Annotated in this window: 211 protein-coding genes, 2 tRNA genes, 2 pseudogenes and 1 riboswitch (2 of these 216 only partly in view); of the genes and pseudogenes, 75 read left to right on the forward strand and 140 right to left on the reverse strand. The window is 63.8% G+C overall.

Annotated features, from left to right (window positions below; all coding sequences use genetic code 11):
* Nucleotides 1–912, forward strand: the end of a protein-coding gene (gene pepN / locus AC3A4H_RS01595) for an aminopeptidase N (protein ID WP_487765871.1). Its footprint begins 1734 nt before the window's first position; the window shows 912 of its 2646 coding nt (coding positions 1735–2646); its start codon lies off the left edge, out of view; it ends in the stop codon at nt 910–912.
* Nucleotides 913–1052: 140 nt separating this feature from the next.
* The gene (locus AC3A4H_RS01600; RefSeq protein ID WP_487765129.1) at nt 1053–3377 is read left to right on the forward strand and encodes a PAS domain-containing sensor histidine kinase; all 2325 of its coding nucleotides are present in this window, start codon (nt 1053–1055) and stop codon (nt 3375–3377) included.
* 20 nt (nt 3378–3397) lie between these two features.
* Here AC3A4H_RS01600 and AC3A4H_RS01605 read toward each other — a convergent pair whose 3' ends face one another.
* From AC3A4H_RS01605 to AC3A4H_RS01765, 33 genes are all read right to left on the reverse strand, one after another.
* Nucleotides 3398–6370 (reverse strand): bifunctional [glutamine synthetase] adenylyltransferase/[glutamine synthetase]-adenylyl-L-tyrosine phosphorylase, encoded by a 2973-nt coding sequence (locus tag AC3A4H_RS01605; protein ID WP_487765130.1) that lies wholly within the window; start codon nt 6368–6370, stop codon nt 3398–3400.
* Nucleotides 6367–7824, reverse strand: coding sequence for a sensor histidine kinase (locus tag AC3A4H_RS01610; protein WP_487765131.1), 1458 nt, complete (start codon nt 7822–7824; stop codon nt 6367–6369). The genes AC3A4H_RS01605 and AC3A4H_RS01610 overlap by 4 nt, the downstream gene beginning before the upstream one ends.
* Nucleotides 7825–7827: 3 nt before the next feature.
* Nucleotides 7828–8502, reverse strand: coding sequence for a response regulator transcription factor (locus AC3A4H_RS01615; protein ID WP_348778311.1), 675 nt, complete (start codon nt 8500–8502; stop codon nt 7828–7830).
* Nucleotides 8503–8667: 165 nt separating this feature from the next.
* On the reverse strand, nt 8668–10197 hold the full coding sequence (locus tag AC3A4H_RS01620; protein ID WP_487765132.1) for a Do family serine endopeptidase: 1530 nt from the start codon (nt 10195–10197) through the stop codon (nt 8668–8670).
* Nucleotides 10198–10329: 132 nt separating this feature from the next.
* Nucleotides 10330–10800, reverse strand: a complete 471-nt coding sequence (locus AC3A4H_RS01625) for a cytochrome c-type biogenesis protein (RefSeq protein WP_487765133.1) — start codon at nt 10798–10800, stop codon at nt 10330–10332.
* On the reverse strand, nt 10797–12782 hold the full coding sequence (locus AC3A4H_RS01630) for a heme lyase CcmF/NrfE family subunit (protein ID WP_487765134.1): 1986 nt from the start codon (nt 12780–12782) through the stop codon (nt 10797–10799). The genes AC3A4H_RS01625 and AC3A4H_RS01630 overlap by 4 nt, the downstream gene beginning before the upstream one ends.
* 19 nt (nt 12783–12801) lie before the next feature.
* Nucleotides 12802–13236 carry a cytochrome c maturation protein CcmE gene (ccmE, locus tag AC3A4H_RS01635; RefSeq protein WP_487765135.1) on the reverse strand — a complete coding sequence of 145 codons (435 nt, stop codon included), beginning with the start codon at nt 13234–13236 and terminating at the stop codon, nt 12802–12804.
* Nucleotides 13237–13240: 4 nt separating this feature from the next.
* Entirely contained in the window at nt 13241–14380 is a 1140-nt protein-coding gene (gene ccmI / locus AC3A4H_RS01640) for a c-type cytochrome biogenesis protein CcmI (protein ID WP_487765136.1), read from the reverse strand.
* A gap of 95 nt (nt 14381–14475) precedes the next feature.
* Entirely contained in the window at nt 14476–14937 is a 462-nt protein-coding gene (locus tag AC3A4H_RS01645) for an RT0821/Lpp0805 family surface protein (protein WP_348778306.1), read from the reverse strand.
* Nucleotides 14938–15049: 112 nt separating this feature from the next.
* A complete protein-coding gene (locus AC3A4H_RS01650) occupies nt 15050–16426 on the reverse strand; it encodes an ATP-binding protein (protein WP_487765137.1) in 1377 nt (458 codons plus the stop codon).
* Between the two features lie 46 nt (nt 16427–16472).
* The gene (locus AC3A4H_RS01655) at nt 16473–17138 is read right to left on the reverse strand and encodes a response regulator transcription factor (protein WP_348778304.1); all 666 of its coding nucleotides are present in this window, start codon (nt 17136–17138) and stop codon (nt 16473–16475) included.
* An 80-nt stretch (nt 17139–17218) separates the two neighbouring features.
* Nucleotides 17219–17515 (reverse strand): hypothetical protein, encoded by a 297-nt coding sequence (locus AC3A4H_RS01660; RefSeq protein ID WP_487765138.1) that lies wholly within the window; start codon nt 17513–17515, stop codon nt 17219–17221.
* A 136-nt stretch (nt 17516–17651) separates the two neighbouring features.
* Entirely contained in the window at nt 17652–21554 is a 3903-nt protein-coding gene (locus AC3A4H_RS01665; protein WP_487765139.1) for a baseplate multidomain protein megatron, read from the reverse strand.
* Nucleotides 21555–21569: 15 nt separating this feature from the next.
* The gene (locus AC3A4H_RS01670; protein WP_487765140.1) at nt 21570–22034 is read right to left on the reverse strand and encodes an NlpC/P60 family protein; all 465 of its coding nucleotides are present in this window, start codon (nt 22032–22034) and stop codon (nt 21570–21572) included.
* A complete protein-coding gene (locus AC3A4H_RS01675; protein WP_487765141.1) occupies nt 22031–22921 on the reverse strand; it encodes a DUF2163 domain-containing protein in 891 nt (296 codons plus the stop codon). The genes AC3A4H_RS01670 and AC3A4H_RS01675 overlap by 4 nt, the downstream gene beginning before the upstream one ends.
* Complete coding sequence (locus AC3A4H_RS01680) at nt 22918–23562, reverse strand: phage distal tail protein, Rcc01695 family (protein ID WP_348778299.1); 645 nt, start codon at nt 23560–23562, stop codon at nt 22918–22920. Before AC3A4H_RS01680 ends, AC3A4H_RS01675 begins: the two co-directional genes overlap by 4 nt.
* An 8-nt stretch (nt 23563–23570) precedes the next feature.
* Nucleotides 23571–24146, reverse strand: coding sequence for a phage tail tape measure protein (locus tag AC3A4H_RS01685; protein WP_487765142.1), 576 nt, complete (start codon nt 24144–24146; stop codon nt 23571–23573).
* A gap of 12 nt (nt 24147–24158) precedes the next feature.
* Entirely contained in the window at nt 24159–24371 is a 213-nt protein-coding gene (locus AC3A4H_RS01690; RefSeq protein WP_487765143.1) for a rcc01693 family protein, read from the reverse strand.
* Nucleotides 24368–24706, reverse strand: a complete 339-nt coding sequence (locus AC3A4H_RS01695) for a gene transfer agent family protein (RefSeq protein WP_487765144.1) — start codon at nt 24704–24706, stop codon at nt 24368–24370. Before AC3A4H_RS01695 ends, AC3A4H_RS01690 begins: the two co-directional genes overlap by 4 nt.
* Nucleotides 24703–25119, reverse strand: a complete 417-nt coding sequence (locus tag AC3A4H_RS01700; RefSeq protein ID WP_487765145.1) for a phage major tail protein, TP901-1 family — start codon at nt 25117–25119, stop codon at nt 24703–24705. Before AC3A4H_RS01700 ends, AC3A4H_RS01695 begins: the two co-directional genes overlap by 4 nt.
* Nucleotides 25120–25171: 52 nt before the next feature.
* The gene (locus AC3A4H_RS01705; protein ID WP_487765146.1) at nt 25172–25582 is read right to left on the reverse strand and encodes a DUF3168 domain-containing protein; all 411 of its coding nucleotides are present in this window, start codon (nt 25580–25582) and stop codon (nt 25172–25174) included.
* Entirely contained in the window at nt 25563–25748 is a 186-nt protein-coding gene (locus AC3A4H_RS01710; protein ID WP_487765147.1) for a hypothetical protein, read from the reverse strand. Before AC3A4H_RS01710 ends, AC3A4H_RS01705 begins: the two co-directional genes overlap by 20 nt.
* Nucleotides 25745–26083 (reverse strand): phage head closure protein, encoded by a 339-nt coding sequence (locus tag AC3A4H_RS01715; RefSeq protein WP_487765148.1) that lies wholly within the window; start codon nt 26081–26083, stop codon nt 25745–25747. The genes AC3A4H_RS01710 and AC3A4H_RS01715 overlap by 4 nt, the downstream gene beginning before the upstream one ends.
* On the reverse strand, nt 26080–26649 hold the full coding sequence (locus AC3A4H_RS01720) for a head-tail connector protein (RefSeq protein ID WP_487765149.1): 570 nt from the start codon (nt 26647–26649) through the stop codon (nt 26080–26082). Before AC3A4H_RS01720 ends, AC3A4H_RS01715 begins: the two co-directional genes overlap by 4 nt.
* Before the next feature lie 130 nt (nt 26650–26779).
* Complete coding sequence (locus tag AC3A4H_RS01725; protein ID WP_487765150.1) at nt 26780–28033, reverse strand: phage major capsid protein; 1254 nt, start codon at nt 28031–28033, stop codon at nt 26780–26782.
* Complete coding sequence (locus tag AC3A4H_RS01730; protein ID WP_487765872.1) at nt 28030–28719, reverse strand: HK97 family phage prohead protease; 690 nt, start codon at nt 28717–28719, stop codon at nt 28030–28032. The genes AC3A4H_RS01725 and AC3A4H_RS01730 overlap by 4 nt, the downstream gene beginning before the upstream one ends.
* Nucleotides 28709–29056: a DUF6107 family protein gene (locus AC3A4H_RS01735; RefSeq protein ID WP_487765151.1), complete on the reverse strand. Its 348-nt coding sequence runs from the start codon at nt 29054–29056 to the stop codon at nt 28709–28711. The genes AC3A4H_RS01730 and AC3A4H_RS01735 overlap by 11 nt, the downstream gene beginning before the upstream one ends.
* Nucleotides 29057–29287: 231 nt before the next feature.
* Complete coding sequence (locus AC3A4H_RS01740) at nt 29288–29479, reverse strand: hypothetical protein (protein ID WP_487765152.1); 192 nt, start codon at nt 29477–29479, stop codon at nt 29288–29290.
* A gap of 220 nt (nt 29480–29699) precedes the next feature.
* Complete coding sequence (locus AC3A4H_RS01745; RefSeq protein ID WP_487765153.1) at nt 29700–30059, reverse strand: hypothetical protein; 360 nt, start codon at nt 30057–30059, stop codon at nt 29700–29702.
* Between the two features lie 102 nt (nt 30060–30161).
* Complete coding sequence (locus AC3A4H_RS01750) at nt 30162–30524, reverse strand: hypothetical protein (protein ID WP_487765154.1); 363 nt, start codon at nt 30522–30524, stop codon at nt 30162–30164.
* A gap of 85 nt (nt 30525–30609) precedes the next feature.
* On the reverse strand, nt 30610–31818 hold the full coding sequence (locus AC3A4H_RS01755) for a phage portal protein (protein ID WP_487765155.1): 1209 nt from the start codon (nt 31816–31818) through the stop codon (nt 30610–30612).
* Between the two features lie 13 nt (nt 31819–31831).
* Complete coding sequence (locus AC3A4H_RS01760; protein ID WP_487765156.1) at nt 31832–33175, reverse strand: DNA-packaging protein; 1344 nt, start codon at nt 33173–33175, stop codon at nt 31832–31834.
* Nucleotides 33075–33539, reverse strand: coding sequence for a hypothetical protein (locus AC3A4H_RS01765; protein WP_487765157.1), 465 nt, complete (start codon nt 33537–33539; stop codon nt 33075–33077). The genes AC3A4H_RS01760 and AC3A4H_RS01765 overlap by 101 nt, the downstream gene beginning before the upstream one ends.
* A gap of 295 nt (nt 33540–33834) precedes the next feature.
* Between AC3A4H_RS01765 and AC3A4H_RS01770 the strand changes: the two genes are divergently transcribed.
* From AC3A4H_RS01770 to AC3A4H_RS01785, 4 genes are all read left to right on the forward strand, one after another.
* On the forward strand, nt 33835–35988 hold the full coding sequence (locus tag AC3A4H_RS01770; protein ID WP_487765158.1) for a transglycosylase domain-containing protein: 2154 nt from the start codon (nt 33835–33837) through the stop codon (nt 35986–35988).
* 112 nt (nt 35989–36100) lie between these two features.
* Nucleotides 36101–36685 (forward strand): DUF1214 domain-containing protein, encoded by a 585-nt coding sequence (locus tag AC3A4H_RS01775; RefSeq protein ID WP_348778287.1) that lies wholly within the window; start codon nt 36101–36103, stop codon nt 36683–36685.
* On the forward strand, nt 36678–37220 hold the full coding sequence (locus AC3A4H_RS01780) for a DUF1254 domain-containing protein (protein WP_487765159.1): 543 nt from the start codon (nt 36678–36680) through the stop codon (nt 37218–37220). The genes AC3A4H_RS01775 and AC3A4H_RS01780 overlap by 8 nt, the downstream gene beginning before the upstream one ends.
* Before the next feature lie 574 nt (nt 37221–37794).
* Nucleotides 37795–38703, forward strand: coding sequence for a hypothetical protein (locus AC3A4H_RS01785; RefSeq protein WP_487765873.1), 909 nt, complete (start codon nt 37795–37797; stop codon nt 38701–38703).
* On the opposite strand, the gene AC3A4H_RS01790 is transcribed toward AC3A4H_RS01785, so the two are convergent.
* The 3 genes from AC3A4H_RS01790 to AC3A4H_RS01800 form a co-directional block, all read right to left on the reverse strand.
* Nucleotides 38690–39037, reverse strand: a complete 348-nt coding sequence (locus AC3A4H_RS01790) for a DUF1491 family protein (protein WP_487765160.1) — start codon at nt 39035–39037, stop codon at nt 38690–38692. The genes AC3A4H_RS01785 and AC3A4H_RS01790 overlap by 14 nt on opposite strands.
* A gap of 107 nt (nt 39038–39144) precedes the next feature.
* Nucleotides 39145–39927, reverse strand: a complete 783-nt coding sequence (locus AC3A4H_RS01795) for a peptidoglycan-binding domain-containing protein (protein ID WP_487765161.1) — start codon at nt 39925–39927, stop codon at nt 39145–39147.
* Nucleotides 39902–41707: a sensor histidine kinase gene (locus AC3A4H_RS01800; RefSeq protein ID WP_487765162.1), complete on the reverse strand. Its 1806-nt coding sequence runs from the start codon at nt 41705–41707 to the stop codon at nt 39902–39904. The genes AC3A4H_RS01795 and AC3A4H_RS01800 overlap by 26 nt, the downstream gene beginning before the upstream one ends.
* Before the next feature lie 460 nt (nt 41708–42167).
* Here AC3A4H_RS01800 and AC3A4H_RS01805 point away from each other — a divergent pair, with 460 nt between their 5' ends.
* Together AC3A4H_RS01805 and AC3A4H_RS01810 are read left to right on the forward strand one after the other, a co-directional pair.
* Nucleotides 42168–42482, forward strand: coding sequence for a DUF5330 domain-containing protein (locus tag AC3A4H_RS01805; protein ID WP_487765163.1), 315 nt, complete (start codon nt 42168–42170; stop codon nt 42480–42482).
* A gap of 98 nt (nt 42483–42580) precedes the next feature.
* Nucleotides 42581–43009: a SufE family protein gene (locus AC3A4H_RS01810; protein ID WP_487765164.1), complete on the forward strand. Its 429-nt coding sequence runs from the start codon at nt 42581–42583 to the stop codon at nt 43007–43009.
* 15 nt (nt 43010–43024) lie between these two features.
* On the opposite strand, the gene AC3A4H_RS01815 is transcribed toward AC3A4H_RS01810, so the two are convergent.
* Together AC3A4H_RS01815 and AC3A4H_RS01820 are read right to left on the reverse strand one after the other, a co-directional pair.
* Entirely contained in the window at nt 43025–43825 is an 801-nt protein-coding gene (locus AC3A4H_RS01815; RefSeq protein WP_487765165.1) for a DUF6456 domain-containing protein, read from the reverse strand.
* 5 nt (nt 43826–43830) lie between these two features.
* Nucleotides 43831–44118, reverse strand: coding sequence for a helix-turn-helix domain-containing protein (locus AC3A4H_RS01820; RefSeq protein WP_348778279.1), 288 nt, complete (start codon nt 44116–44118; stop codon nt 43831–43833).
* 336 nt (nt 44119–44454) lie between these two features.
* Here AC3A4H_RS01820 and AC3A4H_RS01825 point away from each other — a divergent pair.
* Nucleotides 44455–44715 (forward strand): annotated as a pseudogene (locus tag AC3A4H_RS01825) (cytoplasmic protein); the annotation flags it as partial.
* A 218-nt stretch (nt 44716–44933) separates the two neighbouring features.
* Here the strand turns inward: AC3A4H_RS01825 and AC3A4H_RS01830 are convergent.
* The 8 genes from AC3A4H_RS01830 to AC3A4H_RS01865 all read right to left on the reverse strand — a co-directional run bounded on the left by AC3A4H_RS01830 (nt 44934) and on the right by AC3A4H_RS01865 (nt 51510).
* Nucleotides 44934–45359: a Ros/MucR family transcriptional regulator gene (locus AC3A4H_RS01830; RefSeq protein WP_348778275.1), complete on the reverse strand. Its 426-nt coding sequence runs from the start codon at nt 45357–45359 to the stop codon at nt 44934–44936.
* A gap of 290 nt (nt 45360–45649) precedes the next feature.
* Nucleotides 45650–46012 carry a monovalent cation/H(+) antiporter subunit G gene (gene mnhG / locus AC3A4H_RS01835; RefSeq protein WP_487765166.1) on the reverse strand — a complete coding sequence of 121 codons (363 nt, stop codon included), beginning with the start codon at nt 46010–46012 and terminating at the stop codon, nt 45650–45652.
* Entirely contained in the window at nt 46009–46344 is a 336-nt protein-coding gene (locus AC3A4H_RS01840) for a cation:proton antiporter (RefSeq protein ID WP_487765167.1), read from the reverse strand. The genes mnhG and AC3A4H_RS01840 overlap by 4 nt, the downstream gene beginning before the upstream one ends.
* Nucleotides 46341–46814 carry a Na+/H+ antiporter subunit E gene (locus AC3A4H_RS01845; protein WP_487765168.1) on the reverse strand — a complete coding sequence of 158 codons (474 nt, stop codon included), beginning with the start codon at nt 46812–46814 and terminating at the stop codon, nt 46341–46343. The genes AC3A4H_RS01840 and AC3A4H_RS01845 overlap by 4 nt, the downstream gene beginning before the upstream one ends.
* The gene (locus AC3A4H_RS01850; RefSeq protein ID WP_487765169.1) at nt 46814–48382 is read right to left on the reverse strand and encodes a Na+/H+ antiporter subunit D; all 1569 of its coding nucleotides are present in this window, start codon (nt 48380–48382) and stop codon (nt 46814–46816) included. Before AC3A4H_RS01850 ends, AC3A4H_RS01845 begins: the two co-directional genes overlap by 1 nt.
* Nucleotides 48383–48384: 2 nt before the next feature.
* On the reverse strand, nt 48385–48762 hold the full coding sequence (locus tag AC3A4H_RS01855; RefSeq protein ID WP_348778270.1) for a Na+/H+ antiporter subunit C: 378 nt from the start codon (nt 48760–48762) through the stop codon (nt 48385–48387).
* Nucleotides 48762–49181, reverse strand: a complete 420-nt coding sequence (locus AC3A4H_RS01860; protein ID WP_487765170.1) for a Na(+)/H(+) antiporter subunit B — start codon at nt 49179–49181, stop codon at nt 48762–48764. Before AC3A4H_RS01860 ends, AC3A4H_RS01855 begins: the two co-directional genes overlap by 1 nt.
* Before the next feature lies 1 nt (nt 49182).
* Nucleotides 49183–51510, reverse strand: a complete 2328-nt coding sequence (locus AC3A4H_RS01865; RefSeq protein ID WP_487765874.1) for a putative monovalent cation/H+ antiporter subunit A — start codon at nt 51508–51510, stop codon at nt 49183–49185.
* 341 nt (nt 51511–51851) lie between these two features.
* On the opposite strand from AC3A4H_RS01865, the gene AC3A4H_RS01870 reads away from it, so the two are divergent.
* Nucleotides 51852–53939, forward strand: a complete 2088-nt coding sequence (locus AC3A4H_RS01870) for a S9 family peptidase (RefSeq protein ID WP_487765171.1) — start codon at nt 51852–51854, stop codon at nt 53937–53939.
* 48 nt (nt 53940–53987) lie between these two features.
* Here the strand turns inward: AC3A4H_RS01870 and AC3A4H_RS01875 are convergent, their stop codons facing one another.
* The 4 genes from AC3A4H_RS01875 to AC3A4H_RS01890 all read right to left on the reverse strand — a co-directional run bounded on the left by AC3A4H_RS01875 (nt 53988) and on the right by AC3A4H_RS01890 (nt 57205).
* A complete protein-coding gene (locus tag AC3A4H_RS01875) occupies nt 53988–54938 on the reverse strand; it encodes a cytochrome c (RefSeq protein WP_487765172.1) in 951 nt (316 codons plus the stop codon).
* Nucleotides 54939–54947: 9 nt separating this feature from the next.
* Nucleotides 54948–55388 (reverse strand): c-type cytochrome, encoded by a 441-nt coding sequence (locus AC3A4H_RS01880; protein WP_348778267.1) that lies wholly within the window; start codon nt 55386–55388, stop codon nt 54948–54950.
* Between the two features lie 158 nt (nt 55389–55546).
* Nucleotides 55547–56143, reverse strand: a complete 597-nt coding sequence (locus tag AC3A4H_RS01885; protein ID WP_348778266.1) for a superoxide dismutase — start codon at nt 56141–56143, stop codon at nt 55547–55549.
* Nucleotides 56144–56326: 183 nt separating this feature from the next.
* Nucleotides 56327–57205 (reverse strand): branched-chain amino acid aminotransferase, encoded by an 879-nt coding sequence (locus AC3A4H_RS01890; RefSeq protein WP_487765173.1) that lies wholly within the window; start codon nt 57203–57205, stop codon nt 56327–56329.
* Nucleotides 57206–57348: 143 nt separating this feature from the next.
* Between AC3A4H_RS01890 and AC3A4H_RS01895 the strand changes: the two genes are divergently transcribed.
* Nucleotides 57349–58017, forward strand: coding sequence for a haloacid dehalogenase type II (locus AC3A4H_RS01895; protein WP_487765174.1), 669 nt, complete (start codon nt 57349–57351; stop codon nt 58015–58017).
* Nucleotides 58018–58212: 195 nt separating this feature from the next.
* Nucleotides 58213–58947 carry a L,D-transpeptidase gene (locus tag AC3A4H_RS01900; RefSeq protein ID WP_348778263.1) on the forward strand — a complete coding sequence of 245 codons (735 nt, stop codon included), beginning with the start codon at nt 58213–58215 and terminating at the stop codon, nt 58945–58947.
* Between the two features lie 76 nt (nt 58948–59023).
* Here AC3A4H_RS01900 and AC3A4H_RS01905 read toward each other — a convergent pair whose 3' ends face one another.
* Complete coding sequence (locus tag AC3A4H_RS01905; RefSeq protein ID WP_487765175.1) at nt 59024–60541, reverse strand: helicase HerA-like C-terminal domain-containing protein; 1518 nt, start codon at nt 60539–60541, stop codon at nt 59024–59026.
* A 269-nt stretch (nt 60542–60810) separates the two neighbouring features.
* On the opposite strand from AC3A4H_RS01905, the gene AC3A4H_RS01910 reads away from it, so the two are divergent.
* The 4 genes from AC3A4H_RS01910 (at nt 60811) to AC3A4H_RS01925 (ending at nt 65056) form a co-directional block, all read left to right on the forward strand.
* Nucleotides 60811–62253 carry a methylmalonyl-CoA mutase family protein gene (locus tag AC3A4H_RS01910; RefSeq protein ID WP_487765176.1) on the forward strand — a complete coding sequence of 481 codons (1443 nt, stop codon included), beginning with the start codon at nt 60811–60813 and terminating at the stop codon, nt 62251–62253.
* Nucleotides 62250–64376 carry a methylmalonyl-CoA mutase gene (gene scpA, locus AC3A4H_RS01915; RefSeq protein ID WP_487765177.1) on the forward strand — a complete coding sequence of 709 codons (2127 nt, stop codon included), beginning with the start codon at nt 62250–62252 and terminating at the stop codon, nt 64374–64376. Before AC3A4H_RS01910 ends, scpA begins: the two co-directional genes overlap by 4 nt.
* Nucleotides 64377–64442: 66 nt before the next feature.
* Complete coding sequence (locus AC3A4H_RS01920) at nt 64443–64673, forward strand: AbrB/MazE/SpoVT family DNA-binding domain-containing protein (protein ID WP_280819688.1); 231 nt, start codon at nt 64443–64445, stop codon at nt 64671–64673.
* The gene (locus AC3A4H_RS01925; protein WP_487765178.1) at nt 64670–65056 is read left to right on the forward strand and encodes a type II toxin-antitoxin system death-on-curing family toxin; all 387 of its coding nucleotides are present in this window, start codon (nt 64670–64672) and stop codon (nt 65054–65056) included. Before AC3A4H_RS01920 ends, AC3A4H_RS01925 begins: the two co-directional genes overlap by 4 nt.
* 9 nt (nt 65057–65065) lie before the next feature.
* Here AC3A4H_RS01925 and greA read toward each other — a convergent pair whose 3' ends face one another.
* The 4 genes from greA to AC3A4H_RS01945 all read right to left on the reverse strand — a co-directional run bounded on the left by greA (nt 65066) and on the right by AC3A4H_RS01945 (nt 68661).
* Nucleotides 65066–65539 (reverse strand): transcription elongation factor GreA, encoded by a 474-nt coding sequence (greA, locus tag AC3A4H_RS01930; protein ID WP_487765179.1) that lies wholly within the window; start codon nt 65537–65539, stop codon nt 65066–65068.
* Between the two features lie 72 nt (nt 65540–65611).
* Nucleotides 65612–66616: an asparaginase gene (locus AC3A4H_RS01935; RefSeq protein ID WP_487765180.1), complete on the reverse strand. Its 1005-nt coding sequence runs from the start codon at nt 66614–66616 to the stop codon at nt 65612–65614.
* Nucleotides 66617–66754: 138 nt separating this feature from the next.
* Nucleotides 66755–67498: an SDR family NAD(P)-dependent oxidoreductase gene (locus AC3A4H_RS01940; RefSeq protein WP_487765181.1), complete on the reverse strand. Its 744-nt coding sequence runs from the start codon at nt 67496–67498 to the stop codon at nt 66755–66757.
* Nucleotides 67495–68661 carry an acetyl-CoA acetyltransferase gene (locus tag AC3A4H_RS01945; protein ID WP_487765182.1) on the reverse strand — a complete coding sequence of 389 codons (1167 nt, stop codon included), beginning with the start codon at nt 68659–68661 and terminating at the stop codon, nt 67495–67497. Before AC3A4H_RS01945 ends, AC3A4H_RS01940 begins: the two co-directional genes overlap by 4 nt.
* A gap of 209 nt (nt 68662–68870) precedes the next feature.
* Between AC3A4H_RS01945 and betI the strand changes: the two genes are divergently transcribed.
* From betI to betB, 5 genes are read left to right on the forward strand one after another with little or no spacing between them, the layout of a single operon-like run.
* A complete protein-coding gene (gene betI / locus AC3A4H_RS01950) occupies nt 68871–69464 on the forward strand; it encodes a transcriptional regulator BetI (RefSeq protein ID WP_487765183.1) in 594 nt (197 codons plus the stop codon).
* Nucleotides 69461–70987 carry a choline-sulfatase gene (gene betC / locus AC3A4H_RS01955; RefSeq protein ID WP_487765184.1) on the forward strand — a complete coding sequence of 509 codons (1527 nt, stop codon included), beginning with the start codon at nt 69461–69463 and terminating at the stop codon, nt 70985–70987. Before betI ends, betC begins: the two co-directional genes overlap by 4 nt.
* A complete protein-coding gene (locus AC3A4H_RS01960) occupies nt 70987–71988 on the forward strand; it encodes a threonine/serine dehydratase family protein (RefSeq protein ID WP_487765875.1) in 1002 nt (333 codons plus the stop codon). Before betC ends, AC3A4H_RS01960 begins: the two co-directional genes overlap by 1 nt.
* Nucleotides 71981–73633 (forward strand): choline dehydrogenase, encoded by a 1653-nt coding sequence (gene betA, locus AC3A4H_RS01965; protein ID WP_487765185.1) that lies wholly within the window; start codon nt 71981–71983, stop codon nt 73631–73633. Before AC3A4H_RS01960 ends, betA begins: the two co-directional genes overlap by 8 nt.
* Before the next feature lie 42 nt (nt 73634–73675).
* Nucleotides 73676–75139 carry a betaine-aldehyde dehydrogenase gene (gene betB, locus AC3A4H_RS01970; RefSeq protein WP_487765186.1) on the forward strand — a complete coding sequence of 488 codons (1464 nt, stop codon included), beginning with the start codon at nt 73676–73678 and terminating at the stop codon, nt 75137–75139.
* A 27-nt stretch (nt 75140–75166) separates the two neighbouring features.
* Here betB and AC3A4H_RS01975 read toward each other — a convergent pair whose 3' ends face one another.
* The gene (locus AC3A4H_RS01975; RefSeq protein ID WP_487765187.1) at nt 75167–76687 is read right to left on the reverse strand and encodes a phosphomannomutase/phosphoglucomutase; all 1521 of its coding nucleotides are present in this window, start codon (nt 76685–76687) and stop codon (nt 75167–75169) included.
* Nucleotides 76688–76892: 205 nt separating this feature from the next.
* Between AC3A4H_RS01975 and AC3A4H_RS01980 the strand changes: the two genes are divergently transcribed.
* Nucleotides 76893–76969, forward strand: a tRNA-Pro gene (locus AC3A4H_RS01980).
* A gap of 62 nt (nt 76970–77031) precedes the next feature.
* Nucleotides 77032–77328: a hypothetical protein gene (locus AC3A4H_RS01985; RefSeq protein ID WP_348778249.1), complete on the forward strand. Its 297-nt coding sequence runs from the start codon at nt 77032–77034 to the stop codon at nt 77326–77328.
* Nucleotides 77329–77364: 36 nt separating this feature from the next.
* On the opposite strand, the gene AC3A4H_RS01990 is transcribed toward AC3A4H_RS01985, so the two are convergent.
* The 4 genes from AC3A4H_RS01990 to AC3A4H_RS02005 form a co-directional block, all read right to left on the reverse strand.
* Nucleotides 77365–78999, reverse strand: coding sequence for an ABC transporter ATP-binding protein (locus AC3A4H_RS01990; protein WP_487765188.1), 1635 nt, complete (start codon nt 78997–78999; stop codon nt 77365–77367).
* Between the two features lie 4 nt (nt 79000–79003).
* Nucleotides 79004–80122: an ABC transporter permease gene (locus AC3A4H_RS01995; RefSeq protein WP_487765189.1), complete on the reverse strand. Its 1119-nt coding sequence runs from the start codon at nt 80120–80122 to the stop codon at nt 79004–79006.
* The gene (locus tag AC3A4H_RS02000; protein WP_348778246.1) at nt 80115–81038 is read right to left on the reverse strand and encodes an ABC transporter permease subunit; all 924 of its coding nucleotides are present in this window, start codon (nt 81036–81038) and stop codon (nt 80115–80117) included. The genes AC3A4H_RS01995 and AC3A4H_RS02000 overlap by 8 nt, the downstream gene beginning before the upstream one ends.
* Before the next feature lie 75 nt (nt 81039–81113).
* Nucleotides 81114–82706 (reverse strand): peptide ABC transporter substrate-binding protein, encoded by a 1593-nt coding sequence (locus tag AC3A4H_RS02005; RefSeq protein ID WP_487765876.1) that lies wholly within the window; start codon nt 82704–82706, stop codon nt 81114–81116.
* A gap of 311 nt (nt 82707–83017) precedes the next feature.
* Between AC3A4H_RS02005 and AC3A4H_RS02010 the strand changes: the two genes are divergently transcribed.
* Nucleotides 83018–83410, forward strand: a complete 393-nt coding sequence (locus AC3A4H_RS02010; protein WP_487765190.1) for a TadE/TadG family type IV pilus assembly protein — start codon at nt 83018–83020, stop codon at nt 83408–83410.
* Between the two features lie 68 nt (nt 83411–83478).
* On the opposite strand, the gene AC3A4H_RS02015 is transcribed toward AC3A4H_RS02010, so the two are convergent.
* Entirely contained in the window at nt 83479–85107 is a 1629-nt protein-coding gene (locus tag AC3A4H_RS02015) for an alpha-D-glucose phosphate-specific phosphoglucomutase (RefSeq protein ID WP_487765191.1), read from the reverse strand.
* Between the two features lie 272 nt (nt 85108–85379).
* On the opposite strand from AC3A4H_RS02015, the gene AC3A4H_RS02020 reads away from it, so the two are divergent.
* Entirely contained in the window at nt 85380–86303 is a 924-nt protein-coding gene (locus AC3A4H_RS02020; protein ID WP_487765192.1) for a carbohydrate kinase family protein, read from the forward strand.
* A 244-nt stretch (nt 86304–86547) separates the two neighbouring features.
* A complete protein-coding gene (locus AC3A4H_RS02025) occupies nt 86548–87687 on the forward strand; it encodes a DegT/DnrJ/EryC1/StrS family aminotransferase (RefSeq protein WP_487765193.1) in 1140 nt (379 codons plus the stop codon).
* 447 nt (nt 87688–88134) lie between these two features.
* Here the strand turns inward: AC3A4H_RS02025 and cysQ are convergent, their stop codons facing one another.
* Genes cysQ through cysD form a run of 3 tightly spaced genes read right to left on the reverse strand, consistent with a single transcriptional unit; the run spans nt 88135 to nt 91785 of the window.
* Nucleotides 88135–89010, reverse strand: a complete 876-nt coding sequence (cysQ, locus tag AC3A4H_RS02030; protein WP_487765194.1) for a 3'(2'),5'-bisphosphate nucleotidase CysQ — start codon at nt 89008–89010, stop codon at nt 88135–88137.
* Entirely contained in the window at nt 88940–90877 is a 1938-nt protein-coding gene (gene cysN / locus AC3A4H_RS02035) for a sulfate adenylyltransferase subunit CysN (RefSeq protein WP_487765195.1), read from the reverse strand. The genes cysQ and cysN overlap by 71 nt, the downstream gene beginning before the upstream one ends.
* A gap of 2 nt (nt 90878–90879) precedes the next feature.
* Nucleotides 90880–91785 carry a sulfate adenylyltransferase subunit CysD gene (cysD, locus tag AC3A4H_RS02040; protein ID WP_487765196.1) on the reverse strand — a complete coding sequence of 302 codons (906 nt, stop codon included), beginning with the start codon at nt 91783–91785 and terminating at the stop codon, nt 90880–90882.
* Between the two features lie 311 nt (nt 91786–92096).
* On the opposite strand from cysD, the gene AC3A4H_RS02045 reads away from it, so the two are divergent.
* On the forward strand, nt 92097–93356 hold the full coding sequence (locus AC3A4H_RS02045) for an O-antigen ligase family protein (protein WP_487765197.1): 1260 nt from the start codon (nt 92097–92099) through the stop codon (nt 93354–93356).
* Between the two features lie 68 nt (nt 93357–93424).
* Nucleotides 93425–94597, forward strand: coding sequence for a glycosyltransferase family 4 protein (locus tag AC3A4H_RS02050; RefSeq protein WP_487765198.1), 1173 nt, complete (start codon nt 93425–93427; stop codon nt 94595–94597).
* Between the two features lie 67 nt (nt 94598–94664).
* Here AC3A4H_RS02050 and AC3A4H_RS02055 read toward each other — a convergent pair whose 3' ends face one another.
* From AC3A4H_RS02055 to AC3A4H_RS02080, 6 genes are all read right to left on the reverse strand, one after another.
* Complete coding sequence (locus AC3A4H_RS02055; protein WP_487765199.1) at nt 94665–95894, reverse strand: glycosyltransferase; 1230 nt, start codon at nt 95892–95894, stop codon at nt 94665–94667.
* A 250-nt stretch (nt 95895–96144) separates the two neighbouring features.
* Nucleotides 96145–97413 carry a serine hydroxymethyltransferase gene (glyA, locus tag AC3A4H_RS02060; RefSeq protein WP_487765200.1) on the reverse strand — a complete coding sequence of 423 codons (1269 nt, stop codon included), beginning with the start codon at nt 97411–97413 and terminating at the stop codon, nt 96145–96147.
* A gap of 25 nt (nt 97414–97438) precedes the next feature.
* On the reverse strand, nt 97439–97999 hold the full coding sequence (locus AC3A4H_RS02065; protein ID WP_487765201.1) for a sarcosine oxidase subunit gamma: 561 nt from the start codon (nt 97997–97999) through the stop codon (nt 97439–97441).
* A gap of 10 nt (nt 98000–98009) precedes the next feature.
* On the reverse strand, nt 98010–101009 hold the full coding sequence (locus AC3A4H_RS02070; RefSeq protein WP_487765202.1) for a sarcosine oxidase subunit alpha: 3000 nt from the start codon (nt 101007–101009) through the stop codon (nt 98010–98012).
* Complete coding sequence (locus tag AC3A4H_RS02075; protein ID WP_487765203.1) at nt 101006–101308, reverse strand: sarcosine oxidase subunit delta; 303 nt, start codon at nt 101306–101308, stop codon at nt 101006–101008. Before AC3A4H_RS02075 ends, AC3A4H_RS02070 begins: the two co-directional genes overlap by 4 nt.
* A 13-nt stretch (nt 101309–101321) precedes the next feature.
* Nucleotides 101322–102575, reverse strand: coding sequence for a sarcosine oxidase subunit beta family protein (locus tag AC3A4H_RS02080; RefSeq protein WP_348778232.1), 1254 nt, complete (start codon nt 102573–102575; stop codon nt 101322–101324).
* A 115-nt stretch (nt 102576–102690) separates the two neighbouring features.
* Between AC3A4H_RS02080 and AC3A4H_RS02085 the strand changes: the two genes are divergently transcribed.
* Nucleotides 102691–103761 carry a GlxA family transcriptional regulator gene (locus tag AC3A4H_RS02085; RefSeq protein ID WP_487765204.1) on the forward strand — a complete coding sequence of 357 codons (1071 nt, stop codon included), beginning with the start codon at nt 102691–102693 and terminating at the stop codon, nt 103759–103761.
* Nucleotides 103762–103786: 25 nt separating this feature from the next.
* On the opposite strand, the gene AC3A4H_RS02090 is transcribed toward AC3A4H_RS02085, so the two are convergent.
* The 7 genes from AC3A4H_RS02090 to AC3A4H_RS02120 all read right to left on the reverse strand — a co-directional run bounded on the left by AC3A4H_RS02090 (nt 103787) and on the right by AC3A4H_RS02120 (nt 110873).
* A complete protein-coding gene (locus AC3A4H_RS02090) occupies nt 103787–104674 on the reverse strand; it encodes an AraC family transcriptional regulator (protein ID WP_348778230.1) in 888 nt (295 codons plus the stop codon).
* Between the two features lie 104 nt (nt 104675–104778).
* Entirely contained in the window at nt 104779–106290 is a 1512-nt protein-coding gene (locus tag AC3A4H_RS02095; RefSeq protein ID WP_487765205.1) for an amidase, read from the reverse strand.
* 9 nt (nt 106291–106299) lie between these two features.
* Nucleotides 106300–107025: an ABC transporter ATP-binding protein gene (locus tag AC3A4H_RS02100; protein WP_487765206.1), complete on the reverse strand. Its 726-nt coding sequence runs from the start codon at nt 107023–107025 to the stop codon at nt 106300–106302.
* Entirely contained in the window at nt 107018–107740 is a 723-nt protein-coding gene (locus AC3A4H_RS02105; protein ID WP_487765207.1) for an ATP-binding cassette domain-containing protein, read from the reverse strand. Before AC3A4H_RS02105 ends, AC3A4H_RS02100 begins: the two co-directional genes overlap by 8 nt.
* On the reverse strand, nt 107737–108741 hold the full coding sequence (locus AC3A4H_RS02110) for a branched-chain amino acid ABC transporter permease (RefSeq protein WP_487765208.1): 1005 nt from the start codon (nt 108739–108741) through the stop codon (nt 107737–107739). Before AC3A4H_RS02110 ends, AC3A4H_RS02105 begins: the two co-directional genes overlap by 4 nt.
* A complete protein-coding gene (locus AC3A4H_RS02115; protein WP_487765209.1) occupies nt 108738–109604 on the reverse strand; it encodes an ABC transporter permease subunit in 867 nt (288 codons plus the stop codon). The genes AC3A4H_RS02110 and AC3A4H_RS02115 overlap by 4 nt, the downstream gene beginning before the upstream one ends.
* Nucleotides 109605–109637: 33 nt before the next feature.
* Nucleotides 109638–110873: an ABC transporter substrate-binding protein gene (locus AC3A4H_RS02120; protein ID WP_487765210.1), complete on the reverse strand. Its 1236-nt coding sequence runs from the start codon at nt 110871–110873 to the stop codon at nt 109638–109640.
* Nucleotides 110874–111075: 202 nt separating this feature from the next.
* On the opposite strand from AC3A4H_RS02120, the gene AC3A4H_RS02125 reads away from it, so the two are divergent.
* Nucleotides 111076–112347, forward strand: coding sequence for a glycosyltransferase (locus AC3A4H_RS02125; protein WP_487765211.1), 1272 nt, complete (start codon nt 111076–111078; stop codon nt 112345–112347).
* An 18-nt stretch (nt 112348–112365) separates the two neighbouring features.
* Here the strand turns inward: AC3A4H_RS02125 and AC3A4H_RS02130 are convergent, their stop codons facing one another.
* Nucleotides 112366–113898 (reverse strand): Gfo/Idh/MocA family oxidoreductase, encoded by a 1533-nt coding sequence (locus AC3A4H_RS02130; protein WP_487765212.1) that lies wholly within the window; start codon nt 113896–113898, stop codon nt 112366–112368.
* 154 nt (nt 113899–114052) lie between these two features.
* On the opposite strand from AC3A4H_RS02130, the gene wecB reads away from it, so the two are divergent.
* From wecB to AC3A4H_RS02165, 7 genes are all read left to right on the forward strand, one after another.
* Entirely contained in the window at nt 114053–115105 is a 1053-nt protein-coding gene (gene wecB / locus AC3A4H_RS02135; protein WP_487765213.1) for a non-hydrolyzing UDP-N-acetylglucosamine 2-epimerase, read from the forward strand.
* 170 nt (nt 115106–115275) lie between these two features.
* On the forward strand, nt 115276–116055 hold the full coding sequence (locus AC3A4H_RS02140; RefSeq protein WP_487765214.1) for an ABC transporter permease: 780 nt from the start codon (nt 115276–115278) through the stop codon (nt 116053–116055).
* Nucleotides 116055–117548: an ABC transporter ATP-binding protein gene (locus tag AC3A4H_RS02145; RefSeq protein WP_487765215.1), complete on the forward strand. Its 1494-nt coding sequence runs from the start codon at nt 116055–116057 to the stop codon at nt 117546–117548. The genes AC3A4H_RS02140 and AC3A4H_RS02145 overlap by 1 nt, the downstream gene beginning before the upstream one ends.
* Nucleotides 117549–117683: 135 nt before the next feature.
* Nucleotides 117684–119618 carry an asparagine synthase (glutamine-hydrolyzing) gene (gene asnB / locus AC3A4H_RS02150; protein WP_487765216.1) on the forward strand — a complete coding sequence of 645 codons (1935 nt, stop codon included), beginning with the start codon at nt 117684–117686 and terminating at the stop codon, nt 119616–119618.
* A gap of 17 nt (nt 119619–119635) precedes the next feature.
* Nucleotides 119636–120589 carry an NAD-dependent epimerase/dehydratase family protein gene (locus AC3A4H_RS02155; RefSeq protein WP_487765217.1) on the forward strand — a complete coding sequence of 318 codons (954 nt, stop codon included), beginning with the start codon at nt 119636–119638 and terminating at the stop codon, nt 120587–120589.
* A 76-nt stretch (nt 120590–120665) separates the two neighbouring features.
* The gene (locus tag AC3A4H_RS02160) at nt 120666–121574 is read left to right on the forward strand and encodes a class I SAM-dependent methyltransferase (RefSeq protein WP_487765218.1); all 909 of its coding nucleotides are present in this window, start codon (nt 120666–120668) and stop codon (nt 121572–121574) included.
* Between the two features lie 97 nt (nt 121575–121671).
* Entirely contained in the window at nt 121672–122712 is a 1041-nt protein-coding gene (locus AC3A4H_RS02165) for a transglutaminase-like domain-containing protein (protein WP_487765219.1), read from the forward strand.
* Here AC3A4H_RS02165 and AC3A4H_RS02170 read toward each other — a convergent pair.
* Nucleotides 122707–124374, reverse strand: coding sequence for a discoidin domain-containing protein (locus tag AC3A4H_RS02170; RefSeq protein ID WP_487765220.1), 1668 nt, complete (start codon nt 124372–124374; stop codon nt 122707–122709). The genes AC3A4H_RS02165 and AC3A4H_RS02170 overlap by 6 nt on opposite strands.
* 33 nt (nt 124375–124407) lie before the next feature.
* Between AC3A4H_RS02170 and AC3A4H_RS02175 the strand changes: the two genes are divergently transcribed.
* Nucleotides 124408–124737 carry a hypothetical protein gene (locus AC3A4H_RS02175; protein WP_487765221.1) on the forward strand — a complete coding sequence of 110 codons (330 nt, stop codon included), beginning with the start codon at nt 124408–124410 and terminating at the stop codon, nt 124735–124737.
* Here AC3A4H_RS02175 and AC3A4H_RS02180 read toward each other — a convergent pair.
* Nucleotides 124726–125862 carry a DUF2793 domain-containing protein gene (locus tag AC3A4H_RS02180; protein WP_487765222.1) on the reverse strand — a complete coding sequence of 379 codons (1137 nt, stop codon included), beginning with the start codon at nt 125860–125862 and terminating at the stop codon, nt 124726–124728. The two genes, AC3A4H_RS02175 and AC3A4H_RS02180, sit on opposite strands and share 12 nt — an antisense overlap.
* A 176-nt stretch (nt 125863–126038) precedes the next feature.
* On the opposite strand from AC3A4H_RS02180, the gene AC3A4H_RS02185 reads away from it, so the two are divergent.
* The 3 genes from AC3A4H_RS02185 (at nt 126039) to AC3A4H_RS02195 (ending at nt 131338) form a co-directional block, all read left to right on the forward strand.
* Nucleotides 126039–128171 carry a hypothetical protein gene (locus tag AC3A4H_RS02185; RefSeq protein ID WP_487765223.1) on the forward strand — a complete coding sequence of 711 codons (2133 nt, stop codon included), beginning with the start codon at nt 126039–126041 and terminating at the stop codon, nt 128169–128171.
* Between the two features lie 72 nt (nt 128172–128243).
* A complete protein-coding gene (gene asnB / locus AC3A4H_RS02190) occupies nt 128244–130115 on the forward strand; it encodes an asparagine synthase (glutamine-hydrolyzing) (protein WP_487765224.1) in 1872 nt (623 codons plus the stop codon).
* Entirely contained in the window at nt 130112–131338 is a 1227-nt protein-coding gene (locus tag AC3A4H_RS02195) for a glycosyltransferase family 4 protein (protein ID WP_487765225.1), read from the forward strand. The genes asnB (AC3A4H_RS02190) and AC3A4H_RS02195 overlap by 4 nt, the downstream gene beginning before the upstream one ends.
* A gap of 28 nt (nt 131339–131366) precedes the next feature.
* Here the strand turns inward: AC3A4H_RS02195 and AC3A4H_RS02200 are convergent.
* Nucleotides 131367–132712, reverse strand: a pseudogene (locus AC3A4H_RS02200) (nucleotide sugar dehydrogenase).
* A 314-nt stretch (nt 132713–133026) separates the two neighbouring features.
* On the opposite strand from AC3A4H_RS02200, the gene AC3A4H_RS02205 reads away from it, so the two are divergent.
* Nucleotides 133027–133932: an MBL fold metallo-hydrolase gene (locus AC3A4H_RS02205; protein ID WP_487765226.1), complete on the forward strand. Its 906-nt coding sequence runs from the start codon at nt 133027–133029 to the stop codon at nt 133930–133932.
* Between the two features lie 6 nt (nt 133933–133938).
* On the opposite strand, the gene AC3A4H_RS02210 is transcribed toward AC3A4H_RS02205, so the two are convergent.
* Both AC3A4H_RS02210 and AC3A4H_RS02215 read right to left on the reverse strand, forming a co-directional pair.
* A complete protein-coding gene (locus AC3A4H_RS02210) occupies nt 133939–134736 on the reverse strand; it encodes a DUF1499 domain-containing protein (protein ID WP_487765227.1) in 798 nt (265 codons plus the stop codon).
* A 73-nt stretch (nt 134737–134809) separates the two neighbouring features.
* Nucleotides 134810–136438, reverse strand: coding sequence for a long-chain-fatty-acid--CoA ligase (locus tag AC3A4H_RS02215; protein WP_487765228.1), 1629 nt, complete (start codon nt 136436–136438; stop codon nt 134810–134812).
* 229 nt (nt 136439–136667) lie between these two features.
* Here AC3A4H_RS02215 and AC3A4H_RS02220 point away from each other — a divergent pair, with 229 nt between their 5' ends.
* Both AC3A4H_RS02220 and AC3A4H_RS02225 read left to right on the forward strand, forming a co-directional pair.
* Nucleotides 136668–137033 (forward strand): hypothetical protein, encoded by a 366-nt coding sequence (locus AC3A4H_RS02220; RefSeq protein ID WP_487765229.1) that lies wholly within the window; start codon nt 136668–136670, stop codon nt 137031–137033.
* A 91-nt stretch (nt 137034–137124) separates the two neighbouring features.
* On the forward strand, nt 137125–137538 hold the full coding sequence (locus AC3A4H_RS02225; RefSeq protein WP_487765230.1) for a DUF427 domain-containing protein: 414 nt from the start codon (nt 137125–137127) through the stop codon (nt 137536–137538).
* 24 nt (nt 137539–137562) lie between these two features.
* Here AC3A4H_RS02225 and AC3A4H_RS02230 read toward each other — a convergent pair whose 3' ends face one another.
* Together AC3A4H_RS02230 and ppdK are read right to left on the reverse strand one after the other, a co-directional pair.
* Nucleotides 137563–138306 carry a polysaccharide deacetylase family protein gene (locus AC3A4H_RS02230; protein ID WP_487765877.1) on the reverse strand — a complete coding sequence of 248 codons (744 nt, stop codon included), beginning with the start codon at nt 138304–138306 and terminating at the stop codon, nt 137563–137565.
* 85 nt (nt 138307–138391) lie between these two features.
* The gene (ppdK, locus tag AC3A4H_RS02235) at nt 138392–141067 is read right to left on the reverse strand and encodes a pyruvate, phosphate dikinase (protein WP_487765231.1); all 2676 of its coding nucleotides are present in this window, start codon (nt 141065–141067) and stop codon (nt 138392–138394) included.
* 201 nt (nt 141068–141268) lie between these two features.
* Here ppdK and AC3A4H_RS02240 point away from each other — a divergent pair, with 201 nt between their 5' ends.
* Both AC3A4H_RS02240 and AC3A4H_RS02245 read left to right on the forward strand, forming a co-directional pair.
* Nucleotides 141269–141613 carry a VOC family protein gene (locus AC3A4H_RS02240; protein WP_487765232.1) on the forward strand — a complete coding sequence of 115 codons (345 nt, stop codon included), beginning with the start codon at nt 141269–141271 and terminating at the stop codon, nt 141611–141613.
* Nucleotides 141614–141737: 124 nt separating this feature from the next.
* Nucleotides 141738–141812: transfer RNA gene (locus tag AC3A4H_RS02245), tRNA-Gln, on the forward strand.
* A 148-nt stretch (nt 141813–141960) separates the two neighbouring features.
* Here AC3A4H_RS02245 and AC3A4H_RS02250 read toward each other — a convergent pair.
* Complete coding sequence (locus tag AC3A4H_RS02250) at nt 141961–142938, reverse strand: quinone oxidoreductase family protein (RefSeq protein ID WP_487765233.1); 978 nt, start codon at nt 142936–142938, stop codon at nt 141961–141963.
* A 96-nt stretch (nt 142939–143034) separates the two neighbouring features.
* Here AC3A4H_RS02250 and AC3A4H_RS02255 point away from each other — a divergent pair, with 96 nt between their 5' ends.
* The gene (locus tag AC3A4H_RS02255; protein WP_487765234.1) at nt 143035–143907 is read left to right on the forward strand and encodes a LysR family transcriptional regulator; all 873 of its coding nucleotides are present in this window, start codon (nt 143035–143037) and stop codon (nt 143905–143907) included.
* A 14-nt stretch (nt 143908–143921) separates the two neighbouring features.
* Here the strand turns inward: AC3A4H_RS02255 and queF are convergent, their stop codons facing one another.
* From queF to AC3A4H_RS02275, 4 genes are all read right to left on the reverse strand, one after another.
* Nucleotides 143922–144389, reverse strand: coding sequence for a preQ(1) synthase (gene queF, locus AC3A4H_RS02260; RefSeq protein WP_487765235.1), 468 nt, complete (start codon nt 144387–144389; stop codon nt 143922–143924).
* Between the two features lie 188 nt (nt 144390–144577).
* Nucleotides 144578–148036 (reverse strand): chromosome segregation protein SMC, encoded by a 3459-nt coding sequence (gene smc, locus AC3A4H_RS02265; RefSeq protein ID WP_487765236.1) that lies wholly within the window; start codon nt 148034–148036, stop codon nt 144578–144580.
* 60 nt (nt 148037–148096) lie between these two features.
* Complete coding sequence (locus tag AC3A4H_RS02270) at nt 148097–148810, reverse strand: DsbA family protein (protein ID WP_487765237.1); 714 nt, start codon at nt 148808–148810, stop codon at nt 148097–148099.
* Nucleotides 148811–148946: 136 nt separating this feature from the next.
* Entirely contained in the window at nt 148947–149453 is a 507-nt protein-coding gene (locus tag AC3A4H_RS02275; protein WP_487765238.1) for a DUF721 domain-containing protein, read from the reverse strand.
* 55 nt (nt 149454–149508) lie between these two features.
* Between AC3A4H_RS02275 and mutY the strand changes: the two genes are divergently transcribed.
* The gene (gene mutY / locus AC3A4H_RS02280) at nt 149509–150642 is read left to right on the forward strand and encodes an A/G-specific adenine glycosylase (protein WP_487765239.1); all 1134 of its coding nucleotides are present in this window, start codon (nt 149509–149511) and stop codon (nt 150640–150642) included.
* Nucleotides 150639–151250 (forward strand): HAD family hydrolase, encoded by a 612-nt coding sequence (locus tag AC3A4H_RS02285; protein ID WP_487765240.1) that lies wholly within the window; start codon nt 150639–150641, stop codon nt 151248–151250. Before mutY ends, AC3A4H_RS02285 begins: the two co-directional genes overlap by 4 nt.
* Nucleotides 151251–151298: 48 nt before the next feature.
* On the opposite strand, the gene AC3A4H_RS02290 is transcribed toward AC3A4H_RS02285, so the two are convergent.
* Entirely contained in the window at nt 151299–152432 is a 1134-nt protein-coding gene (locus AC3A4H_RS02290; protein ID WP_487765241.1) for a DNA methyltransferase, read from the reverse strand.
* Between the two features lie 198 nt (nt 152433–152630).
* Here AC3A4H_RS02290 and AC3A4H_RS02295 point away from each other — a divergent pair, with 198 nt between their 5' ends.
* The gene (locus AC3A4H_RS02295) at nt 152631–153320 is read left to right on the forward strand and encodes an HAD-IA family hydrolase (RefSeq protein ID WP_487765242.1); all 690 of its coding nucleotides are present in this window, start codon (nt 152631–152633) and stop codon (nt 153318–153320) included.
* Nucleotides 153321–153328: 8 nt separating this feature from the next.
* On the opposite strand, the gene AC3A4H_RS02300 is transcribed toward AC3A4H_RS02295, so the two are convergent.
* On the reverse strand, nt 153329–153886 hold the full coding sequence (locus AC3A4H_RS02300; protein ID WP_487765243.1) for a hypothetical protein: 558 nt from the start codon (nt 153884–153886) through the stop codon (nt 153329–153331).
* Between the two features lie 128 nt (nt 153887–154014).
* On the opposite strand from AC3A4H_RS02300, the gene thrC reads away from it, so the two are divergent.
* Genes thrC through AC3A4H_RS02320 form a run of 4 tightly spaced genes read left to right on the forward strand, consistent with a single transcriptional unit; the run spans nt 154015 to nt 160216 of the window.
* Nucleotides 154015–155409: a threonine synthase gene (thrC, locus tag AC3A4H_RS02305; protein WP_487765878.1), complete on the forward strand. Its 1395-nt coding sequence runs from the start codon at nt 154015–154017 to the stop codon at nt 155407–155409.
* An 11-nt stretch (nt 155410–155420) separates the two neighbouring features.
* Complete coding sequence (locus AC3A4H_RS02310) at nt 155421–156713, forward strand: M16 family metallopeptidase (protein ID WP_487765244.1); 1293 nt, start codon at nt 155421–155423, stop codon at nt 156711–156713.
* 15 nt (nt 156714–156728) lie between these two features.
* Nucleotides 156729–157325, forward strand: a complete 597-nt coding sequence (locus AC3A4H_RS02315) for a GNAT family N-acetyltransferase (RefSeq protein ID WP_348778204.1) — start codon at nt 156729–156731, stop codon at nt 157323–157325.
* Nucleotides 157326–157327: 2 nt separating this feature from the next.
* Nucleotides 157328–160216 (forward strand): EAL domain-containing protein, encoded by a 2889-nt coding sequence (locus AC3A4H_RS02320; protein ID WP_487765245.1) that lies wholly within the window; start codon nt 157328–157330, stop codon nt 160214–160216.
* Between the two features lie 66 nt (nt 160217–160282).
* Here AC3A4H_RS02320 and AC3A4H_RS02325 read toward each other — a convergent pair whose 3' ends face one another.
* Nucleotides 160283–160885: a YqgE/AlgH family protein gene (locus tag AC3A4H_RS02325; protein ID WP_487765246.1), complete on the reverse strand. Its 603-nt coding sequence runs from the start codon at nt 160883–160885 to the stop codon at nt 160283–160285.
* 149 nt (nt 160886–161034) lie between these two features.
* On the opposite strand from AC3A4H_RS02325, the gene AC3A4H_RS02330 reads away from it, so the two are divergent.
* Nucleotides 161035–161841 (forward strand): protein-disulfide reductase DsbD domain-containing protein, encoded by an 807-nt coding sequence (locus AC3A4H_RS02330; RefSeq protein WP_487765247.1) that lies wholly within the window; start codon nt 161035–161037, stop codon nt 161839–161841.
* Nucleotides 161842–161946: 105 nt separating this feature from the next.
* Complete coding sequence (locus AC3A4H_RS02335; protein ID WP_487765248.1) at nt 161947–162429, forward strand: redoxin family protein; 483 nt, start codon at nt 161947–161949, stop codon at nt 162427–162429.
* 69 nt (nt 162430–162498) lie between these two features.
* Here the strand turns inward: AC3A4H_RS02335 and rnhA are convergent, their stop codons facing one another.
* The 11 genes from rnhA to coxB form a co-directional block, all read right to left on the reverse strand.
* The gene (gene rnhA, locus AC3A4H_RS02340) at nt 162499–162936 is read right to left on the reverse strand and encodes a ribonuclease HI (protein WP_348778199.1); all 438 of its coding nucleotides are present in this window, start codon (nt 162934–162936) and stop codon (nt 162499–162501) included.
* Nucleotides 162933–163895, reverse strand: a complete 963-nt coding sequence (locus AC3A4H_RS02345; RefSeq protein WP_487765249.1) for a homoserine kinase — start codon at nt 163893–163895, stop codon at nt 162933–162935. The genes rnhA and AC3A4H_RS02345 overlap by 4 nt, the downstream gene beginning before the upstream one ends.
* Nucleotides 163895–164908 carry a 4-hydroxy-3-methylbut-2-enyl diphosphate reductase gene (gene ispH / locus AC3A4H_RS02350; RefSeq protein ID WP_487765250.1) on the reverse strand — a complete coding sequence of 338 codons (1014 nt, stop codon included), beginning with the start codon at nt 164906–164908 and terminating at the stop codon, nt 163895–163897. The genes AC3A4H_RS02345 and ispH overlap by 1 nt, the downstream gene beginning before the upstream one ends.
* Before the next feature lie 69 nt (nt 164909–164977).
* A complete protein-coding gene (locus AC3A4H_RS02355; protein ID WP_487765251.1) occupies nt 164978–165739 on the reverse strand; it encodes an SURF1 family protein in 762 nt (253 codons plus the stop codon).
* Nucleotides 165736–166134: a DUF983 domain-containing protein gene (locus tag AC3A4H_RS02360; RefSeq protein WP_487765252.1), complete on the reverse strand. Its 399-nt coding sequence runs from the start codon at nt 166132–166134 to the stop codon at nt 165736–165738. Before AC3A4H_RS02360 ends, AC3A4H_RS02355 begins: the two co-directional genes overlap by 4 nt.
* A 100-nt stretch (nt 166135–166234) precedes the next feature.
* Nucleotides 166235–167119, reverse strand: coding sequence for a cytochrome c oxidase subunit 3 (locus AC3A4H_RS02365; protein WP_348778194.1), 885 nt, complete (start codon nt 167117–167119; stop codon nt 166235–166237).
* 1 nt (nt 167120) lies between these two features.
* On the reverse strand, nt 167121–167756 hold the full coding sequence (locus tag AC3A4H_RS02370; protein WP_487765253.1) for a cytochrome c oxidase assembly protein: 636 nt from the start codon (nt 167754–167756) through the stop codon (nt 167121–167123).
* Between the two features lie 8 nt (nt 167757–167764).
* Complete coding sequence (locus AC3A4H_RS02375; protein WP_348778192.1) at nt 167765–167923, reverse strand: hypothetical protein; 159 nt, start codon at nt 167921–167923, stop codon at nt 167765–167767.
* A gap of 2 nt (nt 167924–167925) precedes the next feature.
* On the reverse strand, nt 167926–168870 hold the full coding sequence (locus AC3A4H_RS02380; protein ID WP_487765254.1) for a heme o synthase: 945 nt from the start codon (nt 168868–168870) through the stop codon (nt 167926–167928).
* A gap of 69 nt (nt 168871–168939) precedes the next feature.
* Nucleotides 168940–170589 (reverse strand): cytochrome c oxidase subunit I, encoded by a 1650-nt coding sequence (gene ctaD / locus AC3A4H_RS02385; RefSeq protein WP_348778190.1) that lies wholly within the window; start codon nt 170587–170589, stop codon nt 168940–168942.
* A gap of 37 nt (nt 170590–170626) precedes the next feature.
* Nucleotides 170627–171493: a cytochrome c oxidase subunit II gene (gene coxB / locus AC3A4H_RS02390; RefSeq protein WP_487765255.1), complete on the reverse strand. Its 867-nt coding sequence runs from the start codon at nt 171491–171493 to the stop codon at nt 170627–170629.
* A 353-nt stretch (nt 171494–171846) separates the two neighbouring features.
* On the opposite strand from coxB, the gene AC3A4H_RS02395 reads away from it, so the two are divergent.
* The 3 genes from AC3A4H_RS02395 to AC3A4H_RS02405 all read left to right on the forward strand — a co-directional run bounded on the left by AC3A4H_RS02395 (nt 171847) and on the right by AC3A4H_RS02405 (nt 174699).
* Nucleotides 171847–172404, forward strand: a complete 558-nt coding sequence (locus tag AC3A4H_RS02395; protein WP_487765256.1) for an invasion associated locus B family protein — start codon at nt 171847–171849, stop codon at nt 172402–172404.
* 139 nt (nt 172405–172543) lie between these two features.
* Nucleotides 172544–173956 carry a metalloprotease TldD gene (gene tldD / locus AC3A4H_RS02400; protein ID WP_487765257.1) on the forward strand — a complete coding sequence of 471 codons (1413 nt, stop codon included), beginning with the start codon at nt 172544–172546 and terminating at the stop codon, nt 173954–173956.
* 2 nt (nt 173957–173958) lie between these two features.
* Nucleotides 173959–174699, forward strand: coding sequence for an NAD-dependent deacylase (locus AC3A4H_RS02405; protein WP_487765258.1), 741 nt, complete (start codon nt 173959–173961; stop codon nt 174697–174699).
* 16 nt (nt 174700–174715) lie between these two features.
* Here AC3A4H_RS02405 and AC3A4H_RS02410 read toward each other — a convergent pair whose 3' ends face one another.
* The 7 genes from AC3A4H_RS02410 to AC3A4H_RS02440 all read right to left on the reverse strand — a co-directional run bounded on the left by AC3A4H_RS02410 (nt 174716) and on the right by AC3A4H_RS02440 (nt 181396).
* A complete protein-coding gene (locus AC3A4H_RS02410) occupies nt 174716–175957 on the reverse strand; it encodes a class I SAM-dependent RNA methyltransferase (protein ID WP_487765259.1) in 1242 nt (413 codons plus the stop codon).
* On the reverse strand, nt 175954–176715 hold the full coding sequence (locus AC3A4H_RS02415) for a TlyA family RNA methyltransferase (protein ID WP_487765260.1): 762 nt from the start codon (nt 176713–176715) through the stop codon (nt 175954–175956). Before AC3A4H_RS02415 ends, AC3A4H_RS02410 begins: the two co-directional genes overlap by 4 nt.
* Before the next feature lie 55 nt (nt 176716–176770).
* On the reverse strand, nt 176771–177070 hold the full coding sequence (locus AC3A4H_RS02420) for a hypothetical protein (protein WP_487765261.1): 300 nt from the start codon (nt 177068–177070) through the stop codon (nt 176771–176773).
* Between the two features lie 99 nt (nt 177071–177169).
* On the reverse strand, nt 177170–179083 hold the full coding sequence (gene dxs, locus AC3A4H_RS02425; RefSeq protein WP_487765262.1) for a 1-deoxy-D-xylulose-5-phosphate synthase: 1914 nt from the start codon (nt 179081–179083) through the stop codon (nt 177170–177172).
* A 103-nt stretch (nt 179084–179186) separates the two neighbouring features.
* Nucleotides 179187–180107, reverse strand: coding sequence for a pirin family protein (locus AC3A4H_RS02430; RefSeq protein WP_487765263.1), 921 nt, complete (start codon nt 180105–180107; stop codon nt 179187–179189).
* Between the two features lie 107 nt (nt 180108–180214).
* Nucleotides 180215–180466 carry an exodeoxyribonuclease VII small subunit gene (locus AC3A4H_RS02435; RefSeq protein ID WP_348778587.1) on the reverse strand — a complete coding sequence of 84 codons (252 nt, stop codon included), beginning with the start codon at nt 180464–180466 and terminating at the stop codon, nt 180215–180217.
* Nucleotides 180467–180469: 3 nt separating this feature from the next.
* On the reverse strand, nt 180470–181396 hold the full coding sequence (locus AC3A4H_RS02440; protein WP_487765264.1) for a histone deacetylase family protein: 927 nt from the start codon (nt 181394–181396) through the stop codon (nt 180470–180472).
* 240 nt (nt 181397–181636) lie between these two features.
* Nucleotides 181637–181780, forward strand: a riboswitch (cobalamin riboswitch).
* Between the two features lie 68 nt (nt 181781–181848).
* Here AC3A4H_RS02440 and bluB point away from each other — a divergent pair.
* Nucleotides 181849–182583 (forward strand): 5,6-dimethylbenzimidazole synthase, encoded by a 735-nt coding sequence (gene bluB / locus AC3A4H_RS02445; RefSeq protein ID WP_487765265.1) that lies wholly within the window; start codon nt 181849–181851, stop codon nt 182581–182583.
* Here the strand turns inward: bluB and AC3A4H_RS02450 are convergent.
* The 3 genes from AC3A4H_RS02450 to aroC all read right to left on the reverse strand — a co-directional run bounded on the left by AC3A4H_RS02450 (nt 182580) and on the right by aroC (nt 185890).
* On the reverse strand, nt 182580–183563 hold the full coding sequence (locus AC3A4H_RS02450; RefSeq protein WP_487765266.1) for a hypothetical protein: 984 nt from the start codon (nt 183561–183563) through the stop codon (nt 182580–182582). The two genes, bluB and AC3A4H_RS02450, sit on opposite strands and share 4 nt — an antisense overlap.
* A gap of 87 nt (nt 183564–183650) precedes the next feature.
* Nucleotides 183651–184751 carry a 3,4-dihydroxy-2-butanone-4-phosphate synthase gene (ribB, locus tag AC3A4H_RS02455; RefSeq protein ID WP_487765267.1) on the reverse strand — a complete coding sequence of 367 codons (1101 nt, stop codon included), beginning with the start codon at nt 184749–184751 and terminating at the stop codon, nt 183651–183653.
* A gap of 38 nt (nt 184752–184789) precedes the next feature.
* Nucleotides 184790–185890 (reverse strand): chorismate synthase, encoded by a 1101-nt coding sequence (aroC, locus tag AC3A4H_RS02460; RefSeq protein WP_487765268.1) that lies wholly within the window; start codon nt 185888–185890, stop codon nt 184790–184792.
* Nucleotides 185891–186170: 280 nt separating this feature from the next.
* On the opposite strand from aroC, the gene AC3A4H_RS02465 reads away from it, so the two are divergent.
* Nucleotides 186171–186419 carry a DUF1344 domain-containing protein gene (locus AC3A4H_RS02465; protein WP_487765269.1) on the forward strand — a complete coding sequence of 83 codons (249 nt, stop codon included), beginning with the start codon at nt 186171–186173 and terminating at the stop codon, nt 186417–186419.
* Between the two features lie 62 nt (nt 186420–186481).
* Here AC3A4H_RS02465 and AC3A4H_RS02470 read toward each other — a convergent pair whose 3' ends face one another.
* The 5 genes from AC3A4H_RS02470 to AC3A4H_RS02490 form a co-directional block, all read right to left on the reverse strand.
* Nucleotides 186482–187069: a histidine phosphatase family protein gene (locus AC3A4H_RS02470; protein WP_487765270.1), complete on the reverse strand. Its 588-nt coding sequence runs from the start codon at nt 187067–187069 to the stop codon at nt 186482–186484.
* A 33-nt stretch (nt 187070–187102) separates the two neighbouring features.
* Nucleotides 187103–187927 carry an enoyl-ACP reductase FabI gene (gene fabI / locus AC3A4H_RS02475; RefSeq protein WP_348778173.1) on the reverse strand — a complete coding sequence of 275 codons (825 nt, stop codon included), beginning with the start codon at nt 187925–187927 and terminating at the stop codon, nt 187103–187105.
* Between the two features lie 126 nt (nt 187928–188053).
* Complete coding sequence (locus AC3A4H_RS02480; RefSeq protein WP_348778172.1) at nt 188054–188980, reverse strand: DnaJ C-terminal domain-containing protein; 927 nt, start codon at nt 188978–188980, stop codon at nt 188054–188056.
* Between the two features lie 115 nt (nt 188981–189095).
* Nucleotides 189096–189527, reverse strand: a complete 432-nt coding sequence (locus AC3A4H_RS02485) for an RT0821/Lpp0805 family surface protein (protein WP_487765271.1) — start codon at nt 189525–189527, stop codon at nt 189096–189098.
* A 260-nt stretch (nt 189528–189787) separates the two neighbouring features.
* Entirely contained in the window at nt 189788–190333 is a 546-nt protein-coding gene (locus AC3A4H_RS02490; RefSeq protein WP_487765272.1) for a hypothetical protein, read from the reverse strand.
* A 504-nt stretch (nt 190334–190837) separates the two neighbouring features.
* Between AC3A4H_RS02490 and pdxH the strand changes: the two genes are divergently transcribed.
* Both pdxH and AC3A4H_RS02500 read left to right on the forward strand, forming a co-directional pair.
* Nucleotides 190838–191443, forward strand: a complete 606-nt coding sequence (pdxH, locus tag AC3A4H_RS02495; protein WP_487765273.1) for a pyridoxamine 5'-phosphate oxidase — start codon at nt 190838–190840, stop codon at nt 191441–191443.
* A gap of 100 nt (nt 191444–191543) precedes the next feature.
* Nucleotides 191544–192011 (forward strand): BA14K family protein, encoded by a 468-nt coding sequence (locus AC3A4H_RS02500; RefSeq protein WP_487765274.1) that lies wholly within the window; start codon nt 191544–191546, stop codon nt 192009–192011.
* A gap of 49 nt (nt 192012–192060) precedes the next feature.
* Here AC3A4H_RS02500 and AC3A4H_RS02505 read toward each other — a convergent pair whose 3' ends face one another.
* Both AC3A4H_RS02505 and AC3A4H_RS02510 read right to left on the reverse strand, forming a co-directional pair.
* A complete protein-coding gene (locus AC3A4H_RS02505) occupies nt 192061–192822 on the reverse strand; it encodes a crotonase/enoyl-CoA hydratase family protein (RefSeq protein WP_487765275.1) in 762 nt (253 codons plus the stop codon).
* A 22-nt stretch (nt 192823–192844) separates the two neighbouring features.
* The gene (locus tag AC3A4H_RS02510) at nt 192845–194620 is read right to left on the reverse strand and encodes an acyl-CoA dehydrogenase family protein (RefSeq protein ID WP_487765276.1); all 1776 of its coding nucleotides are present in this window, start codon (nt 194618–194620) and stop codon (nt 192845–192847) included.
* A 285-nt stretch (nt 194621–194905) separates the two neighbouring features.
* On the opposite strand from AC3A4H_RS02510, the gene AC3A4H_RS02515 reads away from it, so the two are divergent.
* Nucleotides 194906–196111 carry a glycoside hydrolase family 25 protein gene (locus tag AC3A4H_RS02515; protein WP_487765277.1) on the forward strand — a complete coding sequence of 402 codons (1206 nt, stop codon included), beginning with the start codon at nt 194906–194908 and terminating at the stop codon, nt 196109–196111.
* A gap of 15 nt (nt 196112–196126) precedes the next feature.
* Here the strand turns inward: AC3A4H_RS02515 and arsC are convergent, their stop codons facing one another.
* Nucleotides 196127–196531, reverse strand: a complete 405-nt coding sequence (gene arsC / locus AC3A4H_RS02520; protein WP_487765278.1) for an arsenate reductase (glutaredoxin) — start codon at nt 196529–196531, stop codon at nt 196127–196129.
* The gene (purD, locus tag AC3A4H_RS02525) at nt 196528–197802 is read right to left on the reverse strand and encodes a phosphoribosylamine--glycine ligase (RefSeq protein ID WP_487765279.1); all 1275 of its coding nucleotides are present in this window, start codon (nt 197800–197802) and stop codon (nt 196528–196530) included. Before purD ends, arsC begins: the two co-directional genes overlap by 4 nt.
* Nucleotides 197803–197940: 138 nt before the next feature.
* Here purD and ubiA point away from each other — a divergent pair, with 138 nt between their 5' ends.
* Nucleotides 197941–198924 (forward strand): 4-hydroxybenzoate octaprenyltransferase, encoded by a 984-nt coding sequence (gene ubiA / locus AC3A4H_RS02530; RefSeq protein WP_487765280.1) that lies wholly within the window; start codon nt 197941–197943, stop codon nt 198922–198924.
* Between the two features lie 297 nt (nt 198925–199221).
* Here ubiA and AC3A4H_RS02535 read toward each other — a convergent pair whose 3' ends face one another.
* The 7 genes from AC3A4H_RS02535 to AC3A4H_RS02565 form a co-directional block, all read right to left on the reverse strand.
* A complete protein-coding gene (locus AC3A4H_RS02535) occupies nt 199222–199788 on the reverse strand; it encodes a DUF6101 family protein (RefSeq protein ID WP_348778162.1) in 567 nt (188 codons plus the stop codon).
* Nucleotides 199789–200004: 216 nt separating this feature from the next.
* Nucleotides 200005–201435 (reverse strand): FAD-binding oxidoreductase, encoded by a 1431-nt coding sequence (locus AC3A4H_RS02540; protein WP_487765281.1) that lies wholly within the window; start codon nt 201433–201435, stop codon nt 200005–200007.
* A 5-nt stretch (nt 201436–201440) separates the two neighbouring features.
* Complete coding sequence (locus tag AC3A4H_RS02545) at nt 201441–202388, reverse strand: L-threonylcarbamoyladenylate synthase (protein WP_487765879.1); 948 nt, start codon at nt 202386–202388, stop codon at nt 201441–201443.
* A gap of 326 nt (nt 202389–202714) precedes the next feature.
* Complete coding sequence (gene glyS / locus AC3A4H_RS02550) at nt 202715–204937, reverse strand: glycine--tRNA ligase subunit beta (protein WP_487765282.1); 2223 nt, start codon at nt 204935–204937, stop codon at nt 202715–202717.
* The gene (locus tag AC3A4H_RS02555; RefSeq protein WP_487765880.1) at nt 204938–205873 is read right to left on the reverse strand and encodes a glycine--tRNA ligase subunit alpha; all 936 of its coding nucleotides are present in this window, start codon (nt 205871–205873) and stop codon (nt 204938–204940) included.
* Between the two features lie 104 nt (nt 205874–205977).
* A complete protein-coding gene (locus tag AC3A4H_RS02560) occupies nt 205978–207990 on the reverse strand; it encodes a tetratricopeptide repeat protein (protein WP_487765283.1) in 2013 nt (670 codons plus the stop codon).
* 136 nt (nt 207991–208126) lie between these two features.
* Nucleotides 208127–209143 carry a polyprenyl synthetase family protein gene (locus tag AC3A4H_RS02565; RefSeq protein ID WP_487765881.1) on the reverse strand — a complete coding sequence of 339 codons (1017 nt, stop codon included), beginning with the start codon at nt 209141–209143 and terminating at the stop codon, nt 208127–208129.
* A gap of 191 nt (nt 209144–209334) precedes the next feature.
* Between AC3A4H_RS02565 and AC3A4H_RS02570 the strand changes: the two genes are divergently transcribed.
* From AC3A4H_RS02570 to moaB, 6 genes are all read left to right on the forward strand, one after another.
* Nucleotides 209335–209565: a putative signal transducing protein gene (locus tag AC3A4H_RS02570; RefSeq protein ID WP_487765284.1), complete on the forward strand. Its 231-nt coding sequence runs from the start codon at nt 209335–209337 to the stop codon at nt 209563–209565.
* Complete coding sequence (locus tag AC3A4H_RS02575; RefSeq protein WP_487765285.1) at nt 209562–210347, forward strand: tRNA1(Val) (adenine(37)-N6)-methyltransferase; 786 nt, start codon at nt 209562–209564, stop codon at nt 210345–210347. The genes AC3A4H_RS02570 and AC3A4H_RS02575 overlap by 4 nt, the downstream gene beginning before the upstream one ends.
* A gap of 71 nt (nt 210348–210418) precedes the next feature.
* The gene (locus AC3A4H_RS02580) at nt 210419–211288 is read left to right on the forward strand and encodes a S49 family peptidase (protein ID WP_487765286.1); all 870 of its coding nucleotides are present in this window, start codon (nt 210419–210421) and stop codon (nt 211286–211288) included.
* Nucleotides 211289–211367: 79 nt separating this feature from the next.
* Nucleotides 211368–211553, forward strand: coding sequence for a hypothetical protein (locus AC3A4H_RS02585; RefSeq protein ID WP_487765287.1), 186 nt, complete (start codon nt 211368–211370; stop codon nt 211551–211553).
* A 10-nt stretch (nt 211554–211563) separates the two neighbouring features.
* Nucleotides 211564–212421 (forward strand): 4-(cytidine 5'-diphospho)-2-C-methyl-D-erythritol kinase, encoded by an 858-nt coding sequence (locus tag AC3A4H_RS02590; protein WP_487765288.1) that lies wholly within the window; start codon nt 211564–211566, stop codon nt 212419–212421.
* 4 nt (nt 212422–212425) lie between these two features.
* Nucleotides 212426–212974 (forward strand): molybdenum cofactor biosynthesis protein B, encoded by a 549-nt coding sequence (moaB, locus tag AC3A4H_RS02595; protein ID WP_487765289.1) that lies wholly within the window; start codon nt 212426–212428, stop codon nt 212972–212974.
* A 9-nt stretch (nt 212975–212983) separates the two neighbouring features.
* Here the strand turns inward: moaB and AC3A4H_RS02600 are convergent, their stop codons facing one another.
* Nucleotides 212984–213490: a glycosyltransferase gene (locus AC3A4H_RS02600; RefSeq protein WP_487765290.1), complete on the reverse strand. Its 507-nt coding sequence runs from the start codon at nt 213488–213490 to the stop codon at nt 212984–212986.
* Nucleotides 213491–213715: 225 nt separating this feature from the next.
* Here AC3A4H_RS02600 and AC3A4H_RS02605 point away from each other — a divergent pair, with 225 nt between their 5' ends.
* Nucleotides 213716–214870 (forward strand): PA0069 family radical SAM protein, encoded by a 1155-nt coding sequence (locus AC3A4H_RS02605; RefSeq protein ID WP_348778150.1) that lies wholly within the window; start codon nt 213716–213718, stop codon nt 214868–214870.
* Between the two features lie 144 nt (nt 214871–215014).
* The gene (rnhB, locus tag AC3A4H_RS02610; RefSeq protein ID WP_487765291.1) at nt 215015–215713 is read left to right on the forward strand and encodes a ribonuclease HII; all 699 of its coding nucleotides are present in this window, start codon (nt 215015–215017) and stop codon (nt 215711–215713) included.
* Nucleotides 215714–215827: 114 nt separating this feature from the next.
* Here rnhB and AC3A4H_RS02615 read toward each other — a convergent pair whose 3' ends face one another.
* The 8 genes from AC3A4H_RS02615 to AC3A4H_RS02650 all read right to left on the reverse strand — a co-directional run bounded on the left by AC3A4H_RS02615 (nt 215828) and on the right by AC3A4H_RS02650 (nt 222192).
* The gene (locus AC3A4H_RS02615; protein ID WP_348778148.1) at nt 215828–216307 is read right to left on the reverse strand and encodes a F0F1 ATP synthase subunit B; all 480 of its coding nucleotides are present in this window, start codon (nt 216305–216307) and stop codon (nt 215828–215830) included.
* Between the two features lie 6 nt (nt 216308–216313).
* On the reverse strand, nt 216314–216880 hold the full coding sequence (locus tag AC3A4H_RS02620; RefSeq protein ID WP_487765292.1) for a F0F1 ATP synthase subunit B: 567 nt from the start codon (nt 216878–216880) through the stop codon (nt 216314–216316).
* Nucleotides 216881–216947: 67 nt separating this feature from the next.
* Nucleotides 216948–217172, reverse strand: coding sequence for a F0F1 ATP synthase subunit C (locus tag AC3A4H_RS02625; protein WP_348778146.1), 225 nt, complete (start codon nt 217170–217172; stop codon nt 216948–216950).
* Between the two features lie 70 nt (nt 217173–217242).
* Nucleotides 217243–217992: a F0F1 ATP synthase subunit A gene (locus AC3A4H_RS02630; RefSeq protein WP_487765293.1), complete on the reverse strand. Its 750-nt coding sequence runs from the start codon at nt 217990–217992 to the stop codon at nt 217243–217245.
* Between the two features lie 42 nt (nt 217993–218034).
* Complete coding sequence (locus AC3A4H_RS02635) at nt 218035–218442, reverse strand: AtpZ/AtpI family protein (protein ID WP_487765294.1); 408 nt, start codon at nt 218440–218442, stop codon at nt 218035–218037.
* A 251-nt stretch (nt 218443–218693) separates the two neighbouring features.
* On the reverse strand, nt 218694–219881 hold the full coding sequence (locus tag AC3A4H_RS02640; RefSeq protein ID WP_487765295.1) for a cell wall hydrolase: 1188 nt from the start codon (nt 219879–219881) through the stop codon (nt 218694–218696).
* Between the two features lie 205 nt (nt 219882–220086).
* Nucleotides 220087–221517, reverse strand: coding sequence for a ribosome biogenesis GTPase Der (gene der / locus AC3A4H_RS02645; protein WP_348778142.1), 1431 nt, complete (start codon nt 221515–221517; stop codon nt 220087–220089).
* 9 nt (nt 221518–221526) lie between these two features.
* Complete coding sequence (locus tag AC3A4H_RS02650) at nt 221527–222192, reverse strand: tetratricopeptide repeat protein (RefSeq protein ID WP_487765296.1); 666 nt, start codon at nt 222190–222192, stop codon at nt 221527–221529.
* Between the two features lie 205 nt (nt 222193–222397).
* Between AC3A4H_RS02650 and AC3A4H_RS02655 the strand changes: the two genes are divergently transcribed.
* Nucleotides 222398–223399, forward strand: a complete 1002-nt coding sequence (locus AC3A4H_RS02655; protein ID WP_487765297.1) for a polysaccharide deacetylase family protein — start codon at nt 222398–222400, stop codon at nt 223397–223399.
* 21 nt (nt 223400–223420) lie between these two features.
* On the opposite strand, the gene sbmA is transcribed toward AC3A4H_RS02655, so the two are convergent.
* The gene (sbmA, locus tag AC3A4H_RS02660) at nt 223421–224683 is read right to left on the reverse strand and encodes a peptide antibiotic transporter SbmA (RefSeq protein ID WP_348778139.1); all 1263 of its coding nucleotides are present in this window, start codon (nt 224681–224683) and stop codon (nt 223421–223423) included.
* A 215-nt stretch (nt 224684–224898) separates the two neighbouring features.
* On the opposite strand from sbmA, the gene AC3A4H_RS02665 reads away from it, so the two are divergent.
* Nucleotides 224899–225283, forward strand: the 5' portion of a protein-coding gene (locus AC3A4H_RS02665) for an MAPEG family protein (protein WP_348778138.1). 23 nt of this gene lie beyond the right edge of the window; the window shows 385 of its 408 coding nt (coding positions 1–385); the start codon lies at nt 224899–224901; its stop codon lies off the right edge, out of view.

Raw genomic sequence — 225283 nt, forward strand, 5'->3', positions numbered from 1 at the left:
ACCCTGCTCACCGAAACGCTGGTCGCTGCTTTCCGCAGCCTGCTCGGCGGCAAGAAGCCAGAATTCGCGCCGGACCTTCTGCAGCTTGCCGGCGCCATCGCTGCCGACGAAACGCTGGAGCCGGCCTACCGCGCACTGGCGCTGTCGCTGCCAGGCGAAGCCGACATCGCACGCGAGATCGGATCGAATATCGACCCGGACGCCGTGCACGCAGGCCGCGAGGCGCTGATGGCTGCAATCGCGGAGGAAAACCGCCAGCTCTTCAAGGAGTTGTACGAAAGCCTTCACCACGCCGGCCCCTTCAGTCCTGATGCCGCGAGCGCCGGCAGGCGCGCATTGCGCAACGTGCTGCTCGACTATCTCTCCGCGCTGCCGGGCGGCGGCGCGCTGGCGGCCAGCCATTACTCGGCCGCGACCAACATGACGGACCGCATCGCGGCGCTCGCCGGGTTGGTGCATCGTCACAGGAACTCGCCGGAAGCGGTTGAGGCGCTGGCGGCATTTGAAGCCCGGTATCGCAGCGACGCACTGGTCATGGACAAGTGGTTCCAGATCCAGGCCTCCACCCCGGGGCCGGAGGCAGTCGAAGTCGTACGCGCCCTGATGGAGCACCCTTCTTTCTCGATCTCCAACCCGAACCGCGTTCGTTCGCTGGTTGGCACCTTCGCAAGCGCCAACCAGACCGGGTTTCACCGCGCCGACGGCGCCGGCTACCGGCTGTTTGTCGAGACGGTGCTGGAGGTCGAGAAGCGCAATCCGCAGGTTGCCGCACGCCTGGCCACTGCGTTGCGCTCGTGGCGCTCGCTCGAGCCGGTCAGGCAGGCAAAGGCCCGCGAGGCCCTGCTGGAGATCCGCGCAGCCGAAAGCCTCTCCCCGGACCTTCGTGACATCGTGGAGCGGACACTCGCCTGACGCAGGGGCATTAGCAAGTTTTTAAAGGTTTTTTCCACCCGCCTATGGACAACGCGAATCACCTTTGATTCCTTATGGATGATTCGGATGTGCGGTGTTGCCGGATCGTTTTTTAAGAAAAAGGTTTCGGGGGCCTGGATATGGCGAAGGCGGACGCGTTGGGCGCGCCCGGTGAGAGTGCTTTTGTCGAGCGCAGAAGCAGCACTCTAGCAGGAAATGCACGGATCATCGCCGCGCCGGCCTACCGCCGGCTGCTGGCGGCCGAGCCTATCCTGCGCCGCTCCATTCCGGCCCTGATCGTCCTGTTCCTGCTGGTCATCGCCGCAGCGCGCATCCTGTCGCTCTCGGCATGGAACGACGAGGTGGAACGCAATGCCAAGGCGGTCCTCGGCCTGGCCGCCGCCGAGCTTGCGAATTCGGTCACCATCGCTGCAACCACTGGCACCGCCCTTGCGGAGACCAGCCACGAGTTGCTGGAGCGCACCCTGCAGCAGGGCGCCATGGGCAGCCGGCATGTGCTCGCAATCACCGACGGCACCTTCAAGGTGCTTGCCGTGTCGCCGGAATCGACCCGGTGGTCGGGCAAGCCGCTCGATGGGATTTTGGCCGGTGCGCAACCGCTCTTCCTGTTCGGTGAGCGCGCCGGCGTGATGGAAGTCCGTGTCGATGGCCAGGACTGGTATGCCGCGCTCAGCATCACCAAGGATCGCAAGGCCGCAGCCGCCGCGCTGATTTCTCGGGATGCCGTCTTTGCCGAGTGGCGCAAGACCGTGTCGCTCAACGTCACCCTTTTTGTGGTGACCGCCGGCGTGCTCATCATCGTGCTCTACGCCTATTTCAGCCAGGCGGCGCGCGCAAAGGCGGCGGACCGCCTCTACCTCGAAGCGCATCAGCGCATCGACATGGCGCTGGTTCGCGGCCGTTGCGGCTTGTGGGACTGGGACATGGTGCGCGGCAAGATGTACTGGTCGCGCTCCATGTACGAGATGCTGGGCTACGAGCCCTGCGACGCCATGCTCTCCTTCGGCGAGGTGGACGACATAATCCACGAGGAGGACGGCGACCTGTTCCAGCTCGCCAACCGCATCGTCTCGCGCGAGATCGACCATATCGACCAGGTTTTTCGCATGCGCCACGCCGACGGCCACTGGGTGTGGATGCGCGCACGCGCGCAGGTGATCGATCCCGATGCCTCGGAAATCCAGATGATCGGCATCGCCGTCGACGTGACCGAACAGCGGCACCTGCTGCTGCGCTCCGAGGCCGCCGACATGCGCCTGCGCACGGCGATCGAGAACATCACCGAATCCTTCGTGCTGTGGGATGCCCAGCAGCGCCTGGTGATGTGCAACACGAAGTACCAGCAGGACAACGGCCTCTCGGATCGCGACGTGGTGCCCGGCACGCCGCGCCAGGCGATCGAGCAGCGAATGACCGCCTTCGCCGCCGAGCGACGCCTGCCGAGCGCAAACGCGCATCGGGGCGGCGCGACCTACGAGCGCCAGCTCGCGGATGGTCGCTGGCTGCAGGTCAACGAACTGAAGACGCGCGACGGCGGCACGGTTTCGGTGGGCTCCGACATCACCCAGATCAAGCAGCACCAGGAAAAGCTGGTGGACAGCGAGCGGCGCCTGATGGCCACGATCCACGACCTCAGCCTGGCGCGCCGCGCCGAGCAGGAACGCTCGCGCGAACTGGTGGAGCTGAACAAGAAATACATGAAGGAAACCGAGCGCGCCGAGGCCGCCAACCGCGCCAAGTCGGAGTTCCTGGCGAACATGTCGCACGAGCTGCGCACGCCGCTCAACGCCATCATCGGCTTCTCGGAAGTCATGGAGACCGGCCTGTTCGGTCCCCTTGGCTGCACGCGCTACGAGGAATATGCCGGCGACATTCTCAGCAGCGGCAAATATCTGCTCGGCGTGATCAACGACATCCTCGACATGTCGAAGATCGAGGCCGGCCAGTTCTCGATGGAAAGGGAGGAGATCGATCTCGGTCCGCTGATCAGCGAGACGGTGCGGGTCATCTCGCTGCAGGCCGCCCAGAAATCGATCGAGCTGGAGACCAATATCGCAGACTCGATCAGGTTCTACGCCGACCGCCGCGCGGTGAAGCAGATCGTCATCAACCTGCTGTCCAATGCGGTGAAATTCACCGGCCAGGGCGGACGCATCTCGCTGCGCGCGCGCAATGCCGCCGGGGCGCTGATGATCTCCATCGAAGATACCGGCTGCGGCATTCCGAAGGCAGCCTTGAGCAAGCTCGGGCGCCCCTTCGAGCAGGTACAGAACCAGTTCTCCAAGAACCACACCGGCTCGGGGCTGGGACTGGCAATCTCCCGATCGCTGGCCGAACTGCACGGCGGCGCGCTCAAGATCCGCTCCACCGAAGGCGTGGGAACCATCGTCTCGGTGCGTATCCCCGTGCGCAAGGCGCCCGAAGCAATCAAGCAGGCGGCATAGGCGGGGCCAGGATCAACGGCCTATTGTGAGCTTCGCTTGCCGCGCAGCAACCGGTCGAAAATTCCCCTCACCTTTCGCTCGGTGTCCTTGAGGTACGCTTCCAGCACCCCGAAATCGGGAAGATCCGTCGTGTCCATCAGGAGGTTGGCAAGGCCGGGGGGCATGTCGTCGCGCTCGAAAGGCCCGGTCAGGCAGAGCCGCGTCATCTGGGTCAGCCCCAGGTAGAGCCCGTAGGCATCGACCAGTTCTTGCCTGACTTGCGCATCGGCGAATTCGGACGTGAGGTGCGAAAGGATCTCTGCCGTGCCGGTAACACGCCGATCGGCTTCGACCCGGTGCGTAAGGACCGCCACCTGGGAAATGAATTCCAGATCGATCAATCCGCCGGGAATGAGCTTGAGATCCCACATATCCCGGGCGGGCTTCTCGGCCTCGATCATCTTGCGCATGCTTGCCGCTTCCTTCGCCACCTTGGCGAGGTTACGGTCCATGGCGATGACTGTCGCGACCTCGGCCTCGACGGCCTGGCACAGCACCGGATCGCCGGCGACCGCCCGCGCACGCGTGAGCGCCATATGCTCCCAGGTCCAGGCGTCCTCGCGCTGGTACTTGCGGAAGGCATCGATGTGGGTGGCAACCGGCCCCTTGTTGCCCGAAGGCCGCAGCCGCAGGTCAAGCTCATAAAGAACGCCCTCGGCCGTGGGCGCCGATACGGCTGCGATCAGTCTTTGCGTGAGCCGGGCGTAATAGTGAGACGGCGCGAGCGGCTTTTCCCCGTCGCTCTCGTCGACTTCGGCATCATGGTCGTAGAGCAGGATGAGATCGATATCCGAACCGGCTGTGAGCTCGCGGCTGCCGAGCTTGCCCATGCCGAGTATGGCTGCCCTGCCGCCCTTCACGCGGCCGTGGCGCACCGCGAACTCTTCAATAACGGCGTCCAGCGCGGAGCCGATGGTGAGATCTGCAAGGTCGGAAAACGCTTTCCCGGCCCTGGCGGCGTCTATCGAGCCGGTCAGAAGGCGCACGCCTATCAGGAACTTCTGCTCGGCAGCGAAGATGCGCAGCCGGTCGAGTATGTCCTCATAGGTCTTGGCGGCCTCCAGGAAGACCTTCAGCCGCGTAGCCAGATATTCCCTGTCCGGCAGTTCCGAAAGTAGTCCCGGATCGAGCAGCCCGTCGAAGACGTGCGGCCGGCGCGTGATGATGGCCGCAAGCCTCGGCGCCGCGCCCATGATGGTCGCCAGAAGCCGCAGCAGCGCGGGGTTCGACTGCAGCAAGGAGAAGAGTTGGATGCCGGCGGGCAACCCGGCCAGAAGCTCGTCGAAGCGCATCAGCGCCTCGTCGGCCCGGTGCGTCTTGCCGAAAGCCTCGAGCAGGGCGGGCGTCAGCTCGGTCAGCCTCTCCCGCGCTTCGGCCGACTGGGTGGCGCGATAGCGCCCGAAATGCCAGCTGCGGATAACGCGGCAAATGTCGCTGGGCCGCTGGAAGCCGAGCGTGTGCAGCGTCTGCAACGTGTCGGGGTCGTCCACGTCGCCGGTGAAGACCAGGTTGCCCACGCCCGAAGAAAGCTCCGGCGCGGTTTCGAACAGCGCCGCGTAGTGGCGCTCCACCTGCTGCAAGGAGGCACGAAATTCGGCAGAAAATGCCTCGCGATCGGCAAAGCCGAGCATATGCGCGATGCGCTCCAGCCCCTCGTCGTCCTCGGGAAGCGTATGGAGCTGCTCGTCGGCAACCATCTGGATGGCGTGTTCAACCCGGCGCAGGAACCAGTATTGCTGCGTCAGCGCGTCCCTCGCATCGGCCGTTATCCAGCCGCGTGCCGCAAGCTGCGCCAGCATGGGTATGGTTTCGCTGCCTCGCAGTTCCGGAAAGCGGCCGCCGGCAATGAGCTGCTGCGTCTGCACGAAAAACTCGATTTCGCGGATGCCACCGCGACCGAGCTTGACGTTGTGCCCCTTGACCGCGATCTGGCCGTGGCCCTTGTGTGCATGGATCTGGCGCTTGATGGAATGGACGTCGGCAATTGCCGCAAAGTCCATGTATTTGCGCCAGACATAGGGCTGGAGTTCCTTCAGGAAGGCCGCACCCGCCTTCAGGTCGCCGGCCACCGGCCGCGCCTTGATCATCGCGGCTCGCTCCCAGTTCTGCCCTCGCCCCTCATAGTAGATCAGCGCCGCCTGAACGGGGATCGCCAAAGGCGTGGAGCCCGGATCGGGCCTGAGGCGCAGGTCCGTGCGGAAGACATAGCCGTGCTCCGTGCGGTCCTGAAGGATGCGCACCAGCCGCCGCGTCAGCCGCGCGAACAAATCCGCCGCTTCATAGGGCTCAGGAACTGCCGGCGCTTCGGGATCGAAGAACACCACAAGATCTATGTCGGAGGAGAAATTCAGCTCGTGCGCGCCCAGCTTGCCCATGCCGAGCAAGATCCAGCCGGAGCCTTCGGAAGGGTTTTCGGGCCGATGCAGCTTGAGCTTGCCTTGCCCATGTGCCTCGCGCAGCAGGAAATCCACCGCTGCGCATGTGCATGCATCGGCAAGGTCGCTCAGCCGCCGCACGGTCGTGGCCGTGTCGGCATCCGCAGCAAGCTCCGCCAGCGCTATCAGAAAATGCGCTTCGCGCTTCAGCCTGCGAAGCTCCGTCATCAGGCTCTTTTCCGACACGTCTTCCGCGTAGGCGGTCGAGCGAATTGCAGCCTGGATGGATATCAGCCGTTCATCGACCGTGTGGTCGAACAGCGCGTCGAGCATTTCGGGCCGCTGCCGGGCGCAATCGCGCATGAATATGGAGAGGTCGAAGACCGCTTGCAGGAACAAGGCCAGCCGGCTTTCGCCATCCAACAGGGTGGCCAGCCGCTCGAGCCCGTCGTTACGGGCTGCATCGGCGATCTCCGCCATTTCTCGGCAGGCCCTGTCCCGGTCAAGTGGCATCAGTTCGGGAACGGGCTCTGCGAACCAGTTCTGGTTGCTTGCCGCCGCCGCCGTGCCAGCCGTCATTTTCCGGGCTCCCTTTGTGGGAATATCATGGTGACAGATAGGCCGGGATCGGCCGGGGCAAGTTCGAGCCGGCCATGATGAAACTTCATCACCGCCTTGGTCAGGCTGAGTCCCAGCCCGGAACCAGGTTGCGAACGGCTCTTTTCCAGCCGCACGAACCGTTCGGTCGCCCTTTCACGGTCGGCCTGATCGGGGATGCCCGGACCATTGTCAACGACCCTCAGGCGCACCTCCTTGTCAGCCTTCTCGAGGCTCACGCGCACCTCTGGCTTATCGGTGGAACCGAGCGAATATTTGATCGCGTTGTCGACAATGTTCGACAATGCCTGCCCGATGAGCTCGCGGTTGCCATGGACAACAAAGCCCTCGCCGACCGATGCCTCCAGGCTGGCCCCGTCTTCCTCCGCCAGCGGCTCGTAGAGCTCGACCACATCGCGCACGATTGCGGCGAGATCGACCTTGCCGACGGCTTCCGCGGAATAGCCGGCCTCCAGCCGTGAAATCATCAGGATGGCGTTGAAGGTTCTGATCAGCTGGTCGGATTCGGCGATCGTGCTTTCCAGTGCGGCGCGATGCTCGGCCGGGCTGGACTGGCTGGCCAGGGCGGCCTCGGCACGATTCCTCAGGCGGGTCAGGGGCGTCTTCAGATCATGGGCGATGTTGTCCGAGACTTGTTTCAGACCCTCATTCAGTTCCGCGATGCGCTCGAGCATGGAATTGAGATTTTCCGAGAGCCGGTCGAACTCATCTCCCGTTCCGGTGACAGGCAGCCGGCCCGACAGATCGCCTCCCATGATGCGCCGGCTGGCCTCCGAAACGCTGTCGATATGCTTGAGAGCCCGGCGGCCGACGAAATACCAGATGAGCAGCGCGCCCAGACCCATCATTCCCAGCGCCACCATCAGGGCGCGGCGAACGACGACGCGAAACCTCTCCGGCTCGCTCAGGTCCCGGCCGACCAGGATTATCATCTGATTGGGCAGCCGAAGAACCACGGCGATCGCCTTGTGCCGCAGCTCTACATGCTCCTGCACGGATTCGGACCCGGAAGAATCCGCGCTTCGTCGCTCGGAACTGCTTTCGCCATAGCGCTGATAGGCGAAGGGGCGCTCGGTCCAGCCATCCACGGACAGGACGCCCGGCTCGAGGCTCTCGACATTTCCGGAAAGAATGCGCCCGTTGGAATCGGCGATCAGGTAGAGATTGGCCCCAGGCTGACGCGCCCTGCGTTCGATGGTGCGGACCAGAAACGGCAAGCCGCCCCTCTGGTAGGACTGGCCGAGCCCCTGCACCTCTTCGTTGATCGTATCCATCGTCTGCGCGGTAAGCATGCGCGACGAGAGCGACGTCATGTAGAAGACCAGCACCACGGCGCACAGCGTGAAGAGAATGAGGTAGAGCGCCGACAGCCGCGCCGCCGTTGTCCGCATGATCGCAGGAAGGCGCAAGGCCATCGGCTAGCCGGCCTTGAGCATATAGCCGGCGCCGCGCACCGTATGCAGGATCGGACTGTCAAAGCCTTTCTCGATCTTGCTGCGCAACCGCGAGACATGCACGTCGATGACATTGGTCTGCGGATCGAAATGGTAATCCCAGACATTTTCCAGGAGCATCGTGCGCGTCACCACCTGCCCAGCGTGACGCATCAGATATTCCAACAGGCGGAACTCGCGCGGCTGAAGCGTGATATCCCGCGAAGCGCGGCGAACGGAGTGCGAGAGGCGATCGAGCTCCAGGTCGCCGACCCGATAGACGGTTTCGGCATCGCGAGCGCCGACGCGGCGGTTCAGCACCTCGATCCGCGCCAGCAGTTCGGAGAAGGCATAAGGCTTGGTCAGATAGTCGTCGCCCCCGGCGCGCAGGCCGGTCACCCGGTCGTCCACTTCTCCCAGTGCCGAGAGGATCAGAACCGGCGTGGTGTTCCCGCGTGAACGAAGCCCGGCAATGACTGAAAGTCCATCGCGGCGCGGCAACATTCTGTCCACGATCATCACGTCATATTCGCCGGAATCCGCGAGCGCAAATCCGGTTTCGCCGTCGCCCGCCACATGCACGGTGTGTCCCGCCTCGGACAGCGCCTTCTGCAAGTAGTCTGCGGCTTCGCGATCATCTTCGATAACGAGAATCTTCATCGCTGTACTATACGCGATTTCAGTCGGCTCAAGGATACTTACCTGCATCGCCGTGTTCCCAAAGAACGCGGCAGCAGGCCGCTCTCGCAACCTGCTGCCGCCTGGCTTTCTGCGAAGCCGCGAAACCTGGGCAGCGATCGGCGCACTGCCGACCGCGACCGTTGCCTAGCCTTGGCTAAGCGGCAAGGTGACGAAGCGGCTCGAGTTTTCGCGCGTCACCTGCACCAGCACGGCCTTTCGGCCTGCCTTGGCCGCTTCGGCCATGGCGCTGGTCATGTCGCTCACGCGGTTGATCTCGATCGAGTTGACGGAGGTAATCACATCACCGGCCTGGATGCCCCGGTCTGCTGCATCGCTGTCGGGATCGACGTCGGTAACCACGAGCCCCTTGCCGTCGTCCGCGCCGGCAACGGTCAGGCCGAGGCTTGCCAGGGCGCTCTCCTGCTCAGCCGGCGACGAAGGCCGCGACGATGACGCCTGCTTTTCCGAGGTCGGCAGCTTGCCCAGGTCGATCTTCACCGTCTCCGACTTGCCGTTGCGCCAGAGAGTGACGTCCACGGATTTGCCGGGCGGGTTGGCACCGATGATCCGCGCAAGTTCGCGCGAAGAGGAAACCTGCTTGCCGTCCACCTCTGTGATGACATCTCCAGCGACGATTCCAGCCTTCTTGGCGGGACCGTCGTCCTGAGCGCTGGCAACCAGAGCGCCCTTGGCATCCTTGAGGCCCAGCGACTCGGCAATGTCGGGCGTCACAGGCTGCACCTGCACGCCGATCCAGCCACGTTGCACGGTGCCGTCGCTCATCAGGTCCTGCACCACCTGCTTGGCGGTCGAAGCGGGGATCGCAAAGGCGATGCCGACGCTGCCTCCAGATGGCGAGAAGATGGCCGTATTGACGCCGACGACCTGCCCACTGAGGTTGAAGGTCGGACCACCGGAATTGCCCCGGTTCACTGCAGCGTCGATCTGGATGAAGTCGTCATAGGGACCCGCGCCGATGTCGCGGCCGCGCGCCGAGACGATGCCGGCGGTGACGGTGCCGCCGAGGCCGAACGGATTGCCGACCGCGACAACCCAGTCGCCAACGCGTACCTTGCCGTCGTCGGCGAATTCGACATAGGTGAACTTGTTGTTTCCGTCGACCTTCAGCACGGCAAGGTCGGTGCGCGGATCGGCGCCGATCAACTTGGCATCCAGTTCCTTGCCGTCATTGGTCACGACCGTGAAGGATGTGCCGCCATCGACGACATGATTGTTGGTGACGAGGTATCCGTCTTCGGAAATAAAGAAGCCCGACCCTTGCGCGACGGGGCGCGGCTGGCGGTCACGATAGCGGTATCCGCGCGGACCGTCCTGGTCGCCGAAGCCGCGGAACTGCCGGAAGAACCGCTTCATCGGATGATCGTCGGGGAGATTTTCAAAGCCGCGCGGTCCCGAGAAGAACCCTTCCTCGTTGCTGGCCGTCTGGTTGGCCTTGGCCTTGACGCGGACACTGACGACGGCGGGCGAAACGCGCTCGACCACGTCGGCAAATCCCGGCACCTGCGGCGCCTCGACACGCACCGCATCGGCAAGAACCGGAATGGTTCCCGACGTAACCGCGCCGAGGCCGATAGCGCCCGCAACGGCGATGGAGGCGACAGCGGCGAGAAGCCGGCCGCGGCTCTTCGAAACGGAGTTGGGAGAACTGGTCATGGGCTATCCTCTCGAACAGGGATGCTTGCGAAGCGCACCCTCTGCCAAAAGAGATATTCGCGCCGACCTTACGGCGTTCTTTCCGGCGAATGAAAGTTTCGTAATGTTCGAGGCGACGGCCGCACTCGCCGTCTATTTGTCCCGACGCAAAATCGCCTCGAGCGCCTGCTTTTCCTGCTCGCTGAGCGCCGAAACATCGTTGGTGCGTCTGGTCCGAGCGGCATAGTACATCGCCGCTCCACCGCACAGCAGCAGCACCAGCGGCGTGCCCCACAAGAGCGCATTGCGCAGGCTGAATCTGGGTTTCAGCAGAACGAATTCGCCGTAGCGCGAGACGACGTAGTCGAGCACCTGTTCGTCGGTGTCGCCGGCCTTCAGGCGCTCGCGCACGAGAATGCGCAAATCCCGCGCCAGGTCGGCGTCCGACTGGTCGATCGACTGGTTCTGGCAAACCATGCAGCGCAATTCTTCCGAAAGCGCGCGCGCCCGGCCCTCGAGGGCCGGGTTTTGCAGCACCTCGTCCGGCTGAACGGCAAGGGCCGCACCGCCTGTCATCAATGCGCAGGCGATCGCTGCCATGGTTATGCGAAGGGACCGCTTCATGGCGCGACCGGCTTCAGTTTCTGAGATGCTCTTGCACGCGTCGGCGCGCCCACGCGCAACCGCCGGTCGGTGAGCGATACAGTTCCGCCGATCATCATCACCAAGCCGCCGAGCCAGATCAACGTCACCATCGGCTTCCACCACATGCGCACAACCACGCTTCCGTCGGCGGATTCATCACCCAGCGCGACATAGAGTTGGCTGAAGCCCATGGTTCTGATGCCGGCTTCCGTGGTCGGCATGCGGCGCGCAGGATAGAAGCGCTTGGAGGAAACCACTTCGGCGCGGTCCTTGCCATCGGCTCCCAGCAGCACGAACCTGCCGCGGTCTTCGGTGAAATTCGGCCCTTGTGCAGGGTGAATGCCTTCAAAGCGAACGGTGCGGCCAGCGATCTCCACGGTCTGGCCAGGGTGCATCGTCAATATCTGCTCGGTTTCGAACGAAACGACGCTGACGATGCCAAGCATGGTCACGCCCAGCCCGAGATGCGCCAGCGCCGTGCCGAACACCGAACGCGGCAAGCCGATGAAACGGCGGAAGGCGACATTCATCGAGACGTTACCCAGCCCGGACTTCAACGCCAGATCCGTCAAGGCGCCGAGAACGAGCCAGACTGCAATGCCGATGCCAAGCGCGGCGAACACAGTGGCGCCATCGATGAAAAGCATGGCCACCAGCACCGCAAGCAGCGAGCCGCCGAATGCCGTCATCAGGCGCTGGGCCGCCCCGAACATGTCGCCCCGCTTCCAGGCCAGCAGCGGTCCGAAGGGCACGAGCAGCAACACGGGGATCATGAGCGACCCGAAGGTGAGATTGAAGAACGGCGCGCCGACGGAGATCTTGTCGCCTGTCACGGCCTCCAGAAGCAGGGGGTAGAGCGTCCCGATGAGGACCGTCGCGGTCGCGGTCGTCAGGAACAGATTGTTGAGCACCAACGAGCCTTCGCGGGAGATCGGCTGGAACATGCCGCCCGCCGTCAGGGTTCCCGCACGCAGCGCAAACAGCGCCAGCGATCCGCCGATGAACACGGTGAGAATGCACAGAATGAAGACGCCGCGGCTTGGGTCGGTCGCGAAAGCGTGCACCGACGTCAGAACGCCGGAGCGCACCAGGAATGTGCCGAGAAGCGACAGCGAGAATGTGAGGATCGCCAGAAGCAGCGTCCAGATTTTCAGCGCCGAACGCTTTTCCATCACGATCGCCGAGTGCAGCAGCGCCGTTCCCGCCAGCCATGGCATGAACGAGGCATTCTCCACTGGATCCCAGAACCAGAAGCCGCCCCATCCGAGTTCATAATAGGCCCAATACGAGCCCATGGCGATGCCGCCGGTCAGGAACACCCAGGCGGCAAGCGTCCAGGGCCGCACCCAGCGCGCCCAGGCGGCATCTATCCGGCCCTCGATAAGGGCGGCGACGGCAAAGGAGAAGCAGACCGAAAACCCGACATAGCCGAGATAGAGAAGCGGCGGATGAACGGCGAGGCCGATGTCCTGCAGGATCGGATTCAGATCGCGCCCTTCGATCGGAGCCGGTATGAGGCGCGCGAAGGGGTTCGAAGTGGTCAGGATGAACAGGAGGAAAGCCGCGCCGATCCAGCCCTGCACAGCCAGGACATTGGCCCGCAAGGTCGCGGGCAGGTTGGCGCCGAAGGCCGCCACCAGCGCTCCGAAAAAGGTCAGGATCAAGACCCACAGCAGCATGGAGCCTTCGTGGTTCCCCCAGGTGCCGGTAAGCTTGTAGATAAGCGGCTGGAGCGAATGGGAATTCTCCCAGACATTGGCCACCGAGAAATCCGACTGCAAATAGGCGACCGCGAGCGCCGCAAACGACAGTGCCGTCAGGGCAAATCCGCTGACGGTAACCGGTCCGCCCACTGCCATCAGCCGATCATTGCCGGTGCGCGCGCCAACCATCGGCACCACCGATTGGACCAGCGCCAGCGCGAACGCCAGAACCAGCGCGAAATGTCCGATTTCAACCATGGCGGCGCGGGTCCTTCACTCAGTTCTCCTGCCACACACCCTTGGCCTTCAGGCCATCGGCGACTTCCTTGGGCATATAGTTCTCGTCATGCTTGGCCAGCACGCTGTCGGCCACGAAGACGCCATCGGAACCGAAGCTGCCTTCGGTGATCACGCCCTGCTCTTCCCGGAAAAGGTCCGGCAAGATTCCGGAATAAGTGACCTTGACCGACTTTTCGTGGTCGGTCACGCCGAAGCTGACCTTTGTCCCCTGCCCGCGCACGATCGTGCTCTTTTCGACCAGGCCTCCGAGGCGGATGCGCTGGCCGGGCTCCAGCGTCGCCGCTTGCAGGTCGGCAGGCATGTAGAAATACGAAGCCTTTTGCCCAAGCGCGTAGAATGTCAGTGCGGTCGCCGCCACCAGGAAGGCCGCACCGCCTGCAATGATCGACAATCTCTTCTGCTTGCGCGTCATGCGTTCACTCCGTCGCCGACAGGCCAAGCGTGGCCGCGAATTCGGCGAATTTCCGACCGTCTTCGGTGCTGGCTCCCAGCGCTGCAAGTCCTCGGGCAAGCGCGTCCTGGGCCTGGTCCTTATTGCCCAGCACCATGTAGGAACGCAGAAGCCGCTGCCAGCCTTCCGGATCGTGCGGGTTCTGCCGCAGCTTTTCGTCAAGGCCGGCCACCATCGTTTCGATCATCGCCTTGCGATCCTGCTGCGACATGGCCGCGGCCGCATCCATGTCCTGCTGCGTCGGACCGGCGTCCGGCTTGGCGGGCCCCTCGGCCATCCTGCGCGTGGTTTCCGCCAAGGCCTGTTCGGTAGGAGAACGCCATGGCGAATCCGCCGGCAGGCTGGCAAGCATGGCTTCCCACGCCTTGACTGCCTCGGTCATTTTCCCGTCCTGAACCAGCGCCATGGCAAGATAGAAGCGCGCCTTTGGCTGGTCCTTCTCCAGCTTCAACGCACGCTCGAACGCCTGCTGCGCCTCTGCTGAAACCAGCCCGTCGCCCGCATTGGTGAGCGCCTCGCCGAGGCCGGATTCGCGAGCGGCGGTGGAACCTTGCAGTCGTATGGCGTTGCGGTAGGCGGCCACCGCATCGTCAAAACGACCCAAGCGGGCATATACCGGCGCTAGCACATCCCAGCCGCGACCGTCCTGCGGATTGGCGGCAAGATGCCCTTCCGCACGTGCAATCAACTCGTCCACGGAACTTTCCGCGGGATTTTGCGCGAGGCGTTCGCGAAGCGGCTGTGCCGGCATGTCCGGGGACCCGAGAACGCCGTAAAGACCCCAACTCACCAGCGGCACCGCGAGAACGGCGGCGGCGCCCACGATCCTGCCGGCATAAGTGAAACGCGACGATAGCCGCTCGGCGGCATCGTCACCGCCCAGCCGAATGATCCGTCTTGCGATTTCCGCCCGCGCCTGTTCGGCGTCCGCGGGCTGGATCAAACCGCGCGCGACGTCGCGATCAAGTTCGCCGAGTTGATCGCGATACACCTCGAGGTCATGAGAACTGCCCGCCGCGACGCCTCGCGCGCGCCCGGCCAGTGGCAGCAATACCGACAAGCTGGCCCCAAGCGTAAGCAGGGCGGCGATCAACCAGAAAACCATGCCCTCTTAATATCCTTCGACGCATGCAGTGCCAACCTGCAGCGCCTGCGGCGGATTGACGGTGGGCGGCTATTCCAAAGGGTTAAAAGCCAGGCTCAGGTCAGCGGCGTCCAGCTTCCGTCCGCATTGCGGCAAGCCGTTCCACGTGCAGTGCGCGACTGACCGGAAATATAGACCGTTTGCGAATATTGGCGACAGTCCTGGGAGCCGACTCGATATGGCTGCGCGGCAACCACCTGACCCGACCGTCCGGACCGACTGCCCTGCCAGCTTACCGGCTGGCCGCTCTGCGTATATTCCAGCGCCCGGTATTCTGCCTCCAGCGCGTTGCGGCGCTCACGTTCGTCCAAGCCCGTGCCTATCGACCCGCCGATGAGGCCGCCTGCCATCGCGCTGATGATCGTCGCAGCAACCCTGCCCTTGCCGGCGCCTGCCTCGCCTGATGCAAAACCGCCGGCTGCCGCGCCGGCGGCTGAGCCCCTGGTGCCGTTCAGGCCGACTGTGCTGCAGCCCGAAATTGCAAGCAATCCGCCCGCGAGTGCGATGCCAATTCTCACGCCTGCCACCAATTCGAAATTCCCCTAACCGATCAAAGGCTTGCAAGGTCTGCGATAGGACCGATATTTGGCCGAAATTTGGCCAACCGGGAACTTCCGCCACAATACTTCTCTATTGTACTCGGCGTAGCTGGACAATCGCTTTCAGGCCCCCGAGCGACGAGCGCTCCAACATCAGTCGGCCACCATATTCGTTGACCAGTTCGGCCACGATTGCCAGGCCAAGCCCTGTTCCGGGTTTCGTCTCGTCAAGCCGCTTGCCGCGTCTCAGGGCTTCGCGGGCCTTTTCCTCGGGAATGCCCGGCCCATTATCCTCGATAATCAGCGAGAATTCGGCGGAAGCCGTGGCTTGCTGGCCTATCTGCGCCACAGAAACGCGGACGTGCCCGTCAGCCCACTTCATTGCGTTTTCGAGCAGGTTGCCGACGATCTCCTCGAGATCCTCACGTTCGCCGCCGAAAACGATTTCGACTGGCGGCGCTACGAAGGAAAGGTTGATACCTGGGTTCAGCTTCGCCATCACCCTCACCATCCGCTGGAGCACGGGGGTGACAGGCGTCCTGAACACGACGCTGTCCCGCTGCGCGGCCACTCTGGCACGGCGCAAATAGTGCTCCACCTGGCTCTGCATCGCAGCAGCCTGGTCGGCGATCAATTTGCCCTTCTCGCCGCCGATTGCGCGTCCTTCGTTCAGGAGCACCGCAAGCGGCGTCTTCAACGAATGAGCCAGGTTCCCGACCTGGGTTCGCGAGCGTTCGATGATGCGGCGGTTGTTGTCGATCAATGCGTTGGTTTCGTTGGCCAGCGGTTCGATTTCGACCGGAAATTTGCCGTCAAGCCGCTGCGCGCGGCCCTCGCGCACCATGGCCAAGGCCTCCCGTACGCGCCCGAGCGGCCGCAGGCCGAGCAGAATCGCAATCGCGTTGATCGCGATCATGCCCACGCCGAACATCGACAGATAGGTGAACAGGCGCTTGTCGAACGCCCCGATTTCCTTTTCCAGTTCGCTGCGGTTGCCCATCACGCGAAAGCGGGCAATCCTGTTCTTGGCATCGAGAACGAATTCGTTCTCCAGCACCTCTATCTCCTCGCCGGAGATGCCCTGCATTCTGTAGTTGCGTTGAAACGATGCATTGAACGGCACTTCCGAGACCTGGGGAGACGGTATGGTCTCGGTCATCGACAGCGAGCGCAGTGTCCCGCTCAGTCCCGGCGAAACTGGCTCCACCGCCCAGTACCAACCGGATTCGGGTTCCGAGAACCGCAGATCGCCGAGATCGGGTCCGCCGGTAAGGACCCCCGGTTCCGACACGCCCACAGAGCCGATCAGATTGAACAGATGCGCCGAAAGCAGGCTCTCGAAGCCCCTCTCGCTCGCCTGACGGTAGAGTGTCGCAATCACCGTATAGATGACAATAAGCGCCACCACCGCCCAGACCGTGGAAAAGCCGATGACGCGGAAGGCCACCGATCTTGGGCCGAAATTCATCTCGCAATCCTGCCGTCTGGGCGGCCGGCGAGCATCTGCCGCATCTTCACTGAGCAGGCTCGCGAATGCGGTATCCCATGCCTCGGACCGTCTCGATCATGTCCACGCCCATCTTCTTGCGAAGCCGGCCGACAAAAACCTCGATCGTGTTGGAATCCCTGTCGAAATCCTGGTCATAGAGATGCTCGACCAATTCGGAACGCGACACCACATCGCCCATGTGATGCATCAGATAGGCAAGCAGGCGAAACTCATGTGAGGTGAGCTTCAGCGGCACGCCGTCCACATCGGCCTTGGAGGCCCTGGTGTCCAGCCGCAGCGGACCGCACGAAAGTTCCGACGAAGCATGGCCGGCAGCACGGCGAATGAGAGCGCGAACACGCGCCAACACCTCTTCGATATGGTACGGCTTGGTCACGTAGTCGTCGGCCCCGGCATCAATTCCGGCGACCTTGTCGCTCCACCGGTCGCGTGCAGTCAGGATCAGAACCGGCATCTTCCGGCCGTCGCGCCGCCAGCGCTCGACCACGCTTATCCCGTCCATCTGCGGCAAACCGATGTCGAGCACCACAGCGTCGTAGGGCTCGGTGTCGCCAAGGAAATGCCCTTCTTCGCCGTCGAAAGCCCGATCCACCACATAACCGGCATCGCTCAAAGCCTCGGAAAGCTGCCGGTTCAGTTCCTTGTCATCTTCAACGACCAGTATCCGCATTCAATTATTTTTCCGTCACCCCAAAAACAGGCAAAGCATCAGATCAATTTTTGTCTCATGCGAATCGCCGCATGCCTGTGTCAATTCTGTGGCACCACGAATTCAGACCGGCGGGGGCGTTGCCCATCCTTTCCGGGCACGAGCACGACAATCACGCAGACCGACTGCCCTCCTTGCGTGGCGGCGCTCGCCTTGGCAAGCGTACCGCCATTCTGGGCAGCGACCTGCTGGCCGATGGCATAGCAATCGGCTGCAGCGATAAGGAAGCTTCCATCGCCCTGTCCCGCAGCCGGCGCCGCAACAGATTGCGACGCGACGAGGCCTGACAGGCAAAACGCCAGGGCGGCAGACCGGGATCGGGAGCGGGTCATAATCATGGTCGTCGTTTTAGGAGATGGCTGCTGAACGCGAAATGAACATAGATCAGCAGCTAATCCGCGAGCCTGCAAGCCCCATCGGCTCCCTCGGGGAAAGCGAAGGGGAGCAGGGACATTTGCGCAACCATATCGCGTTCTAGATCAGTGACATCCGGTGGATCAGAGGAAGCCCCCAGCCAGCCGCGACACTCAACTGCCTGACCTTGATACTGACCTCGGCCGCACCGCCTCCCAGGTCAGCCTGCATCATTGCAGCCGGATAGACGCATCGGGGCTCAGATACCGAGAGAGTGCGGACCGTCCCGCCATCTGCATCCGCAATATCGATTCGATATTCCTCACGCTCCTCACCCAGGGGAATTTCGCTGGCATCCCAGTCATCCGCATGGCTTCTCCCCCGTCGAATCCATGAAATTGCAAGGTCACCGTTTCTCTTCCGCTGCGCCCTTAAATGCACCGGCGCCAGTGGCAGGCGTGCACGCATCCCTCCCGCTGCCTGGACGGTGGCAAATCTGGCGTCCGAAAATTCAGCACCGGCCGGCCCCACGCGCCAGTTCAGCAAAAGGCCGATCTCCGAAGCCCGCAGCCCCGCGGGCCGTACCGCCTCGTCGAGGAGAACAAAGCTCGAGCCCGCTGGGGCACCTGCCTCCATCGCGTCGCCGGTTCCAAGCTGGCCGCGCAGCAGCGTTTGCAAGCGCCAGATGTCCGGCCCGATTTCCTCCGCCTCATGGAATTGGATCACCTCCCAGGCGCCGTTCGCCGATTTGATAGCGGCGGCATTCGCCCCGTTGAGAAGCTGCAGGGGGCTCACGCTCGAGAGTTCGGCGTCGAACATTTCCACGATGATGGGATGGCGCCGGTCGAGCCGGCCCTCGCGCCCCTGCGGCAGCGCTTCCACCACGCGCCCCATGCTTGCAGGCTGGGCTATCGCGCCGCGTTGGGCAAAGCCCGTGTCCTCCGGCGAAGCAAAAAGCAACTGGCTTTTCCAGGTCTTCTGCCAAACGGCAGCCCTGAATTGATCTTGCGGCTCGCCCTCGCCCGGCCCTGAGGGAAGGTCCAGAAACTCCACATGCGGCTGACCGACGATGATGGGAGCAGCGGGCTTCGGCTCGATTTGCGCAGGGTGCCAGCCGCTCGGTGACGAACGCACGATCTGCTTGGCAGCCACCTTGCGAACAAGCCCGTCCTCGATTTCCATGACCATGAATTCGGAGTTCGCGCCAGTTCCGGCCAGGCGCAGCACCTTGCCCGGCGCGACATCCGCGTTGGGCGAGGTAACAGCGAAGCTGACGCTTTCGCGCTCGGCCCATATTCGCCGCATCCAGTCGTCCAGAAGCGCTTTTGCCTCCGCGCTTTCCAGCACGCCCGGAAAGGAAATGACCTGCTGCCGACTTCCAGGGGCGCCCTGGCGAACGGAGCGGACAGTTCCTGCCTGATATTCCATCAACGGATCGCGGAAAGCGAGAATACCTTCCGCCGGCAGCTGGTGGTCCGGCATCCGAACCGTCTCGACCACCGCGTTCCGGCCGTCATAGATGAACTCGCTGATTTCGAGTGGCCCGCCGTTGCGCCTTGCACGGCTTCGAAAGACCAGTCGGTCAGCCTCCTCATGCACTGCGATGTCAAACAACTCGATGAGCGGCTCCAGCGCCGCCCGCGCCGAAGTCGGGTCCGCGATCACATAACCCTGCACGGTACCGTCGACTTCGAGTGTATCGGCTGACGGCAGGCCGTGGTCCGCGAGGATACCGTCGATCAGCGCCGCCACCGAAGGGTTGCCCAGCCTGCCGTTCAGCCAGTGGCCACGGCTCCAATTGTCGCCGTCGGACCAGACATCCTTGCGCAAGGGAAAGGCCGGATAGGGCCTTGCATCCCAGGCCCAAAGGTAGATTCGCTCCGGGTCCACCATCCTGCCGCCGTAAAGCGGCGAGAGCGGATTGTTGCCTTCCTTGAAACCCGCGTCCTCCGGATTCCAATGACGCGCATGCGCGTCCAGGAATCGCTGCTGTGCAAGGTCGCAGCGACCGCCATTCGAAAAATACGGGATCGCATTTTCTATCGACTTCGGGTCCGGAAAGACGTTGGGCTGGTTCGGCCCCTTGTCCACCGCGGGGCAGCCAAGTTCGGTGAACCAGATCGGCTTTGAGCAAGGCACCCATGCCGTCGGGTTATAAACCTCCTGTCCGCCGACACGGTTGTAGTGCGTGTTGCTCCACCAGCCGACCAGGTCCTTGTAGCGATAGATCCAGGGCTTGCCATGGCTGCCATCGGTTATCGGCGCGCGTTCGCGGTGCAGGCGCGCATCGGGCGAAGGATAGTACCAGTCAAAGCCCTCGCCGCTCGCGATGGCATGGGCGAGGCCCGTCGCATCATAGGGTCCATGGAAACCGTCCGGGTTCGCGCCGGAATAGTCCTCGTCGCGCCAGTCCGACAGCGGCATGTAGTTGTCCATGCCAACGGCGTCGATCGCTGGATGGGCCCACAGTTCATCGAGATGGAAATAGACGTCCCCGCTGCCGTCGGCAGGCTGATGGCCGAAATACTCGCTCCAGTCCGCGGCGTAGGTGACCGCAGTGCCGGCCCCGGATATCAGCCGCACATCGGCCGCCAGTGCACACAGGGCCTCCACGAACGGAAAGGCATCGTTCTGGTCGCGCAGCGTGGTCAGCCCCCGCAGCTCGGTTCCGATGACGAACGCGTCCACGCCGCCAGCGGCTGCTGCGAGATGCGCGAAATGCATGAGGAAGCGCCGGTAGCCCCAGTCGCCCGCCGCGCCCGTGAACCGCACGCCGTCAGAAGTTGCTACAAATTGGGTGCGCAGCGCGCTGCCGCAAAAGGCCGCCACTTGCGCCCGCGCGGCCGCCGTTCGATCGGCGCTGTCGGCATGCATCGGTGCCGGGTGGCAGGTGATCCGCCCCCGCCAGGGATAGGCCGCCTGCGCCGCCTCGCCATAGGGGTCTGGCAGCGTGTCTGCGGCAATATCCATCATGACGAAGGGGTAGAGCGTCACCTTCAGCCCGCGCGCCTTGATCTCGCGGATTGCCGCGATGATGCTCCGGTCCGATGGCGTGCCGCCATAGGCCGGCCCGTCGCCAGACCATGACACGACCTCCGCCGCGCCTCGGCCGATGCCTGACGAACTCCAGGCATCCGAGAAGCCCGAAGCCGTTCGGCTGGTCACCATCGGGCGTATCCGGGACTCTCCCGCCCGCAGGTCGTTGCCGAACCAGGTGGCCACCAGAGCGACATGCTCGAGGTTGGGACAAAGCATCTGCAACTCGTCGAGCGATGCCGATAGATTGCTGCCGGCGTGGAGAACATGGCGGTTTGCGGCGCTGCTGTCGCCGGGCCGCTTCTGCTGGGTAACGAGGCGCGGCGACAGGCCATACTCCGTCGCTCCGGGGATGAGACACACCGCCCGCACCTGCCGGGTTGTTTCGCCTACCGGCCTCAGCACCTCGAACTGGAACTGCGGAATGCGATTACCAAAGTCGCCAAGCGCGAAGCGCTCGAACACCACATAGGCCAAGCCGCGATAGGCCGGCGCGTTGCCGGTCCCCTGCTTCGCCTCGATCAGCGGGTCGACTGACTGGTCCTCGCTTCCACGATATATCCTCACCTCGAAGTCGTTGCGGTCGATCTCCCTGCCATCAGCCCAGATGCGGCGAACCCCGGCGATCTCCCCTTCGCACAAGGCGAAAGCGACATTGGCAAAGTAGGAATATTCGGTCACACGCGGCCCGCCACCCTTGGAGCCCTGCCGCCTGGTGGTGCTCGCCTCCTCGAAGCGGGTGGCCCAGATCAGCGTGCCGCCTATGCGCGCACTGCCATAGACGCGCGGGATCGAGGCGCCCTCCTCGGCCGTGAAGGGCCTCGCGCCAGTCAGGCGTGGTCCTTCGACATGTCGGGTGCTGTCGATCAGGGCGCGGTCTATGGCATAGCCCGCCATCGCACCGACCGCCGAGCCGATCGCGCTTCCCACGGGGCCGAGCACGCCGCCAAGCGCGGCACCGGCAGCCTGCAGCAAAATGGTAGCCATCGGAGCCTCCGGATTTCAGCGGGATTGCGGTTTTTCGGGAAAGGCGAAGACGCCAGCAATGCGGCTTCGCCATTGCGGCACCAGCGCCGAAGCGACCACCGCATGCCCCTGATAGGCATGGATGAATCGCTCCGGCGCGATCATTATCGCAGCGTGCTTGGCAGGCAGATGCGGCCGCCAGCGAAACAGAACCAGATCGCCGGCGGACGGTTGCTTGGACGGCTTTTCGGTGCAGTGCCGCCGCGCAGCTTCAAGCATCAGGTCCTGCCCGCCCGCCTCGGCCCAGTCGGGCGCATAATGCCCCGGCTGCTCGGGCTCGCGTCCATAGACCGCACGCCAGACTCCCAGCACGAGGCCAAGGCAGTCGCAGCCGACGCCCTTGCGCCTGCCCTGATGCCGGTAGGGTGTGCCGAGCCACGACATGGCTTCCGCCACGATCAGCGACGCCACGGAGGTAGTTTCTGGCTGCTGCTCGCTCATGGCACGATCGGTTTCCCGTCGAACTGGCCACCCTCGACGATATAGCCGTAGGCGGCGTCATTGCCCGGCAGATGCGGGAAGCCCTGAAAATTCAAGGCATTCGAGAACTTTGCCTTGCAAGTCGCAAAGCTCTTGTCACAGCCCGCCGTGATCGAATACGTGTTGCCAGCACGTATTTCCGGCCCCACCGCCGGCCTCAGAGTCAGAGCTACGCCTCGCATATCCCTGCGATGAGCGACGATGCGCTCACTGCGTCCGGCGCGCGCACCGCTCGTCCAGACCATGACCCCGTGGGAAAACCAGCCCGGCGCGAACGCCTCGAGGCCGGTAACGATGATGGTGCCATCCTCCTCGTGGGAAGACACCTCGCCTGTTGCCGAATAACCCTCGCGGTCCAGCGCGAAACGGCACCGCCGGTCGCCCAGCTCCGCGTCGCAGGCACGGCCGACATAGCGTCCGTTGGGTTGTTCCAGCGCCCGGGTCAAGCTTTCCAACTCCGCAACGAACCGCTGGTCGCTGCGCGTGATCTTGCCGATGGTTGCCGTGCGCAGCAGCACGAACTGCTCCGGCCGGCGCCAATTGACCAGGAATGTCTCGAGCTTGGCGTTGTCATACAGGCCGGCGGCGATGTCCTCGTCACTTATGTTCGCCGACGACAGCGCTCCCTCAACATCCGCCGTGTCGACCGCCAGCCCCAGCGTCTCGCGCGCCTCGCTGGCGCTGAAGCCGGTCTCGGGCTCGAAGGTCAGACCGTCCACTGTCAACGCACGGTCGTGGTCGGTGTAGCCGCTGGCCGCACCGTCAGTCCTGGTCAGGCGCCAGCAATGGCAGACGGTGGTGACGTCGCGCGAGAGGTGCTCGGCTAAAGCCTGCGGATAAGCGCTCAAAGCAGCACCTCCACCAGCGGGATCGACGGGATCTGCCCCGCCTTGAATGCAGTCAGGCTCATCGACATGCGTTCGCTGTCGAAGCGCACCGGCACATCGAATTCATAGCCGGCGGTAACCTCCGCATTCTGGGCAGGAACGGCATCTGGCGCGAACACGATCTCGCCACTGGCATCGAGCGAGAAATCGGCCGAGGCCACCTCGACCCCGTCGACGGCGACCTTCAGCGTCGAGGCCACCGGCTTCGAGATCAGCCGCTCATAGGCGTCCTCGCCGGTCCCATAGCGTTTCACCAGTTTGAACCGGCTTGTGGTCCCGTCGCCCCGCCCCAGGACTTGGTCTTGCGGCGAAGGCGTCTCCTCGGGCCGGCACGACTTCATGTCAAAAGGGTCGCGAAAGCGGAACGCGTGGAGCGAGCCGCGCCGCGCCTCGAAGAAGACCAGCACGTCATGCAGGTCTTCCAGGGTCCTCACACCGGTGCCGGCGTCGTAATGGCGGCGCGATTGCGAAAACCGCGCATTGCGTTTCTCCCGGCCCGACGTCAGGGAAACTATCTCGTTGCGCCGCTCCGGCCCGCCGGTAGCACCAAAGGAAACCGCGAGCGGAAACCGCACCTCGTGAAAACTGGCAAGTTCGGACATGCGCCCCCTCAAAAGGTTCTGGTGCCGCGCGAAACCGCCCGCGCCAGCATGCCGGTGATCTGCGCTTCGGATTTGCGGAACGAAGCCGCGTCCGGCGTCGAGACGTTGAACACGACATTGACCGGCGCGCCGCCGCCGGATGCGGCGACACCCAGCCGCCCGTCGGAAGACCGCTGCAAGGGCAGGATCGCTTCCGGCCCCGCCTCACCCATCAGGCCGAGGCTGCGTCCCATCGGAAAGTAGCTCGGCGCGGACACCACCCCACCGTTGGCAAACGGTACGACGTGTCCGGGGACCCCGCCCTTGGCGAAAGGCAATATGCCGGCAAGCCCGCCGAGCAGGCCCGAAAACAGAGAACCGGTCAGCGACTGCAGCGGCTTCAAACCCTCCTGCAGCGCCATGCCGGCCAGGTTGAGCCCGATGCGCCGAAGCACGTCGTCGAGTTCCCTGCCACTCACCGCCGCGCCCTTCAGCGCGCCCGTCAGCTGCGCGCCGAAGCGGTCGGACAGCTTTTCCAGGTTGTCCAACGCCGCTTGAAATGGCGCAATATCCGCATTGATCGAGACCGTCACGTCCTCAACCATGCTCCCTCCTCTCTATTGCTTGTCCGGAAACGCCTGCATCAAGGCAAGCAGGTCGTCGCGGCGCGGCGCACCGTCGGCCGCCCTGGCCAGCGTGCTTGCCGCCCGTTCGAATTCGCGCGGCGTCATCGCCCAGAACGCCTGGGGTGAAAGCCGCAGCAGGCCGAAGCCCATGGCCATCACCTGGTTCCACGGGAATTCGCGCGGCGTGCCTGCCGCGGCTTTCAAGGGTTTGGCGTGTTCCCCTGCGCAGAGGCGCCGAAGGTAGCGGTGAGCAGGTCGGAAACGATCGCGGCGAAGCCTGTAGCCCCGTCGGTCGCCTGCATGCAGCGCACGTCCTCATCGGAAATATCCTGGCCAGCGCCGCGCAGCCCTGCCCCGATGATTCGGATCATGTCGAGCGCCGAGAGGCGCCCCCGCGAGAAGCGCTCCACCAGCGCCCCGAGGTCGTCGGCGGCATAGGCTCCCTCCAGTTCCGCCAGCGCGCCGAGCGTCAGGCAGAGCCGATGGGTCTTCCCGTCAAGTTCGGCGGCGATCTCGCCACGTCGTCTGTTTGCCGTCACGGCGTCACCGTGAAGCTGACCGGGCCTGCGGATTCGAGCGCCATGTCGAATGTCACCTCGCCATCGTGGGTGCCGGTATATTCGAGCGAGGTGATCTGGAACGGCCCCTGCACCAGCCCGAAACTTGGGATCGATAGCTGCCAGTCGGCAATCTCGCCGGCAAAGAACCGCGAGCGGATCGCCGCGTCCGACTGGGCATCCTTGAAAATCCCCGATCCGCTGATCGAGGCGCGCTGGACGCCGCTGCCGGCAAGCAATTCTCGCCAGCGCCCGGCGGAGTCGGAATTGGTAACGTCGACGGTTTCGCTGTTGAAGGCAATGCGCTTGGAACGCAACCCGGCGACCGTGATGAAGCTTCCCGCTCCCGTGGAGTCGAGCTTGAGTAGAAGGTCCTTGCCCTTCTGTGCGACCATGTCTGGCCTCCTGGAATGTGTTGGATGAAGAGCCGGGCCGCAGCCCGGACGATCACGCCGCTTCTTCGATCACCGCCCGGTAGCGGAGCAGGCCGTGATGGACCGAAAGGTCGTCGTCATACCTGGCCTCGGCAAACTCCAGCCGCATATTCACCAGATGGTGCGCGTCGAGCGCGAGAGAGCTGTTGTCGAGGCACGCCTTGGCCGCCTCCATGATGTCCAGGGTTTCCTTTTTGCCCTTGGCCTTGGACCAGATGTGAAGGGTAAAAAGGTGCTCGCTGCCCTTCTCGGTTCCCGTGCTCCAGTCGTAAACGCTGGTGCGACCGAAAGTGAGATATGGAAAGGGCAGGTTCGCCGGTGCGTCGTCGTAGATCTTGGCGCCTCCAAGCAAGCCGGTCAGAACGGGGTCGGCCCCAAGCGCTGCGAAAATCGCTTGCTGCAATTCAGCTGCTGGCGCCGTCATCGCTTCCCCCCATCCGTCGGGTTGCCATGCCACGCTGGTCCTGCGCAACGCGCCGGACCCGCACTTCCGCACGGTAACCTCGTTCTGCTTCTTCCGCCAGATCATGCGCCTGCCAGCGCAGCGCCCGTACAAGATCGTCGATCGTCAACTTCATGGCCAGTTTCATGGGCGAACCTCCTTCGCCCGGCAGACAAGATACCGGCCGCTTTCATCAGGATCGTGCACGGTGAGAATGTCGAAACTCCGGCCAGGCTTCGTCAGCCGCATTCCCGTCACCACGCCCTCGCGCCACCTGATGGTAACGCGATGGGTCACGGTTTCCAGCATCTGTCCCGCGCCGAATACCGCCTGCGCAGATACCGGCTCGATCATTGCGAAGACGCACCCGATCTCGGACCAGACCTGCTCGTGCCCGCCCAGCCCATCGGGCATTGGCGTGCACGACTCTAGCGCAAGTTCCGTGTTCAGTCGCCCAGGGTCGATGAACTGCGCCCGCATCACAGCCTCCGCTCACGGTAGCTTGCAAGCATTCGCTCATAACCGGCCGGATAGGAGACCGGTTGGTCTCCCGGCCCGAAGGCGGTGCGAAACTCGTACCAATGTGCAGCCAGCAGCGTCACCGCCCGCTTCAGCAGGTCCGGAACGTCCGTCCCTGCCTCGCCGAAGCCGGCGGAGAAGTCGATTTCGATGCCGTTGGCGATGCGCAGGGGCTCCGGACGCCGCTCGAAATGCAGCCGGGCCGGCCTAGACAGCGTGTCGGCCAGATAGGTGGCCGGATCGAGCACCGCGGCCTCGCCTTCGCTGCCATAGACCGTCACCGATAGGATTTCGCGAACCGGATGCCGCGCCAGCAGCACGAAACCATTCTGCGGCCAGCGGTCGAGCACCAGCCGCCAAGCCTGGTTGATCATGGCCATGCCCGTCGCGCGCTCGACGTCCTCGCGCGCCGCCCGGATCAGGCCGGAAAGCAGTTCGTCTTCGCTGTCGTGCGAGAGGCGCAGATGGCGCTTCATCTCGACCAGCGTCACCGGCTCGACTGCAGGGTCGACCGTTCGCAAGAGCGTCATGCGGTTACCTTCGTTTCAGTGGGATTGAAAGCGGCGGCTCCGAGGAGGACGCCGGAGCCGCCGTCAACGACGCGGCGAACCGGAAGGGGCGCCCGGCTGTCTTTGCGTCGTCGAAGCGAAAGCCGCCCGGTCAGGCGGTCGCGAACTTCAGCAGCTTGATCGCGTCAAAATCCTGGACGCCGCCGCCCACCCGCTTGGTGGTGTAGAACAGCACGTAAGGCTTCGCCGAATACGGGTCGCGCAGCACCTTCACCCCGGTGCGGTCGACCACGAGATAGCCGCGGCCGAAGTCGCCGAAGGCGATCGGCGTGGCGTCGGCTGCCGCGTCCGGCATGTCCTCGGCCTCCACCAGCGGGAAGCCCATCAGCATGGCGCGCTGGCCGGGGGCCGCGGGCGGCTGCCAGAGATAGTTGCCGTCGCCGTCCTTGAGCTTGCGCAGCGTGGCCTGCGTCTTGCGGTTCATCACCCAGTTGGCGTTCTGGCGATAGCCCGCCTTGAGAGCGTAGACCGTGTCGATCAGCACGTCCGACGGAGCATCGTCGGGCAGGCCGCCCGCCTTGCCGGTCAGCGTAAGGCCGATCTTGCCCCAGGCCCAGTTCGACTCGGCAACCGTGGGGTAGCTGAGAAAACCCTTGGGCTTGTTGGTGCCGTCGCCGGAAACGAAGGCCGCGCCCTCCTGCTCGGCAAACGCCGCCTCCACTTCGCTGGAGATCCACTGGTCGAGATCGACAACAGCATCCTCCAGAAGCGAGGCCGTCGCTGCCGGCATGGCATAGAGCTCCATGGTCGGGAACTGCAACTCGGCCAGCGTCGAGGCGGCGGTCTGCGGCCGCGCGGTGGTTTCGCCGACCCAGCCCACCGCCGGCCCGCTGATTGCGAAGGGCTTCTTCAGCACTGCCGCCGACACCTGCCGCACCGAGGCAATCGAGCGGATCGGCGACAGAGCCGTCAGGCGCCGGCCGATCTCGGCTTCGGTTTCGTCGGGCACCAGATAGCCACCGTCCTGGCCGGAACCGTAGGACATCGCTTTCGTGTCGAGCGAGCGCAGGAGCCGGTCGTCGCCGCTGCGCACATAGGCCTCGAAGGCGGCCTTGTGCTCGTTCTGCACATGGCGCGCGCCGCTGCGGCCGAGCGCCGGCCTGACGGCCTTCAGCGAGAGATCGTCGAGCGCGCGCTTGTGCTCGTCCAGTGCGCGCGAGATGCGGTCGACCTTCTCGCTGGTCACCACATCGGCGCCGCGCCTTTCGAGCTGCGCCAGGCGTTCGTCGTTGCTGTCCTTGAAGGCCTCGAAGGTCGACATGAAGTCGCTGAAGGCCTCGGACAAGTCGAGATGGCCGCCGGAGGCCGACTTGGTCTCCAGCACCATGGGATTGGCTTCAATCATGGAAGGGCTTTCCTTGTTTCGTTGATCATGCGAGTGGCCTGCCGGATCGTTTCCAGCAGTGCCGCTTCCGGTCCCGTTGCGGCATCCCGCCCGCCCACGAGACTTGCGAAGCCCTTGGAGACGACCCTGCGGGCCTCGCTTCGTGTCAGCCCAGCATCCCGCGTGAGCCAGCATTCGAATTCGCGGATTGTCGGCAGCCGGCGCGCCTTCACGGTGTCGATGCGCGCTTCCGGCAGCATCGGGAAGGTCACCACCGAAATCTCCCAGAGATCGGCCTCGAGGATCCGCCTCACTCCGCTCGCCGGATCGCGCTTGGCGCGCACCGCGTGGAAACCGATGGAAAGTCCGTCGAGCGCGCCGCCGCGCATCAGGTTCAGCACGTCGCGTGCGCGGCCGACTTCCTTGGCGAGCCTGCCCCGCACGAACAGGCCGCGGGCGTCCTCGCGGATTTCCGTCCAGGCGCCGATCGGCTCGTTCGGATCGTGCTGGAACAGCATGCGAATGCCCGATGCGCCGCGCGCCTTCAGCGAGCGGGCAAAGGCACCGCGCTCGACCACGTCCTTGCCGAGATCGACCTTGCCGAACAGGCTGGCATAGCCCGAAAAGGTGCCGTCCGTTTCCACGTCGTCCAGCACGAGATCCACGAATTTGCGCTCGCAGCGCCTCGCCATGGCGTCAGCCTTCATCGGCATTCTCCGTCTCCGAATTCTTTTGAAGCAATCGCCCGAAGCTGTTGGCCTCAAAGGCGCGCATGGCAAACCCGAGCGCCCACCAGGCGCAGAGGCTGGCGGCGGCTGAACCCATCAGCACCAGCTCGCCCGGGCCGATCAGGCTCTCGATGCCGAGTTCAGATGCAATCTTGAGGCCGGCCGTTCCGCCAAAGACGAGGCCGCAGACCACGCCCACGGCAAAGCGCGCCGCCGCCTCTCGGCGACCGTGAGGAAGGATGTAGGCCAGCGAAATGGCGGAACCGGCGACCGCGCCGGCAACCTTCGCCATCCACAGCCAGTGGGTGTCGTTCATGAGGTTCGTCCAGTTTAGTGGGTGGAACAGGTGGCGGCGGCCGGGAACCCGCGCCTATTGCGCGCGTCCGCCACGCCGGCAGATGTCGGGCAGCGGGGTAGCCGGCGCTTTCACATCAGGTCTGCGCTGCGATAGCCCGCGCGACCTTCGTGGATGCATCTCAATTCAGATCAATCAGATCGAAGCGCGCCCGGCAGCTTTCCGGCCGCCTGGGCATCACCGCAGCCTTCTCTACGACGGTGCCTCGTCACCGCAGAACCAGCGCCACAGATGAAGCGTCAGCATCTCGATGATGAAAACGACGAAGGCCACCGGGATGGCCCAGGAAAGAAACAACAGCACGATGCTCTGAAGCACCAAGGAATGGCTGTCGGGATCGTAGAATTCACCTTGTGGATTATGCTGGGCCGCAATGTATGCCATCAAAGCTCCCACGATCGAGCCAAGCAGTACTCCGTTCAGAAGAGGCAGCAGCGACAGTCTTCCGAACCGCCGTCTATTCATTCGTGTCCATCCAAGGTTTGGAATTGTAGACTGACTGCACACGGGCACCATAGTCGGTGACCTTTGTAGCGCCAAGATCATCGTAAAGGGACGGAAACTCTGCTCGCCCGAGATGCCGAGCGACATAGGTGGCGTGCCGTCATCCCCAACCAATAATAACCTGATCAGGCCATTTGGGGTGGTTACGCCAAATCGTAATGGCGGTCGTCCTCCCGAATACCTCGGCCTCCAGGATACGGTTTCCCGGCACATCGACGATTGCAATCTTGCCGCTGGGCGTTTCGATTGCCCCTTCGAAGCTCGATTCATATCCCGGCGCAACCTCGGCGACGGGTCCGAGTGTCAGTTCCGTCTGGCCAAAGTCCTCATGCATACACACCACCGCAATGCACGCCGACGTCCACTGAATTTTCTCGTCGGTGAAAGGATCAGGCGGCATTGCGCCCTTTATGTCCTCTATGAAAACGACACCATTGGGCACAGAATATCTGGTTTTCATTTCTGCCCCCTATAAATTAGTGCACGAACATATCCGACTTGCCTCAGACCGGAGCCAAAGGCAGCGCTGGGCCGAAAGTTCCTTGGTGGCCGCGCCACGCAGCTAACCCCAGCCAACCAAGACTTGATCCGGCCATTTCGGGTGGTTCGCCCAAACCCGTACTCGCGTTCGAGCGCCTGGAACTGCCTGCTCAAGCAGGGCTAATCCATCGACGGTCGAGATCATCAAACTTCCGGTAGGCGTCTCGATCGTTCCGTCGAATGCGATTTCGCCTTCGACCACAAGCTCATCAGCCTTTCCCAGAAAGAACTCCGTCTCTCCATCATCTGATGGGTAGCATCCCACAGAGACACAGCTTTCATTGTAACTCGGCAGAGCCCCATACAAATGCTCAGGAGGCTTACTTCTCAGATTATCAAATATAAATACGATGGAATTTATTGGAGACGATTTGACAATTTCCATATCCGTTCCCCCGTCGATAGCCTTATATTGCCGCCACCTTCTGCTGCATGACAATCGTCGGGGGAGAGTCGGCCACGCTTATCCGTCAGTGGTCCGGCCGGAAGCCGGCCTTCTCACCGAACCCGCGCGGCTGATAGCCCACCGCCTCGCGCTTTTCGTCGTCGGTCAGGAAGCTCGCCGCTTCGAGCCGCGCCCACAGCGCATCCCGCTCGCCCGACAGGCCCTCGACGCAGTCGGCGTCGTACCAGAGCCTGAGATCGGCGCCGAAGGCAGGCGCCAGCCAGGCCGACAGTTCCTTGGCAGTGCGCGCCACCAGCGGCAGGATGGTCAGCCGGTAGAAGGCGCGGTTGGCCTCCTGGTAGTTCGCATAGGTGTTGTCGCCGGGAATGCCGAGCAGCATCGGCGGCACACCAAAGGCCAGCGCGATGTCGCGGCTGGCCGAATGCTTGGCCTCGATGAAATCCATGTCCTTGGGCGTCAGCCCCATCGCCTTCCAGTCGAGGCCGCCCTCCAGCAACAGCGGGCGGCCGGCGCGTGTCGCGCCCGAATAACCTTCCTCGAGTTCTGCCTTCAGGCGTTCGAACTGCTCGTCGGTCAGGTTGCCGCCTTCCTTGGGCGCATAGACCAGCGCGCCGGAAGGTCGCGCCGAATTGTCCAGCAGCGCCTTGTTCCAGCGGCCGGCGGCGTTGTGGGTGTCGAGCGCCATCAGCGCCGCCTCGAGCGGCGGAAAGCCGTAATGGTCGTCGAGCGGGTGAAACAGCGTCAGATGCAGCGCTCCGCCGCCGGGAGACGCGCCTATCGGCGTCTTGCGCTTCGCCGCACCCTCCCGGTATTCGAGCGCCGACGGCCAGCCGCTGGCGTCCGTCAGCACCGCCACCCGGTCCGGCCGTAGCAGGTGCAATTCGCGTGCATCCTCCCCAGCCTCGATCATCTCGACATAGGCGTTGCCGGCGAGCAGCAGGTGCCCGTACAGCGCCTCCAGAAACGTCGCGCCGGCCTGCCGCTGGTTCGGCCGCTCGAGCAGTCGCAGCAGGGGATGGTCATCGAGCTCCGCCGCGCCCTCGTAAAGAAGCCAGGGGATCGCGGATGCCGTCTCGGCAATCAGCCGCACCCCGCGGTGCACCACGGGGTTGCGCATGAACCCCTCTCTGGCAAGCGCAGCGTAGTCGCGATGCGTCCAGCGTGCCTCGCCTTGAGCGTGTAGCGCGACGAAGCCTGCCGGCCCGACGCCCTTGCGCTCAGGCCGCGCACCGTCGCTCCCCGCCATGCGAGGCCAAGGCCATTTCCAAGCCATGTGTCTATCCTGATTAGAGAAAATCGCGGATGCGCGGACGCCCCGAGCCGTCCGGCAGCAATTCGTTCACCGCCCAGACCAGCGCGTCGAGGCGGTCGGGCGAACGGTTGTTCGACAGGCCGTTTGGCCCGAAGTCGCACATTTCGTCTTCCAGTTCGGGAAACCGGCCCGCATGGCGCACCCTGCCCTGCTGGTAGAGCATCGCGACAGGCTCAGCCCGCAGCCATTTTCCGCGCCGCGCACGCACAGCCTTCACCGGGATCACCGGATCGACCGTGCGGATCACGGCCGTCACCATGTCACCGCCCTGGTTGACTTCGGCCACCAGGCAGTCCGCCTGCAGATGGTGGAACAGAGCGACCGCCGCGCCAGCCCAGTCCTGCGGGCGCGCTGCCTTCACCGTCCCATCTGCCAGAACGATGACCGTTCCGGCCGCGTCCAGCCCCGCCGCGACGATGCCGCAGGCGTCGGAGGTTTTGTGCGAACTCGCCGGCGGATCGACCGCGACCACGACGCGGCGAAGCTCCGGCAGTTGGTCCAACCGGGCACGCTCCACCGCCTCGCGCGACCACAGCGCATCCTCGCGATCTTCGATCAGTTCGCCTTCCAGTTCCTGGCGCCCGAGCCGCGTCCCGCCATAGAGCCTCTCGACGCTATGCAAAAAACCCTCCGCGAGATTGCCGGCATTGTCGGCCGTGCGCATCCGCGTCACCAGCACCGTGGGGTCGGCAAGCAGCCGCTTCAGCAGCCTGGTCGGCCGGGGGGTGGTGGTGATGAGCTGTTTTGGCTGCTCGCCCAGCCGCAAGCCGAACTGCAGCATGTCGAAACAGGCCTCGGCATTTTTCCATTTGCCAAGCTCGTCGCACCAGGCCGCCTCGAATTGCGGCCCGCGCAGGCTTTCGGGATCTTCAGATGAAAATATCTGCGCAACCGCGCCGTTGCTCCACACCAGCCGCCGCCGGCTTGCCTCAAAGCGCGGCTTGTCATGCCGCGAGATCGTGACGATGCCGGAAGGCCCGTCGATCATCACCTCGCGGACATCGCCCAGGGTCTCGCCGATCAGCGCGATATGCCGGTGCCCATTCCTGGCGAAAGGCGAAAACCCGCGAACCAGGCTGTTCACCCACTCCGCCCCGAGGCGGGTCTTTCCCGCCCCGCGCCCGCCCACCACCAGCCACGTCGCCGGCCATGAGTTCAGGGGATACTGTTCTATGCGGGCGTTGCGGAACCATTCTCCGGCAATGTTGCCCAGCCCTTCATCCCTTAGGTTTTCGGCAGACCAGTTGCCTTGCGTATCCCTCAGCCAGTTCGATAATTCGCTCGTCGATGCGCTTGAGAAGTCCGGCCATGTCTGCATCGCGTTTTACGTGGTTCTCCTTCGTCCCCTCGTCGCTGCGCACGATTTCCCAGATCTTCTCGAGCGTGCGCGTCAGGGTCGAAATCGCGTCAATGCGGACCTTGTCCAGCCCAGCCGCGCCCTGACCAATGCCAATCCCTACCTCTTCGAGCTCCTGGATCAGCCCGTCCACCAGCTTCGCCAGCCTCCCGTTCTGCGTCGCGCGATCGGTCAGGCTCCCATCCCGCCAGCCCTCGCGGGCGGCGCGTGTCGCGATCGTCGCCTGCAGCCAGCCGGTGGCAGAGCCAAGCTGTTCGAAACTGGGCGTCGCACCTTCATAGAGGGCGCGCGTCGCCACCCAGCGGTCCCTGGCCGGTGTCGTCATGCTGAACTCTCTGATTGAATGAAAATGCCCGCGCGGGCGTCGAGCCTGCCCCCCTTCTCGGGAACCGCTACCCACACTTTTCGGACGATAGCGAAACACTACCAAAGCACCGTCACGGTGTCAAGAATAAATTCCTAACGCACTTCAATTTTCTTCGCGCCCGTCGTGAAGCTTGGATTTCCCGCGTGGCATCCGGTAAGAATGGAACGTCGAAGCCGTCGTCGGCATTTACCGACTATAAATTGCGACATGGTTCTTCATTAATACCGAGTGCAACAGCCGGGCGGCGGAAAAAATGGACGACCCCTCCGCAAAGCGAAAGCCGAAAGCCCCGCGAGCCGGTATTTTCCTGGCCATTGATGCATGGATCGATTCCTCGCTCTACGAGGCTGGCTTCCGGGCGCGCGAGTTCTGGGAATCGATGACCATTTTTTCCCGGCGCTTCCGCGTCAGCGGCTGGCGCCGTGCCGTCATCGAGGTCTTGAGCGAAGGCTTCACCATGGGCGCGGCCGGCTCTGTCATCCTGCTGGCGCTCGCGCTACCCGCCTTCGAGGAAACCGCCGGCAACTGGCGCCAGCGGGACGACTTCGCCGTCACCTTCCTCGATCGTTACGGCAATGAGATCGGGCAGCGCGGCATCATCCAGCGCGATTCCATCCCGGTCGATGAGATGCCCGACTTTCTGATCAAGTCTGTGCTCGCGACCGAAGACCGCCGTTTCTTCGACCATTACGGCATCGACTTCATGGGCCTTTTCCGCGCCATGTCGGAGAATGTGCGCGCCAATTCCGTTGTCCAGGGCGGTTCCAGCATAACCCAGCAGCTTGCCAAGAACCTGTTCCTCAACAACGAGCGCACCTTCGAGCGCAAGATCAAGGAAGCCTTCCTGGCAATCTGGCTGGAACAGAACCTGTCGAAAAAGGAAATCCTGCAGCTTTACCTCGACCGCGCCTATATGGGCGGCGGCACCTTCGGCATCGCCGCCGCCGCCGATTTCTATTTCGGCAAGTCGGTGAAGGATCTCACCCTCCCCGAATCCGCCATGCTCGCGGGCCTGTTCAAGGCGCCCGCGAAATACGCGCCCCACGTCAACCTGCCGGCCGCGCGTGCCCGCGCCAACATCGTCCTGTCCAATCTGGTGCAGAGCGGCTTCATGACGCCGGGCCAGGTCCTCTCGGCCCGTCTTCATCCGGCAAGCGTCGTCGACCGGGGCGATCGCAAGAGCCCCGACTATTTCCTCGACTGGGCGTTCGAAGAGGTCAAGCGCATCGCCGAAAAGTCAGGCGTTCATTCCGTCGTGGCGCGGACCACGGTCGACATGAACATCCAGAAGGCCGCGGAAGAGGCCGTCGAGTTCAATCTGCGCCAATATGGCAAGGAATATCGCGTCACCGAAGGCGCAGTGGTCGTCATCGAAAATAATGGCGCGGTCCGCGCCATTGTCGGCGGCCGCGACTACGGCGCCAGCCAGTTCAACCGCGCCACCAAGGCCCTTCGCCAGGCCGGCTCGTCCTTCAAGCCCTACGTCTATGCCACGGCGATGGAACATGGCTTCACGCCAAACTCGGTCATTTCCGACGGCCCGATCAGCTGGGGCAACTGGTCGCCGAAAAACTATGGGCGCAGCTTTTCCGGCCGCGTCACACTCGCAACGGCGTTGATCAGGTCCATCAACACCGTTCCGGTTCGCCTGGCCAAGGAGCACCTTACCACCGCGCCGATCAAAGCCTTGGCCGAGGCCATGGGCGTGGAATCGCCGCTCAGCTCGCACAAGACGATGGTGTTGGGCACGTCCGGCATGACCGTGATGGACCAGGCCACCGGCTACAGCGTCTTCGCCACCGGCGGCTTCGCCGGCATGCGCCATGGCGTAACGCAACTCCTCACCCATTCCGGACAGGTCATCTACGACTACGATCGCGACGGGCCCAAACCGAAGCGCGTGCTTTCCGAGAAGGCGCTGTCGGCCATGAACTCCATCCTCGTGCAGATTCCCGAAGTCGGCACAGCACGCAGGGCGGCACTTCCGTCCATCCGCTCCGCGGGCAAGACGGGAACCACGCAATCCTATCGGGACGCCTGGTATGTCGGATTTACAGGCAACTACACGGCGGCGGTGTGGCTCGGCAATGACGACTATTCGCCCACCCGAAACATGACAGGCGGTTCGCTGCCCGCCATGGTTTGGCAGCGTCTCATGACCTACGCGCACCAGAACATCGACATAAAGCCCATCCCGGGTATCGACCATCCATATGTCGACCCGAAGGTCGCGGAAAAGGCTGCCGAAATGGAGCAGAAAAACGCCGACGCGGTTGACGCCGACCTGGGTCGCCCCCCCATCCTTTCCAGCGTCACCACCCGGACGCTGCGCGAAATGGGCAAGGCATTCCAAGACGCGCCCGCTCTCGAGGCTCCGACCGGACCGGAAGAGCTTTCCAAACTATGATGTTCACCGCCGGCAGCCGTCCGCTGGAGGCCTTCCCGAGGCGACTGTCCGCCCTGCCTTGACCGTCCCATGCACCTTATGCCCAAGTGGCGTTTTTACGTTTCGGCGTGCTATGTTCAAAACCACCCTTCTTACGGCGCTAGCCCTCGCCATCGCCATCTGCGGCGGTGCATCGAGCGTCTGGTACGCGCTCAATCTGCAGGACGGTGTCGGCGCCGTGTCTGTCGGTTCCTGGAACGCGTTCCCGGACATCGGAACGCCGGCAGCCGACCCCTACACTAAAGCCCGCGTGGCCCGAGACGGCGTGCTGGTACTTGGTAGAGCCGAAGGGGTCACATTCATCGCCGAACATGACGCCGACGGCGAGCCTCTGCGCAGGGAGTGCAACTACTCCGTCGAGGGCACCGTGCCGCCATCGAGATTCTGGACCCTCTACGCTGCCGACGAAACGATGACCGTCATCGAGGGCCGGGAGAATCGTGCCCCGGCGCTCCACTCTCTTGAAATGCTGCGCCAGCCGGACAATTCGGTCGCGATTGCCATTGCGCGGCACCCTGCCCCGGGCAATTGGCTGGCCGTCGCCGGCAGCGGCAAGATGTTCTTCGTGCTGACGCTCTACGACACGACGAGCGCCAGCAGCACCGGCATCGCCGACGTCGAACTGCCGCGCATTCAAAAGGCCGACTGCAATGCTTAGGCTTCTTTACGCCGTGATCCTCGGGCTCATCGGTGCCGGCATCGTTCATGTCGCCGTGCTGCTGCTCATTCCGGATATCTCCGACCGTGACGTCTGGTCGAAGTTGCAGTCGTCGTCCGATCTCTACAAGACCACTCGTCTGAATTCAGCACCGGGGTCGGCGCCCATCGTCAAGTCCATCGACCCGCTGTTCAGCGCTGCCGCCTGCCGCTTCGATCTCAACGATGGTGTGCTGCGGGTCACAGGCCAGGGCCACACGCCCTTCTGGTCGGTGTCGGTCTATAACCGGGCGGGCGAAAACATCTACAGCTTCAACGACCACACGCTTGCACGCGGCGGGGTGGATTTCTCGGTCGCAACCCCCACACAGATGATCGAGGTGCGCAAGGAGTTTCCAGACGGGACTGGAAATTCGATCTACGTCGAGACTGCCTCTGATGAGGGGATCGTGGTGGTGCGAAGCTTCGTTCCGGACCCAAGCTGGAAAAAGTCGGTATCGGATTTTCTCGACGGCATCTCCTGCATGCCGGAATAACTCTCAGGTCTAGCTGTCAGTGGCGGGGCACCGGTTTGTCCGGTTTCGCGCGTTCATCTCCCCCGCTGGCCTCGTCCAGGTCGGTGTGTCGCTCGTAACGAACGCCTGGGAAAATGATTATTGTCGCCAGCAGTTCTGACGGCTTTCCGGCAGGTCTGTTTGCCGCCCTCCGCGGCACAAAAGACACGATGCTGCCCATGACACGCGCTTCCCTCTCGGATAACCAGAGTAACAACGCAACGCCTCCGTTTCCGATGAGGCCATTCCGAGGTTAACGATTGGTTACCGCGGGCGTTCCACAGTCCAGAGAATTAAAAAATTTCCGCTGCGAGATCATTCGGCAGCTGCAGGCAGATCAACTGCTGCCGGAACCCGTTGCATCTCGCGGTCCACTGCCCCCGGGAGAGCGGCCCTATAAAGAGATCGTAGGTTAGCAAGCTGTGAACCGAGAACCGACAGTTAACGCAACGCTAACGGATCGCAGCTAATTTTATCCTTGTCTCGGAGCACCGCCCCAAGCTGTCCAAACAGCCCGGGCATCCGGGGCATGGCGTTTCGTGTCGGCGTGGTTTTTGTGTCATCTTCAGACTTCAGGCAGCTAGCCTTGAAAGGCGAAGCGGGAAAGAGCGAGCGGCTGTTTCGGGCGGCCATCTCCGCTTTTTGTTCGCTCCCCCGCCCCACCCGCCGGGAGATCGTCCAGCTTGAGGATCTTGCCCTGCCCCTCTTCGACAAGGTGTCGGTCGAGGGCAAGCGCTTTGCTGCCGCTGCCCTTTCGGAATGCGAGAATGCGCCGCGCGCGCTTCTGCAGCGCCTCTGCAACGAAACGGTCGACATTGCAGCTCCGCTGCTCATCCGTTCCCGGCTGCTGAAGGACATTGATCTGATCGCGTTGATCGGTCGCCACGGGCTGCCTCACGCGCGCGCCATTGCCCGTCGCCCAAATCTCAACCCCGTCATTCGCGATCTTGTCGCAGCGCTCGAAAACGCCAGGCAGGTGCAGGCCCCGGCTGTCGAGGCTGCGGCAGTGCAAAAGCAGCCTTCGGCTTCCGGCAGCCTCACGGCCGACGACGCCCGCCAGAGCCTGCGGGCCATGATGCTGCCTTCCACGGGTGGCGCCACGCCAGAGGTTCGTAAAGAGGACGTGCGCTCGCCATACGAGCGGCTGCGCGATACCGCGCTGATCGGCAACTCGGCTCCATTCCACATCGCACTGGGCGATGCGACTGCAATCGGTTTTTCAGCAGCCAGGTCAATCGTAAATGCGGCCGATCATTCCAGGTTGCTCGCTGCCCTCCACTCACTCGGCCTCAGTGAGGAACGCGCCTATCTCGTTGTCAGCGCCTTGTTTCCCGGCAGTTTTGCAGACCGCGACAGCATACGGCGCTTTCTCGCGCGCTATCGCAAGCTGAGGAAATCAGAAGCCTCAACCAGGTCGCCAGAGCCGGCAAACGCTCGCGAAAGCGTGCAGCTCAAGGCTTCGTGACCGATATCAGCTCTTCGACGGGCATTGCCCCGGCTTCGATTTCCACCACCCATATATCGGGATCGAAGCGCTTCTCCTTCTCCAGCCGTGCATCCAGCGCTTCGGCATGCTCGCCCGCGTGGATTGAAGTGAAATGCCGCTCGTCCGGTCGCCGCGTGTCATAGCTCGTTTGCGGCGCGGGCGCGTAGAGCTCGACCTGGCCAAGGCGATCGCGCGCAAGCACGAAAACCGCACCGGCCTCGGTCGCGCCGCGTTTCACGATCGCCGCAAAGCCGCCTGCCGCAAAAACCCTGCGCAGCAGGGCGGAAACCCACATATCGGTTGTAAGGCGCATTGATGGCGGTGCTCTGTTGAGGACGGCCGGTTCATACCAGCAGCGGCCGTCAGCCGCCAGTGCATCGCCGTGTTCCACTGGCCGCAGGGCGAGCCGGTAGCGGCAACTCAGCTTGTCAGACCGACTTCCTTCATCTTCAGGTAGACGGCCTCTTCCGGCTCGCCGGTTTCCGGCAATCCGAACAGCGACTGGAACTCCCGGATCGCAGCCTTCGTGCGCGCGCCGGCTATTCCATCCACATCGATGTCTTCGTTGCCGAACGCCCTCAAGCCGCGCTGGATATTCTCTGTGAGGCGGGTCAGCGCGGAAGGATCGGCGGCCGGTGCTTCCTGGACGGGCTTGGCCTGCGGTGTAGGCTGCGTCTCCCGCGCGGCAGCGGCGGGAGGAATGGCAATTTCGCTTGGCAGCGTTCCCAGTTGGCCGAGCAGCTCTTCATCGACCTGACCGGTAACGGCCAGCCCCATCTTGCGCTGATAGCTCTCAACAGCCCGGGTCGTCGCCGGTCCGCTCAGACCGTCCACTGCCCCCTCGTAGAAGTTCAGGCTTTTGAGGATACGCTGTACCTGCTCGATGACCGGATCGCCCGCCGGCCGCGCCGGCATCTCATATGCGCGCTCTATGTGTATGGTCGTTTCAGGCTGTTCGCTCGAACTGGCGTCCGTGCTTGCCGGCCCGCTCAGTTCTCGCGTGGCAAAGAAGGCGCCCTTATGCGCGTGCGGCTGATACCAGAGCGCATTGGCCGACACATAGAACAGTGAAACGAGAAAGGCTGTCGAGCCGCCAACCAGCACCGGGTTGCGCGTGATCATGCCTCCGACGAGCGCCAAGCCGCCCTGCATGGGGCTGGCCTCGGGCGCCGTCCGTTTAACCCGCTTTGCGGAGCGAGCCATACTCATCCTCCGACTGACTGCCGCCGGTCCGCAGCTTCACCAGCGCGCCCTTCTCGGTCTCCGCCGTCTGTGAAGAAGGGCCGGCCACAGGCAGGCTTATGTTCACGGTAGTGCCTTCGCCCACCGCGCTCTCGATCGACATAGTGCCTTCGTGAAGGGTAACGAGCCCCTTCACCAGCGAAAGCCCGAGGCCGGTCCCTTCGAATTGCCGCGTATAGTCGTTCTGGACCTGCGTAAAAGGCCTTCCGAGGCGGCAGAGGTCATTCTCGGCGATGCCTATGCCGTCATCGCGCACCCAGAAGTGCAGGCGCGAACCGAGCCTCCGCGCGCCCATCGTCACGTTGCCGCCGCTTGGCGTGAACTTGATCGCGTTGGAAACCAGATTGATCAGGATCTGCTGGACGGCGCGCCGGTCGGCGTGAATTTCGCCCGCTTCCGGCGCCACCTGCGCCGTCAGCGAGATCGTCTTGGATTCAGCCTGCAGGGTCATCATAGATTGGCACATCTCCACCGCATCCGCGAAACGGAAGGTTTCCGGATTGGTGGCGTAGGTGCCGGCCTCGATGCGCGAAACGTCGAGAATGGAATTCACGACCGCCAGCAGGTGATGCCCGGAATCGCGAACCAGGCTGACATATTCCTTCTGCCGCTGGTTCTGGAATCCGCCGAAGGTTTCGTGCAGCAGCATATCCGAAAAGCCGATGATGGCATTCAGCGGCGTGCGCAGTTCGTGGCTGACCGCCGCCAGGAAGCGGCCCTTGGCGATTTCAAGCGCTTCCGCGGCTTCATTGGCCGTGTCGAGTTCCGCACGAAGGCGTGCCATCTCTTCATTTACACGGACGAGCGCCGTGAACGCCCTCCTGCCATCGCTGCCGCCGATCAACTCGACGGAAAACGGCTGGTAATTGTCGTTCGATCCGTTCGCATCGACCCGCGGCAGCCGGATTCGCACGTCAACTGTCCGATGCGCTGCGCCGCCGCGCAGGTCGGCCAGCGCGCACAAATATGCCACGCGGTCGGAAACATGGATGCGTTCGAACAGCCCCGTCCCCAGCAGCAATTCCGGCTGAACGCGGAAGATGTCCCGACCCTGTTTGGAAACGTCGACGATATCGCCGTTGGGCGACATGCGAATGACGACCGCCTGGACGATCTCTTCCAGCCGCGGCTGTTCCGCGTCAGTCGCCTCGCTCGCCGCGGGCTGGAAAACGCCCGGCAGCCTTATTGCCACGGTGACGAAATAGGCAAGCGGCACCAGCCAGTGCCAGCCGGCCACGGCCGTCGTCTCGACCAGGAGGTTAGATCCGACCAGCGCCTGCAAGGGCACCACGGCCAGGGCCGCGCCCACGGCCCACAGCAGCGAGCGCGGGTTGCGGCTCTGCCACCATGCTTCCAATGGCAGCGCCAGAATCAGCGCAGACATCGGCGAAGCCAGGCCACCGGCCGCCGCGATGCAGCCGGACAGCACCACGGTGCCGAGCGCAAGAGCCGCGCCGGCGGCAAAGCTGCTGCTACCTGTCGCCGCGACCAGCAACAGGATGAACCAGGCCGCTCCGAAAGTCGCGCAGACGAGCGCCAGCGTGGTCGCCGTACCAGACAAGGCCGGCAGGAAAAGCCCTATGGAGGCGGCCGCCAGGAAGGGCGCCGTGAGCATGATGCCGATCAAGCGCCGCTGGGCCGCGCGGGCGGCCTCATCGCGCACCGACGGGTGCACCAGACGGTCGCAGCCCCCGTCAACGGCGCCGAACACCTCGCTGGCTCTGGTGGTAAAAAAACTCACGCAACGTACTCGCAACTACTCCGCTTCGCGGATGACTTTTGATCGTCTGTGAACCTCGCACCCAGCCTTTAAAGAATGGATAAGGCAGCCCCGATCAGCGCGTTGCCGGGGCCGAATATCGGAAGCCGTGGGCCCAAAAGGCACCCCGGTTTCTTTCATGGTAAATGGAAGGTTAGCCGGCGCCGGCCAATGGAGGTTGTGCAGCCGCCGCTTCCGGAGGCGGCCGGTCACCCGCGATCGAAAGCGAAATCAATAGCTTCGATGGTTAGCAGAACCTTACGGACTTGGCTCAAATAACGGCAGCCATGATTCCGGTCCCGTTTCGTTAAAATTTGAATCGAATTCGTCGATAATGCCACCGTCTTGCGCAAGCGCTCCTTTGCGTAGCGAATGCAATTGTGCTCAACAGACGATGCCGCGCCGTTCGACATGCGCGGCCCGCATGCAACGAGGCAAGGACATGGGCTTTCTCCTCCGAACCGCTTTCTGGCTGTCGCTGGTGCTTCTGCTGCTGCCGATAGGTTTCAGCGACAAGAATGGCGATGAGCCCGGTGTCGGCGCTTTCCAGGCTTTCCTGGCTGCGCGCGAAGCCCTCGGCGACCTTGGCGGCATTTGCGAACGCAAGCCGGAAGTATGCGAAACTGGAAAGTCCGCCCTCCACACGGTCGGCATCAGGGCGCGCGAGGCTGCCCGCATCGCTTTCGAAATGCTCGACAGCCAGTTCGGCGAGCCCGACAAGGCCACCAAGACAGGAAGCATTCCCGAAGAAAACTGATTCCCGGCGGAACGCCGCACGACGATCTGCCCTCTCTCAGGACCTTCGGTGTCTTCTTTTTCCGTGACGCGGCGCGTCCACGCCACTATATCGAGCCTATGACGACGACGATCCAAACTATCCGCGACGACTTTGCCTTCCTCGATGATTGGGAGGATCGCTACCGCTATGTCATCGAACTCGGTGAAACACTGCCACCTTTTCCGGACCACGCGCGCGACGACGCGCACAGGGTGCAGGGCTGTGTAAGCCAGGTCTGGCTCCTTACCGGGCGCGGCGAAGGTTCCGACCCCATCGTGCGGTTTCAGGGCGATTCGGATGCCCACATCGTGCGTGGCCTGGTGGCCATCCTGCTCGCCCTCTATTCCGGCCAGCGCGCCAGCGAGATCCTTGCCGTCGATGCGGAGGCAGTTCTTCGCTCGCTCGGCCTCGATGAGCATCTGACACCCCAGCGTGCCAACGGCCTGCGCTCGATGGTCAAACGCATCAAGCGCGAGGCCGAAGACACGCTGCGGCAGGACGCCTGAGCGCCGCACAGGCAATCATCCGATGTTCGGGCGGTAGTCTTCACTTCCCCAGTGGACTATCGAGCCTGCCGTTCTGCGTCTGTGCGCCTGCGGTTCGTAATGACGGCTCAGCACCCCGAGCGCGGTCTTGAGCACGATCTTGGCTGACCGCACAGGCCAGCCCCGCTCGGCCTCCACCAGTTCCAGCCCCTTCAGAAAGCAACATATGTCGATGAGGACCCCCGACAGTTCGGGGCCCACGGCATTGACGGCGCGCTCCACGCGCTGGCGGGCCGCCAGCGCGGCCTCGGTCAGTTCCGCCACCCCGTTTGCATCGGTTCTTCGCCGCAAGGCCACGCTTGCCTCCCAGTTAGCGCCGAGCCGGGGCATGATCTGCCCGCGCGTAAAGTCTGCGCGCAGACGCTCGCCCGCCGTGAATTCCGCCTGGGAGAGAAAAGGCCTGCCGCATTTCGTCTTTCGTCGCATGAGCTGACCAAGCGGCGATTCCGAAAGGTTCACCAGCGCGTAGTCCGGCATTCCATCCGCACCGGCGACCCTCACCACATCGAGGTCGATGGCCTCGCCTCCACGCCGCATGCCCACCTTCGGTGTTGCGCCATGCACTTCCGGCGCCAGCACGACCGTGCGGCCGTGGCGGGCGACGATGCCTGCGCGCTGCATCCTGTCCAGAGCTTCCTCGGACACGCAGATCGTACCGCGTGTCTTCTCCTCAAGCAGGACCGTGCCCTTGACGGCCGCGTCCCCCACCACGGCCTTGCCGCCCAACAGAAAACGGACGATCCGCCGCTCGGCGTGTTCATTGTGCGACTTCTGCATGGTTCTTAGCGCTCCAGCCTGTCCCGAAACGCTGCGATAATCACGCGCTCCATCATTGCCACGACCCTGTCGAACTCCTCCACGTCGCGCATATCCTCGATCAGATGGCAGGCGTACACGACCGTCGTGCGGTCTCTGCCGAAACTCCGCCCCACATCGCTCATGTTCAGGCCCAGGATCACATGGGCGACGTACATGGAAATCTGCCTGACTCGAGAAACTCCCAGCGACGTGCGCCCCGGGCGCCGAAGTTCCTTGCCCGAAACGTTGAACAGCGCGGCAGCAATGTCCATCAGGCATTCACATGCTTCCAAGGCCTCCTCTTCTCCCCACTGAAACCCACGCCCTACCGTTCGATGCGCCTTCGCCCCCACTCTTGCTTTGGTCTGGGCCTTTTCTGTCGTGGCAGCAGTGAACACAAACCTATCCCTCCGTTAATAGGAATTGTTTCTTATATACACCAGCCGCCCGCCATGTGAACAAAGAGGAAACAAATACTTCGTCGGAAAAACTTAAGGCGCTGAAAACATGGCCTTTATTCCACTTCCGGTGTCCGCCAGCCGAGATATTCATCCCCGGTCTCCGAACCTCGCGGATAGTTGCTGCATGACGCAACAGGAGTTTCCCCGATGGACGATATCCGCTCTGAGTTCTCGAGGTTCCAGGCCCGAAAATCATCGGAAACCGCATTTGCCGGACAGCTTGCCGCGTTGCAGCTTGTCTGCGGCATAGATCTCTCGTCAGCGCTCGCCGCGGGCCCCGAAGAGAAGGCCAGGCTGCAACATCGTCTCAGGCGCGCGATTGAAAGGGAGCGGCTGCGTGGAATGCGGCGCCACTGGAGCTACGACCTGAACCGTCACATCGCTCTCAAGCAGGCGCTCGACCGCCTATCCGAGGCGGAATCGGTTTCTCCCTCCGCCCCTGAACCCGGCCGGTCACCTTCTGCATTCGGAAAGGCAAGGGCGTCGCCCAGAAGTTGCGGCGGCAAAGCCGGTATGGTCCACGCCAGCCACAATCTCGAAGACCTCGGACGAGTATAGACAGGTAATCGAAATAAAAACGGCGCCCGGAGGCGCCGTATTCTTTGCAAGAAATATTTTGGTCTTCTTTACGCGCCTTTGCGCTTGCGCCCCAGACCCATCTTCTTTGCGAGCTGCGAACGGGCCGCAGCATAGCTCGGCGCTACCATCGGATAGTTCGGATCCAGGCCCCACTTTTCGCGGTACTGATCCGGCGTCATCCCGTAGTGCGTCATCAGGTGGCGCTTCAGCGACTTGAACTTCTTTCCGTCTTCCAGGCAGATAATGTAGTCGTCCTGGACAGAACGCTTCGGATTCACTGCCGGCTTTTGCTTGTCGGCAGGCGGTTGCTCAACCGCCCCCCCAACGCGGCCCAGAGCGGCGTGCACATCGGCGATCAGGTTGGGCAGTTCACCGACCGGCACGGGGTTGTTGCTGACATAGGCGGCCACAACATCAGCCGTCAATTCAATCAGCATCTCGTAGTTTCTGCTCGGCGTTTCGACAGTATCCATACTCTTCAGGCCCCAAGGTAAGTTTGAAAGGTGCCCCTTTGTTAATTGGCGGGGCTTGGCGCGATTTAACGAAGGCGAACTCCACCACGATTCGCGTCGCAACACCTTAATGAACTTCACAAGCAATCAAGTCAATTAAATATTTCGTCATCAACGGAAATGATTAGCGTTCAGGGCCAATATTTAGATGGCTAGACTTGGCCAAATCCAAGTTCCTGCCCGCCTTTTCAGAATTTGTGGCAATGATCAGGCCGTAAAATGGCGGCAATACATCTTCCAATGCCGGCATTTCAACTTTGAGTAGTCTTCACGACAGATTGAACGCCGCGCTCTATGTCGTCTCTCAGCGATTTGCTCCACAGGCGGCACCCCGCAGCGTGGGCCGCTTTGGCCAGGAGATGCGAGGAGATCGGCACCGTCATCAGGAAGAACACGACCCCGGCCAGCGCACGCATGGAGATGGCAAGGTCTTGCGATTGGACCGCCAGCGCGATGAGCATCACGCAGGACCCAAGGGTTCCCGCCTTCGAGGCCGCATGCATGCGCGTATAGAGGTCCGGCAGCCGCAGCAGCCCAATCGAGGCAACGAGCGCAAACAGCGCACCGATGACGATCAGGATACCTGAGACATATTCGAGCAGCGCAGTCATCATCGCTTCGAACCTCGTCTCGCCCGGGCTTTCTTGGAAGTGGTCTTCGTCTTTTCCTGCGGGCGGCTGGCCACGAAGCGTGCGAATGCAACCGTGGCCAGGAAGCCAACCAGGCCGAGCGCAATGGCAATATCCACGTGGAAGGAATAGCCGGTCTTGATGCCGAGCACGGCAATGAAGCCAATGGCAATCGCCACGAGCATGTCCAGTGCCAGTATACGGTCGGGAAGAGACGGTCCGCGCAGGACGCGCAGCACCGTCAGCAGCAGCGACAGGCACAGTAGTCCCAGCGCCAGCATCACGCAGAAGGCCAGAAAGCTGTCGGCAGCAATCACCGGAACGCCTCCATGATCTTGCGCTCGAAACCGTCGGCGATATCACGCCGCGCCGCGTCCGGGTCCGAACAGTCGATTGCATGCACGTAGAGCGTGCGCCGGTCGGCCGATACGTCGACGGAAAGCGTTCCGGGCGTCAGGGTAATCAGGTTTGCCAGCAAGGTTATTTCGAAGTCACGGTCTACGGTGAGCGGATAGGCGAATATGCCGGGCTTGAGATCCATGCGCGGCGATACCACCAGCTTCGCCACCCGCCACGCCGAAAGGATCAATTCCTTCACGAACAGCACGACGAGCGACGCCACCTTCCCCACTCGCAGGAAGCTGCGCAACGAGCCGATATGCTCGCGCACCAGGTAGAGGGTGATGCACCCCAGAACCACACCGAACAGAATATTCGGCAGCGAAAGCGAACCTGTTATCGCCGCCCAGGCAAACGCCAGCAGTATTATGCTGAGATAGATTGTCATCAGCCGCCTCCAGCCGGAAACACCGCGCCGATATAGCCGGAACTATTCAGCAGCCCTGCCGCAGCTAGGTTCGCCACCCGGATCACCGGCTCGGGAAACAGCCCTAGCAGGACGATCGGCAGGCTCAAGGCTATTAGTGCGCCATGTCCAAGAAGCAATCCAGCAGGTTCGGCCCGCGCCGCTGCGCTGCGCCCGCCGGCCGGCTCACGCCAATATGCCAGCAGGAACATGCGGCCGGCGGCGATCATCGTTAGGAAGCCGGAAAGCAGGATGGCGCCGGTCAGCCACCAGGCATCGGCGTCCAGCGCCGCCTTCACCAGCATCACCTTGGGCCACAGGCCAGATGCCGGCGGCAGCCCGGCCACCGCCGCGGCCAGAACCAGCGCGATGCCCGACAGGAGCGGCGAGGTGCGGTAGAGGCCCGAAAGCTCGTGCAGCGAGAAGCTGCCCCCCAGTTCCCTCATCATGCCAGCGAGAAGGTAGAGCGCGGTCATGATGAGCATCGAATGCAGGGCGTAGAAGATCGCCCCCGCCACGCCCGTCTCTGACCCCAGCGAAAGGCCGGCCAGCATCACCCCCACGCCGGAAATCACCAGAAAGCCGAAAACCCGCCTGGTGTCCGACTGGGCGAGCGCCCCGAGCGCGCCGAGGAGCATGGTGGCGATGGCCACAAGGCCGATCAGTTCCGACATTGCGGCGCGTTCGACCGGAAACAGCATCACCAGGGTCCGCAGCAGCGAATAGATGCCGATCTTGGTCAGCAGGCCGCCAAACAGGGCCCCCACGACGATGCGCGGCGTGTGATACGAGGCCGGCAGCCAGAAGTTGACCGGGAACGCCGCCGCCTTCATGCCGAAGGCCAGCAGATAGAGCGCCGCAAGCGTCATCAGCGGTGCGGTCTCCCGCAGGCCGCTCGCCTTGCGGGCAATGTCGGCCATGTTGAGCGTGCCGAAGATGCCGTAGAGATAGGCGGTCGCGATCAGGAACAGCGTGGTCGCCACAAGATTAAGGATGGCATATTTGGTTGCGCCGTCGAGTTGCGCCTTTTCCGATCCGAGGATCAGCAGGCCGAAGGACGAGATCACGAACACTTCGAACCAGACGTAGAGGTTGAAGATGTCTCCCGTCAGGAATGCGCCGCTCACGCCCGTCATCATCAGCATCAGGAACGGGTAGAAGCCATAGCGTCGCCCTGACGCGCCGATGTCGCGCAAGGCGAAAATCGCGCAGATGAAGGCAACGCCACCGGAACCAAGGGCAAAGAGCGCGCCCAAAGCATCCACCGTGAAGGATATGCCGAAGGGAGGCAGCCAGCTTCCCATGGTCATTGCCAGCGGCCCGTTCTCCAGAATCCGCGCCAGCAATGCCGCCTCGGCGCCCACCAGCGCGCCAAGCCCGACCAGCGCGACGATGCCGTGCCAGCGCGTCTCATGGCGGAACATCAACAGCACCGCGCCGAAGATCAGCGGGATGATGATGGGTGCTACCACCAGCCAGTCCGCCGCCGTCACCGGCGTGGTCATCATCCCGGCAGCTATTTCGACTGCCCTTTCGGTCTCGCCAGTCATCGTCAGTATCCCAGCGGCGGAAGCGGCTCGCCTTCCGGTTCGGCCACGCGCATGCCGTCAGTGTCGTCGGTTCCGATCTCCTGGTAGGCGCGGTAGGCCAGAACCATCAGAAAGGCGAAGAACGAGAACGAAATCACGATTGCGGTCAGGATCAGCGCCTGCGGCAGCGGATTGGCCACCTGTCCCACCGTCGTTTCGAGCCCTTCCGGGATGATCGGCGGCCCGCCGCGCTGGATCCGTCCCGCGGTGAAGATCAGCAGGTTCACGGCATTGCCGAAGATCGCGACGCCCAGAAGAATGCGGATCACGTGCTTGGACAGCATCAGATAGATGCCGACCGCAAAGAACAGCCCGACGAGGATTGAAAGCGCCGCCTCCATCAGCCGTCCTCCCTTTCCTCGAGGGCGAGCGCCGTGGACGTGATCGAGCCGACCACGACAAGATAGACGCCGATGTCGAAGAACATCACCGTCGACAGATCGACGCTGACGCCGAGAAAGCTGACGCTCGTCCAGAGCCCCGTCAGGAAAGGCACGCGGAACACATAGGACAGAAGGCCGGCAAGTCCCGCGAGCAGCAGCCCGAAGCCGGAGACGGCCATCGGATGGAAGTACATCGCTCGGCGCACCGCCGGCACGCCATGCGCAATGCCGAGGATCGCGAAGGCCGATGCGGCGATAAGCCCGCCAATGAAGCCGCCGCCGGGCTCGTTATGGCCGCGCAGCAGCACGAAGACCGAGAACAGCAGCATCAGGCTGGTCAGGTAGGGGGCGGCAGTGCGAAAGATCAGCGTCTGCATTTCAGGCGTTCTCCCTCTTTCGCACGTGGCGCCTTTCGTTCTTCGCCCGGATGCGTATCAGCGCCAGGATCGACAGGCCGGCGATCATAACCACCGAGATCTCCCCCAGCGTATCCAGCCCGCGGAAGTCGACGATGATGACGTTTACGACGTTGCGGCCGTGGGCGACCACCAGCGAGTGGTTCTTGAAGAATTCCGTCAGCGTTCCGTCGAACGGCAGTTGCGTTACCTTGAGCAGGAACAGCCCCAGGGCGCCGCCGCACGCCGCCGCAACCGCTGTGTCCAGCAGCTTTCGCCCAAGGGGCCGATGCTCGGACACAGCCAGCCGCAGTCGCGTCATCACGAGCGCGAGGATCACCACCGACAGCGTCTCCACCATGAACTGGGTGAAAGAGAGGTCCGGCGCGCCCATCAGCATGAACAGCAGTGCAATCGCGAAGCCTTGAACGCCCAGCGACACGATCGCGGTCAGCCGGTCCTTGGCGTAAACCACCGCACCAAGTCCGATGACGGCAATGATCATGATCGTGACTTCGTAGAACCATGGCCAGGGCAGTTCCGGCATCGCCGGCAGTTCGTCGAACATCACCATCGGCACAAGAAGCGTCAGCGCGACGGCCATGAAGGTGACAACCATGTAGAAGTCCATCCGGCCATTTTGCACGGTGCCCGTCACGGCCGAGGAGAAGCGGACAAGCCCGCGCATGGCCTGGTCGAAGCCGCGATCAGGCCCCCAGCCGATCGCCTTCAGCAGTAAGACCATCGCGGCGCGCAGCCTGGCCTGTTGCAGATAGGCGGCGACACCCAGCGCGACCGTAAGAGCCGAAAGCAGCAGGGGCATGCCAATATGCGGCACCGTCGAGATGTCCACCTGAAGCGGCTGCCCGGCGACGGCGCTTGCCATCGGCGAGGAAAACAGACGGTGAGCCAAGCCTGAAAGCAACCCGGCGGCAAGGCCGCAAACGGCCAGCACGAGCGGACCGAGCCACAGCAGCACCGGCCCTTCATGCGCCTGCTTGGGTGCATTTCCCGTCGGCCCGACAAACGGCCTTAGCCCCACCGCGAAAGCCACGGCAAACATCAGCGCGTTGCCGACAATGGCCGCCAGCGCCGCCAGACTCGTCCAGCCGCCAACAGTCAGCGCCGCATAGATCTCCTCCTTGGCGAGGAATCCGAAGAACAGCGGCAATCCGCCCATGGAAAGCGCTGCCAGCAGCCCGGCCGCAAACGTGATCGGCATGGCGCGGCGCAGCCCGCTCAATGAGCTTATGTCGCGAGTACCCGTCTCATGGTCGATCAGGCCGGCAACCATGAACAACGCACCCTTGAACAGGGAATGCGCGATCAGATAGAGCGCCGCCGCCTCGATCGCCTTGTCGGAGCCGAAGCCCGTCAGCATCACCAGCATGCCGAGCGACGCAACGGTGGTATAGGCCAGCATCAGCTTCAGGTCGGTCTGGCGGATTGCCAGCAAGCTTCCGACCAGCAGCGTCGTGCCGCCGAACAACACCAGGGTGGTCTCCCAGACCAGCGTATCGCCCATGACCGGGTTGAGGCGCATCAGAAGGTAGACGCCCGCCTTCACCATGGTTGCGGAATGGAGATAGGCCGACACGGGCGTCGGCGCCTCCATCGCGTTGGGCAGCCAGAAATGGAACGGGAACTGCGCCGACTTCGTGAAGGCGCCTCCCAGAACAAGCACCAGCGCGGCCAGATATAGCGGGCTGCCGCGCAGCGCGGCCGCGGACCCCAGCAGGGACGACAGTTCGGTCTGGCCGGTAGCGCCCCAGATAACGACCAACCCGGCCAGCAGCGAGAGGCCGCCCAGTCCCGTCACCACCAGCGCCTGCAGTGCGGCACGCCGCGATGCCTCGCGGCGATGGTCGAAACCGATCAGCAGGAACGAGGTCAGCGAGGTCAGTTCCCAGAACACGAACAGCATCAGGAAGGAATCGGAGACGACCAACCCCTGCATCGCGCCCATGAACATCAGGATAAACGAGAAGAACCGCCCTTGATGCTCATGCCCCTTCAGGTAACCGCCGGCATAGAGCACCACCAGCGCGCCGATCCCGGCGATCAGCAGCGCGAAGGTCAGCGACAGTCCGTCCAGGTACCAGGAAAAGCGAACGCCGAGGCTGGGGATCCACTCATAACCACCGCGCACCGCCTCGCCGCCGGCGACGACATTCACCATGCCGGCGAAGTGGAAGACGATCCACAGTGGCGCCAAGGCCAGCACCCAGGCCGCATTGTGCTTCAGGACTCGGGCGAGTGAAGGCGCCAGCAATGCGGCCACAAACGGCAGTATCAACGCGAAAAAAGTCAGAAGCTATTCCCCCGTTGCCTTTTTCCGCAGCCGCGAGCGGGCCTTCGTGCGGCGAGTTGCAAAACTTGTTGCGGTTGAAATAAACGGGGGGCTTACGCTGGGCAAGTCCTTCTGGCGCTATCCTCAACTTTCACAGTGTCGCACCTGGCTTGCCGGCAACGCCTACATCCGACTACGCGTGAGAAGCGCATCGGATCTTGTCTGGCGCCACCACTCTCGTCCGCTAAATATACCTGACAAGGGAGCGGCACTTGAACACGCCAGCGCGAGCGTGTTCACTCTTCTTTCGGAATTCAACGATGCGAGACACGATGACTCTTTCAGGTAGCTTCCCTCAGATAATGGCCCCGACAACGGCAGAGCGGCCGGTCCAGGACACAAACCACGGCATCTCTCGCGTCGACGAATTCTCCTGGCTGCGGGCGCAAAACTGGCAGGAGGTTTTCCGTGATCCCACGAAGCTCGACCCAGCCATCCGCGACCACCTGAACGCTGAAAACGTCTACCAGACAGCGCTGATGGCCGACACCGAGGAACTGCAGAAGCGGCTGTTTTCCGAGATGAAGGGCCGCATCAAGGAGGACGATGCCTCCGTGCCGATGAAGGACGGGCCCTTTGCCTATGGCTCCTCCTTCAAGAAGGGCGGCCAGCAGCCGCGCTTTTTCCGCATCCCGCGGGATGGCGGCGAGGAAAAGATCATTCTGGACGGCGATGCCGAGGCCGAGGGCAAGGCCTATTTCCACATCGGCGGCATCGAGCATTCCTCGGACCACGACCGCCTTCTTTGGTCCTTCGACGACATGGGCTCTGAATTCTTCAAGCTCCATGTCCGCGATCTGTCGACCGGTGCCGACCTGGCGGACCAGGTCGCCGACACCGGCGGCTCGGGCGTCTGGAACGCCGGCAACGACGGCTTCTTCTACACGCGGCTCGACGAAAACCATCGCCCGTCCAAGATCTTCTACCATGCGATCGGCACCGACCCCTCTGAAGATCGCCTGGTTCATGAGGAAACCGACCCCGGCTTCTTCATGGATGTTGGCGGCTCGCGGCGGAAGGACTGGATATTCATCAGCATCAACGACCACGAGACGTCGGAACAGTGGCTCATCCGCATGGACGACCCGACCGCCGAGCCGAAGCTCGTGGCCGCGCGCGAGACCGGGATGCAGTATGAACTGGAGGAAGGAGGCGATGTCTTCTTCATCCTGACCAACGCCGACGGCGCCAAGGACTTCAAGATCATGACCGCGCCAGTCTCCGACCCTGGCCGTGAAAACTGGAAGGAACTGGTGCCGCACGAGCCCGGCCGCCTCATCCTGTCCGTACTGGGCTTCAAGGACTTCATGGTGCGGCTGGAGCGCAAGGAAGGCCTGCCGCGCATCGTCATCCACGATCGAAACACCGGCGAGGAACACCTCATCTCCTTCGAGGAAGAAGCGTTTTCGCTCGGGCTTGGCGGTTCCTACGAATACGACACCGACGTCATCCGCTTCTCCTATTCGTCGATGACAACGCCGAGCCAGCTCTTCGACTACAATATGCGCACGCGCGAGCGCGTCCTACTGAAGACGCAGGAAGTGCCCTCGGGCCACGATCCGGAGAACTACGTCACGCGCCGCCTGATGGCCGCCTCGCATGACGGTGAACTGGTGCCGATCTCGCTGATCTACCATCGCGACACGCCGCTCGACGGCTCCGCACCTTGCCTGCTCTACGGCTACGGCTCCTATGGCATCACCATTCCCGCCTCCTTCAACACCAACTGCCTGTCATTGGTCGACCGCGGCTTCGTCTATGCCGTCGCGCATGTTCGCGGCGGCAAGGACAAGGGCTATGCCTGGTACGAGGACGGCAAGCGCGCCAAGAAGACCAACACCTTCCTCGACTTCATCGCCGCGGCGCGTCACTTGGTTGCGCAAGGCTACACCTCGCACGACCGCATCGTCGCCGAGGGCGGTTCGGCCGGCGGGATGCTCATGGGCGCGATCGCCAACATGGCGCCCGAGGTGTTCGGCGGCGGCATCATCGCCGAAGTGCCCTTCGTCGACGTACTCACGACCATGCTGGACGACACCCTGCCCCTCACCCCGCCGGAGTGGCCCGAATGGGGCAACCCGATCGCCTCGGAGGCCGATTACAAGACCATCGCGGCCTATTCGCCCTACGACAATGTCGAGGCGAAAGACTATCCGCCGATCCTGGCGGTCGCCGGTCTCACCGATCCGCGCGTCACCTACTGGGAGCCGGCAAAATGGGTCGCCCGGTTGCGCAAGATGAAGACGGACCAGAACCCGGTCCTGTTCAAGATCAACATGGATGCAGGCCATGCCGGGGCGTCCGGCCGTTTCTCGCGGCTGGAAGAGATTGCCTACACCTACGCCTTCGCGCTGAAAGTCACGGGCAAGGCATCGGCAGAACCGGCCTGATTGGCGGGAAGAAGCGGCGCGTTTCCGGCCCGGCGCGCGCCGCTCTCGCTATTCAGCCGCCGTCTTTCGCGGCGGATAGCCGTTCGGGTGCGGCGGCACCGCCTTCAGATAGGCCGCGATTGCTGCGCGGTCTTCCGGCGTTAGTTTCGCCATGTTCCTCTGGACCTCGACCATCGAGCCGCCGACCGAATCGTAGTCGGGCGTGAAGCCTGTCTCCAGATAGTTGACGATGTCGTCCTCGGACCAATCGCCGATCCCGCCCTCGCCCGAAGTGATGTTTGGCACGATGCCATCACCCTCGGCGGCCGTGGCGCCAGCCAGCCACTGGCTCGTCCTAGCAGCGCCAGTCATTTCGCGCGGCGTGTGGCATTCGCCGCAATGTCCCGGCCCCTCCACCAGATAGCGGCCGAGCACTGCCGGCTCGGAAGCCGTTCCGTCCAGCGCCACCACGGGCTCGGTCGTCAGATAAAGCCGCTTCCACAGGCCGATCCCGCGCCGGATGTTGAACGGGAATGCGAGCGAATGGTCCGGCGCCTTGCCCGAAACCGCCGGCAGCGTTTTCATGAATGCATAGAGGTCGGCCACATCTTCCGGCTTCATGCGCGCGTAGGAAGTGTAGGGGAAGGCCGGGTAAAGATGCTCTCCCGAGGGCGAGACACCGCGCATCACCGCATTGGCGAAGTCTTCTTCGGACCAGGCGCCGATGCCGTCCCTCTCGTCCTGGGAAATGTTCGGCCCCACAAACGTGCCGAACGGGGTCTTGAACTCCATGCCTCCGGCGAGTTCCAGCTTCGCGTCGCCCTCTGCCTTGGGCCGGGCATGGCAGGAGGCACAGCCTCCCGCCCAGAAGATGCGCTCGCCCCTAGTGGCATCGCCTGTCCGCAACGCGGCGATCTCGCTCGTGTCGAGTCGAACCGGCGCCGTCAGGAACCAGAATGCGCCGCCGCCGATCGCGCAGAGCGCAATCGCTCCGGCGGCCAGTCTTGCAATGCCCCTCATCGGCCGCTGCTAGCCCTTCTTGATGCGGAAGGTCTCGTGGCAGGAGCCGCAATTCTGCGCAACCTTGCCGAACTCTGCCTTGAAGGCGTCAAGGTCTGCCGGCGCGGCCGCCACGGCAGCTTCTGTGTCGGCCTTGAACTTGTCCACCGCCTTCTGGAAGCCCGCCATGTCTTCCCAGATCTTAGGCGAGGCCGTCGTATCGCCGCCCGTTTCGCTGCCCTGCGGGAAAAGTGCCGCGACATCGAACTTCTGCGCGTCCTCGTTCAGCGTCTTCAGCGCGGCCAGCACGAGCTCGGCGTCGAAGGGCTGCTCGCCCTTGGCGATTGCGGCGATGCTCTTCAGCGCCTTGCCGTTCGCCTTCATGATCTCCTGCCGTTGGGCAATCGGATCGGCCATGGCCGCCGTGCCGGCAAATGCGAGCATGGAAACGGCGAGCACGAGTTTTCTCATAGATGACCTCCAGGTGATTTGGCTGTTCGGGAATCTCAGCGGCAAACTGGACGAAAACGTGCTGACATGCTCTTCACGCTTTCGTTATCAGGCTGTTACAACCCTTTGCCGGAAAAGAAAAACCCCGGCCGAGCCGGGGTTTTCCGAAGCGAAACGGCTCAGGCCTTTTCGTAAAGTTCGAGCACGTAGTCCCAGTTGATCAGGCTGTCTACGAACGCCTCGAGGTACTTCGGGCGCAGGTTGCGGTAATCGATGTAGTAGGAGTGCTCCCATACGTCGACGCCGAGGATCGGGGTCGCGCCGTGCACCAGCGGGTTCTCGCCGTTCGGGGTCTTGGAGATTTCGAGCTTGCCGTCCTTGACGGAAACCCAGGCCCAGCCCGAACCGAACTGCGTCACGCCGGCGTTGATGAAGTCGGCCTTGAACTTGTCATAGCCGCCCAGGTCGCTGTCGAATGCCTTCTGCAGCGCCGCCGGCAGCTTGTTGCCGCCGCCGCCCTTCTTCATCCACTTCCAGAAATGGACGTGGTTGTAGTGCTGGGCTGCGTTGTTGAAGAGGCCTGCGTTCTTGCCGAAAGACTGCTTGACCACTTCCTCCAGCGACAGGTTTTCCATGCCGGCTTCAGCGGCAAGCTTGTTGCCGTTGTCGACATAGGCCTTGTGGTGCTTGTCGTGGTGATACTCAAGCGTCTCCTTGGACATGAAGGGCTGCAGGGCCTCGTAGTCGTAGGGCAAAGCGGGCAGTTCAAAAGCCATTGGTCATACTCCCTCGTTGGCAATTATGAGCGATGTCTATCGGCGTCCGGTTACGCACAGACATATGGTGAAGACGAATCCGAACAACCCCGTGTTCGATAATACGGCTCCTTCTAGATCATCATTGTGAAAAGTGGCAGCTTGTTTCCTGCAAAAAGCCGCGCCTGTCGAAAACAGCCGTTCTCAACCGACGGGTGTCGAGTGCGCCCAGTCCCAATAAAGCTCACGCGCCTTCTTGGCCACCGGTCCCGGCTGCATGGTCCGGTCCTCGATCTTCGTCACCGGCACGACCTTGGAGTGATTACCGGTGGAGAATATCTCGTCGGCCTGCATGAAATCGCGCACGGTCAAGGTCTTCTCGGTTGTCTGGAAGCCGTAGTCGGCAAGCAGCGACATGGTGCGCGAACGGGTGATGCCGGCAAGGAAGGTCCCGTTTGCCGCCGGCGTGAAGATATGGCCGTCCTTGACCATGAAGATGTTGGAGGATCCCGTCTCGGCCACGTTGCCGAGCATGTCCAGGACCAGCGCGTTGTCGAAGCCGCGCATCTTGGCATCGAGGATGGCGCGACCGTTGTTGGGATAGAGGCAGCCGGCCTTGGCGTTCGTGGGCATGGTTTCGATGGTCGGCCGGCGGAACGGCGAAACCGTCAGCGAAAAGCCGGTGGGCGGCAGCATGGGTGATTCGTAAAGGCAGAGGCAGAAGCGCGTCGAAGCCGGATCGGCCGGCACGCCCATATAGCCGCCATGCTCGGCCCAATACATCGGACGGACATAAACCGCCGTGTTGCCGTCGAACTTCTTCAGGCCGTCCCAGGTCAGGCCGATGATCTCATCGGCGGTCATCGTGGGCTTCAGCCCCAGTGAAATCGCCGACGCGTTGACACGCCGGGAATGCAGGTCGATATCGGGTGCGACGCCCTCGAACCAGCGCGCGCCGTCAAACACGCTGGTTCCCAGCCACATGGCATGGCTGCGCGGGCCAAGGATGGCGACGTTACCTTCGTACCAGTCGCCGTCCACATAGGTCCAGGTCCTGGTCTGAGCTGGCGTTGAAAGTGACATGAGCTGACGTCTCCCTTCAGGTTCCGACATGGAAGACGCTTTGGCCGCCTCCGTCAACCGCGACACCACGGAAACGTTTGATGCCAGCGGCCGGGCGCAATAGGGTGAGTGTCGATTGCCTGCATGGCTGAAGGGGAGGACCGATGCGCCATCCAGCCTATGTCTTCGACGCCTACGGCACGCTGTTCGACGTGCATGCGGCAGTACGCCGCCATGCCGGCGCCATCGGCCCCGACGGCCAGCTGCTGTCCGAGATCTGGCGGGCAAAACAGCTCGAATATTCCTGGGTGCGGACCTTGATGGGGTCCTATCTCGATTTCTGGCAATTGACCGAGCAGGCGCTGGACTTCGCTTTCCGCAAGGTCCCCTCCGCCGACCCCGCCTTGCGGCAGGAATTGCTCGATGCCTATTGGCAGCTCGATTGCTATCCGGAAGTTCCGGCGGTGCTCAAGGCGCTCAAGGCCGAAGGCGCGCGCATTGCCATATTGTCGAACGGCTCCCCAGCCATGCTCGAAGCGGCGGTCAGGTCGGCTGCCCTCGACCAGGTGCTCGACGACGTTTTCTCGGTTGATGAAGTGCGCCGGTTCAAGACCGACCCGGCCGTCTACGACATGGTCAGCACCGGCTGGCGGCTCTATCCGGATGCCGTTTCCTTCCAGTCGTCCAACCGCTGGGATGTGGCCGGCGCCACGCGCTTCGGCTTCCGCACCGTCTGGATCAACCGGACGGGCCAACCCGACGAATACCAGGACCTGAAACCCGGCCTCATTCTGCCTTCGCTGGAAGGCCTGCTGTCCGACAATCGCCCGTGACGCACCTGTGACCCAAAAGCCACAGCAACCCCGCCGTCACATCGTCGCCTTTCTTTCTTCACCCTGAAGCCAGATTCAAAGTCACCTATCCACCCATCCAATGAGGGGAGAAAACCGCGCTGCTGGTGCAGCGTTCACCCATTCTTGCGATGTCGTTGGATATCCCTTTCGACATCTGGAATTTGAAGGGCATCCATGACTGATTCGCTTACCTCCACCCGCCTGAGCCGTCGCGGCTTTCTTGGCGCCGCGGCCGTCAGCGCCGCCTCTTTCGCAGTGTCGGCCTGCAGCACCGTCTCACGCTCAAGCTATACCGAAGGCCCCCCTCCGATTGCTCCACAGGTAAGCGTCGACCCCGTATTTGGCGATTACACCACCATCTACGGCCCGGTGACTGACGAGGGCTACGAGATTCCCGCGATCCCGCTGAAGAAGATGGACAAGCGCTTCCTGCGCCAGATCGTTCAGGATCCGACTGGCGAACGGCCGGGCACAATCGTCATCGACACGTCCAATCACTATCTCTATCTCGTCCGCGAAGGCGGCGAAGCGGTGCGCTATGGCGTCGGCCTCGGCCGCGCCGGCTTCGAATGGTCGGGCCGTGCCGTCGTCCAGTGGAAGCGCAAGTGGCCGACCTGGACGCCGCCGGACGAAATGATCGGCCGCCAGCCGGAGCTGGCCAAATACAGCGCCCGCAACGGCGGTATGCAGCCGGGCCTGAACAATCCGCTCGGCGCCCGCGCGCTTTACATCTTCAAGGACGGCGTGGACACGCTCTACCGCCTGCACGGCTCGCCGGAATGGTTCTCCATCGGCAAGTCGGTCTCGTCGGGCTGCGTGCGCCTGATGAACCAGGACATCATCGACCTTTACGATCGCGTCCCCAACAAGACGCCAATCCTGGTAACGGGCAGCGTCGGCGTGGCCTGAGCCACGCCTTCTCTGTTTCTCATCGGTCTGCCGGGTCGCGATTCGATCGCGGTCCGGCAATGAACTCCGAGCGCCACTATTTCCTGAGCACGCCGAGAATGCCGCGCACCAGTTCGCGGCCAAGGGTCGAGCCAACAGAGCGCACCACCGACTTTATCGCCGCTTCCGTCACCGTCTGACGGTTGGATGGACGCGGCTGGCTTTGGCGTCCGCCTGTCGGCGCAGGGCCGTTTCCAAAGTCGGGCAGCGTCCAGCCACCGTTCTTCTGTGTCTCGCCCTGCGCGCCCCCCGGGCCAGCCCGCTTCTGCAGCATCTCGAACGCCGATTCGCGATCGACCATCTGGTCGTACTGGCCCGCCACGGGACTTGCGTTCATCACGCGCTGCCGCTCCTCTGGCGTCAGCGGCCCGATGCGCGAGGAGGGCGGCCGGATGAGCGTCCGCTGCACCATGGACGGGATTCCCTTTTCCTCCAGCGTGGAAACCAGCGCCTCGCCGGTGCCCAGGCTGGTGATTGCCTGAAAAGTGTTGAAATCGGGATTTGGCCGGAACGTATCGGCGGCCGTCTTCACCGCGTTGGTCTCGCGCGGCGTGTAGGCACGCAGTGCGTGCTGGATGCGATTGCCTAGTTGCGCCAGTACCGTCTCGGGCACGTCGAGTGGGTTCTGCGTCACAAAATACACGCCCACACCCTTCGAGCGGATCAGCCGGACCACTTGTTCAACACGTTCGAGCAGCGCCTTCGGCGCCTCATTGAACAAGAGATGCGCCTCGTCGAAGAAAAACACGAGCCGCGGCTTCTCCGGATCGCCGACCTCGGGCAACTCCTCGAACAGTTCCGACAACAGCCACAGCAGCAAGGTCGAATAGAGTCGCGGATTGGTCATCAGCCTGTCGGCGGCCAGCACGTTCACGGCACCGCGGCCATCGCGCGTGGTGCGCATGAGGTCGGCGATCCGCAGCGCCGGCTCGCCGAAGAAATTGGCGCCGCCCTGCTGCTCCAGCACCAGCAGCGAGCGCTGTATCGCGCCGACGGACGCCTTGTTGACATTCCCGTAGCGCGCCGAAAGCTCCACCGAGCGGGTCGCCATATGGGCCAGCATCGACTGCAGGTCCTTCAGATCGAGCAGTAGCAAGCCTTCCTCGTCGGCAATGCGGAATGCGATGTTCAGCACGCCTTCCTGCGCATCTGTGAGGTTCATCAGGCGCGACAGCAACAGCGGCCCCATCTCGCTGATCGTCGCCCGAATGGGATGGCCCTGTTCGCCGAACAGGTCCCAGAAGATCGTCGGCGTTTCACGGAACTCATAGGGTTCCAGTTTCACTGCCTCGGCGCGCTTGAGCAGAAAATCCTTCGCTTCCCCGGGCGCTGCTATGCCCGAGAGGTCGCCCTTGATGTCGGCACAGAACACCGGCACGCCTGCATTCGAAAAGCCCTCGGCCAGAACCTGCAGCGTTACCGTCTTGCCGGTTCCCGTCGCGCCCGTGATCAGGCCGTGACGGTTTCCGTATTTCAGCAGCAGTTTCTCCGCCCGCTGGTAGCTGTCGTCCGGCTTGCGGCTGGCGCCGATGAAAATGCTGTCTTCCTGGGCCATTTTTTCCTCTCGTCTGCAGCAATGCGCCGATCGGCTCGCCGGGGCAGCAGGGCCTGAGGGCTGCTCAAAGGTATAATTGCAGGGGTGCAGCGCCACAACGACAATCGAAACGCTGGCCGTCGCGCCTCCGCAACTCCGCGCCAACATGCGAGAAGACCGATCGTCGGTTGCGCTCTGTTGTTCGGCTGCATAACCTGTGCTGCATTGCAGCGCCGACACTATGGCCGTAGATTCAGCCAGCCTGGAAAGCCGGGTTGAGAGGGACGAGCATGGACACGCGAACCGTCTTCAGCGATGTCGAGTTTGCCGTGGGCGACCGCGACCAGTGGATTGCCCTTGCGCAAAAGGCACTGGCGGGCGCCTCCTTCGAGGAAACGCTGGTGTCGCACACCGACGATGGCATTCGCATCGAACCGCTCTACCCGCGGGCGACCGCGCCCGAATTCCTCGCCCGGCAAAACCTCGATTCGCCATGGATCATGGCCCAGCGCATCGACGACACCGACCCGCTGCGCGCCAAGATGCAGATCAACGAGGAAATTGACCAAGGCGCAACCGGCCTTGCCCTGGTCTTCGAAGGCGCACCCAATGCCTTCGGCTACGGGCTGCCGGCCAGCGCCGAGGTTCTGGAATCGGTTCTTGAGGACGTCGCGCTCAACCGCACCTATCTGCGCATCGACGTGCACCCGTCCAGCCGCGCCATGGCCGACTGGCTGGTGGCGATTCTCACCAAACGCCGCGTCGACCCCTCCAAGCTCAACCTTTCCTTCGGCATCGACCCGGCCGCGATCTTCGCCGGCACCGGGCGGCTGCGCATGTCCATCGAGGCCCTGCAGGCATCGATGCCGCAGTCGCTGGCGCATTTCTTCGCGCTCGGCGTCCCCGGCATGCTTCTGGAGGCTGACGGCCGCGTGCTCCACAATGCAGGCGCCACGGAGGCACAGGAACTCGGCGTGATGATGGCTTCCGCCGTCGCCCATCTGCGGCTGTTCGAGGAAGCCCGGCAGGCGCTCGTCTACGCCGCCCCGCATATCGGCTTCTCGCTCAGCGTCGACCAGGATCAGTTCCTGTCCATGGCCAAGATCCGGGCGTTGCGGAAGCTCTGGGCGCGCGTCCAGCAAAGCTGCTCCATCGCCCCCTCGCCCGCCACGATTCACGCCGAGACATCCTATCGGATGATGACGCTGAAGGACCCCGAGACGAACATCCTGCGCACCACGCTTGCGGGCTTCGCCGCCGCCACCGGCGGTGCGGATTCGATCTCCATCCTGCCGCACACCATTGCCCATGGCCTGCCCGATGCCTTCGCGCGGCGGATCGCCCGCAACACCCAGCTCATCATGGCCAGGGAAAGCCACCTTGGCTTCGTCGCCGATCCGGGTTCGGGCTCGGGTGCCGTCGAGGCGCTGACGGCCGAGCTCTGCGAAGCGGCCTGGCGCGAGTTCCAGAAGATCGAGGCGGAAGGCGGCGTGCTGCAGAGCCTTGCCGAGGGCCACATCCAGCGGCGCGTGCACGAGGCGCGCGACCGTCGCGCGGCCGAATACAAGGCCGGCAAGCGGACGCTGATCGGCACCACCATCTACCCCTTGGCTGCCGAGCCGGAGGTAGTGACCATCCCTGCCGACCGCCACCCGGCGCCGACGGACGGCACCGTTTTCTGCGAGCCTCTGCCGCCATCCCGGCTCGACGAGCTGATCGGAGCTGACGCATGATTCCCGACTTCTCCCGGCTCGACTGGTCCGATCCGTGCTCCGAACAGGCGAGCGCCAAGGCCGAGATCTGGCACACGCCGGAAGGCATCGCCGTAAAACACCGCTACGGCCCGCACGATCTGGCCGACCTGCCTTATCTCGACACCTATCCGGGCATCGCGCCCTATATTCGCGGCCCCTACCCGACCATGTATGTCCAGCAGCCGTGGACGATCCGGCAATATGCCGGCTTCTCGACGGCCGAGGAGTCCAACGCCTTCTACCGGCGCAATCTCGCCGCTGGCCAGAAGGGCCTTTCGGTCGCCTTCGACCTCCCCACCCATCGCGGCTATGACAGCGATCATCCGCGCGTGGCGGGCGATGTCGGCATGGCCGGCGTGGCGATCGATTCCATCCTCGACATGCGCCAGCTTTTCGACGGCATCCCCCTCGACAAGATGACCGTGTCGATGACCATGAACGGCGCGGTGCTGCCTATCATGGCGCTCTACATCGTGGCGGCGGAAGAACAGGGCGTTGCGCAGAAGGACCTCGCCGGAACCATTCAGAACGACATTCTGAAAGAGTTCATGGTGCGCAACACCTACATCTACCCGCCCAAGCCTTCGATGCGGATCATCTCCGACATCTTCTCCTACACTTCGCGCCACATGCCGAAGTTCAACTCGATCTCGATCTCCGGCTATCACATGCAGGAGGCTGGAGCGACGGCGGACCTGGAGCTCGCCTACACCATCGCCGATGGCATCGAATATGCGCGCGCCGGCGTCGCGGCCGGCCTCGACATCGACAAGTTCGCGCCGCGCCTCTCCTTCTTCTGGGCCATCGGCATGAACTTCTTCATGGAAGTCGCCAAGCTGCGCGCCGCCCGGCTGCTCTGGGCGAGCCTGATGCAGAAGAATTTTGCGCCGAAGGACCCGCGCTCGCTGTCGCTGCGCACCCACAGCCAGACCTCGGGCTGGTCGCTGACCGCGCAGGATCCCTACAACAACATCATGCGCACCATGATCGAGGCCATGGCGGCGACGCAGGGCCATACCCAGTCGCTACACACCAATTCCTTCGACGAGGCGCTGGCGCTGCCCACCGATCATTCGGCGCGCATTGCCCGCAACACGCAGTTGGTGCTGCAGAAGGAGTCGGGCACCACCCGCATCATCGATCCGTGGGGCGGCTCCGCCTATGTCGAGCGGCTGACGTACGACCTTGCAGCGCGCGCCCTCTCCCATATCGAGGAAGTGGAGAACCTGGGTGGCATGGCGGCCGCGACCGAAAGGGGCATACCCAAGCTGCGCATCGAAGAGGCTGCGGCTCGCACACAGGCGCGGATCGACTCCGGCGAGCAGGCGGTAGTCGGCGTCAACGTCTTCCGGCCGGAGCAGGACATCGAAGTCGACGTGCTGAAGGTCGACAATGCCGAGGTCCGCGCGCGCCAGCTTGCCAAGCTCCAGCAACTCAAGGGCACGCGCGACGTGGCCGCCGTCGAAAGCGCCCTCGATGCGTTGACCAAGGCTGCGCAGAGCAATGAAAACCTGCTTGAATTTGCGATCCGCGCCGCGCGCGCCAAGGCGACCGTGGGCGAAATCTCTTATGCGCTCGAAAAGGCCTTCGGCCGCCATGTCGCGACCGTCCAGACGATTTCCGGCGTCTACCGCGCCGAGATGAGCGAAAACGCCACCGCCGACCGCGTCCAGCAACTGGTTGAAGCATTCAAGAAGGAACACGGCTCCAAGCCGCGCATCCTCGTCGCCAAGATGGGTCAGGACGGCCACGATCGGGGCCAGAAGGTGATCGCCAGCGCCTTCGCCGATCTCGGCTTCGACGTAACCGTCGGCGCCATGTTCCAGACGCCGGAGGAGATCGCCAAGCTCGCGGCCGAAAATGATGTCCACATTGTCGGCGCCTCTTCCCTGGCCGCCGGCCACCTGACGCTCGTTCCTGAACTGCGCGACGCGCTGAAGCGGCTGGGCCACGAGGACATCGTGATCGTGGCCGGCGGCGTGATCCCGCCGCAGGATTACGATGCCGTTCTCAAGGCAGGCGCATCTGAAATCTTCCCGCCCGGCACAGTCATTCCCGAGGCGGCGGAACGGCTTCTGGAAAGGCTGCTCCAGCCGAGCTAGGCCGATTGATTGTAGGACCGCTCTGCATGTGTTATATCTTCCGTTATAACAATGACGGAGGCGACGATGAACGTCGTGGTGCGCAAGATCGGAAACTCCGAAGGTGTCATCCTGCCCAAGGAGGTGCTCGACCGGCACAATCTTCGTGCCGGCGACACGCTCGTGCTGATCGAAGAGGGAAATGACCTCAAGCTTCGTCCTGCTTCGGACGCCCCCGAGGAGTTCGAGCGCAAGATGAAGATCGCACGGGAGCGAATGAAGAAATACGAGGTTGCCTACCGGGCACTCGCCAAATGACCGAATTCCACTCGCGGGAATTCGTCGAGGCAATGCACGCGGAGCAACTTCGTCTTCACGGCGGCGCTGCGGGAATCCGCGATGATGGGATGCTGGAATCGGCGCTCGCGAGGCCCTTGCAAAAGGAGGCCTATGGCGAGCCCGATCTTTGCGATCTAGCGGCCGCCTATCTGTTCGGGATCGTCAAGAACCATCCGTTTGTGGATGGCAACAAGCGGACCGGCTTTGCCGCGGCCGACCTTTTTCTATATTTCAATGGCCTCAGCATCGAGGCCGAGCAGGAAGACGTCATCCAATTTGTGCTTATGGTGGCCGCCAGCGAAATTGACGAAGCCGGTGCGGCCGCGTTCTTCCGCGACCATACCGAGCCGATATCAGGCTGATGTTTGCGCTCAGCCGGCCTTCAGCTCGGTGATTTCCCACTCCTTGCCATTGACCGTGGCGGTGTCGCCTATTCCCTTGCCGAAGAGCGCCATCGCCATCGGCGACACGTGCGAAATCATGCCGTGCGTGGGGTCTGCCTCGTCTTCCCCGACGATCTTCCAGCTCTTCTTCTTGCCGTCCTCGTTCTCGATCGTCACCGTCATGCCGAAGCGCACCACATCGCTGTCGGGTTCGGGCACCGACAGCTCCGCCGTCTCGCGCCGCGACGCCCAATAGCGCAGGTCGCGCGAAACGAGCGCGATGCGCTCCCGGTTACCCTCACGCTCGGCCGCTGCCAGATTTTCGCGCAGCGCCACCAGGTTGGCTTCAATCAGGGCGAGACCCTTTTCGGTTACAAGATTGCGATGCTCGCTGACCGGCCGCTCGCCTATGTCGGCAATCGCATTTTCGCTATCTTCTTCGCGCGTAAAGGCTCTACTCATACAGGAAGCTTAAGCGTTGGCCGAATTTACCACAAGCCTCCTCCCCATGCTCCTTTGGTTGGCCACGATGGGTTAGGCCAACACCCCTGTTGGGCGCAGACCGCCCACGTTGATGCCGTTCCAGTTCGTCAGCACCGGCTGGGCAAACTCGCGCAGCTTTCGTGCCAATGTCTCGTCATGCGCGACCAGCTTCGCCATCACGGCTGCCACCATCACTTCAGCCGCGCGTCCCGCGCCGTCGTCACATTTCAAGGCGATGCCAAGCCCAAGTTCCGGCACTGCGGCACAGAACACGCCCTCAGCCCCGATCTTCACGAAAAGCCGGCCCGGCGCGCTGCGCATGAGCCGTGTGTCGAACCTGTCAGTGCCGGCCACATAAAACGGTTCTGCCATGCATGCCCCAAACAGTCGCTTGGCGGCTTTCGCGCGGCTTTCCGCAAGGCCTATTCCTGTCGCCATGCGGGCAAAGCCATGCGCAAGGTTTCGCAATGGAACGGCATAGGTGGGGATGGAACAGCCATCCGTGCCGCGGTTGTCGCCGTTGTGGGCCGCACCCGTCACGTTCTCCAGCGCCTCGCGCAGCATTTCCTGATAGGCGTGGCCCGCCTTCACATAGCCGCGATGCTCGATGCCTGCATGGCAGCATGCGCACAGGAAACCGGCGTGCTTGCCCGAGCAATTGTTGTGCAGGCCGTTCGGCGTGCCGCCGCTGCGGGCGAGTTCCGTGGTGGCCCTCTGATAGGATGGCCAATGCGCACCGCACTCCAGCGCGTGTTCGTCCAGCCCTGCCTTCGCCAGCATGGCGCGGGCAAGCTCGACATGCTCGACCTCGCCATTGTGAGAGGCACAGGCCAGTGCCAGTTCCTTGTTGCCGAAGCCATAGGCGTCCGCCGCACCGGTCTCCACCAGCGGCAGCGCCTGGATCGCCTTCACCGCCGAGCGCGGAAAGATCGCGCGCTGCGTGTCGCCGATTTCCAGCACCGGCTTGCCGTCGGCATCGAAGACCGCCACCGCGCCCCGATGCGCGCTTTCAACGATGTCCCCGCGCAGGACCTCGACCAGAACCGGATTCGACATGAACTGATGACCTCGTTGCAAGCAGGAATGCAGACGAGTTGATAGCCGCCCGCCAGGCCGATGCAAGGGAAATCCAGTGCCGGAAGGTCGCCCGGGTTGTCGGCCACGCATCGAGGGCGTTGTGCCTGGAACCCGGAGCTAGGGCTCGGCCGTGACACCTGCGGCCAGAAAACCGCCATCGACGGCAAGGGTGTGGCCATTGACGAAGCTTGCTTCCGGTGAAAGCAGAAAAGCGACCGCCGCCGCGATCTCCTCCGGCTCACCGTACCGGGCTTGCGGCACACGACCGAGCCAAAGCCGGCGCGCCGATACCGAATATCCATCTGTCTCCGAGGTCGCCTCCGTCGGCCCCGGAGCGACGCAATTGACCCGCACGCCGCGGCTGCCGAGTTCCAGCGCCAGCACCTCCGACATCAGCTTGACGCCCGCCTTGGACGCGCCATAGGCGAGATAGCCGCGATTGGCGCGCAACCCCGAGACCGAGCCGATGTTGACGATGGACAGCCCTTCTCCCATGCGCTCCAACGCCGCCTTGGCGGCGATGAAGGTGCCGACAAGATTGACGTCCAGCAACTCGCGCAGCAATTCGGCGCTGGTTTCCTCGGCCGCAGCCTCGCGCGAAATCCCCGCTGCGTTGACCAGGCCGCCGATCAGCCCGAGCCGATCCACCACCTCGTCCAAAGCGGCGTCGACCTCGTCCTCGTCGGTCACATCGGCCTGCAGGAATATGGCGTTGTCGTCAGCGAACTCGTCCTCGGCCCCCGCAAGCGCCAGTTCGTCCACATCGATGATCGCCACCGTCCAGCCGTCGTCCAGAAGCCGGCGTGCAATCGCCATGCCGATACCCGATGCGCCTCCGGTAACGACGGCCGAGTGCTTCATCTGATGCGATCCAGGATCGAGACGTAGTTGGCGACGGCAGCACCACCCATGTTGAAGATGCCACCCAGCTTGGCGCCCGGCACCTGGATGCCCCCAGCCTCACCCGTCAGTTGCATGGAGGTCAGCACGTGCATGGAAACGCCGGTCGCGCCGATGGGATGTCCCTTGGCCTTCAGCCCGCCAGAAGGGTTGACCGGCAGCTTGCCATCCTTGGCGGTGTAGCCCTCCAGCGCGAGCCTTGCGCCTTCGCCCGGCTTGGCCAGACCCATCGCCTCGTATTCGATAAGTTCGGCGATGGTGAAGCAGTCATGCGTCTCGACGAAGGACAGGTCGTCCAGCGTCACACCCGCCTTCTTCAGCGCGCGCGTCCAGGCCTGCTCGCAGCCCTCGAAGGCGAGGATGTCGCGCTTCGACATCGGCAGAAAATCCTGCACGTGCTCGTTGGCACGGAACGCCACGGCGCGGCGCATCGCCAGCGCATCCGTGCTATCCATCAGTACCAGAGCCGCCGCGCCGTCCGAAACCAGAGAGCAGTCGGTGCGCTTGAGCGGGCCGGCGACAAAGGGGTTCTTCTCGCTCTCGGTGCGACAGAATTCGAAGCCGAGATCCTTGCGCATCTGCGCATAGGGGTTTTCGACCCCGTTCTTGTGGTTCTTGGCGGCGATCATCGCCAGCGCGTCCGATTGGTCGCCATAGCGCTGGAAATAGGCCTGCGCGATCTTGCCGAAGACGCCGGCAAAGCCGGCCGGCGTGTCGCCCTCTTCAGGGAGATAGGAAGCCTTCAAAAGATTGGTGCCGATTTCCGCCGCCGGCGTCGTCGTCATCTGCTCGGCACCCACCACCAGCACCACGCGCGCCGCCTTGGCATCGATGGCGCGGATGCCAGCCCGCACGGCCGCCGAGCCGGTCGCACAAGCATTCTCCACGCGCGTCGCCGGCTTGAAGCGCAGCCGGTCGTCGGTCTGCAACACAAGGCTTGCGGTAAAATCCTGGGCGGAGAAGCCGGCGTTGAAATGGCCAAGCACGATCTCATCCACGTCGTCGGGTCCAAGGCCGGCGTGTTCCAGCGCCTCCGCCGCGACTTTCGTGATCAGGCTTTCCAGCGTTTCGCCTTCCAGCTTGCCGAAGCGCGAATGCGCCCATCCAACGATGCAAGCAGTCATGAGACTCTCCAAATTGGCTTGTCACTTCTAGCACAGTATGCGCGCAGACGTAACTGTTCAACTATGAACATATAGGGCAAGCATCTGCCAGGGCGAGGTGCCGTATCCGGCACCTGCTTGGAGCTTGTCGCAAGCACCAAACCCGATGGCGGGTTTTTTATTGATTGATCCGTCAATAAAAAATAATGTTGGCGGCTGGAGGAATTGAAGTGCCCAAGGTCGGAATGGAACCTTTGCGCCGCAAGGCGCTGATCGACGCGACGATCTCGGCGATCGGCGACCGCGGCTCTCTCGACGTCACCATGTCGGAGATTGCCGGGCGCGCCGGCGTCTCGTCAGCGCTCGCGCACCATTATTTCGGCGCCAAGGACGAGCTTCTGCAGGCGACGATGCGGCATCTCTTGTCCGAACTCGGTGCGGATTCGCGCGTCTCGCTTCGCGAAGCCACGAACCCGCGTGAACGCGTGCTCGCCGTCATCGCGGCCAACTTCTCCGATAAGCAGTTCCAGGCAGGCACCATCGCGGCCTGGCTCGCCTTCTATGTCGAGGCGCAGAAGTCGCCCGCCATGCGGCGTCTACTGCGGGTCTATGCGCGCCGGCTGCATTCGAACCTGATGAGCGGGCTCTGCGCGCTGATGCCCCGCAGCGAGGCCGATCGGGTCGCTGAAGGCATCGCCGCCCTGATCGACGGCTTCTACATCCGCCGCGCCCTCAAGGACGGCACGCCCAACGCCGCGAGCGCAATCGCGGTGATCGAAGACTATCTCGAGACCAAGCTTCACCAGCAGAAGGCGGACAAATGAGCCGGCGCCCGAACATCTTGATCATCATGGTCGACCAGTTGAACGGGACGCTGTTCCCCGACGGCCCGGCTGATTTCCTGCATGCGCCCAACCTCAAGGCGCTCGCCGCCCGCTCGGCCCGCTTTCGCAACAACTACACCGCCTCGCCGCTCTGCGCGCCGGGCCGCGCCTCCTTCATGAGTGGGCAACTGCCCTCGCGCACCGAGGTCTATGACAACGCCGCCGAGTTCGTCTCCTCGATCCCGACCTTCGCGCATCACCTGCGCGCCGCCGGCTATCACACTGCCCTTTCAGGCAAGATGCATTTCGTAGGCCCGGACCAGCTGCACGGCTTCGAAGAACGCCTGACCACCGACATCTATCCGGCCGACTTCGGCTGGACGCCGGACTACCGCAAGCCTGGTGAGCGCATCGACTGGTGGTATCACAACCTCGGCTCCGTCACCGGCGCCGGCGTGGCCGAAATCAGCAACCAGATGGAATATGACGACGAGGTCGCCTTCCTTGCCGGGCAGAAGATTTACGAGCACGCCCGCGCTTCGGAAGACCCGCAGCGTCGCCCCTGGTGCCTGACCGTTTCCTTCACCCATCCGCACGACCCCTACGTCGCCCGCCGCAAATACTGGGACCTCTACGAGGACTGCCCTGCGCTGGAGCCTGAAGTCGGCTTCATCCCGAAGGAGAGCCAGGACCCGCATTCGCAGCGGCTCTACCTCGCCAGCGACTACGACAGCTTCGACATCACGCCCGAGCAGGTGCGCCGTTCGCGCCGCGGCTATTTCGCCAACATCTCCTATCTGGACGACAAGGTGGGCGAGCTGATCTCGGTGCTCGAGCGCACCCGCATGCTGGACGACACCATCATCCTGTTCTGCTCCGACCACGGCGACATGCTTGGCGAACGCGGCCTGTGGTTCAAGATGAACTTCTTCGAGGGCTCGGCGCGCGTGCCGCTGATGGTCGCCGGCAAGGGCATCTCGCCCGGCCTGATCCAGGCGCCGACCTCCAACCTCGACATCTGCCCCACCCTCTGCGACCTCGCCGGCATCGACATCGCCGACATCATGCCCTGGACGGACGGACAGTCGCTGAAGCCTCTGATGCAGGGCCAGCCGCGTAGCGAACCGGTGCTCATGGAATACGCCGCCGAGGGTTCTTATGCGCCGCTCGTGGCGATCCGCGAGGGCAGATACAAGTTCGTCCACTGCGAGATCGATCCGCCGCAACTCTTTGATCTGGAATCGGATCCGCTCGAGCGCGTCAACCTCGCCGCCGACCCGGCCAATGCCGCGCTGGTCGACGAGTTCATGCAGAAGGTCCGAGCGCGCTGGGACCTGGCCGCCTTCGACGCCGCCGTGCGACAGAGCCAGGCCCGACGCTGGGTTGTCTACCCAGCGCTGCGCAACGGCTCCTACTACCCGTGGGATTTCCAGCCGCTTCGGCAGGCTTCCGAGCGCTACATGCGCAACCACATGGACCTGAATGTTCTGGAGGAACAGAAACGCTTTCCGCGAGGTGAATGATGACTACGCCGATCGTTCCCACCCTCGACCATCTGAAGCGCGCCTATGCGGTCACCTCGCAGGTAACCCAGCTGACGCCGCTTCTGGAATCCCGCCCGCTGGCGGCCATGACAGGTGCTGCCCGCGTCTTCATAAAACCCGAGTCGCTGCAATGGGCCGGCTCTTTCAAGGTGCGCGGCGCCTATTGGCGCCTGAAGCAGCTTTCGCCCAGTGAAATGGCGCGTGGCGTGGTCGCCTATTCATCCGGCAATTTCGCGCAAGGGCTTGCCGCCGCCGGCCAGGCGCTCGGCGTGCCCGTTACCATCGTGATGCCGATCGATGCGCCCGCCGCCAAGCGTGACGCCACCGCCGGCTACGGCGCGCGCGTTGTGGTGACCGATCATGGGGCGCGCGCGCGCGAAGAGGTGGCCTCCGAGCGCGCCCGCGAAATCGCCAAGGAAGAAGGCCTCGCCCTGCTGCATCCGTTCGATGATCCCGAGATCGTCGCGGGCCAGGCCGGCACCGGACTTGAAGCAATCGACCAGCTGGCCGCCAAGGGCGCCAGGGCCGATATCGTGCTCTGCGCGGTAGGCGGCGGCGGGCTGATCGGCGGCGTGGCGCTCGCCTTCCACTACCTTTCGCCCGAGACGCAGGTCATCGCCGTCGAGCCCGAAGGTTTTGACGGCATGGGCGCTTCGCTCGCCAAGGGCGCAATCGAAACTGTGCCGCTCGGCCCGCCCTCCATCTGCGACGGGCTGATGGCGCGCAAGCCCGGCGAAGCGCCCTTCGCGGCCGTCAATGCCGCCGGCGTGCGCGGGCTGGCCGTCAGCGACGCTTCCGTGCGCCGCGCCATGAAGGCCGCCTTCGAGCGGCTGAAGCTCGTGCTCGAACCTTCGGGCGCATCCACTCTCGCCGCCCTCCTCGAGGGCGGCCTCGACCTCGCCGGCAAGACCGTTCTGGTCATCGCTACCGGCGGAAACGTTTCACTGAATGATTACATGAGGCACATTGCCGATGCTTGAAGCAGATTTCGTCATCGTTGGTTCAGGCTCGGCCGGCGCGGCCATGGCCTACCGCCTGTCGGAAGACGGCAAGCACTCGGTCATCGTCATCGAATACGGCGGGACCGACGTCGGCCCGCTGATCCAGATGCCGTCGGCGCTTTCCATCCCGCTCAACATGCCGCTCTACGACTGGGGCTTTTCTACCGAGCCCGAGCCGCATCTGGGCGGGCGCGTTCTGGCCACTCCGCGCGGCAAGGTCCTGGGCGGCTCCTCCTCCATCAACGGCATGGTCTATGTGCGCGGCCATGCGCGCGATTTCGACCACTGGTCCGAACAGGGCGCCACCGGCTGGTCCTATGCCGACGTTCTTCCCTACTTCAAGCGCATGGAAGACAGCCAGGGCGGCGAGAATGGCTGGCGCGGCAGAGGCGGCCCGCTGCACGTTCAGCGCGGCAAACGCAAGAACCCGCTCTATGCCGCCTTCATCGAGGCCGGCAAGCAGGCCGGCTTCGAACTGACCGACGATTATAACGGCTCAAAGCAGGAAGGTTTTGGGCCGATGGAGCAGACCATTCGCGGCGGGCGCCGCTGGTCAACCGCCAACGCCTATCTTCGGCCTGCCCTGAAGCGGCCAAACGTCCGCGTTGTCAAAGGCTTCGCCCGAAAGGTCGTCATCGAGAATCAACGCGCCGTCGGCGTCGAGATCGAAGCTCGCAAGAAGATTCAGGTCGTCAAGGCGCGGCGCGAGGTGATCCTGGCCGCATCCTCGATCAACTCGCCAAAAATCCTGATGCTGTCGGGCATCGGCCCAGCGCAGCACCTGAAGGACCACGGCATCGCCGTCGTCGCCGACCGCCCGGGCGTCGGCGCCAACCTTCAGGATCACCTCGAACTCTACATCCAGCAGGAATCGACCCAGCCGATCACGCTGAATTCCGTCCTCAACCCCTTCTCCAAGGCGCTGATCGGCGCGCAATGGATGCTCTTCAAGAGCGGCCTCGGCGCCACCAACCATTTCGAGGCGGCCGCCTTCCTGCGTTCGGCCGCCGGCATCGACTATCCCGACATCCAGTACCATTTCATCCCGGCCGCCGTGCGCTATGACGGCAAGTCGGCGTCGAAATCCCACGGCTTCCAGGCCCATGTCGGCCCGATGCGCTCCAAGTCGCGCGGAGCGGTCACGCTGCGCTCGCCCGACCCGGCGGACCGGCCGCGGATCCTGTTCAACTACATGTCTCATCCCGACGACTGGGCCGACTTCCGCCGCTGCATCCGCCTCACCCGCGAGATCTTCGGCCAGCAGGCCTTCTCTCCCTATCGCGGCAAGGAGATTTCGCCCGGCGGCCATCTGCAGACCGACGCCGAGCTCGATGAATTCATCCGCGATCACGTCGAGAGCGCGCTGCACCCCTGCGGCACCTGCCGCATGGGACGAACCGACGACCCGATGGCTGTCGTGGACCCGCACTGCCGGGTCATCGGCGTGGAGGGACTGCGCGTGGCGGATTCCTCGATCTTCCCGCGCATCACCAACGGCAATCTCAACGCGCCGTCCATCATGACCGGCGAGAAGGCGGCCGACCACATCCTCGGTCGGCAGCCGCTTGCCCCCTCCAACCAGGAACCCTGGATCAATCCGCGCTGGCAGGTCTCCGACCGCTAGGCTAGTGCAGGCAACACCTTGAAAGAAATTCCGGAGTCGACAATGCGCGCTCAACCCAAAGCCTCGCACTACATCAACGGCCGCTTCGTGGAAGACGACAGCGGCGCGCCTCTCCCGGTCATCTATCCGGCAACCGGCGAAACCATCGCCACGCTGCATTCGGCAACGTCCAGCATCGTCGAGCAGGCGATCGAGGCGGCACGCGAGGCGCAGCCGGCCTGGGCGCGGCTGAAGCCGGTCGAGCGCGGCCGCATCCTGCGCCGCGCCGCCGACATTTTGCGCGCCCGTAATGACGAGATCGCCCGCATCGAGACGCTGGACACCGGCAAGGCGATCCAGGAAACGCTGGTGGCCGACCCGGCCTCGGCCGCCGATGCGCTCGAATTCTTCGGCGGCGCGGTAGGCAGCTACAATGGCGACTATGTCGACCTCGGCGGCTCCTTCGCCTATACGCGGCGCGAGGCGCTCGGCATCTGCGTGGGCATTGGCGCCTGGAACTATCCGATCCAGGGCGCCGGCTGGAAGTCCGCGCCTGCGCTCGCCATGGGCAACGCCATGGTGTTCAAGCCGTCCGAAAACACCCCGCTCTCGGCGCTGGCGCTGGCCGAGGTCTATAGCGAGGCCGGCCTGCCCGACGGCCTGTTCAACGTCGTCCAGGGCTATGGCGATGTGGGCGCTGCCCTTGCCTCGCACGAGGCCGTGGCCAAGGTCTCGCTCACCGGCTCGGTGCCCACCGGCAAGAAGGTTCTGTCGCTTGCCGGCTCGCTGATGAAGCACGCCACCATGGAGCTCGGCGGCAAGTCGCCGCTGATCATCTTCGACGACGCCGATGTCGAGAACGCCGTCGGCGGCGCCATGCTGGGCAATTTCTACTCCACCGGCCAGGTCTGCTCCAACGGAACCCGCGTCTTCGTGCAGAAGGGCATCTACGAGAGCTTCCTCGACCGCCTCACCCAGCGCACCAAGGCGATTCGCATCGGCGATCCGCTGGATCCCGAAACCCAGATGGGCCCGCTCATCAACAAGGCCCAGCACGAAAAGGTCACTGGCTACATCGGGATCGGCAGGGACGAAGGCGCGACCCTGCATCATGGGGGCGGCGTGCCTTCGCTGCAGGGTTTTGAAGGCGGCTTCTTTGTCGAGCCCACGATCTTCACCGGCGTGAAGGACGACATGCGCATCGCCCGCGAAGAGATCTTCGGCCCGGTGATGAGCGTGCTGATCTTCGAGGAGGAAGACGAGGTCGTGGCCCGCGCCAACGCCACCGAGTTCGGCCTGTCAGCCGGTGTTTTCACCCGCGACCTGCCGCGCGCCCACCGCGTCATTTCCGAACTGCAGGCCGGCAGCTGCTGGATCAACACCTACAATCTGGCGCCGGTGGAAATCCCCTTCGGCGGCTACAAGCAGTCCGGCATCGGCCGCGAGAACGCGCTGGCCGCGCTCGGTCATTATTCGCAGGTCAAGTCGGTCTATGTGGAAACCGGAGACGTCGCCAGCCCCTATTGAGGGCTGGCACAGGCCTTCGCTGCGCCGCTAGAACGTCTGGTTGTAGGCACCTACTTCCGGGCTGCGGCGCAGCACCGCGTCCAGCGCATCGAACATTTCCCGCCGGCGCTCGGCTGAAACCGGGCTTTCCACGACAACGACTATTTCGGGCTTGTTGGAAGAGGCGCGCACCAGGCCCCAGGTGCCGTCCTCGGCCACCACGCGCACACCGTTCACGGTGATCAGGTCGGCGATCCTCTGCCCGGCGAAAATTGCGCCGCCTTCCTTCATGGCCTGGAAATCCGCCACGACGCGGTCGACCACGCCATACTTCACCTCGTCGGGGCAATGCGGCGACATCGTTGGCGTGCCATAGGTCAGGGGCAGGTCGCGATAGAGATCGGCCATGCTTCGTCCCGGATTGCGGTCCAGCATCTCGCAGATGGCAATCGCCGTGACGATCCCGTCGTCATAGCCGCGCCCGATGGGCGCATTGAAGAAGAAGTGCCCGGATTTCTCGAAGCCGGCGATGGCGCCCAGTTCGGTCACGCGCCGCTTCATGTAGGAGTGGCCGGTCTTCCAGTAGTCGGCGCGTGCCCCGTTCGCGCGCAGCACCGGATCGGTGGTGAACAGCCCGGTCGACTTCACGTCGGTCACGAACACCGAATTGGGGTAAATAGCCGAGATGTCGCGCGCCAGCATCACGCCCACCTTGTCGGCGAAGATTTCGTTGCCCTCGTTGTCCACCACGCCGCAGCGGTCGCCGTCGCCGTCGAAGCCGAGCCCGACGTCGGCGCCCGTCTCCAGCACCTTGTCGCGGATGGCATGCAGCATGGCCATGTCTTCGGGGTTGGGATTGTAGCGCGGGAAGCTGTGGTCGAGTTCCACGTCGAGGGGAACCACCTCGCAGCCGATTCGCTCCAGCGCCTCGGGCGCGAATGCCCCGGCCGTCCCGTTGCCGCAGGCCGCCACCACCTTCAGCTTGCGCGAAATCCTGTGCCCGGCCGTGAGGTCGTCCAGGTAGACCCCACGAAAACCCTCCACGAAATGGAAGGCCCCGCCCCCGATCAGGTCGAAATCGCCTTCCAGCACGATCTTCTTCAGCGCGCTCATCTCATCCGGGCCGAAGGTCAGCGGCCGCGCCGCGCCCATCTTCACGCCGGTCCAGCCATTCTCGTTGTGCGACGCGGTCACCATGGCGACGGAAGGCGTATCGAGCGCGAACTGCGCGAAATAGGCCATGGGCGAGAGCGCCAGCCCTATGTCCTTCACCCGCGCGCCGGCTGCCATCAATCCTGCGGTCAGCGCCTGCTTGATCGAAAGCGAATAGCCGCGGAAGTCGTGCCCGACAACAATGTCAGGGCCGACGCCCAGCCGGCGGATCAGCGTACCAAGCCCCATGCCCAGAGCCTGCACGCCAACGAGGTTCAGTTCCGGCGTCTTTTCCGAACCGGGGTGGCCGAACCACCAGCGCGCATCATATTCGCGAAAGCCGGTCGGCTTCACCAGCGCGCTGGTTTCAAACGCAAATGTGTTGGGCTTGGCCAGGCTGACGATCTTGAAGGTCACGCAGTTCCGCTCCGGTCGCGATTGGTCGAATTGCACTGTAGCGGCAACGGTTTACTGCCGCATTATGCCTCCTTACCCGCCTTTCGGCTGGCTCAAAACCGAAAGCTGTGGGTTGGTACAAAGAAAAGCGAAGTTTCTGCACGCCATAGCCCGTTTGCCGCTTGCGGAGTTTTTTTTCGACGGCTATAAGCCCGCCGTCTGGTCGCGGAGTGTAGCGCAGCCTGGTAGCGCACCTGCTTCGGGAGCAGGGGGTCGCAGGTTCGAATCCTGCCACTCCGACCAGAACAACCCGGTTCCCGGCCGGAATTTCATCCGCAAACAAAATGTCAGCTTGTTGGCGTCGCTTGGCCGTGGTGCAGCGCGCTCCAGAAGGCTATGTAACGGCCATGAGCAACAAATCTCGCCTTCTCTCCCTTGTCGCGTTTGCACTGGCTGCCGCCGCTTCGTCCGCCGCATTCGCTGAAGAGGCCCAGCCGCTGCCGGGCGTCAAGCAGCCGCAACCCATCGTCCAGGCGCCACAGCCCGAGCCGATCGCGGAGCCCGATTCGCAGCAATCCTTCAAGGTCGGCGATTTCGATGTGAAGGTGTCGGGCAGCGTCACCGTCGACATAGGCGTCGGCAAGATCAAGCCGCCGAGATAGAATCAGCGGCGCTTCGGTCCGTTGCAAGCGTGAAGCCTATGCCACACTGGCCTCAGGCTGCGCTCGGAACCTCTTTGCGTCTATCGCCGCGCTCATCAGCGCCTGCGTGTAGGCCTCTCGCGGATGGTCGAAGATCTCGTCCGTCGGCCCTTCCTCCACGATCTGTCCCTGCTTCATCACGATGATGTAGTCAGCCATGGCGCGCACCACCGCGAGATCGTGGCTGATGAACAGATAGGAAAGATCGTTCTCGGCCTGCAGATCGCGAAGCAGTTCCACGATCTGCTTCTGCACCGAGCGGTCGAGCGCCGATGTCGGCTCGTCCAGCACCACCACCTTCGGCTTGAGAATCATCGCGCGCGCAATCGCAATGCGCTGCCTCTGCCCACCCGAAAATTCATGCGCATAGCGGTTGCGCATGTTCGGATCGAGCCCCACCTCGCGCAGTGCCTCCACGGCGCGCAGGTCGCGCTGCTTGGACGATAGCGACGGCTCATGCACCAGCAGCCCCTCGGTAATCACCTGGCCGATGGTCATGCGTGGCGAAAGCGAACCGAACGGATCCTGGAACACGAGCTGCAGTTCGCGTCGCAGCGGGCGCATCTTGTCTGGCCCGACCGCGGAGATGTCGCGGTGATCGAACCGGATCGCGCCCTCGCTCGGCAGCAGGCGCAGCAGCGCGCGACCGAGTGTGGACTTTCCCGAGCCCGATTCACCCACGATGCCGATGGTCTGGCCCCGCTTCAGCGACAGCGAGATGCGGTCCACCGCCCGCAGCATCAGCGGCGGGCCGGCGAGGAAGCCGCCGCCTATCCTGAACGTCACCTCGACATTGCGCCCCTCCAGCAGCACGGGCGCGTCGCTCCTAGGCGGCACCTTGCGGCCGCTCGGCTCGGCCGCCAGCAGCATCTTGGTGTAGTCGTGCCTGGGCGCTGCAAACAGCGCGTCAGTCTGCCCCTCCTCCACGATCTCGCCGGAGCGCATCACATAGACACGGTCGGCGAAGCGCCGCACGATGCCGAGATCGTGCGTGATAAACACGATCGCCATGCCGAGCCGGCGCTGCAGGTCGGCCAGCAGCGTCAGGATCTGCGCCTGCACGGTCACGTCCAGTGCGGTGGTCGGCTCGTCGGCGATCAAGATGTCGGGATCGTTGGCCAGCGCCATGGCGATCATGACGCGCTGGCGCTGGCCGCCGGACATCTCATAGGGGTAGGACTTCATCCGCCGCTCGGGGTCGGGGATCTTCACCAGTTCCAGTAGGCGCAACGCTTCCTTGCGCGCCTCGGCCGCGCTCAGCTTGCGGTGTCGCCTGATCGGTTCCATGAGCTGGTTGCCGATGGTGTAGAGCGGGTCCAGCGAGGTCATCGGCTCCTGGAAGATCATGGTGATCTTGCGGCCGCGCACGTCGTTCAGTTCGGACTTGCCAAGCTCCAGCAGGTTCTTGCCGCGATAGTCGACCGTGCCGCTTGCCTCGCCGTTTGAAGCCAGCAGGCGCATCGCCGCCATCATGGTCTGGCTCTTGCCCGAGCCGGATTCGCCCACGATAGCGACCGTTTCGCCGGCGTTTACATGCAGGTTGATGCCCTTGACGGCATCGACCTGCCCGTCAAGCGTGCGGAAACGGACGCGCAGGTCCTTCACGGCGAGAATGGTTTGGTTGTTGGTCATCGCTTCAACGGTCCTTCGGATCGAGCGCGTCGCGCAGGCCATCGCCGACGAAATTCAACGCAAAGAGCGTGGAAACCAGGAACACGGCAGGAAACAGGAGCAGCCAGTTGGCGGTGCCGATGTTCTTGGCGCCAGTCGAGATCAGCACGCCCCAGCTCGTCATCGGCTCCTGCACGCCGAGGCCCAGGAACGACAGGAAGCTTTCCAAGATGATCACCTGCGGCACCAGCAGCGTCATGTAGATGACCACCACGCCGAGCAGGTTCGGCACGATGTGTCGTTGCAGGATGCCTCGCCGCGTCACCCCCAGCGCCTCGGCGGCCTGCACATATTCCTGCCGCCTGATGGACAGCGCCTGCCCGCGCACGATGCGGGCCATGTCCAGCCACAGCACCGCTCCCACAGCCAGGAACATCAGCACGAAGTTCCGTCCGAAGAACACCACCAGCATGATGACGAAGAAGATGAAGGGCAGCGAATAGAGCACGTCGACGATGCGCATCATCACCTCGTCGGTCTTGCCGCCGGTGAAGCCGGCAACGGAGCCGTAGATCACGCCGATCGCCACCGCCACGATGCCGGCAAGCATGCCGATCGCCAGCGAGACGCGGCCGGCCATCAGCGTGCGCGCCAAGAGGTCACGTCCGGTATTGTCCGTGCCAAACAGGAAATACTGCTGCTTGACCGACGCGCTCATCGTCATCTTCAGCCCGTCGTCGGACTTGCTTTCGATGCGGGTGTTGTCGAACGTGTCGGAGCGGTCGAGATAGCGCGTGCTGCGCTCGTCGACCGGCTTCGACGAACTCACGGTGACGAAGACCCGGTCGCCGTCCTGGTGCCATTCATCGACATCGACACGCATGCGCTTGACCGCGTCGCGCAGCGCGCTCTCGATCATGTCGGCCTTCGGGTAGGCCGATAGGCTCGGCGGCGTGCGCACATAATCGGCATAGATCGTGGTGTATTCGTGCGGCACCAGGGAGGGGCCGGCGATACAGACGATCGCCATGAAGGCCAAATAAAACAGACTGACCATGGCCGCCTTGTTGGATTTCAGGCGCGCCCAGGCATCGCCCCAGAACGAACGCCCGGCAACGGGTGCAGCGATCGCCATATCAGTCATAACGCACCCTCGGGTCGACGACCGCGTAGAGGAGGTCCACGATCAGGTTGAACAGGATGGTGAAGATCGCGATCACGATGACGGTGCCCATCACCAGCGTGTAGTCGCGGTTGAGCGCCGCATCGACGAAGTAGCGGCCGACGCCCGGAATGGCGAAGATCGTCTCGACGATGATGGAGCCCGTCAGCAGCGCCGCCGCAGCAGGCCCTGCATAGGAGATGATCGGCAGCAGTGCGCCGCGCAGCGCATGCTTGACCACCACCGACCAGTCCGAAAGTCCGAGCGCCCGGGCGGTGCGGATGTGGTGCGAGCGAAGGGACTCGATCATCGAGCCGCGCATCAGGCGCGCAACGATCGCAATCTGCGGCAGCGCCAGGGTCAGCACCGGACCGATCTTGTTTATCAGCGCCCCGTCGCCCCAGCCGCCGATGGGCAGCAGCTTCCAACTGAGCCCAAACACAAGCTGGATGATCGGTGCGATGACGAAGGTGGGGATGGTGCTGCCGGCAGTGGCAAGCGCGATGACGCCGTAGTCGGCCGTCTTGTTCTGGTTGAGCGCGGCGATCACGCCCAGGATGCTGCCAACCAGAAGCGCCAGGGTCAGCGCGGAAGCGCCGAGCTGGATCGAGATCGGCAGGCCCTTGGCGAACAGTTCGCCCACGGTGAAATCGGGCAGGTTATAGCTCGGCCCGAAATTGCCGTGCAGCAGGTTGTTGAGATAGTTGAGATATTGCTGCCACAGAGGATCGTTGAGGCCGAACTGGGCTTCGAGATTGGCCTTGATCTCCGGGCTTAGTCCGCGCTCCTGGTTGAAGGGGCCGCCGGGCGCTACGCGGATCAGGAAGAACGCCAGCGTCACGATGACGAAAAGCGTCGGTATGGCGGTCAGCAACCGCCGAAAGACATAGAGCAGCATGGATTTTCCCCGCTGTCGCTGAAGGGCCGAGGCCGCCGCCTCCCTCGTGGGAAGCGGCGGACATTGGCTCGGGAACTATTCCTTGCTGATGAAGCGCGACGGATGGATGTCCATCACATTGTCCTCGAAGCCGTGAAGCTTCGACGAAACGATGTTGTGATAGCTGTAGTAGAGCACCGGAATGTTGCCGACCTCATCGATCATGATGCGTTCAGCCTCCGCAAGCTCCTTCATGCGCTCTTCCGGCTTGCCGCCGGCAGCGGCCGCCTTGTCCATCGCTTCCTCGAACTTCGGGCTGTTGTAGCTCGAGTAGTTGTTGCCGCTCGCCTTGCGTGAGATGCCCAGGAAGGTTTCGGGGTCCTTGTAGTCCGCGATCCAGCCGGCACGCGCCAGGTCGTAGTCGCCCTTTTGCTCAAGGAAACCGTAGTGCGTCTTGGTATCTGTATTGAGCAGGCTCACCTCGATGCCCAGCGGCTTGAGCTGCTCCTGGATCGCGACGGCCGTATTCTTGTGGTTCTCCGACGTGTTGTAGCGGATTTCCATCTTCAGCGGCTTGTCGGGCCCGTAGCCGAGCTTGGTCAGGATTTCCTTGGCCTTGTCCTCGCGGTCGATCTGCGTCTCATTCGCGAAGGAGGCTTGTGCCGACGTGTAGCCCTCGATTCCCGGGGGCACCATGGAGTAGCCGGGCAGCATGGAATTCTGCCAGACCTTCTCGGCAATGAAATCGCGATCGATTGCCATGGATATCGCGTTGCGCAGTTCCGGGTTGGTCCAGGGCTCCTTATCGGTCTTGATTGCGAAGTAATAGGTGCCGAGATACGGCCCGACGTGGATCTGGTCGCCGAACTTGGCCCTGAGATCGGACAATTGCTCAGTCGGCAGATCGTCGTAGCTGTCCATTTCGCCAGCCTCGAAACGCTTCATCGCCGAAGAGCGATCCTCGGTGGTGATATAGTTGACGACGTCGAGCTTGACGGTGTCTGCATCCCAGAATTTCGGATTCTTGACCAGTTTGATGTGATCGTTGGGAACCCACTCGGCGAGCGTGTAGGCGCCGTTCGACACCAGGTTGCCCGGCTTCACCCAGTCCGCGCCCAGCTTGTCCATCGAAGCCTTGTTGACGGGATAGGCAGCCTGGTGCGTCAGCATCTCCAGGAAGTAAGGCGTCGGCGCCTTCAGCCTGACCTCGAACGTCCTTGCGTCGATTGCCTTGACGCCCATCTCCTCTGGCTTCGCCTTGCCGGTGTTGACCTCCTCGGCATTCACCACCGGGTAAAGCATGGAGGCGTATTCGGCGGCGGTTGCGGGATCTTCGAGGCGGTGGAAGGCATAGACGAAGTCTTCGGCAGTCACCGGCGAGCCATCGGACCAGAGGCCATTCTCGCGAAGCTTGAAGGTGTAGACGGTGCCGTCATCCGAGACGGTCCAGCTTTCCGCTGCGCCCGGAATGAGGTTCGACTTCTCGTCCTGCATGACCAGCCCCTGGAACAGGTCGCGCAGCACGTGGGCTTCGTACACGGTCGAAGTCTTGTGGGGATCCAGCGATTCGGGTTCCGCAGCGCTGCCGCGATTGTAGATCACTTCGGCGAGGGATGGCGTCAGCAGCATACCGCTCGCCATCGATACACCCACCGTAAAGACCGTCGCCTTCAGGATGTTCTTGAGCATCATGTCTCTCTCTCCCAGCTTGTCGTCACCCCTCAGTGAACGACCAGGCCACTTGGCGCCCCTAGGCCGAAGTCTCCTCCCTCGGCTTCGTTGAGCGAGCCGGCGGCCAGCGGGCCACCGTTCTGTGCGAACACTAGCGAGCGGAAAATTCGAATTCAACCGACTCTGAATTCCCCGAGCAAAACTTCTTCTCACGCCGATATACACTTTTTACGTGCATATAAACGTATTCTACACAATCATGGGTTACGATTGCTGTGGGGCTCGAGGCTTCTGCGTTTGCTTCGAGAAAAACGGTCGGGGTTCCTGGAATGAACGTTGCACGGCATCAGTCGGCATTTTCCGCGCTGGATTTCCTGCTGCTCACGACATTGTTCATGCTGTTTACCGTGGGGATGATTGCCTGCGGCACCTACTTCGGCGCCAGCATTTCGGTTCAGCAGATCGCATCGGAGGCAGCTCGCTCGGCAATCGACGGGAAGAACCACGCCAGCTTGATGCGGACATACGGCCTCACCCACCCGTTCATAGACCCCGCGCGCCTTTCCATCGAGACGCGCGAGGTCCCGGGAGAAGGCTCCCGGATCATGGTCAAGGTGCGCTATGACACCGGCGCGTTGCCGGTCTGGAAGCTGCTCGGCAGCTTGAATTTGCCGAGCGTGGTAATCACTCGGGAAGCCATCGTCCGGATCGGTGGCATCTGAAAGCGGCCGTAACTATCGGACCAAGGCGACGCGGTGCCTCGCGTCGCCTTGGCTCTTTTCCGCGTCGGTCAGGTGATGACGCTCGGTCCTTCGCGACCGGTGTGCGCACGAATTCCGGCGATGTCGTCGGCGGCAGCAATCAGGTCGGCCAGCGCGGCCTGCGTCTCCAGGTCATGGCGCCCCGTGGCGACCTCATAGCGCTCGATATAGAGCCGCACAGTTGCACCGGAAGTCCCGGTGCCGGAAAGGCGAAGCACCAGCCGTGCGCCGCCCTCGAAGAATATGCGGATGCCCTGATGCTCGCTCACCGAGCCATCGACGGGATCGTGATAGGAAAAGTCGTCCGCCTTCTCGATCTTCATCCCGCGCACCGTCGTGCCGGCAAGGCTCGGCAGCTTGGCGCGCAGTTCCTCGATCATGCGGTTGGCGCGTGTGGCGTCGACTTCCTCATAGTCGTGGCGGGTATAGTAGTTCCGGCCATAGATCTCCCAGTGCTTTCTGGCGATTTCCTTCACGCTCTCGCCACGCACTGCGAGAATGTTGAGCCACAGCAGCACTGCCCACAGCCCATCCTTCTCGCGCACATGGTTCGAGCCGGTGCCAGCGCTTTCCTCGCCGCAGATCGTCACCATGCCGGCATCCAGCAGATTGCCGAAGAACTTCCAGCCGGTTGGCGTCTCGTACATTCCGATGCCCAGCTTTTCAGCAACGCGGTCGGCCGCGCCGCTGGTGGGCATGGAGCGGGCAATGCCCTTCAGCCCGTCGCTGTAGCCCGGTGCCAGATGGGCGTTCGCTGCCAGCATCGCCAGCGAGTCGGAAGGGGTGATGAAGATGCCTCGCCCGATGATCAGGTTGCGGTCGCCGTCGCCATCGGAAGCCGCCCCGAAATCGGGTGCATCTGGCCCCATCATCTCGTCATAGAGAGGCTTTGCATTGACCAGGTTCGGGTCGGGATGATGCCCGCCGAAGTCCGGCAGCGGATGATAGTTGCGCGCGGTGTGGTTCGGCGCGCCAAGCCGGTGCTCGAAGATTTCCTTGGCATAGGGTCCGGTCACGGCATGCATGGCGTCGAAGCGCATGCGGAAGCCCGACTTGAACAGCTTCCTGATCGCGTCGAAGTCGAACAGGCCTTCCATCATCTGCGCATAGTCGGCGACAGGGTCGATGACATCGACGGTCATGCCGGCCACGTCCAGCGTCGATACCGTGTCTATGTCGACCGTCGCGATATCGGCAATCTTGTAGCGGGTGATCGCCTTGGAGCGCTGGTAGATCGCATCGGTGACCTTCTCCGGTGCGGGGCCGCCATTGCTGACATTGTACTTGATGCCGAAATCGCCCTGAGGGCCACCGGGATTGTGGCTAGCCGAGAGGATGATGCCGCCGAAGGCCTTGTATTTGCGAATGATGTGCGACGCGGCGGGCGTCGAGAGGATACCCCCCTGCCCCACGATCAGCCGGCCGAAGCCATTGGCTGCCGCCATGGCAATGACCTTCTGGATCACCTCGCGGTTGTAATAGCGGCCGTCGCCGCCAAGCACCAGCGTCTCGCCCTCGAAGCCCTCGAGCGCGTCGAAGATCGACTGGACGAAGTTCTCGACATAGTGCGGCTGCTGGAACACCGGCACCTTCTTGCGCAGACCCGACGTACCAGGCTTCTGGTCGTCGAAAGGTTGCGTCGCGATCGTCTTAGTCATCTGTCAGTCAGCCTTCTTCGCAAATTCATGAACAACGGCGTTGAACGCCGTGGCGTGCTTATCGATCCATGCGAAAGTGCGTTTGATCCCTTTCGCAACGGACGGTGCCGCCGAACACAATGGTCTCCCAAATCAGCGGCTCCTGCATGCTGATCATCAAGGAGAAAACAAGGCAACCGCATTGTGTCTCGCGCAATGCCGTTTCGGCCTTGCAGGCTGGCTGGCCGGGCCTTAAGCGGTATGGCGATGCTGACCGACGGAGAGCCAGAAGCATGATCCTGTGTTGCGGCGAAGCCCTGATCGACATGCTGCCGCGCCTGAGCGCGACGGGCGAACCGGCCTTCGCCCCCTATGCCGGAGGCGCCGTGTTCAACTCCGCCATCGCGCTCGGCCGACTCGGCGTGCCGGTGGAATTCTTCTCCGGCCTGTCCTCCGATCTCTTCGGCCAGCAGATCCGCGAGGTGCTGGCCTCCAGCAATGTCGGTTCGCGCTACGCCAGCATCTCGGCGCGCCCCACCACGCTCGCCTTCGTGCGCCTCAATGACGGCCACGCCAGCTACACCTTCTACGACGAGAACACCGCCGGCCGCATGCTGAGCGAGGCCGACCTGCCGGAGATCGGCGAGGATATCCGCGCCATGCTGTTCGGGGCCATCAGCCTGATCCCGGAGCCCTCGGGCTCGGCCTACGAAGCGCTGATGCGTCGCGAGCACGTACATCGCGTGACCATGCTCGACCCCAACATCCGGCCGGGCTTCATTTCCGACCATGAAAAGCACCGCGCCCGCATCCTGCGCATGGTGGCCATGGCCGATATCGTCAAGCTGTCGGACGAGGATCTTTCCTGGTTCGGCCACGAGGGCGACCAGGAAGATTTCCTGCAAGGCTGGCTGGCAAACGGACCCCAGCTGATCGTCGTGACGAAGGGCGCGGCGGGCGCGACGGCCTACACCAAAGGCCACACAGTGCACGTCTCCTCGCAGCCGGTAACCGTGGTCGACACGGTTGGTGCGGGCGACACGTTCAACGCCGGCCTGCTCGCTTCGCTGCACGAACAGGGCGCGCTGGCCAAGACCCGGCTCGAGGCGCTTTCGGCCACCGAAATCCATGCGGCCCTGACGCTCGGGGCGAAGGCTGCTGCCGTTACCGTGTCGCGCGCCGGCGCAAATCCGCCCTGGCGGCACGAGATCGCCTGACGCGGCTCGAAGGGGCTTCATGTCGCCTGCAGCGCGATCACTTTATATTTCGGTGCGCAACGGCTTCCATGAGCGGCCCACTTGATCCCGCTTAAATCGCGCATTTCAGGCTGCTTCGCGGGAAAAACTCCCTGGCAGCGGTAACGCGACACCTGGCCGCGCCTGCCCCCAAACCTTCCGGGCGCGGGTCAACTCTGCTATCAGCCCTGCTGATATCCGCGAAAACACTGGCTTTGGAGCAGAGATGCAGTTCATCGATCTGGGCGCGCAGCGCGAAAGAATTCGTGACAAGCTGACCGCGGCGATCGACCGCGTGGTCAACGAAGGCAAGTACATCCTCGGGCCCGAGGTAGCCGAATTCGAAAAGCAATTGGCCGACTACGTCGGCGTCAAGCATGTCGTCGCCTGCGCCAACGGCACTGATGCGCTGCTGCTGCCGCTTCTGGCTTCAGGCATCGGGCCGGGCGATGCCGTCTTCGTGCCGAGCTTCACCTTCGCCGCCACCGCCGAGGTGGTGGCGCTGGCCAAGGCCGAGCCGGTGTTCATCGACATCGATCCCGACACCTACAACATTGATATCGACAGCCTCGAAGCGGCCATCGCCATGATCAAGGCCGAGGGCCGGCTGAAGCCCCGGGCAATCATCCCGGTCGACCTGTTCGGCCTCGCCGCCGACTACGATGCCATTGCCGAGATCGCCGCCCGCGAAAACCTGATGGTCATCGAGGATGCTGCCCAGTCGATCGGCGGCAAGGCCAATGGCAAGATGTGCGGCGCCTTCGGCACCGTGGGGTCCACCAGCTTCTACCCGGCCAAGCCGCTCGGTTGCTACGGCGACGGCGGTGCCATGTTCACCAATGACGACGAACTGGCCGCGCGCCTACGCTCCTTCGCCTTCCACGGCAAGGGCGAGACCCAGTACGACAACGTCCATGTCGGCCTGAATTCGCGCCTCGACACGCTGCAGGCGGCGATTCTGATCGAGAAGCTGGCGATCCTGGAAGACGAGATGGTTGCCCGCCAGAAGGTGGCGCAGCGCTACCGCGACGGCCTGCACAACGTCGTCAAGGTTGCGCATGTGCCGGAAGGCCGCCGCTCGGCCTGGGCGCAGTATGCCATCGAGACGCCCCATCGCGACGAGCTCAAGGCTCACCTGCAGTCGCTCGGCATTCCGTCGGTGATCTACTATGTGAAGCCGCTGCACCAGCAGGTCGCCTACAACCACTACCCGCGTACGCCGAAGGGCCTTCCGGTTTCGGAAAGCCTGCCTGAGCGCATCCTGTGCCTGCCGATGCACCCCTATCTGAGCAATCAGGACCAGGACCGCATCATCAACGCGATTAGCGACTTTATAGCTGCCCGGACGGCTCAGGCCGCCGAGTAACTAGGCCGGCCCACGCCGACTCAGGCCTTGCTCTATTACGAACCGCGCGCTGGAAACGGCGCGCGGTTTTTGTTTGCGGGTTTGGTGCATTTCATCCACACCGTACTGCAGGTTGAGAGGTCGAGGCATGGGTCCCCGGAACCCCTCGTCGCTCGCTACGCTCGCCCTCGGGGCCCGAGGACGACTGTGGGAGGTAAGGCCCGCAAAGAATGCGCCGCTGAAGAGGTTGCTGGAAAGCCCTTCTTCCGTAGCCTTGGCTCGTGGACAACGGTGAGGCAAGGGCCCGCAATCCCCCAAAGAATGCGACGCTGAAGGTCATAGGGAGGCCGTGAAACTTCCGTCGTCCTCGGGCCGGAGCACGAGCGAAGCGAAGTGCGGAGGTTCCGGGGACCCAGGCCTCGGACTCTCAGCCGGCAGTCCGGTGCAGGCTAGCGTCTGCCCAAGCGTCTAAAACTCCGGCGCGCCGGAAACATTCCCCATCGCCACGAAGGACGGGTTAGCAAAATCCGCCTCGCCTGCCCGGTTGCGCTTGCCATAGACCAGCGGCTTGCCGTCCACTGTGGTTGTTCTGCCGCCTGCCGCTCTCAGGATCGCGTCGCCTGCCGCCGTGTCCCATTCCATCGTGCGGCCGAAGCGCGGATAAAGGTCCGCCTCGCCCGCGGCGATGAGGCAGAATTTCAGCGACGATCCAACGGAGACAATCTCGGCCCCTTCGATCCGCCGGATATAGTCGTCGGTTTCGGGCGTGCGGTGCGACCGGCTGGCAACTACGGTCAAGGGCAGCCGCCCTTCCCTCACCGAGATCGGATATCGGCCGGATATGGTCTGATCCGGCCCGAGGGTAAGCGCTTCCGCCTTGCCCGGATGGCCAGCGAAGAACCGGCCGCTGCCCGGCGCATAGACAATTCCGATTTCCGGCGCGCCATCGCGTATCAGCGCGATATTGACGGTAAACTCGGCGCGGCCGCTGACGAATTCGCGGGTGCCGTCGAGCGGATCGACCAGGAAGAAGCAGCGCCCAAGCTCCGGCGTTCCCACCCCGGCCGAAATCTCTTCCTCGGCCACACAGGGAATGTTCGGAAAGGCCGCGCGCAGCCCCGCCAGAATGAGCTTTTCGCTCGCCCGGTCGGCCTCCGTCACCGGCGAAGAGTCCGCCTTCTGCTCTACGGACACCTTCGAATGGAAGATATCCATGATGACCTGCCCGGCCTCGAGCGCCAGCCTCTCGAAAACCGAGAGTATCGCCTCGTCGTCAGATGCCGCCGCCGTCGTCGTAGTGTTGATCTGCAATGTCGCGCTCACGTAGCCAGCCTTCGAGAACATCTACCATTTCTTCGGGCGTCCTGCCGAGCGTCCGAAGGTGGATTTCCGGATTTTCCGGCGTCTCATAGGGCGAGTCGACGCCGGTGAAGTTCTTGATCTCTCCTGCCAGGGCCCGCGCATAAAGCCCCTTGGGATCACGGCTGGCGCATTCGTCGAACGGCGTTTCGACGAAAACCTCGATGAACTCGCCTTCGCCCATCAGCTCGCGCGCCATGCGCCGTTCGGCGCGGAAAGGCGAAATGAACGACACCAGCACGATCAAGCCCGCATCCGCCATCAGCCGCGCCACTTCCGCCACGCGGCGAATGTTCTCCACCCGGTCGGCCTCGGAGAAGCCGAGGTCGCGGTTCAATCCGTGGCGCACATTGTCGCCGTCAAGGATGTAGGTGTGGCGGCCGCTCGCATGCAGCTTCTTTTCGAGCAGATTGGCGATGGTCGACTTGCCCGACCCGGAAAGGCCGGTGAACCACAGCACCGCCGGCTTCTGCTGCTTGGCGGCGGCCCGCGCTTCCTTGGTCACGTCCAGCGACTGCCAGTGGATGTTGTCTGCTCGCCGCAGCGCGTGCTGGATCATGCCAGCACCGACGGTGGCATTGGTCAGACGGTCGATCAGGATGAAGGCGCCGGTGGCGCGGTTCTCGGCAAAGGCGTCGAAGGCCAGCGGCGACTGCGTCGAGATCGTGCAGATGCCCACTTCGTTCATCTCCAGAGATTTCGCCGCCGCGTGGCCGAAGTCGTTGATGTCGAGGCGATATTTCAGCTCGGTCACGGTCGCGCTGGCCTGGTCGGTCTCGGTGCGCAGGATGTAGGAACGCCCGGGAAGCAACGCCTGCTCGTCGAACCAGACGATTTTGGCCGCGAACTGGTCGGCGACATGCGGACGCGCCGTGGGTGCAACCAGCAGGTTGCCGCGCGACACCTCGACCTCGTCCTCCAGCACCAGCGTTACCGCCTGCCCCTCGACGGCCTGCGCCAGGTCGCCGCCCGAGGCGACGATGCGCTTGACGCGCGAAGCCTTGCCCGACTTGGCGACCACGATCTCGTCGCCCTGCGCGATCGAGCCCGAAGCGATCGTCCCGGCAAAGCCGCGAAAATCGAGATTGGGCCGGTTTACATACTGGACCGGGAAGCGAAACGGCTTTTGCCACGCATCCTGCTCGACGTCGATTGTCTCCAGGTGCTCGATCAGCGTCGGCCCGGCATACCAGCCGGTCTGCTCGGAACGGCGGCTGACATTGTCGCCGAACCGTGCCGACATGGGGATTGCCACCACGGAGGCAAAGCCGAGGTCTTTCGAAAAGGCCATGTATTCGGCAACGATCCGCTCGAACACCGCGCGGTCGAAGCCGACGAGGTCGATCTTGTTGACCGCCAGCACGATGTGGCGAATGCCCAGCAGCGAGGCGATGATGGAGTGGCGGCGCGTCTGCCGCAGCATGCCCTGGCGCGCATCGACAAGCACGATGGCGAGGTCGGCGGTGGAGGCGCCGGTTGCCATGTTGCGCGTATATTGCTCATGGCCCGGCGTATCGGCGACGATGAACTTGCGCTTGGGCGTGGCAAAGAAGCGATAGGCGACGTCGATGGTGATGCCCTGCTCGCGCTCGGCCTCCAGCCCGTCCACCAGCAGCGCGAAGTCCACGTCGTCGCCAGTGGTGCCATGCCGGCGCGAATCCCGCTCCAGCGTGGCAAGCTGGTCCTCGAAGATCTGCTTAGTGTCCGACAGTAGCCGCCCGATCAGCGTCGACTTGCCGTCGTCGACCGAGCCGCAGGTGAGGAAACGCAAGAGCGACTTCTGCTCCTGCGCGGCTAGGTAGTCGTCCACTGCCTCGGCGGCAACGAGGTTTTCCGCAAGCATGTGACGCATGATCAGAAATATCCCTCGCGCTTCTTCTTTTCCATCGAGCCCGCTTCGTCGCGGTCGATCAGGCGGCCTTGCCGCTCGGAGGTTCGTGCGATCAGCATCTCGCTGACGATGCCCTGCAGGTCGGCGGCGTCGGAGTCGATGGCGCCGGTGAGCGGGTAGCAGCCCAGCGTGCGGAACCGGACCAGCCGGTTCTCGATCACTTCTCCCGGCTTAAGCTTCATACGGTCGTCGTCGCGAAGGATGAGCATGCCGTCGCGCTCGACCACCGGCCGCTCCTTGGCGAAGTAGAGCGGGACGATGGGGATGTCTTCGCGCAGGATGTATTGCCAGATGTCGAGCTCGGTCCAGTTCGACAGCGGAAAGACGCGGATCGATTCCCCCGGCGCCACGCGCGTGTTGAAGATCTTCCACATCTCCGGCCGCTGGTTCTTCGGGTCCCAGGCGTGGCTGGAATTGCGGAAAGAGAAGATGCGCTCCTTGGCGCGCGATTTCTCCTCGTCGCGCCGCGCGCCGCCGAAGGCTGCATCGAAGCCGTATTTGTCGAGCGCCTGGCGCAGGCCCACCGTCTTCATCACATGGGTATGCGTATTCGAGCCATGGTCGAACGGGTTGATGCCGTCGCGCACGCCATCCTCGTTGACATGCACGAGCAGGTCGAAGCCCAGGCGCGCGGCCATCGCATCGCGAAACTCGATCATCTCGCGGAACTTCCAGGTCGTGTCGACGTGCAGGAAGGGAAAGGGCGGCTTCGCGGGATAAAAGGCCTTCATGGCCAGATGCAGCAGCACCGAGGAATCCTTGCCCACGGAATAGAGCATCACCGGCTTGGCGAATGTCGCCGCCACCTCGCGGAAAATATGAATGGCTTCGGCTTCGAGCCGGTCGAGATGGGACAGCCTGGCAAGCATGGGGTGCCTATGGAAAACGGGTGCTTGGACGCCGCGGCTGCAACGCCCTTGAATTTCCCGGATTTTCTCCGCAACGGCGCGACCTCTCAAGGAGAACGCTACCAAATTCGCGGCGCTCGCCGATCGGAACATGCGCGGCACGGCGCTTCGATGGAATCCTGTTCCCCACCTTGTTGGACGCAGGCCGACGAAATCGATTGCTCCGGTGACAAGCCCATGGCACTTGGATGCAAAGTCCGTGCGCTGGGGGCGGCTGCAGGTAGCTTCTCCAACCTTATTATTTCGTATTCCGGTATCGGAGCAGTTCTTCCGTGAAAGACCTTCGCAGCTATCCGTCGCTCAACAGGGCCTTCGCCTTCTTCTGTTTCTCGGCGGTGCCAGCGCTGGGCTCGGCCGTAAGCGTGGTCTGGCACGGCGGCGCGCTTGTGTGCCTGTATGAGATATTGTCCGGACGCAGGAAGCTGAGCCGCGATCACGCCATGCTGGTGATGACGCTACTCTTGTTCGTCTATTGCCTGGCCAATGCGGTCTCCACGCTGTGGAATAGCCCCACCTATGGCGGAATCGACAAGATGCTGCGCCTGTTCACGCTGCTCCTGTTCCCGTTTTCCTATTCCATCGCTTCTATTTCCGACCGGACGACGATCGCCCGTTCCGTCGTGCTGGCCAGCATGGTGGCGTGCTACACCGCGCTTGCGGTGTCCTTCGTGCAGTTCCACTTCCTCGGCCTGCGCGCCGCAGGCGGCGCGGGCAATGCGATCGTTTTTGCCTTTGCAATCAGCCTGGCTTGCTCGACTTCCCTGGCCGGGCTGCTCTCACAGCAGGACAGCAAGCTCACTTTGCCCCTGGCCGGTGCGGTGCTGGCGGGCTGGCTTGCCCTGTTCTATTCGGGCACGCGCTTTCTGTGGCTTACCACGCTTCCGGTGAACCTGCTCGTCCTGTTCATCTTCCGCCACCAGCTTCGCCGGTTCCTCACTCCGCGAATATTGCTCCTGGTATTGGTCGGGATGATCATTGCCGTCGCAGCCGCCTCCCAGATGATCGGCGGGCGGTTGCACCAACTCGCCGTGGATTGGAACAAGCTTGCGCAGAACCAGAACTACGGCACGTCGCTCGGCGCGCGCCTCTTCATGCTGGAAATGGCCGTAGAGCTCATTCGCCAGAACCCGATCCTCGGCTACGGTCTTGGCGCGACCAATCAGCTGATCGAAGCTGGCTTCAGGGAAAAGCACGGGCTCGACATCAGCTATTCGCACTTCCACAATGGTTATCTCACCACCATGGTCGAGGCTGGAATTGTCGGGCTTCTTTCGCTTCTCGGCATCTTCTTTGCCGCGACACTCAATGCCGTGCGTACGCTTCGCAGCACTGCCGATCCGGTCAACCGGCTAGGTGCGGCCATGCTCATCGTCCTCGTCGCCACCTACGGCATCGGGTCTCTGGCCAACAAGGTGCTCGGCCACGACATTCAGGACACGCTGTTCATCATGTTCCTCATCATGGGAACCTACCTGGCCTCCGGCACCTCGATGCCTTCAACCGCCGCCGGAGCCGAGCCGCAACCGGTCTGAGAGGAGAATGGCCCATTCGGGATCGAGAGCGACCGAACCGGGTACTGATGGTCACGACCGATCATTTGATGATCGATCGCAGGATCTTGCAGGAGGCGCTTTCGCTAAGGGAAGCTGGCTATCAGGTCGAGCTGCTCGCCGGATTCGAGTGCCCGCAGGAAGAAGCGTTCAACTGGCAAGGCATCGGCATAAGCCGGCATGCCTATGACTGGAGCGATACCCGCGCGCGGCGCGTGCTGGGGCCGATCTCGCGAATCCGGGGTCGGCTCCCCGCATTCATGAGCAGGGTGGCGCGCAAGGCCATCGGGCTAGCTACCGGCATTTCCAGCTTCGAACACTTCGTGCTTGAAAAGATCCTGTCGAAGTCCTTCGACGTGCTCCATGTGCACGACTTTCCGCTGCTTGCGGTGGCCGTCGAGGTCAAGCGCCGCCTTGGCTGCCGTCTGGTCTACGATGCCCACGAGCTCTATCACGCCCAGTCGCAGCTGCCGCCGGCCGTGCAGGCCAGCTACAAGCGGCGGGAAGCAGCACTGATCCACAAGGTCGATGCGGCAATCACCGTCAACGAGTTCATCGCCAGCATCATGGCGCGGGACTATAGCTGCGCCGCACCTCACGTCATTCTCAACGCAGCGCCCCGGCTCGAAGCGGCGCCCGAAGACATCCGCCCCCTCGCCGGGCTCGCCCCCGGAACAAGGATCGTGCTCTATCAGGGCTGGCTCTCGCCCGAGCGCGGGGTGGACACGCTCGTCCGGGCTGCAAGCCACTTTCCGCGAGGGACATCGCTTGTCGTGGTCGGCTACGGCGCTCACGAGGCCGACCTTCGCCGCATCAGCGCCAGCCAAGGCACCGACGACGGCCGCGTCGTTTTTCTCGGCCGTATCGAACCGCAGCAACTGCAAAGTCTGACCGGCTCTGCCGATCTCGGCGTCATCCCCTATTGGGAGATCGATCTCAACAACACCTATTGCAGCCCGAACAAGTTGTTCGAGTTCGCGGCCGCCGGTCTGCCCTTCGTCTCGAACGACCTGCCTTTCCTGCGCTCGATCACGGAGAGACACGCTTTCGGCGTCCTGGCCGATCTGCGCTCCCCTCAGGCTGCGGCAAACGCAATCCTCGCCATCCTTGACGATCCGCAGCGCCTGGCGGCGTTGCGCGAGACGGCGAAAGAAGCATCGAACCACCTGATCTGGTCGAACGAGGCCGAAAAGCTGCTTTCGATCTATGCCACGCTTCGGTGAAGCCCCGGCGGCGATCCGGAAATTTGCCCCCTCCGCAAAGTCCGCGACGCGTTTGCTGACATATAGGTCAAGCCTTTGCGACCAAACGTGGCCTTCCTTCCGCCAGCACGCGCTCGACAATCGCCACGAACTTCGTGCCCTCTACGTCCCAATTCACCTCCGCGCTCGCGGCTGCCGCATTGGCACGCCATCGCGCAAGGCGCGCAGTATCGGAAAACACCGCCTCGATTGCCTTGGCGGCCAGTTCTTCCCGGCTGAGGTCCGCCAGAAGACCGATCTGCCGCCCATCGACGATGCGCCGGATTTCCGGCAGGTCGCTCGACAGGACGGCGACCCCGGCCGCGATGAACTCGAACAGCTTGTTGGGCGTGCAGTAATAGTTGTTCAGGCAAGTCGCCTGATAGGGGATCACCCCGGCATCTGCTGCGGCTGTGTGCGCAAGCAATTCGGCCTGCGCCACCCTTTCGTGCAGATGCACCCTTGCACCGGCACGCCCACGCGCCGCCATGGCGTCAAGCCGGCCGCGCAAGGGCCCCTCCCCCATGATGACGAGATGGATGTCTGGATTTCCGACCAAATCCATCGCGCCGACGAGCGTCTCGATATTGCGGCCGTTCGTAAGACCGCCCTGCATCAGCAGCACTCGCGCGCTTTCCGGCAAGCCGTACTTCTCGTGAAAATACCGGCTTCGCCCGGAAGCAGGCCGCCTTCTCTCGGCATTGTAGATGACCTCGATGCGCTCCAGCGCATAGCGTGCCGCAATCTCCGACGCGATCGAGGGGTTGACTGTCACGACGGCATCGCAATCCGGTATGTACCGGCGCTCGATAGCGCTCCAGCTGCGCTTCTCAAATTCCGAAAGCTCCTGCTCCACATAGAGTTCGTGGCTATCGTAGATCAGCCTGGCCCCCGCCTCACGAGCTGCCCTGTGCGCGGCCGGAAGTGTCGGAAGATCATGGGCGATGAAAACGTCCGGCCTGAGACCATCGAGCAAGCGCGCAAAGAGATCGCGGTAGAACCGCTCCTGGTCGAACAGGAAGCGCCAGCCAATTTCCCGCAGCTTTCTCATGTCGCCCTCGCCCATCGGCAGCGCGTCGCGGAGCAGGCGGTAGACGCTTCCGACAAGCCGCTGCGGCGCAGGGGGCGCACCACTGACCTCGAAAGGGTACTGTCTTTCCGGATCGGATCGCTCCAGCCGCGCATTGGGGGCGACGATCGTCACCCGCCACCCCGCGTTGACCAGGCTTTCCGCTTCCAGAAGAATGCGACGATCTATCTGGCGGTCGATCGTCAACATCGCCGCATGTGAGCGCCGGCCTGACTGGTTTACCGTACTGACATGCGTCACCTCTTCCCCTCGCACGAAAGAGCCGGCAGCGAACGGGGGATCATCCCTTGCCGGCGGAACGCAAGTCAAGGCGGCCACTGAAGGCCCTCCGCGAGGAAAGAAGACTCACGACAGGGCAAAGAAAAAGCCGCGGTCTCCACCGCGGCTTCCTCAGGGAGAGACGGTCGCCGAGAGGGCGACGCCCCCGGCTCCCGGGCGATTACTCGTAGATCGGGAAGCGCTTGCAGAGATCGCGCACTTCCGCGAGCACCGCCTGTTCCGCCGCCGCGTCGCCTTCCGGGCCAGCCTTCGCCAAGGCGTCGATCACCTTCAGGATCAGCTCGCCGATGCGGCGGAACTCGGCCTCGCCGAAGCCGCGCGTGGTGCCCGCCGAGGTGCCCAGCCGCACGCCCGACGTGACCGCCGGCTTTTCCGGATCGAAGGGGATGGAGTTCTTGTTGCAGGTCAGGCCGGCCCGCTCCAGCGCGTGCTCGGCATCACGGCCCTTCACGCCCTTCGGCCGCAGGTCCACCAGCACCATGTGGCAGTCGGTGCCGCCGGAGACGATGTCGAGCCCGCCCTTCACCAGCGTGTTGCACAGGACCTTGGCATTGCCTACGACGGACGCCGCATAGTCGCGGAACTCCGGGCGCAGCGCCTCGCCGAAGGCCACGGCCTTGGCCGCGATCACATGCATCAGCGGACCGCCCTGGTTGCCCGGGAACACCGCCGAGTTCAGCTTCTTGGCCAGCGCCTCGTCATTGGTCAGGATCATGCCGCCGCGCGGGCCGCGTAGGGTCTTGTGCGTGGTGGTGGTCACGACATGGGCGTGCGGCAGCGGGTCGGGATAGAGCCCGGCCGCGACCAGGCCCGCATAGTGGGCCATGTCGACCATCAGATACGCCCCCACCTCGTCGGCGATGCGGCGGAAGGCGGCGAAGTCGATCGCGCGCGGATAGGCCGATGCGCCGGCGACGATCAGCTTGGGCCGGGTCTCGAGGGCCTTGGCGCGCAGTTCGTCATAGTCGATCTGCTGGTCGGACTGCCGCACCTCGTAGCTGACGATGTCGAACCACTTGCCCGACATGGTGACGGGCGAGCCGTGGGTCAGGTGGCCGCCATGCGCCAGCGACATGCCCATGACGCGGTCGCCGGGATTGAGCAGCGCCAGGAACACCGCCTGGTTGGCCTGCGCGCCCGAATGCGGCTGGACGTTGACGAAACCCGCGCCGAACAGCTGCTTGGCCCGCTCGATCGCCAGCGTCTCGATCTGGTCGACAAACTCGCAGCCGCCATAGTAGCGGCGGCCGGGATAGCCTTCGGCGTATTTGTTGGTCAGCACCGAGCCCTGCGCCACCAGGACATCGTTCGAAACGATGTTTTCGGAAGCGATCAGCTCGATCTGGTTCTGCTGCCGGTCCAGCTCGCGGGCAATGGCCGAGGCGACCTCGGCGTCTCCGAGCGAAGCGCTTATCTTGAAGTTAAGCATGGTCGGTTCTCCTCCGATCCGTATCCTAAAGGCCGAGTTCTACTTCGTGGCTGGCGGCCTCCAGCAGGCCCCACACATGCGACGCAAAGGAGCGCCACACCTCTATCCGGAAGCTCTCCGCGCTTCTCCTGATCAGGACGACCTGCGCCTTGTCGAGGATGGTGCGCGTGCCGGTTCCATCGGCCATCTCGGTCAAGTCCAGCGCGCAAGCCGAGCTCAGCGCCATGATCGCCGCCGCCCCTTTGACCTCGATGCCGGTCTCGCGGTGGCCGATATCGACCAGGCTGTGGGGCGTTGCATCATACAGCGCCGCGAAGCGCGCGACGATGCCCTCGCCATCCCCGGCCGGTGCCAGCAGCAGCCACTCGTCCGGGGAGAGGCAGAGCGCCAGCTTGGTTCCCGCCACTGCCATGTCTCCAACCTTGGACGGCAGGTCGCAGCCGAAGGCTTTTGCGGCTGCGCCAGCCTGTTCCGGCGAGATGCGCAGGCTGAAGCGTGCGCAGTCCTCGGCCCGGCGGACGCTAAGGCGCGCCCCGCCCCCGACCGTGATCGGCGTTCCAGAAAATCCGTGATGTTCCATCAACATGATCGCGATCCTATGCGTTGAGGCGCTTGCCTTCGGGGTCGAAGAAAACCGTGCCCACGACCTCGGCGGTGTGCGTGGTGCCCGGCATCGGCACATGGATGACCTTGCCCGTCCGGGCCCGGCCGCTCTCGACGAGCGCGAGCGCCACGGAACGGCCTAGCGCCTCGCTCCAATAGGAGGAAGTAACGTGACCGAGCATCTTCATCGGCAAGGGCTGGTTCGGATCGTCGACGATCTGCGCCCCCTCCTCCAGCACGACCTTGGGGTCGCTGGTCAGCAGCCCCACGAGTTGCTTGCGGTCGGCCTTCAGCATGTCCGAGCGCGACAGGGAACGCTTGCCGACGAAGTCGGGCTTGGCCTTGCCGATGGCCCAGCCGATGCCGGCGTCCTCCGGCGTGACCGTGCCGTCGGTGTCCTGGCCGACGATGATGTAGCCCTTCTCGGCGCGCAGCACGTGCATCGTCTCGGTGCCGTAAGGCGTGATGCCGTATTTCTGGCCGGCCTCATGCAGCGCCTTCCACACCGCAAGGCCGTGGCGGGCGGGCACGTTGACTTCATAGCCGAGCTCGCCGGTGAAGCTGACGCGGAAGAGCCGCGTGGGCACGCCGCAGATCTTGCCTTCGGCCACCGACATGTGAGGGAAGGCTTCGTCCGACAGGTCGATGCCCTCGACTAGCGGCTCGATCAGCTTGCGGGCGTTGGGCCCGTTGAGCGCGATGACCGCCCACTGCTCGGTGGTGGAGGTGAGCCACACCTTGAGTTCCGGCCACTCGGTCTGGAGATAGTCCTCCATCATGTTGAGCACGCGGGCCGCACCGCCGGTGGTGGTGGTCACGTGGAAGCGATCCGAGGTCAGCCGGCCGATCACGCCGTCGTCACGGATGAACCCGTCCTCGCCCAGCAGCAGGCCGTAGCGGCAGCGCCCGGGAGCCAGCTTGGTCCAGGCGTTGGTGTACATGCGGTTCATGAACTCCGCCGCATCCGGCCCGACGATCTCGATCTTGCCGAGCGTGGAGGCGTCGAACATGCCGAGAGACTGGCGCACCGCCCTGCATTCGCGCGACACGGCCTGGTGCATGGATTCCCCAGCCTGGGGGAAGTACCAGGCGCGCCGCCACAGCGAAACCGGCTCGAACACGGCGCCGTTTGCCTCGGCCCAGCTGTCGATCGGCGTCTTGCGCGTGACCTCGAACAGCTCACCGCGATTGTAGCCGGCGAACGCGCCGAAGGTGGTCGGCGTATAAGGCGGCCGGAAGGTGGTGAGGCCCACCGAAGGCGGCGCCTTGCCCACGGCGTTGGAGGCGATGGCCAGGCCGTTCATGTTGGACGTCTTGCCCTGGTCGGTCGCCATGCCGTTGGTGGTGTAGCGCTTGATGTGCTCGATCGACAGGAAGCCTTCGCGAACGGCAAGGCGGATATCCTTGGCGGTCACGTCGTTCTGGAAGTCGACGAAGGCCTTTGCGCGGCCGGCATCGCGGTCGGAGGGCAGCTCGCGGTTGCTGACACCCGTGCAGGGGAAGTCGCCGTCAACCGTGTAGCTGGACTCGCGTGCGGAGAAGCCCGCATCGCGCGCTGCCGCGGCGCCTGATTCCGCTCCTTCTCGAAGAGCCTCCGCCAGTCCGAAGTGGCCGTTGCCCGCACCTGCGCAGCGGCTTTCCTCGGTCCGCTCGCCGGGCAGGAACATCTGCAGTTCCTCGTTCCAGTCGAGCTTGCCCTTGGTGTGCGAGAACAAGTGAACGCTGGGGGTCCAGCCGCCGCTCATCAGCACCGCCTCGCAGTTGATGGTGCGGGCCGGGCCAACCTGGCCGCCCCGGCTGACCGGGTTGACGCGCACCGACGAGACGCGGTGACGCCCTGCAGTGCCCGAAACGGTCCAGCCGGCAAGCACCTCGATGTTGAGGGAGCGGGCACGCCGCACGAGCTCATCGGACACCGTGTGGCGGATGTCCACGATCGCCGGCACGCGGACGCCCGCCTGGGCGAGGCCGAACGCGGCAAGCCAGGCAGAGTCGTGCGAGGTGACGACCACCGCGCTGTTGCCGACCTTCACGCCATAGCGGTTGAGATAGGTCCGGGCAGCGCCCGCCAGCATCACGCCCGGCCGGTCGTTACCGTCAAAGACGAGCGGCTTTTCGATAGAGCCCTGCGCAAGCACGACCTGCTTGGCGCGCAGCCGCCACATGCGCTCGCGCGGCGCGTTCGCCGGCGGGTTGGCGAGATGGTCGGTGAGGCGCTGGCAAAGGCCAAGGAAGTTCTGGTGATAGTAGCCGATCGCTGTCGTGCGCGGCAGCAGCGTGACGTTGGCCATTCCTTCCAGTTCGGCCCGCGTGCGGGCCACCCAGTCCGAGGCGGAGAGGCCGTCGATGGTGGCCTCGCTCTCCGAAAGCAGCGAGCCGCCAAGTTCCGCCTGCTCGTCGGCGAGGATGACCTTGGCGCCGCTCCTGCCGGCTTCCAGCGCGGCGGCGAGGCCGGCGGGGCCGGAGCCTACAACCAGCACGTCGCAATGCGCGTGGCGGCTGGCATAGGTGTCCGGATCGGGAACCGAGGGCGACTTGCCGAGGCCGGCCGCGCCGCGGATGAAGGGCTCGTAGACCTTGTTCCAGAAGGACTTCGGCCACATGAAGGTCTTGTAGTAGAAGCCGGCCGAGAACAGCATGTACATGGCGTCGTTGATCGCGCCAACGTCGCGCTTCAGCGAAGGCCAGTGGTTCTGGCTGGTGGTGTTGAGCCCCTCGAAGACCTCCAACACCGTGGCGCGCGTGTTCGGCTCGAAGCGGCCGTTGCCGCGGTCGGTGCCGACGAGCGCGTTCGGCTCCTCGGACCCGGCCGAGAGGATGCCGCGCGGGCGGTGGTATTTGAACGAGCGCCCCACCAGGTGGACGCCGTTGGCCAGCAGCGCGGAGGCGAGCGTGTCGCCCTCGTAGCCGGTATAGGTCGCGCCGTTGAAGCTGAAGCGCACGGGCTTGCGCTGGTCGACCCTGCCCTTCCCCTTGATGCGATAGGCGTTCATTTGCGCATTCCCTCGAGCTCGGCTTCGGTCGGGCGCGGGAGGCCCGCCTTGTATGTGGTCACGAACTTGTCGCTCACGGTGTCGCGGACGGCGTTGAAGAACCGGCCGCAACCGTGCACATGGCGCCAGCGCTCGAAATGCGTGCCGCGCGGATTAGTACGGATGAACAGATGGTCCTTCCACTGTTCGTCGGTCAGTGCGGACGGGTCGGCGGGTCTTGCGATATGGGCCTCGCCGCCATAGGCGAACTCGACCTCGGGCCGCTCGGCCTCGCAGTAGGGGCAACGGATCAGAAGCATTGCGGAACCTCCCTCAGTGCGCCACGGCCGCGGCCGCGGCCTCGTCGATCAGCCGGCCGGTCGTGAAGCGCTCGAGCGTGAACGGCGCATTGATCCAGTGCGGCTCGTCGCGCGCGATAGTGTGGGCGAAGACGTGGGCCGAGCCCGGCGTCGCCTTGAAGCCGCCGGTTCCCCAGCCGCAATTGACGTAGAGGCCCGGAACCGGCGTCTTGCCGAGGATCGGCGAGCGGTCGGGCGTGACGTCGACGATGCCGCCCCATTTGCGCAGCATGCGCATGCGGGTGAAGATCGGGAACACCTCGCAGATCGCCGAAACCGTGTGCTCGATCAGCGGCAGGCCGCCACGCTGGCTGTAGGACACATACTGGTCGGTGCCCGAGCCGATCACCAGCTCGCCCTTGTCGGACTGGCTGATATAGGCGTGAACCGTGTTGGACATGACCACGCAGGGGAACACCGGCTTGACCGGCTCCGACACCAGCGCCTGCAGCGGAAAACTCTCCAGCGGCAGCCGGACGCCTGCCGTGTCCATCACCACCGAGGTGCTGCCGGCGGCCGACACCGCCACCTTCTTGGCCCGGATGAAGCCCTTTGCGGTCTCGACGCCGGTGACCTTGCCCGAGGCATCGCGGCGGATCGCGGTCACCGGGCAGTTCTGGATGATATCGACGCCGCGCGCCGCCGCACCGCGGGCATAGCCCCAGGCAACCGCGTCGTGGCGGGCCACGCCGCCGCGCCGCTGCAGTGCCGCGCCCATGACCGGATAGCGCGCATTGGGAGAGAGGTTGAGCGGCGGGCAATATTCCTTCGCCTGCTCCGGCGTCAGCCACTCATTGTCGATGCCGTTCAGCCGGTTGGAATGGATGTGGCGCTTGAAGCTCTGAATGTCGTGCACGTTGTGCGCCAGCATCATCACGCCGCGCTGCGAGAACATGACGTTGTAGTTCAGTTCCTGGCTCAGCCCTTCCCACAGCTTCATCGCATGCTCGTAGAGCATGGCGCTTTCGTCATAGAGGTAGTTCGAGCGGATGATGGTAGTGTTGCGGCCGGTGTTGCCGCCGCCGAGCCAGCCTTTTTCGATCACGGCGACATTGGTGATGCCGTGCTCTTTGGCCAGATAGTAGGCCGCGCCGAGGCCATGACCGCCGGCGCCGACGATGATGACGTCATACTCCGGCTTGGGCTCGGCATTCGGCCATTGCGGCTGCCAATTCTTGTTGCCGGTCAAGGCGTTACGCAAAAGCGACGCCCAGGAAAACTGGGTCACAGGAACCTCCTCCCGATGGAAAGTGCTCCAAGTATCGACGCGACCGTTGATCTTGCACAGGATGTATGCGTCAATTGAAAGAGAGATTTGCGACAGCCCTTCAAGGCGGGAAAACATGGCCGACAGGTTGCAGAAATTGCCGGACGCGAAGGAGCCGAAGGCGCGGCTGTCGGTCGGCTTCATTCTGGCGCGCCGCTTCACGCTGTGCGCCTTCGCCAACTTCGTCGATGTTCTCAGGCTTGCCGCCGACGAGGGCGACCGAAGCCGGCCGATCCTGTGCAAGTGGACGGTGCTGTCGGACGACGGCCACCCGGTCCAGTCGAGCTGTGGCGTTTCAGTGCAACCGCAGGAGCGCTTCGGCGACCCGAAAAAGTTCGACTACATCGTCGTGGTCGGCGGGCTGATGGACGAGATTCCCAGCGCCAATGCGCAGCACAACAGCTTCCTGCGCAAGGCCGCGGCTGCGAATGTGCCGCTGGTCGGCGTGTGCACCGGCGCCTTCATCCTGCACCAGGCGGGGCTGATGAACGGCTATCGCTGTTGTGTCAGCTGGTTCCATCATGCCGACTTCCTCGAGCAGTTCGACGGTTTGAAACCTGTCTCGGACCAGATCTTCGTGGTCGATCGCGACCGGCTGACCTGCTCGGGCGGCGCCAGTTCGGCGCATCTGGCCGCCTTCCTGGTGGAGCGCCATGTGGGCAAGGCGCAGGCGACCAAGAGCCTGCACATCATGATGTTCGACGAGGCGGAAATCGCGGAAACCCCGCAGCCGGGCATGCCGCTGGACCTCCACACCAACGACCCGATGGTGAAGAAGGCGCTGCTCCTGATGCAGCAGAATATGGATACGCCCTACACAGTGGCCGAACTTGCCCAGCGCATGGGCATCAACAAGCGCCAATTGGAGCGTCGCTTCCAGGCGGCGCTGCAGACCTCGCCAATGGCGGCCTGCACCATGATCCGCCTGGAGCATGCCCGCTTCCTCGTGCAGCAGTCCGACCGCTCGATAGCCTCCATCGCGGCCGAGTCGGGCTTCTGCGACGCCTCGCATCTCAGCCGTGCGTTCCGCAAGCGCTTCGGCGAGACGCCACTTGCGCTCAGGCTGAAAGACCTCGCCGAGGGCCAAGGGAAAGCCTCCCTCGCAGGCAAAATGGCGTCAGGTTCCTTGCACTCCGAAAGAGCGTGACGGCGCTCCGCTCTGCTGGCCCAACTCACCCGATGCGAGAGCGCCTGAAGCTCAAGGGGCTCTCGCCCATGTTGTCGGCAAAGAGCCTGCTGAAATTCGACGGCTCTTCGAAGCCGAGCGAATAGGCGATCTCGGCAATCGTGTTGTGCGAATAGAGAAGCTGCCTTTGTGCTTCGAGGACAATGCGCTGGTGGATCAGCTTCAGCGGCGATTCGCCCGCAACGCTGGTACAGGCGCGATGCAACGTGCGCTCGGTGACGTTCAGCGCGCTCGCATAGTCGGCAACGCACTTGGCGTTGCGAAAGCTGATTTCCAGCAGGTCGCGAAAGCGATCGTAGAGCCGGTGCTGCGGAATGTTGGCGACTGTAGTCGGCACCCGGCCCGCCTGCTCGCCCAGAATGCTGACCACGGCCAGCAGGTTGGCGGTCAGCACCGCGGTTCGGGCGCGGCTGTTCTTCTGGTCCTGGTAGGCGCGCAGATTCTGGAAAGAAGACTGGATGCTGCGCCATGCCTCCGCGTCGCCGGCCAGTTCGAGAACGTGGGGCCCGCGCACGATTTCAAACAGGCCGCGTGCGGCGTGGCCGGCCACCGCCTCGTCGAGATAGCTTTCGGCCGCTGTCAGCATGAAGACGCGCGCATCCGGCGCCAGGCGGAAGCTGTGCACCATGCGCGGCGGCACCACGACGACTGAACGGGCGGCGAACGCGCGCTTTTCGAGGTCGAGTTGCACCTCCCCCTCGCCTGCCTCCACCAGCGCGATCTGCAGGAGGTCGGCGTGGCGATGGGGGAAAAGCTCCCAGTTGTATTTGCGGATGCGCGTGGAGACGCGTTCGACCTGCAAATACTGGAACGAGCTCCGGGAATGCTGCTCCCCGAAGCGAACAATAGGCGGTTCGGGCGGCTTCGAGATCATGCCGCCCGCCGCCCGGCCACGCACCGTTTCCGGGCGTGATCAAGTTTGCAGAAACTGGGTGCTAAGGTCGCCTCCATCCCCGACCTGAACATCCGACCGGCGGACTAGAAAGTCCGCCAGTCGCCATCCGCTTCAAAGGCGGCAGCCGCGCCGTAGATCGTGGCCTCGTTCCAATGCTTGCCGGTCAGCATCACGCCGATCGGCCGGCCGTCCTCCATTCCGCAGGGCAAGGTCATGGCCGGATGCCCGGTCACGTTGAAGGCGCAGGTATTGCCGATCATCTCCCAGGATCGCGCCGTCACCTCCTCCGGGCCCGCCCCCTGCGGCGGCAGCGGGGTAGCCTTCACGGGCAGCGTCGGCATCAGCAGCAGGTCGAAACGCGACAGCGCCTCGTCATAGGCGGCCCGCAGGCGTGCCCGCATGCGCTGGGCCTTGGCGTAGTAGGAGCCATGATAGCGGCCGATGGAATAGCGGCCGAACAGCGCCATGATCTTGATCGTGTCGGCCATGTCGTCGCCGGCCTCTCGCCAACGCGCGCCAAAATATGGCTGGCTGCCTGCGCTCGGTCCCAGGCCGCCAATGCCGAGGCCGTGGGTTTCCAGCATCGTCCAGAGCCCGCCGTCATGCGCTATCGGGGCCCAGATCGCAAAGCCCAGGCTGTGCATGGGTATGCTGATTTCCTCCACCACCGCGCCCATGCGGGCAAAGCGCGCAGCCGCTTCGCGCACCTTGGCGTCGACCCCGGCTTCCGAGTTCGCGCGCCCGAAGCCTTCCTTCACCACACCGATGCGCAGGCCCTGAACGCCGCGGTCGAGCTCGGCCGAGTAGTCGTTCACCTGTACATCGCGCTGGCGAGGATCGATGCCGTCGGCACCGGCGATTGCCTGCAGCAGGCGCGCATTGTCTCGCACATTGGCAGAAATCGGCCCGGCATGATCCATCGACGGCTCCAGCGGCGTGATCCCCGTGTAAGGCACGAGGCCATAGGTCGGCTTCATACCATAGACGCCGCAATAGCTGGATGGAATGCGCACCGAGCCGGCCTGATCGGTTCCGATGGAAAGCGGAACGTCGCCGGCGGCCACCACGGCCGCGCTGCCGGATGAAGAACCTCCGGCCGAATAGCCCGGCCGCACCGGATTGTGCACCGGCCCCGACGAGCTTGTGTGGCTGCCGCCTGAAACGCAATAATTCTCGCAAACCGCCTTTCCGGCGATCTCTCCACCCGCGTCGAGAATGCGGGTAACGATCGTCGCGTCGATGTCCGGCACGAAGCCTTCGAACAGGCTCGAGCCGTTCATCATCGGCACGCCGGCAACGCACACATTGTCCTTCAGGCCCACCCGCGCGCCGGCAAGCGGACCATCCTCCCGGCCGCGGATGTCGGTCTTGACGTACCACGCGCCGAAGGGGTTCTCGGCGGGTGCGGGAAAGCGCCCTGGCGTGCGCGCATAGGTAATTTCCGGGCGCTCGTCGTTCATGAGGTCAAGCTCCGCATAGGCATCGCTCAGCGGCTGCACGATGCGCTCTACCGCGGCAAGGTAGCTGTCGTGCGGCTCCATTCCCAGCGCATCAGCGGCGCGGCGCAGGTCGCGAACATTCGGATTCCTGAACATGGATTGCCTCTACACCTTTTCTTCCAGACCGATGAATTCGTCGATGATTTTGGGATCGCGCAGCATCTGCGGTTCAAGCTCGCGAATGATCATGCCCTTCTGCACCAGCAGGACGCGGTCGGCAGTGCTGCTGATGAAATCGAGGTCCTGCTCCACCACCACCACGCACAAGGAACGTTGTGTGGCCAGTTTTAGAAGGTGGGCCTCGATCTCCTCCACGATTGCCGGGGCCACGCCCTCGGTCGGCTCATCGAGAAGCAGCAGCTTGGGCTGCCCGCTCAGGGCGCGCGCCAGCGCAAGTATCTGCTGTTCTCCGCCGCTCAGCGCGCCGCCCTTTCGGTTCAGCAACGGGGCCAGCACGGGAAAATCCTCGACCGCCCTGTCGATGGCCTCGTTGGTCTTCAGCCGCGCCGCCGCCGCACCGAAGGCCAGGTTCTCGCGCACCGTCAGGCCGGGGAAGATGTCGCGCCCTTGCGGCACATAGCCGAACCCGCGCCGCGCCCGCAGGTGCGGCGGCTCGCGGGTCACGTCCACGCCCTCGAAGCTGATCTCTCCGCCCCATGTCGGCAGGATGCCGGCCAGCAGCTTCATCAAGGTCGTCTTGCCCATGCCATTGTGGCCCAGCAGACCGACGATCTCGCCGACACGAGCCTCGAACGACATGCCGTTCAGCACCGGCACGCGGCCGTAGCCGGTGCTAACATCGCGCACTTCCAGCAAGCGGGGCTCAGACATTCAGGCCTCCCGCCTTCTGCCCCAGATAGGCGCCCCGCACTTCGGCATTGCGCAACACTTCCTCCATCGTGTTCTCCACGATGATGCGCCCTCGATGAAACACTGTGACCTTCTCGGCAATCGCGCGGATGAAATGCATGTCGTGCTCGACGATCACCAGTGCCCGATCCCCACGCAGCTTGCTGATAAGCTGAATCGTGTGCTCGACCTCGCCCCGGGTCATACCGGCGGCGGGCTCGTCCAGCAGCACGAGCTTGGGGTCGCAGACCAGCACCATGCCCAGTTCCACCCACTGGCGCTGGCCGTGCGAAAGGCGGCCAACCTCTTCCGCGGCGATGCTTTCGAGCAAAACTTCGGCAAGCATGGCCTCGCTGGCGCGTTCGGCCTCGCGGCTGCCAAGACGGCGCATCGCCGCGATCCTCAGGTTCTCGCGGACGGACAAGCCGTTGAACAGGTTCGGAACCTGCGTCTTGATGCCGACACCCAGCCGCGCGATCTCGAAGGGCGAGTAGCGCGACGTGTCTTTCCCCATGATCCGGATGGTGCCGGCGCTGGGCTTCAACTGGCCCGACAGCAGCTTGAAGAAGGTGCTCTTGCCCGCCCCGTTGGCGCCGATCAGGCAGCGCAACTCACCGGGCTGGAGGGAGAAATTGACGCCCGCCACGGCGGCCACGCCGCCGAAAGTGCGCCACAGGTTTTGAACTTCGACGATCACGACCGAGCGTCCTTGCCAGTCTTGAGGAGGCGCGCGCCATATTTTCGCGCGGCCGGCACGATGCCCATGGGCAGCACCAGAACGGAAATCACGAACACCAGGCCGAGCACGATGTTGGGCTCCAGCAGCCGCACCGAGCCGAGCCAGGTGGTCAGGCCGGTGATGACCATGGCCCCGACCACCGGCCCGATCAGCGTGCCCAGCCCGCCAAACAGCACCCAGATGATCGTCTGGGCAGCGAAGCCTACAGCGAAATTGTCGGGCCCGATGAATGCGCCCCAGGCTGCGAAGAGTGCCCCGGCAATGCCGGAAAGAGCGGCGCCGAGGATGAAGAGCAGCAGCTTGTGGCGGCGCACGTCATAGCCGAGCAGTTCGGCCCTCAGTTCGTTCTCGCGTATGGAGATCACCACCCTGCCGAATGGCGTTTTCACGAACAGCCTTGTCCCGAGATAGGCAAGCAGCATGGCACCGCCGGCAAGGTAGTACATGCCCACGAAGTCCAGCGGCTCCGATGCGCCAGGCAAGCTGATCGGCGGCACCGAGGGAATGCCGTTATAGCCGCCGATCTGGACAGAACCGATGCGGTAGAAGTCGCCGGACGTGCTGTTCACCAGGTTGTACATGATCAGCGACAAGGTCAGCGAAACCACGCCGAAATAGACGTCGCTGATCCTGCCGTAGAAGGTGAAGTAGCCCATAAGCAGCGCAAAAACGGCCGGCACGGCAATCGCGGCCGCAAGCCCCCATGAGCTGCTGTCCAGGTTCATGGCCGTGATAGCATAGGCATAACCGCCCAGGCCGAAAAACACCGCCTGCCCCAGGCTCAATATGCCGCCGATGCCCCAGACCAGGTTCAGGCTCATGGCCATGAGCGCCATGACGGCGAAGACCGACAGGTTGAAGAGCGTGTATTCTTCCGACAAGAGCGGGATGCCGAGCAGGACGACCAGCCCGATCGCCGATGCCGCCAGAAAAGCTGGGCTGACGATTTCCCGTATCACATTCCACCTTTGAAGAAACGACCGGTGATGCCGGCGGGAAGAAGCCGCAGCAGCAGGACAGCCGCTGCCAGAAGCGCAACCTCGCCCAGAACCGGGTTAGACAGGATAGTCACTACCGAATTCACACCGCCGAGCAGGCCCGAGGAGGTCGCCGTGCCGGTCAGCGGAAGCGCGCCGCCGACGATCACCGTAATGAAGGCCTTGCCGATATAGGTCAGGCCTGAGATGGGCATGACGCCCGCGATCGGCGCGAAGGCGGCTCCGGCCAGCCCCGAAATGGCGGCCCCCAGCCCGAAGGTCACAGAATAGACGTTGCCGACATGGGTGCCGAGAGCGGCCGCCATGTTGGCGTTCTGCATCGTGCCGCGCGCGATAAGGCCGAACGGCGTCCAGCGCAGCACGACATACATTCCCGCCAGCACCGCCACGGCCAGGCCGATGATGAAGAAGGTATAGCCGCCTTCGCGATACTGGCCGATCTCGACGCTGCCGAAAGGCGCGCTGACGCCCTGCTGCTGGTAGCCCAGCGTAACCGAGGCTATGCCGATGAACAGCAGGCTGATGCCCCAGGTTGCCAGGATCGTCTCGACCGTTCGGCCGTAGAGGTGGCGAACCACAAGCCGTTCGACGGCCATGCCAATGACCATCACAACGAGCGGTGCGACCACGAACATCGCGATCCAGAAGTTTACGCCTGCACGCACCGCCAGCACGAAGGCGAATCCCCCGATCATGAGGAATTCGCCATGGGCGAAGTTGATCACGCCCATCATGCCGAAGATGATCGCCAGCCCGGCCGCGATCAGGAACAGGCTGGCGACAGCGTACAGGATATGGATGCCGGTTATGGCGACCAGTTCCATGACGATTGTCCGGTTTTCTAATTGACTGCTGACTTAAAGTTCTACGGGGAACTGCTGGTTGGTGTCCGGATTGGCGATCAGGTCGCAACGCGCGTCATCGCTTACCGGAACCTGGTTTTCCCACCGTTCCTTGATCTCGAACTTGGAGCCCCGCACTTCTGCGAGATACATGTTCAGGACCGCATGGTGCGTCTTCGGATCGACCGTCACCGTGCCGCTCGGCCCCTCGACGGAAATGCCGCTCTCCAGCACTTCGATGACCTTGTCGCGGTCGAGCGTGTCTGCCTTGCGCACGGCTTCGGCCCACAGCATCATGCCCTGATAGTCGCTCGGTCCGAGCGTCCCGACCACTTTCTCGCCGGGGAACTTCGCCTTGTACTTGGCGAGGAACTCGGCATTCTGAGGCGTGTCGATCTCGTCGAGGTAGTTCTTCACCACCGTTACGCCTTCGATGACGTCGCCAGGCATGCGCAGCGTTTCGCCCGAATCCCCGAACGCGTGGCCGGCCATGCCGATGGTCTTGTTCAGGCCGGCAGCGGCCCACTGGCCATAGAAGGCTTCCTGCGGCGGGCTGACGAAGACGTTGAACACGCTGTTTGCGCCGGCCTGCTGGATGCGGCTGATGGTGGCCGAGAAGTTGTTGGCATCGAGCGGGAAGAATTCCTCGCCCACGATCTCGCCGCCATTGTCCTTGGCGATCTTGGCTGCCCACTTCGCGGAATCATGACCGAAATTGTAGTCCGCCGCGATCGTGTAGATCTTCGGGCCATAGGTCTTGATCATGTGCGGAATGAGGTTGCGCAGCAGCTGCTGCGGCGTCGGGCCGGTCACGAAGGTGTTGCGGTCGCACAAGCCGCCTTCGTAGATCATGTTGTAGAAATAGAGCGTCTTGGCACGGTCGAGGATGGGACGGGCCACCTCGCGCGCGGCGCTGGTGATTGCCCCGTGCACCACGGCGACGCGGTCCTTGAGGGCCAGTTGCTGCGCATATTGCGCATAGAGACGGTTGTCGGACTGGGTGTCGTAGATGACGGGCTCCACCTGGCGGCCCAGCAATCCGCCGGCGGCGTTGAGATCGTCAACGGCAAGCTGCAGACAGTTCAGCTTCGGCTTTCCCAGCACCTCGAAAGGTCCGGAAAGATCGAGCAGAACGCCAACCTTGATGGGATCTGCACCGAGTGCTGCGGTGCGCATCACCAATGGCGCGGCCAGGGTCGCGATGCCTGCGCCGATTCCCCCCTTCAAGACACTCCTGCGATTCAGATGCATTTTCTCCCCCTTGTCTTGCTTTTCGCGAGCGTAGGGAAGCATTTTGCACCGCCTGGCGACATGGCAGTTACGGGCAGTCACTTATCAATATCGGACAATTGCCGCGCCATGGAGGAGGCTTCGGTTTACGGCTATAAGACCGCATGGGCGGCGGAGGCTTGGGCCGGGGTGGCCTTCAGGCCGCGCCCGCGAAAGACGCGACATGAAGGTGTTGGTCATTTCGAACATGTACCCCACCGAGGAAAATCCGGTGGGAGGCATTTTTGTCCACGAACAGGTCAAGGCGCTGAGGTGCTTTGGCGTCGACGTGCGCGTGGCCACGGGCAAGCCTCTGTGGCTGTCGCGCCATCCCCACAGGGCGGCAATGCGCGTCCTGCGCGAACTAGCGGACCGGCGCCGTAGCTTCCAATGGACCGAATATGACGGCGTGCCGGTTGCAACCTTCAGCTATTTCGCAGGCGGGTTCGCGCGCCCCTTCCTCCGGCCGTGGTTCTACGCAAACTCGCTTCGCCGCTGGCTTCCCTCGATCGCCGCCGGCTTCGACTACGATCTCGTCCATGCGCACACCGCGTTCCTTGACGGGCGCGCGGCGGCCGACGCGGCGCGGCTGCGCAATGTGCCGTTGGTGCTGACGGAACACACCGGGCCGTTTTCGCTGGTCACCGACGATCGGCGGATGCGCAGGCATACCGTGTTTGCGATGAACGCGGCGGACCAGATCATCGCCGTCAGCAGTGCTCTCCGCGGAGAGATCGAAGAGCGCCTTCCCGAAATCGATCCGCGCAAGATCATGGCCTTGCCCAACGGGGTGAATTGCGAATTCTTCGACCCATGCCTCTGTCCAAACCGGGCAGACCTGGCAACCGCTGGCACCAACTCAAAGTCCTCCGAAGCGATACCGACAGCCCACGACACGGAGACCATCACCGCGCTCTGGGTCGGCCACCTGGTCGAGGTCAAGCGCGTCGATCGCTTGCTGGACGCCTTTGCGATGGTCGCGCCGCACGTGCCGCGCCTGCGTTTGCGCCTGGTCGGGAGCGGCGTCTTGGAGGCAGCCCTGAAACGAAAGGCCGGCGAACTGGAGGTTGCCGATAAGGTGACATTTGTCCCGACCCGCGACCGCGCCGGCGTTCGCGCCGAAATGGCCAGCGCGGACTTTCTGGTAATCTCGAGCGAGGTCGAGACCTTCGGCGTGGTCGGCATCGAGGCGATGGCGATGGGTCTGCCGGTGGTCGCAACGAACTGCGGCGGCCCGCCGGATTACGTCACCGGGCCTGACATCGGGGAACTCGTGGACAACTCCACAGAAGGCATTGCCGCCGGGCTTCGCAACATGGCCGCGCGCCCTCCCGGTATTGACCGCGCAAAAATCCGGCGGCAGGCGGTCACGAAATTCGATTTCGGCCTTCTCGCGCGGCGTCTTGGCGAACTCTATTCCGATCTGGTCAAGCGCCGCGCGGCCGGCCACCGCTGACATGTCTTCCAACCACGGTCATGTGATTTCCTGCAAAGCCCCTCCTTCCGTGACGCGATAGCGTCGGCTCTCGTCTGGGCAGATCAGATCCTCGCCCAGCCGCCGCCCGGCATGGCTGACCCAGCCGATTCGCACCGCCGGCACGCCAGCAACCAGTGCATGGGCCGGAACGTCTCTGGTCACCACGGCGCCAGCCGCGACCATGGCATACTCGCCGATGCTGTTGCCGCAGATGATGGTCGCATTCGCCCCAATCGTCGCGCCCCGTCCTACGGGCGTCTCGCGGAACTCGTGCTTGCGCTCATATTCAGCACGCGGTGCGAGCACATTGGTGAAGACGCACGCAGGGCCGCAAAACACTCCATCCGCAAGCGTCACGCCCTTGTAGAGGGAAACATTGTTCTGGATCTTGCAGCGGTCGCCCACCGTCACATCGGGGCCGATCACGCAATTCTGGCCGACGACGCAGTTTTCCCCGATAGTGCTTCCCTGAAGCACGTGGCTGAAGTGCCAGATCTTCGTTCCCTTGCCGATCGAGGCTCCATCGTCGACGACAGCGGTAGGGTGCACGCCCGGATGCGCCGCCTGCCGCTTCGGTGCGCTGGCCTTTTCCAGCACCGCCAGCACGCCCAGGCCTTCCGCGCCATCGGTTCGCGGCTGCCGTCTGCTACGGATGCACTCGACAAAATGCCGGCATTCGTCCTTCAGCGGCTCGTTCGGCTCCAGAACGGCATATTCCGGCTCCACTGTCTTTGCCACCGGCACGCCATTCTTCCACGAGACGCCGCCGCGAAACACCGCAAGCTTGCGGTCCCATGGCAGGCAATCGTCAAACACCGCCATCGCATCGGTGCCCACGACGACAAGCCGTTGCTCCTTGATCGGGTTGAGCCAGGAGATGTGGATATGCGCCTTCAGCCCGGTTTCGAATTCCAGGTGAACGATGGACGTATCGCTGATCTGCGGGTGAAGCACAGGCAGCGCGTGGCAGTCGACCCGGGACGGCGCCTCCCCCGCCAGCGAAAGGATCATCGAAAGATCGTGCGGCGCAAGGCTCCAGAGCGCGTCTTCCTCGCGGCGAACCTTGCCCATGTTGAGACGGCGGGAATAGATGTTCAGCAGGCGGCCGAACGCGCCTGAGGCGGCAAGCTCGCGCAGCCTGATGAAGGCGTTGTGATATTGCAGCAGGTGCCCCACCATCAGGAGCAGGCCTTGGGACTCAGCCAGTTCCACCAGCCTGCGCCCGTCGGCGGTGTTCAGCGCCAGCGGCTTCTCGACATAGACATCCTTGCCGGCTTCCAACGCCTCGCTGGCAATATCAAAATGCAGGTGCGCCGGTGCGGCAACGATCACGCCCGGAATTGAAGGATCGCCCAGCACCTCCTCCAGCGAGGCGGCCCGGCAGCCATATTGGGCAGCCAGTTCCGAGGCTCGGACCATATCCGGATCGACTATCGCTGCCAGCAGGCCGAGCTCCGCAACGCTGCGCACAATATTGCCGCCCCACCCGCCCGCACCGACAACCGCGATGCCAAAGTCCTCGCCCGCCATGGTTTGATCCGCCCGCGCATGTGAAACAAATATAAACGCGAATATTGAAGAGAACGAAAGTTATGCGAATTTGCAATTCGCCAGATCAATAAATACTCATGTTTAAATATGCATCGCGACGCCGCAGCTGCACCCACACAGAGGCGAATATTTCATGCGGTCAACCATCATTTCCATCGTCGGCGCGCGGCCTCAATTCATCAAGGCCGCCGCAGTCACCCGCGCCATCGGCCGCGCCGGCAATCTCTCGGAAAAAATACTCCACACCGGGCAGCACTTCGACGACAACATGTCGGAAGCTTTCTTCCGCGACCTCGACATTCCCGAGCCCGCCTTCCGCCTGCATGTTTCCGGAGGCAAACACGGCCAGATGACCGGGCGCATGCTGGAGGCCATCGAAGCGGTGCTTGTGGCCGAAGGCCCGTCCGCAGTTGTGGTTTATGGTGACACCAACAGCACGCTGGCCGGCGCTCTGGCCGCCGCCAAACTGCATATCCCGGTCATCCATGTCGAAGCGGGCCTGCGCTCGTTCAATATGCGAATGCCGGAAGAGATCAACCGCGTCCTGGCCGACCGGGTGAGCTCGCTGCTCCTCTGCCCGACCAGCACGGCGGTGGACAATCTCCGCCACGAGGGCATCACGGCTGAAATCCGGAATGTCGGCGACGTCATGTTCGATGCCACGCTGTTTGCGCGCGAACGCTCAAGATCGCATTCCAGCATTCTCGCCCGGTTGGCGCTGGACGAGGGCGAATACTCGCTGGCGACCGTTCATCGCGCCGAGAACACGGCCGACGCCGCCGCGCTGCGACGGGCCATTTCCTATCTCGAAGAACACGCGGTCGAACGCCCTGTGATCTTTCCGGTTCATCCGAGAACCAGAGCCGCCATGGAGATGCACGGCATAGCCCCGAAGCGCATCAGGCTCGTTGATCCGGTGGGATATTTCGATATCCACCAGTTGCTCGCCGGCGCCGCGCAGGTTTTCACCGATTCCGGCGGACTTCAGAAGGAAGCCTATTTCCATCGAAAGCCGTGCGTCACCCTGCGCGACGAGACCGAGTGGGTCGAGACGATAGCGCACGGCTGGAACAGGCTCTGGTCGGTTCCGGACTATGCCCCTCGCCGTGAAATCGATGAATATGGCGACGGCCGCGCCGCCGAGCGCGTGGTTGCGGAAATCGCCGCCTTTCTTGAAGCCGGATGAGCCCGGGACGCGGCAGCCGGGCTACTTCCGAGCCAATCTTGCAACGAAACCCTATCCAGCCTAGAAAAAAACCGCCGCTATCAAATCTATCCTCTCGAATTGGAATGCTAGAAATTAGATCACCACTGTGACTTTGGGTTCCAGGACCTAGTTATATGTTGAAGCGCAGCATGACTTGGTGGAAAACCTACGGCGTCAGGCTGTTTCACTCCGCGCGCCATGACGTTCGACAGCGTTATGCAGGCTCGTACTTCGGCAGCCTCTGGGCAATCCTCTATCCCGTGGCGCTTCTGGCCTTCTACGCAACGATCTATGTGGTCGTCTTCAAGGTCCGCCTGCCGAACCTCACAACGGAGCACTACACCATCCTGGTGATGACGGGCCTCTGCGCGATAATCGTTTTCGGAGAGAGCCTCGGCGCAGGCGTCAGCGTCCTCACCGGGCAACGAGGCCTGTTGCTGAACACCGTCTTCCCGGCCGAATTGCTGCCGCCGCGCGCCGTTCTGGCAAGCCAGGTGCCGGCTCTCGGGGCACTGTCCGTCACATCGCTCGCGGCGCTGTTGACGGGTGCCGCCTCGCCCGCCGCCCTCGTCGTCGTGCCTCTGACCTGGGTGCTGCTCATCATGTTCATGATGGGGCTGGTCTGGGTTCTTTCGCTTCTGTCGCTGCTTGTGAGGGACATCGCCCAGGCAGTGGGCATCATCAACATGGCCGTCATGGTTCTAAGCCCGATGGCCTTTACCCCAGATATGGTCCCGCCCGGATTGAAGTTCATCCTGCTGCTCAATCCCATGAGCTACTTCATCCTGTGCCTTCAGGCACCGCTTGCGCTGGGCACCTGGCCGCCGCTTTCGGCGTTCGTGGGGGCGCTGGTGCTTGGCATCGGAAGCTTCGTTGCCGGCCTTGCCTTTTTCCGGCGAGCCCGCTTCATCTTTGTGGATTATGCGTGATGGACAGTGGCTTGGGGGCCTCCACCGAAGTCGCCATCGCGTTCGAAAGCGTTTCCAAGCGTTACCGCCTGGCGGGCAGCCCCAGGCAGCTTCTGTTCGAAGCAACCGGCCTTTCACGCCTCTTCGGCGGCAAGAGCCAGGCCGAAGATTTCCTCGCCCTCGACGATGTGACATTCACGGTACCTCGCGGTCAGCGCGTGGGTCTCATCGGGCGCAACGGCGCCGGCAAGACGACGCTGCTCAAGCTCATTGCCGGCAACTACAGGGCAACCAGCGGCTCCGTGAGGGTGAACGGCAGCGTTCAGGCGCTGATGACACTGGGCCAGGGCTTCCACCCCGACTATTCCGGCCGCGACAACATCAGGGCCTCGCTCCAATATAACGGCCTCTCCGACAGCGAGCTCAAGGCGGCTTTCGAGGATGTGGTGGAGTTTTGCGAACTCGGGCCCTTTCTCGACCTTCCGTTCAAGACCTATTCCAGCGGCATGCAATCCCGGCTGATGTTCGCCACGGCCACGGCCATCAGGCCCGAGGTTCTCATCATCGACGAAGTGCTTGGCGCAGGCGACGCCTACTTCCTCGCCAAGTCGAAGCGCCGCGTGGAGGCCCTCGTTGCGACGGGCTGCACGCTGCTGCTTGTCTCCCATGCGATGTCGCAGGTGCTGGAACTCTGCGACCGCGTCATCTGGCTTGATGGCGGCCGGATCCGAGCGTCGGGCGAGGCATTTCCCATCGTGAAGGCCTATGAGGAAGCCATGTATGGGGCGATGCCCGGAACCGGCGACCCGCTTGCGTCCAGGCGCCGCAACAAGGCGGCCACGCCAACTGCCGAACCGATGGTGGCACCGACCCCGCCCGCCTCTGTCTCTCCGTTTGCGGTCACGCCGTCGCGAACTTTCCTCATGCAGCAGCCGATGTTTCGCCCGCACGGCGAAGAGGTCGGCCCTTCACCCGTGCCCGACAGCGACGGTCGCGAATTGCGCAACGTCGCCCCCGGCGGCATTTCGCGCTGGGCGGGCACCGGCGGGCTCATTGTGGTCGGAGCTGCTTTCAGCGGTCCCCAAGGCCCGACCTCACGGCTGGTCTGTCTCCAACCGGCTCGGGTGAGCCTGTTTCTGGAAGCGCAAGAGGCCGGCGAATTCAGATGCACCTACGGCCTTGCCGTCCATGATCTCCAGGGTCGTTGCATAGCCCGGATGTACAGCCCGCCCGATCGCTTCGTCGCCAAGCCGCAAGAAGGAAGGCGGGTGGAAATGATCCTCAATCCGCTTCAGATCGGGCCCGGCGTCTATACCGTGGGCGTGTCGGTCCTGCATGAAACCGCGATAGAGAATGCCAATCACGCAGAGCGCTACGATCTGCTCAGCAGAAGCTTCGCCGTGGAAGTCGCGCTTCCCGACAGCCTGGGCGCGCTGACGGCAGACTTCATCCACAGCAGCGAGTGGGAGTTTCGCCCTGCCGTCCTGCCGGCAAGTCACGAAGACGGAATCTAGCACCGGACAGAAAATGATCCACAGAAACGTCTCGGCGTTTCTTGCCCGCCATAGCAACTACTCCGTCCTTCACCCTGCCGCGTGACATTCTGAAAATATATCGATACAAATTATTACAGGGGGACACATGAAGCCATGTGCGGGATTGTTGGAATACTCTCGCTGAAAGGCGAAGCGATACCCGACATGGAGCGCAGGCTCGGGGTCATGAGCGCTCTGGTCGCTCACCGTGGGCCCGACGGACAGGGCATCTGGATTGATCCGTCACGCCGCGCGGGGCTGGCACATCGGCGGCTGGCGATCAACGATCTCTCCGAAACTGGCGCGCAGCCCATGTCGGGTCACGACGGCTCGGTGATCACCTTCGACGGCGAAATCTACAACCATCCCGAACTGCAACAGGCGCTTCACGGTCGTTGGGATTTCCGCTCCGGCTCCGGCGCTGAAACCATCCTTGCGGCCCATGAGCGGTGGGGCACAAACACGCCCGACCGCCTGCGCGGCATGTTCAGCTACATACGGTGGCAAGGGGGCGAATTCTTCGCCGCGCGCGACCCGTTCGGAATGAAGCCCCTCTACTACGCCGAGCTGGCCGGCGTCCTCTATCTCGCGTCGGAAATCAAATCCCTCCTGCCGTTTCTTCCGGAGATCGAAACCAGTCCGGAAGCGCTCGCCGAATATCTGACCTTTCAGTACCAGATCGGCCCCGAAAATCTGTTCCGCCACGTTCATACGCTGCTGCCCGGCCATCTGCTAAGGACTGCCCAGGGCCGCGTCATCGTCGAGCGCTATTGGGACATTCACTACGAAATAGACTACGACCACACGCCCCGCTATTTCGAAGAGCGCCTGGCCGATGCCCTCAGCCAATCGATGGCGCATCACATGCGAGCCAATGTGCCGGTCGGCACCTATCTTTCCGGTGGTCTCGATTCCAGCCTCGTCGGCGCTCTTTCCGCCAGGCATCCCAATTCGGCCGGCGCGGGCTTCCATGGCAAATTCCTCGACGCCGCCGCTTACGACGAAAGCCGTTTCGCCCGGGCCGCGGCCGAGGGCGCCGGCATCGAGCTGAACGAGATCACCATCGGCGCAGACGATTTTCGCGATTCCATCGCCAAGGTGCTCTACCACCTCGACCAGCCTGTGGCCGGCCCCGGTGCGTTCGCACAATACATCGTCTCACGGGCAGCCGCCAAACAGGTCAAGGTCGTGCTGGGCGGCCAGGGCGGAGACGAGATTTTCGGCGGCTACGCCCGCTATCTCATCGCCTATCTGGAACAGGCCTTGAAGGCGGCCATAGACGGCTCACACCGCAACGGCAATTTCGTGGTTACGCCGGAGTCCATCATCTCCAATCTGGTCGTCCTGCAGGAATACAAGCCTCTCCTGAGGCACTTCTTCGCCGAGGATCTCTTCGGCCCGATGGACGAGCGCTATTTCCGGCTCATCGACAGGGCCGGCGACATGACTGAAGAAATCGACTGGCCCGCCCTCGACCTCTCTGGCGTGATGGAGCGCTACCGCAACATCTTCAATTCCACGCGCAACGTGCGCAAGGAGGCCTACTTCGATTCCATGACGCATTTCGACTTCAAGTGCCTGCTGCCAGCATTGCTCCAGGTCGAAGACCGCATGTCGATGGGGCATGGGCTGGAGGCGCGTGCGCCTCTGCTGGACAGGCCGCTCGTTGAACTGCTGGCCACGATCCCGGCAAACATCAAGTTTCCCGATGGCCGCATGAAGCATCTGCTGAAGGAGTTCGCGCGCCCCCACCTGCCGGAGATGGTCGTTGACCGCCGCGACAAGATGGGCTTCCCGGTGCCGCTCAAGGAGTGGCTTTCAGGCCCGTTGCACGACTTCGTCCATGACATCTTCTCCAGCCAGGCAGCGAAGAGCCGGCCTTATTTCAACAATGCCGCCATCCTCACGAATTTTGCCCGGGGCGGGCCGTTCTCGCGCAAGGTCTGGGGCCTCCTGTCCCTGGAAATCTGGCACCAGCTTTTTCACGATCGCGCCTCGCATTATCGCGCCATGATCTCGTCGAACGAAATCTCCGCACCTGCAGCGTAGGAAAGGGACGACTGAACATGAAGGTACTTGTGACAGGTGGCTTTGGTCAGATCGGGTCAACGGTGTCCGACATATTTCTGGCGCGCGGCGACACCGTTCTTTCGATAGACAACTTCGCCACCGGCAGGCGCGACAACCTCGCAGCCCATCCGAACCTGATCTGCGTGGAAGGCTCCATCACCGACAGCCACCTCGTTGCCCAGCAATTCGAGGCGTTCAGGCCGGATGTCGTCATCCACACCGCCGCCTCGTACAAGGACCCCGACGACTGGCATACCGACGCACTGGTCAATGCCGTCGGCACCGCCAACATCGCGCGCGCCTGCCGGGATCATGCGGTGCAACGGCTCGTCTATTTCCAGACCGCCCTTTGCTATGGGGTCAAGCCATCGTCCTCGCCCATCCGGCTCCATCACCCCATCAATCCGGTCAACTCCTCCTATGCCATCTCCAAGACCTGCGGCGAAAACTACGTCCAGTACAGCGGTGTCGACTGGGTCACGTTCCGCCTCGCCAATGTCATCGGCGAGCGCAACGTCTCCGGCCCCCTGCCCATCTTCTACGACCGACTTTCGCGAGGCCAGAAGTGCTTCGTCACCGAGGCGCGCCGGGACTTCTGCTATGCGGGGGATCTCGCCAAGGTGGTAGTGCGCGCCGCCGATGGCGATGGCCACGGCACCTATCACTTCTCGTCGGGCAAGGACGTGGCCATTCGCGAACTGTACGACGCGGTCGTAAGGGCGATGAAGCTCAACGACTATCCCGAACCCGAATTGCGGCCGCTCGGGCCCGACGACGCCGCGTCGATCCTGCTCGACCCCTCGCGGCTTGTCGCCGATTTCGGCGAACCTGAATTTACCGACCTCGATGTGATCGCACGCCGCTCGGTCGAACGCTGGCGCCAGGATGGCGTCGCGGGAGGCTACACCCATCTGAAGGAGGCCCGCGGCGAGATAGGGGCGCCCGCCTGATGCCCGTCTTCATCACCGGCCGAACCCGCTGCCTGGCTCCGCGGCCGCCGCGGTGACCGGCCAAGCAGGAGGCCATATGTCGAACGCTAGGCGGACGGTCCCCTTCACTCGCGAGCCCCTTGCCGTCGCGTCCGGCATCCCGGCCTTCATTGCTCCGGACGCCTACACGCTCAACTACGAAAAGATCGCCGCGGACCATCTCGCCGCGCTGGACCGAAAAGGGGTCAATCCCTTCATCGCGGAGGAAACCTGGGCCGTGCTGGATGGCTCGACAAGGCTCATCATCGAGGACCATCTGAGGCCGGGAGACGTGATCCTCGATGCCGGCGTCGGGCTCGGTCGCCTGCTTTCGTCCTTTCCGCAACACGAGCGCCATGGCGTCGACGTCAGCCAAGGCTATCTCGAACGAACGCGGGGGCTCGGCATTCATGTCGCGCTGGCCAAGCTCGAGGACCTGCCCTACCCGGATTGTGCCTTCGACATGGTGGTATCCACCGATGTCCTGGAACATGTGCTCGACTTCTATAATGCCACCCTAGAGATGGTGCGCGTGCTGAAGCCGGGAGGCGTGCTGGTGGCGCGCGTTCCGCTCGAAGAAGACATGCGAGTCTACTACGATTATCGCGACTATGATCTTGTCCATGTGAGACGCTTCGACCTCTGGGGGCTGCGCCTGCATTTCGAACGCGTGCTCGGCCTCGACTATCTGCTCGACCAGCCCGTGCTGCCGACCTATCGCGGCATCGGCACGGCTCGCCTGCAGCCGCTGGATGAGGGGGCGGCCGTGCGGGCCCTTCTCGAAACGCTGCCTGAAAACATGCCCGGGCTCGCCGACCTGAGAAGCTTTTCTCGGCTCACAGCGGCCAGTTTCGAGTTCTTCATGAATTCAACTGCAGCAAATCACCCGGAGATATTCGCAAAACTCACGCCACTTCTGGCAAAACATCTTGAAATAAACGTCGTTTTCAGGAAGCCTCTCGCCTAGCATTTCCTAAGCGGGGGCTGGAATGCGAGTGCGAGTACAAGTGTTTTTGCGTTCTGCGCCTTGGCGGAGCTTTTCCGTCACGCTTGCCGCAGCCGTGATGTTTGCGCTTCTTGTCACGCCGATGTCCGGAAGCGGCCATGTGGACCCGGGGCATCAACAGCGCGCCTGCGATTATGCCGACACGGTCAAGCGCTACGCCTGTCTCATCCGCCAGGAAGCCGATGGCGCGGTCAATGCGTCCGGCAAGACCCCCGCGACCTTCTACGCCGCGCTGCAGGCGATGAACGTTGTTCAGACGCTGATCCCCAGCGGCCGATATTCGCTGTTCAAGCGCAACGAAGGCGCGAATTTCCAGACACCCGGCGCCAATGCTGCCCAGTGCCTGGAACTGGGATATGGCATTTGCGGCAATCACGTCGCCACCTTCAACACGCTGCTGGCGGAGCTAGGCATCCCCACGCGCATTGTGCAGTTCTTTTTCCCGTTTCGGGGGGAAATGCTGTCTCACATTGCCTCTGAGGTCTTGATCCGGGGCAAGTGGGTGTTTTTGGACGTTTCCAATGGCAGCATCTATCTTCGCGACAGGGAGGACCTCACGTCCTATCTTTCGATCGCGGAGATCCGCGAGCGCGGCTACGCGAACGTCCATCCGCTGCGAAACGATGTGGCCACCTGGTTTTTCAGCCGCCAGGAAACCAGCTACGACACGCTCCTGCCCATGAAGATAGAGGATGTCGATATCGTCGTGGACGGCGAAGGCTGGGTGCGAACGGATTTCGATCTGTCGGAAAGGGAGGCCGCCTCCGGCAACTCCCAACTCGGCTATATCGGCGACAATACCGCCGGCAATGGCTGGCGGCCTGCCGGCACCTATTGGAAGCAGGCGGCCGGCAGATATCGCCTCACCGTTGCTGCCGTCCAGGCCGGCTGCGAGCACGGCGCGGAACTGTGTGTCGACGGCACATGCACGCCCTTCGACGGCTCTTCGCCAGCAACCGAGCTCGAGTATGTCGCAGCGGGCGGACGCTCGGAGCTGACCGTCAGGTCCGACGACGACATCTGTTATGCAGCCATCCGCAACATTTCCATCGAGCGGACAGACCAGCGTCTGGCGCGGAGTTCGATGGAACCCTTATGAACGGTCGAAACTGCTACCGGCAGTTTGCCGCTCATAGAGCTCGAACCTTCGCAGCAGCAGGCGCTGCTGCCCCGCAAGCTTCGTCACGGTCAGCCTCACGTGTCGCGCGCGTACTGACGGAAAGTGATGGCTCTGCTCCACCGCGGCATTGTCCCGCACTTCTAGAGCCGGCCTCCATGAGTTGAACAGCCGCCTCCAACCCCCGGCCTCGGCACGGACCTCTATCCGATAGTCGACCCCGTGATTGGCCGTGCCGTACCAACGCAGATAGGCGCCCTCCAGCAGGCGCTCCGCGCCCAGGTCGAGTTCCACGAAATGCGGCAGCGGCGCAGTGTCGAGGACAGCCGCATAGTCTCCCGGCACGAAAGGGCGCAGCAGGCTTTCCGCATCGTGCGGCGCGCCGTGAAACGGCGACGAAGCCGCGATGCTGGCGCCGTGTTCAAGCTGTGCGCGGTTGATCCACGCAAGACCGCTCGGTTCAAACACCAAAGCTTCCTTTGCGAACAGGCCTTGAAATCTCTCGCGCTGCCAGTCTCCACCCAGAACATGGTCACTCAGGAGATAGTCGGCAGGATAATTATGCCTCAAAGGCTCGACGGACGCGCCGCGACGAACGGCGATCGGCAAGGAAATGATTTCCGCTCGCGGCGCTGGGACTTTTCGGTCCAGCCAATCATCGAACGACGCAACGAACGACTTGTAGCTGTACTTTTCGCTTTCGATGACGTCGCGATATGCCGTTGCAGTCAGCTCTTCCAGAAAATCGACATCCGCAAGCTTCTCGAAAACGGCGTCGATGTTCGAGAAATCGCGCTCGAGCGGGATATAGTGCCTGTCCGGCTCCAGCACGCCCGAATACGAACCTGGAAAGCAGACCAGCGCGGTGCGAAGGCGAATTGCCTCGAAGAATTTCGGCGAGATCTGCCCCATCTCCACGAAGTCGTCATGCTTCCTGAAATGCTCGTCGTAGACCTCGTCGAAAGGCTGGTGCGCCAATTCCGCCGCCTTCTCGCGCAGTGAATTATCGAAGTCGAAGATGTTGCTTCCAGATTCCGTGCCCAGCGTCGCCCGGCAGGAGCCGAGAAACTTGTACCACGAGCCATAGATCCGTTTGGCATCATCGCACTCTATGTCCACCGGCAGGCCGCGCTTGTGCGCCTCCGCCTTCACCCTCTCGCCGATGATGAATTTTTCGTGCCCCAGGCGGCCATAATGGTGGGGCAGACGCCGGCCGCGATAGCCGATCAGCGTCTTCCGCTCCAGCAGCGGCATGGCATGGCGCTCAAGCCCCGGCTCGTCGGGAACGAAGCCGGTCAGGGTCTGGATGAATTCCACGCTGGGAAACAGCGAGCGCGGATAGACCAGCTCACGGCCATGTTCAGGCACGCAGGTATAAATCGTGCCTATGCCCAGATACTCTATGCTCTTCCTCGCGCAATCCACGCCCTCATATTCGTCCTGGATGAAGAGTATCTTCTCGCCGTCGAAATCCCTTATGCGGCTGGCGATCTGGGGCGCGATGTAGCCTTCGATGGAAAGCCGGACCGAATAGTGGACGATCACCGCGTCGAAATGGTCCAGGTTCCAGACAGCGCGCTTGCCGCCGCTCAGTTCCAGCGGCCCGGTTTCCGTATATCTCCCCTCTCGCGGGTCACCCAGCACGGTCGCCGGAGCAAAGAAACAATTGTTGCGGGAATGGCTTTTGAAGGCTCGAAGGTGTTCCTCTACCGTCTTTATGAACGTGAATTTTTCGTCGTAGAAGATCAGTATGTTTTTTGGAGCGAGCGCCAGATCCGGGCTACAGCATTGGCCTCCAGCAAGTTCCTTCATAATCGCTTCGCCCCCACAACGAAGTCACGCCCCAGCTGCAGTGGACCGCCAGTTCCCGATAATAATCTTCCCTCGACGCAGAATATATTTTCAAATTTGCTTTCTGCGAGCCGAAATTTCATCGGCTCGCATTCGGCTTTTGCGGCCCTCACGGAAACCCTGGCAGCTTCTGCGCAGGCAAACTCACGCTGGTGAATCCACCAAATTGCGATCGGTAACGCGGCGCCAGTTGCTTCCGTCGCTGAAGGCAATCACCGCGCCGCCCGCCGCATCGCTCACATAGATCAGCGAGCCGGCGCCGTTTGCGCTGGCGCTGGGCAGCGCGTTCTTGCTCCAGGTGCCCACTCGCACCGCCCCATTGACCGCGAGCTGCGCGCTGGCCGCGCCGGTGTTGATGCTGATGCGTCCGTCACCGAATATGTACATCCGGTCGGTGGTGTTGGTACGCAACCTCAATTGCTTGTCGGCATAGGTGCCCAGGATCATGGTCGCACCTGTATAGGCATACATCGTGCCGCTGCCGTAGAGCTGAAAATTGAAATAGTTGTTGTTGGCGGCGAGCAACCTGAACGCGGCCGAGGCCGCGCTATCAGCATGCATATTGGCGACCGAGAACTGGCTTATACCGGCCTTGTCGTCTCGCACGGCAAGCCGGTCGGCCCCGTTCGGCTCGGTGTTGATGCCTACGGAGCCGTCGGTCGTGCTGATGGAAAGTGCCGTGGAAAACTGGCTTCCGTCGGGACTTACCTTGATGCGGAACAAGTTGTCGCCGACCAGCCCCGCCTCGGCCCGTCCCGTCCAGTTGTCGGAAAAGACCACATGGGCGCTGGCCGCCGCTCGGGCGCGGTTGATCTGGAGGCGCGCATTGCCGGAGCCGGGGGTGAGATCATCATGGGAGAACAGGACACCGTCGGACTTCACGGCCAGCCGATTGACCTCGTCGGGTGTGGTGTTGATGCCAAGCATCCCGCTGCTGGTTGTAGCAGACACGGATGTCCAACCCTCAGCTTCGTATACTTTCAGCTCGCCCATGTCGCGCACCCAGGCGCGCCATCCTTCCACGGGTGTCAGGAAGCTCCAATCCTCTCCCTCGAAGCAGGCCACCATGCCGGCCTTGCCCGCCCACTCGCCCGATGGCGACGCCGCCACGATATGCAGGTCGCCAACATTCGCCGCGGCAGGTGGCATGTTGCGGTGGTCGTCCAGGACGGCCAGGTGCATCAGCGTGTCTATAAGTGCCAGCGCTTCATTGTGCGTGACATGCTTCTGCGCCTGGCTTGGCATTATCATCGGCAGTTTCAGTTTGCTCGTCGTTTCCATTCGCGCGCTCCAAGTGCCTCATTTGCGGAACATTCGGAGACGAAGTATAAGTCGGGCGAAAACAGCGTTGATAAAACATCACTACACATCAACAAACATGAAGCCTGGAATGCGCTAGAAACAGACTATCGGCCTTGCGGTAACGAGTTCCTTTCCGATCTACTTGAGGGAATTTCATGCGACCCAAGCCTGTTTTCGGCTCAAGGCCGTTCGGAAAGCGGGACGCACGGCTCCTGCTGGTCGCGTATTTCGACCCGAACGGAATTGGCGCCATTCCTCAGGGCATCGCGGCGTGGCAGGCGCTCAGCCGGCATGAAATCATCCTCCTGAACCTTTGGCCTGGCCGCGCCGGGGCCATGCGCCTGCCTCAGGCGCTGGATTTCGACGAATTCGACGGCGTCGTCATTCACCCCACCATCAGCTATTCCCCGGCATCTCTCGATGTGCTCGACATCGGGTTGAAAACGCGCTTGCCCGCGTTCGACGGCGTCAAGGTTCTGATGAAGCAGGACGAGCAGGTTCTGGCCGGCCTCCTGCCCCGGCTGGTCAGGGAAAAAGGCTTCGACATCGTCTTGACCTGTCTGCCGGCCGCCGAGCAGGAAAAGGTCTATCCCCGCTCGCTCATAGGACAATGCACGTTGCAGCAGGTGCTGACCGGCTATGTCTCGCCGGAAATGCGCGGCGGCTTTCCCGCGCACAAGCGCGACATCCAGCTCAGCTACCGCGGCTCGATCCAGCCCCTCGCCTTCGGGCGGCTCGGCTACGAAAAGCGGGGCATCGGCTACGACATGGCCAAAGCCGTGTCCGCGGTGCCCGGCATTCGCTTCGACATTTCGAGCCGCTGGGAAGACCGTCTTTCAGGCGACGAATGGGAGAGCTTTCTGGCGCGTTCGGGCGTGGTGCTCGGCGTCGAGTCAGGCTCCAACATCTTCGACTTCGACGGCAGCGTGGCGCGCTGGTGCGGCGAATATGAGCGCCGCCACAAGGGCGAAGACGCAACCTCGCATGCCTATTATCGCACCGCCCATGACGAATTCCTGCACGCATTCGAAGGAAATGTGAACTATGCCCAGATTGCTCCCCGCCATTTCGAAGCCGCCGCGGCTGGTGCGGCGCAAATGCTCTACGACGGCGAATATTCCGGCATCTTCGTGCCGGGACGGCACTTCTTCCCGCTTCGTCAGGATCTTGCCAATATCGATGCGGCCATCGATTTCATTCGCGACGACTCCGCCCAGCGCCTCATGGCGGAGCGCTCTTGCGAAGAGATCATTCTCGATCCGAAAAACTGGGCCGAAACATTCGTTTCCAGCGTCGATGACCTGATCGACGCCAAGCTCGTCGAGAAGGGCCACAGGCGATCGGGCACCTCGCCATCGAAGCCGCGCCAGCGCCCGGTTGCCTATCTTCTGGCCTCCGGCGATTGCCCATCGCCGCGCGCCCGCCATTTCGCCGCCTCGCTCGCTGAAACGCATGAAGTGGTCGTCATCGCCGCCGGCGGCGAGCCGGGCGAGGCTGGCGTTCGGACCTCTCTCGAGCGCGAAACCGACGGCGTCGTTCTGCTCAAGGTGAGCCGCACCAGCCACGACGCCAGCTGGCTTCCATCCTCCTCGCAACTGCGGCAAGGCCGCCATTCCGTGGCGCGCGCCCTGCTTGCCAGCCTTGTCGGTTATTCGGCCGCGCCGGCTGGGGTTCTCAACGAACGGCTCGGCGCGCACATCGCCGCCGCAAGCGAGATGGAGCGCTTCCGGTCCCTTTGCACCGACCTGGTCAACGTCAACGCAACGCTTCTCGGTGCCGTCGAAAACCTTGGCGCGCCCGACATGGTCATCGCCTCGGGATTTGAAACCCTGTTTGCAGCGGTCGCCAGCGGCGAGTTGCACGGGCCGAGGGTCGTCTTCGATGCGGAAGAATCCTGGCCCTGTTCCTACACGGATTTCCAGCATTGGGAGATCGAGTTCTGGACGGCTCTGGAGGCCAATCTCGCCAAACTCGCGGACATATGCCTGGCCGCAACCCCGCAACTGGCGCATCAGATGGGCCGCGAATACGCAGTGACCTTCCATAGCCTCATTGCCCCGGTTCTCGAGACCTGTCGAAAATCTCCCCTGCGCTCTGCCGGCGGGCGCCCGGATTTTCGCTGGATTGAGACGCCTCGAGGCCCTTCCCCGCAATCGGCGCGAACCGTCCTCCTCCCGCCCGCAGAGATTTTCGGTGGCTACGCGCCTGATCAGAAAGATTTTCAGAATCTCGTTTCGGCGGCACGCCGTGCACGTCATCGGCTTTCCCGCGTCGTGCGAAGGGCCTGAACATGGCCATCCACAGCTACCCGTCCCCGTCTGGAAAATCCGCGCCGGAAGCGCCCCGTTCCGAGGTATCGCATGGGCTCGATCGCAGCCGTTTTCAGCCATCAGCCCGAAAGCCTTTCCGGCATCGGCAAGATGACCGCAGCCCAGGCCCACGAGAGCTCCGCCGATGGCTATGCCCTCATCGGCACGGGGCCACGAATGGACCGGCACTCTCCACCGCCGCCCGCGCCGGGCGATTTCCTCGCCTTGGGCCACGTGCGACTGTCTGTTCTGGACAAGTCCGAACTGCCTCACCCGATGGCCTCGCCCGACGGCTCCTGCTGGATCGTATTCGACGGCGAAATCTACAACCTCGCAGAGTTGCGTAGCGAGCTTGAGGCGCTGGGCGCGCGCGACCTGACGGGAACCTGCGCCGAGGTAGTGATCGCGGCCTACCAATCTTGGGGCACCGATTGCTTCCGCCGGTTCAACGGCACGTGGGCGCTTGCGCTGTGGGACCAGCGCAAGGCACGCTTCGTGCTCTCGCGCGATAGGCTCGGCATCAAGCCGCTTCACTATATGCGCTGCCCCGGGGGCTGGATGTTCGCCTCGGAAATCAAGGGCCTGCTGGCCACCTGTCGCGAAAAGCCGCGGATGGACGCGGCCTTGGCCTTGGATTTCCTGGAACTCGCGGCCGTGAACCACACCGACGACACGCTGTTCGAAGGCATCAAGTCGTTTCCGCCAGGCAGCTATGCCGTGCTTCACTCCCCGTCCGACGAGGTGACGCCGGCAAAATTCTGGAGCCTGGAGGACCATCCGCCAGAAGGCTTGCCCTCCACGTTTTCAGAAGCCTGCGAGCACTTTTCTCATCTCTTGCAAGATGCGGTGCGCCTGCGGCTGGGGCGCGCGGCCCGGCTCGGCGCCTGCCTTTCCGGCGGTCTCGATTCATCGGCAATCGTCTGCCAGGCGCGCGCGCAGGCTGGCGACGCGCTGGACTGCTTCACGGCCGGCTCGGAAAGCCCGAAGCTGGACGAACGCCACTGGGCCCGGATGGTCAGCGATCGCACCGACTCTCGCGCTCACCCGGTTCTACCCACTGCGAAAGCCTTTTCCGACGCGCTCGAAGCGCTCATCTGGCATCAGGAAGAGCCTTTCGCCTCCTCCAGCGTGTTCGCCCAGTGGCTTATGATGGCGAAGGCACGCGAGACGGGCGTGGATGTCCTGCTGGTTGGCCAGGGCGCCGACGAGATCCTCTGCGGATACCGCAAATACGTCGTCTTCCGTCTTCGCGAGCTATTGCGGACCGGCCGTTATCACCATTTCCTGGCCGAACTTCTCGGCCTCGCTTTCCGGGGAGATCGCGGAACCTGGGATTGGCGCAGCGGCAGGCGCCATCTGTCCGGCCGGCTGCTGCCGCGAAGCAAAGCCCTTGCGTTCCTGCCCCCTGCCGATGCCGGGTCGTTGCCTTCGCCTCGCCCGAGTGCAGGCCGCATCCAGGACCGACAAATCCTGGATGTCACCGCGCTCAGCCTGCCCTCGCTCTTGCGATACCAGGATCGGAATGCCCGCGCCTTCGGCGTGGAAACCCGCGCTCCCTTCCTCGATCATCGCCTTGTGAAATGGTGCGTTGCCCTGCCGTCGGAGTTCAAGCTCGCCGGAGGGCGAACGAAGAGGCTGCTACGCCACGCTGTTGAGGGGCAAATACCGCAAGCCATCATCGACCGCCGCGACAAGATCGGCTTCGCCACCGATCAGGACGCCTGGATCAGGGGACCGATGGCTGCCGCGTTCCGCTCGACCTTCGGAGCCCTCCCGCCAGCACTCCGCAACCTGGTGGATCAGACTGCGCTGACCGCCGAATTCGATCGTTATCTCGCCGGCAGGTCGGCGCTTGGTCATCAGGAATTCTTTCGCGTCTTCATCCTGGCCCGCTGGGTCGAACGCATGGGGGTCGGGTCATGAAGATCGTGATGCTCGCTCACTTCGCCGGCTCGCCCGTGCACGGCATGGTCTATGGGCACTATTATCTGGCCCGCGAATGGATAAGGGCGGGGCACGAAGTCACGATCGTCAGCGCCAGCTTTTCCCACGTTCGTGCGCAACAGCCCGTTGCTCGCGGCCGCGGCGGCGAGGAAATCATCGACGGGATCCGCTACATCTGGCTTCCCACGCCATCCTACCGGCCCGAACAAACCGCCCTGCGCGTGCTCAACCTGCTCGCATTTTCGCTTCGCAGCTGGCTTGCGTGCACGCGGATCGGGCCGGCCGATCTCGTCGTCTGCTCCTCGCATCACCCCTTTGCCATCCATGCCGCCCTGCGGCTCGCCCGCCGCTGGCGCGCCCGCCTCGTGTTCGAAGTGCGCGATCTATGGCCTCTGACGCTGATCGAGTTGGGCCGGGCCTCGACAAAACACCCTCTCATTCGTGCGATGCAATGGTCGGAGGACCGCGCCTACCGCCACGCCGACACGGTCGTCTCCGTGCTGCCGAACGCCAGGGACTACATGGTTGGCCGGGGCATGGCCCCCGAAAAGTTCGTCCATGTGCCAAACGGCATTCCCCTCGGGGCCGCGCACGAGGAACTTCCTCTACCTCAGGGGCATATCCGCGAGATCGAGCGGCAAAGAGCCCTTGGCAGGATGCTCGTCGGCTATGCCGGTCGCATCGGCGAAGCCAATGCCTTGTTCGACCTCGCCGATGCCATGACCCGCATCGACGACAAGGCCTTGGCCGTGCTGCTGACGGGCCATGGCCAGCATGCCGAGGCGCTGCGCGCCCATGTGCAGGGGCTCGGTCTGGGTGATCGGTTCGCGCTGCTCGATCCGGTGGCGAAGTCCCAGGTGCCCGACTTTCTGCAGCGCGTCGATGTCGCCTATATCGGATTACGCAAAAGCCCGTTGTTCCGGCATGGCGTAAGCCCCAACAAGCTCAACGACTACATGCTCGCCGGCAAGCCGATCGTCTGCGCCATCGACACGCCGGAAAATCCGGTCGAGCTCAGCGGGTCGGGCCTCGTCTGCCCACCCGAAGACCCTGAAGCCATTGCGCTCGCGCTGTCGGCCATGCTGGAGATGTCACCGCAGGAGCGGGCCGGTCTTGGCGCCAGAGGCCGCTCTTGGCTTCTCGAACATCGCGATAGCCGCGTGCTGGCGCAGCGGTTTCTGGAAGCCGCCATGAACGGGTAGTCTCGGCGCAGCCGCGCACCGCGCGGTTCTAAGCCTTGACGATGTTGTCGCCCCACACGCCGTGGCGTTCGCAGGCGTTGCGGGTATCGATCACGATCTTGCTGTTTTCGACGATTTCGCGATAGCCGACATTGTCGTGGTCGGTCGCAATCAGCGCGAGGTCATAGTTGGCAAAGCAGGCCGCGCCCCCGGCCTGCGACTGCCGCCCGGTGAACTCGGGATGTTCCCGCGTCACCGGGATGGACGGGATATAGGGGTCGAAATAGTCCACCGTCGCGCCGTAGCGCTCCAGCAGTTCGATCAGCTTCAGCCCGGGGCTCTCGCGCATGTCGTCCACGTTCTTCTTGTAGGCCAGTCCGACCAGCAGCACCCGGGCGCCGTTCAGCCCTTTGGAAAAGCGCATGTTCAGGGTATCCGCGCACACCGCAACGACATGCTGTGGCATGCTTGTGTTGATCTGGCCGGCAAGTTCGATGAAGCGCGTAGGCATGTCATATTCGCGCGCCTTCCAACTCAGATAGAACGGATCTATGGGTATGCAGTGGCCACCAAGGCCCGGCCCCGGATAGAACGGCATGTAGCCGAAGGGCTTCGTCTTGGCCGCCTCTACCACCTCCCAGATGTCGATACCCATCGCACCGAAGATGAGCTTCAGCTCATTGACCAGCGCGATATTGACGGAGCGGAAGATGTTCTCCGTGATCTTGACCGCTTCGGCCGTTGCTGCCGAAGAGACCGAAATCACTTCCGAAACCACACTGCCGTAAAAAGCCAGGGCAAGCTCTCTGGCCATGTCATCCATTCCTCCGACCACCTTCGGAATGGAATAGGTGTCGAATTCCGGATTTCCGGGATCCTCCCGTTCGGGACTGAAGGCGACGAAAAAGTCCGATCCGCACTTCAGGCCGCTTTTTTCAAGCGCCGGCACAAGCATCTCCGCTGTCGTGCCCGGATAGGTCGTCGATTCCAGAATGATCAGTTGACCCCGCCTCATATGCGGGACGATCGACGCTGCCGTTTTCGCCACATAGGAAAGGTCCGGCTCGCGGTATTTCGTCAGCGGCGTCGGCACGCAGATGACAATGGCATGCGCCTGCGAAAGGGCTGCGAAGTTCACTGTACAAAAGAAGGACTTCGATCGGATTTTCTTGACGAAATAACGCCCATCGATGTGCCTGATGTAATCCTGTCCTGCCCGCAGCATTCGAATTTTCTCGCGATCGACATCCACGCCGATCACCTTGAAACCTGCCTCCATGATGGCTCGCGCCAGGGGCAGGCCTACATAGCCGAGAGGCCGACGACGCCAATGGTCCCGCGCTTGTTTTCAAATGTGGCGAAAAGTTCTTCACCGCAATTAACAATTGCGTCCACAGAAACATCCCCCAACTCGGTGGCATCCCCGAATTTAACGCTCAGACACCCACAATAAACAGGAGTTATATACTTAAAATATTATTCCTGTACATGGAAAACGAGATGTACAACTGTATTGATGGGGCTTCTCTCGCGCCGCACCGCTCTCGGGCAAGGCGAACGGGCGGGGCCGTGATTGAATTTGCCACCGCGCCCCCCATGTCTGTCGAGGTTGGCCGATCTGGCCGGCCGGGTTTGCCTACATCGGCCGGCGTGCTAAGCGGCAAACGGATTTGGCGGTTTGCATGCGGAAGGCGAGGCAGGTTTCGACGATGTCCCTGGAATTCGACACAAAGTTCGAGCCGGCCTATGGCGAGGCCGTGCCGATCGCCAAGGGCGTGGCGCGCCTGACCGTGAACAATCCCAGCGCCTTCACCTTCCACGGCACCAACAGCTACATCGTCGGGCATGACACGCTGGCCGTCATCGATCCCGGCCCGGAAGACGACGCCCATTTCGATGCGTTGCTGCGGGCCATCGCAGGACGCCCCGTCAGCCATATCTTCGTCAGCCATACGCATCGGGATCATTCCCCGCTTGCCGCGCGGCTCGCACGGCGTACCGGCGCGGTCGTCGCGGCCGAGGGGCCGCATCGCCCGGCGCGCCCGCTGCGGATCGGCGAGATCAATCCGCTCGACGCCAGCGCCGAGACGGATTTCGCGCCCGAGCTGACACTCAAGGATGGCGACGTTATCGAGGGCGACGGCTGGCGCATCGGCACGGTGCTGACGCCGGGCCACGCCGCCAACCATGCGGCGTTCTCGCTGGAAGGTACCGGCATCCTGTTCTCCGCCGACCATGTCATGGCATGGGCCACCTCCATCGTGGCGCCTCCGGACGGCGCAATGGCCGACTACATGGCCTCGCTCGACCGGCTGCTGGAGCGCGACGACCGGGTGTTCTTCCCGGGCCATGGCGGCCCGGTCACCAAGCCGCGATCATTCCTGCGCGGCCTCAAGGCACACCGGAAGATGCGCGAGCGCGCCATCGTGGAGAGGCTGAGGTCGGGTGACCGCACCATCGCCGAGATGGTCGGCGCGATCTACCGCGACACCGATCCGCGCCTGCACGGCGCCGCAGCACTCTCGGTTCTGGCGCATCTGGAAGATCTGGTCGGGCGCGGTGCGGCCATCACCGATGGCACCGTGTCCATCGACGCGCATTTTTCGCCGGCCTGATCCCCACTAATTGCTGTCGGGCGGGGCTTCGCCGCTCTGCGTCGCCACCTCCGCATCCAGGTCCTGCAGGAATTGATTGATCCGCGCCACGTTGTTGCCGAAATCGTGCCGCCCGTATCGCGAGGCCGAGCGCATGTCGACATAGGTCGTCTCGCCTTCGTCCACCAACCGGATGGAAACGTCGACCGGGAAAGCCAGCACCCACGTATATGCCAGCGCCTCTATCGTTATCTCGCTCTCGTCGTCCGGGTCCGCGGTTGGTCCGAACAGTTTCCAGTTGGTGCGCGATAGCACCGACTCCACCGCGTCCAGCGTGCGATCGAGCGGCAGGTCGTAGCGCCGGCCCGTCACGTGCGGGTATTTTTCCGATTGCAGCTTGCGCTGCTCGGCCGTAGGCGGGGCCACCGGGTTCATGCCGCGCGAGCGCGTCTTGGCCGCAATCGTCAGCGCCGGCGGGTCCTCCGGGTCCGTCGAAATGTCGTTGAGCTCGGGGTAGGCAAAGGCGCAATAGCCGTAGAACAGGAAGGGCGCCAGCACGGCAAGCCCCACCACCGCGCCGAAGGTCAGATCCCCTCCGCCGCGGTCGCCATCGTTCCACACATGCGGAAAGGCGAAGAACGCCAGCAGCAGCGCGAAAGTGGCCAGCACCGCCACAAGGGCGAGCACGCACAGGAAGGCCACGGTTTCCAGCAGGGCATAGCGGTGGGCAAGCCCGGCGATGATGAACAGCAGCGCAGAGAACACTGCCAGGCGCCGCGACCATCCGGCCATCCGCGATATCTTCTCTTCCAGATAGGCCACCATGTCGCCGCGCCGCAGGAGCTCCGTTTTTCACTGCGGAATCCTTAGAAGCTTTTGGCCTCCGGCAGAAGCCCGCTCAGTCGGAGGGCAACCGGTATTCGCCGAATTGCCTGCGCAGGACAGTCTTCTGGATCTTGCCTGTCGCCGTATGCGGGATTTCCTCCACGAAGGCTATGTCGTCCGGCAACCACCACTTGGCGATCTTGCCTTCCATGAAGCCGAGAATGTCGGCCTTGGCCGGCTCCTTGCCCGGCTTGCGCACCACTACCAGCAGCGGCCGCTGGTCCCACTTTTCGTGCCGCACGCCGATCACCGCCGCCTCCGCCACATCGGGGTGGCCGACGGCCAGGTTCTCCAGTTCGATGGTCGAGATCCATTCGCCGCCCGACTTGATCACGTCCTTGGCCCGGTCGGTGATCTGCATGTAGCCGTTGGCATCTATGTGGGCGACATCGCCGGTATCGAACCAGCCCTCCTCGTCGAACTGCTCGGCACCCGCGCCGCCGTAATAGGCCCGCGCCACCGCCGGCCCACGCACCTTGAGGCGGCCGAAGGTCTTGCCGTCCCAGGGCAGGTCCCGGTTGTTGTCGTCGGTCACCTTCATCTCCACGCCAAATGGCGCATGCCCCTGCTTGGCCTTCAGGTCCAGCAGCTCCTCGCCCTCCAGCCCTGCGCAATCCGGCTTCAGCGTGGCCAGGGTGCCCAGCGGGGACATTTCGGTCATGCCCCAGGCATGGATGACCTCCACGCCATAGGTCTGCTCGAACTTGCGCGTCATCGCGCGCGGGCAGGCCGCGCCGCCGATCACCACCTTCTTCAGATAAGGCAGCTTCTTTCCGGTCTCCTCCAGATGCTGGAGCAGCATCAGCCACACCGTGGGCACGGCGGCGGTAAAGGTCACCTTCTCTGTGTCGAGCAGTTCGTAGATCGAGGCGCCGTCCATGCGCGGGCCCGGCATCACCAGCTTCGCGCCGATCATCGGCCCGATCTGGGCAAGGCCCCAGGCATTGGCGTGGAACATCGGCACCACCGGCAGGATCACATCGCGCGAGGAAATGCCCATCGCATCGGGCATGGCGGCCATCATCGCGTGAATCACGTTCGAGCGGTGGCTGTAGAGCACCCCTTTCGGCTCGCCGGTCGTGCCCGAGGTATAGCACATGCCGGCGGCCGTGTTTTCGTCGAACTCCCGCCAGCGGAAGTCGCCATCCGCCTCGGCCAGCCATTCCTCGTAAGCCACCGCGTTTGGCAGCGAGGTCGGCGGCATATGGGCGGCATCGGTCAGCACGATTACCCGCCGCAGGCTCGGCACCGATGCGGCAATCTTCTCCGCCAGCGGCAGGAAGGTGAGATCGACGAACAGCGCCTTGTCCTCGGCGTGGTTCATGATCCAGGCGATCTGCTCGGGAAACAGGCGCGGGTTGAGCGTGTGATAGACCGCGCCCATGCCCATGATGCCGTACCACGCCTCGATGTGGCGCGCCGTATTCCAGGCAAGGGTAGCGATGCGGTCGCCCGGCCCGAAGCCGTCGCGCTCAAGACGCTGGGCCAGTTTCAGCGCGCGCAGGCGGACCTCCGCATAGGTGGTGCGGACAATCGGTCCTTCGACCGAACGCGAGACGACTTCACGATGCGGATGCTGGATCCCGGCATGATCGAGAATCTTGTGGCAGAGCAGCGGCCATTCCTGCATCAGTCCAAGCATTGCTATCCTCCTCCCGATGTCGTTTTCCCGGCATTGTGGAACGAAAAGCAGTATTGTCCAATACCTCCTTCCGTTACGTCAATTGATCTTGCGCCAGTGCTTCTGATCCGTCAGTCTCGGTACTTGTCGGGTCGGTGGCCGGAAACAGTCAATCGTCACAATCCGGCCATTCTCGTTCCCGATTTTCCCGCTAGCGGAAGTGCCATCTTTGAAGGAACAGGGGCTCCGCATGAAAGAGCAATCTGGCGCTGAGAGCAGGTCGGAAATTGATTCCGACGCTTCCGGGAACGCGATCGAACTTGCCACCAAGGCCGGCGACGTTTCCGATCAGGATTTCGAGACAGTCGTTCGCGGCGCGCTCGATGCGGTCGGCGGCGTGCTGATGTTCAAGCTGCGCATCGACGAACCGGACGAACCGCATTATGCGGCGGCCGCTTACGTCGGCGAAGGCGAGAGCCGCCAGTTCCTGATCCTCATCCTTCCGGTGGCGGGCGGCCATCTTCGTGTCGAGACGGTGGCCGGGAGCAAGAGCCCTATCGCCGGCATCGTGGCTGCCTATGCCGGGCTGGCGGAAGCGCTCACCCACGCCGCCTGAACGGCACCTGAGAGAGCCTGCGCGCATCGGCATGGCGCGGAACGGAAACTCGGCATGCGCGTTTGTTTGTCCGGACCGCAGGAGGCTTGCCATGGTAACAGTCGCCCCACCCGCACCCGGATTTCGGCGCAACCCGAACTACCACATCACCGTGAGGCGCTTTTCGGGAACCGTCGTCGTCAGCTTTGCCGGCGCGGTCATCGCTTCCACCACGGCCGCGAAGGTGCTGCGTGAGGAAAGGCATCAGCCGGTCTATTACATCCCCTTCCGCGACATCTATTTCGAGTTTCTGACCCGCAGCGACATGCGCACCCATAACGCCTACAAGGGCGAGGCCGTGCACTGGAACGTCGCGGCCTCGGGCGAAGCGGAAGACGACGTCATGTGGTCCTACGATGCGCCCTACGACGAATTGAAGGCGATCATGAACCACGGCGCCTTCGACCCGAACAAGGTCCGGGTGGACGTCCTGGCAGCCGCGAAAGGCTGGCATCCGCAAGCGTGAGGTGACGGCTGGCCGCCAAGGCCGTCAATCGGTGGTGTCGTTCGTGCCCACGCCGTCCGCGTCATCCAGGCGCACGAAGGTCACGCCCCTCGCCTTGAGTTCCAGAAGCCCTTTCACCAGCCCCTCGCCGGCAGCGTGGGTGGGCTGATTGATGTGGGCGATGATGACGTCGCCATCCTTGGCGGCCGCCACGCGCCGCGCCGTTTCCCTTGCGCTCAGCAGCGATCCGCCGTCGCCGTTGATGGAATAGCCGGCGATCTTGAAGCCGGCCTTGCGTATCAGCGCGATCGCGGACGGGCTGTATTGGGCGGTGGCGCCGCGAAACCATTTCGCCGCCGGGCCGCCGGCCTCCGCAAGTGCTGCCGCACCTCCCTCCACCTCCGCCAGCACGGCTTCGGCGCTCCCCGCGCTGCTGATGCCATAGATCTTGCGCGGCGTATCCACCGCCGGAATGTGGTGTCCGCCGTGGTTTTCCAGCTCAAACAGCTCGGGGTGCGAACGCATTATCTCCAGCGCGGCGGCATTGCGCCTGAGCCAGGTGCCGGTGACGAAGATAGTCGCCGGAATCCGGTTCTCGACCAGCGCCGAGAGTATTCGTCCGTCAGTCCTGCCGCCGCAGGCGTCAAGCGTCAGAGCTACGCGTGGCACATCGGCATCCTCATGCGGTTTGAGGCGCAGAGTCGGCTCCAGCAAAGGCACCGCGTGGCCGGCGGAAGCCGCCGAGAGGAGGAGCCCTGCGGCGAGGAAGGATTTCAGCAACAGGCGCATGGCAGTCAATTTCAGGCTTTCGGCGGCCTATCCCCAACGCCCGCATCTGGGCGAAAATCGGGACGGCCGCCGCAGCATGCTTGCCTCAGGCGCCCTTTCGCGAGTTTTTGACCGCAGCCTGCGCCGCCGCCAGCCGCGCGATAGGCACGCGGAACGGCGAGCAGGAAACATAATCGAGGCCCACTTCCTCACAGAAGTGGATCGAGCGCGGGTCGCCGCCGTGCTCGCCGCAGATGCCGAGCTTGATCTGCGGCCGTGCCGACCTGCCGCGTTCGGCGCCGATGCGCACCAGTTCGCCCACGCCCTCGATGTCGAGCGACACGAACGGGTCCTGCTCGATGATGCCCTTCTGGCGATAGGTCTCTAGGAAGGACGCCGCATCGTCGCGCGAGATGCCGAAGGTGGTCTGCGTCAGGTCGTTGGTGCCGAAGGAGAAGAACTCGGCGGTCTCGGCGATCAGATGGGCCCGGATCGCCGCGCGCGGCAGCTCGATCATCGTGCCGGTCAGGTATTCCACCTTCACGCCGGTCTCTTCCATGACGCTCTTGGCCACCGCGTCGATGCGCGCCTTCACGAAGTCGAACTCCTTGGCCAGGCCCACCAGCGGCACCATGATTTCCGGCACCACCGGATTGCCTGTCGCCTTGCCAGCTTCCACCGCCGCCTCGAAGATGGCGCGCGCCTGCATTTCGGCGATTTCCGGATAGGAAACCGCCAGGCGGCAGCCGCGATGGCCGAGCATCGGGTTGAACTCGTGCAGCAGCTCGGTGCGGTGGCGCAACTTTTCGGGCGACACATCCATCGCGGCCGCAACCTCGGCGATCTCCTCGTCCGTCTTGGGCAGGAACTCGTGCAGCGGCGGGTCGAGCAGGCGGATGGTGACCGGCAGGCCGGCCATGATCTCGAACAGCTCGGTAAAGTCCGAACGCTGCATCGGCAGAAGCTTGCCAAGCGCTGTGCGGCGGCCCTTCTCCGTGTCGGAGAGGATCATCTCGCGCATGGCCAGGATGCGCTCACCCTCGAAGAACATGTGTTCGGTGCGGCACAGGCCGATGCCTTCGGCGCCGAATGAGCGCGCCATGCGGGCGTCTGCCGGGGTTTCGGCATTGGTGCGCACCTTCATGCGCCTGATGCTGTCGGCCCACTCCATGATCGCGGCGAAGTCGCCGGAGAGCTCGGGCTGCAGCATCGGCACCGCGCCCTTCAGTACCTGGCCGGTGCCGCCGTCGATGGTGACGATGTCGCCCTTGTGGAAGGTGGTGCCCATCGCCGTCATGGTGCCGGCCTTGTAGTCCACGCGCAGCGAGCCCGCACCCGAAACGCAGGGCTTGCCCATGCCGCGCGCCACCACGGCGGCGTGGCTGGTCATGCCGCCGCGCGTCGTCAGGATGCCTTCGGCCGCATGCATGCCGTGAATGTCTTCCGGGCTGGTCTCGATGCGCACCAGGATGACCTTCTTGCCGATGGCGCGCATTTCCTCCGCCTCGTTGGAGGAGAAGACAATCTCGCCGGTCGCTGCCCCCGGCGACGCCGGCAGGCCGATGGCGATGACATTGCGCTCGGCCTTGGGGTCGATGGTCGGGTGCAGAAGCTGGTCGAGAGAGGCAGGGTCGATACGCGTCACCGCTTCGTCCTTGCTGATCAGCCCTTCCGCCGCCATGTCCACCGCGATCTTCAGCGCCGCCTTTGCGGTGCGCTTGCCCGAGCGGGTCTGCAGCATCCACAGCTTGCCGCGCTCGATGGTGAATTCCAGATCCTGCATGTCGCGGTAGTGCTTTTCCAGCCGCTCCGAGATCTCCATGAAGGACGCGAAGGCTGCAGGCATCAGCTTCTGCAGCGACGGCTTGTCGGAGCCCGCCCCGATGCGCGCGGCCTCGGTGATGTTCTGCGGCGTCCGGATGCCGGCCACCACGTCCTCGCCCTGCGCATTCACAAGGAACTCGCCATAGAGCACGTTCTCGCCGGTGGACGGATTGCGCGTGAAGGCAACGCCCGTGGCCGAGCTGTCGCCCATATTGCCGAACACCATGGCCTGCACATTGACCGCCGTGCCCCAGCTTTCGGGAATGTCATGCAGGCGGCGATAGGTGATGGCGCGGTGGTTCATCCAGCTGGAGAACACGGCGCCAATGGCGCCCCACAGCTGTTCCTTCGGGTCCTGCGGGAACGGCGTGCCCAGCTCTTCCTCGACCTTGGCCTTGTAGAGCACGATCACGTCCTGCCACTCTTCAGCCGACAGCTCCGTGTCGAGCTCGTGGCCCAGGCGTGCCTTCTCTTCCTGCAGGATTTCCTCGAACACCTCATGGTCGAGGCCCATGACTACGTCCGAATACATCTGGATGAAGCGCCGGTAGCTGTCATAGGCAAAGCGCGCATCGCCCGAATCGGCGGCCAGCGCCTCGACCGTCCCGTCGTTCAGGCCGAGGTTGAGCACCGTGTCCATCATGCCCGGCATTGAAGCGCGCGCCCCCGAGCGGACGGAAACCAGCAGCAGCTTTTCGGGGTCGCCAAAGTTGCGTCCGGTGATCCGGCCGATATGGTCGAGTGCTGCGCCCACCTGCCCTTCCAGCCCGGCGGGATAGGTGCGGCCATTGGCGTAGAAGGCGTTGCAGACTTCCGTGGTGATGGTGAATCCGGGCGGCACCGGCAGGCCAAGGCTGCACATCTCCGCCAGGTTGGCGCCCTTGCCGCCCAGCAGATTCTTGTCGCCGGCTCGCCCTTCGGCAGCGCCATCTCCAAAGGTGTACACCCACTTGGTCATGCTCGTTCCTCGCCATTCGACCGCGGCGGCCTGCGTATGTCCGCGGCTCCTATGTTCGCGAAGCGTTAAATTGCTGCGCTGCGAAAGGCAACATGTGCTTCGCCCCGATCAACTCCTACAATCGATTAAGGAAAGCTCTTGTCCAAAGGCTTGTGCGCCCCGCACAAATTGCCTAGAACATAACGAGAACACGAGGACACCATGAAACACACCGGAAAGTTGGACTATCTGGAACTGCCGGCCACCGGCGGCACGCTGGACAGCGTCAAGGCGTTTTACGCCGCCGCCTTCTCCTGGACCTTCACCGATTACGGCCCGACCTATTCGGCCTTCGACGAGGGTCTCGAAGGCGGTTTCGACGCCGACGCGGCGGGCGCCGTCGCGAAACCGCTGCCGGTTCTATATTCGGAAAATCTGGAGGAAACGCTTGCCGCGGTGCAGGACGCCGGCGGCAACATCGTGCGGCCGATCTTTTCCTTCCCCGGCGGCCGCCGCTTCCACTTCACTGACCCGGCCGGCAACGAGCTGGCGGTGTGGGGGCCATGAACCGATGGCCTCAGTTCCGGCAGGCTCACCACGCCTGCCGCGCCAAAATTTGCGGCCGCGAGATTGTGCTTTTCGATCGCACTGAATATAAGCCGCACTGACTCGACTCGAACGCGTCGACTATTGGGGCGTAGCCAAGCGGTAAGGCAGCGGTTTTTGGTACCGCCATTCCCTGGTTCGAATCCAGGCGCCCCAGCCACTCCCATTTCTGCATATATTTGCGTGACTGAAGAAGGTCCTTATGAGTGGGGTCCTGCCCCCGCTGATGACGACCACACTTGGTCGGCCGGATGCGGCGATGAGCGGAGACATTTTGTCACCTATCGCGAGGGAGGATCGCCAACAAATCAGGCAGCGAGCAGGATTGAACCGGTCGTGCGCCGGGCTTCGAGATCCCGGTGGGCCTCCGCAGCGTCGGCCAAGGGGTAAACGGCGCCCACGGATGCTCTGATCTGGCCTTGCTCCAGCCGCGACAGGAAGGCTGTCGCAGCAGTGCGATAGGTTTCCACTTCCGTCATGTAGCCGAACACGCTTGGCCTGGAGAGCGAAAGCGAGCGGCGCGGACCAAGCTGCGCCACCTCGATGGGCGGGATCGGTCCGCCAGCCTGACCGACGCTTGCCACAGTGCCGAACGAACGCACGGCATCGAAGGTCTTGAGCAGCGTCGGGCCGCCGATGCCATCATAAGCCACATCGACACCGCGACCGTCGGTGATCTCCCTGACAGCGGAGACGAAATCGACGTTCCGGTAGAGGATCGGGTGATCGAGGCCTGCAGCGCTTGCGATCTCGGCCTTTTCCTCGTTGCCGACAGTGCCGATCACGGTGGCGCCCAGGAGCTTCGCCCACTGGGTCAAGACGAGGCCCAACCCTCCCGCAGCGGCATGAACCAGAATTGTGGCGCCCGGGCCGACCGGATAGATGCGGTGAAGCAACATATGAGCCGTGACACCGCGCAGCATGGCGCCGGCCGCGCTCTGCTCCTGGACCGCCGGTGGCAGGCGAAGGAGGCGGTCAGCCGGGATCAGCCGCGCCGCCGCATAGGCCCCGACCGGAAGAGCCGTATAGGCTACGCGGTCGCCGACACGTACGGAATCCACATCCGGGCCAACGGCTTCGACCGTTCCAGCGCCCTCGACGCCAAGGACGGCCGGGATTTGCGGAAGCGGATACAGACCAGTGCGATGATAAACGTCGACATAGTTTACACCGGCGAAGGACTGGCGAACGAGCACCTCGCCACGGCCGGGAGCGCGAAGCTCGATCTCCTCGAGTCGCAGGGCATCGGCGGCCCCGACTTCATGAATTCGAACAACTTTGGTCATTTCTGATCTCCGGATTTGAGGAAATGCAGTCTGGCCTGAGATCGGCTTGGCTGTTATTCGGAATTTTCGCCATGTGTCTGGGGATTTTTGCGCAACGTGGACTGGGATGACCTCAGATTCTTCGCCGAACTGGCCCGCACCGGGAGCCTGTCGGCGGCTGCCCGCACCCTCCGGGTAGACCATTCCACCGTGGCGCGGCGCATCGCCTCGCTTGAGGGTGCGCTCGGCATTCGTCTCCTCGACCGCCTGCCGCGCGGCTATGAGCTCACGCCGGAGGGCGAGCATGTGCGGGAGCAGGTGGAGCGCCTGGAGGAAGACGTGTTTGCGCTCCAGCGCGTCGCGCAAGGGCGCGGGTCCGGATTGTCGGGAACGGTTCGGGTCAGCGCGCCGCCGGCATTCGCCAGCCTGTTTCTGTCACCGCGCCTGGGGCTGTTGCGCCAGCGGCATCCCGACATCGTCCTCGAACTGTCCGGGACCAATGTTTCGATAAGCCTCACGCGCCGCGAGGCGGACATCGCCCTGCGCCTGACGCGGCCGGAGGGCTCATCTCTTGTCACCCGCAAGGTCGCTACGGCTGGCTACGGCCTCTTCGCCTCGCGTGACTATGCGAGCGGGCGGGATGCGGAAACGATGGACCTGCTCGGCTATGACGAGAGTCTGGAGCATGTGCCTCAGCAGCAATGGCTGCGCCTGTTCGCCCATGGGCGGCCGTTTGTCTTTTGCACCAGTGATCTCGTCGGACTGTCTTCCGCGGTCAAGGCAGGATTGGGGGCCGCGGTCCTCCCGTTCTTCATCACCGGCGGAGACGAGCGTTTTGTTTGCATGGAGCGGAAGAGCGTGCCCTCCCGCGATATCTGGCTTTTGGTTCACGAGGATGTAAGGCGCTCGCCTCGGGTTCGTGCCGTGATGGACGTCCTGATCGAGATTCTCGGACGCGAACGGGCGTTGCTGGAAGGCGACGAGGCGTGAGCGCCTTGGCGGCTTCACCCCCGCCCGCGATAGGCTGGGACGCCCTGTTCCGGGATCCAGACATCGGCCGGCGCCGCCCCGGTCTGATAGAACACGTCGATGGGAATCCCGCCGCGCGGATACCAGTAGCCGCCGATCCTCAGCCATTCGGGCTCCAGGCATTCAACGAGCCGCCTGCCAATCGTCACGGTGCAATCCTCATGGAAGGCTCCATGGTTGCGGAAGGAAGTGAGAAACAGTTTCAGGGACTTGCTTTCGACCAGCCACTCGCCGGGAATGTAGTCGATCACCAGATGTGCGAAGTCGGGCTGGCCCGTCATCGGGCAGAGCGAGGTGAATTCGGGTGCGGTGAAGCGGACGCAGTAGCGCACGCCCGCCTGCGGATTGCGCACCCGCTCCAGCACGGCCTGTTCGGGGCTGGCGGGAATTCGCGTTTCTTTGCCGAGTTGCGTGAGTTCTGAGTAGACGTTGGATTGCGACAAGGTGAGTGCCTTTCCGATGAGGCCCCCAACGCAGTCACACCGCAAGGGTTGCGATGTGCGATCTCGGTGTCCTTGTTTTGACCGGGTAGGCTGCGACCGGGGGCAGTTATGCCAAGGGCTGTCAGTTACCAGTTGGCTGCGCCGAGGTAAAGAATTTGGGACACCGAACCTCGCGCAAGGCGCGGCGCTCAGCTCGCCTCGCGCATACGCTCGGCTGCCTGCAGATCCACCGAAACCAGCTGGCTCACGCCCTGCTCGGCCATGGTCACGCCGAACAGGCGGTTCATCCGCGCCATGGTGATGGGGTTGTGGGTGATGATGACGAAGCGCGTCTCGGTGGTGCGCGCCATCTCGTCCATCAGGTTGCAGAAGCGCTCGACATTGTGGTCGTCGAGCGGCGCGTCCACCTCGTCCAGCACGCAGATCGGCGCCGGGTTGGTGAGGAACACCGCAAAGATCAGCGCCATGGCCGTCAATGCCTGCTCGCCGCCCGAAAGCAGCGTCATGGTCTGCGGCTTCTTGCCGGGCGGGCGGGCGAGGATTTCGAGTCCTGCCTCCAGCGGATCGTCCGATTCGATCAGTTGCAGTTCGGCCGTGCCGCCGCCAAAAAGATGGGTGAACAGCCGCTGGAATTCGACGTTAACCTTGTCAAACGCGGCCAGCAGCCGCTCGCGGCCCTCGCGATTGAGGCTCTGGATCGCCTGGCGCAGCTTCCGGATCGCCTCGATCACGTCGTCGCGCTCGGAGACGATCGCTTCATGGCGCTCGGAAAGCTCGCGCTGCTCTTCCTCCGCGCGCAAATTGACCGCCCCCAGCCGCTCGCGCTCGATCTTGAGCCGCTCCAACCGGCGTTCCACCTCGCCCGTGTCGGGCAGAGGGTCGTCGGGCTCCAGGCCGGTGTGGCGAATGACCAGATGCGGCGCGGTGTTCAGCGCTTCATGAATGCGCGCCTCGATCTCCTTGCGGCGGTCGTCGGCGGCGGTCAGGCGCTCCTCGGCGCGGCCGCGTGCCTCGCGCGCCTCCGAAAGGCCCTGGATGGCTTCGGTCGCGGCCCTGTCCAGAACCGATTGCCGGTTTTCCGCCTCCTGCAGCCGATCGGCGGCTTCCTTGCGCTCGGCCTCCGCCTTCGAAAGCTGAGACATCAGGCTGCGCCGGCGCTCGTCGATCTCGTCGGGCGCGTCGATCAGCCTTTCGCGCTCCTCGGCGGCTTCGGCCTGCCGCTCATGCAGCGACGCGATGTGGACCGCCGCGTTCTCGGCGCGTAGCGTCCAGTTGCGCCGCTCCAGCCCAATCGATTCCAGCCGTCGTGCGCGCGCATCCGCCTCGCGCCTCAGCCCGTCATGCACGGCGCGCGCATCGGCAACCGCTGCGCGGTCGCGCGCGACGCGGGCGGCCGCCTCGTCGAGCCGTGCCTGCAACTCGCTGAGGTCCGGCGCATCGGCCAGCATTTCCTCCGCCTCGATACAGGCCGCGGCGGCTTCCTCGTGGTCTGCCTCGATGCGGGCGCGCGCCTCGTCCAGCGCGGCGCGGCGGCTGGAAAGCTCGCCGGCGGCCTTCTCAGCCTTGGCCAAGGCGTCGCGCGCCTGGTCGAGCGCATGCTGCGCATCGCGCCACGCCTGGCGCGACTGGCGCTCCTCGTCGATGCGCTGGCGCACGGCGGCTTCCGCCTCGGCGAGCGCCTTTTCGGCCACGCGCACTTTGTCTGCGGCCTCAACCGCCTCGTCTTCAAGTTCCGCCAGCCGGTTTTTCTGGGCCAGGCGCAGCGCGGCGGCGGTGGGCGCATCGGCGCTCGCGGTAAAACCGTCCCAGCGCCACAGCGCGCCGTCGCGGCTCACCAGCCGCTGTCCCGGCGCCAGCAGCGCCTGCAGGCGCGGCCCCTCGCCCGGCTCGACGATGCCGATCTGCGCCAGGCGTCGCGCAAGCTGTCTTGGCGCACGGACAACGGTCGCCAGGCTCTGCACGCCATCCAGCAGGGCCGGATCGCTCACGGCGGCCTCGCTGTCGCCCCAATGCACCGGCGCTGCCGGATCGAGCGGCACGTCGAGGTCTTCGCCGAGGGCCGCCCCAAGCGCGGTCTCGAAGCCGCGCTCGACGCTGATCTGTTCCAGCACGGCCGGGAAGCCGTCGCTGCTTGTCGCGTTAAGTATCTTGGCAAGCGTCCGCGCCTCGGTCTCCACCTGCGCCAGCGCCGCCCGTGCCTCCTGCAGCGGCGGGCGCGCGGCGGCCTCGGCAGCACGGGCTTCGCCAACCATGCGCTCGGCCTCGCCGGCACCCAGCTCCGCCTCTTCAAGGGCGGCCTGGGCCTCGTCGGCCAAAAACTTCTTTTCGGCCGGATCGGCAAGCCCGGCGATGCGCGCCGCGATCTCCGAAACCTCGCGGTCGACCTCTGCCAGCTGTCGCGCGAAGCGGTCGCGGCGTTCGGCGGTTTCGCGCAGCGCGCGCTCGAACTGGGTGCGCGAGGCCGCCGCCTCCGCCCGCTCGGCAGTCAGCTTGGAAAGCGCCGCTTCGCTCTGCTGAAGCATCGCGGTCGCCTCCTCGAGTGCGGCGCGCGTCGCGGCCTCGCGCTCGTCCGCACCGTCGTTTTCGGCTCTCAGCGTCTCTTCTTCCTCGGCCAGCCGGGCGAGGATGTCGCCATTGTCTCGAACCAGCTGCTCCTCGCGGGCGATATCGGCGTCGAGCTGTTGCAGCCGCCGCTCGATCTCGGCCTGGCGCGCGCGCACGCGGCCGGCCTCTTCCTCGATCTGGGTGCGGGCGATGGTCAGCCGCTGGAAGATTGCCCCGGCAGCGGCTTCCGCCTCGCGCAGTTCCGGAAGGCGGTGGGCGCCGATCGCCTGTTCCTTGGCCGCCGCCATCTGGGCGGCGGCGCGCTCGCCCACCAGCGAGGTGGCTGTGGCAAGCGCGGAGCGCGCCTCGCCTTCCTGCGCCTTGGCCTGCGTCCAGCGCAGGTGCAGCAGCGTTGCTTCCGCCTTGCGGATGTCGGCCGACAGGTTCTTGAAGCGCGAGGCCTGCCGCGCCTGCCGCTTCAGGCTCTCGATCTGGCTTTCCAGCTCGCCCACCACATCGTCGAGGCGTTCGAGATTCTGTTCCGCTCCGCGCAGGCGCAGCTCCGCCTCATGACGGCGGGTGTGCAGGCCCGAAATTCCGGCCGCCTCTTCCAGAAGCGCCCGGCGCGCCTGCGGCTTGGCCTGGATCAGCTCGCCGATGCGCCCCTGCCCCACCATCGAGGGCGAGCGCGCGCCAGTCGACTGGTCGGCAAACAGAAGCTGCACATCCTTGGCGCGCGCTTCCTTGCCGTTGATGCGGTAGACCGAGCCGGCCTCGCGCTCGATACGGCGCGAAACCTGCAGCTCGTCGGCATCGTTGAAAGCCGGCGGCGCGGTGCGGTCGGTGTTGTCGAGAAAAAGCGTGACTTCGGCGGTGTTGCGCGCGGGCCGGTTGCCGGAGCCGGAAAAGATCACGTCGTCCATGCCCGAGGCGCGCATGTTCTTGTATGAGCTTTCGCCCATAACCCAGCGCAGCGCCTCGACCAGATTGGATTTGCCGCAGCCGTTCGGGCCCACGATGCCTGTGAGGCCGCGTTCGATCACGAACTCACCTGGCTCGACGAATGACTTGAAACCGAGAAGCCGCAGGCGGGAAAACTTCATGGGCGCGGCCCCGCGACCGCAGGCGTGCCGGAGCGCACGCGCCCCGGCATAGCCGAGCCGTCAGAGCATGCCGTCGATAATCGCCGACATTTCCTCAATAGACATCGCCCCTTTGTACATCTTGCCGTTGATGAAGAAGGACGGGGTGGAGTCGACCCCAAATTCTTCCGCCCCGCGTCGCTGTACTGCCCTGACATCGTCCAGAAGCTTCTGGTCCGTCAAGCAGGCCTCGAACGACTCCTGTGAAAAACCGGCCAATTTGGCGATTTGCAGCAGCGCGGCCTTGGCGTCCTGCACGCCGGCCCAGTTCTCCTGCTGCTTGAACAGCACCTCGACCATTGGGAAATAATTGTCCTTCGAGCAGCGGGCAAGCATGAAAGCCGCTTCCGCGCGCGGATCGAAGGGGAATTCGCGGAAGACGAACCGCACCTTGCCGGTGTCGATATACTTCGTCTTCAGCTCCGGGAAGGTGGTGTTGGCAAAGTGCGCGCAGTGGCTGCAGGTCATCGAGGCATATTCCACGATGGTCACCGGCGCGTCTTCCTTGCCCAGCACCTCATCCGGCAGCGCGCCGGGCTGCAGCAGCTTGGCCATGTCCACCGAGCCCTGCGGCTTCGGCGCCTCTACAGCCGGCGTGGCCGGCGCAGCGGGCGTTGCAGCTTCCTGCACGCCGGCGGCTTCGCTTGTTTCGTCGCTGCAGCCGGCAAGCATCAGCACGGCCGGAACGGCAGCCAAAGAGGAAATAACAGTTCTGCGCGAAATGGAACGGGTCATGCGAATCACCTGCCTGCCGTTTGAGTGTGCGATGCCGAAGCAACAAAAAGCGAGAGTTGGCACGAATTAAGGCATCCAAATCCCCAATCCAATTACCAAATTTTTCGCATGCAATCACGAATACGAGAGAAGAATGTCAGGATTTTCTTTGTCTCGAGCCAATGATGGAGGCGCCCAGCCGTTCCAACGAGGCGCGCAGACCTTCATCCTCGATCAGGCCCACCGTTCCGGAGAGCTTTTTGCGCTCGGCATCGGTCAGTTGACGCGGGCGCGGCCTCGGCGCCGCAGAGGCGCTGGCGACAGGCTTCTGCACGATGCGCAGGCGGCCGATGGCATTGAAGCCGAGGAAGGCGTTCACGCGGCCGATGACCTCGCCCGTCTCGTGCTGCAGGTGCAGCGCGGCCAGCCCTTCGCAGGCCACAACCAGCGTCGCCGGCTCGAAAGGGTCGTCCTCGTGCATGCGGCGCGGCCACTGTATCTTTTCAGGCCGCGACTTCAGGGCGAGCCGCGGGCCCACGATCTCTTCCCAGGACTGGACCAGCCCGACTGAAATGCCGGCGCGCTTGCGCAGCACCGGATCGAGAATCTCGCTGGCGAGATCGCTGACCGGAACGGGATTGCCGAACGGCTTTTTCCCTGCCATGTGCGTTCTCCAGATAAGTTTCGCCCGGCAAGGGCAAGTAGCAATCCGGCGATCAATGGCATCACCAGTCACGTCCCGCAAGAGCATCGAGGCGGCCCGACCCACGGTCGCCTCGCGTCTCCTCGCCTGGTACGACGATAATCATCGCGAGCTGCCCTGGCGGATATCTCCGCGCGAATTCGCCGCCGGTCTGCGTCCCGATCCCTATCGTGTCTGGCTGTCGGAGATCATGCTGCAGCAGACCACCGTCGAGGCGGTAAAGCCCTATTTCCGCGCATTCCTGGAAAAATGGCCGGATGTGCACGCACTAGCCGCCGCCGAAAGCGACGAGGTCATGAAGGCCTGGGCCGGGCTGGGCTACTATTCCCGCGCCCGCAACCTCAAGGCTTGCGCCGAGGCCGTGGCCCGCGATGGCGGCGCGTTTCCGGAGACCGAAGCCGGCCTGCGCGCCCTGCCCGGCATCGGCCCCTACACGGCGGCGGCGGTCGCTTCCATCGCCTTCGACCGGCCGGCGGCGGTCATGGACGGCAATGTCGAGCGCGTCATGTCGCGCCTGTACGAGATCGACACGCCCCTGCCCGACGCCAAGCCGGAGATCCGCAGCCTTCTGGAAACTCTGGTGCCGAAGGACAGGCCCGGCGATTTCGCCCAGGCGATGATGGACCTCGGCGCCACCACCTGCACGCCGCGCCGGCCGCGCTGCATGCTCTGCCCGCTACGGGAACAATGCCGGGTTCTGGGCAATGCCGACCCTGAGCTTTATCCGGTGCGCGCGCCGAAGGCCGAAAAACCGTCCCGGCAAGGCGCGGCCTTCGTTGCGGTCCGGCCAGACGGCGCGGTCCTGCTGCGCAAGCGTCCCGAAAAAGGGTTGCTCGGCGGCATGACCGAGGTGCCGACCACGGGCTGGACCGCCCGCGTCGATGGCGAAACGTCTGCCGACGCCGCGCCCTTCCCCGCCGATTGGCGGCGTGCCGGCAGCATCAGCCACGTCTTCACCCATTTTGCGCTGGAACTGCACGTCTACCGCGCCGAGGTTGCCGACGCGGCCGTGCCGCACGGCCATTTCTGGGCGGCGGCAGAAGGGCTGCATGGCGAGGCTCTTCCCACTGTCATGAAAAAGGCAATCGAGGCTGCCATACCCGGCGCGACCAGAAACCCTGATTCCCACACAGCAAAGAGGCCCAAATGAGCGAGATCCGCCACATCGTCTTCGACATCGGCAAGGTGCTGCTCCACTACGATCCTGCCCTGCCGTTCAGCCGGCTGATCCCGGACGAGGCGGAGCGCAAGTGGTTCTTCGAGACGGTCTGCACCCAGGACTGGAACATCGAGCAGGATCGCGGCCGGACCTGGGAAGAAGCCGAGGCGCTGCTGATCGCACAGCACCCCGACCATGAGGAAAACATCCGCACCTTCCGTCGCCATTGGCACGAGATGGTGCCGCACGCCTATGACGACAGCGTCGCCATCATGGAAGACCTCATCAATGGCGGCCACGACGTGACGATGCTGACGAACTTCGCCGCCGACACATTCCACGAGGCCAGGCAGCGCTTCCCGTTCCTCAACCGGCCTCGCGGCGTCACTGTCTCTGGCGAGATCGGCATGATCAAGCCCGACCGCAGCATCTACGACCACCACGCCGCGACATTCGGGCTGCAGCCCTCGGCCACCATCTTCATCGACGACAGCCTGCCGAATGTGGAAGGCGCAAAGGCCGCCGGTTGGCACGCGGTGCTGTTCCGGAATGCCAAAACGCTCGAGGAAGACCTCGAGCGTTTCGGGATCAGCCGGTGACTGGAGCCCGGCTCATCGGTAACTGGTGATGCGCCGGGGCGCGGCCGGTCATGCGCCGGCCCGCTCCATGCCCAGGCGCGCGATGCGCCGCAGCTCGTCGATCTGGGTCAGGCCGCCATTGCGCTCATAGTGCCAGAAGGTCCAGCCGTTGCAGGCGTCCAGTCCCTGCACGGCCGCGCCGAGGCGGTGGATGGAGCCGGCCTGCTCGCCCACCGCCAGCGTGCCGTCGGCGCGCACGGTCGCGGCCCAGCGCTTTTTCGAGTCGTAAAGCACGGTTCCCGGCTTCATCATGCCGGAATCGATGAGCGACACGAAAGCCACGCGCGGCTCGGCGCGCTTGCCCGAGAGTACCGTCAGCGTGGCGCTCTCCAGCGGCTTCACCGCATCGATGCGCGCCTTGGCGGCGTCGATATATTCCTGTTCGCGCTCGATGCCGACGAAATGGCGGCCTAGGCGCTTGGCCACGGCCCCCGTGGTGCCGGAGCCGAAGAAAGGATCGAGCACCACGTCGCCCGGCTTGGTCGAGGCCATCATGATGCGGGCCAGCAGCGCCTCCGGCTTCTGCGTCGGGTGCAGCTTGTCGCCATCGTCGTTCTTCAGCCGCTCCGAACCGGTGCAAATCGGGAACAGCCAGTCGGAGCGCATCTGCACGTCGTCATTGGCAGCCTTCAGCGAGTCGTAGTTGAAGGTGTAGTTCTTGGAATTGGCGTCGCGCGAGGCCCAGATCAGCGTCTCATGCGCATTCTGGAAGCGGCGGCCGCGGAAATTCGGCATCGGGTTGGTCTTGCGCCACACGATGTCGTTGAGGATCCAGTAGCCCAAGTCCTGCATCGAGGCGCCGACGCGGAAAATGTTGTGATAGGAGCCGATGACCCAGATGGTGCCATTCGGCTTCAGCACGCGCCGCGCCGCTAACAGCCAGGCACGGGTGAAGGCGTCGTAGGCCGCGAAGCTGTCGAACTGGTCCCAGGCGTCGTCGACCGCATCCACTTTCGACTGATCCGGGCGCAGCAGCTCTCCGTTCAGCTGAAGATTGTAGGGCGGATCGGCAAAAATGACGTCGACCGACTTCTCGGGCAGCTTGTTAAGCGCAGCGACGCAATCTCCCTTCAGGATCGTATCCAGCCAGTCGGCTTTTTGCGGCGTGGAGGAAAGGTCGGCGGAAAGACGCACGGCGGACATTCAGACACCCGGATTACGCGTTACTGTTTACAGGTTGTTATGGTTACCGATTAGCGTAAACAATTGGTGAAGCAGGCGGCCGATTTGTCGATCGGGATGCGGCGCGAATTTGCGGATCGGGTGCTGATGGTGTATGCAGCGGCCTGAACCCGCACATGCCGTTTTGCGGCCTGCCCTCCCCGTTTTCCCCGGATAGCCATGACCCAGCCCGATCTCGTCATTTTCGATTGCGACGGCGTGCTCGTCGATTCAGAAATCATCGCCGCCCGTGTCGAGGCCGAGCTTCTGACCGAGGCCGGCTTCCCGATCTCGCCTGAGGAACTGGCGGAAGTCTACGCCGGTCTGACCTTCAAGGACATCATGCTGCGCATCGAGGAGCAGTCGCAGATTCCACTGAAGGCCTCGTTGATCGACCAGGCGGAACAGCTTGTCGACCGCCGCCTCGAGGCGGAAGTCCGCGCGCTGGAGGGCGCCCACCAGGCCGTTGCGGCAGTTGGCGTCCCCTATTGCATCTGCTCCAATTCGGCGATGGTGCGTCTGGAGATCACGCTGTCGAGGACCAGGCTGCTGCCGCTATTCTCCGGTCGCATCTTCTCGGCGCTGGAAACCCCGTCGAAAAAGCCGAAGCCCGCGCCGGACGTTTTCCTTCATGCCGCCGAAACTCTAGGCGCCAACCCGGAGCGCACCTTCGTGATCGAGGACTCGGTCCACGGCATCGCCGGCGCGCGGGCCGCGGGCATGCGTGCCATCGGCTTCACGGGCGCCTCGCACAGCTATCCCGGCCACGCCGATGCGCTGACGGAAGCCGGTGCCGAGACCGTCATCCGCCGCTGGCAGGATTTCCACGGCGTCATCGCCGCCTTGTCGGAGTGGTCGGAAAACGCGTGACCCGGCCGTTACTTCTTCTTGGCCGGCGGGCCTTCGTCGTAGCCCACAAAGACCTGCACACTCGCTTCCGTGGGGATCGGGAAGGTTACGTTAGGATCGTTGAAGACGAACTGCGCGGCCGAGCTATCCGGCACCGCAACCTGGACCGTGTGCAGCTTGGAATAGAGCAACTCATCGCCGCGCACCACGGCGACGCGGATCGGCATGTTGACGCTGCCCGGCACCCCGGCCGGTCCCGGGACCACCCTGCCGGCTGCGGCGACGTTGAGGGTGAGCATGCCGTCGGCGCGGCTGCAGCTGCGCGTCACATCGGAAATGGAAGCCTGGTAGACCAGCTTGGCCGGATCGTCCTGGCCGCCCTTGGCATAAGTGTTGAAATAGGCTGTGCCTTCACGCAGGGTCACCCGCGGGCAATAGGCCTGAAGCTCGCTGGCGAGAACCTTCGGCTGCGCCGCCGTGCTGCCGCCTTGACCGGACTGGCACCCCGCGACCGCAATCATCAGGCCCGAAACCGCAAGCCCGGCCAGAGAACGACCTTTAACCAATCGAAACTTCAGAAACGTCATATGCCGTACTTCCCTCTCGCAAAGTTGCGCGTGGTATAGCAATCGATCGGCAAAAATGCGACTGACGGCACACAGTTTTTCACCACCCAGCTTGAGTTCGGCGGCTGGACCGGAATAGACGGATGACGATGCAGTATGTCAGCACTCGCGGGGAAGCCCCCGCACTTGGATTTTCGGACGCGGTCCTGACCGGGCTGGCGCGCGACGGCGGGCTGTACATCCCCAGCGAATGGCCGCAGTTCAGCGCGGCCGAAATCCGCGCCATGCGCGGCCTTTCCTACCCCGACCTCGCCATCCGCCTGCTGACGCCCTTCCTCGGCGGCGAAATCTCCGCGCCGGCCTTCGAGCGCATCGTGCGCGAAGCCTATGCAACCTTCCGCCACGAGGCCGTCTGCCCGCTGGTGCAGACCGGCGCCAACACCTTCGTGCTGGAGCTTTTCCACGGGCCTACGCTGGCCTTCAAGGACGTGGCCATGCAGATGCTGGCCCGGCTGATGGACCATGTTCTGGCCGAGCGCGGCCAGCTTGCAACCATCACCGCCGCCACTTCGGGCGATACCGGTGGTGCTGCCATCGACGCCTTTGCCGGCCGCGACCGCACCGACATGTTCGTGCTGTTCCCGCATGGCCGCGTCTCGCCGGTGCAGCAGCGCCAGATGACGACGAATACCGCGGGCAATGTCCACGCCTTGGCCATCGAAGGCAATTTCGACGATTGCCAGGGCCTGGTGAAGGATATGTTCAACGACCACGCCTTCCGCGACCGCATCGCGCTGTCGGGCGTGAACTCCATCAACTGGGCCCGCATCATGGCCCAGATCGTCTACTACTTCTCCTCGGCGATTTCGCTCGGGGCGCCGGACAGGCCGGTCTCCTTCACCGTGCCGACGGGCAATTTCGGCGACATCTTCGCCGGCTACGCCGCCAAGCGCATGGGCCTGCCGATCGAGCGGCTCGTCATCGCCACCAATGACAACGACATCCTCGCCCGCACACTGGCGACGGGCGAATACCGCACCGCCGGCGTGACCGTGACGACCTCGCCCTCCATGGACATTCAGGTCTCGTCGAATTTCGAGCGCCTGCTGTTCGAGGCTTCCGGCCGCGACGCCGGAGAGGTTCGGCGCTACATGGCGGGCCTGAAGCAGTCCGGCGCATTCTCGATCGACGCGCCGACGCAGGCGGCCATCCGCGGCGAGTTCGATGCCGGCCGCTCGGACATGGCCGAAACCGCCGCCACCATTCGCGAGACGCTGGACGCGAGCTCCTATCTGCTCGATCCGCACACCGCCACCGCCATGCATGTGGCCCGCCAGCATGCCGGCGACACGCCGATGGTCGTGCTTGCCACTGCCCATCCGGCCAAGTTCCCCGACGCCGTGCGGGAAGCCAGCGGCATCACGCCGGCGCTGCCGGCCTGGCTTGGGGGGTTGATGGAAAAGGAGGAAAAGTACACGATACTATCCTCCGACCTGAAAATGGTGGAAGATTACATTGGTCGCCACGCGCGGGCGGCGCTCTAGGGAGTATCTTTATGGGTGTTGAGGTAAGCCGTCTGTCGAACGGCCTGACGGTAGCCACCGAGACCCTTCCAAGTATCGAATCCGTCGCAATGGGTGTTTGGGTCAAGTCCGGGGCCCGAAACGAACGCGACGACGAGCATGGGATGGCCCACCTCCTTGAACACATGGCGTTCAAGGGGACCAACAAGCGAAGCGCCTTCCAGATCGCTTCGGAGATCGAGAATGTCGGCGGCGAAATCAATGCCGCCACCAGCGTTGAAACGACGTCCTTCTACGCCCGCGTGCTCGCCGACGACGTGCCGCTCGGCCTCGATCTCCTTGCCGACATCCTGACGGAATCGAAGTTCGATCCCGACGAGCTGGAGCGCGAGCAGCACGTCATCCTGCAGGAGATCGGCGCGGCCCACGACACGCCGGACGACGTCGTGTTCGATCATTTCACCGAGACGGCCTTCCGCCACCAGACCATCGGCCGCTCCATTCTCGGCACGCCCGAAACGGTAAAGTCCTTCACCTCGCAGCAGCTTCACGCCTTCATGGAGCGCCAGTACGGGGCCGAGCAGATGGTGGTCGTTGCGGCCGGCGACGTGAAGCACGACGTCTTCGTGCGCGATGTCGAAAGGCGGCTCGGCAGCTTCCGCTCCAAGGCCGATGGCATCGTGCCGCAATTCGCCAATTACGTCGGCGGCGATTACCGCGAACATCGCGACCTGATGGACGCCCAGATCGTGCTTGGCTTCGAAGGCCGCGCCTATCATGTTCGCGACTTCTACGCCTCGCAGGTCCTGTCTATGATCCTCGGCGGAGGCATGTCGTCCCGCCTGTTCCAGGAGGTTCGCGAAAAGCGCGGCCTTTGCTATTCGGTCTATGCCTTCCACTGGGGCTTTTCCGACACCGGTATCTTCGGCGTCCATGCCGCCACCGGGCAGACAGACATCGCCCGCCTGGTTCCGGTCATCATCCAAGAACTCGAACGCGCCAGCGAAAGCATTTCCCAGGAAGAGCTCGACAGGGCGCGCGCGCAATATCGCGCTGGCCTCATCATGTCGGCCGAAAGCGCTTCCAGCCGGGCTTCGCAGATCGCGCGGCAGATTTTGCTGTTCGGCCGCCCCATCGCCAAGGAAGAGCTGATGGAACGACTGGGCGCGCTCACCGTCGACCGGTTGACCGACCTTTCGGGACGTCTCTTCTCGACCAAGCCAACGGTCACCGCCGTCGGCCCCATCGGAACGCTTCCGCACTACGAGGCGATTAGCGACGCACTTCCCAAATCCACCGGCAGCATTCAGAAGCTGGCCGGGTAAGCCGCGCCGGAAGCCATGTTCGCGCTCCCCTTTCTCCGCCGAGACATGCCGGCGCTGAAGGGCGAGCGCGTGCACCTTCGCATGCCGCAGCCCGGCGATTACCGCGAATGGGCCGCGCTGCGGGCGGAAAGCCGCGCTTTTCTGGAGCCGTGGGAACCGCTGTGGTCGCCTGACGAGCTCGGGCGCTCGGCCTGGCGCCAGCGGCTCAGCCGCTACCGCGAGGACTACGCCAATGGCAGCGCCAGCGCCTTTTTCATCTTCGACAATGCCTCCGGCAAGCTGATCGGCGGCATCACGCTCGGAAACGTTCGTCGCGGCGTCTCGCAAAGCGGCCAGATCGGCTACTGGATCGGCGAACGCTTCGCCGGCAGGGGGCTCATGCTGGACGCACTGCTGCTGGTCGTCGACTTCGGCTTCGAAACGCTGAGGTTGCACAGGATCGAAGCCGCCTGTATTCCCGGCAACAAGCGCTCGATCCGCGTGCTTGAAAAAGCCGGATTTCAGCGTGAAGGACTGTTGCGCTCCTTTCTCAGAATCAACGGAAAGTGGCAGGATCACTACCTCTACGCCTTGATCGCGGGCGATCGGCGTGGTGTCACGACAAAGGGCTGATTTTGACAAACTCTCTGCGGATCGGACGCCTGTTGGCCATATTTCTCGCGGCATTCGCGGTCTTCTGGACGGCATCCTCCGCCTTCGCCATAGAGCCGATCAAGATCGCCCGTGACGACATTGCGCTGGACCTTTCGGGCGCTGTGGAAATCTATCGGAATCAGGGCGAGAATTTTCAGGTCTCCACCGCGCCCGGCCCAGACGGCATCGTCCGCCGCATCGAGGTGGAAGCCAACGACACCCGCTCCGGCGGCGACTGGGCGGTCTTTGCTCTCGCCAACACCACCGAACAGCAGCTCGACAGGCTGATCGTGGCGCCGCACTTCCGCCTTGTGAACTCCGGCCTGTTCTGGCCCGACCTCGGCTCCAGCCGCATCGTGGCCATCACCCCCAGTGAAGGCTTCTCGCTGGATCGCCAGCCGAGCCCAGACGCCGATGTGTTCCTGGTCACGCTGAACCCGGGCGCGGTCGTCACCTTCATCGCCGAGCTGTCCTCGCCCAAGCTGCCGCAGGTCTATCTGTGGGACCCGGTATCCTACAAGGACTCGGTCAATTCCTACACGCTGTTCCGCGGCATCATCATCGGCATCGCCGGGCTGCTTGCGCTGTTCCTCACCATTCTCTTCGTGGTCAAGGGCACGTCGATGTTCCCGGCCACTGCCGCACTGTCATGGGCGGTTCTTGCCTATATCTGCGTGGACTTCGGCTTCCTCAACAAGATCATGTCCATATCTCCCGGCAGTGAGCAGATATGGCGCGCCGGCACCGAGGTCAGCCTGGCCGCGACCCTCGTGGTGTTCCTCTTCGCCTACCTTAACCTCAACCGCTGGCACGGGCATTTCAGCTACGGCGCCCTGGCATGGATCCTCGGGCTGGTGCTGATCGCCGGCGTGGCCGTCGTCGACCCGGCCGTGGCATCGGGCGTCGCGCGCCTGTCTTTTGCCGCCACCGCCATCAGCGGCATCGGCCTCATCGTGCTTCTGGGCATTCGCGGCTACGACCGCGCCATCATGCTGATCCCCAGCTGGGTCATGGTGCTGATCTGGCTTTGCGGCTCATGGATGGCGGTCACCGGGCTTCTGGACAACGACGTGGTGCAACCGGCGCTGGGCGGCGGCCTTATCCTCATCATTCTGCTCATCGGCTTCACCGTCATGCAGCACGCCTTTGCCGGCGGCGCGCTGCACCAGGGCCTGTTCAGCGACCTGGAGCGCCAGGCACTGGCCGTGGCGGGCTCCGGCGACATCGTGTGGGATTGGGACGTGCTGCGCGACCGCGTGGTGACGCGGCCAGATGTCAGCCTGCAACTCGGCCTGCCCTCCAACACGCTCGGCGGCCCGGCTCGCAACTGGCTGCCCGTGCTCCACAGCGACGACCGCGACACCTTCCGCACCACGCTCGACGTGGTGCTGGAGCACCGGCGCGGGCGCGTGGCGCAGAATTTCCGCCTGCGCGGCGCCGACGGCCATTATCACTGGTTTGCGCTGCGCGCCCGGCCCGTGGTCGGCTCGGATGGCGAGGTCATTCGCTGCGTCGGCACGCTGCTCGACATCACCGAGCAGAAGAAGGCCGAGGAAAGGCTCCTGCACGACGCCGTGCACGACAATCTCACCGGCCTGCCCAATCGCGAGCTGTTCATGAACCGGCTCGAAGCGGTTCTGTCGATCGCCAAGACCGAGGACAACATCCGCCCAACGGTCTTCGTCATCGACATCGACCGCTTCAAGCACGTCAACGACGGTCTCGGCATCTCCGCCGGCGACACCATCCTGCTCACGATTGCACGGCGGCTGCACCGTCTGCTCAAGCCCAAGGATTCGCTGTCGCGCTTCGCCGGCGATCAGTTCGCGCTGATGCTGTTGTCGGAACAGGACCCGGCGCGGATCGCCGCCGTGGCCGATGCCATCAAGCAGGCGATCGGCTCGCCGATTACCTTCGCCAAGCGCGAGATCGTGCTCACCGCTTCCGTCGGCCTGATCACCTGGACGCCATCGCAGGCATCCGCCGACGACATGGTCAAGGACGCCGAGCTTGCCATGCTGCAGGCCAAGCGTTTCGGCGGCGACCGCATCGAACCCTTCCGCCCCGCCTTCCGCTCGGTCGGCACCGACAGGCTGCAGCTCGAATCGGACCTGCGCCGCGCTGTCGAGCGCAAGGAATTCACCCTCGCCTATCAGCCGATCGTCCGGTTGGAAGACCGCAGCGTCGCCGGCTTCGAGGCATTGCTGCGCTGGGAGCATCCGCGCCGCGGCATGATCCCGCCCGCCGATTTCATCCCCGTGGCCGAAAGCTGCGGCCTCATCGTCCAGCTCGGCCTGTTCGCCATGGAGCGCGCGGCCGAGGACCTCGCCTATTGGCAGAAGCAGATAGGAGACGCGCCGCTGTCGGTCTCGGTCAACCTGTCCAGCCGCCAGCTCATCCGCCGCGATCTTGTCAGCGACGTGCGCTCCGTCATCGCCCGCGCCAATCTGAAGGCGCGCTGCTTCCGGCTGGAACTGACCGAATCACTGGTCATGGACAATCCGGAGCAGAGCGCGCATGTGCTCAACAAATTGAAGCAGCTCGGCATCGGCCTGTCGCTCGATGATTTCGGCACCGGCTACTCGTCGCTGTCCTATCTGACGCGCTTCCCCTTCGACACGATCAAGATCGACAAGAGCTTCCTCGACGATTCGTCGCCCAAGCGCGACGTGCTCCTGAGATCGATGGTCAACATGGCCCACGAGCTGGGCATGTCGGTGGTGGCCGAGGGCATATCGGACGAAAGCGACGCCCTGCAGCTCAGGCAGATGGGCTGCGAATATGTGCAGAGCTTCATGTTCGGCACGCCGATCAACGGCGACGCCGTGCTCAAGCTGCTGAAGGAGCAATACCCGCTGGCCCAGACCTGACCGGGTGTGCAGCGCCGGCCGGGTTCATTCATACGGCCGGTTGGTCACACGCAGCCTAGGTTGGCTTCAGGCGTGCCCGGCGTCGCTGCTCAGATGGGCCAGGTCCACCCCGAGCGAAGCCAGCAGCCGGTCGTATTTGCGGTCGATGTCGGCGTCGAACAGGAACTCCGGCTTGGCGGGGCAGGTCAGCCAGCCGTTCTGTGCGATCTCGTTTTCCAGTTGCCCCGCGGCCCAACCGGCATAGCCCAGGGCCATCAGCGCCTGGCGCGGTCCGCGCCCGATCGATATCGCGCGCAAAATGTCCACTGTCGCCGTCAGGCAAACGCTGTCCGAAATCGGCAGCGAGGATTCAACCCTGTAATCGTCGCTGTGAAGCACGAAACCGCGGCTGCGGTCGACCGGGCCGCCATTGCGCACCACGATATCGCGCGCCGGCGAAGGCAGGCGGATCGCCTCCTGCTCGTCCAATATGCCAAGCTGCACGAGCAGGTCGGGGAACAGCAGCTCCTGGCTTTGGTTGATAATGAGCCCCATGGCCCCCTCTTCCGAGTGGGCGCAGATATAGATCACGGAGCGCGCAAACCGCTCGTCCTTCATGCCCGGCATGGCAATCAGGAACTGGTCATCGAGAAAGCCTCGGCTGGTCTTTTTCTGGTTCGGAATGTCCATTGGAAAAACCTAGTCCGTTTTCGCCACACTTGAAAGATACGAGATGCGCGAACCGAGGCACGGGGATTCGCATGGCTTCACGCAAAAATGATATCTGCTACACCAGCCCTCGTGTTGCGAAACCCTCCCGGCCGGGGCAAACCGTAGCCATGAAGCACGTCACAGCCGCAGCACTCGCTCTCGTTGTCGCCGCAGCGTGGAGCGGCCCCGCTTACTCATCGTCCACCGACTGGTTCGAGGCGCAGGGCGGCCGCATAAGGCTGGTCACCACCGGCATGCCGGATGCGCAAGGGCGCCTCAAGGGCGTACTCGACATCCATCTCGATCCGGGCTGGAAGACCTATTGGCGCGATCCCGGCGATGCCGGCGTGCCGCCATCGCTGAACATCACCGGCAGCACAAATGTTTCCGGCGCGGAGGTCAGCTTTCCGGCGCCGCAGCGCCATGACGACGGCTATTCGCTCTGGGCCGGCTATGATCGCTCCATTGCGCTGCCGATCACGTTCCACATCGCCTCGCCGGACAAACCGGCAGTGATTTCCGCCGATGTGTTCCTCGGCATATGCGAGGCGATCTGCATCCCCGTCCACGCGAACTTCACGCTTGACCCCGCAAGCGCGCCCGACGATCTGGCCGACGCCACCAGCGTCGCAAGGGCCATCCAGGCCCTGCCGATGGCTGCGCGGTCCGACTTCGGAGCAACCATCGTCGGGCAAGACGACAAGACCCTGCTCGTGGCCGCTGACCTGCCTTTCGGAGCCGCTTCTGCCGAGCTCTTCCTGGCGGGCGACGACGGCTACGTCTTTGCGGCTCCCAAGCGCAACGAGAAGAATGGCAAGACCGTCTTCTCCGTCGAAGTGCTCGACCGCCCCGCCCTCAACCCCGCCGCCGGCGGCCTGCACTACACGCTGGTCACCGACCGAGGCGCGGTCAGCGGCATTCTCCCCTACCCTTGAGAGTTACCCACACGGCTCTGCCGATGCCGCCGGCTCCGTGATTGTCTCTCGAGCAATATGCCGTTACCCAAAGATGGCGATCAATCACGATCAGGGAGTGCAAGCATGATCACCGTTGGCGACAAACTGCCGGAAGCCACCTTCAAGACCGTCACCGCCGACGGCGCCAAGAGCCTCACCACCGCCGAAATCTTCGGCGGCAAGAAGGTGGTGCTGTTCGGCGTGCCGGGCGCCTTTACCCCCACCTGCAGCAACAACCACCTGCCCGGCTATCTGGAAAACCACGACGCAATCATCGCGCGCGGAGTCGATACCATCGCCGTCGTGGCGGTGAACGATCATTTCGTCATGGACGCCTGGGCCCGCGCCACCGAAAGCAATGGCAAGATCCTCTTCCTGGCCGATGGCAACGCCGATTTCGTGCGCGCGGCCGGTTTGGACATGGATCTCAGCGCAGGCGGGCTCGGCACGCGCTCGAAGCGCTTTTCCATGATCGTGGAGGACGGCAAGGTGACCGCGCTCAATGTCGAGGATGCGCCGGGTCAAGCCGTCGAGTCGGGCGCTGCCAAGCTGCTCGAGCAGCTCTGACGGTTTCGGGCGCGCGTCGGCCCTTGCCGCGCGCGCCTTGCTCGCCACCGTGCCCCGCGAGGCAGGTGGCTACTTCTTGAACGGCGCCATGCCCATGCGTGCCAGTTCGTCGGCGCGTTCGTTTTCCGGGTGGCCGGCATGGCCCTTCACCCAGTTCCAGGTCACCTTGTGGCGCCTGTTGGCCTCGTCCAGCGCCTGCCACAGCTCGCCATTCTTCACCGGCTTCTTGTCCGCCGTCTTCCAGCCGTTCTTCTTCCAGCCATGGATCCACTTGGAAATGCCGTCCATGACGTATTTGCTGTCTGTGTGAAGCTCCACCGTGCAGGGCTCCTTCAGCGCGTTCAGCGCCGAGATTGCCGCCAGCAATTCCATGCGATTGTTGGTGGTCTGGGCTTCGCCGCCGGAAAGCTCCTTGGTCACGCCGTTGAAACGCAGGATCGCACCCCAGCCGCCGGGCCCCGGATTGCCCGAGCAGGCGCCGTCCGTGAATATCTCGACCGTCTTCATTTCAGGCCGTACTCCGAAGCCGAGGTGATCTGCCGATGGAAGCGCACGCGGCGGATGAACTCCATGGGGTCGCGCTTCTGCACCAGCGCCCCGTCCGGTATCGTCAGCCAGTCGTAGAGCCTGGTCAGCATGAAGCGCAACGCAGAGCCGCGCGCCAGTATCGGCATCGCCGACTTTTCGGCTTCGCTCAGCGGCCGCACGGACTGGTAGCCGGCCAGCAACGCCGTGCTCTTGGTCAGGTTGTAGGAATTGTCCTTCTCGAAGCACCAGGCGTTCAGGCAGGTCGCCAAGTCATAGGCATAGATATCGTTGCAGGCGAAATAGAAGTCGATCAGGCCCGACAGCCGGTCGCCCAGGAAAAACACATTGTCCGGGAACAGGTCGGCATGGATGATGCCCGATGGCAGGTCCTTCGGCCAGTTGCGTTCGAATTCGGCGAAGTCGCCATCGACCTCTTCCGCCAGGCCCGGCTCCACCTCGTCGGCGCGGTCGTGCGAGCCCGCCCACAGCTTGCGCCAGCCGGCAATGTCGAGCGCGTTGGGGCGCGACATGGGAAAGTCCATGCCGGCAACATGCAGGCTCGCCAGCGCCTTGCCCACCTCGCGGCAATGCGCCACCGTGGGCCGGCGCATCCACATCCCTTCCAGGAAAGTGATCACAGCGGCCGTGCGCCCGGCCAGCATGCCAGTCACGCTGCCGTCGCGGCGATGAACCGGCAGCGGGCAGGATATGCCCTTGCGCGCCAGGTGCTCCATCAGGCCAAGGAAGAACGGCAGGTCGGATTCGTCGACACGCTTCTCGTAAAGGGTCAGGATGTAGGACCCGCTGGTGGTGTGAAGCAGGAAGTTGGAATTCTCCGAGCCTTCCGCGATTCCCTTGTAGGAAAGCAGATCGCCTATCGAATAGTTTTGGAGAAAGGCCCCGAGTTCGCTCTCGGAAACGTCCGTATAGACCGCCATCACGCGTTCCCGTTCAGGAACGCCATGTCCGACGGCGCCAGTTCGACATCGCGCAATGCGCTCATGACCGGGAAATGCTCCGTTTCCGTTGCCGTCACCGCCAGTTCGACCGACACGTCGAACCGCTCGCGGAAGGCATTGATGATCTCGTCGACGACGATCTCCGGCGCGGATGCCCCCGCCGAGAGGCCTAGTGTCGAAATATGGGGAATGTCATCCCATGGAATCTCGGACGCACGCTGGACCAGAAGCGACATCTTCGCGCCGGCACGTTCGGCCACTTCCACGAGCCGCTTGGAATTGGACGAGTTGGGCGCTCCGACCACCAGGAACAGGTCGGCGTCAGGTGCCGCCTGCTTCACCGCCTCCTGGCGGTTGGTGGTGGCGTAGCAGATCGATTCGGCCGCCGGCGCCTTGATGGATGGGAACTTCGTCTCCAGCGCGCGGATCAGGCCGGCAGTGTCTTCCACCGAAAGTGTTGTCTGGGTCACGAAGCCCAGCGCCTCTGGATCGGATGGCTCGAAGGCTGCCACATCGGCTTCAGTCTCGATCAGCGTCACCGAGCCTTCCGGCAACTGGCCCATCGTGCCGATGACCTCCGGATGTCCGGAATGGCCGATCAGCAGCACATGGCGGCCGAGCCGCTGGTGGCGCATGGCCTGCTTGTGCACCTTCGAAACCAGCGGACAGGTGGCGTCCAGATAAAAAAGCTGGCGCGCCTGCGCGTCGGCAGGCACCGACTTCGGCACGCCGTGCGCCGAGAACACCACCGGCGCGTCGCGATGCTCGGCCGGAATCTCGTGCAGTTCCTCGATGAAGACCGCGCCGAGATTCTGCAGCCCTTCCACGACGAAGCGGTTGTGTACGATCTCATGGCGCACATAGACCGGCGCGCCATACTTCTTCAGCGCAAGCACCACGATGTGGATGGCGCGCTCGACGCCGGCACAGAACCCCCGCGGCTGGCAGAGCAGGAGCGTCAGGGGCGGCTTGTTGGAAGAAATATCAGGCATGATGTCCGGTCTGTTTCAACGATGTCGAAATGAGGTCTGCACCGTGCTTCTGTCAAGGGCGGCTGGCCGTCACGCCCGCCCGCCCCGGCGCGAGCGCCACAGCCACGCGCCCAGCACACCGGCCAACGCCGCCGCCAGGCCATACCAGGTCACGGCGTATTGCAGGTGGTTGTTGGGCAGGTCGATGATCGTTACACCGCCGATCGGCATTCCGCCCGGGTTGGGCGCCTTGTCGGCGTCGATGAAGAAGGGAAGCACCTTCGCCTGCGGCGGCAGCCCCGCCGTCGCCGTCATGGCGCCGAGGTCCTTCCAGTAAAAGATGTTCTTGGCCGTGTCGTTGTCCGGGATCAGCGCTGAGGGCTTTTCCGTCAGCGGGTTGCGGGCCAGGCCGTTGACCGTGACCGTGCCGGCAACCTGGCCCTGCGGCCTGGTCGCCGCGTCTTTCATCTCGTAGGGGACAAAACCCCGGTTGACGAACACGTAGCGGCCGTCTGCCAGCATCAGGGGCGTATAGACGAAGAAGCCCGAGCGGCCATCATGGGTGGCGAAGAAGTGCCTTTCGGCCTGGTGCTGGAACTCGCCGCTCACCGTCACCGGCCAGTAGTCGATGTCGCCGGTCGACGCGAACTTCGCCTCGGCGTCGGCAAGCGGCAGCGGCGGCAAATGCACCCGCTCGGCGATGGTGGCGATCAAACCTTCCTTCCACTGCAGCCGCTGCACCTGCCAGGTTCCGAGCCCGAGCAGCACCGCCAGGCCGATAACCCCCAGCACCAAAGCGGGCCAGCGTGCCGGCGCCTTGCGCCCCGTCGAAAGATCGGCTTGCTTGCTCATCGCGGATGCTCCAGGCGCCCTTCGGCTGCCTTGTTGCGGTATTGCAGCGTGATCAGAATTCCCTTGATCAGCCGCAGCGCAGTCAGGCCGAGCGCCAGCGTCAGCGGTACCCATAGCAGGAAATGCACCCACAGCGGCGGATTGAGCGCAACCTCCATCCACAGCGCCAGCGCCACCACAATGAAGCCGATGATGAGAATGACGAACACCGCTGGCCCATCGCCGGCGTCGGCAAAGGAATAGTCCAGCCGGCAGGTGCCGCAGCGCGGCGCGACCGTCAGGAAGCCGGAGAAGAGCCTGCCTTCGCCGCAGCGCGGGCAGCACCCACGCAGGCCAGCGGAGAACGGCTCCACCGGCGGCCAGAGCGCCTGATCGTCGTGCTGGGGCTGCGTCATGTAGGGTCTCCGTTTCGGCCACCGCGACGCGGGGGCCCGAGAAATGGAAAAGGCGGCCGTGTGGCCACGACCGCCTTTCCTTTTATCAGATCATTGCGCCTTAGTGGGCAATCGTCGCGCCAACCGACGCCCAGACGTAGATGCTGGCGAACAGGAACAGCCACACCACGTCAACGAAGTGCCAGTACCAGGCGGCAGCCTCAAGGCCGAAATGCTGCTTCGGCGTGAAGTCGCCGCGCATCGCACGCAGCAGGCACACCAGCAGGAAGATCGTGCCGATGATCACGTGGAAGCCATGGAAGCCCGTGGCCATGAAGAAGGTCGCGCCGTAGATCGAGTCGTGGAAGTTGAACGGCGCGTGCATGTATTCGTATGCCTGCACGAAGGTGAAGAGCACGCCAAGTCCAACCGTGATTGCCAGGCCGTTCACCAGACCCTTGCGGTCGTTGTGCAGCAGGGCGTGGTGAGCCCAGGTAACGGCCGTGCCCGACAGCAGCAGGATGATGGTGTTGTAGAGCGGCAGGTGGAAAGGATCGAGAACCTCGATGCCCTTCGGCGGCCAGATGCCCCCGGTGTAGGCGGCGCGAGCGTATTGCTCGGTCTCGGCCGGGAAGAGGCTGGCGTCAAAGAACGCCCAGAACCAGGCGACGAAGAACATCACCTCGGAGGCGATGAACATGATCATGCCATAGCGCAGGTGCAGCGAAACCACGCGGGTGTGGTGTCCCTCATGCGCTTCCTTCACCGTGTCCGACCACCACGCATACATGGTGTAGAGAACGATGAGCACGCCCACCGCAAAGACCCAGTACCTGGCATGTGCCAGGTCGAGGCCCAGGAACGGGAAGCTGCCCTGCTTCATGGCCTGCATCCAGGCGACGCCGCCAATGGCCATGACGAGAGCGCCGATGGAGCCCAGCAGGGGCCACGGGCTAGGATCTATGATGTGATAGTCGTGTTGTGGTTTGGAATGCGCGTCAGCCATCTCAGCCCCCGAGGTTTCCGTCGGTGTTTTCGTTTGTCTTGAGGTATCCGGCCTGCGGCGCGTTGGCCATCGGCTTTGCCCCCTCAATCGGGAAGAAAGTGTAAGAAAGGGTGATCGTCTTCACGTCCTTCAGTTCCGGCACGTTGACGATGTCGGGATCGACGTAGAAGACCACCGGCATGTCCAGCGTTTCGCCGGGCTTCAAGGTCGTGTCGGTGAAGCAGAAGCACTCCACCTTGTTGAAATAGGCGCCCGCCAGTTCGGGCGTGACGTTGAAAGTCGCGCGGCCGGCGGTCGGCACATCGAAGCTGTTGGTTGCCGTGTAGTGCGCCTGCGCGGTCTCGCCGATCTTGATGGAGATCTCGCGCGCCACCGGCTTGAACGACCACGGCAGCCCGCCCGCCGTGTTTGCGTCGAACCGGACGGTCACCTTCTGGTCCAGCACCCGGTCTGAATACTGGTCGACACGCTGCGTCGTGCCGCCATAACCGGTCACGCGGCAGAACATCGAGTAGAGCGGCACGGCCGCATAGGACATGCCCACCATGCCGGCGATGAATGCCAGGCAGATGCCAGCGACCCGCTTGTTGGAGCTTTGCGTCTTCTGATCGGTTGTCGTCACGTTGTCACGGTTCATGGCGACCCTCAAAACGTACGGTCCAGAATCGCCGGACCAAACTTGATGATCGTTGCGACGTAGAAGATGACCACCAGAAGGGCAAGCCCGAGCCCGATCGCGATCGAGCGGCTGCGACGCGCCTTGCGCTGGCTTTCGGTGAGGGTGACCATTTCAGGTTCTGTCATGGCTATACTCCTGGCATCGCGAGCAAGCGCTCGACGATACTGTCCGCGAGATAGGCGGCGAAGATGCCGAACAGGTAGAGCAGCGAATAGCCGAACATCGCCTTGGCGGGCTTCATGGTCCGGTCGCTGTCAGGCATGAGCAGCACTTTCCAGGCATACCAGATAAAGCCGAGGCCGAGCGCGATCGCCACGACACCGTAGGCAACGGAGGTATAGCCGAGCAGCCAGGGCAGGACGCCCACGGGGGCGGTCAGAAGCGTATAGGCGAAGATCTGCCGGCGCGTCGAGGCAGCACCCGCCACATTCGGCATCATGGGCACGCCGGCGCGGCTGTAGTCTTCCGACTTGAACAACGCCAGCGCCCAGAAGTGCGGCGGGGTCCACAGGAAGATGATCAGGAAAAGAATGACGCTTTCGAGGCTGATCGAGCCGGTTGCGGCCGCCCAGCCGACAATCGGCGGGAAGGCGCCGGCGGCGCCGCCGATGACGATGTTCTGCGGCGTCCAGCGCTTCAGCCAGATCGTGTAGACCACCGCATAGAAGAAGATGGTGAAGGCGAGAAGCGCGGCCGAAACCCAGTTGACCAGCACGCCCAGCGTCAGCACCGACAATAACGAGAGAATGACACCGAAGCCCAGCGCTTCGCCGGGCAGCACGCGGCCAGACGGCACCGGCCGCTTGGCGGTGCGCGTCATGACTGCGTCGATATCGGCGTCGTACCACATGTTCAGCGCGCCCGAGGCCCCTGCCCCGATCGCGATGGCCAGTATGGCCACGACGGCGATGAACGGATTTATGGACACCGGGGCGGCCATCAGGCCGACAAAGGCGGTGAACACGACGAGCGACATCACGCGCGGCTTCAGCAGCGCGATGAAATCGCCGGCCGTGGCTTCCGACATGCGGAAACCACCATCGTGCAACGTGCTCTTTTCAACCAGGGCCATACCAACCGGGTCCATTTCTGTTTGTCGAAACCGCCGGCGACCGGCGGTTTCGCGTTTGTCATGCGCTTCTTACTTGATGCGCGGCAGTTCTTCCCACTGGTGGAACGGCGGCGGCGAAGAAAGCTGCCATTCCAGCGTGGTCGCACCTTCGCCCCACGGATTGGCCCCGGCCACGCGCTTCTTGGCGAAAGCCTCGAACACGCCGAACAGGAAGACCAGGAAGGCGAAGGCCGAGATATAGGAGCCGTAAGACGACACCTGGTTCCAGCCCGCGAACGCATCCGGATAGTCGATGTAGCGGCGCGGCATGCCGGCCAGACCCAGGAAGTGCTGCGGGAAGAAGATCAGGTTCACGCCGATGAACGTGATCCAGAAGTGGGTGTTGGCGATCACCGGCGAGTACATGTAGCCGGTCATCTTCGGGAACCAGTAGTACCAGGCCGCGAAGATGGCGAACACGGCACCCAGCGACAGCACGTAGTGGAAGTGCGCCACGACGTAGTAGGTGTCATGCAGCGAGCGGTCGAGGCCGGCATTGGCCAACTGCACGCCGGTCATGCCGCCGACGGTGAACATGAAGATGAAGCCGATCGACCACAGCATGGGCGCCTTGAAGGAGATCGAGCCGCCCCACATCGTGGCGATCCACGAGAAGATCTTCACGCCGGTCGGCACCGCAATTACCATCGTGGCGAACACGAAGTAGCGCTGCGTGTCGAGCGACAGGCCGGTGGTGTACATGTGGTGAGCCCACACGATGAAGCCGACCGCACCGATCGCCACCATGGCGTAGGCCATGCCTAGGTAGCCGAAGATCGGCTTGCGCGAGAAGGTCGCGATGATGTGGCTGACGATGCCGAAGCCCGGCAGAATCAGAATGTAGACTTCCGGGTGACCGAAGAACCAGAACAGGTGCTGGTACAGGATCGGGTCGCCGCCGCCTTCCGGAGAGAAGAACGCGGTGCCGAAGTTGCGGTCGGTCAGCAGCATGGTGATGCCACCAGCCAGAACCGGCAGCGACAGCAGCAGCAGGAACGCGGTGATCAGCACGGCCCAGGCAAACAGCGGCATCTTGTGCAGCGTCATGCCGGGAGCGCGCATGTTGAAGATGGTGGTGATGAAGTTGATCGCACCCAGGATCGACGAAGCACCGGCGATGTGAACCGAAAGGATCGCCAGGTCCATCGCGGGGCCGGGCTGGCCCGACGTCGCGAAGGGCGGATACATCGTCCAGCCGCCGCCGACACCCCATCCGCCGGCCGGGCCGGGGACGAAGAACGACATCAGGAGCAGGATGAAGGCAGGAACCAGCAGCCAGAACGAGATGTTGTTCATGCGCGGGAACGCCATGTCCGGCGCACCGATCATGATCGGAACCATCCAGTTGGCGAAGCCACCGATCAGCGCGGGCATAACCATGAAGAAGATCATGATGAGGCCGTGCATGGTGGTGAACACATTGAACATGTGCTTGCCGGAGTCGATCGCGGCATCCCCCTCGACGCCATAGACCATCGACGCGAGGCCGTGGAAAATCTGGATACCCGGCTCGGCCAGCTCCCAGCGGATCATCACCGACATGAAGCCGCCGATGATGCCGGCGAAGATCGCAAAGATCAGGTAGAGGGTGCCGATGTCTTTATGGTTGGTCGAATACAACCAGCGAACCAAGCCACGCGGCTTGTGATCGTGGATGTCGTGAACTGCAGCGCCTGCCATGTTCCGCTCCATTCCTAATTTCTATTCGGACGCAGCATCAATTGCCGGCGGCCGCCACCTTTGCAGTGGATTCAATCTCAGCCATCAGCGCCTTGTTGGCACCGCTCAAATCGGTCTTGGCCTGCGCAGCCCAGGTCTCGTACTGCTTGTCCGAAACGACGCGCACGGCGATCGGCATGAAGGCGTGGTCCTTGCCGCAAAGCTCGGAGCACTGGCCGTAATACAGGCCTTCCTTCTTCGCCTTGAACCAGATCTCGTTGATACGACCCGGCACGGCGTCCGTCTTCACGCCGAAAGCCGGCATGGCGAAGGCATGGATCACGTCGCTGGCGGTCACGAGAACACGAACCATCGTGTCGACAGGCACGACGATCTCGTTGTCGACCGCGAGAAGACGCGGATAGACAGCCAGATCCTCCTTGCCTTCCGCGGCGCGGTCGGCGTCGGCCAGCATGGCCGAGTTGAAGGAGAAAGGCTCGTCAGTCTGATACTCGTAGTCCCAGTTCCACTGGTTGCCGGTCGCCTTGACCGTCACCTTGGCCTCTTCGCCCGGCGAATACTGCGCGGTCAGCAACTGAAACGAGGGAACAGCGATGAACAGCAGAGCGACAACCGGACCGACGGTCCAGATGACCTCGATCAGCGTGTTGTGGCTCGTGCGCGACGGAACCGGGTTCGCACCCGCGCGGAAACGCAGGACGCAGTACAGCAGCAGCAGCAGCACCAACAACGTGATCGGCACAATGAACCACAGGGTGTACTGCTCAAACCACGCGATCTGCTCCATGATACCCGTGGCGGCAGGCTGGAACCCGGTCTGCCAAGGCGTCGGCTGCGCCGCGTAAGCCGCGGCGGTGGCGAAAAAAGCTGCCGCGGCGCCAGCACTTGCAAGAATTTTTTTCATCGCCCTCTTTGTCTCCCAATTTCGTGCTTACGTCCGCACGAATGATAAAGCGCATCGGGACGGGGAATCCCGATGGTCCTAAAGTGGGTTCAAACCATACTCTCTTTCCGACCGCAAGAAAGGAGCACAAGAACCCGTGCGGCATTTTTGCGCGCAAGGGCGTGGAAGTCCCCGCTTCCAAGACTTGTTCACAGCCTCTATGCTGATCTTTTGGAAAGCACCACCCTTTCCCCTCCCTCAGCCAACTGGCTGCAAAGACGCCCGAAACGGCGCAATTGGTTGGTTCGGCCATCCTGTTGCCGTATAGTTTTAGTTGTCACGCTCGGTGTCGTGCGATTCGCAATGGAGCCATCATGATCCCTCGCCTTTCGGGAAACTTGGCGAAGTTCTTTCTGTTTGCCACGCTCGCTGGCTTCGCCATGTCGGCAGGCGCCCAGGAACAGCCGGCCGGGCAGCCTCAGGCAAAGCCTTCCCAGCCGCAGGGTGGCTCGGTGCGCTCCACCCATGGCGCCTGGTCGATTATCTGCGACACGCCGGCAGGCGCCACAGCCGAGCAATGCGTGATGATGCAGAACGTCATCGCCGAGGACCGGCCTGAGATCGGCCTTTCCGTGGTGGTGCTGCGCACGGCTGACAACAAGGCCGAAATCCTGCGCGTCCTGGCGCCGCTGGGCGTCCTTCTGCCCAACGGCCTCGGCCTCAACATCGATGGCAAGGACATTGGCCGCGCCTACTTCGTGCGCTGCTTCGGCGACGGCTGCTATGCCGAGGTCATCCTTGAAAAGCCGCTTCTCGACACGCTGAAGACCGGCACCTCGGCCACCTTCATCGTCTTCCAAACGCCGGAAGAAGGCGTCGGCATCCCGGTCGACCTCAAGGGCTTTGGCGAAGGATTTGCCGCGCTGCCCTGATTTCGGCGACAGGTCCGGCAGCATGAAGGGGCGCAAATCGCGCCCCTTTTTCATTGAACCGGCAATTCGCATTGCCGAAAGCCATCGGCGCGCCTACATCGTGGGTCGACTGCCATCTCGCAAGCGAGGCGAACGCGCCATGAACAGCCTTCTCGGCCAATTCGACATCTCCGAAGACCAGATCCGCCGCATCGTCGGCGAAACCATTGGCGGCACGGACGACGGCGAGCTGTTTCTCGAATATCGCGAGAGCGAGTCGCTGATGTTCGACAACGGCCGCCTGAAGACCGCCAATTTCAACACTGATCAAGGCTTTGGCCTTCGCGCGGTTGCCGGCGAGGCCACGGGCTACGCCCATTCCAGCGAATTGTCGGAAGCATCGCTGCGCCGCGCGGCCGACGCCGTTTCGGCGGTCAAGGGTGGCTATTCCGGCACGCTTGCCGCGGCCCCCGCGCGCACCAATCGGCATCTTTATAGTGAGGAGAACCCGATCCCCTCGCCCAGCTTCGAGGCCAAGGCCAAGCTTCTGCAGGAGATCGACGCCTGGCTGCGCGCCAAGGACCCGCGTGTGCGTCAGGTCACCGCCGCCCTCACCTCTTCCTGGCAGCATGTCGAGATCATGCGCGCCGACGGCCAGATGGTGCGCGACGTACGCCCGCTTGTGCGCATGAACGTCTCCGTCGTGGTCGGCGAAGGCGACCGCCAGGAGACCGGCTCCTACGGAATGGGCGGCCGCAAGGGGTTTGGCGAATTCCTGGCCGAAGACAGCTGGCAGTTCGCCGCCGACGAGGCGCTGCGCCAGGCACTGGTCAACCTTCGCGCCGTCCCCGCCCCCGCCGGCACGTTCGACATCGTGCTGTCCAGCGGCTGGCCGGGCGTGATGCTGCACGAGGCCGTCGGCCACGGGCTGGAGGGCGACTTCAACCGCAAGAAGACCTCCGCATTTGCCGGCCTGATGGGCCAGCAGGTGGCAGCCAAGGGCGTAACCGTCGTCGACGACGGCACGATTGCCGAGCGCCGCGGCTCCATCACCGTCGACGACGAAGGCACGCCCAGCGCCCGCAACGTGCTGATCGAGGACGGCAAGCTGGTCGGCTACATGCAGGACCGGCAGAATGCGCGCCTGATGGGCGTTGCCGCCACCGGCAACGGCCGGCGCGAATCCTACGCCCACCAGCCCATGCCGCGCATGACGAACACCTACATGACCGGCGGCGACATGACGCCGGAGGAAATCATCTCCTCGGTCAAGAACGGCATCTACGCCGTGTCCTTCGGCGGCGGCCAGGTCGACATCACCTCCGGAAAATTCGTGTTCGGCTGCACCGAGGCCTACATGATCGAGGACGGCAAGGTCACACAGCCGATCAAGGGCGCCATGCTTATCGGCAACGGCCCCGATGCCATGCACCGCATCGCCATGGTCGGCAACGACATGAAGCTCGACCCCGGCATCGGCATGTGCGGCAAGAACGGCCAGGGCGTTCCGGTGGGCGTCGGCCAGCCGCATCTGCGCATGAACCAGATGACCGTCGGCGGAACGCGGGCCTGATCTTGTCGTTCGAGCGGATCGTCATCCTCACCGGAGCCGGCGTCTCCGCCGAGTCCGGTATTGATACCTTCCGCGACAGCGGCGGCATCTGGTCCAAGGTCGATTATCGCGACGTGGCCACGCCCGAAGGATTTGCCCGCAACCCGGCCAGGGTCCACGACTTCTACAACCAGCGCCGGCGTGGCCTGCTGCGCGTGCAGCCGAATGCGGCGCACAGGGCGCTGGCGCGCCTCGAAGCCGTTTTCGGCGGCTCGTTCCTCCTGGTCACGCAGAACATTGACGACCTGCACGAGAGCGCCGGCTCGCGCAAGCTTGCGCACATCCATGGCGAGATCAACACCGCGCTGTGCGAGGCCTGCGGCGCGCGCAGCCGCTGGTCGGGCGACATGTCGATCAATTCGCAATGCCCGCATTGCAGCACCGTCGGCCGCATGCGCGTCGACGTCGTCTGGTTCGGCGAGATGCCCTACCACATGGATAGGATCGAAGCCGCGCTCGCCACCTGCGACCTGTTCGTCTCCATCGGCACCAGCGGCAATGTCTACCCGGCAGCCGGCTTCGTCGAGCAGGCGAACGCAGCCGGCGCACATACGGTTGAGCTCAATCTCGAACCCTCGGAAGGCCATTCCAGCTTCGGCGAAGCCATCTATGGCCGGGCGACGGAGATCGTGCCCGAATTCGTCCGCCAGTTGCTCGCAGCCGAAGTCGACGCTGCCTTCGAACGCATCACCCCGCTACCGTAGCGGGTCCGCTCCGGTCTCATTTCCGCTTGCGCGGCTTCTCCAGCAAGGCCACCGCCTCGACATGCGGCGACCAAAGGAACTGGTCCACGGGCGTCACGCTCTTCAACGTATAGCCGCCATCGACCAGGATGCGCAGGTCGCGCGCCAGCGTCGCGGGGTTGCAGGACACGGCCGCCACCAGCGGAACGTCCGATTTCGCGATCTGCTTGCACTGGTCCTCCGCGCCGGCGCGCGGCGGGTCGAATGCCAGCCCGTCATAGGCGGCAAGCTCCTTGAAGGTCAGCGGGCGGCGAAACAGGTCGCGCTTTTCGATCACCACCCGCTTCAGCCCGCTGCCGAAGCGGAACCCGCGATCGAGCGCGGCGAGTGCTGCCGCATCGCCCTCGACGGCGTGAACTTCCGATTTCGCCGCCAATCTCAGTGCGAACGCCCCAGCGCCCGCAAACAGGTCGACCACCTTTTTCGCCTTCTTCAGGTGCCCGCACGCCAGCTCCGCCATCACCGCCTCTGCCGAAGCCACCGCCTGCAGGAAGCCGCCGGGCGGCGGCGCGACCGAAACTTCGCCAAAAGACACCGCCGGCTTCTTCGGCTCGACCACGATCTCGCCATCCACCGAAACCCGGGCCAGCCCCTCGCGAATGGCAAAGGCTGAGATCGCCCTGCGGGCCTTGTCCTCCAACTTGCCGGCATCCTGCGCCGCCACGTCGAGGCCGGAGTCGGTATGCGTGACGGTCAGGTGGAAGGCCTGCTGCGTGTGGCAGATCAGGGCAGCCAGCTGCCGAAGCATCTGAAGCGCCGCTTCTATCTGCGGCTCGACGATCGGGCATTCTTCGATGTCAATGATGTGGTGCGAATAGGCGCGGTTGTAACCCAGGAGCATGCCGGCCTCGGTGCGGCGTACCGAAAACACCGCGCGGCGGCGCGAATGCGGGGCGCAAGGTACGGTCGCCGACACCTCGACCTCCAGGCCGCGGCTCTTCAGCGCCTGCACGATCTTGCCGCGCTTCCAGTCCAGATAGCCCTGTTGCTCCAGATGCTGCAGCGCGCAGCCGCCGCATTCGGTGAAGTGTCGGCAAGGCGGCTCGACCCGCAGCGGCGAAGGCTCCAGCACCGCCATCAGCGTGCCGCGGTCCTTCTCGCGGGCGGCCGTCACCGTGTCGCCGGGCAGCGCGAAGGGAATGAAGAGCGGGCCCTCAGGCGTGTCGGCGACGCCGTCGCCCTGCGCGCCCAGGCGTGCGATCTGGAATCTTGTGCTCATGCCTTCACTCCGGCCAGCAGGAATTCGCGGTTGCCGTCGCCGCCTTCTATCGGTGATGGGCACAGGCCCAGCGCCCGCCAGCCGGGCTGGCCGCCCAGCCACACGGCAAGCGCCTCGGCCACGACGGGCCCATCCGCCGGATTCTTCAAGATACCGCCCTTGCCGATCGCCTCGCGGCCGGCCTCGAACTGCGGCTTCACCAGGAAAATACCATGTGCGCCGGGCCGCGCCAGCGCCAGCGCCGGCGGCAAGGCAAGCTTCAGCGAAATGAAGCTGACATCGGAAACGATCAGGTCGAGCGGGCGGCCTTCCAGCACCTCGGCGGTCAGGTCGCGCGCGTTCAGACCCTCGACGCAGCGCACGCGCGGGTCGGCCTTCAGGCTCTCATGCATCTGGCCGTGGCCGACATCGATTGCGGTCACATGCGCCGCGCCCCGCTCCAGCAGCACCTGCGTGAAGCCGCCGGTCGAGGCGCCGATGTCGAGGGCGTTGCCGCCGCGCGGATCGATGCCGAAATGCTCGAGGCCGGCAATCAGCTTCAGCGCCGCACGCGAGACATAGGCCTGCGCCGGGTCCGCCACCGTGATGGCGGCCGCGTCGGAGACGGCCTGCCCTGCCTTGGTCGCCACCACCCCGTCCACGCTCACGGTGCCGCGCTCCACGGCGTCGCGCGCCCGCGAGCGGCTGGCAAAGAACCCGCGGCTCACCAGCGCCTCGTCGAGGCGGCGGCGTGCGTCCTGTTGTTGTCCGGCTTTCATCGGCCTTCATTGGCGAAAGGCGTGGCGGAACGCAAGCGCCGTAAGTTGGCGGAACTCAGAAGGCGACGATCACCCGCGAAACCTTGCGCTCAGTCACCGGCAACTGGCCCTCGGCAAAGCGGCGGTTGAGTTCGATCCGCGTGGTTTCCAGAAAACTGTGGTTGCCGGCGGAATCATCCGGCAGGACGACGAATTCCGGCTTGCGGCGGAAGGCAAAACTGCCCCTGATCTCGCCCATCCTGCCGGCGACGATCTCCATCACCGCCTGCTCGAGCTTGACGTCATAGCGCGTCTCGGCGGCCGCCGGCGTCATCGATGCTACGAGCAAGGCCGCGCCCGCCAGAAGAATTTTCATGAGGCTCCCCCTCCTTGGGGAGAGCTCTAGCGACAGGCCGCTAAGAATCGGCCAAGAGAAAGGGTAAGCAAATGGCCAAACGCCAGCGTAAACAGCTGGTTAGGCCGAGACAGAACGCACCGAACGGCCAAGCGCGGCAAAGACCGAGCGCACGATGCCGGCGGCATCGAGACCGGCGTCGGCGTACATCTTTTCGGGCTTGGCGTGGTCGGTGAATTCGTCCGGCAGCACCAGCGGCCGCACCTTCAGGCCGGCATCGAGCAGGCCTTCCCTGGCGAGGAAGTGCAGCACGTGGCTGGCAAAGCCGCCGATGGAGCCTTCCTCCACTGTCAGCAACACCTCGTGCGAGGTAGCGAGCCGGCGCACCAGGTCCTCGTCCAGCGGCTTGGCGAAGCGTGCATCGGCCACGGTGGTCGACAGGCCTGAAGCACTCAGTTCCTCTGCCGCCAGCAGGCAGTCCTGCAGGCGCGTACCGAAGGACAGCAGCGCCACCTTGGTGCCCTCGCGAAGAATACGGCCCTTGCCGATTTCCAGCACTTGGCCGCGCTCGGGCATCTCCACACCCACGCCGTTGCCGCGCGGATAGCGGAACGCGATCGGGCCTTCGTCGTAAGCCGCGGCGGTGCGCACCATGTGGCGCAGTTCCGCCTCGTCGGCGGCAGCCATCACCACGAAATCGGGCAGCGAGGCAAGGTAGGTGGTGTCGAAGGCGCCGCAATGGGTCGGCCCGTCGGCGCCGACAAAGCCGGCGCGGTCGATGGGGAAGCGCACCGGCAGCTTCTGGATCGCCACGTCGTGCACCACCTGGTCATAGGCGCGCTGGAGGAAGGTAGAGTAAATCGCCGCGAAGGGTTTCAGCCCCTCGGCTGCAAGGCCAGCCGCGAACGTCACCGCGTGCTGCTCGGCAATGCCGACGTCGAAGGTGCGAGCCGGGAAAACCTCGCCGAATAGGTCAAGGCCGGTGCCGGAAGGCATGGCGGCGGTGATGGCGACGATCTTTTCGTCCTCGCGCGCTTCCTGGATCAGGCTCTGCGCGAAAACCTTGGTGTAGCTCGGCGCATTGGCCGGCGCCTTGGCCTGCGCGCCGGTGATGACGTCGAACTTGTTGACGCCGTGATACTTGTCGGCCGCAGCCTCGGCCGGACCGTAGCCCTTGCCCTTCTGCGTCACGACATGGATGAGCACCGGCCCGTCGGCATTGTCGCGCACGTTCTTCAGCACTGGAATCAGGTGTTCCAGATTGTGTCCGTCGATAGGGCCGATGTGGAAGAAGCCCATTTCCTCGAACAGCGTGCCGCCGGTCACATAGCCGCGCGCATGCTCCACCGCGCGGGTAATGGCGCGGTCGACGCGGGCGCCGAGATAGGAAGTCAGCTTCTTGCCGAGATCGCGGATGCCCTGATAGGCGCGGCCCGAGCCGAGACGCGCCAGATAGGCGCTCATCGCGCCGGTGGGCGGCGCAATCGACATGTCGTTGTCGTTGAGGATCACGATCATGCGCGAGTTCAGCGCGCCGGCATTGTTCATCGCCTCGTAGGCCATGCCCGCCGACATGGCGCCGTCGCCGATCACGGCAATCACGTTGTTCTTGCGCCCCTCCAGGTCGCGCGCCACGGCCATGCCGAGGCCGGCCGAGATCGACGTCGACGAGTGGCCGGTACCGAAAGTGTCGTATTCGCTCTCGGCGCGCTTGGTGAAGCCCGACAGCCCGCCCTCCTGGCGCAGCGTGCGGATGCGGTCGCGGCGCCCGGTCAGGATCTTGTGCGGATAGGCCTGATGGCCGACGTCCCAGATGATGCGGTCATCCGGCGTGTCGAACACATAGTGCAGCGCCACCGTCAGTTCGACCACGCCCAGGCCCGCGCCGAGATGCCCGCCGGTGTGCGAGACGGCGTCGATCAGTTCGGCGCGCAATTCGGAAGCCAGTTGCGGCAGATCGCTTTCGGGCAACCGCTTGAGGTCCGCAGGAATGCGCACCGTATCCAGCAGCGGCGTTTTGGGCGGCAAGGTCACGGGATTCAGCCTGTCTAATCGATCAATATCGGCTTCGGAGATAGAGTGTCGGTGCCGGAATGTAAATGAGCGCGGGCAAGATGTGGCCTTATGCCCGCAAAACTCAGCGCTCGGGCAAGGGAATGAACTCGTTCTCATCGCCCGGCACGATGTCGAAACGGCCGGTCTTCCATTCTTCCTTGGCCTGCTCGATGCGCTCCTTCGACGAGGAAACGAAGTTCCACCAGATGTAGCGCTGCGAGCCCAGCGAGGCGCCGCCGAACAGCATGAAATGCGCGCCCTCGTCGGACGACACCACGATCTCGTCGCCGGGGCGGAACACCAGCAGCCGGTCGGGCGGGAATCGGTCGCGCAGGATCGTGACGTTGCCCTCCAGCACATAGATCGCGCGCTCTTCCGCATCGGCCGGGATGCGGATCTTCGCGCCGGGCTCCAGGCGCACATCCACATAGAGCGTGTCGTGGTAGACGGTTACCGGTGAGCGATGGCCCTCGAAGTCGCCCATCACCACGCGCCCCTTTGCGCCGTCGGCGGCGAATTCGGGCAGCGCGGTATTCGCCGTGTTCTCGAAGCCCGGGGCCATTTCTTCCCTGTTGTCGGGCAGCGCAATCCAGGTCTGCAGGCCCGAGATCAAGGTCGGCGCGCTGCGGATCTCCTCCGGCGTGCGCTCGGAATGGACGATGCCGCGCCCGGCCGTCATCAGGTTCACGTCGCCGGGCGAGATCACCATCTCGGTGCCGAGCGAATCGCGGTGCCGGATCTTCCCGTCGAACAGATAGGTAACGGTGGAGAGACCGATATGCGGGTGCGGGCGCACGTCCAACGCCTGCCCGGCCCGCAGGATCGCCGGGCCCATGCGATCGAAGAAGATGAAGGGGCCGACCAATCGCCGCCGGGCGGTCGGCAGCGCCCGGCGAACCTCGAAGCCGCCAATATCCTTGGCGTTGGCGACCACCATCAGTTCCAGCGCATCGCAGGAATATGCGTTGCCCAGTTCGGGATCGGGTGCGGGAAAGAAGCTCATGGTAACCTCCAATCGGCGGCAGTCGCAAAAATCTTGCCCGCAGAGGCTACGCCGCGACGACCACGGGAGAAATACCGCGCCGCCGAGACGGATTGTTCAACGATGCCCTACTCCCCGTCTAGCGGCTCGGCTCCCACCGGCTTGCCGTCGCGCGACAGGCGAATCTTCTCCACCTTGTCCTCGGCCGCCTTCAGCAGCCGGTCGCAATGGGCCTTCAGCGCCTCGCCGCGCTCGTAGATGCGGATCGACTGGTCGAGCGGCACGTCGCCGCGCTCCAGATGGTCGACGATGCTCTCCAGCGCTTCCAGCGCCTGTTCGAAGCTCATCGCCTTGATGTCGTCATTCGGTTCGGCGTCCATCATTCATCCTTTCATCAGGCGCTTCACATGCGCCGCGACCGAAAAAGACAGGCCCTGCAGGTCGTAGCCGCCCTCGAGCAGGCTCACGATGCGGTTGTTCGCATAGCGCGCCGCGCGGTCCATGAGTTGGCCTGTCGCCCAGTCGAAGTCCTCTTCCGTCAGATTGATCTGCGCCAGCGGGTCGCGATGGTGCGCGTCGAAGCCGGCCGAGATGATGATCAGGTCCGGCGCGAAATTGTCGAGCGCCGGCAGCACGCGTGCGCGGAATGCCTCGCGGAACAGGTCGCTGCCGCTCTCCGGCGACAGCGGCGCGTTGACGATGTTGCCCGCGCCGGTCTCGTCCTTGGCGCCGGTGCCGGGATAAAGCGGCATCTGGTGGGTGGAGCAGAACAGCACGCTCGGGTCGTCCCAGAAGATGTCCTGCGTGCCGTTGCCGTGGTGCACGTCCCAGTCGACGATGGCCACGCGCTCGGCGCCATATTGGCGCTGAGCGTAGCGGGCCGCAATCGCCGCATTGTTGAACAGGCAAAAACCCATTGCCGTGGTCTTCTCGGCATGGTGGCCCGGCGGACGCGCCGCCACGAAGACGTTGTCGGCCTTGCCGGTGAATACGTCGTCCACCGCCGCATTGGCCGCGCCGATTGCCGTCAGCGCCGCCTGCCAGCTCTTGGGGCTGACGGTGGTGTCTGCATCGATGCCTGCGAGCCCCTCCTCGGGGATCGCCGCACGGATCCGCTCCACGAAGCTCTCGGGATGGGCAAACAGGATCGTCGCCTCGTCGCCCTCCGGCGCCTCGACGCGCACGAGGTCCGCAAACGCATCGTCCTCCAGCGCCCGCGCGATTGCGCGCAGCCGGTCCGGGCGCTCCGGGTGCCCCGGCGGCGTCAGGTGCTCGAGATAGATCGGGTGCGAATAAAGGCGCGTAGTCATGCCGGGCAGTTTATCAGCAAAGGCGGCCGTCGCCACGCACTACCTGCCGAAGCCTGGGGAAAATTGTCCTTTCTCCAAACTCCGTGTCGCATGGCGAGGATGCATCGCGCCCCGTTCCGCGATAGTGTCGCGCCGCTGCAAGGTGCCTGCCTTAGAGCATGATCCCGAAAAGTTGCAGACTTTTCGGACAAGATCATGCTCCAGAAACTTGGAGCAAGATGGCGTCTCGAGGAGAAGCCATCGCGCTCCAAGGCGGGAGAATCGGGAACGCGGTGCAAATCCGCGGCGTGCCCAACGCTGTAAGGGGGACCGCATCGGTAGATGCCACTGTTCTGCGGAACGGGAAGGCGCCGATGGCGGGACGAACCCGAGCCAGAAGACCGGCCAGGCAGAAATAGTCGTCCGCATGGTCAGGCGGAACGATGCCCAGCCTGTTCGCAAGGGGAAACGCGATGCCGGCAAGCAGCCATCCCACGCCCGAAAACGCCTTCGAGCATGCCGCGCGCGAGGCGGTCTACCGCGCCATCTTCACGCGCCGCGACGTCCGCAGCCATTTTTCGTCCGAGCCGCTGGATGATGCCGTTCTGGCCCGTCTGCTGCTGGCCGCCCATCACGCGCCGTCGGTCGGCTTCATGCAGCCGTGGAATTTTATCGTGATCCGCGACATGGCGCGACGCGAGCGGGTGCGCAACCTGTTCCTCGCCGCCCGCGAGCAGGAACTGCCCGCCATCGCCGCCGAGCGGCAGGCGCTCTACCGCAAGCTGAAGCTCGAAGGCATCTGCGAAAGCGCGCTGAACCTCTGCATCACCTGCGACCGCCGGCGTTCGGAAACCTCGCCGCTCGGCCGCTGGCACAACCCGCAGATGGACCTCTACAGCACCGTCTGTGCCGTCCAAAACCTCTGGCTCGCCGCGCGTGCCGAGGGCGTGGGCATCGGCTGGGTCAGCATCCTCGACGAGCAGGCATTGAAGGGCCTGCTCGGCATGCCCGACCACGTCGCGCCGGTCGCCTATCTATGCGTGGGCCGCGTCTCGCAGTTCGCGCCGAAACCAGACCTTGAGGCAAATGGCTGGGGCAATCGCCTGCCCCTGCCCGAGCTCATCATGAGCGAGGCCTTCGGCCGCCCTGGAGAGGCCTCGCTCAAAGAGACAGTGGTTCGAGAAGAAGCCCGGTCCTGTCGTGCCTAGCCTGGCTGTTCGGCCGGCTGCCAGGCCGACCCGCCGGGCCCGCCCAGCGCCTTGTCCTTCAGCTCGCGGAACTTGCCCGATGCGTCGGCCAGCCGGCGATCCCAGTCGGCGTTTGGCGTCTGCCCCTCAATGGCCTTGAAATAGACCTGCATCAGCGAAGCGATGGCGAAGGGCTCGATCAGCGCGCCCTTCACCGCCCAGGCGAACACGATCGCCAGCACGAAGGCCCAGCCCGCCAGTTGCCCGGGCATCACGTAGAGGATGGCGGCTGCCGGCGTCAGCATCATCAGGAAAATGACGAAGGTCAGGCCCCACATGATGATCGCCAGCCACACCGCATTCTTGACCAGTGTCTTGGCGTTCTGTGCGTAGAGAACGACGCCCTGGCGCGCGGTCTCGTAAGGGCTGTGGCTGTCGATGCGAATGTTGTAGGCGAGAATGATCTCGTCGACATAGGTCAGCGACAGGCGAATGACCGTGTTGATGAACTTCACCAGCCCCTCGAGCCCCGGGATGGGAAGGAAGGACGCTATGCCGCCGATCAGGCCGGTGATGGCGGCGATGGCACCCTTCACCAGTTGGTCGAGAACAAAGAGAATGTTCGCCTCGGCAAATCGCGCCGTCACCACTTCCCGCGCATAAGAGATCTGGCCCTGGCCGCCCGGCACGTCGTGGCCGTCAAGCAGCCGGACCATGACCGCGATGTGGCCGGCCTTGACCATGTAGAGGATGTATTCGCGGATCCAGTAGACGATCAGCGACACCGCGCCGAAACCCAGGATCCCGCCCCACAGCGAAAGGGTCACCGGACCGTCCTCGCCGCCGAAGATGTGGCCTGCGCCGTATCCGACGCCCGCTCCGGCGCCGGTCGCAAGCACATAGGCCGCGGTGATTGCAAAAAACACGATGATGCGAAAGACGATGAAGGGCCATGTCTTCACCATCATCGACAGCGTCTTGCCGATATCGAAGTCCCACATGTAAAAATCCCCCCAGAACAGGCGAATTGAGCATGTCCTGAGGGGAGATATTGTCAAGCGTCTGCCGCACGACAGCGGCGATTCTCGCTAAAGAATTTCTGTCTTGGCGATCTTGATGCCGAAACCTTCGAGGCCGACATAGTGGCGCTCGCGCGAGGCGATCAGGTTGATCGAGGAGATGCCGAGGTCGCGCAGGATCTGCGCACCCAGGCCGATCTCGCGCCACTCGCTCTCGCGCTTGCGGGCTTCGGCGTGGGCTTCCGCCTCGTTGTGCACCGGGCGGTTGCGGTCCTGGTGGGCGACGCCCACAGACCCCTCGCGCAGATAGACGATGACGCCGCGCTGGCGCTCGCCCATCGACTTCATGATCGATTGCAGGTCATGGCCGGTGCCGAACACATCGTCCACCACGTTCTCCGAATGCAGCCTGACCGGCACTTCCTCGCCATCGCGAATGTCGCCGAACACGATCGCCAGGTGGTGCATCACGTCCCAGGGCAGCGTGTAGGTATAGGCCTTGGCCTTGCCGCCGGGCGTTTCGATATCCGAGCACTCCACGCGCTGCACCAGCTTTTCTTGTCGCTGGCGATAGGCGATGAGGTCGGCCACCGACACCTGCTTCAGGCCGTTCGCCTCAGCGAAGGCAGCTACCTGCGGCCCGCGCATGACCGTGCCGTCGTCGTTGACCAGTTCCGAGATGACGCCCACCGGCGGCAGGCCGGCCAGCTTGCACAGGTCTACCGCAGCTTCGGTATGGCCCGAGCGCATCAGCACGCCGCCCTCGCGCGCCACCAGCGGGAAGATGTGACCCGGACGAACGAAATCGGCGGGGCCGGCATTGTCGTTGGCCAGGTTGCGCACGGTCAGCGTGCGGTCGTCGGCCGAGATGCCGGTGGTGGTACCATGCTTGAAGTCGACGCTGACGGTGAAGGCGGTGGTGTGGGCCGAATCGTTTTCGGCCACCATCGGCGCCAGGTTCAGCCGCCGGGCGTCCTCGCGCGTCATCGGCGTGCAGACGATGCCGGAAGTGTGGCGCACGATGAAGGCCATCTTCTCGGCGGTGCAGTGCACGGCCGCGACGATCAGGTCGCCCTCGTTCTCGCGTCCGTCGTCATCCATCACGACGACGATTTCGCCACGTTCGAAGGCCCGCAGCGCCTCGACGACTTTCTTCTGGTCGTAGCCCATCTTGTCCGGAGTCCGTTCAGTTGCTCACATGAATACAATCACACCCGGCCGGTCTGGCCGCGATGCCGCAGGTAGTGATCGGCGATGGCGCAGGCAACCATGGCCTCGCCGATCGGTACGGCGCGTATGCCCACGCAAGGGTCGTGGCGGCCCTTGGTCATCACGTCGACGTCCTTGCCGTCGACATCGATGGACTTGCGCGGCGTCAGGATCGACGACGTCGGCTTGACGGCAAAGCGCGCCACGATTTCCTGCCCCGTCGAGATGCCGCCAAGTATACCCCCGGCGTGGTTTGACAGGAACACCGGCTTGCCATCGTTGCCTATGCGGATCTCGTCGGCATTCTCTTCGCCAGTGATGCGCGCGGCCTCGAAGCCATTGCCGATCTCCACCCCCTTCACCGCATTGATAGACATGAGGTTCGAGGCGATGTCCTGGTCGAGCTTGGCATAGACCGGCGCGCCGAGCCCGGCGGGCACGCCCTCGGCCACGATCTCGATGATGGCGCCCACCGAGGAGCCGGCCTTGCGGATGCCGTCGAGATATTCGGCGAATACCGGCACCGAATCCGGGTCGGGCGTGAAGAACGGGTTTTCCGCATCCTCGACGAAATTCCAGTTCCAGCGGCTGCGGTCGATGTCCTTCACGCCGATAGAGACCAGCGCACCGCGCACCACCATGCCCGGCACCACCTTGCGCGCCAGCGCGCCGGCAGCCACGCGCGCAGCGGTCTCGCGAGCGGAAGAACGCCCGCCGCCGCGATGGTCGCGCAGGCCGTATTTGACGTGATAGGTGTAGTCGGCATGGCCCGGCCGGTATTGCCGCGCGATCTCGCCATAGTCCTTGGAGCGCTGGTCGACGTTTTCGATCATCATCGATACCGGCGTGCCGGTGGTGATCATCGTCTCGCCGTCCTCGTCCAGCACGAAGCCCGACAGCACCTGCACCTCGTCGGGCTCGCGGCGCTGGGTCACGAACCGCGATTTGCCTGGGCGGCGCCGGTCGAGTTCGGCCTGGATTTCGGCGCGCGTGAAGCGAATTCCGGGCGGGCAGCCATCGACCACGCAGCCCAAGGCCGCGCCGTGGCTTTCGCCCCAGGTGGTGACACGGAACAGATGTCCGAAAGTGTTGTGCGACATGATACTCAGCCCTGCCCGGCCTCGCCGGCTCTGCGGTGCGTTCTATTGGCGTTTTCGGCACGGGTCAAACCATGATCCGACCTGTTGCCCAGTTGTCTCGTGCGAGCCGAACGGCGGCTAGTGCCCGGTTTTCCCGTGATTTCGGCAACATCTTGAAAACATAAAGTGAAACTGCCGCGTTCTAGTTTTGACACATTCCCCGTGTTAGTGGTTTCTACCCGTTCGCAATCGCGAGCCGTCGCCCGTCGACGCCAAGGATAAACAAAAACGAGGATGGACCATGCGTAGCCTGATCGGCGCTCTTGCCGCTGTCGTGATGATTTCCAGCGCCGCCTTCGCCGCCGAGGCGGAAGGCAAGATCAAGGTGATCGACCGCGAAAAGCTGACCATCACGCTCGACAACGGCAAGTCCTACAAGCTGCCCGGCGAATTCGACGTCGATGCGCTTGAGGAAGGCATGGATGTCCTGCTCGCCTACGATCAGGTCAACGGCGTCAACATGATCACCGACATGCAGTTGCCGGAATAGCATTTCCGGCGCAGCGGCCGCCGCCAAAAAGCTCCTGTCGCCTGCGCACAAGCGCCCAAACTTCAGAGCCAGTCCAGACTGCCGTTTTCAAACCGCAGCACACGGTCCTGCGGAATTTCCAGCGCCGCCGCCAGATGGGTTGGTATCGACTGCACCAGCCGGAAGATGACCCGCAGCACGCCGCCATGGGTCACGCAAACCGTGGGGTGCTTCAGTTCCTCAAACCAGGGCCTTATCCGGCCGAGCAGCATCTCATAGCTCTCGGCGTCCTCGCCCGGCGGTACGAAGCTCCATTTGTCGCGCGAACGCTCCTCCTTGCAGCCAGGGTAGCGTTCTTCGAGCTCCGGGAAGGTAAAGCCCTGCCAGTCGCCAAAATTCACCTCCACCAGCCGCGGGTCGGTGCGATAGCCGTGTGAGGCAAGCCCCATGGCCGCGCGTGCACGCTCCATGGTTTCGCGCGTGCGCCGCATCGGGCTGGCGACGAAATCGAATTCGTGCGGCTCGGCAATCAGTTCGGCCAGGCGCCGACCATTACGGACGGCCTGGGCGCGGCCGACCTCAGTAATGTCAGTGTCGGCCTGCCCCTGCAGGCGCTCTTCGGCATTCCAGGCCGTCTGGCCGTGGCGCACGAAATAGACAAGCGGAAACATGACGCCCCGCACGCCTCCCGAAAGCTGCGGACGTCAGTCCTTGATGGTGGAAATGTCCGGGGCGTCGACGGCCTTCATGCCGACGACGTGGTAGCCCGAATCGACGTGGTGCACCTCGCCGGTCACGCCCCGCGACAGGTCGGACAGGAAGTAGAGGCCGGAATCGCCCACTTCCTCCGGGGTCACGGTGCGCTTCAGCGGCGCGTTGTACTCGTTCCACTTCAGGATGTAGCGGAAGTCGCCGATGCCGGAAGCCGCCAGCGTCTTGATCGGGCCGGCCGAAATCGCATTGACCCGGATGCCCTTGCCGCCGAGGTCGACGGCCAGGTAGCGCACGCTGGCCTCGAGTGCGGCCTTGGCCACGCCCATGACGTTGTAGTGCGGCATCACCTTCTCTGCGCCGTAATAGGTCAGCGTCAGCAGCGAGCCGCCATCGGTCATAAGCGCCTCGGCGCGCTTGGCAATGGTGGTGAAGGAATAGACCGAGATGTCCATCGTGCGCAGGAAGTTGTCGCGCGAGGTCTCGACGTAACGTCCGTCCAGTTCCTCCTTGTCGGAGAAGGCGATGGCGTGGACCACGAAGTCCAGCTTGCCCCACTTCTTGGCGACGCCCTCGAAGACGGCGTCCAGGCTCTCCGGATCGGTCACATCGCAGTGGCCAGCCAAATGGGCGCGCTCGCCCAGTTCGGCAACCAGCGGCTCGACGCGCTTCCGGAAGGCCTCGCCCTGATAGGTCAGCGCCAGTTCGGCGCCCTGATCGGCGCAGGCCTTGGCAATCCCCCAGGCAATCGACCGGTTGTTGGCCACGCCAAGGATAAGGCCGCGCTTTCCGGCCATCAGGCCCTGTCCAACCGCCATGTGATCCACTCTCCGCATTCTCTACAACCAGGAACAGCCCCTATCGCACAGCCACAAGGCGCCTTCAAGCGCCCTGCGCATGTAAGTCATCGACCGAACGGAGCGAAAACCGCGAGCTAAAGCGCTTTAAATGCTCTGGCGCTTCTTCATAAGCGCTTCCAGTTCGGCATCGCCGCCTTCCGGCAGCATGACGCGGACATGGACATAGAGATCGGCGTGACCGCCGGTCTTCTGGGTAAGGCCGCGCCCTCTGAGGCGCAGCATCTTGTCGGAACTGGACCATGCCGGCACGGTCACCGCCAGCCGTCCGGTCGGCGTTTCGACCGCAAGCTTGGCGCCCAGCACCGCGTCGCGCAGCGGCACTGGAAGGTCGACATGCAGGTCGCGCCCCTCCACGCGGTAGCGCGGGTGCTTCTTGAAGCGTATCTTCACCAGCGCATCGCCCGGGCCGCCGATGCCAGGCTCGCCCTGGCCCTTGAGCCGGATGGTCTGGCCGTCCTCGACATAATGCGGCAGCTTGACCGCAAGCTTGCGGCCGTCGGGAAACAGCGCCGCGACCTTCTCAGCCCCCGCCACCTCCTCGATGCTGACGTCGAGCGTGGCATTGAGATCGGCGCCGGGAGGTGCCCGGTGCGCGGTGCCGCCCGCGCCGCGCTGCGAGAAAGCCTGGCCGAACAGTTCGCTGAAAATGTCGCTGTCGCTGTCGAACGGGCTGCCGCCATGGCCGCCGCTGCGGAACTCGAAACGCGAACCGCCCGGCCCCTGGCTCTGGCGCCGAAAGCCCGCAAAGGGGTCGCCGCCCGGTTGGCCCTCAAAACCGTGGAATTTCGGCTTGCCCTCGGCATCGATCTCGCCGCGGTCGTAGGCCCCGCGGCTCTTTTCGTCGCCGAGAATTTCATATGCCTGGTTGGCGGCGGCAAAACGGTCCTTCGCCTTGGGATCATTCGGATTCTGGTCCGGATGATGCTTCTTGGCGAGTTTCCGGTACGCCGACTTTATCTCCTTGGCTGACGCGTTCTTGGAAACGCCCAGCACTTCATAGGGATCACGCATGCCTTCTGCCTGCCGGAATAAAAATGAATTGGAACTTGCTCACTATATGCTCCTCGCTAGGAACAAATTCCAGAGGTGGTGAAGCGCAGTCTTCGCTCTGCGAGCGCTTGCGCGCTCAGGAAGCCGGCTGGAAGTTCATCATGCGCCAGGCGCCTGAGCCGGCCATGCATGCCTCGCCATGATAGAGCCCGACGCCGTCATAGCTCTCGCGCGATGTGGTGAATTTCCGGCACAGCGCGCCATTGTCGCGGCTTTCCACCAGGCGGGTGATGGCCCCGCGCGAGCCAGTGTCGGCATTGGCCCAGGCCAGGGCGCCGCCGCTCAGCCCTTCCATGTCGGCCGCGGAAACGGCGTTGCGGATGGTGGTTTCGTCCGAAATCTGTTCGGCATCGGCCGCCTGCGCGGCCGGAGAGACCGTGCCGGTCACCAGCGTGCGGTCCACCTCCGCCTTCTCCAGGCTGAAGCCGCCAGCCGCACAGGCGCAAAGCGGGAGAACGGCCGCCAGCGTCATCGCTTTCAGGCAACCAGACCAGGCACGTACCGACACACCACCTCTCAATTCTTGCACACCGCGTGACAGTGGCTTTTCGCGACCGTCGCATCGATCGGAAAATATGCCGGGACCGCATTAACAAGCGGTTTACCTGATTTGCAACGAAAGCAACACTTTGGAAAAACGGGCGTTTACCAGCCAGCGGCCGCCGACAAGAGGCCAATGAGAAGGCCCGCCCCGAAGGCCGGGGCGGGCCCTGGCGCAGCGATTGCCTGGGGTCGCTGTGCCAGCAGGAAGGAATGGCTCAAAAAGCCTCAGTCGTCATTGCCCCCTTGACCATGACCATGCCCATGCTTGTGCTTGCGGTGATGGTCCTTGTCGCCATGGTGGTGTTTGCCGTGGTCCTTATCCCCGTGGTGGTGGTTGCCTGACGTCCCATTGTTATTGCCGTTGTTGTTCCCGTTGTTCGAACCGGTGTTATGGTTGCCGTTGTTGTTGCCATTGTTCGAACCGGCATTGTGATTGCCGTTGTTGTTGCCATTGCCCGAACCGGTGTTGTTGTTTCCGTTTCCGTTACCGTTGTTCGAACCCGTGTTGTTGTTCCCGTTTCCGTTGCCGTTGTTCGACCCCTTATTGTTGTTACCGTTATTATTGCCGTTATTAGAGCCGGTATTGTTGTTTCCGTTGTTGTTTCCGTTGTTCGAACCGGTGTTGTTGTTACCGTTGTTATTGCCGTTGTTCGAGCCAGTGTTGTTATTGCCATTGTTGTTGCCATTGTCCGACCCCCCTGTGGAGGGGCCGGCCGCCGCAAAAGCCGTCATGGCGAGCACTGCCGTTGCGGCGATAAGCAGCTTTTTCATTTTGAATTCCTTTCGTGGACATGACCATTGGCACGGATGCCTCAAACGTCAGGCAATCAACTCGGCTTCACGAGGGCTTGACGCGGCGTAGCATCTTGAAAGCAGCCGCGTTGCAGGACAAATCAGGTTAAATACTTATGGGCGACAGGAAGATTTCATTGCTTCGGCGCGGTGTTAACGCCGTCAATTCGGGACAATTTTAATAAAAACGTTCCGATTGTTCGGGCTCAACTTCGTCTTTTTGCTGACGTGGCGGCGGGCAATTCAGCACGAGAGAAGGAATGTTCTCCCGGCGCCCGCCGGCGGAAAATCCTGACAGGGCGCGGCAAACCCGCATGTACCGCATGGGGCGCAGCCGCCTCCGGTGGCGGGTGTCGTCAACCGCACTTGCAGTAGAGCCCCTGGAAAAGGTAACCAAGACATGGCGACGCGGCTGAAGCCCTCGACTTTCGGCCCCGATCCTGGAAACGCAATGGAACCCCAACCCGGCGAATTGATCGAAAAATGATTGAAGCAAGCGGCGACTTTACCGAGAGTTCAGAACCGTTCCGGCTGTTTGCGACGTGGCTTGACGATGCAACGAACAGCGAGCCAAACGACCCCAACGGCGTTGCGCTGGCAACCGTCGACCCCGAAGGCATGCCGGACGTGCGGATGGTGCTGCTCAAGGGCTTCGACGAGAAAGGCTTCGTCTTCTACACCAATTTCGAAAGCGCCAAGGGCCGCGAGCTCCTTTCCACCATGAAGGCGGCCATGTGCTTCCACTGGAAGTCGCTGCGCCGTCAGGTTCGGGTGCGCGGGCCGGTCGAAATCGTCAGCAACGAGGAAGCCGACGCCTATTTCGCCTCGCGCCCGCGCGGCAGCCGCATCGGCGCCTGGGCCTCAAAGCAGTCGCGTCAGCTGGAGAGCCGCTTCGCGCTCGAAAAGGCGGTGGCGGAATACACCGCCCGCTATGCCATCGGCGAGATACCGCGCCCGGCCCACTGGTCCGGCTTCCGCCTCGTGCCGCAGACGATAGAGTTCTGGCACGATCGCCCCTTCCGCCTGCACGACCGCATCGTCTTCACGCGCACCGCGGATGGCTGGGAAAAGTCCCGCCTCTATCCCTGATCCCGTTCATTACCAAGATTTAATGAATTCATTCAGTTACGGTTCATAGTCGAGCGGCCAAACTTACGGGCGGGGTTTGGAAAGACTGAATGAGGAACCGATGAAGAAGATTTTATCGACCGTTTGCGCGGCAGCCATGGGGCTGACCGCGATCGTTTCCACCATGACGCCCGCAGGTGCTGCGCCGGTGCTGTTTCCCAAGCTCGAAGCCGGCACTTCCGACGTCCAGCAGGTGCGTGACGGCCCCGGCCGCTTCTATCGCCGCGGGAACAACTATTACTACAACGGCCATCGCGGCTACCGGCACCATCGGCCCGGCTGGCGTCAGTATGATGGCTGGTGGTTCCCGCCTGCAGCTTTCGTAGCCGGTGCGATCATCGGCGGCGCCATCGCCAGCCAGCCGGCACCCGTCTATCGCGAGCCCGCGCCTGTCTATCGTCAGCCGCGCTACGGCGATGCACATGTAGAGTGGTGCTACGATCGCTATCGTTCGTACCGGGCCTACGACAACACGTTCCAGCCCAACAACGGCCCGCGCAAGCAGTGCGTGTCGCCTTACTATCGCTGATGCGATCCTGACTTCTCAGGCGTACCTGAATGGCCCCGCTTCGGCGGGGTCATTTCTTTCGGCTCATGAAGGCCATGAAGGCCTGCCTGGCCTCGTCCGATTTCAAGCGCTCGCGAAAATGCTCGCCCTCTTCGCGGATGCGGGCGACCACCGTCTCGCGCGGCGCGCGCATCAGGTCGCGCGCGATCTTCAGCGCCTGCGGCGGCTTGGCCGCCACCGCCTCGGCAGCGCTCAGCACGGCCGCTTCCAACGTGTCCTCAGGCACCACGTCGTAGATCAACCCTGCCGCCTTGGCGCGCTCGGCCGAAAGCCCCTCGCCGAGCCCCAGCATGGCGAAGGCCTGCTGCCGGCCGAGGATTGCCGGCACGAGAAGGCTCGAACCTGCCTCCGGCACCAGACCCAGATCCACGAAGGGGGTCTTGAACACGGTGCGGGGCGTGGCAAAGGTCAGGTCGCAGTGCAGGTTCAGCGTCGTGCCGATCCCCACGGCGATGCCGTCCACGCCCGAAAGCAGCGGCCTTTCCGACTGCGCCAGCGCCAGTAGGAATTCCCACACTTCCCCGCCACCTTCGCCGCCCGTGGCAATCGCCATGAAGTCGGCCAGGTCGTTGCCGGCCGAAAAGGCACCCGGCACGCCGAAGAACACATGTGCGCGGATTTCCGGGTCGGCATCGCCCGAGCGCAACGCGTCCGCCATCGCCGCATACATGGCGCGCGTGATTGCGTTCTTCTTGTCCGGGCGGTTCATGCGGATCGTCTGCACCGCCCCGCGCCGCTCGATGATGATGTGGCCGTCAGCCAGGCTCGCCATGGCTATCCTCCCCTTGTTTCACTCAAGCCGAGATCAGGCTCTTGCCTGCAGTGGCAAGGCTTTCCGCGCCCTCCAGCACACGCTGCTTCAGCGCGCGCGTCTCGCCGGCCAGGTTCTCGGCAAAGAAGCGGCAAAGCGCCTGGCGCTCTCCGTCCTCGCCCGCAAGAGCCGCCTGCGCCAGATAGGCGCCGCCGGCCGCCAGCCCGAACAGCCTGAGATAAGGCGTGGCGCCAGACAGTGCTTCTTCCATGCGCCCCTCGCCCAGCGTCTTCTGCAGGTGTCGCGTCGCCTCGGAAAGGTTTTCCAGCGCGGCCTCCAGTTCCTTGGCGGTGCGGCCGAAGCTCGGCAGGTTCGACGCACGGACCCCGCCGACGACCTCGCCAAGCTCGGCGATATAGCCGTGCACATGCTCGCCGCCGCCTTGCGGCAGCTTGCGCGTCACCAGATCGATCGCCTGGATACCGTTGGTGCCCTCATAGATCGGGGCGATGCGCGCATCGCGCAGCAGTGCGGCCGCTCCCGTCTCCTCGATGAAGCCCATGCCGCCATGCACCTGCACGCCCAGCGAGGCGACATCGACGCCGACATCGGTGGAGAACGCCTTGGCAATTGGCGTGAGCAGGTTGGCCCGCTCCTGCCAGAACTGGGCGCCGTCACCGCCGGAGCGGGCGCGGTCGGTGGCATGCGCGCAGGAATAGCAGATGGCGCGGGCAGCCTGCGTCAGCGCCTTCATGGTCAGCAGATTGCGCTGCACGTCGGGATGGAAGACGATCGGCGCCATGCCCTCGCCTTCATAGTCGGCCGCCTTGCCCTGCCGACGCTCATTGGCATAAGCCAGCGCCTTCTGGAACGCGGCTTCCGCCACCGCCACGCCCTGGATGCCGACGGCGAGGCGGGCATTGTTCATCATGGTGAACATGCAGGCCAGCCCGCGGTTCTCCTCGCCGATCAGCCAGCCGACAGCGCCCGGTTCGCGGTCCTTGGCAAAGCCGTCGCCGAAGATCATGGTGCAGGTGGGCGAGGCGTGGATGCCAAGCTTGTGCTCCAGCCCCGAGCAGAACACGTCGTTGCGCGCACCCAGCGACCCGTCCTCGTTGACCAGGAATTTCGGCACAAGGAACAGCGATATGCCGCGCGTTCCGGCCGGCGCGTCGGGCAGCCTTGCCAGCACCAGATGCACGATGTTGTCGGTAAAATCGTGCTCGCCATAGGTAATGAAAATCTTCTGGCCGAAGATGCGGTAGGTGCCGTCGCCGGCCCTTTCCGCGCGCGTGCGCAGTGCGGCGAGGTCCGATCCGGCCTGCGGCTCGGTCAGGTTCATCGTGCCCATCCACTCGCCCGAGACGAGCTTTTCCAGATAGGTGCGCTTGAGTTCCTCGGAGGCGTGCTTGTCCAGCGCCTCCACCGCGCCCATGGTCAGCGTCGGGCCGATGCCGAAGGCCATGGAGGCGGAGTTCCACATCTCCTGAGCGGCCACGCCCAGCATCGCCGGCAGCCCTTGCCCGCCGAACTCCTCCGGCGCCTGCAGCGCGTTCCAGCCGCCTTCGGTCCAGCGCTTGTAAAGCTCCTTCCAGCCGGGCGGCGTGGTGACGGCCGCATCCTTCAGCACCGCACCGTGCCGGTCGCCGATCTCGCGCAGCGGCGCCACCTCCTCTGATGCGAAGCGCCCGGCCTCCTGCACGATCGCATCGGCCAGGTCCTCGCTCAGATCGCCCAGAACCCCCGCCTCGATCGCCTCCTTCAGTCCGGCCACGTTCTTCAGCGTGAAAGAGATTTCCTCGACAGGTGCGCGATACATTTGGCCGATCCTTCTGATCAGATATGTCAGTCCGCAGATTATGCGGAAACCCGCCAGCAGCGCTACTACTTTTGACGTAAACGTCAACTTTTGATGCGCAAGTTGCGCCCAATCGCGGGCTCCCGTAATTTAGCCCCAAAGGGATAGTTGGAAATGCTCGCCAGACCCGAAACCCGCCATTGCGTGAAATGCGGCCTGCGGGCGCATCGTTAGCCGGCCTGGATTGCAGTATTCGTTAACCATGAGCGTCGCACAGGATCGGCGCTTCACCCGGGAACTCCTGCCTTGAACTCGACCGCCCTACGCCATCTTCGCTGCGCGCTTCTGGCTGTGCTCGTCGCGCTCCCCTGGGCGCCGGCGGCAGCCTCCGATTTTTCCGAACCGTGGAAGAAGCCCGATCGCGCGCTGGTTGTCGATGCTTACGAATACAACGCCATCGACTGGGAAGAACTCGTCACCGACAAGCGCGTGGTCGGCTTCATCGGCAAGGCGTCTGATGGGCTGCCGCCGCCCTATTCCTGCACCGGCAATGAAACCGAGGTGAGGCTGTGCAAGGCGCTGTGGAAGCGCCACGCGGTCGCGCGCGAACTCTACCAGACCCGCCGCTCGATCGCCCGCGCGCTCGGGCTGAAATGGGGCGCCTATCACCTCGCCCGGCCCGGCAACCCGATCGACCAGGCCAACAATTTCATCGATTTCGCCGAGCCCGGCCCGGACGACCTGCTGGCAATCGACATCGAGGACAACGATCCGGAGAAGTGGATGTCGCTGGAAGACGCCGAGGAATTCGCGCGGCATGTCCAGCGCCGCGTCGGCCGTTTCCCGGTGCTCTACACCAATGGCAGCACCGCCCGGCATATCGCCGACAATCGCGACAAATATCCGCTGCTGTCGCGGCTTCCGCTCTGGTACGCGCGCTACAAGCCGGAAATCGGCATCCATTTCCCGAAAGGCAACTGGCAGACCTACACGCTCTGGCAATTCGCCGCTCAGGCCAATTGCAACTCGAAACGCTGCCCATATCGCGTGCCCGGAACGCCGATCGACATCGACGTCAACGTCGCCTCGATGAGCACCGACGAGTTGCGCAAGGCCTGGCCCTTCGGCTCCCTTGTCGACGTGCCGGTGGAACTGATCGCCAGCGTGCCGGTTCCGATCAGCCGCGAGAGCGCGCTCGCCGGCGAAGTCACGCTTGCCTACGCCTCCGTCGAACTGGCGGCGCCGCTCGCGGCGCTGGAAAACGCGCTCCACGCTAAAGGCCAGCCTGAGCCCGAACAGCCGGAAGAACCGCCCGCCCCCATCGCGGCAGTTGAACCGGTTACGGCCGATCTGATCACGATCCCGGAGGCAAGCCTGTTCCGCCGCATCGGCGTCTATTTCGCCTCGCTGAGGCAGACAGTGGTTGCATGGGCTTTGGGCCAGCAGGAACTTCCGGCCGGTATCGACCCGACGATGACGGGAGCCACCCCTTCGAAGGTGGACCGGCCATAGTCCGCGCTTGCAGCCTCAGCCCCTGCGCACCACTTCGCCGTCTTCTTTTGTGAAGGTGCCTATGTCCGGATTGGGCAGCACGTCCAGCACCCTTTCGGAAGGCCGCGCCAGCACCGCCCCCTTTTCCGAGACCACGACCGGCCGCTCTATCAGGATAGGATGCGCAAGCATGAAGTCGATCAGTTCGTCGTCGCTCCATTTCGGATCGTCGAGGCCCAACTCGTCATACGGCGTGCCCTTGCGGCGCAGCAGGTCGCGCGGCTTCATCTGCATCAGGCCGAGCAGTTCCACCAGCCGCTCCCGCGAAGGCGGAGTCTTCAGATATTCGATCACCTCCGGCTCCTCGCCGGAAGCGCGGATCATCGCCAGAGTGTTGCGCGAGGTGCCGCATTTCGGATTGTGGTAGATCGTGACCGTCATTTCGCCTGCTCCCGTTCAACGGCGCGCCAGCCGATGTCGCGCCGGCAGAAACCTTCCGGCCAGTCGATGACATCCACTGCCTGATAGGCCTTGCGTTGCGCCTCGGTCACGGTCCCGCCCGTTGCCGTGACGCTCAGCACGCGACCGCCGGCAGCGACGATCTCGCCATCCTCCTCGGCCGTACCGGCATGGAAGATCTCCACGCCCTCGGGGGCCTTGTCGAGGCCGCGGATGATCGTCCCCTTCATCGGCGTGCCCGGATAGCCCCTGGCCGCCATCACCACCGTCAGCGCCGCCTCGTCGTACCAGCGCGCAGACATGTGCGAGAGCTGCCCGTCGGCCACCGCGCTCAGGAGCACCAGCAGGTCGTCCTTCAGGCGCATCATCAGCACTTGGCATTCGGGGTCGCCAAAGCGGACATTGTATTCGATGAGCTGGGGGCCCTTGTCGTTGATCATCAGGCCAGCAAACAGCACGCCCGAAAACGGCATGCCCATCTCGGCCATGCCGCGCATGGTCGGCTCGATGATCTCGCGCATGGTGCGCTCGATCAGTTCCGGCGTCATCACGGGCGCCGGCGAATAGGCGCCCATGCCGCCGGTGTTCGGGCCGGTGTCGCCCTCGCCCACGCGCTTGTGGTCCTGCGCGGTGCCGAAGGGCAGCGCCGTCTTGCCGTCGCACAGGCAGAAGAAGCTAGCCTCCTCGCCTGTCAAAAACTCCTCGACCACCACTTCCGCGCCGGCGCTGCCAAAACCGCCGTCGAAGCAGGCGTCGATGGCCTCGAAAGCCTCGTCGTTTGTCATCGCCACGGTCACGCCCTTGCCGGCGGCAAGCCCATCGGCCTTGACCACGATCGGCGCGCCCATCTTTTCCACATAGGCCCTCGCGTCGGCGGCGTTGCCGAAGCGCTCATAGGCGGCGGTGGGGATGCCGTATTTGCGGCAGAGGTCCTTGGTGAAACCCTTCGAGCCTTCCAGTTGCGCCGCCTTGGCCGAGGGGCCGAACACGCGGATGCCGGCGGCCCTCAGGTCGTCGCCGAGGCCAGCAACGAGCGGCGCCTCCGGTCCGACCACCACGAGGTCTATGGCCTTCTCCTTGCAGAAGGCGGCCACGGCCGCATGGTCGCCCACGTCCAGCGCCACGATCTCGGCCTCATTGGCGATGCCCGGGTTGCCCGGCGCTGCATACAGCTTCGTCAGCATGGGCGAGGCCGCGATCTTCCAGGCCAGCGCGTGCTCGCGGCCGCCCGAACCAATCAGAAGGACATTCATGCCGTCGTGCTCCGTGCCTGTGTTCGTCCGTTGCGGCTTCCGGTATGGCGCGCAGGCGGCGTGGTCAACCGTCAACGCCCTTTATCAAGGATAAATCATCTTCTTGACGCCCGCTTCCGCGCCTGCCACGTGAAGCGCATGGAAAATATTCAGTCGAGAGGGGCGCAAGGCCGCGTTGCCGATGCGCCGAGCGGTCATTGGGTCTACCGGGTTCTGCCGCGCTGGGCATGGCCCTATGCGCAGCTTGCGCGCTGGGACCGGCCCATCGGTTGGATCCTGCTTTTGTGGCCCTGCTGGTGGTCCACGGCGCTGGCCGCCGTTGCCTATGGGCGGCCGGAAGACCCGCTGCTCACTCTCCTGCCCAACCCCTGGTATCTGGTGCTGTTTATGGTCGGGGCAATCGCCATGCGCGGCGCCGGCTGCACCTACAACGATCTCGTCGACGAGAAGATCGACGCCGAGGTCGAGCGCACGCGCTCGCGGCCGCTTCCGTCCGGCCAGGTCAGCCGCGGCAAAGCCTGGCGCTTCCTGCTCCTGCAGGCGTTGGTCGGGCTTCTGGTGCTGCTGCAGTTCAACGGCTTCGCGATCCTGCTCGGCTTTTGCTCGCTCGGCGTCGTGGCGATCTACCCCTTCATGAAGAGAATCACCGACTGGCCGCAATTCGTCCTCGGCCTCGCCTTTTCCTGGGGCGCGCTGATGGGCTGGGCGGCCGAGTTCTCCGACCTCGATGCCCCGGCGGTTCTTCTCTACATCGGCTCGATCATGTGGGTGATCGGCTACGACACGATCTATGCCCACCAGGACAAGGAAGACGACGCGCTGGTGGGCGTGCGCTCCACCGCGCGCCTGTTCGGCGAGAACACCAAGCTGTGGCTGACCGGGCTCTATGGCGGCGCGCTGATCTGCTTTGCGCTGGCGTTTGCGGCGGCGGAAGCGCCGATGCCGGCTCTCGCCGGCCTGTTGGCCGCCGGCGCGCACATGGCGCGCCAGATCCGCGTGCTCGACATCGACGACCCCGACCAGTGCCTAAAGCTGTTCAAGTCCAACACGATGGTCGGCTGGCTGATCTTCCTCGGCCTGATCGGCGGCGGGCTGTGGATTTCGCTGAAGCCGTTGGTTTAGCACCCGGCTCCCATCCGCTCCCCCGCCTAGAGTCAGGGCGATCGCGTATGCCCCGGCCTACCCCCACTCCGCCTCGCTTCGCTCGGCACCTCTCCCCCTCAAAAGGGGAGAGGAAGGGCGCCAAGCTTGCGGAAGACGCTTCCCCTCCCCCGTCGAGCGGGGGGTCCGAAGGACGGGCGAGACCCGTGGCTCGCCCCGGAATGGTGGTTTGCGGAGCAAACCGGAGTGGGGGTCCATTGCCATGTCGTGGAGAGGTGGCGAGGCGAAGCCGAGACGGAGAGGGGGATTATCTGAACCCTACTGCCGGGCGATGATTTCCTCGCCATTGACCACAAGCCGCAGACCGAGATTGCCGGTCTTGCGGCGGGCCTGGAAGCGCGAGCGGCGCGCCATGGTCGGGCGGCCCTTGCGGCGTTCCTGCGGCGGCATGGTCTTGATTGCGGCGCCCAGCGACTCTTCCAGCGTGCGGGCCACGCCGTCGGCCTCGATCAGCAGCATCGGGAGGCGATAGGCTTCGGCCCAGGCGCGCCAGTCGGCGGCCACGTCTTCCAGATTGTCGGCCACCAGCAGCGGCACCGACAGTTGCGGGTCGTTGTGAAGCAGTTCGAGCGTCACCGTGACGTTGAGCAGGTCGTCCTCTATCGCCCTCGCGGCCACGCCGCGGAAGGCTCTTGCCGGCAGCACCACGGTGGCCGGCAGGCCGCTCCGCCGCAGGATGCGCCGCACCGTCGCGCCACGCTGGTCGATGGTGAAGCTCACGTCGCCGAATTCGTCGGACGTGGCGAAGCTGGTCATCTGGGGCAAGCGGAAAGGGTCGAGACGCATGGTGCGTCCCGCCCAGACTGGCTTCAGTCCGGTGCTCATTATTTGTGCCTTCTTCCTGTTACTCCTGAGAGCCGGTGTTCCGGTCTCTCCGAACCGGTTTTCCCGGTCTCGTTATGGGAAGGACAGTAGCGCGGGGTTGTTACCGCCCCGCTTAAGAAAGTCGGTTAAATTTTGCTGATCTACCAGATGGTTATCGGAATCCGACCGGCTACAAGATGTTGTAAACCTGTCTGAAGAAGGGGTGAAGAAAGCTCCTCAGATCACCTTGCCCGGATTCATGATCCCCGCCGGATCGAACGCCTTCTTCACGCGGCGCATCAGGTCGATGGCGATCGGCTGGGTGGTAGCGATCAGTTCCTCGCGTTTCATCTGGCCGATGCCGTGCTCGGCCGAGATTGAGCCGTTCATCTCGCGCACGATGTCGTGCACTGCCTTGTTCATGACCGGGTAGAGATCGAGGAATGCTTGGGTATCACCCCCCGCCGGCTGCGAGATGTTGTAGTGCAGGTTGCCGTCGCCCATGTGGCCGAAGCAGGCGATGCGCGCCTCGGCACAGATCGCCGCCACCGCCTTGCCCGCCTGCTCGATGAAGGCCGGGACGGACGCCACCGGCACCGAAATGTCGTGCTTGATAGAGCCGCCTTCCGGGCGCTGCGCTTCAGAAAGGCCCTCACGCAGCCGCCAGAAGGCGGCCGCCTGTGCAAGGCTGGCGGCGATCACCGCGTCGCCCACCACGCCAGCCTCGAAGCCGGCGGTCAGCACCTCTTCCATTGTCTCGCGCGCATCCTCGGCCGAGCGGCCGGACGAGATTTCCATCAGCACGTGCCACGGCCACTCGCTTTCCAGCGGCCGCTGCGCGTCTGGAATGTGGCGCAGGCCGAAGCCCAGCACCATGTCGGAGATGAGCTCGAAGGCGGTCAACCCGCTGCCGGCCTGCTCGCTGGCGCGGCCGAACAGCTCCAGCGCGGCTTCCGGCGAGGAAAGGCCCACCCAGGCCACCTCCCTGCCCTTCGGCTTCGGAAACAGTTTTAGGACCGCAGCGGTGATGACGCCGAGCGTGCCTTCGGCCCCAACGAACAGGTCCTTAAGATCGTAGCCGGTGTTGTCCTTCTTCAGCTTGCGCAGGTCGTCGAACACCTCGCCGGTGGGCAGCACCACCTCCACGCCCAGGCACAGTTCGCGCGCATTGCCATAGGCCAGCACGCCGGTACCGCCGGCATTGGAAGACAAGTTGCCGCCGACCTCACACGAGCCCTGCGAGCCGAGCGAAAGCGGAAACAGCCGCCCCGCGGCATCGGCCGCCTCCTGTAGCTTTTCCAGGATCACCCCGGCCTCGGCGATCACCGTGTTGGACTGGGTGTCGATCTCGCGGATCCTGTTGAGCCGCGACAGCGACAGCACCACCTGCGTGCCCGAGTGGTCCGGCATCTGCGCGCCCACCAGCCCGGTATTGCCGCCCTGCGGCACGATTGGCGTGCGCGTTTCGGTAGCAAGCTGCATGATGCGGCTTACCTCATCGACGCTGCCCGGCCGCAGCACCAGCGGCGAGACGCCCCCGAAGCGGCCGCGCGGCTCGGTGAGGTAAGGCGCGATGTCGGCGGCCTCGCGCAGCGCGTGGCGCTCGCCGACGATGGCCGCGAAGCGGTCAAGCAAGGCGGGATCGAGAGGCGACGAATGCTTTGTCATGGCAGCTACTTGGGTTCGAAATCTAGACTGTCGCGCGGGGCGGCGGCGCGCGAAAGCCGGTCGTTGATCGCCTCGCCCAGCCCCTCATGCGGCACCGGCTCCACCGCGATGATCTTGGCGCCCGAACGGTCCAGCGCCTGCATGTATGTAAACAGATTGGCGGCCGCCTCGCGCAGGCTGCCAGCCTCGGAAAGGTTCAAAAAAGCCACCGCCCCCTCCGCTCCGTCCGCGCGCTTGGGCCCGAAACCCAGCAGCGCCTCGCCCGGCTCGACGGCGGAAGCATTCAGCCGCATCGCCGCCCCCGGCGCATAGTGCGACAGCATCATGCCCGGCGCCTCGATGCCCGCATCGTTGTTGCGCAGCAGTTTTGTCCCCGCCACCGCCTCGATCTCCTCGGCCGGGACGCCACCGGGCCGCAGCAGGCGCAAGGCCCCATTCTCGACCTTGACGATGGTCGATTCCACCCCCACCTGGGTCGGCCCGCCATCCACCACCAGCTTGATGCGCCTGCCCAGATCGGCGTCGACCGCCTCGGCCGTGGTGCCGCTTATCTTGCCGGAGGAATTGGCGCTGGGTGCGGCCAGCGGCCGGCCGAACGCGGCGATGAGCTCGGAGCCAAAACCCTTCGGCATGCGCAGCGCAATCGTGCCCAGCCCGGCCGTCACCAAGGGGTGCAGGCCGCTGTCGGCGCGGTGCGGCAGCACCAGTGTCAGCGGCCCCGGCCAGAAGGCCTCGGCCAGCCGGCGCGACATCGGGTCGAATTCGGCGATCGTCTCGGCCATCGCCATGGAGGCGACATGCGCGATCAGCGGGTTGAAGCGCGGCCGGCCCTTGGCCTCGAAGATGCGCGCAACGGCCTCGCCATTGGTGGCGTCGCCCGCCAGCCCGTAGACGGTCTCGGTGGGTATGGCCACGAGTTCGCCGGCCGCCAGAAGCGCCAGCGCCCGCTCCATTGCCTTGCTGCCCTCGAGGATTTCGGCCACGTGCGACGATCTCTATGTTGAACTCCGCCTGCCTATAGCGGGCGGCCGGCCGCGACAAGAGCCGCGGTGCGTTTTCCGGCAATCGCTAAAACGCCGCGCTTTGCTTCCCCTCCCACCCGCCACTTCGTGGCGACCTTCCCATCGAGGGGGGAGGTAAGGCGCGCTACCCCCACCCCGTCGTCCTCGGGCCGCAGCACGAGCGAAGCGAAGGGCGGAGGTTCCGGGGACCCAAGCCTCGGACTCGCCACCGGCAGTCCGAGGCAGGTTCGGCGTCGATACGCCGAACCCGGATTGCGTCAGCCCGCGATCTTCGAAAAATCCGCAACCTCGCCGGTGGCGGCGCGGATGCGCGACAAGAGGGCGAGGCGGTTGGCGCGCACGTCGAGGTTCTCGTCGTTGACCAGCACGTCGTCGAAGAAGGAATCGACCGGCGCACGCAGCGCGCTCAGCGCCCGCATGGCGGCCGAAAAATCCTCGTTCTGGATCGCCTGCGCCGCGTCCTTCTCGGCTTGATTGATCGCCGCGAACAGCGCCTGCTCCTCGTCCTCGCGGAACAGCGAAGCATCGACGGCTTCCGCGATGCGCGTGCCCTTCTTCTCTTCCGCCGCGAGAATGTTGGCCGCGCGCTTGGTGCCGGCCAGCAGGTTCCTGCCGTCCTCGGTGTCGAGGAAGGTGCCCAGCGCCTCGACACGGCGCACGACCATCAACAGGTCGTCGTTGGAAGCCGTCCCGCCGCCCGCCGCCAACACGGCGTCGATGAGATCATAGCGGGCGCCCTGGTCGCGCAGATAGACTTTCAGGCGGTCGTGGAAGAAGGAAAGAAGGTCCGTGAAAAGCGCTTCCTGCTTTTCCGCGCCCGCAAGCGGCGAGTAGCCATTCATGGCAGCATTGCCGGCCTGGCCGAACTGAAGCCTCACCGCGTTTTCGATCAGCATGCGGATCACGCCCAGCGCCGCTCTGCGCAGTGCATAGGGGTCCTTGGAGCCCGTGGGCTTTTCGTCGATGGCCCAGAAACCCACCAGCGTGTCGAGCTTGTCTGCCAGCGCCACGGCCACCGAAACCGGGTCGGTCGGCACGCGGTCGGACGGACCCTGCGGCTTGTAGTGCTCCTCGATGGCTGCCGCCACCGAAGCATGTTCGCCCTGCAGCAGAGCATACTTATGGCCCATGGCGCCCTGAAGTTCGGGGAACTCACCGACCACCTCGGTCTGCAGGTCGGCCTTGGCCAGAACCGCGGCGCGCTCGGCAAGGTCGGGATCGCCGCCGACGATGAGCGCGATCTCGCGCGCCAGCTTGCGGATGCGGTCCACGCGCTCGCCTTGCGTGCCCAGCTTGGCATGGAAGGTCACGTTGAGATGGTCGAGCCGCGCCATGCGCTGGTCCAGCGGCTTCTTCATGTCGAGGCCGAACTTTTCGGCCGAAGCCGCCAGCTCGCCAAGGTCAGGCAGATCGTGCTGGTCGGTTTTCCAGAAATAGAACGCGTCGGAAAGGCGCGCGCGCACCACCTTGCCATTGCCGTGGGCGATCTCCTTGCCGCCGTCCGTCGCCTCGATATTGGATATCAGGATGAAGCGGTTGGAAAGGCCTTCGGCCTCGCCATGCGGGCGCGTGACGAAGCACTTCTGGTTGGCGCGGATGGTCAGCCGGATCACTTCGGCCGGGATTGCCAAAAAGTCCTGCTCGAACTCGCCCATCAGCACAACCGGCCATTCGACGAGGCCCGAAACCTCTTCCAGCAGGGCCTCGTCCTCGACCAAGTCGAGGCCGCTGGCAAAGGCCAGGTTCTTGGCGTCGGAAAGGATGATCTGCTTGCGACGGTCGGCGTCGAGCACCACCTTGGCGCCCTCGAGCTTGTGGACATAATCCTCGAAGCGGCGCACCGTGATGGCGCCCGGCGCATGGAAGCGATGGCCGTAGGTGACATTGCCGGCGCGAATGCCGTCAATCTCGAAATCCACCACCTTGGGCTCCTCGGTCTCGGGCCCGAAGGTGCAGACGATAGACTGCAGCGGGCGCACCCAGCGCAGCGTGTCGCCGCCACGGCCTTCCGTGCCGTTATACCTCCGCCCCTTCGGCCCGGAGGCCGCGCCCCAGCGCATCGACTTCGGCCAGGGGAAGGCGCGGATCACGGCCGGCATCAGCTCGGCGATGATCTCTTCCGCTGCCCGGCCCGGCTTCGAGATATGGGCGACGTAGAAATCGCCCTTCTTCGGGTCGGTATGCACATGCGCCTGGGAAATATCGGTCAGCCCGGCCGAGCGCAGGAAGCCATCGATGGCCTGCTGCGGCGCCTTGGTGCTGGGGCCCTTCTTTTCCTCGTGCACGTCCTTCGAGCGCGGCGTCAGGCCGCGAATGTCCAGCGTCAGCCGGCGCGGCGTCCAATATTCGCGCGCTGCCTCATAGGTCAGGCCCGCTTCCACCAGGCCGTCGGTGACCATCTTCCTCAGGTCGCCGGCAGCCTTGCGCTGCATGCGGGCGGGGATTTCCTCGGAGCGCAGTTCAAGCAGAAGATCGGGCATTTATGCAGCCTCGCCGGTCATCGCGAAGCCGCCGGCCTCGGTTTGAAGGAACGCTTCCCCGCACTGGCGCGAAAGGTTGCGCACGCGCAGGATGTAGCTCTGCCGCTCGGTGACCGAGATCACGCCGCGCGCATCGAGCAGGTTGAAGACATGGCTGGCCTTGATGCACTGGTCATAGGCCGGGAACACCAGCTTGTGCAGCTGGACATTCGCATCAGGAGCCGGCGCACCGGCTTTCAGCAGTGCCTCGCATTCGGCCTCGGCTTCCTCGAAGTGCCTCAGCAGCACGGCCGTGTTGGCATGCTCGAAATTGTAGCGGGAATATTCCTGCTCGGCCTGCAGGAAGACCTCGCCATAGGTGACCTTTTCGTCGCCCTCGCGGCCGTTGAAGTTGAGGTCGTAGACATTGTCCACGCCCTGCACATACATGGCCAGCCGCTCAAGCCCGTAGGTCAGTTCGCCGGCCACAGGCGAGCATTCGATGCCGCACACCTGCTGGAAATAGGTGAACTGCGACACTTCCATGCCGTCGCACCAGCATTCCCAACCCAGGCCCCAGGCGCCCAGCGTCGGGCTTTCCCAGTCGTCCTCCACGAAGCGGATGTCGTGCACAAGCGGATCGATGCCGATCGCCTTCAGCGAACCGAGATAAAGCTCCTGCAGGTCGGGCGGACTCGGCTTGAGGATAACCTGGTACTGGTAGTAGTGCTGCAGGCGGTTCGGGTTCTCGCCATAGCGGCCGTCCTTGGGGCGGCGCGAGGGCTGCACATAGGCCGCGTTCCAGGCCTTGGGGCCCAGCGCGCGCAGCGTCGTGGCCGGGTGGAACGTACCGGCGCCGACCTCCATGTCGTAGGGCTGCAGGATGACGCAACCGTATTTCGCCCAGTAGTCGTGCAGGGTCAGGATCAGCCCCTGGAACGAGCGGCTGGGGTGCATATGGGCAGGTAAGTTGGCGGTCACGGGAAAGCCTCAAAAAGACGGGCCGAAAGACGGCCCGTCCTATTCCGGCCTGCCGGAAGCGTCAAGTTTTCAACGCAGGATCAGTCGCCCGAACCGGGCATGATCAGTTGCTGGCCCGGCATGATGCGGCCGGGGTTGCCGCGCAGCTGCGGGTTCAGGTTGAGGATTTCCTGGTAGCGGTGGCCGTCGCCGAGCACGTCGGTGGCGATGGACCACAGCGACTGCCCGGCCTGCACCCTGTAGGCGGCAGGCGTGGCCGAAATCTTCTCCACCGGCGCGCCAAGCGGCTGCTCGCCCTTCTTGTCGTGCTGCGGCGCGATCGGCTCGGGCTCCGCCTCGGGGGCGGCGGGCGTGGGCGCGGGCGCCTGCGCCGCCTTGCCCTCGAGCGGCGGCAGGCCCTCGGCGAGCTTCTTCTGCACCGAGGCCAGCAGGTCCGGCTCCGGCTTCATGTCGCGCGAATGGCTCCACTGGAAGGTGGCTTCCAGCTTGCGGCCCACGCGCCAATAGGCGTCGCCGAGATGGTCGTTCAGCACCGGGTCCTCGGGCTTGAGCGAGACGGCGCGCTCGAGTTCGACCACCGCTTCGTCGAAGCGGCCGAGGCGATAATAGGCCCAGCCCAGCGAATCGATGATGTAGCCGTCGCTCGGGCGCAGGTCGGCCGCCTTGCGGATCATCGCCAGGCCCTCGTCCAGGTTCGTGTTCATGTCGACCCAGGAGTAGCCGAGATAGTTCAGCACCTGCGGCTGGTCGGGCATCAGCTTCAGCGCCTCGCGGAAATTCGGCTCGGCCTTCGGCCATTCCTTCAGCCGCTCATAGGCGATGCCGCGCTGGTAGAAGATGTTCCAGTCGCTCTTTTCGGGCTTCTTCAGCCGTTCGACCGCCCTGTTGTAGACATCGGCTGCGGCGCGAAAATTCTCCGTCGAGGCATAGACGCTGCCCAGCGCCAGATAGGCGCGCGTGTCGTCGGGCGCCTGCTCCAGCAGCGCCTTGAGATGGGAAATGGCCTCGTCGTGCTCCTTGAGGTCGGCCAGGTTGAGGCCAAGCTGCAATTCGGCCGCGCGCTTCAGCGGCGAAGTCGCCGGCACGCGCTTGTAGAGCTCGATCGCCTCCTGCGGGTTTTCCTGCTGCTCGGCAACCGAGGCCAGTTGCAGCAGGGCCGCGTCGCTGTCGTGCCTCAGCGCCAGCGCATATTGCAGATAGAGCCGCACGAAAGGCTCGCCACCGCCGCGGTTCAGCGCCGAGGCCAGGTCAAGCAGGATTTCGCTGGCGCCATCGGCCGGGGTCGAGATCAACGGCTCAACCGGTTCGCCCTTCTCGATCTTCTCGCGCAGCACCATCAGCGGCACGCGGCCGCTGGCGAATGCATCGGCCTTGTCCAGCACGGCCAGAGCCTTCTTCTTCTCGCCGCGATGGGCAAGCGAGCTGGCATGGGCCTCGGCCGCCCGCAGCCAGGTTTCGGGCGCCGCGCCGCCCGCGGCCACGTTATCCAGCGTGGTGGCGAAGAGCTTGTCGGCTTCCTGCGACTTGCCGGCCACATCGGCGATCAGCGCCCGGTGGTAGGCGGTGAACAGCGTGTACCACTCCGGCCCCTTGAGCTTATCGAGATAGGCCAGCGCGTCCTTCGTGTCGCCGGCACCCGCCTTCGACCAGGCGGTGATGATGCTCGTGATCAGCCGGTCGAGGTCGGATTCGACCACGAGTTTCAAAAAGTTCTCGGATGCGCGGTAGTCCTGCTTGCGAATGGCGTCGATCGCCAGCGCCAGCCGCGAGAAGCGCTCCACATCCGGCACGGTCTTCAGCTTCTCGGCATAGGGCAGCGATTCGTCGAAGCGCCCCTGTGCGATCAGGGCCAGCATCAGGTTCTGCTGAAGTTCCTGGTTCTCGGTGTCGAAGGCCAGGGCGCGCTTGTAATAGGCAATGGCGCTGTCGAGGTCGTTGTCCACCTCCGCCACCCGCGCAGCGAGATAGGCGCCGGAAAGCGAGCTGATCCTGACCGTTTCCTCGGTCTGCTTGGCCAGAACCGGCTGCCCTATCACCATCAGGCCCGCCAGCGCCGAAACACTCGCCAGCCAGCCCATGCTCATTCGCCGCATATTTGTCCTTCCCGCCCTGCCGCGCCACGGCGGCGTGACTCATTCGCGCGATACTTCGCAAAAGCATGGCCTTTTTGCGGTCGCGGTTCAATCGGCCGCGCTTCACAATCCGGTCAGTTGCATTGCAGCAACAGGCTTATACCACGCGGCTGATGCAGAAATCGATGACGTCGATCAATGCCGCCTTCTGCGGCGTGGCGTCGAGCGGCGCCAGTGCGTCGCGGGCAATCTCGCCGAAATGCCGCGCGCGGCCGATGGTGTCGGCAATGGCGCCGTGGCGGGTCATGAGGCCAATCGCCTTTTCCAGCGCGGCATCGTCGGTCGCGTTGGCCTCGATGGCGCCCTTCCAGAATTCGCGCTCGGCCGCCGTGCCGCGCCGATAGGCGAGGATGACAGGAAGCGTCACCTTGCCCTCGCGGAAATCGTCGCCGACATTCTTGCCCAGATTGCTGCTGTCGCCGCTATAGTCCAGCGCATCGTCGATGAGCTGGAACGCGAGGCCAAGGTTCATGCCATATGAGCGCAACGCCGCCCGCGCCGGCTTCGCGGCGCCGGCAATCACCGGCCCGACTTCGGCTGCGGCCGAGAACAGCGCCGCCGTCTTGGCCTTGATGACCGCGAAATGCTCGTCTTCGGTGGTTTCCAGGTTCTTGGCGGCCGCAAGCTGCATCACCTCGCCTTCGGCGATGACGGTGGCGGCGGTGGACAGGATTTCCAGCGCTTCGAGCGAGCCGACATCCACCATCATGCGGAACGCCTGGCCGAGCAGGAAATCGCCCACCAGCACGCTGGCCTGGTTGCCCCAGATGGTGCGCGCCGTCTTCTTGCCGCGGCGCATGCCGCTTTCGTCGACCACGTCGTCGTGCAGCAGCGTGGCGGTGTGCATGAACTCCACGCTGGTGGCGAGTTGGATATGCCCTTCGCCCGAATAGCCGAACATCTGGGCGGCGGCCAGGGTCAGCATCGGCCGCAGCCGCTTGCCGCCGGAGGAGATCAGGTGGTTGGCGACCTCGGGGATCATCTCGACATCCGAGCCCGCCTTGGAAAGGATCAGCTTGTTGACGCGCGCCATGTCGGGCGCAGTCAGGTCGAGCAGCTCCTTGATGGACGCCGCCTCGCGCTTCCCCTCGCCGATGTTGAGAACGACACCCACCATAAACTCTCCAAGCAACGGGCAGAGCCCTTCGAACTGTGTCATGATTTAGGTCGGCAAGCCCCAAATGGGCAAGAGGCGAATTGGCGCGGCGCAAAACATCTGCCGCCCGATGGTCAGAGCCGACGCCGGGGCGATTGCCTGCCGGCAGCCCGTTTACATCGGCCGTGCAACCTGCGAATCTCCCGCGCATGATCGAGCTTGTCCGCACCAACGACGCCGTCGTCATTTCCTTCATCGAATCGCTGCTGCGCGATGCGGGAATCCACTGTCTGGTCGCCGACCAGAACATGAGCGTGCTGGATGGATCGATCGGCGTGCTGCCGCGCCGCATCATGGTGGCGGAAGACGATGCGGCCGAGGCACGGCGGCTGCTGATCGACGCCGGCTTCGCCAAGGAAATCCGCCAGGACAGCCCATGACGACAACCGCGCCGGAGCGCGCCGCCGTTACAGCCGACGCATTCCACCGCGGCAATTTCTGGCTGGTGCAGCCGCGCGATGCCGGCCACCGCGCCGGCATGGACGCGCTGATGCTGGCTGCCGCCGTGCCGTCGGACTTTCGCGGCCATCTCCTCGACTTTGGCGCCGGCGCCGGCGCGGCGGGCCTGGCAGTCGCCTCGCGCTGCCCGCATGCGACGGTGACTCTTGTCGAGCAATCGCCGGAAATGGCCGATTTCGCCCGCTTGACCCTCGCACATGAAGGCAACGCCCATCTCAACGTGCGCATCTCGCTGCTGGAAGCCGACGTGACGCTTGCCGGCAAGGCGCGCGCTGCCGCCGGGCTCGCCGACAATTCCTGCGACTTCGTCATCATGAACCCGCCCTTCAACCTGTCGCGCGACCGCGCCACGCCTGACGAACTGCGCCGCCAGGCGCATGTGATGGAGGACGAGCTGTTCGAGCGCTGGCTGCGCAGCGCCGCGGCCGTGGTGCGCCCGCGCGGCGGTCTGGCGCTGATAGCGCGGCCGCAGTCGCTACCGCAGATCCTGGCAGCACTTTGCGGCCGCTTCGGCTCGGCCGAGATCATGCCCATCCATCCGCGCGCTGATGACGCCGCCATCCGCATCGTGCTACGCGCCCGCCGCGCCGCGCGCGGGGCGCTTGCGCTTTGCCCGCCGCTGGTCCTTCATGAGCACGGCCACAAGCTCTCGCCCCGCGCCGACGCGGTCAGCAACGGGCGCGCATCGCTTTTCGGCGACTGACTTTTTCCGGCGCCTTGCGGTCCGGAGCGAAATGCCTACATGCGAAGCAACCGCGACCGGAGACCCATTCTGTGAGACGACTGCTCAACCGCCTTCTGCCAAAATCAATGCGCTCGGAGACGGTGACGATCCCTGTCGTCAGGCTCCATGGCGCGATCATGTCGGGCAGCGGCCAGTTCCGCCAAACCCTGTCGCTCGCCAGCACCGCAAGCGTGATCGAGAAGGCCTTCGCCTTTGATGACGCGCCTGCCATTGCAATCTCCATCAATTCGCCCGGCGGCTCGCCGGTGCAGTCGCGCCTGATCTACAAGCGCATTCGCGACCTCGCCGCAGAGAAGAAGAAGCAGGTGCTGGTGTTTGTCGAGGACGTGGCGGCTTCCGGCGGCTACATGATCGCGGTGGCCGGCGACGAGATCATCGCCGACCCCTCCTCCATCGTCGGCTCGATCGGCGTCGTCTCGGCCTCATTCGGCTTCCCCGAGTTGATGAAGAAGATCGGCGTCGAGCGACGCGTCTACACCGCCGGCGAGAACAAGGCCGTGCTCGACCCGTTCAAGCCGGAGAAGAAGGAGGACGTCGAGCGCCTGAAGACGCTGCAGCTCGAGGTTCACGGCACCTTCATCGACCTGGTCAGGGAGCGCCGCGGCGCGAAGCTGAACGACGATCCCGACCTCTTCAGCGGCCTGTTCTGGAGCGGCCAGCGCGGCCTCGAGCTTGGCCTGGTCGACGGCCTCGGCGACATGCGCTCGGTGCTGAAGCAGCGCTTCGGCGAAAAGACCCGGCTCTATCTTGTCACGCCGCCGCGCGGACTGTTCGGGCGCCGGCTCGGCATCTTCGGCTCCCGTCAGGGCCTTTCCGCCGGCGACATCGCCGCGGCAGCCGCCGGAGGCCTGCTGGAGGCTGCCGAGGAACGCTCGCTCTGGGCGCGCTTTGGACTTTGAAAAGCGCCGGCAAGTTGCCTATGATGCCGGGGCAACCCGCCCCTGAGGCGGCAGCCCCAACATGGGGAGAACAGGAACAATGCCACAGCTGATCTTCTTCGCGCTCGTCGGCCTGGTCGCCTATTGGGGCTACCGCCACTTCGTCAGGGAAGCCGAACGGGTGACGGCGAAAATCCGCCGCACCGAGCGCGAGGCCGCCAACGGCACCATGGGCACGCTGGTGAAGGATCCCAAGACCGGCGAATACCGGCTGGCCAAGGACTGACCGGAACGCCGTGCATTCTCCCGCTCCCGCCGAACATGCCCCGGCGAAGATAAATCTCGCGCTGCATGTCACCGGCCGGCGGGCCGATGGCTATCACCTGCTTGAAAGCCTGGCCGTCTTTACCGAATTCGGCGACCGCCTGACCTTAGGCCCGGCCACGGAGGACTCTTTCTCCGTCACCGGCCCCTTCGCCCCGCAGGTCCCGCGGGACGCCGGCAATCTCGTCATCCGCGCCCGAGATACGCTGCGCGCGCTTTCCCCAGCCACGGCCGCACCGGTGGCGATTTCCCTCGAAAAGAACCTGCCTGTCGCCTCCGGCGTCGGCGGCGGTTCCAGCGATGCCGCGGCCGCCTTGCGCGCGCTGGCGCGCTATTGGGGCATCGACGCTGATCTTGCCGCGCTCGGCCTGAAGCTCGGCGCCGACGTGCCCATGTGCCTCGCCGCCCGGCCGCTGGTGGCACGCGGCATCGGCGAGCATCTGGAAGCTCTGGCCGGCCTTCCGCCTCTGCCGCTGGTGCTGGTCAATCCCGGGATCGGCATCTCCACGCCCGATGTTTTCCGGGCGCTGGCGAGCCGCGAGAACCCGCCCCTCCCGCCCCTGCCCGGCCGCCTTGACCTCGCATCGGTGCTGGAATGGCTGCGCACCACGCGCAACGACCTGGAAAGCCCCGCCAAAACCCTTGCGCCCGCCATCGGCGAAGCGCTTGATGCGCTTGGCAGCGCCGGTGCATGCTTTGCCCGCATGTCCGGCTCGGGCGCGACCTGCTTCGGCCTGTTCGAGACTGACGCTGCCGCCGCCCACGCGGCCGAGGCGATCCGCGCCGGCCGTCCCGGCTGGTTCGTCGCAGCAACCACGAGCATGAGGTGAGAGAATGGCCGACGAGACGCGCCCCTTCATTCCGGTCCGCATCGCCGTGCTTACGGTTTCCGACAGCCGCACGCTCGCCGACGACCGTTCCGGCCAGACGCTGGCCGATCGCATTACGGAGGCCGGCCATGTGCTTGCCGCGCGCGAAATCGTCCACGACGACAAGGAAGAAATCCGCGAGCGGGTGCTGAAGTGGTCACGCGACGAAAACATTGACGTGGTCATCACCACCGGCGGCACCGGCTTCACCGGCCGCGACGTCACGCCGGAAGCGCTGGAGCCGATCTTCGAAAAGCGCATGGACGGCTTTTCGGAAGTGTTCCACCGCATTTCCTACGATAAGATCGGCACTTCCACAGTGCAGTCGCGCGCCACTGGCGGCGTGGTCAATGCCACCTTCGTCTTCGTGCTTCCGGGCTCGCCCGGCGCCTGCAAGGACGCATGGGACGGCATACTGAGGCCCCAGCTCGACTACCGGCACATGCCCTGCAATTTCGTGGAGATCATGCCGCGCCTTGACGAACACCTGAAGCGCGGCGGCAAGTCGGCCTGATCCGGCCGTTCAAACCGGCATCGCCACGCGGATCTCTGCCCGCAACCGCTTCGTGGCCAGGCCGCGCGCCAACGCCTCGGCTGTCGTGGCTCTGCGCGAGAGCGGAAGCGCCTGCGCCTTGCGGATCAGCAGCCCGTCGGTCAGCGCGCGTTCGCGCGCAAACAGTTTTCTGAACAGGGGCAACCTGTCGGCGGGGGAGCGCGCGAACCGCGCCGGCATCGCCATCATTTCCATGTGATGCTCGACCGCTTCGGTCCATCCGTCCATCAACCGCGCGCCGGGCTCCAGCAGCAGCAGCCAGTCGCTTTTTGCCTGCACGATGCCGGCGGCGATGCCGCCTTCGGCGAGAAAATGACAGCCGGTCTGCTCCGCCACCTGCCGCGTGTGATCGGTTGACCCAAGGTCGCAGACGATCACCTCGCGCACCATACCCGCCACGGCCGCGCCGACCAGCGACGACAGCGTGCGCGCCAGCGCTTCCTCATTGTTCCTGGTTTCGATCAGGACGCTCAGCATCGCCCTCGCCTATCCCAAACAGAACTCAATTGCCATCCCGTTCGCCTCGGGCGCGAATGATTGCCAGCCAGCCGCCCCACACCCGTCATCCTGAGCGTGTCGAAGCAAACGGGAGCAAGCGCAGCACACCTCGCGTTCAAAAAGTTCTTGCTTTGTTCCGTTTCCGGTAATAGGAATAATTTCATGAACGGCAAGAGTCGCCGAACACCTCTGGAGACGAGCGGAATGGAACCGATCGCGCGCGCTGACGCTGCGGCTTTCAGGGACGGAGGTTCCGCGATGGCCAATGCGGTGATCGAGGATAGCGGCATCCGCATCAACGCCGAGCGTCGACGCGGCCGCGCCGCCGGCATCAATCCAACCGGCCGCTTCGAACCGGTGACCCGCCACGTCTTCGACGACGGCTGGGACACCATCGAAGAATTGCCCCCGTTCAAGACCGAGGTGCAGACCGAACGGCCGCGCACCATCATCACCCGCAACAGCTCGCCCGACATTTCCTTCGACCGCTCGATAAATCCCTATCGCGGCTGCGAGCATGGCTGCGTCTACTGTTTCGCGCGGCCCACCCACAGCTATATGGGCATGTCGCCGGGGCTTGATTTCGAGTCGAAGCTGTTCGCCAAGCCCGATGCGGCGAAGCTTCTCGACAAGGAACTGTCGAAGCCTGGCTATCAGCCGCGCACCATCGCCATCGGCACCAATACCGATCCCTACCAGCCGATCGAGAAGCAATGGCGCATCATGCGCGAAATACTGGAGGTTCTCGAGGCGCGCAAGCATCCGGTTGGCATCGTCACCAAGTCGGCGCTGGTGGTTCGCGACATCGATATCCTGTCGCGCATGGCCGAGCAGGGTCTCGCCAAGGTGGCGCTTTCGGTGACGACGCTCGACCGCGTGATCGCCCGTACCATGGAGCCGCGCGCAGCCACCCCTACCCGCAGGCTGGAAGCGATCCGCCAACTCAGCGATGCCGGCATTCCGGTCGGCGTCATGGTGGCGCCGATCGTTCCGGGCCTCACCGACCCGGAGATCGAACGCATTCTCGATTCGGCATATGCGGCCGGGGCGCGCGAAGCTGGCTATGTCATCCTGCGCCTTCCGCTGGAAGTCAGCCCGATTTTCAAGGACTGGCTGCTGCGGCACTATCCCGACCGCTATCGCCACGTCATGTCGCTGATCCGTTCGATGCGTGACGGCAAGGATTACGACGCCGAATGGGGCAAGCGCATGAAGGGCACCGGCCCTTATGCCTGGCAGATCGGGCGGCGCTTCGAGATCACCGCGCGCAGGCTCGGCCTGAACCTTCGGAAGACCCAGCTCCGGACCGACCTCTTTGTGGCCGGAGAAAAGCAATACGAGCAGCTCATGCTGTTCTGACGACGCCCGCGGGCCGCGGCAGCGGCCTTTCCGGCAGTGCATCCCGTTCGGCCTGCCCAACTGCCGACGGTGTCCTTCCCGGCTTCCGCCCCGAACCCGGAAGGACTTGCGGAGAATCGGGCCGGATGCGAGCATCGCCGCACCATGGCTCGCCAGCGTCCCGATTCTCCGCCCCTCTTCGAAATCGTCGATCGTCCCGATTTCTCCGTCGAAAGTCGCGCCATCGCGCGCGGCCAATGGCCTGTGGCCGGGCTGGACGAGGCCGGACGCGGGCCGCTTGCCGGTCCGGTCGTGGCGGCCGCCGTGGTGCTCGATCCGGCGCGCATTCCCGACGGCCTCGACGATTCCAAGCGCCTTACCCTCGCCCAGCGCGAGGAGCTGTTTTCGACAATTCTTGCCACGTCGCTCGGGGTTTCCATGGCCTCGGTCTGTGCTGAAAGCATCGACAGCAGCAACATTCTCAAGGCGAGCCTCGAGGCAATGCGCCGCGCTCTATGCGGCCTGCCGCTGGCGCCAAAACTCGCGCTGGCAGACGGTCGCGACGTGCCGCCAGGCCTCCCCTGTCCCGCCGAGGCGCTGGTCAAGGGCGATCGCCGCTCCCAGTCCATCGCCGCCGCCTCCATCGTCGCCAAGGTCATGCGCGACCGCATGATGACCGGCTGCGGCTTGATGGATGCTCGCTATGGCTTCGAAGTCCACATGGGCTACGCCACGGTGCGCCACCGCACCGCGATCACCGCCCATGGCGCGGTCGCCCGCTGGCATCGCATCTCCTTCGCGCCGTTCCGTGTGCAAGGCGATGAAGCGATGGTCGCCGACCTCGAAGACGCCTCGGCTTTCTGACACTCGCCCAACATTTACCCGCGCCGCGCCGTGGCTTCACGCCGCGCGAAATCGGTTCCAATAAAAAAGCCGCCGGTGGTGCCGGCGGCTTCAGAAAGCTTATTCAAGGCTGGCTCAGTTGAGCTTCGACTTGACCTCGTTCAAGGAAGCCTTGAACAGATCGGCTCCGGCCTTTGCATCGACCTTGCCGGCGAGAACCACACGCGCCGCCTCGACGGCCAGGTCCACGGCGCTCGCCCGAACCTCGTTGACCGCATCGCGCTCGGCCTGGCCGATCTTCTGCTCAGCCATTGCGGCCCGACGCGAAACATATTCCTCGGTCTTCTTGCGAGCCTCGGAGACCAGCAATTCGGCTTCGTGCTTGGCCGCTTCGACGATGTCGGCAGCGTCCTTCTCGGCTTCCTTGCGCTTGCGCTGGAATTCGGCGAGCAGCTGCTGAGCTTCCTCACGCAGCCGGCGCGCGTCCTCGAGCTCGTTGCGAATGCGGTCCGCACGCGCGTCGAGCGACTTGGAGATCATCGCCGGAACCTTCACGTAAAGGATAACGGCCAAAAATATGAACAGGGCGACGGTGGCCCAGAATGTAGCATCCATGGCCTATTACTCCTGCGCCGCCTTGACGGCCGCCGCCACGTCGGCCTTGTCGACCTTGGCGCCAACCAGTTCCTGAACGATCGCGGCGGTGGTCTCTTCCGCGATGCCGCCCACTTCCTTCATCGCTGCGGACTTGATGCCGGAGATGCGGGCTTCGGCTTCGCCCAGCTTGCGCTCGAGATCGGCTTCGATCTTCTTGCGTTCGCTTTCGGCATCGGCCTTGGCGTTGTCGCGAGCTTCCTGGCCGATCGCGTTGGCCTTGGCCTTGGCTTCGGCAAGCTCCTGCTCGTAAGCAGCGACGGCTGCATCCGCCTCGCTTTTCATGAGGGCGGCCTGGTCGAGGTCCTGCGCAATGCGATCGCGCCGAACTTCCAGGATGCCACCGACGCGCGGCAGCACCACCTTCTGCAGAAAGAGGTAGAAGAGGCCGAACGTAATCGCGAGCCACAGGATCTGCGACGGAAAATGCGTGGGATCAAACGGAGGGAAATTGCCGCCGGTCTCCGCATGCTCCAACAATGTTTCATTCGCCGCCGGAGCGGTTTCCTGCGCGAATGCCGGTGTCACGAACATCTGCTACCCCTGTTCACCCAACCGGCCACGAAAGCGTGGCCGGCGATATCGCTCTTGCTCGACGCTCTTAGGCGAAGAGCAGAAGAAGGGCGATGAGAAGCGAGAAGATGCCCAGAGCTTCCGTAACGGCGAAGCCGAACACCAGGCGGCCGAACTGGCCATCGGCAGCCGACGGGTTGCGCAGGGCGCCCGACAGGTAGTTGCCGAAGATGTTGCCGAGACCGAGGGCGGTTCCGGCCATACCGAAACAAGCCAGACCGGCGCCGATGTACTTTGCTGCTTCTGCTTCCATTTTCAAACTCCTTGGTGGAACTGTGGTGATCTTGTTTTCCGCGACGCCGTTTCTGGCGCCTGGTTGACTGTCAGTGGCCCGGATGTACCGCGTCGTTGAGGTACATGCAGGTCAGCACGGCGAAGACGTAGGCCTGGAGGAACGCCACCAGGAATTCCAGCGCGGTGATCGCGACCGTCATCATCAGCGGCAGGATGGAACCGGCGACCCCGACGGCGCCCAGCGCGCTGAGAGAGGTCACGAAGCCGGCGAAGACCTTCAGCGTGATGTGGCCCGCAAGCATGTTGGCGAAGAGACGAACCGAGAGGCTGACCGGACGGGAAAGGAACGAGATGATCTCGATCACCACCACGAGCGGTACGAGAATCGCGGGAATGCCGCTCGGGACGAAAAGCTTCAGGAACCCGAAACCATGCTTGGCAAAGCCGTAGACAACGACCGTGCCGATCACGAGAAGCGCCAGCGCGAAGGTGACGATGATGTGGCTGGTGACGGTGAAGAAGTAGGGAAACAGCCCCAGCAGGTTCGCAACCAGCACGAACATGAACAGCGAAAAGACGAGAGGGAAAAACCTCATGCCTTGCGACCCGGCCGCATCCCTGAGCATCGACGCGACGAACTCGTAGGAAAGTTCCGAAATCGACTGCATCCGGCTCGGGATCAGGCCACGGCTGGTGGTCGTCAGAAACAGGAACGCGCCCGCGGCGACGACAGTCGCCACCATGAACGCGGAGGAGTTGGTGAAGGAGAAGTCATATCCGCCGACCTCGATCGGAATCAACTTCGAGATATGAAACTGATGGATCGGATCGTTGGACACGCGGCCCCCTTACGAAAAGAATGCGCCCACAGGCACAGTTGATCAGTCTTCCAGATCCTTGGTGTCCTTGCCGGACCCCTTGAGACCTGCTTCGGCGATGACCCCCGAAGAGCGCAACACGTTCAGGACACCGGCGCCGAAACCGAGGAGCAAGAAGACAATCAAGCCCCACGGCGAAACTCCCGCCAGACGATCAACCAACCACCCAATGATCGCCCCGATCGCCACACCTGCGACAAACTCGCTGGACAGCTTCAGAGCTTCACCGTAGCCGGCATTACCGCCCGACCTTGCCGCCTGTTCCCTTTCGCTTTCGCCTTTCCGTCTTGCCGCAAGTGTTTCGGCAAGCTGGCGCCGGCGGCGCTCAAGGTCATCGTCACGGATCTGCGGCTTCCCTTCATCCCCGGGCCCGGTTCTTCCGGTTTCGTCTGGCCCGCTATTGTTGGCCATCGCAACCTCCTAGCCCGGATGAAGCTTCGCTGCTCATCCGCTTCAAAGTCGCCGGCAACATAGTTAGGCAGCCCATCTGCGTCAAGCCAGGGAGTGGAGGCACCTCCCATGTATTTTGGGCCGTAAAATCAAAGAGTTGGCCAACTGCGACAACCTGCCCGCGGGCAGCGCACCGCCGTTACACCCGAATCCTTGTCAAATTCGGTCCAATAGCCCGCGGTTGGAAAAGCACGGCAGGGCTATGGCGGGGTTCAGATCCAGCCGCCGCCATAAGTGCGGTAGAAGATGTGAAGGCCGATTCTCTTCATCTTTTGCATGGTGCGCGCCCAGCCGGGACTCACATAGGCGGCGTAGTAGTGGGTGGAGGACGCAACCTCGGGAATGAAGATCTTCCCGGCGGTAACCGCCATCGCGATCTCCTCGGCGGTCTTGTAGTGCCTGGGGCTGGTCACGACCTTCTTGCGACCGTCGCACGCAAAGGAAAATTGGCAGCGGTTGAGCCAATTGTCGTTCTGGTAGACGACACCGCAGATCGTACTCGGATAGGCGGGGTTGCGCACCCGGTTGAGGATGACCTGCGCCACCGCAGCCTGGCCTTTCGCGCTCTCGCCCTGGGCCTCGAAATAGATGGCGGTTGCAAGGCACTTCTGCTCGGCCTTGCTGAACACGCTCGCCGGCAGCGGATTGCGCATCCAGTCGTGATCGCCTTCGGCGAGCGGCGGAATGAAGCGCCCGGCCTTCGGGTCTGGATCCTTGAGAAGGCTCGCGAATGGCGAGGTCTTGGCGTAGTCCGGCTCCGCCGGCGCATAGGCCGTCGCCAGGATGTCGGGCTTGTCATTGTTGACCAGGCCGGCCAGCATGGTCGGCACGCCGACCGGCTTCTTCTTTTCTTCCTTGGCGTGGAATGCCATGGCAATCGCCACTTCCTTGCCTTTGATCGGCGGCCTGACGAACGCCATTTTCGGACCGCCTTCGAGCACCGGCCGCGTGATGGCGCTGGTGCGGCGAAGCACGGAGCCCGCATTGAAGGCCTTGGGCGGCGCGGCGGGCGTCACATCAACGATACGACCCCGCTTGTCGCGGCGGTTGATGCGCTCTTCGTCGGGAACGTCGTTTGCCGCCGCAGCCTTGCCGCGGAACGCCACCGTACCCAGGCCGGGCGCCGTCATGCCGGCGCCGGAGATGGCACCAGTTACGATATCGCCATCGGCAAAGGGCATCTCGACCGAATGCGTCGAGCCGGCCACCGAATTCTGGATAAAGGAGTTCCAGCGCGCACCCGGCGCCTCGGTACCCGAAACCAGGCTGGCCATGTCCTGATAGGACGTCGTGGTCGGAAAGCCGATCCAGATGCCCAGTCCGATCATCAGCGTGGGAAGAAACGAACGCTCTCTCCGGCCGGCGATGGCCGGTTGCAGCGTCGATAGACGTCGATGCACAGAAACTCTCCAGAACGCAACAGGTACCCTCTGGAGAGAAAAAATGATGCATTAACCTTGATGGATTGTTAACGCGGGAGCCACGGCGCGCGCCGGCCATGATTGCCCAACCCAGCCGCCCGCGATGCCGCGACAAGTCGCAACAGTAAAATATCTGAAAATGGGGAACGGGCCGGATGCCGGCCCGCTGGCGCTGTATGTCGACCTAGCTGCGCTTGCTGGCGCGGCCGGCGAACGGATTTTCGGGCGCGCGCAGCACCATGCGTATCGGCACGCCCGGCATGTCGAAGGAATCGCGCAGATTGTTGACCAGGTACCGCACATAGGATTGCGGCATCGCCTCGGGCCGAGTGCACGACAGCACGAAGCCCGGAGGCCGGGCCTTGACCTGGGTAATGTACTTGATCTTGAGGCGGCGTCCCGCAACGGCCGGAGGCGGATGGTGGGCAAGAATGCCTTCCAGCCACCGGTTGAGCCGCCCGGTCGAAACGCGGCGGTTCCAGACCTGGTGCGTCTTCAGCACCGCGTCCATCAGCTTGTCGAGGCCGCGCCCCGTTTCCGCGGAAACAGGAACGGCCAGAAGCCCGCGGACCTGGGGAAGCAGTCGCGCGGTCTTCTCGCGCAGCTCGGCCAGGGTCTCCTGCGGGTTCTCGATGAGGTCCCACTTGTTGAAGGCCAGCACCAGCCCCCTGCCCTCGCGGATGATGAGATCCGCGATCTGCAGGTCCTGCTTCTCGAAGGGGATCGTCGCGTCGAAGACGACGACCACAATCTCGGCGAAGCGAATCGCGCGCAGGCCGTCGGCAACCGACAGCTTCTCGAGCTTTTCCTGCACCTTGGCCTTGCGCCGCATGCCGGCGGTGTCGAAAAGCCGGATCTGGCGACCGCGCCATTCCCAGTCCACCGAGATCGAATCGCGCGTGATGCCGGCCTCGGGCCCGGTGAGCAGGCGCTCCTCGTCGATCAGCGCGTTGATCATCGTCGACTTGCCGGCATTGGGCCGTCCGACAACGGCGATACGCATCGGCTTGGTATCGTCATAGGCCGGTTCGGCATCGGGATCGGCGATGTCCTCGCCGACCAGCACTTCGGCCAAGGGAAGCTCGCCGTCTTCTTCCTCGTCCTCGCCGAAGGCGCGCGCCTCGCCCAGCGCCTCGATGACGGCGTCGCGAAGGTCCGGCAGGCCCTGGCCATGCTCGGCCGAAATCGGGATGGGTTCGCCAAGCCCCACTTCCCACGCCTCCAGCATGCCACCCTGGGCACCGCGCGCCTCGGCCTTGTTGGCCACGAGCACCACAGGCTTGCCAGAGCGGCGCACGATGTCGGCGAAGGCCTTGTCGTCGGGCATCAGGCCCGACTTCGCATCGACCACGAAGAAGACGAGATCGGCCTCTTCGATCGCGATTTCGGTCTGCGCCCGCATGCGGCCCTGCAGCGTGGCTGCGGGGGCGGTCTCGAAGCCGGCCGTGTCTATGACCTCGAAATTGAGATCATAGAGCTTGGCAGCGTGGGTGCGGCGGTCACGGGTCACGCCCGGCGTGTCGTCGACCAGCGCCAGCTTTTTTCCGACCAGGCGATTGAAGAGCGTGGATTTGCCGACGTTAGGCCGGCCGATGATGGCAACTTTGTAGCTCATCGGCCGCCATCAAGAAGCAGCGCCCGAACCGCGGATCAGTTCGGACATGATGGTGGCGCGCTCGCGCGCATTGCGAGGAGCGCCGTCGTCGGAGGCGATCTGCTCGAACAGCTTCAAGGCGTCGTCCGCCTTGCCTTCCTTCCAGGCGGCCAGACCGAGCACTTCACGAGCGGAGCTGCGCAGCGGGTTGGTGTCGGCGGTCAGGTCCTCGGCGCGCTTGGCAACCTCGGCATAGGAACCGTGGTCGACCAGCACATAGGCCGCGCGCAGACGCGCAATGTCGCGCAGCACGGCGGGGATGGCAGTATCTGCAGCCACCGCATCGAATTCCTTCACCGCGCTGTCGAAGTCGCCCTTGTCGACCAGAACGGTCGCGGCGCGCATGTGGGCCAGCACCGGATAAGCCCCGTAGCTGTCGGCTTCCATCGCCTTCAGTGCCGCCAGCGCCTCGTCGTTCTGGCCCGAATTCGCCAGCGTCAGCGCCTGGAGGAACTCGTCGCCGGAGCGGCTGGCCTGGCGCTCGGTCCAGTATTCGTAGACAACGAAGGCGGCGGTCCCCAAAACAACCAGAATCGCTGCCACGATCAGCACGGGGCCGAAGCGTTTCCACAGCGCCCGCGCCCGGTCCTGGCGCATTTCCTCGTTGACTTCGCGGATGAAACTGTCGTCCGACATTCTATCAAACCATGTTTGCCCAGCGGGCGTTTCGAGCCAGCGTTGTAGCGATATTTCGCTGGCATGGAAGGGGGCGAGGCGGAAAATCCCGGATCGGCGCTCCGGACGCTGGCCCTGTTAACCATTTTGATACCACGTTCGCCCCCAACCGCGCCACATTTGGCGCATAGCCGGGTGGCCCTGATTTCAGTTCCAGATTGTGTTCATGTCCGTAGCTGCCCGTGTTCTTGCGCTTACCTGCGCGTCCCTTTCCTCCGTATTGCCCGCCTATGCCAGCGAAGCCGCGCCGCAGCGCGCGCAATATGTGATCATTTCCTTCGACGGCGCACATGAATTGGCGCAGTGGCAGCGCAGCCGCACTCTCGCCGCGCGCACCGGCGCACGCTTCACCTATTTCCTGTCCTGCGTATTCGTGCTCAGCCGCGAAGCCCGCAGCCAGTACCAGGCGCCCGGCAAATCGCCCGGCAGTTCCAATGTGGGCTTCGCGCAGTCCAGGGACGAGGTGCGGCAGCGGCTCGAGCAAATCCAGCTTGCGCGCGCCGAAGGCCACGAGATAGCCAGCCATGCCTGCGGCCATTTCGACGGCAAGGACTGGAGCAAGGCCGATTGGCTGCGCGAGTTCGGCTCCTTCACGCGGATCCTGCGCGACGCTTACAAGATCAACGGCATCGAGGGAGAGCCCGAGGGCTGGCGGCAGTTTGCCGAAACCGGCATATCAGGTTTTCGCGTGCCCTATCTGTCGCACAGCAAGGCGCTCTACTCGGCGCTTGCCGAAGCCAAGTTCGCCTATGATGCCAGCGGCGTTTCGCGCGGGCCGGCAGAACCCGAAACTGTGGACGGCATTACGCGCTTCGCATTGCCGCAGATACCGGAAGGGCCGAAGGGACGTCCCGTCATCGCGATGGACTACAACCTATTCGTGCGCCATTCGGGCGGCATCGAGCGCAAGGATGCGGACGGCTCATTCGAGAACCGCGCCTACGAGGCGTTCCGCACCGCCTTCGACCGCGAATACAACGGCGGGCGCGTGCCGCTCGAAATGGGTTTCCACTTCACGTTGATGAATGGCGGCGCCTACTGGCGGGCGCTGGAGCGCTTTGCCGGCGAGGTCTGCATTAAGGCCGACGTGAAATGCGTGAGCTATGCCGACTACCTGGACGACCAGCACAAGACGGACGGCACAGGCACGGGAAGTGTCGGCGGCTGAGCCGCCGACACAGGTGCTTTCTCAATAGTGGTCCGTGGCGGCAACGCGGCCTTCCACATAGCGCTGGTCGATGCCCGGCAGCGGCTCGCCTTCCAGCGCCGCCTCGAAGGCTCTCAGACGCTTGTAGATGGAAAGCAGCTCGATGATCGTCGGCCAGGAATTGACCAGGTACTGGAACGACGACGTCACCTGCGAAAACGCATTGCTGATCTGGTTCAACAGGCCCAACGTGATCGTGCGGGCAACAAGCGACGGCACTATCAGGATCAGCGAGAACACGTTGTTGACCTGCAGGTACAGGTAGCGGAAGACGTTGAAATACACGTAGTGGAAGTACATGCGGAAGTAGTTTCGCCGCACGTTGTCGAACAGCTCGGCCAAGGCTATCGGCTGCGCGCGCTCTATGTGGTCTTCGCCATAGACCAGTTCCTTGCGGTAGGCGGCTTCGACGCGCTGATTGCGGAATTGAAGCCCCGGAAGCTTGACGCCGACTGCGGCGAGCAGAACCGTTCCGAAGATCGCCCAGGCGATAGCTGCCAGAACCAGCGGATGCGGCACGGCCCCGACGATCGGCAGCTCGGTGATGTGCGTCGAGAGACGGATCAGGAGCGGCGTGAAGGCGATGAGGGTCATGACCGAGTCGATCAGGTTGCCGCCCAGGCTCTCCATGATCGTCGAAAACCGCATCGAATCTTCCTGAACACGCTGCGCGGCGCCTTCGATGTGGCGCAGCTTCTGCCAGTTCGCGACATAGAAATTGTTCATCGCCGTCCGCCAGCGGAAGACGTAGTGGCTGACGAGGAAGACCGTGAGCGCACTGACGATGACAGCCACGCCCGCAATCCCCATGAAGGTCGCGACCTCCCAGTAGACCTCACTGGCCTGGGCCTCCACCTTACCGGAGATGATATTCTGGATCAGATCCCAGAACGGCCCGTACCAATTATTGATTGCGACGCTGACCTGCACCTGGAAGTAGGTGATGAACAGGATCAGCGCCGTGCCGAGGATCGACCAGCGCTGCCAAGGATGTGGCGAGAACCAGCTCCAGAAGCCATAGAACAGCGCCACCGTGACGGCGAAATACACATAGAACCACAGGAACGGAGCGGACCAGAACGCGGAGACACCGATGATTGGCGGCGCATCCGGCGCCGCAGGAGGCAGGCCGAAAATGCCGCCCATGTTTTCTCCGCCAAAATACCACAGCAGCATGGCGAATGCTGCCCAGACGACTGCCGAAATGAAGAACAGCTTCGGCTTCGGAAAGAAGGATACGAACACGCGTGGGATTTCCTTGTGGCGCACATGGCGCGGTTGCGTTTGAGCGGCATGAAGTCACAGTTCTTCCAGAAAGAAAATGCCCTTCTGCCGATCATCGCCGCCGTCGAAAAGGATAAATGTGGCATTTTTGACGTTAGGGCAGGTGCGGCGACAAGCGCGTTTACCTTTCCGGCCGGCATGCCTACACATCCTAGCAGATAGTCGGAGCCAGATCGATGAATCAGACCGCAGTCGCAGTCGTGGGCCTCTATGCCGTGCTCAACGTCGCCATCCTGTTCTGGCTGGTGCTGGCAACGAGCCAGCTGCGGCGGCGCTACAAGGTCTGGATCGGCCATGGCGGCGTGGCACATCTGGAGCGCGTGATGCGCGGCCACGCCAATGCCATCGAAAACATGCCGATGACGATGCTGCTGCTCCTCATTGCCGCGCTTCTGGGCACGGCCCCGCTCGCCCTGCACCTGCTGGGCGCCGGCTTCACCATCGGCCGCCTGCTGCATGCCTGGCACTTCATCGAGGAGAAGGGTGCGCGCTGGCAGCGCGAGATCGGCTTCGGCCTGAGTGGGCTTGCAACGATAGTGGCCATGGCCGCCTTGCTGGGCC

The organism is Pseudaminobacter sp. Soil_N_29 (genome assembly GCF_057656055.1).

Excerpts from the sequence above, each read along its gene's own strand:
- AC3A4H_RS01600 (WP_487765129.1), top strand. The coding sequence starts at position 1,053 with ATGGCGAAGGCGGACGCGTTGGGCGCGCCCGGTGAGAGTGCTTTTGTC.
- AC3A4H_RS01605 (WP_487765130.1), bottom strand. The coding sequence starts at position 6,370 with ATGACGGCTGGCACGGCGGCGGCGGCAAGCAACCAGAACTGGTTCGCA.
- AC3A4H_RS01610 (WP_487765131.1), bottom strand. The coding sequence starts at position 7,824 with ATGGCCTTGCGCCTTCCTGCGATCATGCGGACAACGGCGGCGCGGCTG.
- AC3A4H_RS01615 (WP_348778311.1), bottom strand. The coding sequence starts at position 8,502 with ATGAAGATTCTCGTTATCGAAGATGATCGCGAAGCCGCAGACTACTTG.
- AC3A4H_RS01620 (WP_487765132.1), bottom strand. The coding sequence starts at position 10,197 with ATGACCAGTTCTCCCAACTCCGTTTCGAAGAGCCGCGGCCGGCTTCTC.
- AC3A4H_RS01625 (WP_487765133.1), bottom strand. The coding sequence starts at position 10,800 with ATGAAGCGGTCCCTTCGCATAACCATGGCAGCGATCGCCTGCGCATTG.
- AC3A4H_RS01630 (WP_487765134.1), bottom strand. The coding sequence starts at position 12,782 with ATGGTTGAAATCGGACATTTCGCGCTGGTTCTGGCGTTCGCGCTGGCG.
- ccmE (WP_487765135.1), bottom strand. The coding sequence starts at position 13,236 with ATGACGCGCAAGCAGAAGAGATTGTCGATCATTGCAGGCGGTGCGGCC.
- ccmI (WP_487765136.1), bottom strand. The coding sequence starts at position 14,380 with ATGGTTTTCTGGTTGATCGCCGCCCTGCTTACGCTTGGGGCCAGCTTG.
- AC3A4H_RS01650 (WP_487765137.1), bottom strand. The coding sequence starts at position 16,426 with ATGAATTTCGGCCCAAGATCGGTGGCCTTCCGCGTCATCGGCTTTTCC.
- AC3A4H_RS01655 (WP_348778304.1), bottom strand. The coding sequence starts at position 17,138 with ATGCGGATACTGGTCGTTGAAGATGACAAGGAACTGAACCGGCAGCTT.
- AC3A4H_RS01660 (WP_487765138.1), bottom strand. The coding sequence starts at position 17,515 with ATGATTATGACCCGCTCCCGATCCCGGTCTGCCGCCCTGGCGTTTTGC.
- AC3A4H_RS01665 (WP_487765139.1), bottom strand. The coding sequence starts at position 21,554 with ATGGCTACCATTTTGCTGCAGGCTGCCGGTGCCGCGCTTGGCGGCGTG.
- AC3A4H_RS01670 (WP_487765140.1), bottom strand. The coding sequence starts at position 22,034 with ATGAGCGAGCAGCAGCCAGAAACTACCTCCGTGGCGTCGCTGATCGTG.
- AC3A4H_RS01680 (WP_348778299.1), bottom strand. The coding sequence starts at position 23,562 with ATGTCCGAACTTGCCAGTTTTCACGAGGTGCGGTTTCCGCTCGCGGTT.
- AC3A4H_RS01685 (WP_487765142.1), bottom strand. The coding sequence starts at position 24,146 with ATGGTTGAGGACGTGACGGTCTCGATCAATGCGGATATTGCGCCATTT.
- AC3A4H_RS01700 (WP_487765145.1), bottom strand. The coding sequence starts at position 25,119 with ATGGTCGCACAGAAGGGCAAGGACCTTCTACTCAAGCTCGACTCCACG.
- AC3A4H_RS01705 (WP_487765146.1), bottom strand. The coding sequence starts at position 25,582 with ATGACGGCGCCAGCAGCTGAATTGCAGCAAGCGATTTTCGCAGCGCTT.
- AC3A4H_RS01710 (WP_487765147.1), bottom strand. The coding sequence starts at position 25,748 with ATGAAACTGGCCATGAAGTTGACGATCGACGATCTTGTACGGGCGCTG.
- AC3A4H_RS01720 (WP_487765149.1), bottom strand. The coding sequence starts at position 26,649 with ATGACGCTCTTGCGAACGGTCGACCCTGCAGTCGAGCCGGTGACGCTG.
- AC3A4H_RS01725 (WP_487765150.1), bottom strand. The coding sequence starts at position 28,033 with ATGATTGAAGCCAATCCCATGGTGCTGGAGACCAAGTCGGCCTCCGGC.
- AC3A4H_RS01730 (WP_487765872.1), bottom strand. The coding sequence starts at position 28,719 with ATGAAGGCTGACGCCATGGCGAGGCGCTGCGAGCGCAAATTCGTGGAT.
- AC3A4H_RS01735 (WP_487765151.1), bottom strand. The coding sequence starts at position 29,056 with ATGAACGACACCCACTGGCTGTGGATGGCGAAGGTTGCCGGCGCGGTC.
- AC3A4H_RS01740 (WP_487765152.1), bottom strand. The coding sequence starts at position 29,479 with ATGGCATACATTGCGGCCCAGCATAATCCACAAGGTGAATTCTACGAT.
- AC3A4H_RS01745 (WP_487765153.1), bottom strand. The coding sequence starts at position 30,059 with ATGAAAACCAGATATTCTGTGCCCAATGGTGTCGTTTTCATAGAGGAC.
- AC3A4H_RS01750 (WP_487765154.1), bottom strand. The coding sequence starts at position 30,524 with ATGGAAATTGTCAAATCGTCTCCAATAAATTCCATCGTATTTATATTT.
- AC3A4H_RS01755 (WP_487765155.1), bottom strand. The coding sequence starts at position 31,818 with ATGGCTTGGAAATGGCCTTGGCCTCGCATGGCGGGGAGCGACGGTGCG.
- AC3A4H_RS01760 (WP_487765156.1), bottom strand. The coding sequence starts at position 33,175 with ATGCAGACATGGCCGGACTTCTCAAGCGCATCGACGAGCGAATTATCG.
- AC3A4H_RS01765 (WP_487765157.1), bottom strand. The coding sequence starts at position 33,539 with ATGACGACACCGGCCAGGGACCGCTGGGTGGCGACGCGCGCCCTCTAT.
- AC3A4H_RS01770 (WP_487765158.1), top strand. The coding sequence starts at position 33,835 with ATGGACGACCCCTCCGCAAAGCGAAAGCCGAAAGCCCCGCGAGCCGGT.
- AC3A4H_RS01775 (WP_348778287.1), top strand. The coding sequence starts at position 36,101 with ATGTTCAAAACCACCCTTCTTACGGCGCTAGCCCTCGCCATCGCCATC.
- AC3A4H_RS01780 (WP_487765159.1), top strand. The coding sequence starts at position 36,678 with ATGCTTAGGCTTCTTTACGCCGTGATCCTCGGGCTCATCGGTGCCGGC.
- AC3A4H_RS01790 (WP_487765160.1), bottom strand. The coding sequence starts at position 39,037 with ATGCGCCTTACAACCGATATGTGGGTTTCCGCCCTGCTGCGCAGGGTT.
- AC3A4H_RS01795 (WP_487765161.1), bottom strand. The coding sequence starts at position 39,927 with ATGGCTCGCTCCGCAAAGCGGGTTAAACGGACGGCGCCCGAGGCCAGC.
- AC3A4H_RS01805 (WP_487765163.1), top strand. The coding sequence starts at position 42,168 with ATGGGCTTTCTCCTCCGAACCGCTTTCTGGCTGTCGCTGGTGCTTCTG.
- AC3A4H_RS01810 (WP_487765164.1), top strand. The coding sequence starts at position 42,581 with ATGACGACGACGATCCAAACTATCCGCGACGACTTTGCCTTCCTCGAT.
- AC3A4H_RS01815 (WP_487765165.1), bottom strand. The coding sequence starts at position 43,825 with ATGCAGAAGTCGCACAATGAACACGCCGAGCGGCGGATCGTCCGTTTT.
- AC3A4H_RS01820 (WP_348778279.1), bottom strand. The coding sequence starts at position 44,118 with ATGGACATTGCTGCCGCGCTGTTCAACGTTTCGGGCAAGGAACTTCGG.
- AC3A4H_RS01830 (WP_348778275.1), bottom strand. The coding sequence starts at position 45,359 with ATGGATACTGTCGAAACGCCGAGCAGAAACTACGAGATGCTGATTGAA.
- mnhG (WP_487765166.1), bottom strand. The coding sequence starts at position 46,012 with ATGATGACTGCGCTGCTCGAATATGTCTCAGGTATCCTGATCGTCATC.
- AC3A4H_RS01845 (WP_487765168.1), bottom strand. The coding sequence starts at position 46,814 with ATGACAATCTATCTCAGCATAATACTGCTGGCGTTTGCCTGGGCGGCG.
- AC3A4H_RS01850 (WP_487765169.1), bottom strand. The coding sequence starts at position 48,382 with ATGACTGGCGAGACCGAAAGGGCAGTCGAAATAGCTGCCGGGATGATG.
- AC3A4H_RS01855 (WP_348778270.1), bottom strand. The coding sequence starts at position 48,762 with ATGGAGGCGGCGCTTTCAATCCTCGTCGGGCTGTTCTTTGCGGTCGGC.
- AC3A4H_RS01860 (WP_487765170.1), bottom strand. The coding sequence starts at position 49,181 with ATGCAGACGCTGATCTTTCGCACTGCCGCCCCCTACCTGACCAGCCTG.
- AC3A4H_RS01870 (WP_487765171.1), top strand. The coding sequence starts at position 51,852 with ATGGCCCCGACAACGGCAGAGCGGCCGGTCCAGGACACAAACCACGGC.
- AC3A4H_RS01875 (WP_487765172.1), bottom strand. The coding sequence starts at position 54,938 with ATGAGGGGCATTGCAAGACTGGCCGCCGGAGCGATTGCGCTCTGCGCG.
- AC3A4H_RS01880 (WP_348778267.1), bottom strand. The coding sequence starts at position 55,388 with ATGAGAAAACTCGTGCTCGCCGTTTCCATGCTCGCATTTGCCGGCACG.
- AC3A4H_RS01885 (WP_348778266.1), bottom strand. The coding sequence starts at position 56,143 with ATGGCTTTTGAACTGCCCGCTTTGCCCTACGACTACGAGGCCCTGCAG.
- AC3A4H_RS01890 (WP_487765173.1), bottom strand. The coding sequence starts at position 57,205 with ATGTCACTTTCAACGCCAGCTCAGACCAGGACCTGGACCTATGTGGAC.
- AC3A4H_RS01895 (WP_487765174.1), top strand. The coding sequence starts at position 57,349 with ATGCGCCATCCAGCCTATGTCTTCGACGCCTACGGCACGCTGTTCGAC.
- AC3A4H_RS01900 (WP_348778263.1), top strand. The coding sequence starts at position 58,213 with ATGACTGATTCGCTTACCTCCACCCGCCTGAGCCGTCGCGGCTTTCTT.
- AC3A4H_RS01905 (WP_487765175.1), bottom strand. The coding sequence starts at position 60,541 with ATGGCCCAGGAAGACAGCATTTTCATCGGCGCCAGCCGCAAGCCGGAC.
- AC3A4H_RS01910 (WP_487765176.1), top strand. The coding sequence starts at position 60,811 with ATGGACACGCGAACCGTCTTCAGCGATGTCGAGTTTGCCGTGGGCGAC.
- scpA (WP_487765177.1), top strand. The coding sequence starts at position 62,250 with ATGATTCCCGACTTCTCCCGGCTCGACTGGTCCGATCCGTGCTCCGAA.
- AC3A4H_RS01920 (WP_280819688.1), top strand. The coding sequence starts at position 64,443 with ATGAACGTCGTGGTGCGCAAGATCGGAAACTCCGAAGGTGTCATCCTG.
- AC3A4H_RS01925 (WP_487765178.1), top strand. The coding sequence starts at position 64,670 with ATGACCGAATTCCACTCGCGGGAATTCGTCGAGGCAATGCACGCGGAG.
- greA (WP_487765179.1), bottom strand. The coding sequence starts at position 65,539 with ATGAGTAGAGCCTTTACGCGCGAAGAAGATAGCGAAAATGCGATTGCC.
- AC3A4H_RS01935 (WP_487765180.1), bottom strand. The coding sequence starts at position 66,616 with ATGTCGAATCCGGTTCTGGTCGAGGTCCTGCGCGGGGACATCGTTGAA.
- AC3A4H_RS01940 (WP_487765181.1), bottom strand. The coding sequence starts at position 67,498 with ATGAAGCACTCGGCCGTCGTTACCGGAGGCGCATCGGGTATCGGCATG.
- AC3A4H_RS01945 (WP_487765182.1), bottom strand. The coding sequence starts at position 68,661 with ATGACTGCTTGCATCGTTGGATGGGCGCATTCGCGCTTCGGCAAGCTG.
- betC (WP_487765184.1), top strand. The coding sequence starts at position 69,461 with ATGAGCCGGCGCCCGAACATCTTGATCATCATGGTCGACCAGTTGAAC.
- AC3A4H_RS01960 (WP_487765875.1), top strand. The coding sequence starts at position 70,987 with ATGACTACGCCGATCGTTCCCACCCTCGACCATCTGAAGCGCGCCTAT.
- betA (WP_487765185.1), top strand. The coding sequence starts at position 71,981 with ATGCTTGAAGCAGATTTCGTCATCGTTGGTTCAGGCTCGGCCGGCGCG.
- betB (WP_487765186.1), top strand. The coding sequence starts at position 73,676 with ATGCGCGCTCAACCCAAAGCCTCGCACTACATCAACGGCCGCTTCGTG.
- AC3A4H_RS01990 (WP_487765188.1), bottom strand. The coding sequence starts at position 78,999 with ATGACCAACAACCAAACCATTCTCGCCGTGAAGGACCTGCGCGTCCGT.
- AC3A4H_RS01995 (WP_487765189.1), bottom strand. The coding sequence starts at position 80,122 with ATGACTGATATGGCGATCGCTGCACCCGTTGCCGGGCGTTCGTTCTGG.
- AC3A4H_RS02000 (WP_348778246.1), bottom strand. The coding sequence starts at position 81,038 with ATGCTGCTCTATGTCTTTCGGCGGTTGCTGACCGCCATACCGACGCTT.
- AC3A4H_RS02005 (WP_487765876.1), bottom strand. The coding sequence starts at position 82,706 with ATGCTCAAGAACATCCTGAAGGCGACGGTCTTTACGGTGGGTGTATCG.
- AC3A4H_RS02010 (WP_487765190.1), top strand. The coding sequence starts at position 83,018 with ATGAACGTTGCACGGCATCAGTCGGCATTTTCCGCGCTGGATTTCCTG.
- AC3A4H_RS02015 (WP_487765191.1), bottom strand. The coding sequence starts at position 85,107 with ATGACTAAGACGATCGCGACGCAACCTTTCGACGACCAGAAGCCTGGT.
- AC3A4H_RS02020 (WP_487765192.1), top strand. The coding sequence starts at position 85,380 with ATGATCCTGTGTTGCGGCGAAGCCCTGATCGACATGCTGCCGCGCCTG.
- AC3A4H_RS02025 (WP_487765193.1), top strand. The coding sequence starts at position 86,548 with ATGCAGTTCATCGATCTGGGCGCGCAGCGCGAAAGAATTCGTGACAAG.
- cysQ (WP_487765194.1), bottom strand. The coding sequence starts at position 89,010 with ATGTTCTCGAAGGCTGGCTACGTGAGCGCGACATTGCAGATCAACACT.
- cysN (WP_487765195.1), bottom strand. The coding sequence starts at position 90,877 with ATGCGTCACATGCTTGCGGAAAACCTCGTTGCCGCCGAGGCAGTGGAC.
- cysD (WP_487765196.1), bottom strand. The coding sequence starts at position 91,785 with ATGCTTGCCAGGCTGTCCCATCTCGACCGGCTCGAAGCCGAAGCCATT.
- AC3A4H_RS02050 (WP_487765198.1), top strand. The coding sequence starts at position 93,425 with ATGATCGATCGCAGGATCTTGCAGGAGGCGCTTTCGCTAAGGGAAGCT.
- AC3A4H_RS02055 (WP_487765199.1), bottom strand. The coding sequence starts at position 95,894 with ATGTTGACGATCGACCGCCAGATAGATCGTCGCATTCTTCTGGAAGCG.
- glyA (WP_487765200.1), bottom strand. The coding sequence starts at position 97,413 with ATGCTTAACTTCAAGATAAGCGCTTCGCTCGGAGACGCCGAGGTCGCC.
- AC3A4H_RS02065 (WP_487765201.1), bottom strand. The coding sequence starts at position 97,999 with ATGTTGATGGAACATCACGGATTTTCTGGAACGCCGATCACGGTCGGG.
- AC3A4H_RS02070 (WP_487765202.1), bottom strand. The coding sequence starts at position 101,009 with ATGAACGCCTATCGCATCAAGGGGAAGGGCAGGGTCGACCAGCGCAAG.
- AC3A4H_RS02075 (WP_487765203.1), bottom strand. The coding sequence starts at position 101,308 with ATGCTTCTGATCCGTTGCCCCTACTGCGAGGCCGAGCGGCCCGAGGTC.
- AC3A4H_RS02085 (WP_487765204.1), top strand. The coding sequence starts at position 102,691 with ATGGCCGACAGGTTGCAGAAATTGCCGGACGCGAAGGAGCCGAAGGCG.
- AC3A4H_RS02090 (WP_348778230.1), bottom strand. The coding sequence starts at position 104,674 with ATGATCTCGAAGCCGCCCGAACCGCCTATTGTTCGCTTCGGGGAGCAG.
- AC3A4H_RS02095 (WP_487765205.1), bottom strand. The coding sequence starts at position 106,290 with ATGTTCAGGAATCCGAATGTTCGCGACCTGCGCCGCGCCGCTGATGCG.
- AC3A4H_RS02100 (WP_487765206.1), bottom strand. The coding sequence starts at position 107,025 with ATGTCTGAGCCCCGCTTGCTGGAAGTGCGCGATGTTAGCACCGGCTAC.
- AC3A4H_RS02115 (WP_487765209.1), bottom strand. The coding sequence starts at position 109,604 with ATGGAACTGGTCGCCATAACCGGCATCCATATCCTGTACGCTGTCGCC.
- AC3A4H_RS02120 (WP_487765210.1), bottom strand. The coding sequence starts at position 110,873 with ATGCATCTGAATCGCAGGAGTGTCTTGAAGGGGGGAATCGGCGCAGGC.
- AC3A4H_RS02125 (WP_487765211.1), top strand. The coding sequence starts at position 111,076 with ATGAAGGTGTTGGTCATTTCGAACATGTACCCCACCGAGGAAAATCCG.
- AC3A4H_RS02130 (WP_487765212.1), bottom strand. The coding sequence starts at position 113,898 with ATGGCGGGCGAGGACTTTGGCATCGCGGTTGTCGGTGCGGGCGGGTGG.
- wecB (WP_487765213.1), top strand. The coding sequence starts at position 114,053 with ATGCGGTCAACCATCATTTCCATCGTCGGCGCGCGGCCTCAATTCATC.
- AC3A4H_RS02140 (WP_487765214.1), top strand. The coding sequence starts at position 115,276 with ATGACTTGGTGGAAAACCTACGGCGTCAGGCTGTTTCACTCCGCGCGC.
- AC3A4H_RS02145 (WP_487765215.1), top strand. The coding sequence starts at position 116,055 with ATGGACAGTGGCTTGGGGGCCTCCACCGAAGTCGCCATCGCGTTCGAA.
- asnB (WP_487765216.1), top strand. The coding sequence starts at position 117,684 with ATGTGCGGGATTGTTGGAATACTCTCGCTGAAAGGCGAAGCGATACCC.
- AC3A4H_RS02155 (WP_487765217.1), top strand. The coding sequence starts at position 119,636 with ATGAAGGTACTTGTGACAGGTGGCTTTGGTCAGATCGGGTCAACGGTG.
- AC3A4H_RS02160 (WP_487765218.1), top strand. The coding sequence starts at position 120,666 with ATGTCGAACGCTAGGCGGACGGTCCCCTTCACTCGCGAGCCCCTTGCC.
- AC3A4H_RS02165 (WP_487765219.1), top strand. The coding sequence starts at position 121,672 with ATGTTTGCGCTTCTTGTCACGCCGATGTCCGGAAGCGGCCATGTGGAC.
- AC3A4H_RS02175 (WP_487765221.1), top strand. The coding sequence starts at position 124,408 with ATGGCTTTTGAAGGCTCGAAGGTGTTCCTCTACCGTCTTTATGAACGT.
- AC3A4H_RS02180 (WP_487765222.1), bottom strand. The coding sequence starts at position 125,862 with ATGGAAACGACGAGCAAACTGAAACTGCCGATGATAATGCCAAGCCAG.
- AC3A4H_RS02185 (WP_487765223.1), top strand. The coding sequence starts at position 126,039 with ATGCGACCCAAGCCTGTTTTCGGCTCAAGGCCGTTCGGAAAGCGGGAC.
- asnB (WP_487765224.1), top strand. The coding sequence starts at position 128,244 with ATGGGCTCGATCGCAGCCGTTTTCAGCCATCAGCCCGAAAGCCTTTCC.
- AC3A4H_RS02195 (WP_487765225.1), top strand. The coding sequence starts at position 130,112 with ATGAAGATCGTGATGCTCGCTCACTTCGCCGGCTCGCCCGTGCACGGC.
- AC3A4H_RS02205 (WP_487765226.1), top strand. The coding sequence starts at position 133,027 with ATGTCCCTGGAATTCGACACAAAGTTCGAGCCGGCCTATGGCGAGGCC.
- AC3A4H_RS02210 (WP_487765227.1), bottom strand. The coding sequence starts at position 134,736 with ATGGTGGCCTATCTGGAAGAGAAGATATCGCGGATGGCCGGATGGTCG.
- AC3A4H_RS02215 (WP_487765228.1), bottom strand. The coding sequence starts at position 136,438 with ATGCTTGGACTGATGCAGGAATGGCCGCTGCTCTGCCACAAGATTCTC.
- AC3A4H_RS02220 (WP_487765229.1), top strand. The coding sequence starts at position 136,668 with ATGAAAGAGCAATCTGGCGCTGAGAGCAGGTCGGAAATTGATTCCGAC.
- AC3A4H_RS02225 (WP_487765230.1), top strand. The coding sequence starts at position 137,125 with ATGGTAACAGTCGCCCCACCCGCACCCGGATTTCGGCGCAACCCGAAC.
- AC3A4H_RS02230 (WP_487765877.1), bottom strand. The coding sequence starts at position 138,306 with ATGCGCCTGTTGCTGAAATCCTTCCTCGCCGCAGGGCTCCTCCTCTCG.
- ppdK (WP_487765231.1), bottom strand. The coding sequence starts at position 141,067 with ATGACCAAGTGGGTGTACACCTTTGGAGATGGCGCTGCCGAAGGGCGA.
- AC3A4H_RS02240 (WP_487765232.1), top strand. The coding sequence starts at position 141,269 with ATGAAACACACCGGAAAGTTGGACTATCTGGAACTGCCGGCCACCGGC.
- AC3A4H_RS02250 (WP_487765233.1), bottom strand. The coding sequence starts at position 142,938 with ATGACCAAAGTTGTTCGAATTCATGAAGTCGGGGCCGCCGATGCCCTG.
- smc (WP_487765236.1), bottom strand. The coding sequence starts at position 148,036 with ATGAAGTTTTCCCGCCTGCGGCTTCTCGGTTTCAAGTCATTCGTCGAG.
- AC3A4H_RS02270 (WP_487765237.1), bottom strand. The coding sequence starts at position 148,810 with ATGACCCGTTCCATTTCGCGCAGAACTGTTATTTCCTCTTTGGCTGCC.
- AC3A4H_RS02275 (WP_487765238.1), bottom strand. The coding sequence starts at position 149,453 with ATGGCAGGGAAAAAGCCGTTCGGCAATCCCGTTCCGGTCAGCGATCTC.
- mutY (WP_487765239.1), top strand. The coding sequence starts at position 149,509 with ATGGCATCACCAGTCACGTCCCGCAAGAGCATCGAGGCGGCCCGACCC.
- AC3A4H_RS02285 (WP_487765240.1), top strand. The coding sequence starts at position 150,639 with ATGAGCGAGATCCGCCACATCGTCTTCGACATCGGCAAGGTGCTGCTC.
- AC3A4H_RS02290 (WP_487765241.1), bottom strand. The coding sequence starts at position 152,432 with ATGTCCGCCGTGCGTCTTTCCGCCGACCTTTCCTCCACGCCGCAAAAA.
- AC3A4H_RS02295 (WP_487765242.1), top strand. The coding sequence starts at position 152,631 with ATGACCCAGCCCGATCTCGTCATTTTCGATTGCGACGGCGTGCTCGTC.
- AC3A4H_RS02300 (WP_487765243.1), bottom strand. The coding sequence starts at position 153,886 with ATGACGTTTCTGAAGTTTCGATTGGTTAAAGGTCGTTCTCTGGCCGGG.
- thrC (WP_487765878.1), top strand. The coding sequence starts at position 154,015 with ATGCAGTATGTCAGCACTCGCGGGGAAGCCCCCGCACTTGGATTTTCG.
- AC3A4H_RS02310 (WP_487765244.1), top strand. The coding sequence starts at position 155,421 with ATGGGTGTTGAGGTAAGCCGTCTGTCGAACGGCCTGACGGTAGCCACC.
- AC3A4H_RS02315 (WP_348778204.1), top strand. The coding sequence starts at position 156,729 with ATGTTCGCGCTCCCCTTTCTCCGCCGAGACATGCCGGCGCTGAAGGGC.
- AC3A4H_RS02325 (WP_487765246.1), bottom strand. The coding sequence starts at position 160,885 with ATGGACATTCCGAACCAGAAAAAGACCAGCCGAGGCTTTCTCGATGAC.
- AC3A4H_RS02330 (WP_487765247.1), top strand. The coding sequence starts at position 161,035 with ATGAAGCACGTCACAGCCGCAGCACTCGCTCTCGTTGTCGCCGCAGCG.
- AC3A4H_RS02335 (WP_487765248.1), top strand. The coding sequence starts at position 161,947 with ATGATCACCGTTGGCGACAAACTGCCGGAAGCCACCTTCAAGACCGTC.
- rnhA (WP_348778199.1), bottom strand. The coding sequence starts at position 162,936 with ATGAAGACGGTCGAGATATTCACGGACGGCGCCTGCTCGGGCAATCCG.
- AC3A4H_RS02345 (WP_487765249.1), bottom strand. The coding sequence starts at position 163,895 with ATGGCGGTCTATACGGACGTTTCCGAGAGCGAACTCGGGGCCTTTCTC.
- ispH (WP_487765250.1), bottom strand. The coding sequence starts at position 164,908 with ATGCCTGATATTTCTTCCAACAAGCCGCCCCTGACGCTCCTGCTCTGC.
- AC3A4H_RS02355 (WP_487765251.1), bottom strand. The coding sequence starts at position 165,739 with ATGAGCAAGCAAGCCGATCTTTCGACGGGGCGCAAGGCGCCGGCACGC.
- AC3A4H_RS02360 (WP_487765252.1), bottom strand. The coding sequence starts at position 166,134 with ATGACGCAGCCCCAGCACGACGATCAGGCGCTCTGGCCGCCGGTGGAG.
- AC3A4H_RS02365 (WP_348778194.1), bottom strand. The coding sequence starts at position 167,119 with ATGGCTGACGCGCATTCCAAACCACAACACGACTATCACATCATAGAT.
- AC3A4H_RS02370 (WP_487765253.1), bottom strand. The coding sequence starts at position 167,756 with ATGAACCGTGACAACGTGACGACAACCGATCAGAAGACGCAAAGCTCC.
- AC3A4H_RS02375 (WP_348778192.1), bottom strand. The coding sequence starts at position 167,923 with ATGACAGAACCTGAAATGGTCACCCTCACCGAAAGCCAGCGCAAGGCG.
- AC3A4H_RS02380 (WP_487765254.1), bottom strand. The coding sequence starts at position 168,870 with ATGGCCCTGGTTGAAAAGAGCACGTTGCACGATGGTGGTTTCCGCATG.
- ctaD (WP_348778190.1), bottom strand. The coding sequence starts at position 170,589 with ATGGCAGGCGCTGCAGTTCACGACATCCACGATCACAAGCCGCGTGGC.
- coxB (WP_487765255.1), bottom strand. The coding sequence starts at position 171,493 with ATGAAAAAAATTCTTGCAAGTGCTGGCGCCGCGGCAGCTTTTTTCGCC.
- AC3A4H_RS02395 (WP_487765256.1), top strand. The coding sequence starts at position 171,847 with ATGATCCCTCGCCTTTCGGGAAACTTGGCGAAGTTCTTTCTGTTTGCC.
- tldD (WP_487765257.1), top strand. The coding sequence starts at position 172,544 with ATGAACAGCCTTCTCGGCCAATTCGACATCTCCGAAGACCAGATCCGC.
- AC3A4H_RS02410 (WP_487765259.1), bottom strand. The coding sequence starts at position 175,957 with ATGAGCACAAGATTCCAGATCGCACGCCTGGGCGCGCAGGGCGACGGC.
- AC3A4H_RS02415 (WP_487765260.1), bottom strand. The coding sequence starts at position 176,715 with ATGAAAGCCGGACAACAACAGGACGCACGCCGCCGCCTCGACGAGGCG.
- AC3A4H_RS02420 (WP_487765261.1), bottom strand. The coding sequence starts at position 177,070 with ATGAAAATTCTTCTGGCGGGCGCGGCCTTGCTCGTAGCATCGATGACG.
- AC3A4H_RS02430 (WP_487765263.1), bottom strand. The coding sequence starts at position 180,107 with ATGAGCTTCTTTCCCGCACCCGATCCCGAACTGGGCAACGCATATTCC.
- AC3A4H_RS02435 (WP_348778587.1), bottom strand. The coding sequence starts at position 180,466 with ATGGACGCCGAACCGAATGACGACATCAAGGCGATGAGCTTCGAACAG.
- AC3A4H_RS02440 (WP_487765264.1), bottom strand. The coding sequence starts at position 181,396 with ATGACTACGCGCCTTTATTCGCACCCGATCTATCTCGAGCACCTGACG.
- bluB (WP_487765265.1), top strand. The coding sequence starts at position 181,849 with ATGCCGGCAAGCAGCCATCCCACGCCCGAAAACGCCTTCGAGCATGCC.
- AC3A4H_RS02450 (WP_487765266.1), bottom strand. The coding sequence starts at position 183,563 with ATGTGGGACTTCGATATCGGCAAGACGCTGTCGATGATGGTGAAGACA.
- ribB (WP_487765267.1), bottom strand. The coding sequence starts at position 184,751 with ATGGGCTACGACCAGAAGAAAGTCGTCGAGGCGCTGCGGGCCTTCGAA.
- aroC (WP_487765268.1), bottom strand. The coding sequence starts at position 185,890 with ATGTCGCACAACACTTTCGGACATCTGTTCCGTGTCACCACCTGGGGC.
- AC3A4H_RS02465 (WP_487765269.1), top strand. The coding sequence starts at position 186,171 with ATGCGTAGCCTGATCGGCGCTCTTGCCGCTGTCGTGATGATTTCCAGC.
- AC3A4H_RS02470 (WP_487765270.1), bottom strand. The coding sequence starts at position 187,069 with ATGTTTCCGCTTGTCTATTTCGTGCGCCACGGCCAGACGGCCTGGAAT.
- fabI (WP_348778173.1), bottom strand. The coding sequence starts at position 187,927 with ATGGCGGTTGGACAGGGCCTGATGGCCGGAAAGCGCGGCCTTATCCTT.
- AC3A4H_RS02480 (WP_348778172.1), bottom strand. The coding sequence starts at position 188,980 with ATGCGTGATCCCTATGAAGTGCTGGGCGTTTCCAAGAACGCGTCAGCC.
- AC3A4H_RS02490 (WP_487765272.1), bottom strand. The coding sequence starts at position 190,333 with ATGAAAAAGCTGCTTATCGCCGCAACGGCAGTGCTCGCCATGACGGCT.
- pdxH (WP_487765273.1), top strand. The coding sequence starts at position 190,838 with ATGATTGAAGCAAGCGGCGACTTTACCGAGAGTTCAGAACCGTTCCGG.
- AC3A4H_RS02500 (WP_487765274.1), top strand. The coding sequence starts at position 191,544 with ATGAAGAAGATTTTATCGACCGTTTGCGCGGCAGCCATGGGGCTGACC.
- AC3A4H_RS02505 (WP_487765275.1), bottom strand. The coding sequence starts at position 192,822 with ATGGCGAGCCTGGCTGACGGCCACATCATCATCGAGCGGCGCGGGGCG.
- AC3A4H_RS02510 (WP_487765276.1), bottom strand. The coding sequence starts at position 194,620 with ATGTATCGCGCACCTGTCGAGGAAATCTCTTTCACGCTGAAGAACGTG.
- arsC (WP_487765278.1), bottom strand. The coding sequence starts at position 196,531 with ATGACGGTCACGATCTACCACAATCCGAAATGCGGCACCTCGCGCAAC.
- purD (WP_487765279.1), bottom strand. The coding sequence starts at position 197,802 with ATGAATGTCCTTCTGATTGGTTCGGGCGGCCGCGAGCACGCGCTGGCC.
- ubiA (WP_487765280.1), top strand. The coding sequence starts at position 197,941 with ATGGAAAATATTCAGTCGAGAGGGGCGCAAGGCCGCGTTGCCGATGCG.
- AC3A4H_RS02535 (WP_348778162.1), bottom strand. The coding sequence starts at position 199,788 with ATGAGCACCGGACTGAAGCCAGTCTGGGCGGGACGCACCATGCGTCTC.
- AC3A4H_RS02540 (WP_487765281.1), bottom strand. The coding sequence starts at position 201,435 with ATGACAAAGCATTCGTCGCCTCTCGATCCCGCCTTGCTTGACCGCTTC.
- AC3A4H_RS02545 (WP_487765879.1), bottom strand. The coding sequence starts at position 202,388 with ATGGAGCGGGCGCTGGCGCTTCTGGCGGCCGGCGAACTCGTGGCCATA.
- glyS (WP_487765282.1), bottom strand. The coding sequence starts at position 204,937 with ATGCCCGATCTTCTGCTTGAACTGCGCTCCGAGGAAATCCCCGCCCGC.
- AC3A4H_RS02555 (WP_487765880.1), bottom strand. The coding sequence starts at position 205,873 with ATGCACCCCAGCCGCTCGTTCCAGGGGCTGATCCTGACCCTGCACGAC.
- AC3A4H_RS02560 (WP_487765283.1), bottom strand. The coding sequence starts at position 207,990 with ATGCGGCGAATGAGCATGGGCTGGCTGGCGAGTGTTTCGGCGCTGGCG.
- AC3A4H_RS02570 (WP_487765284.1), top strand. The coding sequence starts at position 209,335 with ATGATCGAGCTTGTCCGCACCAACGACGCCGTCGTCATTTCCTTCATC.
- AC3A4H_RS02575 (WP_487765285.1), top strand. The coding sequence starts at position 209,562 with ATGACGACAACCGCGCCGGAGCGCGCCGCCGTTACAGCCGACGCATTC.
- AC3A4H_RS02585 (WP_487765287.1), top strand. The coding sequence starts at position 211,368 with ATGCCACAGCTGATCTTCTTCGCGCTCGTCGGCCTGGTCGCCTATTGG.
- moaB (WP_487765289.1), top strand. The coding sequence starts at position 212,426 with ATGGCCGACGAGACGCGCCCCTTCATTCCGGTCCGCATCGCCGTGCTT.
- AC3A4H_RS02600 (WP_487765290.1), bottom strand. The coding sequence starts at position 213,490 with ATGCTGAGCGTCCTGATCGAAACCAGGAACAATGAGGAAGCGCTGGCG.
- AC3A4H_RS02605 (WP_348778150.1), top strand. The coding sequence starts at position 213,716 with ATGGAACCGATCGCGCGCGCTGACGCTGCGGCTTTCAGGGACGGAGGT.
- rnhB (WP_487765291.1), top strand. The coding sequence starts at position 215,015 with ATGGCTCGCCAGCGTCCCGATTCTCCGCCCCTCTTCGAAATCGTCGAT.
- AC3A4H_RS02615 (WP_348778148.1), bottom strand. The coding sequence starts at position 216,307 with ATGGATGCTACATTCTGGGCCACCGTCGCCCTGTTCATATTTTTGGCC.
- AC3A4H_RS02620 (WP_487765292.1), bottom strand. The coding sequence starts at position 216,880 with ATGTTCGTGACACCGGCATTCGCGCAGGAAACCGCTCCGGCGGCGAAT.
- AC3A4H_RS02625 (WP_348778146.1), bottom strand. The coding sequence starts at position 217,172 with ATGGAAGCAGAAGCAGCAAAGTACATCGGCGCCGGTCTGGCTTGTTTC.
- AC3A4H_RS02635 (WP_487765294.1), bottom strand. The coding sequence starts at position 218,442 with ATGGCCAACAATAGCGGGCCAGACGAAACCGGAAGAACCGGGCCCGGG.
- der (WP_348778142.1), bottom strand. The coding sequence starts at position 221,517 with ATGAGCTACAAAGTTGCCATCATCGGCCGGCCTAACGTCGGCAAATCC.
- AC3A4H_RS02650 (WP_487765296.1), bottom strand. The coding sequence starts at position 222,192 with ATGTCGGACGACAGTTTCATCCGCGAAGTCAACGAGGAAATGCGCCAG.
- AC3A4H_RS02655 (WP_487765297.1), top strand. The coding sequence starts at position 222,398 with ATGTCCGTAGCTGCCCGTGTTCTTGCGCTTACCTGCGCGTCCCTTTCC.